The organism is Rugamonas sp. GW822-FHT03B10 (assembly GCF_058801745.1).
On record NZ_JBXANP010000001.1, the window covers coordinates 1 to 225,028 of the forward strand.

Genomic DNA, 225,028 nt, shown 5'->3' on the forward strand with positions numbered 1-225,028 from the left:
ATGACTTGTCGCCGGTCGAATATGAAAAGCGGTACTTCCAACGGCTCGCGAGTGTCTAGCAAACTCGTGGCGATTCAATATGCCTATTGCGGCGCATCGAATAGATATGCAAAATAAAAACTTGGTTCCATTACCAGAATCGCTATCTTTATGTCATAACTGTGGGTGTGATTTACGGAATGCCCCCAAGTCAGAGCCTCAACTTTATCCCTCAACTGGGCAAAAAATGTATCAATTATGCAACTCCATAGAAAATGATAGAGATGCAAATTGGGATTTATCTTCATTTAGTACAATGAGGCAGTTATGCACAATCATGACTACAAGATACAAACATGCAAAACTCAGATCCTTTGTTCTTGAGCAGCTGAATAGTAATGTCATTCAGCCGAACAATACATATAGTTCATTTGAGATGCGATCGATTGAAGAACGCCACGATCTGACCCAGCTAGCTTTGTGGCTGCTTGACGATTTGCAACCGAGACTTGCTGTAGCTTGGCATGCAGGCGCTATTCGATATAATTTACTTTTAAAAGGTTTTCACGATCCGCCAGCGTCGTACATAGAAATCGTCAAGAAATTCGCAAACCGGCGTGATCGAGTTAAATAGTTAATTCTGATCAGAACATCCCATTTCAGAAGTATGCAACGGCGCGCGTGAGTTCCAGTCAACTTAGGGATCTTTCTAGAACCACTCCTGAAATGGGTGAACGTCGCGGACACTGCGCCCGTGGCCAGAAGGGCCTACATTCTCAACCTCTGGCACCAATGCCAAGGGGTGCGTTGCGCCTTGGAGAAGAAAGCGGCACAAACGTTCCGCGCCCTGTCCACGAGCTTGAAGCTTGAGCACATTTCCGATTTCTCGGCCCACGCTCTTCAGGTGCTGGCTGGAATAGGCCTGCAACCGACAAATGACGGCCAGCTACGCCTCGCAGCGGCCATGCGATCAAACAGTGCCGCTACGAAGCGGGACATCCGTCAGCGAACTTCAGTCCCATCTGGGCAATAGGTTCGTCCGCCAAAAAGCTAGCCTAAATTACCTCTTGCCAATGCATGAAAGTGCTCGATGAAAAAGAGAAAAAAAGGTATGATTGCACCCATTAGGGGAGGCTATCAGTGATAGAAGCAGTTGATCTTTTTTGTGGGGCTGGCGGACTTACTGCAGGATTGCGTAAGGCCGGAGTAGTTGTGAAAGCAGGGTACGATATCGATACCGCATGTACCTATGCCTTTGAGCACAACAACAAAGCTTCGTTCATCGCGAAAGACGTTGCGATGGTTTCGTGTAACGAAGTATTAAATTGGTACTCTGACAACAATCTCAAGCTTCTAGCTGGTTGCGCACCATGTCAACCATTTTCTACGTACAACAAAGGAAAGGATGCAAAAAAAGATAGAAAATGGCCTCTTCTGTATGAGTTCGCTCGGCTTATCAAAGAAATTTCTCCAGACCTTGTGACCATGGAGAATGTGCCTGATGTGGTAAAACACAAGGTTTACGAGGATTTTGTGGCTGACCTCAAGGCAGCGGGATACTTTGTGTGGGCGAACGAAGTCTCCTGTGCGGAGTATGGGTTACCTCAGCATAGAAGGCGCCATGTCCTTTTGGCATCAAAACTAGGCGACATTTCGTTAATACCCCCTACGCACAAAAATAAGTTTAAAAATGTAAAAAAGGCAATTGGTAGTCTGAAAGCTTTAGAAGCCGGAGAAAGTGATGATAAGGATCCGCTTCACAAAGCACCCAATCTTTCGCCAATAAATATGGCTAGAATTAAGGCCTCTAAGCCTGGAGGAAGCTGGTTAGATTGGCCAGAAAACCTAAGAGCTAAATGCCACCAAAAGGACTCTGGAAGTTCTTATTTGAGCGTTTACGGCAGAATGGATTGGACTCGCCCTAGCCCTACCATAACAACGTTGTGCCATGGTTTTGGAAATGGCCGATTTGGGCATCCCGAACAGAACCGGGCTATTTCGCTACGCGAGGCGGCAATACTTCAATCTTTTCCAAAAGGATATAAATTTACTCGCCCTGGTGAGCAAGTGAAATTTAATCTTGTTGGCAGAATGATTGGTAATGCCGTCCCGGTCCGGCTGGGCGAAATAATTGGCAAGAGCCTTATTCAGCATGTGAAAAAGCTAAATGAGGCTATCATTAACTAATCAGCAATGCTTGGCAAATGGATTTATGCCGCAGACTTTAAAAAACCTTTATTGCTTAAATAAATGGAAAAAGCATTAACGATTGCCTCAAGATAGTTTGCCACAACTATAAATAGAGAGCTCAAGTCTTTTGCGGAATGCCCTTCGCCACATTCCGCAAAAGATAAGGAACCATGAGCCAAACTATTTCTAAAGTCTTTAACCACTTTAAGAGCCCCCTTTTCATCTCGTAGATGCCTCTTGACGTTCTTATATACATCTAGAGGAATATTTAGCGGAACGCCTATTCTTTTTGCCAGTTCCTCTATCTCAATGTCATCCCAGTTTCCCCCGCCGCCTTTTGAAATGTCTATCTCTAATGGGAGTTCTCCCGTAAGTTGACCGCACAATGTTATGGCACGACTCAAACGCTTAGTTGGTGCTAAATCTTCGTGCGTCTTTGCCGCTGAACGAATCCACAGCTCTTGCATTCGTTCAGACAATTTGCTAGCGTGGCCGCATTCCCTTACTGCCACAATCTCGACTTCTTCAATTATGTTGCAAATTGTAGCTTCAACTAAATTATATAGATGAAGAAAAACTCCCGCTGAAAGTATCTTTTGCTGTAGCGGTGATATCCTATATTGCCTACCATCTGATTCAATAATCGGCAATCCGCGCATTAATGCCGATTCCAATTCTTGGATCAATTCGATATAAGAATCAATTTCATTTTTTCTTTCACCCAAAATTGCCAAAGTTTTTTTCATAATTCATCAGAAGCGACTAGTATTTTCCACTGGTTAATCAAGCTCTTTCTAACATATTCAATTCTGCCTTCCAAGCGCTTTATTGCATTTGCACCGTCTGATCTTACTTCTTCATTAAATTCATCAGATGCCAACCAGCTCAACGTTCCCTGTTTATTAGGAACAATTTCTGGGTGCTCTTTTAAAGCGAGATATGATCCGATTGCAATGCCTTCGTAACGAGACCTCGGCGTAGCCTTCCCTGATGGCGTCCTTCGAAAACCGAACGGATAGTTTTCAGCAATAAACGCCATTGTGTCAAAGAACCGAGTTTCGTAGGTGTCCCTCAGATCGGGATTTTCCTCGAATTTTTTATTCATTTTCTTCGAATACGCAAATAAAAATGGGGACACTTCATCTGCATACTCATCCAGGCCGTCGCCATAAGCGAAGAAACGAGTTACAAGTTCCTCTCGTTCACGCTCTTTCAGTTGCTTTTCGCTAACAGGTGCCAAATCTACAAAGATTTGGCTGCGAGCTAATTCCATAACCATTTCTAAGAAAGCTCCCTGCAATGCACCACGGCGAATTTCGGCCTTATTGGCAACCTTGCTCCCGGTATTAATTCGTTCGAATAAATCAAATCTCGCCTCGGCATCTGCGTTCTCGCTTAAAACGATACCACGTATCGACCGATTTAGAAATTTCCTACGACGTGATTCAGGGAAATCGCTAAATTTCATTCCTTCCGCCGATGGTATTTTTTCCAATTCCCCAAGAGTTAATTCATCAAAAACGAATTCCTCTAAAGTTCGTAAACGCTGAGAGCCATCTACAATTTCCAGCTTTCCAGTGTCAGGGTCTTCCCAAAAAAATATAAACGGCACAGGCAAACCAATTAAAACAGATTCAACAAATCGCCATTTCCTAAGCTCTTCCCAGGTATATTCCCTTTGATAACTTGGTACTATATACTCATTTTCTCGCATTTTTTTAGCAAGAATTTCAATTGTATACTCACTAAGATAATATTCTATTTTCTTTGAACGCTGTTTAATTTCTTCCTCAGCAGCCTCAATGTGATCTTGAGACATAAGATTTAAATTAATTTGCATATTCGATCCTTTACTATAGGCTCAATGAGCGACTTGAATTTACTTTGTAATTATAACCTGCTAAGTATATGTTCTAGAACACCTGTTTTAGCCATCGCATCTAAATAGGTTTGGTATGAGTTGATGGCATCCGTAATTAGTTGTTCATATGTGATTATTTGACCGTTTTGTTCAGCCAACGAGCGTCGATCAGACTCTGTAAAGCCGGTTGGCGTTTTGGCAATAAGCAGATAAATATCAATTGGAGGCTGCGGTATCCCTGGAAGTTTGTCTCGGTAATATTCTTCGACCGCTCCTTTATACTTTCTCACTTGCTCATATAATGCAACAAAGCTTAAAGAAGTTTTTCCTGGCTTTTTTAGCTCGACGACAATATGACGTCCAGAGCTTGAGCGATAGGTAATATCTAGGCGCGCGCCTGTCGAATCAGGGTCTCTTAATTTTATAAATTCCGTTAGCGTTTTTTCCATCTCCGCGCGCCCGGTCACTCGGTCCCACGAAGGATCAAGTAACCAAAGGTGATCAAAAAGATATGTTTGTGCAACTTTCTCTAAGGCAGACGGGTCGGCAGCAATGTCCTTGAACTTTTTTATTATTTCTAGTCTTTGTTTCGTAATTTCAGAGTATGCAGCTTCTTCTACCTCGTTGAGCGAGCTAAATATTGACGCAAACTCGGCACTAAGTACATCAGATACATCGGCAAGCCTGTCTAGTTGTTTTCTTAATTTCAGTTTTTCAAAACCAATAATAGCGCCACGATATAATATCTTTTTTGCAGCATCATTTTTAATGTCATCATTATGAAGCGTTGCATTTTTTATTGAAGTAATCAAACGCTTTGCAATTTTGGCGTCACGCTTCTCAGTTAACGTAAGCAACCATTCATTAACCACGAGGTTTCCTGGATCAGAGCTATCTAGACCAAGCTCTGTCCGCCATTCGTCCCATTGATCTCCAATATCTTCGAGAGTTCTGCGGATAAAATTAAGCAATGCCTGATACCTGGGATCGTCTCTTTTAATTGCCTCTCTACTCGCAGTCGCCCTATCAACATCATCATCATCAAGAAAATCAGCGTGGATTTCCCCAACTAGATAATTTTGATAATATTTTGCGCTATTAGCCTCTCCCAGAATATTTTCGGCAAAGACCCGACCGTTCGCAAAAACGGAAAAAATGTTTGCGCTGTCATCTTTATTCCCTAGATTTTTTGGTAGAAATACACTTGCAACGTACCCTGTGACAGGAAATGATTTATCTCCATATTCAATTAATGAATCAACTTCTTGTACGCACGGAGTTCTAGGGGCGCCATCTACATCAGAAGTTGATATCGACGCCAAATTAGGACAGAGCGCCTGTATTTGAGATAAAGTTGTTTTATCAAATGCCCATAGAAATTGCACATGCTGATAAAATCCTCTATCTGCCTTTGTTATTTCTAATCCATTTAGAAAAATCTTAAACCCATGAGAATCTCCCATGATGCTAAATCTACGTGCCAACTTAACTCGTAGATAACTGGCCGTCGTATTTAATCCAGATAGAACATTTTCGAGAATTATTCTTGTACCTTGACCTTTTGGGAAAGAAGAACCTGTGAATTCATTTAACTCTAAGGAAGTTCTCTCCTCTAAGCTTTTCTTTAAAAGAGGTACATCAACTTCAAATCCAACAATATCGGAGTTTACCGCTTGAGATGTTACCTTAACAAGATTTGCCAACGCAAACATTGACAACTTCCCGATACCTTTTCTTCCCATTACTTTGCGAACTCCCGAATCACTCTTATCCTTATTGGTAGATTGACGACGTCGAGAATATCCAACATTTAAGAATTTTTTCTTTATGGCCTCAGCTGTCATTCCATGACCATCATCCTCAATAGTTATTTTATGGCTAGTCGAATCAATGGTGATATGCACTTCACTCGCGTCTGCATCCCAAGCATTAGCAACTAACTCGGTTAATGCTGCAGGCGTTGAGCTATACAATCCTACGCCAAGGTGATTAATGACGTTAAGATCTACGTCTAATTTGAATTGATGTTTATTGGCCATTTTTAAATTATAAATAATTGAAATAAACTACATCATGTAATATTTTTAAAACATCATTTCATTCACGTAGTCAAACTGTAGTGCATATAGCCATCCTATAACTGCGTTACTGACGTTACCGCCACCGCCCATATCTTGAGTTATCTTGATTCAAAACTAACATATTTTCCATAGGAAAATATTCACCAAATGTCACTTCCATGTCAAGTTTCCTTGTTTTTGAGCAGCATATTGATAGATGAGTATTCATATCAAGGCGCGATCGCTGGCTTTCCAGCGGAACCCGTGCGTATTCACTTCAAACACGATCTTACGGCAGAGCGACTCTCCACCACTCTACCAGCGGTAGATCTCATCGATGTCGCAGCCTCGCTGAGCGCGTCTAATCCGCATCCTAAAGTACGCGCTGCTGAAATTTTGCCGTCCCGCTTAACTTGGCCTGGGCGCGTATGCTGGTCACGCCGACCGCCGCTAAAACCCCGACGACAATTGGGAGGGCGACAGTCAGCAACTGGGCTGTGCTACTGAATCGCCTTGCAAGCACCTGCTGGCACGGTGGCCAACGTCACGGTTCTTGGCCCAAAATGCAAAGCATTTGCTCACCAAGACCTCAATGCTGCACTCTCAGCAGCGAACAGTGACAGGAGCACAGCATAGTAATGTGACGACTTAGTGATTTTCGTTATCTAAGATAGCGATGAAATTGGAATTAAACTGAGAATTTTCCGCGCCGCCACCACGCGCGATATAGCCACAAGGATTGCAAAGCACGCGACACCCATTCAGATAGTAGTCTGAAGACTCGTGCATATGACCGTGTATCCAAAGGTCGGCTTGCGCGACCATATCGTCCAGATGCGAGGAGTACGCCGCTGAGGTTACAGATTCTTTGAACTTGTCAGCGACTGAACGCATAGACGGAGCCATGTGCGTGATGACCACGGTGGTTCCATTAAACGGTTCGTCGAGCTTTTTCTGAAGCCATGACTTTTGGATCGAATGATATTGCGCGGTGTCAGCCGCCCGCAATTTTCGATACCTTTTCTTAGCCAAGCGGATCCGCTTGTAGTCGGTCATAACTGCCTCGGCCTCACGCATGGATGCCTGGCGCTCATTATCGCCAAAAAGTCGGAAGTCGGTCCACATGGTTGCGCCAAGAAATCGAACATCGCCAATGATATGCTCGCCACAGTTCAGAAAATGGACATTTCCCGCAACCTCACACGCTTCTTGAATTTGCTCCTGCACGTCGTCCAAGTTGTGTCCGTAGCCTTCATGATTCCCATGTACGTACATGACCGGTAAGCCAGGGAACGTACTCGCTGCCCATCCGACCGCCTTGGCGCCAGTATTAATGTCACCGGCCAAGATAACCACATCTGGACAGCTTACCGCAGGATCAATTCGTGGCGCGCGATCACGCCAGAGTTCATGATGTAGGTCGGATAGAACAAGGATGCGCATATATAGGGCAGTGGACTATGACGACGTCGGGATTATGGTGCGTATCATCGTAACCTGAATGGCACAAGAGTCCAAATCATGACGGCGCCACTGCGGGCACTTGCGGCGCGTCAAGAGTTTAATAGCGCGTTGATGCGGGCAAGCCAGAGTTCACCAGTGCCGTGGTCAAAGGCTCGAAATTTGTAAAGCGGCTGGTGCACATTTCTTGTTTTGAAGACGATGACGTTCTGCGTTTTCTCGACCTGTCCATTAGCGTTCGCTTTGTTGACCCACTGATGTTCGCAACCAAGAATATCGCGCATGTCATAGACTTCATACGACATAGCCTGCAAATCCATAAACGCAATTTTTTTGCCGATAGAATCAACGGCGAACAGCTGCCGGAATTCCATATCAGCGTTGAATCCATTGGCGAGCAAATGCGCCTTAGCTTCCAAAAAGCTACGTTTGGAACTGCGATGCCGACCAATGCCTTTTACGATTGCAACCGCCACCAAGCCGCCGCCACCGACCATCCAGCCTAACGAAGAGTCGCCGCTAATCTGCCATGCAAGCAGCCCTGGTCCAACAACAAAAGCTGCCATGTCGAACAGACCAATGGTCTTCGAAAGCGGCCTTGTCGTGTACTGAATTTTTTTCGGCGACATCTATTCTTCCTTTGCTCAATCAGTGGCGAGTACGTCGCCTGCTAGCAGAGATACATACGCCTCTGTCGTCTTGACCGTTGCCTATATCCGCTTCCGGACAGGCATTTGCGAGAATATGATTCATGGTTGAATTTAGTTCCTCATTCAACGCCCGCTGTTCGGCATCTGAGATTTCCACGCTGTGCACTTCCAATGCCTTCATTCGATAAACCGTTCTGTTGGCAGCTAAGGTCTGGCGAAGTAGATCGATGTCCGCTTTCGCCAGCATGTTCAAATCCTCAACGCTGTCTATCCAGCCTTCTAGCCGTAAGATCAGACGATCCTGAATGTCTAATACAGCATCGGCTGGCCTGCCATGGCCATGTGTGAGAGTCGCCTTCAGATCGCTCTGCAGCTTCATGAACCGTTGAGAGAAAGCTGGCCTGGCAAGACCGATTAAATGAATATTTTGAAAATTGGTACTCATAGAGCGTGTAACTATAGAGCGTCGCCACATAAAGGTCAAATCCCTATTCTCGTAGCGTTCCTTCCCTTACTGACGCTATGGATTACGACCCGCTAAAATTGTTTGGACAACACCTCGTAGAACTGCGAAAGGCGCACGGCTGGTCTCAAGAACGCTTGGCCTTGGAGAGTGGCCTGGCTCGTTCATATGTCGGTGGGATAGAGCGTGGGCAGCGCAATATAGCGCTTGTGAACATTTGCACTTTGGCCGAGACTCTGGGTGTCGAGCCATCTGAAATGTTAAATTTTTTACGGGCTTAGGGCGACACGACTGCTAACAGCAGTCGGCCCGCGACCGCTCCGGAAAAATGCAGCTTATCCCAGCACTTCTCGTAGCAGGCTGGTGCAATTGCCGATTGTCAGTTTTTCCTCATTCGGCAAGTAGAGGTAATGTGAACCGGCCTTGTGCAAGGTATTCCAAACTTCATCAAGACTTTTGGCATTGGCTGGGTACACCTTAATATAAAGAGGTGAGGCCTCAATAAACACTACGCTCACGTGCACCTTGCCGCGTCGCACTCCGAAGGCCGATGCCCGGCGAAGCCGCAGGATTTCTCCTTCCTCCGCGACAAAAAGTCGTATGTCAATTTCACCTTCCGCATCTGAGAGCGCGGTAATCGGCACGGTCCATCCATCTTCATCGCTCTCGGTAAGAAGATCGATATCGAGCCCCTCAAGCGTCGATAGTGCCTGGACCGCCTCGCACAAAAATTGCGGGATACCGCCACGCTTTTCTGGATCAGTATTGAGCAACACCTCCAGACTCACGGGGCGAATTCGTTGCTCAGAACCTGACTCGCCGATCGCGGCTGACTCGACCGCCTGGCTGGTACCGCCACCGGCTCGTCCAGCGTCATCGCCGCTGGCCAGCACCTTGTCTTTCCAGACTGGCTTTTTCTGCAAATCTGGAAAGCGCGGTTCTAGATGAATCTGCATCGTCTTCGGCGACAGACTGTTTGACGCGTCCCGCTCGACTATGGGCTGATCAGACGCATCGATGGCGGAGCTGCGGATGGGTCCTTGGCTTTGGCGAGGGGGCGCAAAGCCAGTCGCGCGAGCAAACCCGTTTTGCACTTTGTAGCGCAACGACCGGAAGGGGAACGGGTGAGAACAGGAGCGAAGGCTATAGACGAGAAACGTCGCTTCCGCTTGGTCACCCAAGCTCAACCATTTTCCAGCGGCCGCCAGGGTGGTCTTGCCTTCAAATGGGAAGAAGCCCTGTGGATAGATACTCTGCCGGGCAACCGACGCCTTCAATGCTGACGTACCGACATGCATCGCAGCCCGCCAGGCTACAGGGTCCAAATGCATCCTCCCAATATCCGCCGCTGAAGCACCCGATATTTTTTCGGCCAAACTGAGGACGAGGCGCTTCGTGCTTGAGTCGAACTGGGAATCGCCATATAGTGCTTTACGCTGCAGCGGAGGCAGAAACAGCTTGGTGATCAACCCACTTGACGACCCAAAATAGAATCGGATCAGCTCGATGCACGGGATAATAAGCTGGCGGCCGCCTGGCAGCTCCACCATCACGCAATAGGAATGCGTACAGTTCAAATGCCATGGGTGTTCCAACAGCGGCAGCAGGAAGCCTTTGTCGTCCAAGTTCAATCCGGCCTTGACCAGATGAACGGTGCTGTCATCAATCTGCAGGTCGACGAAGCGTTCGAGTTGGTAATCGGGACTCGCTTCTAACTTGCCCTCGCGCCAGACATCGCCGATACGTAGCAGCGGCAGGGTGCCAGCCGAAACCCATACCTTCCGTTGGAAGCGGGCTGGCGTTGTCGAATCAGGGGAGAGTAATACGGAAGGATCCTGACGAAAATTGTCGTCGAGGACCTTGGATAGGTGAACCAGTAACGATGGCTGTGTCCGACGAAATAGACGGTTCGGGAAAGCCAGATCGCCGAACCAATCTATTCGCCAAGAATTTTCGCCCTTAGCTAGCGCTGAGACAGAAGGCAACTCTTTGTTTATGAAAGACTTTTTATGATTCAATACCGCTTAACCACCATAAATTGTCTCATCAACTTCTGAAATTGTCTCACTAACTTCTGGATTGTCTCACCAACTACTGATTACTCACACCAGCCAGCACGTTATGCGCCTGCTCGTCGGCGTGGTAGGAGCTGCGCACCATGGCGCCCACGGCCGCGTGCTTGAAGCCCATCTTGTACGCTTCTTCCTCGAACATCTTGAACACGTCCGGGTGCACATAGCGGCGCACCGGCAGGTGGCTGTTCGAGGGCGCCAGGTACTGGCCGATGGTCAGCATGTCGATGTCGTGCGCGCGCATGTCGCGCATCACCTGCAGGATCTCCTCGTCCGTCTCGCCCAGGCCCACCATCAGGCCGGACTTGGTCTTGACGTCGGGGTAGATGGCCTTGAAGTCCTTGAGCAGCTTGAGCGAGTGCTCGTAATCGGCGCCGGGACGGGCTTCCTTGTACAGGCGCGGCACCGTTTCCAGGTTGTGGTTCATGACGTCGGGCAGGCCGTCCTTGAACAGCTCCAGCGCCTTCTCCAGGCGGCCGCGGAAGTCCGGCACCAGCACTTCGATCTGGGTCCGGGGCGACAGGCTGCGCGTGTGCTGGATGCACTCGACGAAGTGGCCGGCGCCGCCGTCGCGCAGGTCGTCGCGGTCCACCGAGGTGATCACCACGTAGTTCAGCTTGAGGGCGGCGATGGTCCTGGACAGGTTGCCCGGCTCCTCCTTGTCCAGCGGGTCCGGACGGCCGTGGCCGACGTCGCAGAACGGGCAGCGGCGCGTGCACTTGTCGCCCATGATCATGAAGGTGGCCGTGCCCTTGCCGAAGCATTCGCCGATGTTGGGGCAGCTGGCCTCCTCGCACACGGTCACCAGCTTGTTCTCGCGCAGGATGTCCTTGATCTCGTAGAAGCGGGTCGAGGCGGAGGCGCCCTTGACGCGGATCCAGTCCGGCTTCTTCAACCGCTCCACCTGCTCGACCGGCACGATCTTGATCGGGATGCGCGCCGTTTTGCTGGCGCCTTTTTGCTTTTCGCTCGGGTTGTAAGCGGGGGCGACGGTGGAGTTGGTGTCAGGAGTCGTCATTTGGCTGCGTGCCCGTTCGGGCGATGGTTGGTTAGTCGATGCCGGCTTGTGTGTTGTGCAAACTTGCCAGCTTGCGGTGCCGCTTGCGGCGCCACCTTGCCTACGTTTCGGTATGCGCCAGTACGCGCACCAGTTCCCCGGCCAGCGCCTGCTGCACGTCGGCCAGTTCGGCCGACGCGCCCATGGAGCGCATGTCGACCGTTTCCAGTCCGGCATAGCCACAGGGATTGATCCAGGAAAACGGCGCCAGGTCCATCGCCACATTGAGCGACAAGCCATGGTAGGTGCAGCCGTTGCCGCGCACTTTCAGGCCGAGGGCGGCGATTTTGGCGCCTTTCTTCGGCCCGTCGGCCATGTAGATGCCGGGCGCGCCTTCGACGCGCTCGCCTGCAAGATTATACGCCGCTAAGGCGTTGATGATCGCTTGCTCGATCTTATGCACGAACTGGCGCGCATACAGCTTGCCGCCCGGTTTATTGCGGCGCAGGTCCATCAGCAGGTAAATCACGACCTGGCCGGGACCGTGGTAGGTCACTTCGCCGCCACGGTCGGTCTGCACCACGGGGATCGCATCGGCACCGGCCAGCAGGTGGCCGCGGTCGGCGCCCAGGCCCAGCGTGAACACGGGCGGGTGCTCGACGATCCAGAATTCATCGCGCGTTTCCGGGGTGCGGGCGTCGGTGAAGGCGCGCATGGCCGCGAACGTCGGTTCATAATCGACGCGGCCCAGGTGGCGGATCAGCGCCGGTTCGGCTTGGAGTGTGGACATAATGACAGGCTGCAGGCTGGTTTCGGAGCCGGACGGCGGAAACCGGAACCCCGCATTATAAGCCAGGCCGCCGTTTCGGGCGCGCCGCCCCGTCAATTCGGCCGCGCGCGGGGCGCTTGATTACAGCACCACCTTGACCATGGGATGGCCCGACAGTTCGGTGTACAGCGCGTCGAGCTGCTCGCGGCTGGTGGCGCGCACCACCACCGTCAAGCCCGTGTAATTGCCCTTGGCCGACGGGCGCTCCTCCAGCTTGCCTTCATGGAAAGTCGGGTCGTGCTTCTGCACCACCTGCAGGATCGTGGTGGTGAACTCGACATGCGTCAAGCCCATCACCTTGATCGGGAAGTCGCTCGGGTACTCGATGAGGGACTCCGAGGGAGGGATGTTGGGTGGGATCGTCGCTGCCATGGTCATTCCAATCAATTAAAAACGGTCGCGCCAACGCGGCGCTCACCCGCATATTGTAGCCAATTCAGGAATTACCAGTGCCGGGGGAGCCGCCATGGGCGCCGTAACACGTTGCGTGCGGATAAAAAAAAAGCCAGCTGGAGAAGCTGGCTTAAAAAACTATTCTCACTGTCTTGAAAATAGTCGGGATAGACTCGGTACGATCCCGACGATCCGGCGTTGCGGGAGTGCCCTCCCTGTCGTGCCGCCCTGTCGCCGCAGTTGCATAAAACACATACTGTATATAAAAGTAATGTTTTTGGCCACAACTTTGTGATGAACAGCAACTTTCGCGGCCTGAACGGTCGATTTCCGCGACTGGAATGCAGGACAGGCCAGCGCCGGCGGGGCGGCGTCCCGTCAGCGCTCCACCTGGTGGCCCCGCTTGTCGCGGTCTTCATCGCGGCGCCGGTCGTTCTCATTGGCCGGATGCCCGCCGCCCGGGTGCGCCTGTTCACGCTGCTGGGGCTGCGGCGCGGGTTGCGGCTGCGGCTGCGGCTGCGGCGCGGGCCGGGCCGGCGCCTGGAATAGCTGCGGCTGCGGTTGCGCTGGCGCTTGCGGCGGCACCGCCCGCTGGGGCGGCGCCTGCACAGGTTGCGGCTGGGGCGGCGCCTGGAACGGCCGGGTGGCCGGACGCGCCGGTTCGCCCTCGGGCCGGATCTGCCGCCGGCCATCCTCGTACCGCACACCGCGTTCGCCACGGTCGCCGCGCTCGAATCGTTCGCGGTTGCGATCGTCCTGCGCTGGCTGCTGGGTGCCGCGCGGCTCGATCTGGCGGCCCGGCGGTTGCGTGCTCAAGGGCTGGGCTTGTTGCTGGTTTTGCAATGGCTGCTGCTGCTGACGTTGACGCCGCTGCTGCTCTTCCATCTGCTGGCGCTGCTGTTCCTCCTGGCGCTGCCGTAGCTGTTGTTGCTGTTGTTGCTGGAACTGTTGCTGTTGCTGGAACTGCTGCTGTTGCTGTAGCCGGAATTGCTGCTGTTGCTGTTGCTGTTGCTGCTGTTGCTGCTGTTGCTGTTGCTGCTGTTGCTGCTGTTGCAATAACTGCTGCTGTTGCTGCGGCACGCGCTGCTGCGGCTGCACCACCTGGCCCTGCGGCGCATACGTGGCGCCGCCACGCGCCGGCCGGCGATCGTCGCCGTCGATGCGGCGCCGGTCGTAGGCGCGCGCGGGCGCGGCCGGGGCGGGGGCCGCCACCAGCGGCGCCGTGCGCACCACGGCCGGCGGCAGGATCACTTGCGGGCTGGCATGCACCGGCACCACGTGGCCGGCATCGAAACGGTCGCGCGGCACCACGGTCACGCCTTCATGGGGACCGTCGCGGCGGGGCGCGGGCCGGCCATTATGGGTCCACAGGAGGCGCCGCTCATGCTCGGGCGACAAGTGGAACGGCGCCACATACGCCTCATGCGGCGCCAGCGGATACCAGCCCAGGCCCGGCCCCCGGCGCCCGTCGCGGTGCGACGCCTGCAGCCGGTCGCCGCCGACCCAGCCCACCAGCGCCGGCGCCCATGCGGGCCGTCCCGCGTAACGTCCCGGCGCCCAGCACCAGCGGCGGTTGACCATCACCCAGCGGCCGTAATGCGAGGGCGCGTAACCCCACGGCGCGTTGTCGACCCAGGTCCAGCCGAAGGTCACCATCCAGATCCATTGCCCGTCGCGGTAGGGCGCCCAGTCGGTCGCCACCACGCGCGGCGTCCAGATCGGGCCGTAATCGGGGCTCTCGGTCCAGCTGCCGTAACGGTCCAGTTCCTCGTAGCCGGTCACCTCGCTGGGCACGTAGCGGCTGGAAATGGACGACTCGTACTGGCGGTCGCGCAGCTCGGCCCAGCTGTCGAAGCCGTCGCGCAGGGCGGCGCCGGTGCGCACCTCGTCGCTGCTCACCTCGCCCCGCTGGCCGGCCCGCAGCACCAGCTGGCTGCCGGCGCCGTCCACGCGCGCCACGCCGCCGAGCACATTGACGACGGTGGTGTCGGCGATGCGTTCGGCGTCCACCCGCACCGTGCCCGGCTCCACCAGCGTCACGCGCGCCTGCGGGGTGGTCAATTCGAAATCGCGCAGCAGGCCGCCATCGCGCAGGTGGACGCTGGCGCTGCCGTAGTTCAGCCGCAGGCGCACATTGTCGTCGTCCAGCTGCACCACTTCCAGGTCGGTATCGCCGTCGAGGCGGATCGCGGCCGGCCCGACGCGGAATTCGCCGCGCGCGCCGCTGGCCGTGCTCAGGTGGTCGCCCGTGGTCACGGGCCAGTTCAGCATGGCGTCGGCCGGGTCGCCTTCGCCGACCACCGTCACCTGGCCTTCGACACTGGAGATGCGGCCCACCCGGCCCGGGATATCGTCGGCCAGCGCGGGCAGAGTCCAGGCCAGCAACGCGGCGAGGACGGCGGAAGTGAGGGTGCTGCGGCTCATGGCGGCGCTCCTTGGCGTGTGGCCGCCGGCGCGGGGGCGGCCCGGATTATCGTTGTGTAGTTAACGCTGCACGGCGGGCGGGGACTACCGGGGTTACAAATGTTTGCATCTTCGTACGATGCGGCGCGCTCACGCCGTCGCCGCCGCCCCGCGCTTGACGAAGAACAGCGCCGTGCCCACGGCCATCAGCAGGCCGCCGAAGAAGCGGTTCTGCTTGCGCACGGCGCGCGCGTCGCGGAAGAAGCGCTGCATGGACGAGGCCAGGAAGGCATAGCTGTGCATCACGATCAGGTCGATGGTGCACATGGTGGCGGCCAGGATCAGCAGCTGCGGCAGCACCGGCGCGCCGCGCGCGATGAACTGGGGCAGCACGGCCACCATGAAGATGATGCCCTTGGGGTTGGTGGCGTTGGTCAGGAAGCCCGTCAGCACGCGCCGGCGCAGCGACGGCGTCACGGCCACCGCCTGCGCCGCCACGGCGTTCGCGTCCACCCCGACCTTGGCGCGCCACTGGCTCAGTCCCAGGTAGATCAGGTACAGCGCGCCCACCGTCTTGACCACGTTGAACGCGATCTCCGACGCCAGCAGCAGCGAACCGACGCCGGCCCCGGCGATGAACAGCACCAGCAGCAGCCCGGCCTGCAGGCCGAGGATGGTGCCGCTGGTCTTGCGCACGCCATACGACAGGCCGTGCGACATCGACAGCACCGCGCCCGAGCCCGGCGAAATGGCGATGATGGCGGCGGCGATGACGAACGTGATCCAGGTGGTGAAATTCATGGCGATACTCCATTATTACAGCGCACCGAAGGTGCGGCCCGCCGGCGACGCGCCACGCGGTAACGGCCATTGTAGCGGCTCCGGCCCGCCGCCGTCCGCGCCGGCTGAGGTAAGATTGCCAGACTTTCATCCCGGAGCCCCAACCATGCGCGACACCCGTTCCCCCGCCCGCCCCACGGAGGGCTGCTGACATGGCCGGCGCCAGCCTGTTGGCCCTGCTCGACGACATCGCCGCCATCCTCGACGACGTGGCCCTGATGAGCAAGATGGCGGCCAAGAAGACAGCCGGCGTGCTCGGCGACGACCTGGCCCTGAACGCCCAGCAGGTGGCCGGCGTGCGGGCCGAGCGCGAGCTGCCCGTGGTGTGGGCCGTGGCGCGCGGCTCGCTGCGCAACAAGGCGATCCTGGTGCCGGCCGCGCTGGCCATCAGCGCGCTGGCGCCGTGGGCCGTCACGCCGCTGCTGATGGCCGGCGGCGCCTACCTGTGCTACGAGGGTTTTGAAAAGCTGGCCCACAGCTGGCTGCACCGGGCCGAGCAGACGCAGCACCTCGCACAACTGGCCGACGCCGTCGGCGATCCGGCCATCGACCTGGTGGCGCTCGAACGCGACAAGATCGCCGGCGCCGTGCGCACCGACTTCATCCTGTCGGCCGAGATCATCGTGATCGCGCTGGGCACGGTGGCCGGGGCGCCGTTCGGCCAGCAGGTGGCGGTGCTGGTCGCCGTGGCCGCGCTGATGACGGTGGGCGTGTACGGCCTGGTGGCGGCCATCGTCAAACTGGACGACGCCGGCCTCTACCTGCGCCAGCGCGGCGGCGCCGTCCTGCGGGCGCTGGGCGGCCTGCTGCTGGCCACCGCGCCGCGCCTGATGAAGCTGCTGTCCGTGGCCGGCACCGTGGCCATGTTCATGGTCGGCGGCGGCATCCTGCTGCACGGCGTGCCGGGCAGCCACGCGCTGCTGGACGCGGCCGCCCGCACGGCCGGCCTGGTGCCGCTGGCCGGCGCCGCGCTGGCGCCCGTCACCCCCAGCCTGCTCAACGCGGTGGCCGGCCTGCTGGCCGGCGCCGCCGCGCTGGCCGTGGCCGGGCTGGCCGGGCGCCTGCGCCGCCTGCTGCCGGGCCGCTGAGCGGGCGACGCGCCGCGCCGCGGGCGGAACTCGCGCCGTCCGCCATAGTCCAATCAGGGTACGGCCGCTGGCCGGCGCCCGGCCCGCGCGCGGCGCGCGGGGCGCCCCACGTCCGCCAGAGACGGGAGCACATCATGGACACACAACAGGAAAGACTGCAACTGGCCCTGGAAGCGGCCAACATGACCCTGTGGGACACGGAACTGCGCGACGGCGACGTGCTCAACAGCACCATCAGCTGGGTCCAGCCCGGCCCCTCGCTGCTGGGGCTGCCACCGGACGACCTGTCCCAGCCCTACAGCGACTTCCTGGCCACCGTGCATCCGGCCGACCGCGACAAGGTGCGGCGCACGATGCAGGCCGGCGTCGATCGCGGCGACGGCTATGAACTGGAGTTCCGCGTCGTGTGGCCCGACCACACCCTGCACTGGCTGGCCGCCAAGGCCAGGATACGGCTCACGCCCGCGCGCCAGCCATGCGGCACGCTGGGGATGATGTGGGACATCTCGCGGCGCAAGTCCGAGGCCCGGCACGTGGCGCGGCAGCGCGAACTGGCCGAGATCACGCTGCGCTCGATCAGCGAGGGCGTGATCACGACCGACGCCGGCGGCCGCACCCAATACCTGAACCGGGTGGCCGAGCAATTGACGGGCTGGACCAGCGAGATGGCGCGCGGCGCGCCCATCACGGAGGTGTTGCGCCTGACGCACGAGCTGCCGGGCGCCGCCCAGGAGCACGTGGCGCTGAAATGCCTGCGGCTGCGCCAGACCGTCGCGGCGGCGAACAACTGCCTGCTCGTCACGCGCGAAGGACGGCGCGTGGCCGTCGAGGAATCGTGCGCCCCGATCTGGTCCGACGAGAACGAGCTGCTGGGGGCCGTGGTCGTGTGCCGCGACGTCAGCCACGAGCGGCACCTGTCGCACCAGCTCAGCTGGCAGGCCACGCACGACGCGCTCACGGGCCTGATCAACCGCCGCGAATTCGAGGCCCAGGTGGCCGCCGCGCTGCACAGCGCCAAGCAGGAGGGCCATGTGCACGCGCTGCTGTACCTGGACCTGGACCAGTTCAAGGTGGTCAACGACACCTGCGGCCACAGCGCCGGCGACCTGCTGCTGCAACTGCTGGCCAAGCTGCTGCAGACCCAGATGCGCGAGTCCGACATCCTGGCCCGGCTCGGCGGCGACGAGCTCGGCGTGCTGCTGCCGCACTGCCCGCCGCCCCAGGCGCTGCACGTGGCCGACGATCTGCGCCACTCGGTCAAGGGGTTCCGCTTCGTGTGGGAAAACCGCAGCTTCGAGCTCGGCGTGAGCATCGGCCTGGTCGAGATCAACCACGACAGCAAGTCGCTCAGCGAGCTGCTGGTGGCGGCCGACCAGGCCTGCTACCTGGCCAAGGAGCGCGGCCGCAACCGCGTGCACCTGTACCAGGAGTCGGACGCGCGGCTGACCGAGCGCCATGGCGAGATGCTGTGGGTGTCGCGCCTGGCGGAGGCGTTCGAGCACCAGCGCTTCCGCCTGTACGCCCAGCCCATCGTCGACCTGACGGCCCAGGGCACGCCGCACGACGAGGTGCTGGTGCGCATCCAGGACCACAAGGGCCACCTGATCCTGCCCGGCGCCTTCATCCCGGCCGCCGAGCGCTACGACATGATGCTCGACATCGACCGCTGGGTGATCCGCTCCGTGTGCCGCCACATCCAGAGCGTGCGCGACGGCCCGGCGCCGGACCAGGCCGACATCGACGCCATCCAGGGCCAGCCGGGCCGCTACGCCATCAACCTGTCGGGCACCTCGCTCGGCGACGACGCGCTGCACGACTTCATCGTCGAGCAGTTCAGCCTGTACGCCATCGCGCCCGAGCACATCTGTTTCGAGATCACGGAGACGGCCGCCATCGCCAATTTGCCGAAAGCGCAAGATTTCATGCGCAAGCTCAAGGAACTGGGCTGCAGCTTCTCGCTCGACGACTTCGGCAGCGGCCTGTCCTCGTTCGCCTACCTGAAGGCGCTGCCGGTGGACTACCTGAAGATCGACGGCATCTTCGTGCGCGACCTGGCCAGCAACGCCATCAACCGCGCCATGGTCAAGGCCATCAACGAGGTCGGCCACGTGATGGGCATCCGCACGGTGGCCGAATGCGTGGAGGACGACGCCATCCTGGCCCAGGTGCGCGCCATCGGCGTCGACTACGCCCAGGGCTACGCGGTGGGCCGGCTGCGCCCGCTGACGACCGGCCGCGCGTGAATCGGCGCAACAGCCAGCCGGGCCGCCCGCGGCCGCCCGCGGGCCCGGCCAAAACCGCATGGCCACGGGCCTGGCGGCCCGTTGGCGGGGCCGCCGGCTATCTCATCCCAATCTGGAGATTTTTGATCTAAATCAATAAATTTGCGTGGCCGACTCCTTACACTTGACGTTATAGCTTGCGATAGAGCAAGAATAGACTTTTTTCCTTGGAGATAGCCGTCATGCGCACCAACCTGCCCGTCACCGACCGCGAACAGGAAGTCCTGGACGACCACGCCATCGTGTCCAAGACAGATTTGGACGGCAATATCACCTACGTCAACCCGTATTTCTGCGAGGTCAGCGGCTTTTCCGCCGAGGAGCTGATCGGCTCGCCGCAGAACATCGTGCGCCATCCGGACATGCCGCCCGAGGCGTTCGCCGACCTGTGGAGCTCGATCAAGGCCGGCTACCCATGGACCGGCCTGGTCAAGAACCGCTGCAAGAACGGCGATTACTACTGGGTCAAGGCCAACATCACCCCGATCCGCGACGCCGGCCGCACCATCGGCTACATGTCGGTGCGGGTGAGGGCCGAGCGCGAACAGGCGGTCAAGGCCGAGCAGGCCTACCGCGCCATCCGCCAGCAAGCCAAGGACAAACCCGGCATCAAGATCCGCCACGGCGAGGTGGTGTACCCGGGCCTGGGCAGCCTGCTGGGCCGCGTGCGCCACCTGTCGCTGGCCATGCGCATCTGGGCCTGCACCAGCCTGGTCAACACGCTGCTGGCCGGCGTCTGCCTGGCCAGCCTGCTGGGCTCGGACGGCCGCAACACGGCCCTCAGCTACGGCATCTTCGGCGCCACCTTCGTCGGCCTGATCGTCAACGTGTTCCTCTGGTACACGCTGCGGGTCGGCATGCTGCAACCGCTCAACCGCGCCCTGCACGGCGCCCGGGCTATCGCCGCCGGCGACCTGTCGGCGCGCTTCGACACCGATTCCACCGACGAGGTCGGCCAGCTGCTGCGCGCCCTGCAGCAGATGAACAGCAACCTGATCGCCACCATCCGCGACGTGCGCCTGAACGTCGAGACCATGGCCGTGGCCACGCGCCAGATCGCGGCCGGCAACGCCGACCTGTCGGGCCGCACGGAAGCCCAGGCCGCCAGCCTGGAGGAGACCGCGTCCAGCATCGAGCAGTTCGCCGCCACCGTCAAGCAGAACGCCGACAATTCCGTCGAGGCCAACACGCTGGCCGTCAACGCGTCCAACGTGGCCCAGGAGGGCGGCGTGATCGTGGCCGACGTGATCGCCACCATGGACGACATCAACAGCTCGTCCAAGAAGATCGTCGACATCATCAGCCTGATCGAGGGCATCGCCTTCCAGACCAACATCCTGGCCCTGAACGCGGCCGTCGAGGCGGCCCGCGCCGGCGAGCAGGGCCGCGGCTTCGCCGTGGTGGCCGGCGAGGTGCGCAACCTGGCCCAGCGCAGCGCCACGGCCGCCAAGGACATCAAGAACCTGATCGACATGTCGGTCGGCAAGGTCAGCGCCGGCATGGTGCAGGTGCACCGGGCCGGCTCGACCATGGAGCAGGTGGTCAAGTCGGTGCAGCAGGTGACGGCCATCATGCAGGACATCTCGACCGCCTCGCGCGAGCAGAGCATCGGCGTGGACCAGGTCAACTCGGCCATCGCCCACCTCGACCAGGTGACCCAGCAGAACGCGGCGCTGGTCGAGGAGGCCGCCGCCGCCGCCGCCAGCCTGGCCCAGGAGGCGACCGGGCTGACCCAGGCCGTGAGCCTGTTCAACTTCGGCCACGCGCTGCGTCAGGCGCGCGGTGGCAGCCGGCCGGCCCGGGCCGTCGCCCCGCAGCACGGCAACGTCAAGCGCCTGGCGGCCTGAACCGGATTCCTTGTACCTTCGCACCGTTAGATAGCAGAAATGATCATGTCCCCTACCGCAGCCAACGCCCCGTCCAGCGTCGCGTTCTTCCCGACGGTGCAGTTCGACGCTGACATCATCGGCAAGCTGAGCCAGTCCGGCCCGCGCTACACCTCGTATCCGACGGCCGACCGCTTCAGCGAGGACTTCGGCTACGGCAACTACCTGGAAGCCATCGCCGGCCTGCGCATGCGCGGCGGGCGCCGGCCGCTGTCGCTGTACATCCACATCCCGTTCTGCGACACCATCTGCTACTACTGCGGCTGCAACAAGATCGTCACCAAGGACCGCAGCAAGGCCGCCACCTACCTCAGCTACCTGAAGCAGGAAATCGAGATGCAGGGCAAGCTGTTCTCGGGCATGAACCACATCGAGCAGCTGCACTTCGGCGGCGGCACGCCGACCTACCTGAGCGACCGCCAGATGGACGACCTGATGGCCCATCTGCGCCACCACTTCGAGTTCGCGCCCGACGACATCGGCGAGTATTCGATCGAGATCGACCCGCGCACGGTCAGCCGCGAACGGGTGCAGTCGCTGCGCTCGCAGGGCTTCAACCGCATCAGCCTGGGCGTGCAGGACTTCGACCCCGACGTGCAGCAGGCCGTCAACCGCATCCAGCCGGCCGCCGACACGCTGGCCGTGATGCAGGCCGCGCGCGAGGCCGGCTTCCGCTCGATCAGCATCGACCTGATCTACGGCCTGCCCAAGCAGAACATGGACAGCATGGCGCGCACGCTGGAGCAGGTGATCGCCGCCAGCCCGGACCGCATCGCGCTGTACAACTACGCCCACATGCCGCACCTGTTCAAGCCGCAGCGCCGCATCCTGGAGGCGGACCTGCCGCCGGCCGCCGTCAAGCTCGACATGCTGGCCCTGTGCATCCGCCGCCTGAGCTCGGCCGGCTACGTCTACATCGGCATGGACCACTTCGCCAAACCGACGGACGACCTGGCCGTGGCCCAGCGCCAGGGCCGGCTGCACCGCAACTTCCAGGGCTACTCCACGCACGCCGAGTCGGACCTGGTGGCGTGCGGCGTGTCGGCCATCAGCGCCGTGGGCGCCACCTACAGCCAGAACGAGAAGACGCTGGACGCCTATTACGAGAAGCTCGACGAGGGCAAGCTGCCGGTGGCGCGCGGCATCAAGCTGACCAGCGACGACCTGCTGCGCCGCATCATCATCCAGATGCTGATGTGCAATTTCGAATTGTCGATCGACTCCATCGAGCAAGCCTACCCGATCGACTTCCGCACCTATTTCGCCACCGAGCTCGAGGCGCTGGCGCCGCTGGAGCAGGACGGGCTGGTCACGCAGGAGCCGCACTGGCTGAGCGTGACGCCCAAGGGCCGCCTGCTGATCCGCAACATCTGCATGGTGTTCGACCGCCACCTGCGCACGGCGCGCACGCAGCCGCAGCCGGGCCAGCCGCTGCGCTTCTCGCGCACCATCTGAGCGGCATGCCATGAACGGGGCGCACCTGTTGTCCGTGTTCGCCGTCGGCCTGGCCGGCAGCGTGCATTGCATCGGCATGTGCGGCGGCATCGTCAGCGCGCTGTCGGCCACGGCCCGGCCCGCGCCGGCCCGCCCCGTGATCGCCATCACCCCGGTCGCCGCGCTGGCGCCGGCCGGCCAGCGCCTGGCGCGCGTGGCCGCCTACAACACGGGCCGCATCGCCAGCTACATGGTGGCCGGCGCCCTGGCCGGCGGGCTGGCGCAGGGCGCGGCCAGCCTGGCCAGACTGGCCACGCTGCAACTGGCGTTCTACTGGCTGGCCAACCTGATGCTGGTGGCGCTGGGCCTGTACCTGATGGACGCGTGGCGCGGCCTGGCCCACATCGAGAGCGCGGGCCAGATCGTGTGGCGCCGCGTGCAACCGCTGCTCAAACTGCTGCTGCCCATGGACAGCCAGCTCAAGGCGCTGGCGCTGGGCGGGCTGTGGGGCTGGGTGCCGTGCGGCATGGTCTACAGCGTGCTGCTGACGGCGCTGCTGAGCGGCTCGGCCCTCGACGGCGCGGCCGTCATGCTGGCGTTCGGACTGGGCACCCTGCCGATGCTGGTCACGCTGGGCCTGATGGGCGCCGGCGTGCGGGCCCGCCTGCAACAACGCAAGGTGCGCATCGCCTGCGGCCTGCTGGTGCTCGGCTTCGGCGTGCTGGGCCTGGTGCGCGCCAGCCATGGCGCTTCGCTGGGCTGGCTCGATGCGTTATGCTTGACGGGTCACCCGTGATGAACCGGCAAGGAAACCTCCGCATGAACCCCCACACCGAACGGCGCGCCGCGCCGGCACCCCTGCCGGCCATCGCGGCCACGGCGCCCGCCGCCGCGGACGCTGGCGCGGGCCCGTCCACGGCGCCGGCCGGCTGCTTCCACTGCGGCCTGCCGCTGCCGCGCGAGGGCCGCTGGTCGGTGCGCATCGACGCGGTGGACCGCCCCATGTGCTGCCCCGGCTGCGCCAGCGTGGCGCAGGCCATCGTCGACATCGGCCAGAGCGCCTACTACCACGACCGCACCGCGTTCGGCGCCACCGCCAGCGCCGAGCAACTGGTGCCGCCCGAACTGCAGCTCTACACCAACGCCGATCCGCGCTTCGCCGACTGCGAGGACGGCCGCGCCGCCGCCCTGTCGGTGGAGGGCATCCGCTGCGCCGCCTGCGTGTGGCTGATCGAACGCCGCCTGCAGCAGCAACCGGGCGTGCTCGAAGCGAACCTGAACGTGGCCACCGAGACCCTGCATGTGCGCTGGGACCCCTCGCTGTGCGAGCCGGCCAGTATCCTGCAGGCCGTGCGCGAGGTCGGCTACACGGCCTACCCGTACGAGGCCGGCCGCCACGGCGAGCAGCTGCAGCGCGCCGTCAAGACCCTGGGCCGCCAGCTGTTCGTGGCCGGCCTGTCGATGATGCAGGTGATGATGTACGTGGCGCCGGCCTACCTGGCCGGCGACGACGGCACGCTGGAGCCGGCCATGGCGGCCCTGATGCGCTGGGCCAGCCTGCTGCTGACGCTGCCGGCGGTCTGCTATTCGGCGCTGCCGTTCTACCGCGGCGCGCTGGCTAGCCTGCGGGCCAGGGTGCCGGGCATGGACGTGCCCGTCACGCTGGGCATCGTGGCCGCGTTCGGCGCCAGCCTGGTGGCCACCTGGCGCGGCACGGGCGAAGTGTATTTCGATTCCGTCACCATGTTCATCTTCCTGCTGCTGTGCAGCCGCTACCTGGAACTGCAGGCGCGGCGCAAGGCGGCCGGCGCGCTGCAGCGGCTGCACCACGCGCTGCCGGCATCGGCCACGCGCGTGGCCGGCTATCCGGCGCGGCAGGACGCGGCCGTGGTGCCGGCCGCCGCGCTGGCCGTGGACGACGTGATCCTGGTCAAGCCGGGCGAGGCGGTGGCGGCCGACTGCGTGCTGCTCGACGCCGACACCTCGTTCGACGTGTCGCTGCTGACCGGCGAGAGCGCGCCCCAGCTCAAGCGCATGGGCGAGGCCGTGCCCGGCGGCGCCATCAACGCCAGCCGCGCCGTGCTGGCGCGCGTCACGCGCACCGCGCGCGACAGCACCTTGTCGGACCTGATCCGGCTGGTCGAGCGGGCCGGCCAGGGTAAGCCGCGCATCGCGCTGTGGGCCGACCGGGCGGCCGCCCATTTCGTGACGGCGCTGCTGGTGTTCGCGCTGCTCAGTTTCGGTTTCTGGACTTGGTACGACGCGGCGCGCGCGTGGCCGGTGGCGATCGCCGTGCTGGTGGTGTCGTGCCCGTGCGCGCTGTCGCTGGCCACGCCGACGGCGCTGGCGGCGGCCGGCGACCGGCTGCTGCGGCGCGGCGTGCTGGCTGTGGGCCCGCAAACGCTGGAGACGCTGCACCGCGCCACCCACATCGTGTTCGACAAGACCGGCACCCTGACCGTGGGCAAGCCGGTGCTGCACGACGTGCTGCTGTACGGCGACGCCCGCCGCGCCCACTGCGTGCAGCTGGCCGCCGCGCTGGAGGCGTCGAGCGCCCACCCGCTGGCGCGCGCGCTGGCGGCGGCGGCCGACGACCCGCCGCCATGGCGCGCCACGCAGGTGGAGGAGACGCCGGGCCAGGGCTTGGCGGGCATGGTCGATGGACAACTTTACCGGCTCGGCAACGCGGCCTTCGTGGCGGGCCTGGCCGGTCCCAACGGCGACGGCCCGCTGGTGGCCGGCGCGCCGGGCACCACGGCCGTGTTCCTCGGCAGCGCCCAGGGCTGGCTGGCCTGCTTCCTGCTGCAGGACGCGCTGCGCGAGGACGCGCGCGCCACGGTCGACTATTTCCGCGCCGCCGGCAAGACCGTGGTGCTGCTGAGCGGCGACACGCCGGGCCTGACCCGCCACGTGGCCGAGGCGCTCGGCATCGCCGAGGCGCAGGGCGGCTGCCTGCCGGCCGACAAGCTGGCTTACGTGCAAAAATTGCAGGCCGGTGGCGCCGTGGTGGCCATGGTCGGCGACGGCATCAACGACGCGGCCGTGCTGAGCGCGGCCGACGTGTCGTTCGCGATGGGCTCGGGCGCGGCGCTGGCGCAGGCCCAGGCCGACGCGGTGCTGCTGTCGGGCTCGCTCGACGCGGTGGCCGACACGGCCCGCACGGCGCGCGCCACCATGGCCGTGATCCGCCAGAACCTGGCCTGGGCCACGCTGTACAATCTGGTGGCGATCCCGGCCGCCGCGCTGGGCTGGCTCAACCCGTGGCTGTCGGGCGCCGGCATGGCCATCAGCTCGGCGGTGGTGGTGCTGAACGCGGTGCGGCTGCGGCGCGCCTGATCCTTTTTAAAAGCTTAATCATTCGACACCATGGAAGCCCTGTACCTGCTCATCCCCCTCAGCGTGCTGCTGGTGTTCGGCGCCCTGTGGCTGTTCTTCCGGGCCGCCGACCATGGCCAGTTCGACGACCTGGTCGGCCCCGGCCTGCGCGTGTTGCAGGACGACGACCGCCCGCCCGCGCCCGCCGACAAAAAAAGTGATTGAAATCTCGTCGACCCGTCTCCACATGCCTTCATTCCGGCAATTTTGATCCAAATCAAAGATTTTTGAAGTCCTTCCTCGTACCCTTTGATCCACATCATCGAAGCGTTCTCAGGAGAACATCAAGTGGATCAAGCACAGAACTACAACTACAAGGTCGTGAAGCAATTCGCGGTCGCTACGGTAGTCTGGGGCATAGTGGGCATGCTGGTGGGCGTCATTATCGCCGCCCAGCTGGCATGGCCGGCTCTGAACCTGGACATCCCCTGGCTGACGTATGGACGGCTGCGCCCGCTCCACACCAACGCCGTCATCTTCGCCTTTGGCGTCAGTGGCCTGTTCGCCACCTCGTACTACGTCGTCCAGCGCACCTGCCAGGTGCGTTTATTCTCCGACAAGCTGGCCGCCTTCACGTTCTGGGGCTGGCAAGCCGTGATCCTGTCGGCCGTGATCACCCTGCCCATGGGCCTGACCCGCGGCAAGGAATACGCCGAACTCGAATGGCCGATCACGATCCTGATCGCCATCGTCTGGGTGGCCTACGCCACCGTGTTCTTCGGCACCCTGATCACCCGCAAGGTCAAGCACATCTACGTGGCCAACTGGTTCTTCGGCGGCTACATCCTGGCGGTGACGCTGCTGCACGTCGTTAACGGCGCCAGCCTGCCGGTGTCGGCCTTCAAGTCCTACTCGGCCTACGCCGGCGTGCAGGACGCCATGATCCAGTGGTGGTACGGCCACAACGCCGTCGGCTTCATCCTCACGGCCGGCTACCTGGGCATGGTCTACTACTTCATCCCCAAGCAGGCCGAGCGTCCCGTGTACTCGTATCGCCTGTCGATCGTGCACTTCTGGGCCCTGATCTTCACCTACATGTGGGCCGGCCCGCACCACCTGCACTACACCGCGCTGCCCGACTGGACCCAGTCGCTGGGCATGGTGTTCTCGCTGATCCTGCTGGCGCCGTCGTGGGGTGGCATGATCAACGGCATCATGACGCTGTCGGGCGCCTGGCACAAGCTACGCACCGACCCGATCCTGAAGTTCATGATCGTCTCGCTGTCGTTCTACGGCATGGCCACCTTCGAAGGCCCGATGATGTCGATCAAGACCGTCAACTCGCTGTCGCACTACACCGACTGGGGCATCGCCCACGTCCACGGCGGCGCGCTGGGCTGGGTCGGCTTCATCACCATGGGTTCGATCTACTACCTGCTGCCGCGCCTGTCGGGCCAGCAGAAGATGTGGAGCACCAAGCTGATCGACGTGCACTTCTGGGTCGCCACCATCGGCATCGTGCTGTACATCGCCGCGATGTGGATCGCCGGCGTGATGCAGGGCCTGATGTGGCGCGCTGTCAATCCGGACGGCACCCTGACCTACACCTTCGTGGAAGGCGTCAAGGCCACCTATCCGTACTACGTGGTGCGGGTCGGCGGCGGCCTGTTGTACCTGACCGGCATGTGCCTGATGGGTTACAACACCTACATGACGCTGCGCAACCGGGAAACGGCCGTGGCCCGCATCCCCGCGCTGGCCACCAAGCACGCCTAACTCTGGAGCCGAGAAATGAAATTTACGCATGAATGGATCGAGACCAAGCCCTGGCTGCTGATCGCCCTGGTCACGCTGGTGGTCAGCGTGGGCGGCGCGGTCGAGATCATCCCCCTGTTCTTCCAGAAGTCGACCACCGAGCCGGTGGCCGGCCTGAAACCCTACTCGGCGCTGCGCCTGACGGGCCGCGACATCTATGTGCGCGAAGGTTGCTACAACTGCCACTCGCAGATGATCCGCCCGTTCCGCGCTGAAACGGAACGCTATGGCCACTACTCGGTGGCCGGCGAATACGTGTACGACCGTCCGTTCCAGTGGGGTTCCAAGCGCACCGGGCCCGACCTGGCCCGCGTGGGCGGCCGCTACAGCGACGAATGGCACAAGACGCACCTGAACAATCCGCGCGACGTGGTGCCGGAATCGAACATGCCGAACTACCCGTGGCTGTCGCAGAACAAGCTCGACCCGTCGGAGATCCAGCCCAAGATGCGCGCGCTGCGCATGCTCGGCCATCCGTACACGGACGCGGAGATCGCCGCCGCGCCGGACGAGCTGAAGGACAAGACCGAAGAAGATGCCCTGATCGCCTACCTGCAAGGCCTGGGCACCGCAATCAAGACGAGGAACTGACCATGGCACTCGACACCATTTTTGACCACGCCAGCAGTGTGATGACGGTGATTTCGTTCATCACCTTCGTCGGCATCCTGTGGTGGACCTATTCCGGCCACCGCGCATCCGATTTCGCCACGGCGGCCCAGTTGCCGTTCGCCGATGACGAGGAGAATACCCATGTCTGATTTCACCAGCGGTTTCTGGAATTTTTACATCGTCGTCCTGACCCTGCTGGGCGTGTTCGGCTGTGGCATCCTGCTGTACTCGCAGTCCAAGATCAAGGCCAGCGCCAGCGACGAGCACGACGGTCCGGTCGGCACCACCGGCCACATCTGGGACGAGGACCTGACGGAGCTGAACACGCCGATGCCGCGCTGGTGGATGTTCCTGTTCTACATCACCATCGTCTTCGCGCTGGCCTACCTGTTCCTGTATCCGGGCCTGGGCACCTACAAGGGCAGCCTGGGCTGGACCTCGGGCGGCCAGCACGCGGCGGAACTGAAGCAGGCCGAGAACGACTACGGCCCGCTGTTCAACCAGTACCTGAAGCAGGACCTGAAGGCCGTGGCGGCCGATCCCAAGGCGCACGCCATGGGCGAGCGCCTGTTCCTGACCTACTGCGCGCAGTGCCATGGCTCGGACGCCCGCGGCAACAAGGGCTTCCCCAACCTGACCGACAAGGACTGGCTGCACGGCGGCACGCCCGAGATCATCAAGACCACCATCATGGGCGGCCGTCACGGCATGATGCCGCCGATGGGCGCGGCCCTGGGCGGAGACAAGGATGTCGAAAACGTGGCAAACTACGTGCTGAGCCTGTCCGGTTCCACGGCCGACCCCATCAAGGCCGTGTTCGGCAAGGCCAAGTTCGGCGCGTGCATGGCTTGCCATGGCGCCGATGCCAAGGGCAACCAAGCCTTGGGCACGCCTAACCTGACGGACAAGATCTGGCTCTACGGTGGTAGCCTGGAAACCGTCATGGAAACCATCCGCAAAGGCCGCAACAACACGATGCCGGCCTTCGGCGAGTTCCTCGGCGAAGGCAAGGTCCATGTGCTGGCGGCCTACATCTGGAGCCTGTCCAACACCCCCGGCGCGACCGAGGTGGCGGCCACCGCCGACACCACAGCCGCTGCCGCCAAGCCGTAAAGAAGTCATGCGATGAATGCGCCACAACCTCAAGTCATCAAGATGTATGCGGCGCGGGAGGAAATCTACCCGCGCGAAACCAAGGGCCGCTACGCCAGTCTGCGCTGGGTCTTTGTCTGGCTGACCCAGCTGGTCTTTTACGGCTGCGCCTGGCTTACCTGGAACGGCCGCCAGGCCCTGCTGTTCGACCTGGTGGCCCGCAAGTTCTACATCTTTGGCCTGGTGTTGTGGCCGCAGGATTTCATCTACCTGGCGGCGTTGCTGATCATCTGCGCCTACCTGCTGTTCCTGGCCACCGCCGTGGCCGGGCGCGTGTGGTGCGGCTTCGCCTGCCCGCAGACGGTCTACACGGAAATCTTCCTGTGGATAGAACGCAAAATCGAAGGCAAGCGCAGCGCGCGCATGCTGCTCGACAAGCAAGGCCCGTCGCTCAAGAAGTTCCTCAAGAAGACAACCAAACACGTGGTCTGGGGCGCGCTGGCGCTGTGGACCGGCTTCACCTTCGTCGGCTACTTCACCCCCATCAAACAACTGGCGGCCGAGGTGACCACCCTCAGCTTCGGTCCGTGGGAATGGTTCTGGGTCGTGTTCTACGCCTTCGCCACCTACGGCAACGCGGGCTGGATGCGCGAGCAGGTGTGCAAATACATGTGCCCGTACGCCCGCTTCCAGAGCTCGATGTTCGACCGCGACACCCTGATCATCACCTACGACAGCAAGCGCGGCGAACCGCGCGGCGCGCGCGCCAAGAACGCCGACACGAGCAAGCTCGGCGACTGCATCGACTGCACCATGTGCGTGCAGGTGTGCCCGACCGGCATCGACATCCGCAAGGGCCTGCAATATGAATGCATCGGCTGCGCCGCCTGCATCGACGCCTGCAACGGCGTGATGGACAAGATCGACCTGCCGCGCGGCCTGATCCGTTACAGCACGGACCACGCGATGGCGGAGAACTACACGACGGCCCAGATCCGGGCCCACGCGCTGCGGCCGCGCGTGCTGATCTACACCGGCATCCTGTGCCTGATCGTGGCCGCCGTCGGCACCGCGCTGTGGCTGCGCACGCCGCTCAAGATGGACGTGATCCGCGACCGCGGCGCCATGGGCCGCGAAGTCGAGGACGGCATGATCGAGAACGTCTACCGCCTGCAGATCATGAACACCACCGAGCAGGCCCACACCTACCGCATCCGCGTGTCGGGCATGGAGAACCTGCACCAGGTGACGCCCGACACGGTCAAGGTGGCCTCGACCGAAACGCTGGCCTACCCGATCCGCCTGCGCGCCGACCACGACGCCGGCCACAAGGGTTCCAACAAGATCGAGGTGGAGCTGGAGGCGCTCGACGACCCCAGCCTGCACGTGCGTGAACATGCGGTCTTCATCGTACCGCGCTAAGGATCAGGAGTGACACCATGGCAGAAGTGATTCCCATCGACCAGCAAGCACGCAGCCTGCCCTGGTACCGCCACCGCTGGCCCTGGCTGTTGATGCTGGGCCCGTTCCTGGTGATCGTGGCCGGCAGCTACACCATGTGGCTGGCCTACACGCGCCAGGACGCGCTGGTGGTGGGCGACTACTACAAGCAGGGCAAGGCCATCAACCAGGACTTGCGGCGCGACCGCGTGGCCTCGGCGCTCAACCTGGCCGTGGCGCTGCGCTACGATCCCGAGCACGGCGAGCTGATGGGCCGCCTGGACAGCCCCGTGAAGGCCCAGCCGGGCCGCCTGCTGCTGCACCTGGCCCACGCCACGCTGCCGGAAAAGGATGTGCAGCTGGTGGTGCAGCCGGACGCCGACGGCGGCTTCAAGGTGGCGCTGCCGATGCTCGAGCGCAGCCGCTGGCAAGTGCAGGTGGAAAGCGAGAAGCGCGACTGGCGCCTGGACGGCGTGTGGATCTGGCCGGCCGAACGTGAAATCCAGCTGCGCGCCGACACCCCATCGAACGCGGCGGCCGAATAAACGCAACAACCTGGATCGCAATGTAAATCGGGACGTGACACAATTCAAAATGTGTCACGTCCCGATTTGTTTTTACGTCCCGGTTTGTTTGGTGGCGCGGGAGCGGCTCAGCAGCAGGTCTGGGTGCCGGCCGTGATGGCCTTCAGCATGGCCGGGTTGAGCAACTCGATCTCACGGTTGCTGACCCGCAGCATGCCCTCCTTCTTGAACTTCGACAGCAGCCGGCTCACGCTCTCGATGGTCAGCCCCAGGTAGTTGCCGATCTCCTCGCGCGTCATGCGCAGCTGGAAGGTGGTGGCCGAGTAGCCGCGCGCCTCGTAGCGCGACGACAGGTTGACCAGGAAGGCGGCGAAGCGCTGGGTCGCCTGCATATTGCCCAGCAATAGCATCACGCTCTGCTCGCGCGTGATCTCCTGGCTCATCATGCGGTGGAAATGGCGCAGCAACGTTGGCATATCGACCAGCAACTGCTGCAGGCTGCCGAACGGGATGTCGCACACTTCGCTGTCCTCGAGCGCGATGGCATTGCAGTGGTGGCGGTCGGTGCTGATGGCGTCCATGCCCAGCAGCTCGCCGGCCATCTGGAAGCCCGTGATCTGCTCGGCGCCGTCCGGGTCGACCTGGAAGGTTTTGAAGTGGCCGAGCCGGATCGCGTACAGGCTGGCGAACGGGTCGCCGATGCGGAACAGGGTGGCGCCACGCGGCACTTTGCGGCGCCGGCCGATGATCTGGTCGAGGCGTTCCATGTCCGCCGTGTCGAGCCCCATGGGCAGGCACAGCTGGTGCATGCTGCAACTGGAGCAGCGCGCGCGCAACGCCTCCACCGACACACCCGGCAAAACTAGGGAGGGAAGAGCTTGTATCATGCAGCCAGTGTAGCTGATTTGCCGCCAAATGCCGCCAAAGCCGCACTCATCCAATCAAGTATTCCTGCCAGAAACATGCCGCCCGGCCCCCGGCGCGCGGCGGCCGCGAGGTCCTTGCCATGGACAGTCATTGATAGGAGAATTCCCCTCGTGGCCGTGCACCGTTGACCGTTCCGCACCAATCGCAAGGACCCCATGAAGCCCCTCGGCATCAAAGCCAAAGTCGCGCTGGCCACCAGCCTCACCTCGATCATGATGATCGCCCTCGTGACCGTGGTGCAGACACAACGCATGCGCGACGATTTCACCAAGGTCCTGTTCGACCAGCAGACGGCGCTGATCAACCGCACGGCCGAGGAACTCGATGACAAATTGCTCATGTTGCTCGGTATCGTGGAACGGTCGGCCAAATTGCAGCCGCCCGGGATCGCCGGCTCGACCCGGCAGTTGCGCGATTACTACAGCGAGCGCGCCGTGCTGTCGCTGTTCGACGACCTGCTGGTGCTGGGTCCGGACGGCGCCATCGTGGCCGACCTGCCGGAGATGCCGGCGCGCCTGGGCGTGAGCGCCGCCGACCGCGCCTTCTTCCAGCAGGTGATGCGCACCCGCAAGCCGATGATCACGGAACCGCTGATCGGCAAGACCGGCAAGCAACCGATCGTGCAGATGGCGGCCCCCGTGTTCGACGCCCGGGGCCGCGTGGTGTGCGTGCTGGTGGGCGTGCTGCGGCTGTACAAGGACAACCTGCTGGGCCACCTGCGCACGGCCAAGGTCGGCCGCAGCGGCTACTACTTCGCGCTCACGCGCGGCCCGACGCCCGTGTATGTGCTGCATCCGGATCCCAAGCGGCTGCTGCAGCCGCGCCCGCCCAACGCCAACCCGGCCACCACGCGCGCGCTGCGCGAGGGCTTCGAAGGCACGGTCATCTCCAGCAACAGCAGCGGCGTGCGCGCGCTGACCAGCCTGAAGTCGCTCAAGTCGGTCGACTGGGTGCTGGGCGCCTCGCTGCCGGCCGGGGAGGCGTTCGAGCCGTTCAACGGCGTGCTGTACCGCGTGGCCCTGTGGAGCGCGCTGGCCGCCGCGCTGGGCGCGGCCCTGATCGGCTGGCTCACGCTGCGCCTGATGGCGCCGCTGTTGCGGCTGCACGAGGCCATCGTGCGGCTGCGGCGCGACACCAGCCACTTCACGCCGCTGCCGGTGCACAGCCGCGACGAGATCGGCCAGCTGACCATGGCCTTCAACAGCCTGATGCGCGAACGGCTGGCGGCCGACGCGCGCCTGCAGCGCCTGATCGAGCTGGCGCCCAACGCCATCGTGGTGGTGGACGGCGCCGGCCGCATCGAGACCTTCAACCGCGAGGCCGAGCGCTGCTTCGGCTACGCGCGGGCCGACATCATCGGCCAGCCGCTGGAGACGCTGATGCCGGCCCGGCTGCGCGACCTGCACACGGGCCACCGCCAGCGCTTCGTGAGCGGCCGCCTGAGCGACGAGCCGGTGCGCATGGGCAAGGGCGCCGTGCTGCTGGGCCTGCGCCGCGACGGCAGCGAGTTCCCGATCGAAGTGAACCTGAGCGCCGTGCGCACCGACCAGGGCACCAAGGTGCTGGCCGTGATCGCCGACGTGACCGAGCCGCAGCGCCTGCGCGGCGAGCTCGAGGCGCGCGCGCTGGAGCTCGAACGCGAGCGCGACCGGGCCGAGGCGGCCAACCGCGCCAAGAGCGACTTCGTGGCCAACATGAGCCACGAGATCCGCACCCCGATGAACGCCGTGCTGGGCATGGTCTACCTGCTGGGCAACACGCCGCTCTCGCCGCAGCAGCGCAAATACCTGACCATGGTGCGCATGTCGGGCCAGTCGCTGCTGGCCATCCTCAACGACGTGCTCGACTTCTCCAAGATCGAGGCGCGCCGCATGGAACTGTCGCCCACGGAATTCGAGCTCGACGAGGTGCTCAACACGCTGGCCACCACCATGACCATGAGCGCGGGCGAGAAGGAGCTGGAACTGGCGATCGAAGTGGAGCCGGACGTGCCGCGCCTGCTGCGCGGCGACGCGCTGCGGCTGCAGCAGGTGCTGGTCAACCTGGCCGGCAACGCCATCAAGTTCACGGCCGAGGGCGAGGTGGTGGTCAGCGTGGCGCTGGAACGGCGGGACGGCGACACGGCCCGGCTGCGCTTCGAGGTGCGCGACACGGGCATCGGCATCGCCGCGCAGCAGCAGGCCCAGCTGTTCACGGCCTTTTCCCAGGGCGACGAAAGCATCACGCGCCGCTTCGGCGGCACCGGCCTGGGGCTGGCCATCAGCAAGCGGCTGATCGAGATGATGGGCGGGCGCATCGACGTCAGCAGCGTGGAGGGCCAGGGCGCGCGCTTCTGGTTCACGCTGCCGTTCGCCGTGCTGCCGGCGCAGGCGCGGCCGCGCCGCGCGCCCGCGCTGGGGCCGCTGCGCCTGCTGGTGGCCGACGACAACCGCACCAGCCGCGAACTGATCGGCAAACTGATCCGGGCCTGGGGCTGGCAGGCCGACGAGGTCGATTCCGGCGCGGCCGCGCTGGCCCGCTACCGGGCCCAGCGCGAGGCCGGCCAGCCGTACGACGTGGTGCTGGCCGACTGGCACATGACCGACATGGGCGGGCTGGCCGCCGCCAAGGCCATCTGCAACGCGGCCCATGGCGGCAAGCAGCCGATCGTGGTGATGATCAACGCCTTCGCGCTGGACCGGCTGGAGGAGATTTCCAGCGCGCCCGAGGTGGACGTGGTGCTGGTCAAACCGATCACCAGTTCCAACCTGTTCGACGCGCTGCACCAGGCGCTGGCCGCCAACGCCAACGCCGACGGCGCGGACGCGCCGCCCCCGGCGCACGACATCGCCGGCCGGCTGCGCGGCGTGCACCTGCTGCTGGTGGAGGACAACCTGCTGAACCAGACGGTGGCGCGCGGCATCCTGGAACAGGCCGGCGCCACGCTGGACGTGGTGGGCGACGGCCAGCAGGCGGTGGACCTGCTGCGCAGCTCGGCCGGCCATTACGACGTCGTGCTGATGGACATGCAGATGCCGGTGCTGGACGGCTTCAGCGCCACCCGCATCCTGCGCCAGGAACTGGGCTTGCGTCTGCCCGTGATCGCCATGACGGCCGGGGTGCTGGCGTCCGAGCGCAGCCGCTGCGTGGAGGCCGGCATATCCGACTTCATCCCCAAGCCGGTCGAGGTCGAGCAGATGCTGGCCGTGATCGAGCGCCAGCTGCCGGACGCGCCGGCGCGCGCGCCGCGTCCCGCCCCGGCCCCCGCCGACGCCGCGGCCGCCGTGCCGGCCGACGCCGCCGTGTTCAACATGGACAGCCTGGTGCGCGTGATGGGCAAGGATCCCAAGGGCCGGGCCGTGATGCTCAAGATGGTGCAGGGCGTGCTCGACACGGGCCTGCAGCCGCTGGCGGACGCCGCCACGGCGCTGCGCGAAGGCCGCCCGCAGGACGCGGCCCGGCTCTACCACAGCCTGCGCGGCGCCGTCGGCGTGCTCGGCGCCAGGCGCCTGGTGCAGGCGACGCTCGCGGCCGAAGCCGCCATCGGCGAGCATCGCGACGGCGAAGCGGAGGCGCACTGGCAGGCCGTGCAGGCCGAGCTGTCGGACACGCTGGACCAGGCCCGCGCGTGGCTGGAGCGGGAACAGGGCTGACGGCTGCCCGGGTCCGGCATGGCTGGACGCCACATCGCGTGGCGGGCCGCGCCAGCCACGCGGCGCGGAAACAACAGCTGGCGGCGCCCGGCCACTCCCATGCCCGTGCGGCGTGACTGGCAGACGCCACGCACGCCGTAACGCCTTGCTTCGAGGCAAGAATGTACGGTATCGTATCGGTCGCCACAGCGTATGCGATGCGCTACCATTGGCCCTTACCTCAACCCAACCTTTTTCTGGAGATCGTTATGCCGCGCCAAGAAGTCACATTCGACGAAGTCACGGCGGTGGCCACCGACCTGCTGAACGAAGGCAAGGAGGTGTCGCTCCAGACGGTGCGCGAAGCGCTGGGCAGCGGCTCGGCGAACGCCATCCACCGGCACCTGGCCGCGTGGCGCGCGCGCGAAGCGCTGGCCCAGGCCGGGCGCGACATGGATGACCTGGTCACGGCCGGCGAAGAGCTCGAAGGCGAGCGCGCCGAGCTGCAGGCGCAGCTGACCAGCGTGACCATCGCGCGCGACCAGGCGCTGGCGCTGGCGGCCGAACAGACCGAGGACATCGAGCGGCTGCGGGCCGAGCTGCGCGACGCGCGCCAGGTGGCCACGGACGCGCTGGTGGGCAAGGCCAAGGATCAGCTGGCCATCGAAGGCAAGGACGCCCAGCTGGCCGACCTGCGCCAGCAGATCGAACGCAACGTGGCCTCCTCGGCCTCGCTGTCGGACGCCCGCCTGAAGGCCGAGATGGACCTGGTGGGCGCCGTCACCGCGCGCGACAACTTCGAGGCCGACGCCAAGGAACTGCGCAGCAAGCTCGACAAATCCAACGCCGAGCGCATCGCGCTGCGGGCCGAGCTGGAGGCGCTCAAGGCGAGCGCCTAAGGTCCGCGCGCGGGCGCCTACCTGCCGTGCATCGCCTTCAACACGCCCAGCAAGTCGAACGTGCTCGACAGGTGGAACAGCAGGGCCAAGCCCAGCACGGCGGCGACCGTGAGGATGGTTTTTTTCATGGTCACTCCTCTCAAGTGTGGACCAGCGCGACGCGCACCGGCAACGCGGCGGCGCGGCGCGCGGGAAGGTAGCCGGCCATCAGTGCGCCGGCCAGCACCAGCGCCAGCCAAAGCGCCGACGCCAGCGGCGAGATAACGAACGGCAGCGGCAAGCCGAAGGACGCGCGCCCCAGGAAGTTGCCCAGCGCCGCCGACAGCGGCAACGACAGCAGCACGGCCACCATCCAGCTCAGGCCCGCCGTGGCCAGGCCCTCGCCCAGGATGTTGCGCATCAAGGTCGGGCCGCGCGCCCCGATGGCGCGCATGATGCCGATTTCGCGCGTGCGTTCGACCACCGCCGTCGCCATCGAGGAACCCAATCCCAGCACGCCCACCAGCGCCATCACCACCGCGATGGCGACCAGATTGAAGATCAGGATGAAGACGTGGCCATTGAGCGCCGTGTCCAAAGCCGACTCCGTGACCACGCGGCGCACGCCGACCTGGGCTTGTTCCAGCCGCCGTTCCACCAGCGCGGCCGCATTGGCCCGGCTGGCGGCGTCATGCCGATCCAGCGCGATGCGCAGCAAGGCCACCTGGCCCTGCGGCCTGCCGCTGGCTAGCGCGAAGGCGCGCGGCGAAACGAAGCCCTGCGCCGGCGACAGGATTTCGCGCACCATGCCGACCACCCGCAACGGCACGGCGCGTCCCTCCACGTTGACCGTGAGCGGCTGGCCGACGCGGACGCCGGGGAAGCGCGCCTGCGCGCCGGGATTGAGGACGATCTCGTCGCCGCCGCCGGGTGTGAGCCAGCGGCCTTCCAGCACCGGCAACGCCAGCATGGTGCTGCCGGCCGGCGCCGCGCGCAGGTCCAGGCTGCCGTGGCCGCCGTCGGGGTAGGTGCGTTCGATGGATTGGCCGTCCGGGCGTGGCCGGCTGGCGGCGACGGCATCCCACGCCTCAGCCGCCCGCACGCCGGGCAGACCGCGCAACAAGGGCATCACCGCCGCTTCGGCTTGCGGCCGATTGAGCGCCACCTCCAGGTCGTAATGGCGCTCGTCCGCCGACATGGCGATGTTGCGCTTCCACGCAGCCGTGACGTCCAGGCTGGCGATGAACAGCGCGCCGGCCGTCGCCAGCAGCCCGACCGTGAGCAACAGGCGGCCACGCCGGCGGAACATATTGCGCAACGCCAGCAACAGCGTACGGTCGACGCCGCGCACACGGCCCAGCAGGGCGTCGATGCGGTGATGGCCGAAGTCCTTGTTGCCCACGCCCGTGTCGTCGATCGCTTCGCGCACCGTGATGCGGCTGGCGCGCCGCACCGGCGGCAGCGTGAAGGCCAACGGCAGCAACGTGCCGGCCGCGCACTGCACCAGGTAGACCCAATGCGGCGCAGCGCGGCTGGCGAGCGTGAAGTTCAGCAGCCTGGCGACGGCGCCGGTCAGCGCGTCGCCCGCCATGGCGCCGAGCGGTATGCCGATGGCGCAGGCGACAACGGCGCTCGCGGCGACGGCGCCGAGGTACAACCGGGCGATTTGCCACGAGCGTGCGCCGATGGTTTTCATCACGCCGATCTGACGGACCTGCTGCGCCAGCATGGCGTTGACCATGGTGGCCGACAGGATGGCGCTGACCACCAGCGCCAGCACGCCGAACATCAGCAGCATCAGCAGCATGCCGGACATCTGGCCCTGGTGCGGGTGCTTGCCGGGCGGCGGCACGTAGATCGCATGGACGGTATGGCCGTGCGCGCGCAACCAGGTGGCCGTCTCGCCGGCGATGCGGGTGATCGCTTGTTCGTTCATCCGATCGCCCGCGACCATGATCTTCAGGATCGGTTGCAGATGGATGTCGCCCAGCGCGGCGGCGGTGGCCGGCGTCATGTAGGTGTAGGCGGCCTGCTCCTGGCCTGCCGGCGCAAGGCTGGGGTCATGCACGGTGCCGGCCAGGACGACGGCGTGCGACAGGCCCTCGCCATCCCTGACCTGCAGGGTGGCGCCATCCTTCACGTCCAGCATGGCGGCCGCCTCCCGTTCCAGGAGAATGGCGCCGTCCGGTGGCGGCCACGCGCCGCTGTTCGGGAAGAAGCGGCTGATCCCCATGGTGCGGAAGTCGGGCACGATGAACGCCTTCATGCCGAACCACTGGCCGCCGGGACTTTGCACGCGCGCCTGCGCGGTGGCGCGCGCCTCGGCGGCGGCGATGCCGGGCAGGGCCCGGACCTGCGCCAGCAAGGCATCGTCGACCGCATCCAGTTCGAGCGAGGCCGATGCCGGCTGGGTGTCCATGTAATTGCGGTTGACCTCGCGCGTGAGCACCGTGTACGCATCGAGCAGCGTGCCCACGCCCGCCACGCCGGCGGCGATGGCGGCCACCATCATCAGCATACGGCCACGCGCCAGCCACAGGTCGCGCGCGATCTTGGTCCAGCGCGGACTAGTCATGGCTCAACTCCTCCACCCGCTGCGGGCTCGCTTCCGCCGCGAAGGCACCGTCCACCAGCGTGATCACACGCGAGAAGCGCGGCGCGTATTCGCGTTCATGCGTCACCATGATGATGGTCCGGCCCTCGCCGACCAGCGACTGGAACAGGCGGATCACTTCGCCCGCCGTGTGCGTATCGAGGTTGCCGGTCGGTTCATCGGCGACCAATAGCGGCGGGTCGTTGGCGAGCGCGCGCGCGATGGCCGCGCGCTGCTGCTGGCCACCGGACAAATCGCAGGGCAGCTTGTCCGCCTGTTCGCGGATGCCCAGCTTGTCGAGCAGGGCCAACGCACGAGGGCGGCGTTCGGCGCCGGGCCAGCGCTGGCAAAAGTCCATCGGCAGCATGACGTTCTCCACCACCGTCAACGTGGGCAGCAGCTGGAAGAACTGGAACACGATGCCCACGTTGAGACCGCGCCATGCGGACAACTGCTCTTGGTCCAGCGCGTGCACGGCGGTGCCGGCGACGTGGATCTCCCCGGCGCTCGGGCTGTCGATGCCGGCCAGCAGGTTGAGCAGGGTGGACTTGCCACTACCGGACTTGCCGACGATGGCGACGAACTCGCCGGCCTGCACTTGCAGGTCGACGTCATGCAGCGCCGTGAAGCTGCGGCCGGCGACGGGATAATGCTTGCCGACGCGCCGCATGGTGATCAATGGTGATTTGGTCATGGTGGTTCCCTCGGTGGTGACAGAGACGCCATTGGAACGCCGCCGCGTTGCTGGCACATTTCCGCCTCACGCATTTTTGCTTCCGAAGTTTTCCCTCCCCCGGCCAGAAACATTGGGAAACAAAACGATAGCGTTCATTCAAGGTTTTCGGCTATAACAACGCCATGCCACCCACTGACCACATCCTGATCGTCGACGACGACGCCGACATCCGCGAGCTGCTCGCGCAATACCTGGAGCGCAACGGCTTCAAGGTGAGCCTCGCCGCCCACGGCCGCCAGATGCGCGCCGTCCTCGCCGCCGGCGCGGTGGACCTGGTGGTGCTGGACCTGATGCTGCCGGGCGAGGATGGCCTGCAACTGTGCCGCGACCTGCGCGCGGGCGCGGGCGCGCACCTGCCGGTCGTCATGCTGACGGCGCGCGGCGACGAGGCCGACCGCATCGTCGGGCTGGAGATGGGCGCCGACGACTACCTCGCCAAACCCTTCGCCGCGCGCGAACTGCTGGCGCGTATCCGCGCCGTGCTGCGTCGCGCCCGCGCGCTGCCGCCCGGTTTGGCGCGGCGCGAAGATGCGGGCATGCTGACCTTCGGCAGCTGGCGGGTCGACACCCACGCGCGCAACCTGCTTGACCGGCAAGGCACCACCGTGGTGCTGTCCGGCGCCGAATACCGCCTGCTGCGCGTGTTCCTCGACCACCCGCAGCGGGTGCTGAGCCGCGACCAGCTGCTGAACCTGACCCAGGGACGGGACGCCGATGCATTCGACCGCTCGATCGACATCCTGGTCTCGCGCCTGCGCAGCCGCCTGCGCGACGGCCAGAGCGACGTTGCCTACATCAAGACGGTGCGCAACGAGGGCTATGTCTTCTCAGCCGCAGTGGAAGGGGGCGGGGCACAATGAGAGCCTGGCCGCGCACGCTGTTCGGCCGCCTGGTGGCCATCGCCGTGCTGGCCCTGCTGGCGGCGCACGTCCTCAACTTCACGGTGGCGTTCTACGTCCAGAACCATGCTGCGCGCAGCGGCGCGAGCTACACCGTCGGGCGCGACATGGCGGCCCTGATCGGCGTGCTGGAACAAAGCCCCGCCACCGAGCGCGCGCAGTGGCTGCAACGGCTGGCGCGGCGCGAATACACCTACCGACTGGGCGGGCCGGATGGAAAGGTGCTGACATCGGAAAACGCGGTGCGGTTCGCGGCGGGTGTGCAAGCGGCGCTGGGGCCGCAATACTCGGTGCGCGCGAGCGAGGCCGCGCGGCCGGAGGATGCGCTGTCGCTCGGCGTCACGCTGGCGGATGGCACGCCGCTGCACGTGGACGTGGCGCCGCCCGCGCCGCCGGACCGGCTCTGGCCCGGCGTGTACGTGGTCGTGCAGCTGGTGTCGATCGTCTTCTTCACCTGGCTGGCCGTGCGGCAGGCCACCATGCCGTTGTCGCGCCTGGCCGACGCGGCCGACCGGCTGGGCACGACGGCAGACCCGGTGGTGTTGGCCGAAGAAGGGCCGCTCGAAGTGCGGCGCGCCGCCAGCGCCTTCAATGCGATGGGACGCCGCATCACCGCCCACCTCGCGGAGCGCCTGCAAATCCTCGCCGCCATTGCGCACGACCTGCAAACGCCGATCACACGCATGCGCCTGCGGGCCGACCTGATGGACGACGCCAACCAGCGCAACCGGATCGAAGCGGACCTCGACGCGATGCAGGCGCTGGTGGAGCAAGGCCTGGCCTACGCGCGCACGGCGAACGGCGCCAGCGAGGCGGCGGTCCAGTTGGACGTGGATGCCTTCATCGACGCGCTGGTCTGCGACTACCGGGATGCCGGCCAGATGATCCGCGTCGACGGTGCCTGCGGCGATCCCTTGCGCGTGCGCCTGCAAGCGCTGCGCCGCATCGTCACCAACCTGGTGGACAACGCCTTGCGCTACGCCAGCGAGGTGGAGATCGGCCTGGGCGTGGGCGGAAGCGGCGCGCTCGAACTGGAGGTGCGCGACCGGGGGCCGGGCATACCGGAAAACGAGCTGGCCAGGGTCATCGAGCCCTACTACCGGCTCGAAGCGTCACGCAACCGCGACACCGGCGGCGCGGGCCTGGGTTTGGCGATCGTGCATCAGCTGCTGACCGCCATGGGCGGCACGCTCGCATTGTCGAACCGCCCCGGCGGCGGGCTGGTGGCGCGCTGCGTGGTACCGGGCTAACAAGACTAGTTGGGCTGAACGGCCCGCAGCGTGTTTGCTTGTCCGTCGCCCGGCCGCCGCACCGCACTCCGGTTATATCGAAGATACCGAGCCGTTTGCCGAACCATTCACATTCACCGCGCCGTTGACACCCATCGAATGTGGGACGGCATCGCCGGAACCGCGCGCACCGTCGGCGGCCGCATGCGTGCTGTCTTTAGCGGCGCCGGTTGCGGTCGCGCCGCTCGATTTCGCGTAAGTGCGCGTATTTTCGGCCTGGGTTTTCGCGCCGTCGCGCATCGGCGCGGCCACGTCCCGCGCGCCCTGCGTGGCGGCGCCGGCCAGGTGCTGGCCACCACCATCCATGCCGGCCGATCCCTGCACGCTGCCGCTGCCGGACCCGCCGCCGGCCGCCTGCTCCTGCGCGCCGGTGGCGCCACCGCCGAACAAACCGCTGAAGAAGCCCGGCTTCTTGGCGGCCGGCGCCGCGTCGGCGGAATTGGCAGCGGGCGACTTGGGGACCGCGCCCGCCGAACTCTTGCCCGCAGCACCATCGCTGGCAGCGCCGGTGGCCGATCGGGCGTGGTGCGTGGCCGCCGATTCGGTGTCGCCGCGCAGCGTGTCGCGCATCATGCCACGGTCGGCCATGCCGCCGACTTGACCGGCGAAACCGGCGCTTCCGCCCAACATGCCGCCGACGCCGCCCCCGATACTGCCGCCGCGACCGAACAATTGCGCGTGCGCCGTGCAGGCCATCCCCAGGGACAGCACGATGATCATTTGTTTAGCGATGGTGGTCTTTTTCATGGTGATTCTCCTTGTCTGTGCCGCGGCCTGTCCGCAGCGCTTACAAGGAAAACGCCGGCGCCCCGTGGTTTCATCCATGGCGCTGAAAATATTTTTTGAATTTATCGGAAACTGGCCGGATCGGTACGAAACGCCATGCCGAGGATGCCTAGTCCCAGCCCGTTGTCGGCACTTCCAACCGCCGCGCCGGAGGCGTTCACCGCCACCAAGGCAAGCGCCTGCCTGGCGGCCGCCGGGTCCGGCCGATGGTGCACCTTGGCCAGCAGCGCCGCCACGATCGGCGCGGCGAACGACGTGCCGCGCACGGCGCGGTAGGGCGGCGCGCCGACGGCGGCGCTGACCATCTGATTGCCGGGCGCGGCGAACATCACCTGCGGTCCGCGCGCGGCTTCCGGCAAGGGCTGGCCCTTCCTATCCACGCCGCTCACGCCGACCACGCCCGGATAGCTGGCCGGATAAAGCGGCGGCGCGGCGGGTCCGTCGTTGCCGACCGCCGCGACCAGCAAGTGCCCACGCCGCACCATGCCGCGCACCGCGCGTTCGAGAATCTGGTTGGGCGGCCCGACCAGGCTGAGGTTGATCACCGCGACCTGCTTTTGCGCCAGCCAATCCAACGCGGCCGTGATGCGCGACGCGGAGCCACCGCTGCCGCTGTCGCAGTAGATGTCCGCCGCATACAGCGTGGCGCCTGGCGCGGCGCCCGCGAAACGCGGCGAGCGGCCCACCATCAACGCCGCGACGGCGGTACCGTGCGCCGAGGGATGGGATGTCCCGTCGCAGCCCCACGGCACGATCGGCGCCTCGCGGAAAACCTCGTGGTCGCCCTGGATGCCGCCGTCGATCAGACCAACGCGCACACCGCCGACCGGCTTTTGCCTGGGCGCGTCCTGGTCGGCGGCCGGCGTGCCCTGCGGCGGCGCCGGGTTGCCGCTGCCGGTGTAGATGTGGTTGAAGTCGTAGGCGCCATCCGGATCGAGCGCACGCAAACGTTCCAGCATGGCGGCGGTGTCGGCGCGCTCGGGGACGCGCAGCACCACCATCGGCGACGCCTCGGCGCCCATGTCGGGCTGCGGCACCGGTTCCAGCCCGGCGGCCTTGGCGGCCGCCAGCGCCTGCGCGCTGGGCGACCACGCCAGCAGCTCGTGGCGCACGATGGGTTCGCCATGCGGGTCGCGCTCCAGCACATCGCCGTGGCGCCGCAGCAAGGCGTCGATCTGATTCAGGCGCAGCTGGCGCAGATCCAGGCGCTCGACCGGGGCCAGCAGACGGCGGTTGGCGTCGCGCAGCAGGTCGTCATTGAGGCTGTCTATGCGGCCAGGCAATTGCGGCAGCTGCACCATGGGCAGACGCAACTGGGCGCTGGCGCTGGCGCTGCCCAGCGCCGCCACGAACGCGCACGCCAGCCGCACAGGGCGCGATAGGAGTAACTGTCTGATGGGCATGATGTATGGATGATAGTATAAGGATCCGGCCTTTCCGATAGAGAAACGAACGGGACGGGGATTAAAATCCCTCGCCGCGTCGTTTTCCACTGTATCCATGACCGCCACCGCTCGACCGATCCACCAAGACATCGCCGCCCTGCTGCCGCGCCTGCGCCGGTTCGCGCGCACCATCACCTTTCACCGCGAGGACGCCGACGACCTGGTGCAGATCGCGGTCGAACGGGCGCTGGGCCGCAGCGAGCAATGGGAGGAGGGCACGCGGCTGGACAGCTGGATCTTCCGCATCATGAAAAACGCCTGGATCGACGAGGTGCGCGCCCGGACCCGGCGCGACCGGCTGTTCGCGCCGGAGGAGGCGGGCGAGCACGTGGGCGACGAATCGGCCGAGTCGCACCAGCAGCGCCTGGCGATCCAAAAGGCGGTCAGCCTGCTGTCGGACGAACACCGGCTGGTGATCGGCCTGGTGCTGGTCGAAGGCCTGCCGTACAAAGAGGCGGCCGAGGTGCTGGAAATTCCCATGGGAACGCTGACCAGTCGGCTGGTTCGCGCCCGGGCCGCGCTGCAAGAAACATTGTCCGAACATGCGAGAGTGACACGATGAGTACGAGCATTACCGATGAAGTCCTGATGGCCTACGCGGACGGCGAGCTGGACGAGGCCGCCCGCGCCCGGATCGAACTCGCCATCCGCGACGACCCGGCGCTGGCCGCGCGGGTGGCGCAGCACCAGAGCCTGCGGATGGATGTGTTCGCGGCGTTCGCGCCGATCGCCGACGAGGCGCCGCCGCCCCGGCTTGCGGCGGTGGCCTCGGGCAAGGTGGTCGATCTGAGCGCCGCGCGCGCCGCCCGTCCCCAGCCCACCGCCGCCCGGCGCTGGTCGTGGCCAGAGTGGGGCGGCATGGCGGCCGCGCTGCTGGTCGGCATTGTTGCCGGATACGGCGGGCTAAAAGCGGAGGACAACCGGGTAAGCGTGGCGTCGGCGGCTGACGGCACGCTGGTGGCGCGCGGCAGACTGGCCGACGCGTTGACGGAACAACTGGCGGGCAGCGCCGCGTCCGGGTCCAGCGTGAAGATAGGCGTCAGTTTCGCCACCCGGGACGGCGCGCTTTGCCGCAGTTTCACGATGGGACAGGCAGCCGGATTGGCGTGCCACGCCGGCGGCGAATGGAAACTGCCGGTGCTGGCGGAAGCAGACAAGGCGGCGGCGGGGGATTATCGGCAAGCCGGCAGCGCCATGCCGACCGCCGTGCTGGACGCGATCGACGCGCGCATCGCAGGGCAGGCGTTGGATGCCAAGGGCGAACGGGCGGCCCAGCAGCGGGGCTGGGCACGCTGACGGACTGGGGAACCATCGGTGTTGTGGCCGAATCGATCGCTTCCGATTAGGTCCTGGCGAGCCGTCAAATCAGTTCCTCTTTTCTGTGATCGCTCTGCCGATGATCAACGGGCTCATGCCATCGCGAGGCTAAGGTAGAACTACCGTGCCCTTGCGCACCCCATGATCGAGAGGTCAATATGGCTAAGCTGAAATTCGATGGTCAAACTCACCAGCTCTCATTAATCGCCGACAATGGCGCCGCTCTGGGAACTTGGCCGGCATACAACAATGTCGACCCGCACGCGACCATTCGTCATCTGCAAAACCGAACCTATACCGTGCAAGACCGCTTGACTCCCCGTCATCATGTTGCCAACGCTAACGGCACGTATGGCTCGCACGGGATTATCCGTTTCAGTGTGCCGGGCCATCCCGGCATCGGTGTCCATTCTGGACGCGCACATGCTCGGCGCCAGCCCGGACCGGAGCATCCAACCATGGGCTGCATCCGGACCTCGGATGAGGCCATGCGGACGATCAGCGCCACGATGCGCAAATCACCACTGACGACAATTGAGGTCACGAATAACACCGGAGCCATGGCGCAGGCCGCAAGCAAACGGAATCGTCCACTGAGATTGGTCGGCCATCATGGGTGAGGCCGCTGGGATCAAGCTTGCAGTGAGTGCATTTTGCGTTACTTTAGCGCTGACCATCGCGGCACCGTGCGCCGCGCATGCAAAAGCCTGTTCGCCCCAAGCGGCGGAAGCGGCAGATGCCGCCATCGACAATCTCGATGATTGGCGTAAATTGCAACGGGCCTTCACGGCATATGGTCAGTGTGACGATGGCAGCATAGCCGAAGGCTATTCAGAGGCTATTGCGCGCCTTTTGGTGGATAAATGGAACACGCTGCCAACGCTTGCTGCGTTGGCGGGCCGAGATATTGCATTCAGAAAATTTGTCACCCGCCATATCAATTCAACGATGGACACAGCCGATCTGGAAAAGATCTGCCACCATGCCGCTTCCGAGTGCCCCCCTAATGCCACGGCGCTGTGCCAGACATTACAACGCGCTGCCGGGGATGCCTTACGGTAAGCCGCGCCTGCGGCGCCCCATCGAAACTGTCAGGTGTCGGCGCTGGCGTGGGCGCGAAAGATCCTTCCCACCCTTTCTATACAAAATGCCGGAGTGCTTGAAGAGAGATATTCCTTGGCCCAAAGCACCCGCATTTTGTTCGCAAGCGGCCCATATTTTGCATCAATTTCGCTCGGGAAAAAACGATGGTAACATCGTCCGACATTTAGCACCTCCATCCGCGAATATCCAACAATGTATAGAACTATAAAAACTCCTTGCACTTGACATCATTTACTTGGCCCGCCTATACCAATCGCGTTATCACCGACACTTTGACGCCCCTATCTCGAGAAAGCCATTCCTTGGCAGGATAAAGCTAAAGAGGTTGTGTGGAGCGAGCTCGAACAATTACTCCCTCTCGATGTCGACGAACTTGCGACGCGATTAGCATTGCCTGGAGTTGGATTCACGCACAAGACTTTAGTGGAGCGCGTATCTGCGGGGAAACCTGTTCTTGCCCGACTTTCTCAAGTGTCTAGTCATACTTCGAAGCAAGAGCTTAGACCCTTTCATCGAGTACAGAAATTTGGTTTCTGCAGCTCAGGCACAAACTCAGGTGTGAAGAAGAAGGACGCAGAGCCTGGCCCCATGAAGGTATCAGTCTTTGCTGAGTTTTCTTCGCTATACGACTAACCGCCTCAAGGCGCTTGCCAGTAGGGTATGTGGGTCGATTTCGTACACCAAGCAATTCTCAGGCGAGCTAACGCGTAGAGTCGTCCTATGCCCTACAACTGAGGTCAGCTGTAGGGTGGCGAATTCAAGCCTTGACCCGTCATACACCATTCAGTCGCGCTAAGCGGTCGCTGAACTTCTGCCCGCAGTCCGGATAAATAGGGGGGTGTTTTGCCGCTTTAGGTAGCCAAATTTGTCACGGTAAATGAAAGCGTTTGCGTCCAGGCGGTACAAGGGTTACTTTGCCGGAGCACCCCCTGAAACCCGCACAATTAGTGACGTGGAAACGCACGCTTCTATTTACCGCTTACACACGCTATTGAATGAACAACGTCGTCACTCCACCGTCACCGACTTGGCCAGATTACGCGGCTTATCCACATCCGTGCCGCGCGCCAGGGCCGAGTGGTAGGCCAGCAGCTGCAGCGACACCACGTGCAGGATAGGCGACAGCAGCCCATAGTGCTCGGGCATGCGGATCACGTGCACGCCCTCGCCCGGCGTGATGCGCGAGTCGACGTCGGCGAACACGTACAACTGGCCGCCACGCGCGCGCACTTCCTGCATGTTCGATTTCAGCTTCTCGATCAGCGTGTCGTTCGGGGCGATGGTGACGACCGGCATTTCCTCGGTCACCAGCGCCAGCGGGCCGTGCTTGAGCTCGCCAGCCGGGTAGGCTTCGGCGTGGATGTAAGAAATCTCCTTCAGCTTGAGCGCGCCTTCGAGGGCGATCGGGTAGTGCATGCCACGGCCCAGGAACAGGGCGTTTTCCTTGCGGGCGAAATCCTCGGCCCAGGCGATGATCAGCGGTTCCAGCGCCAGCACCGACGAAATGGCGACCGGCAGGTGGCGCATGGCTTTCAGGTGGGCCGCTTCCTCGTCGTCCGTCAGGCGGCCGTTCACTTGCGCCAGCGTCAAGGTCAACAGGAACAGCGCGGCCAGCTGGGTGGTGAAGGCCTTGGTGGACGCCACGCCCACTTCCACGCCGGCGCGCGTGATGTAGGCCAGCTTGCATTCGCGCACCATGGCGCTGGTGGCCACGTTGCAGACCGTCAGCGTGTGCTCCATGCCCAGGCTGCGGGCGTGCTTGAGGGCGGCCAGCGTGTCGGCCGTTTCGCCGCTCTGCGAGATCGTCACCACCAGCGTGTTGGGGTGGGGCACGCTGTCGCGGTAGCGGTATTCGCTGGCGATCTCGACATTGACGGGGATCTTGGCCACCGATTCGATCCAGTATTTGGCCGTCAGGCCGGCGTAGTAGCTGGTGCCGCAGGCCAGCACCAGCACGCGGTCGATCTGCTTGAACACCTTGTAGGCGCCGTCGCCGAACAGCTCGGGCATGATGCCGGTCACGCCTTCGAGCGTGTCGCCGATCACGCGCGGCTGTTCGAAGATTTCCTTCTGCATGTAGTGGCGGTATGGCCCCAACTCGGCCGCGCCGGTGTGGGCGTGCACGGTCTTCACTTCGCGCTGCACCGGCTTGCCGTTGGCGTCGACGATCCAGGTGCGGCCCAGTTGCAGGTCGACCACGTCGCCTTCTTCGAGGTAGATGATCTGGTCGGTGGTGCCGGCCAGCGCCATGGCGTCGGAGGCGACGAAGTTCTCGCCCTGGCCCAGGCCGACGATCAGCGGCGAGCCCTGGCGCGCGGCCACCACGCGGTGCGGTTCCTCGCGGCAGAACACGGCGATGGCGTAGGCGCCGTGCAGGCGCTTGACGGCTTGCTGCACGGTGTCGAACAGGTCGCCGTTGTACATGTGGTCGACCAGGTGGGCGATCACTTCGGTGTCGGTCTGGCTCTGGAACACGTAACCAAGCGCCGTCAGTTCGGCGCGCAGCTCGTCATGGTTTTCGATGATGCCGTTGTGCACCAACGCGATGCGGGCCTGCTCGGCGCTGGGCGAGAAGTGCGGGTGGGCATTGTGGGTGGCCGGCGCGCCGTGGGTGGCCCAGCGCGTGTGGGCAATGCCGGTGAAGCCTTGCAGGCCCGATTCCTGGGTCTGCTTTTCCAGGTCGGCCACGCGCGAGGTGCTGCGCGAGCGCTGCAACTGGCCATCCGTGTGCAGCGCCACGCCGCAGGAATCGTAGCCACGGTATTCCAGCCGCTTCAGGCCTTCGAGCAGGATGGGGGTGATGTTACGTTGCGCTACCGCGCCGACGATGCCGCACATGATGACCTCTTGGATGAGAAATTTGCAATGAATGCATCGTAGAGCAGCGGCAATGAAATATGCTTTCTAAATTCACCTGTTTTTGAAATAAAATTTCACCAGTGAGAGCGGTTGAAATAAAATTTCATTTTTCACGATATTTTTTACGAATTCATCACATCGCCATGACAGATACCAACTTGCCGCTGGACGATATTGATCGTCGCATCCTCAATGCCCTGCAAATTGACGCGTCACAAACCAATAGTGAGCTGGCGCAGGAAGTGCACGTGTCGCCGCCCACCTGCCTGCGCCGCGTCAAGCAGTTGACGGCGACGGGGGTGATCGCGCGCCAGGTCGCCATCGTGGCGCCGGAGAAGGTGGGCGCGCGCCTGACGGCCATTGTGGAAATCTCGCTCGATGTCCAGGCGGCCGAGCGCATGGACGAGTTCGAAGCGCGCGTGGCCGACGAACAAGCGGTGCTGCAATGCTACCGGGTGGCGCCGGGGCCCGACTTCGTGCTGATCGTGCAGGTGGCCGATATGCCGGCCTATCATGCGCTGGCGCACCGCCTGTTCGCGGCCCAGACCAACGTGCGCAACGTGAAAACGTATTTCTCCACCTTCCGCAGCAAATTCGAGACGCGCATCGTGGTGTGAGCCACTTATCCCCGGCTTATCCGGGCGGTTTTACACAGGCTTATCCACATCCGCCGACCACCCTCGTTGGCGCCGGAAAACTTGTCCCCGGTTTTCCAGTCATTATCCAGTGCTTTTCCCGGAGGTTTTACACATCTTTATCCACAGAGAAAAGTTATTCCCGCATTTCCCACCGCTTTCCCACAGACTTATCCACACACCAGGGCGCCGCGACGCCAAAGTCGCATCCTTGCAGGCTTTGCGTCGCATCAACTTTTTCGCCATGCTCACGAGCAGCCGGTTATCCCCATGTTTTCCCGCGCTTATACCGCGGTTTTCCCATGGATATTCCAGCGCTTCTCCACATGTTTATCCACAACGGAAAAACCGGCGGATAGAGGACAAAATAAGGGACGTGAAAAAACCGGGAAGTTATCCCGGTTTGTTCATCCACTTGCCCACAGCTTTATCCACAAAGCCGTGAACGGACTGGCCCCGTTTATTTCTTGATCTTGACGGGACGGGTCCAGCCCTCGACCGTCACCTGGCGGGCGCGCGAGACGGTCAGCTTGCCGGCCGGCGCATCCTTGGCCAGCGTGGTGCCGGCGCCCAGCGTGGCGCCTTTGCCCACGGTCACCGGCGCGATCAGCTGGGTGTCGCTGCCGATGAAGCAGTCGTCCTCGATCACGGTGCGGAACTTGTTGACGCCATCGTAGTTGCAGGTGATGGTGCCGGCGCCGATGTTGACGCGCGATCCGATCGTGGCGTCACCCACGTAGGCCAGATGATTGGCCTTGCTGTGCGGGGCGATCTGGGCGTTCTTGATTTCCACAAAGTTGCCGATGTGGACGTCCTCGCCCAGTTCCGTGCCCGGCCGCAGCCGCGCATACGGGCCGATGAGGGACGCCGCGCCCACCACCGCCTGTTCGATGTGGCAGAACGGCTTGATGACGGCGCCGGCCGCGATGCTGGCGTTGACCAGCACGCTGTGCGCGCCCACGGTCACGCCGTCGCCCAGTTCCACCTTGCCTTCGAACACGCAACCGACATCGATGGTCACGTCGCGCCCGCAAACGAGCTCGCCGCGCACGTCGATGCGGGCCGGGTCGAGCAGGGTGACGCCCTGTTCCAGCAGACGCAGGGCGATGTTGCCCTGGTGGATGCGTTCGAGCTGGGCCAGTTGCACCTTGCTGTTGACGCCCGCCACCTCCCACTGCGCGCCCGGCTGGGCCGACACGACGGGCACGCCGTCGGCCACGGCCATGGCGACGATGTCCGTCAGGTAATACTCGCCTTGCGCGTTGTTGTTCGACAGCGCGCCCAGCCACTGCTTGAGCTTGCCGCCGGGCACGACCATGATGCCGCTGTTGATTTCCTTGATGGCGCGCTCTGCCTCGGTCGCATCCTTTTGCTCGACGATGCGCACGATACGGCCATCTTCACGGATGATGCGGCCCAGGCCGAAGGGATCGTCCTGCTCCACCGTCAGGATGGCCAGCTTGTCGTTGCCGGCCGCGTCCACCAGCGCGCGCAGGGTGGCGGCGCTGGTCAGCGGCACGTCGCCGTACAGGATCAGGGTCGGCAGGTTGTCGTCCAGCGCGGGCAGCGCTTGCATGACGGCATGGCCGGTGCCCAGTTGCGGCTCCTGCAGGACGGTGGCGACCGGCTCGGTCTGCTTGGACAGCAACTCCAGCACGGCCGCGCCGCCGTGCCCATAAATCACGCATAATTGATGTGGAGACAAGCTGCGCGCGGTATCGATCACGTGCGACAACATGGGCTTGCCGGCCACCGGGTGCAACACCTTGGGCAGGGCCGATTGCATGCGTTTGCCCATGCCGGCGGCGAGGATGACTACATTCATAGGCCGTAGAACTCTGAAAGTTGAAAATATGGAAAAGTTTAACATGCACGCCGCCACGCTACGGCGCGCGACACGTCTTTTCCTGCTGGGCATCATGCTGCTGCTGGCCGCGTGCAGCTCGCTGCGGCTGGCCTACAACCACGGCGACACGTTGCTCTACTGGTGGCTGGACGGCTATGTCGATCTCGACAGTGACCAGAAGCCCTGGGTCCGCCAGGATATCGACGACTTTTTCCAGTGGCACCGCAAAACCCAGCTGCGCGACTACGTGCAGGTGCTGCAAACGGCCCGGCGCCAGCTGCAGGGCAACCCCACCGAGGCCGACTTGCTGGCCGATTACGACGACATCCGCGAGCGCACCAAGTTGCTGCTGCTCAAAGCCTTGCCCCAGCTGGCCGAACTGGCGCGTTCGCTGCGGCCCCAGCAGATCGCCCAGATGGAGAAGAAGTTCGCGTCCAACAACGACACTTTCCGCCACAAGAACATGAAGGGCGACCGCGAGCACCAGCTCGCGTTCCGCTACGACAAGGCGATGGACCAGTTCGAATTATGGTTCGGCAACTTCAGCAGCGAACAGGAGGCGGCCATCCGCCAGGCGTCCGACGCGCGCCCGCTCGACAACGCCTTGTGGCTGGACGAGCGCATGCGGCGCCAGCAAGCCATCCTGGCCCTGGTGCGGCGCGTGCAGCGCGAACAGCTGGGCCAGGACGCGACCATGGCCCTGATCCGCGCCCTGATCGAGGACAACTTCGCGCGCCGCGACCAGTCCGACCACAAGGACTTCTTCGGCGTGTACGACCAGGGCACGGCGCAGCTGGTGCTGACCGTGATCCGGCTCGCCACGCCGGCCCAGAAGGCGCACGCGCTCAAGCGCATGCAAGGCTGGATCGACGACTGCGAGGCGCTGGCCGCGCAAGCCCATTGACCAGCACGGCGCCAGCGCCAGCAAGGCCGTATGCTATAGTGCCCGCTGTTGAATCAATGACTTAGCCACATGCACAAGAAGCCAGCCAAGCCCGCCAAGACGCCGGTCCACGGTCCCAAACACAGCAACCAGGTGCGCATCATCGGCGGCGCGTGGAAGCGCACGCCGCTGCCCGTGCTCGAAGCGCTGGGCCTGCGTCCGACCCCGGACCGCGTGCGCGAGACCGTATTCAACTGGATCAGCCACTTGCGCGATGGCCAATGGGCCGGCGCCCAGGTGCTGGACCTGTTCGCCGGCAGCGGCGCGCTGGGCTTCGAGGCGGCCAGCCGCGGCGCCCAGTCCGTCACCCTGGTCGACAGCCACAGCCCCGTCGTGCGCCAGCTGGAAGTGATCAAGGACAAGCTCAAGGCCGACAACGTGCAATTGCTGCGCGGCGACGCGCTGGCCGTGGCGCAGGGCGCGGCCGCCCGTGGCCAGCGTTACGACCTGGTCTTCCTCGACCCGCCCTACCAGCAGGATTTCCTCAGCCGCAGCCTGCCGCTGTGCACCAAGCTGATGAAGGAGGGCGGCCTCGTGTATGCCGAGTCGGGCTTGCCGCTGGTCATGGAAGAGGGCGCGGAAACGCCGGACTGGCTGGCGCCGTGGGACGTGATCCGGGCCGACAAGGCCGGCATGGTCTACTTCCATTTGCTCAAGCTCAAGCCAGCGGCCGGCTGAACCGGAAGGCGCGGCCCGCTAACCATCACTACAGCGGCAAATCGCCCGCAAATCATGGCAAATGCCCGCCGCTGGCGGCGAACGCCCGTTTTTGAGGCATAATGCGCGTTTATTGGTGCATCTGCAGGGAGCCGCAATGGTTGTAGCCGTTTATCCGGGAACTTTCGATCCGCTGACCCGTGGTCACGAAGATTTGGTGCGCCGCGCATCCGGTCTGTTCGACACGCTGGTGGTGGGCGTTGCCGACAGCAAGAACAAGAAGCCGTTCTTCTCGCTCGACGAGCGCCTGACGATCGCCAACGAAGTGCTCGGTCACTATCCCAACGTCAAGGTGCAAAGTTTCTCCGGCCTGCTCAAGGACTTCGTGCGCGAGCATGACGCGCGCGTGATCGTGCGCGGCCTGCGGGCCGTGTCCGACTTCGAGTACGAGTTCCAGATGGCGGGCATGAACCGCTACCTGCTGCCGGACGTCGAAACCCTGTTCCTGACCCCGTCCGACCAGTACCAGTTCATCTCCGGCACCATCGTGCGCGAAATCGCCGTGCTGGGCGGCGACGTCTCCAAGTTCGTGTTCCCGTCCGTCGACCGTTGGCTGCAAAAGAAGATCGCCGCCACCCGCGACGAGGAAGCAAATAAGTAAGCAAGCAAGTAAATGAGCAAGTAAGCGAGTTCTGTCATGGCTTTAATGATTACCGACGAGTGCATCAATTGCGACGTGTGCGAGCCCGAGTGCCCGAACGACGCGATTTCGATGGGCGCTCAAATCTACGAGATCGATCCGGACAAGTGCACGGAATGCGTGGGCCATTTCGATGAACCCCAGTGCAAGATCGTGTGCCCCGTCAACTGCATCCCCTTCAATCCCGCCTGGCGCGAGTCCGAAGAGCAGCTGCGCGACAAGTTCGCGCGCCTGCAAGCGGCCAAGAAGGACTGAGCGCGCCCGCGCGCGCGGACGCCCGTCCGCGCATCGTCCCTAGTGAACTTCCTCTAAAATAGCATGACCGTGCGGCTATTTGGCCGCGCGCTGCGTTACTGCGCCCCTGCCGGTGGTATATTTCAGCCACGCCAACATTGCGACCCGGATGTAGGCGCCTTTCACTACCTCCTGGAGACAGTATGACCAATCGCAGAACCACCCTGAAAAGCCTGCTGGCCGCCGCCATGCTGGCATCGAGCTTCAGCCTGCCCGCCGTGGCCGCCACGGAAGTGGCCGGCATCAAGTTTGACGACAACGTCACCCTGGCCGGCAAGGAATTGAAACTGAACGGCGCCGGCCTGCGCACCAAGTTGTTTTTCAAGGTGTATGCACTGGGCCTGTATTTGCCCGAGAAAAAGACGTCGGTGGCCGACATCCTGGCCCTGCAAGGACCGCGCCGCGTCTCCATCGTCATGATGCGCGACCTGAGCTCGGAGGATTTCGGCGAAGCCTTCATGGCCGGCCTGAAAGCCAATTCGTCCGAAGCGGAGCGCGCCAAGGTATTGCCGCAAACGATGAAATTCGGTGAAATCTTCGCCCAGATCCCCAGCCTGAAGATAGGCGACGTGCTGGCGCTGGACTGGACGCCGGGCGAGGGCACGCAGTGCCAGCTAAACGGCAAGAAGCTCGGCGGGCCGCTGCCCGACCTGGCTTTCTACAACGCGGTGTTGCGTATCTGGTTAGGCGACAAGCCTGTGGACAGTTCGCTCAAGCCCCATCTGCTGGGCGCGGCGAAGTAATTGCTGCGGTGCGGCATCGGGCCCCGCCCGATGCCGTCCATCAAGTGATCAGGCGCGCGCGGCCAGTGCGCGCAGTTCGGCCGCGTGGCTGGGCGAACCTTCCATCGCGTTCAACATGCGGTTCAGCATCATCGCGTCGCGCATCTGACGGCGCTGCAAACGCTGTTCCTTGCTCAATTTTGGCTTAATCACCAGCATCAGCGCCCGCGCCACCCCCAACAGCAGTGGTTTGAACAGCAGCAGCAGGGCCAGCGCCACGCCGAGCCCGACGGTGATTTCCAGTGCGGCGATCAGGGAAAAATGCTGTGCAGCCGCGTGCACGAGGGAGATGAAGGTAGACATGATGTGCAGGTACAATTAGAATCTACCGTAACTATAGTGCAGCGCAACATATCCATCCAATTTCATTTCCCGATAACAATTATGCGGATGGTGAATGGGATCGTTTATAGTTGACGAGGAAATCATATTTCTGAATTTTCCCGCGATACTCTACACTTGCCTCTAATCAACTAACCGCTGGGCTGCCATGAGCTTTCTGACGCTGGACTTGAATTTGTTGCGCGTCTTCGACGCCGTGATGACGGAACAAAACCTGACTCGCGCCGCCGGGCATCTGGCCATGACCCAGCCCGCCGTTTCCAACGCCATCAAGCGCCTGCGCGAAAGCCTGGGCGACGAATTGCTGATCCGCACCGCCTACGGCGTCAAGCCGACGCCGCGCGCCGAAACGCTGTGGCCGTCCGTGCGCAGCGCGCTGGCCAGCCTGGAGGCGGCCGTGGCGCCGGAAACCTTCGACGTCTCGAAAGCCCACGCCACCTTCCGCATGGCCATGGCCGACGCCACCGCCGCGTTCTGGCTGCCGTCGCTGATGCGTTCGATCGAGCGCGAGGCGCCCGGCGTGAACGTGCGCATGATGCCGCTGACCACGCGCGAGCCGCGCCCCATGCTGCTGCGCGGCGACATCGACCTGGCGGTCGGCTTCTTCCCCGGCGTGGCGGCGCAGTTGTCGAGCGACGTCGGCTCGCCGATCCGCCACGAGCGGCTGTATTCGGGCCATTATGTGTGCGTGATGCGGCGCGACCATCCGCTGGCCAAGGGCGAGCTGACGCTCGACAACTATTGCGCGGCCAACCATTTGCTGGTGAGTTTCTCGGGCCGGGCCCACGGCCTGGTCGACGAGGCGCTGGCCCAGTTGCAGCGCGAGCGCCGCATCCTGTTGACGGTGAACCAGTTCTTCACGGCCGGCCGGGTGGTGGCCAATTCCGACCTGATCACCGTGCTGCCGCGCCACCTGATCGCCTCCACCGGCATGACGGACGCGCTGGTGTCGAAGGATCTGCCGTTCACCCTGCCGGCCGTGCACCTGGACATGCTGTGGCACGAACGCGATGCGCGCAGCCCGGCCCACAAATGGCTGCGCCAGCACCTGGAGGGCATGAACACCGTGGCCCAGCGCCTGGCGCCCGGCACCAGCCCGAAGAACGACACCTATTGAGCCGGCCCGCCGCGCTCAGGCATGGCCGCTGGACTTGTAGCCGACCCGGAAACCGCCCCAGTGGCGGCCGTCCACGTAGATGGGCGCCGACAGGTCGTGCATCACCTCCCCCGTATCGCGCTTGTACGTCTGCAGCAGGAAAGGCTTGGTGTTGGCGCCGCAGCGCTTGCCCGTGCGGTCGCTGAAGATGCGCTTGGTGCGGTTGTTGACGATATCGACCTCGTAATTGCCGGTCAGCGGCTGGGAAAACTTCTTGTTGTGGGTGGGGAAATAACCGTTGTTATCCACAGCGCCGGCGTACGTCAGCTGGGGCAGGGCGCGCAGCACGGCTTCCTGCAGCTCCGGCAGCGCGCGGTCGGTGAACGCGTCGAAGCGCGTGCTGTGCTTGGGCGGGTTGGTGTTCGGAATCGGCGTGTAGTGGCGGTCGAACAGGGCCTCGCGCGTGATCTGGCCGTTGGCGATGGCTTGCGAGAATATCTTACCCACTTGCAGCGCCGCCTGCTGGGCCGCGATGCGGATCGCGTCGTGCGACGTTTCGATGGCCGTGTCGCCCAGCGCGCCCGTGATCACCTCGGCCCGCTCGGCCAGCGCCATGGCCGAACTGGCCGCCTTCGGCAATTCCGCGTCGGTGGACATCATGCTGTCGTGGATGCTGCGGATGGCGTCGGCGATGTCGTGGGTGGTGGCCACCTGCTCGCGCGAGGCGCGCGCGATCTGGCCGATCTCCTCCTCGGACACGCCCGACGAGCGCTCGATATTGCCCAACAAGCCGTGCACGGTTTCCACGTTGCCGGCCGCCTGGCTGACGGCGTCGGCCAGCGTATGCATGCCGGTGGTGGCGCGCTCGGCCTGTTCATTGATTTCGCGCACCATGTGGCTGATCTCATCGGTCGCCTCCTTGGTGCGCATGGCCAGCTGGCGCACCTCGCCGGCCACCACGGCGAAACCGCGGCCGTGCTCGCCGGCGCGGGCCGCCTCGATGGCGGCGTTCAGCGCCAGCAGGTTGGTGCGGGCGGAGATCTCGCTGATCGCTTCCGTGAAACCGTAGATGCGGCGTGAATTGGCTTGCAGCGCCGTCATCACGGTGGCCGCCGTCTGGGCGTCCTGGCGGGCCGCGCTGATGCGCTGCAAGCCCTGGTCCACCTCCTTGCGGCCCGCTTCCGTCTCCAGCCGCACCTGCGACGCCACCTTGGCGGCGCGCTCGGCGTTGGCGGCGATGCGCTCGATGGTGGCCACGTTGCGCCCGGAGCTGTCGGCGATGCCGCTGGCCGTTTCCACGTCCTGCTCGATCTTCTTTTTGACGGAATCGACGAAATACGACGTCTCGGCCGCGCCGATCATGATGGCGTCGATTTCCTCGCCGACAGTGTGGGCGAAGCGGTGCGCGCCGTCGTCGTCGGCGTTGCGCCGGCCCAGGCTGACGATGAGCGCGCCGGCCAGCGCGGCCGGCGCCGCGAGCAGCAGCGGTCCGCCGCCGTCAAACGCCAGCGATCCCAGGTAAGCCAGGCAGGTGCCGCCCGCCGTCGCGCCCAGCAGCCAAGCCGCCTGACGCACCATCGTGTGCTGCAAGAATCCCATTTGCCCTCCGTCCGTTCGTCACAGCGGAGCATCGCGCCTGATCAGGTGCTGTCCTGGACACGAATGCATCCAATTACCATGCGACAAACTGATTCCAAAATACAACAGAACTTAAACTGGCTCAATCACTATTTGTGACTAGAAGGCGGCCAGCCCGGCTATTTGATGGGCAACTTGGTGGTGTTCTTCACTTCTTCCATGACGGCGTAGGTGTGGGTTTCGCGCACGCCTTTCTGCAACAACGTCTTGCCCAGGAATTCGCGGTAGGCCGCCATGTCCTTCACGCGGGCCTTGACCAGGTAGTCGAAGCCGCCGGCGACCATATGGCATTCCAGCACTTCCGGGATCACCTGCACGCTCTGCTTGAAGGCATCGAACACCTCCGGCGTGGTGCGGTCGAGCACGACCTCGATGAAGACCAGCAGCGATACGTCCAGCAGTTGCGGATTGAGCTGGGCGGTGTAGCCCATGATATAGCCCGATTCATGCAACTTGCGCACCCGCTCCAGGCAGGCGGCCGGCGACAGGTTGACGCGGGCCGCAAGCTCGACGTTGCTGATGCGGCCGTCGCTCTGCAATTCCATCAGAATTTTTTTGCTGATCTTGTCCAGCATACTGCATTCTCCCCCTCAATTTTATTTGGTCAAATTGTCGCACCAAAAACTATCTATTGCTAGTCCCCTGCAATACCAGAATTAATCCAGAAGATTCCCCTTTACAATCAAATCATCAGCAGTTCATTGCGCAGTTCATTGCGAAGTTCAATGATTTAGCGCCGATTGCGCCCGCCAGCCCACAAGTCTGCCGGGCGTTTTTTGCACGTGGACTCCATAAAAAACTTCACCGACAAGAGTAATCCATGCACCCAGCCGCTACCCCGGTTTCCACCCTTCCCTTCGCCGCGCTGCAAGCGGAAATCCTGCGTGATCCCACGCCGTTGCGCGCCGCCGTCACGGCCGCCTTTCGCCGCGACGAGACGACGGCCGTGCAATGGCTGCTGGGCCAGGTGCGCGCCAGCGACGACGCCACCGGCGAACAAGCGCAGCAACTGGCGCACAAGCTGGTGAGCGCGGTGCGCGAGAAGCGCACGCGCTCGTCCGGCGTGGACGCGCTGATGCATGAATTCTCGCTGTCGTCGGAGGAGGGCGTGGCCCTGATGTGCCTGGCCGAAGCGCTGCTGCGCATCCCCGACAGCGCCACGGCCGACCGCCTGATCGCCGACAAGATCAGCAAGGGCGACTGGCGCAAGCACCTGGGCGAGTCGCCGTCGCTGTTCGTCAACGCCGCCACCTGGGGTTTGCTGATCACGGGCAAACTGGTGACCACCAGCAGCGAAACCGGCCTCGGCTCGGCCATGACCAAGCTGATCGCCAAGGGCGGCGAACCGCTGATCCGCAAGGGCGTGGACCTGGCCATGCGCATGCTGGGCAACCAGTTCGTGACGGGCCAGACCATCCATGAAGCGATCAAGAACGGCCGCGACAATGAAGCGCGCGGCTACCGCTATTCCTACGACATGCTGGGCGAGGCGGCCCTGACGGACGCCGACGCGGCCAACTACTACGCGTCATACGAGACGGCCATCCACGCGATCGGCAAGGCGTCGAACGGCCGCGGCATCAAGGATGGCCCCGGCATTTCCGTCAAACTGTCGGCCCTGCACCCGCGTTACAGCCGGGCCCAGCGCGCGCGCGTGATGGATGAACTGCTGCCGCGCGTGAAGCAACTGGTGCTGCTGGCCAAACACTACGACATCGGCCTGAACATCGACGCCGAGGAGACGGACCGGCTGGAACTGTCGCTGGACCTGATGGAGGCGATGGCCTTCGACCCCGAACTGGCCGGCTTCGACGGCATCGGCTTCGTGGTGCAGGCTTACCAGAAACGTTGCCCGTTCGTGATCGACTACCTGATCGACCTGGCCAAGCGCAGCGGCCGCAAGTTCATGGTGCGCCTGGTCAAGGGCGCGTATTGGGATGCCGAGATCAAACGCGCCCAGGTTGACGGCATGAGCGGTTATCCGGTCTACACGCGCAAGGTGTACACGGACGTATCCTACCTCGTGTGCGCGCAAAAGTTGCTGGGCGCGACCAGCGTCATCTATCCGCAGTTCGCCACCCACAACGCGCAGACCCTGTCCACCATCTACACCTGGGCCAAGCGCGACGGCGTGAGCGACTATGAATTCCAGTGCCTGCATGGCATGGGCGAAACCCTGTACGACCAGGTGGTGGGCAAGGACAACCTCGACAAGGGTTGCCGCATCTACGCGCCGGTCGGCTCGCATGAAACGTTGCTGGCCTACCTGGTGCGCCGCCTGCTGGAAAACGGCGCCAATTCCTCGTTCGTGAACCAGATCGTCGACGCCAATGTGCCCATCGCATCGCTGATCGAGGATCCGCTGCGACAGGCGCGCGCACTGGGCGGCTCGCCCCATCCCGGCATCGCCCTGCCGCAAGCCATGTTCGGCGCCGAACGCCGGAACTCGGCCGGCGTCGACCTGTCCAACGAAGACGTGCTGCGCACGCTGGCCGACGCGCTGGCGGCCCCGCGCAGCTGGCGCGCCGCGCCGCTGCTGGACGGCCCCGTCAGCGTGGGCCAGCCTTTGCAGGCCGTGACCAACCCGGCCCAGCGCACGGACGTGGTGGGCCAGCTGGTTGAAGCCAGCGCGGCCGACGTGGAAACGGCGCTGGCCAGCGCCAGCCAGTTCGCGATGGATTGGCAAACGACGGAGCCGGCCCTGCGCGCGGCCGCGTTGACGCGCGCAGCCGACTTGTTCGAAACCCACCAGGTGGAACTGATGACGCTGGCGGTGCGCGAAGCGGGCAAATCGTTGCCAAACGCCATCGCGGAAATCCGCGAGGCGGTCGACTTCCTGCGCTACTACGCGGCCCAGGTGCACGGCGCCACCAACACGCTGGCGCTGGGGCCCGTGACCTGCATCAGCCCGTGGAACTTCCCGCTGGCCATCTTCACGGGTCAGGTGGGCGCGGCGCTGGCCGCCGGCAACGTGGTGCTGGCCAAGCCGGCCGAACAGACGCCGCTGATCGCTTACCGCGCCGTGGAACTGCTGCACGAAGCGGGCGTGCCGCGCGCCGCGCTGCAATTCCTGCCCGGCCGCGGTGAAGTGGTGGGCGCCGGCTTGTGCAACGACGCCCGCGTCAAAGGCGTCATCTTCACCGGCTCGACGGAAGTGGCCCAGCTGATCAACCGCACGCTGGCGCGCCGCGCGGTGGCCGAAGGCACGGACATTCCGCTGATCGCCGAGACGGGCGGCCAGAACGCCATGATCGTCGATTCGTCGGCGCTGCCGGAACAGGTGGTGCAGGATGCGATCTCGTCCGCCTTCGACAGCGCCGGCCAGCGTTGCTCGGCCCTGCGCGTGCTGTTCCTGCAGGAGGATATCGCCGACAAGACCATCAAGATGCTCAAGGGCGCCATGCTGGAACTGAAGGTCGGCAATCCGGACCGGCTGGCGACCGACATCGGCCCCGTGATCGACGCGGAAGCGCAGCAAAACCTGCTGGGCCACATCAACCGCCTCAAGCAGACCGCCATCAGCCATTTCGCGCTGGAGCTGCCGCTCAACGTGGCCGGCACCTTCGTGCCGCCGACCGTGATGGAAATCCGCTCGCTGAGCGAATTGAAGCAGGAAGTGTTCGGCCCCGTGCTGCACGTGATCCGCTACAAGCGCGCCGATCTGCCCAAGCTGGTGGAACAGATCAACGCCAGCGGCTACGGCCTGACGCTGGGCATCCATTCGCGCATCGACGAGACCATCGAATTCATCAGCGAGCGCGCCCATGTGGGCAACATCTACGTCAACCGCAACATCGTGGGCGCCGTGGTCGGCGTGCAACCGTTTGGCGGCGAAGGCAAATCGGGCACCGGCCCGAAAGCGGGCGGCCCGCTGTATCTGAAACGGCTGCAGCGCGGCGCGGCCACCGTGGCGCGGCATGGCCACCAGGGTTCGGCGGCGCTGGACGACCTGGAGGTCTGGGCCAAACAACAGGGCAAGCAACAACTGGCCAGCATGACCGAGCAATACTGCCGGACGACCATGCTGGGCAGCACCACCGTCCTGCCGGGCCCGACTGGCGAACGCAATACCCTCCGTTATGTGGGCCGTGGCGCGATCTTGTGCGTGGCATCGACGCCCGACTGCCTGTTGAACCAGCTGGCCGCCACGCTGGCGACGGGCAATACCGCCCTGATGAGCACGGAAACGGCCTGCCTACTGCCGGCCGGCTTGCCGGTGCCGGTGATGGCGAGTGTGCGCACGTTCGCAGCGCTGGACCAGCTCGACGGTGAATTCCAGGTCGCGCTGGTGGAATCGGCGCTGGTCAACACGCTACGCCCGCAGCTGGCGGCCCGTGACGGCGCGCTGGTGGCCCTGATCGACACCAACGAAGACGGCGCCATCCCGCTATGGCGTCTGCTGGCTGAGCGCGCCCTGTGCGTCAACACGACAGCGGCCGGCGGCAACGCCAGCCTGATGACGCTGGAAGCGTAAGCGATGGCGGCCAGACGGCCGCCAGCATCTCCACATCGGGGACGTAACACTGTTGATTCAACTTCAACGGTATTACGTCCCTTTTTTATGCTGCGCGACAGAAACGCTGGAGGATGTCGAACGCGTAGGGGGAGGCCACCGTTTTGACGAAATGCATGAAGTCGGTGGCGGCGTCCTCGTTCGCTTTGTCCGAGATGGTGCGGATCACGGCGAACGGAATGCCCAGCTCGAAACAGACTTGCGCCACGGCGGCGCCTTCCATTTCCACCGCCAGCAAGGCCGGCAAGGCCGTTTTCAATTGCGCGACCTGGCCCCGCTTGCCGATGAACTGGTCGCCGCTGGCGATCAAGCCGCGGTGCAGCCGCGGTTTTTCCAGTTTGAACGCTTGCGCCGTTTCCAGGCTGATCACGCTGTCCAGGCCGTGCTCGATGCATTGCTGGCCGGCGCCAGCCACGCGATCGCTCAGTTTCACGTCCGTTTCAAAATGCGACAAGCCCGTCAACGGGATCTGATAACGCGGAAACAGGGGGCTGGCATCGAAATCATGCTGAATCAGCGATTCGGCCACCACGATATCCCCAACATTGACATTTGCGTCGGCACTTCCGGCCACGCCCGTGAACACGATGTGGGTAACTTCGAACTTTTCCACAAGGATTGCGGCTGTCATCGCGGCTGCAACCTTGCCTATACGCGATAGAACGCACACAGCGTCGATTTCCCACAACTTTCCTGCCGTGTACTCACGCATGCCGTGAACGCGCTTGCAGGGCCCTTCCATGGCTTCTATCAGCCCGTGCTGTTCTTCAGCCAGTGCGCTGATGATGCCTAAACGCATACTTTTCTGTGAATTCATCGTCCTGGAGGCGGTTCTGTCGGTGGACAACGGTCGCTTTTTCCACCGTAAGCCGTTGCTCAGTGTTTTATATAAAGATGTATATATAAACCTGATAGTAGATAGTAAACCGGCACATTTCTGTGGATAAGTAGGTAAACCATAGCAAAATCATGGTCTTAGCGCACAGACAACCGGCTGCACAAGCATTGTATCCATGGCGGATGAATTTGGGATAAAAAATTTCGTGTGCACAAGTAGCGAGTTTTCCCACATCTCATCCTGTGGATATGCAGGCGCTTATCCACAACACAGAGGCCGGAACGACGCGATTGGAGCCGTTTCTTGTCCAGCGTTGCGGTTTTGGATGTCGAGCAGGTGCTCGTAGCACGGTCTTCAGGACGACGGGTAACGTTTTTTTTTTGAGCGACCGGCGGCTTCTGCGTTTTAGTTGTTTACAAAAGTTTTATATCAAAATAGTAGTAGTAGTAAACGTGCAAATTCCTGTGGATAAGTCGGTTAACGGCTTAAAAATCATCTGTTTACGACGTAGATAAGCACTTGCATAATCGTTGTATCAGTTCAGGAGCAATTCTGTATAAAATGGCGGCCTTTGGACAAATCCGTCCTTACGCACAAGTCGTCCTGTGGATATCCAGTAACTTATCAACAGGCGAGTCATCAATCCGGCGATTTTTTGCCGCTTTTCCGTCTACAAGTAGCTGAAACGACGGTTTTTCCCCCTCAAAAAGATTTGCATGGCATGTCGCGGCTTCGATTGGCAGGTGGTTGTGCGCGTTCACCCAGCCCGATGTGGCCACCTGAAGCGATATGACGGGCTTTTTTGGATCAGTCCGATGTTGACGGGGAGTGCGACGAACGTCTGGCGGTCATCCTGGATGAGGTCAGCAAGACGAAGTTCCCTGCGTTGCGTTGGCTGGCGGTGCAGATCGGGTTCAGATCGTCGCTATGATTTTTCGTTTCGCGCGGCGTGAGCCGCGCTCGCTGGCATGACCGGATCCCGTGTTCGGTTTTTCTTCGCATCGCGTTGGCTTTGGTTTACTGTAAAGTCGTATATAAAAATAATAGTAGTTGTTAACGCGGACATGTTTCTGTGGATAAGTCCGTAATTTGAATTAGAATCAAGCGTTTGCGCGATGCATAAGCGGGCGCGTAAACCTTGTATGACCGGGGAACTGTTTTGGGATAAAAAAAAGGCTCCGGTCTTTTGTTTTGTTTACCCACATTTCGCGCCTGTGGATATCCAGAGACTTATCCACAAGAAAAACGGCCGAATTTGCCGGTTTTTTGTGCATGAACTGCCACGGGACGATGTTTCAGGAGCAAATGCATGGATTTACGGACACTTTTTCCACATCCCATCATCCAGGGACCCATGGCTGGCGGCTCCAACACCCCTGCCCAGGTCGCGGCTGCGTCGAACGCCGGCGCGCTGGGATCGCTGGGTGCTTCGCTGTTGTCGCCCGACACGCTGCGTAGCCAGGTCGCCCAGATCCGCAGCCTGACCGATCGGCCTTTCTGCCTCAATTTCTTCGTTTTACAGACCCCAGCGCCCGATGCGGCCGAGGTTGACGCCGGCATCGCCATGCTGGAGCCGGTCTGGTCGGCGCTGGGGTGGACCGCATTGCCGAAGCCGGCCAAGTGGTGCGAGGATTTCGCGGCCCAGTTCGAGGCGCTGATCGCATTAAAGCCGGCCGTCGCCAGTTTCACGTTCGGCATCCTGAGCGCGCAACAGGTGGCGCGGCTGCATGAGGCCGGCATCGCCGTGATCGGCACCATCACCACCGTGGACGAAGCGCTGGCCTGGCAGGAACGGGGGGCCGATGCCGTCATCGCATCCGGCGTGGAGGCGGGCGGCCACCGCGGCACCTTCCTCGGTCCGCAAACGGAGGCAAAGCTGACCACTTTTGAGTTATTGCCGCAAGTGGTGGCGGCCGTGCGCATTCCCGTGATCGCTGCCGGCGGCATCATGGATGGCGCCGACATCAAGCGTGCGCTGCGTGCGGGCGCCCAGGCGGTGCAGATGGGCACGGCGTTTCTCGTGACGGACGAATCGGGCATCCATCCCGCCTACAAACAGCGTTTGTTGACGGCCGGCGACCATCCGACCCGGCTCACGCGCAGTTTTTCCGGCCGTTATGCGCGCGGGCTGGACAACCGCTTCATGCAGATGATGGCGGCCGTGGAGCAACAAGTGCCACCATACCCCGTGCAAAACGCGCTCACCGGAAGTATCCGGGCGGAAGCGGCCAAGCGCGGCGATACCGAATTCATGTCGTTGTGGTGCGGCATGGGCGTGGCGCGCGCGCGTCCGATGCCGGTCGCGCAACTGGTGCGGACTTTGCTGGCGGAAATCGCGGCGGCGTGAACGCGCGGTGCGGCCGCTAGCCGGCCGTCACTTTATCGTGGAGGAGCGGCATTGGAATCAGCGGGAGAGTACGACTACATCATCGTGGGCGCCGGTTCGGCCGGTTGCGTGCTGGCCAACCGGCTCAGCCGCGACAAGGACGCCCAGGTGCTGCTGATCGAGGCGGGCGGCAAGGATGATTATGTGTGGATCCATATTCCGGTTGGCTATCTGCATTGCATCGGCAATCCGCGCACGGACTGGCTCTACCGCACCGAGGCCGACGCCGGCTTGGGCGGGCGCAGCCTGATTTATCCGCGCGGCAAAGTGCTGGGCGGCAGTTCTTCCATCAACGGCATGATTTACATGCGCGGCCAGGCCGGCGATTACGACCGTTGGGCCGCGTTGACGGGCGATCCGGGCTGGCGCTGGGATGCCGTGCTGCCCCTGTTCAAGCAAAGCGAGGATTACCACGGCGGCGCGTCGGCCATGCATGGCGCGGGCGGCGAATGGCGGGTGGAAAAGCAGCGTTTGTCGTGGAAAATCCTCGACGCGTTCCGTGACGCGGCGGAACAGGCCGGCATCGCCAGGGTCGATGATTTCAACGGCGGCGACAATGCCGGTTGCGGCTATTTCGACGTCAATCAGAAGCGGGGCATCCGCTGGAACGCATCGAAGGCTTTCCTGCGGCCCATCGCGTCGCGCCCCAACCTGACCATCATGACGGGGTGCCACGTGGAACGGTTGCTGATCGAGCCCGGTGAGCAGGGTCCGGTCTGCCGCGGTGTGCAATTCACGGGCGGCGGCACGGCGTGGACCGCGCGTGCCCGGCGCGAAACGTTGCTGAGCGCCGGCGCCATCGGGTCGCCGCAGATTCTGCAATTGTCGGGCATCGGACCGGCGCCGTTGTTAAGCGCGCATGGCATCGCACCCGTGGTCGAGCTGGCCGGCGTGGGCGGGAATTTGCAGGACCATTTGCAGTTGCGCATGGTGTACAAGGTGCGGGGGGCGAAAACCCTCAACACCATGGCCAGCACCTGGTTCGGCAAGATGAAAATTGGGCTCGAATATGCGTTGCGGCAAAGCGGGCCGATGTCGATGGCGCCGTCGCAGCTGGGCGCCTTCGCCAAATCCGATCCCGGCCTGGCCACGCCGGACCTGGAATACCACGTCCAGCCTTTGTCGCTGGAGAAATTCGGCGAGCCCTTGCACGCGTTTCCAGCCTTCACCGCCAGCGTCTGCCACTTGCGGCCCACGTCGCGCGGCCACGTGCGCATCGTCTCGGCCGATTCCCATGCGGCGCCGGCCATCGCGCCGCATTACCTGAGCACGGCGGACGACCGCAGGACGGCCGCCGCCGCGTTGGCATTGACGCGCCGCATCGTGGCCGCGCCCGCGTTGCAGGCGTTCGCGCCGGAGGAGTTCAAGCCGGGCTTGCATTGCCGGACCGAGGAGGAGCTGGCGCAGGCGGCCAGCGCCATCGGCACCACGATCTTCCATCCGGTGGGAACGTGCAAAATGGGACGGTCCGACGACGCGACGGCGGTGGTCGATTCCAGTTTGCGCGTGATCGGCGTACGGGGCTTGCGTGTGGTGGATGCGTCAATCATGCCGAATATCACTTCCGGGAACACCAACTCTCCCACTATGATGATTGCGGAGAAAGCCGCCGGCCTGATTCATGCCGCTTGGAAAACCCGGTAAGAGAATGTCGTTTTTTTCATGATTTTTGCCGCACATTTGATAGGCGTGGATCAAAAATCAATGGTAGTTATACTGTATTGTTAGCCAATTTGTTAGTGTGTATGATCTGAAAAAAATTTGTAGTTTGCAAAGAATAACTAGGAGACAGGATGTCCAGCGTTATCTTGGAAACAAAGAATTTGACCAAGGAATTCAAGGGGTTCACGGCGGTTAATGACGTGAATCTGAAGGTGCAGCGCGGCCACATCCACGCCTTGATCGGCCCCAATGGCGCGGGCAAGACGACGTGCTTCAACCTGCTGACCAAATTCCTGGTCCCCACCTCCGGCCAGATCCTGTTCAACGGCAAGGACATCACGGCCGACAAGCCTGCCCAGATCGCCCGCATGGGCGTGATCCGCTCCTTCCAGATTTCCGCCGTCTTCCCCCACCTGACCGTGCTGCAGAATGTGCGCATCGGCCTGCAACGCCAGCTCGGCACCAGCTTCAATTTCTGGCAAAGCGAACGCAGTTTGTCCAAGCTCAACGCGCGCGCGATGGAATTGCTGGCGGAAGTGGATTTGACGGAATTCGCCGACACCATCACCGTCGATATGCCCTACGGCCGCAAGCGGGCGCTGGAGATCGCCACCACGCTGGCGATGGAACCGGAACTGATGCTGCTCGATGAGCCGACCCAGGGCATGGGGCATGAGGACGTGCACCGGGTGACGGAACTGATCAAGAAAGTGTCGACCGGCCGCACCATCCTGATGGTCGAACACAACATGAAAGTGGTGTCCGGCATCTGCGACAAGATCTCCGTCCTGCAGCGCGGCGCCATGCTGGCCGAGGGCAGTTACGCGGAGGTGTCGAGCAATCCGCAGGTGATGGAAGCGTACATGGGTACGGAAGCCGCGGTGCTGGAAGGAGCGCACTGATGACGGCCGCACTGGAAATATCCAACCTGCAAGCCTGGTACGGCGAATCCCACATTTTGCACAACGTGGACCTGAAGGTGCAGCCGGGCGAGGTGGTCACGCTGCTGGGCCGCAATGGCGCCGGCCGCACGACGACCATGCGCGCCATCATGGGCCTGACGGGCGCGCGCAAGGGCTCGATCAAGGTCAACGGCGTGGAGGCGATCGGCTTGCCGACCCACAAGGTGGCCCACCTCGGCATCGGCTACTGCCCGGAGGAGCGCGGCATCTTCTCGTCGTTGTCGACCGAGGAAAACCTGATGTTGCCGCCGCATTTGGCCACCGGACAGCCGGGCATGTCGGTGGCGGAAATCTATGCGATGTTCCCCAACCTGGAGGAGCGCAAGCACAGCCAGGGCACCCGGCTGTCGGGCGGCGAGCAGCAGATGCTGGCCGTGGCCCGCATCCTGCGCACGGGCGCGCGGCTGTTGCTGCTCGATGAAATTTCCGAGGGCCTGGCGCCCGTCATCGTGCAGGGCCTGGCCCGCATGATCACCACGCTCAAGGCCAAGGGCTACACCATCGTCATGGTGGAACAGAATTTCCGTTTCGCCGCGCCGCTGGCGGATCGGTTTTATGTGATGGAACACGGGCAGATCGTGGAGACCTTTGTTGCGTCTGAATTGAGCGCCAAGATGCCGGTGTTGACCGAGCTACTGGGCGTGTAGTGCCGTTGTATTGCTGACTAACAAAACCAATCCTGAACGGAGACAAGAATATGAAACTCAAGACCATCGCCATCGCCGCCACCACCGTCTGCGCCATGGGGCTGTCCTATGCCGCGCAAGCCCAGGTTTCGGGCGATACCATCAAGATCGGTTTCATCACCGATATGTCCGGCCTGTATTCCGATATCGACGGGCCGGGCGGCGCCGAAGCGATCAAGATGGCGATCGCCGACGCCGGTGTGGTCATCCCCGGCAAGAAGGTCGAGTTCATTTCCGCCGACCACCAGAACAAGGCCGACATCGCCGCCTCCAAGGCGCGCGAGTGGTTCGACCAGCAGGGTGTGGACCTGCTGATCGGCGGCACCAACTCGGGCGCCAACCTGGCCATGGCCAAGGTCGCGGCCGAGAAGAAGAAAGTGTTCATCTCGATCGGCGCCGGCTCGGCCCGTTTGACGAACGAGGAATGCACGCCCTACACCGTGCACTACGCCTACGACACCGTGGCGCTGGCGCGCGGCACGGGCGGCGCCATCGTCAAGCAGGGCGGCAAGACCTGGTACTTCCTGACGGCCGACTACGCGTTCGGCCAGTCGCTGGAGAAGGATACGGCCGACGTGGTCAAGGCCAATGGCGGCAAGGTGCTGGGCAGCGTCAAGCATCCGCTGTCGGCCTCGGACTTCTCGTCCTTCCTGCTGCAGGCGCAATCGTCGGGCGCGCAGATCCTGGGCCTGGCCAATGCCGGCGGCGACGCCATCAACGCGATCAAGGCGGCCAACGAATTCGGCATCACCAAGAAGATGAAGCTGGCCGGCTTGCTGATGTTCATCAACGACATCCACTCGCTGGGCCTGAACCTGACCCAGAACATGTACCTGACCGACAGCTGGTACTGGGACATGAATCCCGAAACCCGCGCCTGGGCCAAGCGCTACTTCGACAAGATGAAGAAGGAACCGTCGAGCCTGCAGGCGGCCGACTATTCGGCCGTGGGCACCTACCTGAAGGCGGTCAAGGCCATGGGCACGGATGACTCGGCCAAGGTGATGGCGCATCTGAAATCGACCAAGATCAGCGACATGTACACGAAGGCCGGCGAGATCCGTCCCGACGGCCGCATGGTGCACGACATGTACCTGATGGAAGTGAAGAAGCCGTCCGAGTCCAAGTATCCATGGGACTACTACAAGGTGGCCGCCGTGGTGCCGGGCGCCCAGGCCTACGTGACCAAGGCCGAATCCAAGTGCTCGCTGTGGAAATAAGCTGACGGGGCGCGCGGCGCCCCGCCCGCATCGTGCTGTTTGCCGCCGGCCCCGCGCCGGCGGCGTTTTCCTGTTCACCCTCACCGCGCGCGGTGATACTAGACTGTGATCTCATGGATATATTCGGCGTTCCTCTGCCCGCGATGCTGAGCCAGTTGCTGCTGGGCCTGGTCAACGGCTCGTTCTACGCCATGCTGTCGCTGGGCCTGGCGGTCATCTTCGGCTTGCTGAACGTGATTAACTTTTCCCACGGCGCGCTGTACATGATGGGCGCCTTCCTGGCCTGGATGGGCATGAGCTACCTGGGCCTCAATTACTGGGTGATGCTGGTGCTGGCGCCCGTGCTGGTGGGCGCGTTCGGCATCGTCATCGAGAAGACCATGCTGCGCTGGCTCTACAAGCTGGACCACCTGTACGGCCTGCTGCTGACGTTCGGCATCACCCTGATCGTGGAGGGCGTGTTCCGCTCGTTCTACGGCGTGTCCGGCCAACCGTTCGAGGTGCCGGAACTGCTGGCCGGCGCCACCGACCTGGGCTTCATGGTGCTGCCCAACTACCGGGCCTGGGTGGTGGTGGCGTCGCTGGCCGTGTGCCTCACCACATGGTTCGTGATCGAGAAGACCAAGCTGGGCTCCTACCTGCGGGCCGGCACGGAAAACCCGAAACTGGTGGAAGCGTTCGGCGTCAACGTGCCGCTGATGGTGACCATGACCTATGGCTTCGGCGTGGCGCTGGCCGGCTTCGCCGGGGTGCTGGCGGCGCCCATCATCCAGGTGTCGCCGCTGATGGGCTCCAACCTCATCATCGTCGTGTTCGCCGTCGTGGTGATCGGCGGCATGGGTTCCATCATGGGCTCCATCCTCACCGGCCTGGGACTGGGCGTGATCGAAGGTTTGACGCGCGTCTACTACCCCGAAGGATCGGCCACGGTGGTGTTCGTGGTGATGATCATCGTGCTGCTGCTGCGTCCCGCCGGCCTGTTCGGCAAAGAAAAATAAAGAGGTCACGCATGAACAAGAATACAGGCTACGCAATCGCCTTCGCCATCGCCCTGGCCGCGCCGTTCGTCGGCTATCCGGTGTTCCTGATGAAGCTGCTGTGCTTCTCGCTGTTCGCGTGCGCGTTCAATCTGCTGATCGGTTTCACGGGCCTGCTGTCGTTCGGCCACGCGGCCTTCTTCGGCGCGGCCGGCTATGTGGCCGGCAACGCGCTCAAGGTGTGGGGGCTGCCGGTCGAGCTGGGGCTGCTGGCGGGGGCGGGCGCGGCCGCCGTCGTCGGGCTCGTGATGGGCGCGCTGGCCATCCGTCGCCAGGGGATCTACTTCTCGATGATCACGCTGGCGCTGGCGCAGATGGTGTACTTCGGCTGCCTGCGCGCGGGCGAGCTGACCGGCGGCGAGGATGGCTTGCAGGGTGTTCCACGTGGAAAGCTGCTGGGCATGCTCGATCTGGACAATGACCTGGCGCTGTACTACGTGGTGCTGGCCATCGCCGTGGGTGGTTTCGCGCTGATTGTGCGCACCGTGCATTCGCCGTTCGGACAGGTGCTCAAAGCCATCAAGGAGAACGAGCCGCGCGCCATTTCGCTCGGCTACGACGTGGACAGGTACAAGCTGCTGGCCTTCGTGCTGTCGGCCACGCTGGCCGGGCTGGCGGGCGCCACCAACACGCTGGTGCAGGGCTTCGAGACGCTGACGGACGTGCACTGGAGCATGTCCGGCCTGGTGATCCTGATGACGCTGGTAGGGGGCATGGGCACGCTGGCCGGCCCCATCCTGGGCGCCATGATCATCATCGCGCTGGAGAACAAGCTGGGCGACCTGGGCGGCTTTTTGGCCGGCCACACCGGCATCGACTGGTTCAACCAGCTGGGTGATGCCGTGAGCATGGTGACGGGCTTGATCTTCGTGGCCTGCGTGTTGTTGTTCCGGCGCGGCATCGTCGGGGAGTTTGTGGCCCGCTTCGGGGCCAACGGCGGCGGCAAGCACGCCTGATGTAGCAACCGGCGCCGGACTTCCTGTCCGGCGTTTTTTCTTGCAATATTGTCTTTGTATCTAGCTTCTGGCCTGGATGGGCGAACTCGTCCCTGACCTGCCTGCACGGGCCGGAAATCCACTTCGAACCGAAGAAAGAGGAAGACATGAAACGCACACTGACGAAATTCGCCGCGCTGGCCGGCGCCGGCGCGGCGCTGGCCTCCTGCGGCAGCAACGAGCACATGCCCGACGAGCTGAACACGCTGCCGTCCTATCTGGGCGCCATCACCAGCACCACCTACGACGGCGCCAGCGATGACTTGCTGACGGGCGGCCTGGGCAAGACCGGGCTGGCGGCCGCCGCGCCGGCCTACGCCGATCCCCTCAATCCCACCGCCGCGGAACTGCGCCGCAACGCGATCTGGGCCAACTACCGGGCCGTGCTCGACATCAACGCCAACAGCGGCTACGGCACGCTGTACGGCCCCAATGTGGACGCCAAGGGCAATGTGACGACCAGCGAAGGCAAGGTGGCCGGCACCGAGTACCTGGCCTATGCCGACGATGGCACCGGCAACCAGAACGTGACGCTGATGGTGCAGGTGCCGGCCGGCTTCGATCCCGACCATGCCTGCATCGTCAGCGGCACGTCGAGCGGCTCGCGCGGCGTGTACGGCGCCATCGGCAGCGCCGGCGAATGGGGGCTGAAGAACAATTGCGCGGTCGCCTATGCCGACAAGGGCAGCGGCACCGGCCTGTACACGTTCGACGACGACAGCGTGAACTTGCAGAACGGCGTAAGGGCCACGCGCACGGCCGCCGGCAAGAACGGCAATTTCGCGCCGGTGCTGAGCGATGCCGACCGGGCCGCGTTCGCCAAACTGACGGGCCGCGTCGCCTTCAAGCATGCCCACTCGCAACAGAATCCGGAGAAGGATTGGGGCAAGTTCACGCTGCAGGCGATGGAATTCGCGTTCTACGTGCTCAATGAAAAGTACGGCGTGCTGGCGTCGGACAACAAGAGCCACATCGTGCGCCTCACGCCGCACAACACGGTGACGATCGCGTCGAGCATCTCGAACGGCGCCGGTTCCGCGCTGCTGGCGGCGGAGCAGGACACCAAGGGCCTGATCGGGGGCGTGGCGGCGACCGAGCCGCAGATCCAGCCCAAGACCACGACCGGCTATACCGTGCGGCAGGGCGGCACCCCGGCGACGGCCCAGGGCAAGTCGCTGTTCGACTACTCCACCTATGCCGCGCTGTACCAGCCCTGCATCGCCGGCAGCGCGGTACGCTGCACCGCGCTCACGGCCAAGGGCTTGCTGGTGGCGGGCGATCTGGCCGCCCAGCAGGCCGACGCCAAGGCGCGCCTGAAAGCCTACGGCTGGCTGCCCGATTCGGACGTGCTGCAGGCGGCCCATGCCGGCACCAACATCCTGGTGGCGGTGACGTACGCAAATGCGTACGGCAAGTTCTCCGTCACGGACAAGGTGTGCGGCTTCTCGTTCGCGCAGGTCGACGCGACGGGCTTGCCGGTGGCGTTCACGGCCGCGCAGAAGGCGTCCAGCTACGCCACCCAGAACGGCATCATCGGCAGTGTGATCTATGAGAACTCGGCGGACGGCATCCCCAAGGTGTACACGGCCGGCATCTCGCCCAGCAACGGTCAGGCCGACCAGTCGCTTGACGGTTTCCTGTGCCTGCGCGCGTTGGCCACGGGCATGGACCCGGTCACCGGCGGCGTGCTGGACGTGGGCTTGCAGGCGCAGAGCGCGCGCGTGCGGGCCGGCATGGCCGAGGTGGCCGCGACCGGCAATCTGCATGGCAAACCCGCCATCATCGTGCAGGGCCGCAGCGACACGCTGATTCCCGTCAACCACGCATCGCGCGCCTACCTGGGCCTGAACGCGGCGGCGGAGGGCGCCACCAGCAAGCTGCGCTACATTGAAGTGACCCACGCCAATCACTTCGACTCGTTCACCAACGCGCTGCCGGCCAATATCGTGCCCTTGCATGTCTACCTGTTCCGGGCGCTCGACGCGATGTACGCCAGCCTCAAGACCGGCTCGTCGTCGTCCTTGCCGCCGTCGCAGGTCGTGCGGACGGTGACGCGGGCCGATGCCACCACGCCGATCACCATCGCCAACGTGCCGCCGATCGCCGCGACGCCGGCCGCCGGTGACGCGATCAATGTGACGGGAACGGTGGTGGACGTGCCGAACTGAGACGGGCTCGGTTGAAGTGGGGCGGGGGACGTAACAGGTGTTACGTCCCCTTTTTCTTGATGGCGTTACGGTCGCATTTCGTTAGAGCGCGGCGGCGTAGATGGCGCGGGCGTCGGCGCGGGTGACGGGGCGCGGGTTGTTGCCGAGCAGCCGGGTCTGCAACATGGCTTCGTCGGCCAGGCGGTCGAGGTCGCTCTCCTGGATGCCGACTTGCTGCAAGGTGCGTTCTATCCCCGTGATGATGGCAAATTGTTGCAATGCAATAATCAGCGCTTCCGTTCGTGCTTCCTCGCTGCCGCTCGCCTGCGGCACGACGATGGCCGCCAGTTCCGCGTACAGGCCGCTCGCTTGCGGCGCGTTGAAGCGCAGCACGTGCGGCAGCACGAGCGAGTTCGACAGGCCGTGTGGCACGTGGAACAGCCCCCCGATCGGATAGGCCAGCGCGTGCACGGCGGCCACGGGCGCGTTGGAGAACGCCTGCCCGGCCAGCATCGCGCCCAGCAGCATGGCCTGGCGCGCCGCCAGGTCGCCGCCGTTCTCGCAGGCGTGGATCAGGTTGGCCGACAGCAGGCCGAGCGCCTGCCGGGCCAGCATGTCGGACACGGGATTCTTCTTGTGGCGGCTGGTGTAGGCTTCGATCGCATGCACCATGGCGTCGATGCCGGTGGCGGCCGTCACCATGGCGGGCAGGCCCAGCGTCAGCTCCGCGTCGAGGATGGCCAGGTCAGCGTACAGCTGCGGCGCGACGATGCCCATCTTGGTGGTGGCGCCGGTGGTGACGATGGCGATGTTGGTGACCTCCGACCCGGTGCCGGCCGTGGTGGGAATCTGCACCAGCGGCAGCCGCGTGCCGCTGACATTGCCGATGCCGTAGATGGCGCTCAATTGCTGGCTATCGTCGGCCAGCACGGCGATCAGCTTGGCCACATCCATCGAACTGCCGCCACCGAAGCCGATGATGATGTCGCTCTCGTCGGCGCGCGCGGCGGCGACGGCTTCCTGTATCACCTGTTCGGGCGGGTCGGACACCACGTCGGAATACACGCGCACATGCAGGCCGGCCGCTTGCAGGCTGGCCATCGGCGTGTCCACCAGGCCGGTCTTGAGGAAGCCGGGGTCGGTGACGAGCAGGGCGCGGCGGGCGGTGGGGAAGCGCTGGCTGAGCAGTTCGCCCAGCTGGCGCGTGGCGCCCGGTTCGGAAATGATCTGTGGGACGGTGCTGAATGCGAACGCTGGAATATCGTGCATGGCTGTTTCCGCAGGTTATGGATTTCACATGAAGCTTACACCAAGCAGGCAACTATGCGTAATCGGCATGGGGCTGCCTGTTGGTTTGATGGGGCCCGGCCTTGCCGACGCGGCTGAACGGTCTGGCCGGGGCCATGCCCATGGCTCGTCCTGGAAGGTAACTATGCAGGATCGGCATGAGCTTTGCGCGGGGCGTGACGCATTTCTTCCGTACAATATGGCCCTTGTTTTCTTGTTTAGATAGGGCGGGCGATGGTTGATTATCTGGTGTTGGGTGTGGCTGCGTTCGGCGCGGGACTGGTGGATGCGGTGGTGGGCGGCGGCGGCCTGATTCAGATTCCGGCCCTGTTCTCGGTGTTCCCGAACATGGCGCCGGCCACGCTGATCGGCACCAACAAGCTGGCCAGCATCTGCGGCACCAGCGTGGCGGCGGCCAGCTATGCGCGCCGCGTCAAGATCGCCTGGTCGACGGCGGCGCCGGCGGCCATCGCGGCGCTGGTGTTCGCGTTCGCGGGCGCCTACACGGTGACCAAGGTGTCGCCCGATTTCATGCGCGCGCTGCTGCCGTTCATCCTGCTGGCGGTGGCCGTCTACACCTTCGCGCGCAAGGATCTGGGCAGCGTGCATGCGCCCATGCACAGCGGCGCCAAGGAACAGGCGCTGGCGCTGGGCGTCGGCGCCTGCATCGGTTTCTACGACGGCTTCTTTGGCCCGGGCACGGGCAGCTTCCTCGTGTTCCTGTTCGTGCGCGTGTTCGGCTTCGATTTCCTGGGCGCGTCGGCCGTGGCCAAGATCGTCAACGTGGCCTGCAACTTCGCGGCGCTGCTGTGGTTCGGCTACAGCGGCCACCTGGTCTGGCAACTGGGCGCGATGATGGCCGTGGCCCAGATAGGCGGCTCCATCGTCGGCTCGCGCATGGCGCTCAAACACGGCAGCGGATTCGTGCGCAAGCTGTTCCTGGTGGTGGTGGCGGTGCTGATCTGCAAGACCGGCTACGACGCCATCCTCCGCTTAGCATAGATTGTTCCACGTGGAACATGGGGCGCCACCGGAAGGGGCGCCCTTTTTTGTTTTTCGCGTGCCAAAAATCGTCACACTTGGCTCACTTCGGCGCTGTTCCACGTGGAACAATTTATGCCCGGTTTGATGAAAATTTGTGCTGAAAAAATTCGCAGCTGGAAAAAGACTCTATAATCTGACCTCAATCCCTTCGCATTTACCAATTCCATCATGTTATTTCCTACTGAATTCGACGTCATCGTGGTCGGCGGTGGTCACGCCGGTACCGAGGCCGCCCTCGCTTCCGCCCGCATGGGGCAGAAGACTCTGCTGTTGACGCACAACATAGAGACGCTGGGCCAGATGTCGTGCAACCCGTCCATCGGCGGCATCGGCAAAGGCCATCTGGTCAAAGAAGTCGACGCCATGGGCGGTGCGATGGCCATCGCCACCGACGAGTCGGGCATCCAGTTCCGCATCCTCAATTCCTCCAAAGGCCCCGCCGTGCGCGCCACCCGCGCCCAGGCCGACCGCATGTTGTACAAGCAGGCCATCCGTTCGCGGCTGGAGAACCAGCCCAACCTGTGGCTGTTCCAGCAGGCCGTGGACGACCTGATGGTGGAGGGCGACCGCGTGGTCGGCGCCGTCACCCAGATCGGCCTGAAGTTCGCGGCGCGCGCCGTGGTGCTGACGGCCGGCACTTTCCTCGACGGTAAGATCCACGTCGGCCTGCAAAACTACTCGGCCGGCCGCGCCGGCGACCCGCCCGCGATCTCGCTGTCGGCCCGCCTGAAGGAACTGAAGCTGCCGCAGGGCCGCCTCAAGACCGGCACGCCGCCGCGCATCGACGGCCGCAGCATCGACTTCGCCGCCATGACGGAACAGCCGGGCGATCTCGATCCGGTGCCGGTGTTCTCCGTCATGGGCAACGCGGCCATGCACCCGCGCCAGATGCCGTGCTGGGTCACGCACACCAACAGCCAGACGCACGACATCATCCGCGCCGGCCTGGACCGCAGCCCCATGTACACGGGCGTGATCGAGGGCGTCGGCCCCCGTTACTGCCCGTCCATCGAGGACAAGATCCACCGCTTCTCGTCCAAGGAATCGCACCAGATCTTCCTGGAGCCGGAAGGCTTGACCACCAATGAGTTCTATCCGAACGGCATCTCCACCAGCCTGCCATTCGACGTGCAGCTGAACCTGGTGCGCTCGATGAAGGGCATGGAGAACGCCTTCATCCTGCGTCCCGGCTATGCCATCGAATACGATTATTTCGACCCGCGCGGCCTGAAGGCGTCGCTGGAAACCAAGGCCATCTCCGGCCTGTATTTCGCGGGCCAGATCAACGGCACCACCGGCTACGAGGAAGCGGCCGCGCAAGGCATGCTGGCCGGCATCAACGCGGCCCTGCAGACGTCGGGCCGCGAGGCGTGGACGCCGGGCCGTTCCGAAGCCTACCTCGGCGTGCTGGTCGACGACCTCGTCACCCAGGGCGTGCAGGAACCGTACCGCATGTTCACCAGCCGCGCCGAGTACCGCCTGAGCCTGCGTGAGGACAATGCCGACATGCGCCTGACGGAAATCGGCCGCAAGCTCGGCTGCGTGGGCGACGCCCAGTGGGCAGCGTTCGACCGCAAGCGCGAAGCCGTGGCGCAAGAGCTGGAACGGCTGCGTTCCACGTGGGTCAACCCGCGCATCCTGGCGGCGGCGGAATCGGAGCGCGTGATCGGCCAGGCCATCGAGCGCGAGTATTCGCTGGCCGACCTGCTGCGCCGTCCCGGTGTCGCCTACGATAAGCTGATGAGCATGTCCGGCGTGGATGGCCGCGAGCTGGCCGGTCCCGGCGTGAGCGACGATGCCGTGCGCGAGCAGGTGGAAATCCAGCTCAAGTATTCGGGCTATATCGACCGCCAGACGCGCGAAGTGGAGCGCCACGAGCACTACGAAAACCTCAAGCTGCCGGAAGCGTTCAACTACCTGGACATCACGGCCCTGTCGGTGGAAGTGCGGCAAAAGCTGCACGCGCAGCGGCCCGAAACGTTGGGTCAGGCGTCGCGCATTTCCGGCGTGACGCCGGCCGCCATTTCGCTGCTGCTGGTGCATTTGAAGAAGGCCGGTTACGGCGGCTTCGCCACCCTCAAGGATGAGGTGGCTTGATGAAGGTGTTCGACCGTAACGCGCTGTCGCAGGTACTGAACGACGGCATCAAGGCCATGCACCTGGACCTGGGTGCGCAGCAGGTGGAACAGCTGCTCGACTACCTGGCGCTGCTGAACAAGTGGAACAGTGTGTACAACCTGACGTCGGTGCGCGATCCGATGCAGATGGTGACCTTGCACGTGCTCGATTCGCTAGCCGCCGTGCCCGCCTTCGCGGGCGCGCGCAACGTGCTGGACGTGGGCGCGGGCGGCGGCTTGCCCGGCATCGTGCTGGCCATCGCGCGGCCGGACATGAAAGTGTCGATGATCGACACCGTGCACAAGAAAACGGCCTTCCTCAACCAGGTGAAGGCGGAGCTGGGGCTGGCCAACGTGACCGTGTACACGATGCGGGTGGAACAGCTGCAGGTCAAGCAGCCGTTCGACGTGATCACCTCGCGGGCCTTCGCGGACCTGTCCGACTTCGTCAACTGGTCGGGGCACCTGCTGGAGCAGGGCGGCCAGTTCATCGCCTTGAAAGGGGTGGCCCCGGCCGAGGAGCGCGAGCGACTGCCAGCGCCATGGAAAGTGAGCAAATTGCAGCCTTTGGAGGTGCCGGGGCTGGGCGCGGAGCGCCATCTGGTGTTCATCGCCAAAACTGAGTAAACGATTTATAAGGTATAAATGGTTTATTCAGTATAAACAGTATAAATCGTTTATACCGTAGTAATAGTATAAATAATATTAATCGTATCGCCGGACATCCCACGAGGGTGGCCGCGCAGATACGGCAACTCCTGATAAGAATATACATGGCGAAAATTTTTTGCGTAGCGAATCAAAAGGGCGGCGTGGGCAAGACCACCACCAGCGTCAACCTGGCGGCCGGCCTGGCCAAGCTGGACCAGCGCGTGCTGCTGGTGGACCTGGACCCGCAGGGTAACGCCACCATGGGCGCCGGCATCAACAAGGCAGGACTGAAGGCCTCCACCTACGAGGTGATGCTGGGCGAGTCCGATGTCGCCAGCGCGCGCCAGCGTTCGGAGGCGGGGCGCTTCGACGTGCTGCCGTCCAACCGCGAACTGGCCGGCGCCGAGGTGGAGATGGTGGAGCTCGACAATCGCGAGCGCCGCCTCAAGGATGCGCTGGCGCTGGTCGACAAGGACTACGAGTTCATCCTGATCGATTGCCCGCCCGCGCTGTCGATGCTGACGCTGAACGGCCTGTGCGCCGCGCACGGCGTGATCATCCCCATGCAGTGCGAGTACTACGCGCTGGAGGGCTTGTCGGACCTGGTCAACACCATCAAGAAGGTGCACGCCAACCTGAATCAGGACTTGAAGATCATCGGCCTGCTGCGCGTGATGTTCGATCCGCGCATGACGCTGTCGCAGCAAGTGTCGGCCCAGCTCGAGCAGCACTTCGGCGACAAGGTATTCAACACCATCATCCCGCGCAACGTGCGGCTGGCCGAAGCGCCGTCGTATGGTCTGCCGGGCGTGACGTTCGATCCATCCTCGAAGGGCGCGCAGGCATACATCGCGTTCGGCGCCGAGATGGTGGAACGCATCAAGAAAATGTAAGGGACGTTTTTAGCATGGCAACCAAAAAACTCAAGGGCCTCGGTCGCGGCCTGGACGCGCTGCTTGGCGGTGACGGCGATCTGAACAATCCGGCGCTGGGCACGCCATCCGAATTGCCCGTCTCGCAAATGCAGGCCGGCAAGTACCAGCCCCGGACCCGCATGGACGAGGGCGGCCTGCAGGAACTGGCCGCCTCGATCAAGACCCAGGGCATCATGCAACCGATCCTGGTGCGTCCGGTGGGCAAGGACAAGGCCAGCGGCCAGACCAGGTACGAGATCATCGCCGGCGAGCGCCGCTTCCGCGCCGCACAAATCGCGGGCCTGGAACAGCTGCCGGTGCTGGTGCGCGATGTGGACGACCAGGCCGCCGCCGCCATGGCGCTGATCGAGAACATCCAGCGCGAGGACTTGAATCCGCTGGAGGAAGCGCAGGGCATCCACCGCCTGATCACGGATTTCAGCTTCACCCATGAACAGGCGGCCACGGCCGTCGGCCGTTCGCGCAGCGCCGTCAGCAATCTGCTGCGCCTGATGAATCTGGCAACGCCGGTGCAAACCATGCTGATGGCGGGCGACATCGACATGGGCCATGCGCGCGCGCTGCTGGCCGTGGACGCGGCCACCCAGATCACGCTGGCCAACCTGGTGGTGGCCAAGCGTCTTTCGGTGCGGGAAACGGAAAAGCTGGTCAACAAGACGCTGGAGGAGCAGAAGGCCCAGCCGTCCGAAAAAGCCCAGAAGGAGAAGTCGGGCGACATCCTGCGGCTGGAGGAGGAACTGTCCGACGCGCTGGCCACGCCGGTCGTGTTCAAGATGGGCACCAAGGGCCGTGGTCAAATGATCATCGACTTCGCCGACCTCGACATCCTCGACGGCGTGCTGGCCCGCTTGCGCGCCTGACCCGCGGCGCGGCAGACATGCCATAAAAACAAGGCGCCTCCGGGCGCCTTGTTTTTTGATATTCAGTTGCCTTAACTATTGCTTCACAGATAACATGGCGGCCTGCAGTGCCAAAATGAAATGTTACTGTTGGATAAATCCCACCGTGGCGACATTTCTGCCCGAATTTGTTGCAAACCGGCCCCGCTGTCAGTTTCACATAAGCAAAAACCCATAAAATACCGGCTCGACATCAGCGCCCCAAAAAGGTGCAAACTTTAGTTATATGGTTCTAAAAGCGTCTCTTTCAAGCCGCAAATGCTCTGCTGCGGTGCAGCAATGTTTGACGCTAGTACGTAAAGACACTTATAATCCCGTGTCTTTGGTATATCGGCATCTCTAGGAAACCGGCTCGTGAGTGATACAACACAAAGTATTTCGCGGCCCGTGTACCGAGTTGTCGCCCTCCAGTTGGTTATCGCCACTGGATTTTCGTTGCTCGTGGGAACCATGGGCGGCGCGCTGAAAGGTTGGTCGGCCGCATACGGCGGAGGGATCGCAGTCATCGGGAGTCTGATGTACGCGATGATCGTCGCGGGCGGCTCAAATGACGCCAACCGAGCATTTCGGACGCATATCCGCGCCGAAGTCGTAAAGATTTTTATCACGGTAGTGCTGTTCGTACTGGCACTGGCGCTGTTTCAGTCGGCCTCTTGGTTATGGCTGATCTTAGGTTTCGCGGTGGCAACCCTGGCTTACTGGTTTTCACTGCTCGCAGTTTAATCACCAAAATCTATTACTTATATGACCACAGAACACGCTGTTGAGGCGGCCCACGGGGCGCCGGCGAATGCCACCGAATACATTCAACACCACCTGAGCCACCTGCACGACACCAATGGCATGTGGAATCTGGACACGTTCTGGATTTCCGCTTTCCTGGGCCTGGTGTTCCTGGGTGTGTTCTGGCTTGCTTCGCGTCGCGCCACGGCCGGCGTGCCGGGCAAGCTGCAAAACTTCGTCGAAGCCGTGATGGAACTGGTCAACGACGTCGTCAATTCCGCTTTCCACGCCAAGAGCAACGTGATCGCGCCGCTGGCCATCACCATCTTCGTGTGGGTCTGGCTGCTCAACGCCATGGACTTCCTGCCGGTCGACCTGCTGCCCAAGCTGTTCAGCTTCGTGGGCGTGCACAAGCTGCGCGTGGTGCCCACGGCCGACGTCAATCACACCTTCGGCATGTCGTTCGGCGTCATGCTGTGCATTATTGGTTTCTCGATCAAGGCCAAGAGCCTGGGCGGCTGGTTCAAGGAACTGCTGACGGCGCCATTCCACGCGCATGGCTTCATGGCCATCGTGCTGGCGCCCGTCAACTTCATCTTCCAGATGATCGAGCTGCTGGCAAAACCACTGTCGTTGTCGCTGCGACTGTTCGGCAATATGTACGCCGGCGAACTGATCTTCATTCTGATCGCTCTGCTGCCATGGTGGGCGCAGTGGCTGCTCGGTGGTCCATGGGTCATCTTCCACATCCTGGTGGTGACTCTGCAAGCGTTTGTGTTTATGGCGTTGACTGTTGTGTACCTGAGCCTCGCGGTTGAGAAGCACTAAGCAACAAATCATTTTCATTTTTTGGTATCTGTAGTCTTTTTTAAAATCTTAGGAGAAATAAATGCAAGCTCTGATCGCACAAGTACAAGGCATGACCGTTCTGGCAGCAGCTATCATCATCGGCCTGGGCGCCATCGGCACCGCACTCGGTTTCGCCATTCTGGGCGGCAAGTTCCTGGAAGCGTCGGCACGTCAACCTGAACTGATGCCACAACTGCAAACCAAACTGTTCGTTATCGCCGGTCTGCTGGACGCGATCTCGATGATCGGCGTCGGTGTTGCCCTGCTGTACACCTTCAACAACCCGTTCCTGACCGCCGTCATCGCCGCTGCTGGTAAGTAATCTGCTCCAACCCTAGGAGAAACTTTTAGTTAGGAGCAAAGGTATGGACATCAATATGTCGCTCATCGGCCAGATGATCACCTTCGCGGTGTTGGTCTGGGTTTCGATGAAGTTCGTATTTCCAGCGCTGAACACGGCGCTGGATGAGCGTGCCAAGCGTATCGCCGACGGTCTGGCCGCCGCCGACCAAGGCCAGCAAGCCATGGTCGTGGCAGAGAAGCGTGCGGCCGAAGCACTGGCCGGTGCACGCGAAGAAGCTTCGCAGCGCGTTGCGGACGCCGAAAAGCGTGCCCAACTGGTCGCGGAAGAAATCAAAGCGAACGCACAAGCCGAAGCGGACCGCATCATTGCGCAAGCCAAGGCAGACGCCGATCAGCAAGTGGCCAAGGCTCGCGAAGCACTGCGCGCTCAGGTGGCTGACCTGGCTGTCAAGGGCGCCGAGCAAATCCTGAAGCGCGAAGTATCGGCAGCGGCCCACGCCGAACTGCTGTCGCGCCTGGCTGTCGAGCTGTAATCATGGCAGAAAACGCAACCGTCGCCCGTCCCTACGCGGAAGCCCTGTTCCGCGTAGCCCAAGCAGGTAAGGAATCGTTCAGCCTCGCGGCGTGGTCCGAACTGGTGTCCGAATTGGCCCAGATCGGTACCCACCCCGAGGTACAAGCGTTCGCCCGCAATCCGAAAGTGTCGGAGAGCGATGTGATCGCCGCTATCGCCGCCCTGGTGAAGTCGCCGCTGAATACGGAAGCCAAGAACTTCCTGGCGATGCTGGTCGAGAATGGCCGCATCAGTCTGCTGCCGGAAATCGGCGCGCAATTCCAGCTGTTGAAGAACAGCGTGGAAGGTGCGGCGGATGCAGCCATCTCCAGCGCCTTCGAGCTGAGCGCGGCGCAAGTGGCCGAGCTGGTCGCGACGCTGGAAAAGAAATTCAGCCGCAAGCTCAATCCGGCCGTCACGGTTGATCCATCGCTGATCGGTGGCGTGCGCGTGGTGGTGGGCGATGAAGTGCTCGACACTTCGGTCCGCGCCAAGCTGCAGCAAATGCGTGCTGCGCTGGTGGCCTAAGGGACCGCCCGCTTAGAACAGATTCTTCCCCTCGCGCAAGCTGAGAGAAACACTTTTAGGAGTTAGTATGCAACTCAACCCATCTGAAATCAGCGAGCTGATCAAGAGCCGGATCCAAGGCCTTGATGGCGGCGCTGAAGTGCGCAACCAAGGCACGGTTATTTCCGTCGCCGACGGTATCTGCCGCATCCACGGCCTGTCCGAAGTGATGCAAGGCGAGATGCTGGAATTCCCTGGCAACACCTTCGGTCTGGCGATGAACCTGGAGCGCGACTCCGTCGGCGCCGTGATTCTGGGTGCTTACGAGCACATCTCGGAAGGCGACACGGTCAAGTGCACCGGCCGCATTCTGGAAGTGCCGGTCGGTCCTGAACTGCGCGGCCGTGTGGTCAACGCACTGGGCCAGCCGATCGACGGCAAAGGCGCCGTGGAAGCCAAGCTGACTTCGCCGATCGAGAAGATCGCCCCCGGCGTGATCGCCCGTGAATCCGTGTCGCAGCCTATGCAGACCGGCCTGAAGTCGATCGACGCCATGGTGCCTATCGGCCGCGGCCAGCGTGAGCTGATCATTGGCGACCGCCAGACCGGTAAGTCGGCTGTCGCCGTCGATGCGATCATCAACCAAAAAGGCCAGGGCATGACGTGTATCTACGTCGCCATCGGTCAAAAAGCATCGACCATCAAGAACATCGTGCGTTCGCTGGAACAGCACGGCGCCATGGAGTACACCATCGTTGTGGCCGCATCGGCCGCCGAATCGGCCGCCATGCAGTACATCTCGGCCTACTCCGGCTGCACCATGGGCGAATACTTCCGCGACCGCGGCGAAGACGCCCTGATCGTCTACGATGACCTGTCCAAGCAAGCCGTCGCCTACCGTCAGATCTCGCTGCTGCTGCGCCGCCCACCAGGCCGCGAAGCGTACCCAGGCGACGTGTTCTACCTGCACTCGCGTCTGCTGGAACGCGCGGCCCGCGTCAACGCCGACTACGTCGAAGCCTTCACCGGCGGCGCAGTCAAGGGCAAGACCGGCTCGCTGACCGCACTGCCGATCATTGAAACCCAGGCAGGCGACGTGTCGGCCTTCGTGCCAACCAACGTGATTTCGATCACCGACGGTCAGATCTTCCTGGAAACCTCGCTGTTCAACTCGGGTATCCGTCCTGCGATCAACGCCGGTATCTCCGTGTCGCGCGTCGGTGGCGCCGCCCAGACCAAGGTCATCAAAAACCTGTCCGGCGGTATCCGTACCGACCTGGCGCAGTACCGTGAACTGGCTGCGTTCGCGCAGTTCGCTTCCGACCTGGACGAATCGACCCGCAAGCAGCTGGACCGTGGCGCCCGCGTGACGGAACTGCTGAAGCAGGCCCAGTACTCGCCGCTGTCGATCTCGCTGATGGCCGCCTCGCTGTTCGCCGTGAACAAGGGCTACCTGGACGACGTCGCCGTCAAGAAAGTACTGCCATTCGAAGCCGGTCTGCATTCGTACCTGAAGACCAAGCAAGCTGCGCTGCTGGCCAAGATCGAAGAAACCAAGCAACTGGACAAGGACGGCGAAGCTGCGCTGTCGGCCGCCATTGCTGATTTCAAGAAATCCGGCGCATTTTAAGCATACGGCGGCCCCCCGTCACGACGGCGGGCCGCCCCCAGCGCAGAAGGAGTAAGGACTCATGGCAGTAGGCAAAGAGATACGTGGCAAGATCAAGAGCGTAGAGAATACGAAGAAGATCACCAAGGCGATGGAAATGGTCGCCGCATCGAAAATGCGCAAGGCGCAGGATCGCATGCGCGCCGCCCGTCCCTACAGTGACAAGATTCGTAATATCGCCGCCAATCTGGCGACCGCCAATCCGGAATACACGCACCCGTTCCTCGCTGAAGAGCAGAGCACGGCGGCAAAGGCAGTGGGCTTCATCATCGTCACGACCGACAAGGGTCTGTGCGGTGGCTTGAACACCAACGTGCTGCGCCTGGTGACGACCAAGTCGCGCGAGCTGGAAACGGCTGGCAACAAGATTGTAGCGGTAGCTATCGGTAACAAGGGTTTGGGGTTTTTGAATCGCGTAGGCGTTCCTGTGGTGGCCCAGGCCACCCAGATCGGCGACACGCCGCACCTGGACAAGCTGATCGGACCTGTCAAGGTCATGCTCGAGCAGTTCCAGAACGGCCAGCTCGACGCCGTCTACCTGTGCTACACCAAATTCATCAACACGATGAAGCAGGAACCGATGGTGGAGCAGCTGCTGCCCCTGCCAGCGGGCAAGAAGCAGGCCGACAAAGGTAACCATTCGTGGGATTACATTTACGAGCCCGACGCTGCGACCGTGATCGATGAGCTGCTGGAGCGCTATGTGGAAGCGCTGGTGTACCAGGCGGTGGCGGAAAACCTGGCGTCCGAGCAATCGGCGCGTATGGTGGCGATGAAGTCGGCCAGCGACAACGCAGGCAATGTGATCGGCGAACTGAAGCTGATCTACAACAAGACGCGCCAAGCTGCGATTACCAAAGAACTCTCTGAAATCGTTGCCGGTGCGGCTGCGGTTTAAATACGAATTTAACTATATTTGAAGGAACGAACATGGCTGATGGCAAAATCGTTCAGTGTATCGGCGCTGTGGTGGACGTTGAGTTTCCACGCAACGCGATGCCCAAGGTATTCGATGCCTTGAAAATGGAAGGCTCCGAGCTGACCCTGGAAGTTCAACAACAGCTGGGCGACGGCGTGGTCCGTACCATTGCTCTGGGTTCGTCCGACGGTCTGCGTCGCGGCATGAGCATCCAGAACACCGGCAAGCCGATCATGGTGCCCGTGGGTAAAGCAACCCTGGGCCGCATCATGGACGTGCTGGGCAACCCGATCGACGAATGCGGCCCGGTCGCGCACGACCAGCTGGCTTCGATCCACCGCACGCCACCTGCCTACGACGAGCTGTCGCCATCGCAGGATCTGCTGGAAACCGGCATCAAGGTGATCGACCTGGTGTGCCCGTTCGCCAAGGGCGGTAAAGTGGGTCTGTTCGGCGGTGCAGGTGTGGGCAAGACCGTGAACATGATGGAACTGATCAACAACATCGCTAAAGCGCACTCGGGTCTGTCCGTGTTCGCCGGTGTCGGTGAGCGTACCCGTGAAGGTAACGACTTCTACCACGAAATGGCCGACGCCAAAGTGGTGGACCTGGAAAACCCCGCCAACTCGAAAGTGGCGATGGTCTACGGTCAGATGAACGAACCACCAGGCAACCGTCTGCGCGTGGCGCTGACCGGCCTGACGATCGCGGAATCGTTCCGTGACGAAGGCAAGGACGTGCTGTTCTTCGTCGACAACATCTACCGCTTCACGCTGGCCGGTACCGAAGTGTCGGCACTGCTGGGCCGTATGCCTTCCGCCGTGGGTTACCAGCCTACCCTGGCCGAAGAGATGGGCCGTCTGCAAGAGCGCATCACCTCGACCAAGACCGGTTCGATCACCTCGATCCAGGCCGTGTACGTCCCTGCGGATGACTTGACCGACCCGTCGCCAGCGACCACCTTCGGTCACTTGGATTCGACCGTCGTGCTGTCGCGTGACATCGCCTCGCTGGGTATCTACCCCGCCGTGGATCCGCTGGACTCGACCTCGCGCCAGCTGGACCCGCTGGTCGTGGGCCAGGACCACTACGACACCGCCCGCGCCGTGCAAGGCACGCTGCAGCGCTACAAGGAACTGCGTGACATCATCGCGATTCTGGGTATGGACGAACTGGCACCGGAAGACAAACTGCTGGTGGCCCGCGCCCGTAAGATGCAGCGTTTCCTGTCGCAGCCGTTCCACGTTGCTGAAGTGTTTACCGGCGCGCCTGGTAAATACGTTTCGCTGAAGGACACGATCAAGGGCTTCAAGATGATCGCCTCCGGCGAACTCGATCACCTGCCAGAACAAGCGTTCTACATGGTCGGCACGATCGAAGAAGCCATCGAAAAAGCCAAGAAGCTCAACTAATCATTGAGTCTGGCGCGGTCCCGCCCCCGGGCGGGACCGCAACAACCCGACAGGACACACATGGCAAACACTATTCACGTTGACGTGGTTTCCGCCGAAGAGCTGATCTTCTCCGGTGAAGCCGAATTCGTCGCGTTGCCGGGCGAACAGGGCGAGCTGGGTATCTATCCCAAGCACACGCCGCTGATCACCCGCATCCGTCCGGGCGCGGTGCGCATCCAGGTACCAGGTCAAGCCGAAGAGGAGTTCGTCTTCGTCGCTGGTGGCCTGCTGGAAGTGCAGCCGACCGCCGTGACGGTGCTGGCCGACACCGCGATCCGTGGTCACGATCTGGACGAAGCGAAAGCGACGGCCGCCAAGAAGCTGGCCGAGGAAGCACTGGCCAACAACACCGGCGCCATCGACTACGCCAAGGCGCAAGCCGAACTGGCAAGCGCGATCGGCCAGCTGGCCGCCATCGCCAAGCTGCGCGCGAAGCACTAAGCGTCGTCACGCGGCACACAGGAAAGGCAGCTTCGGCTGCCTTTTTTTATGGCCGCTCCGCCGCCTCGCGTGCTGAATAAATCGCCAATCTTCTTGTTTTTACAAGACATTGGCGATCCTTCGCGGTATCGTATCGCTTCCTTTTGAATAATTTTGGAGGCCACGATGACCCGCCACGTCACCCTGTACCATTCGCCCCAATCGCGCTCCGCCGGCACGCTCGCCCTGCTGCATGAATTGCGGGCCGACTACGAGCTGCATGTGCTGAACCTGAAGCAGCAGGAGCAGCGCGCGCCCGCCTATCTGGCCGTTAATCCGCAGGGCAAAGTGCCGGCCATCGTGCACGATGGCGCGCTGGTGACCGAGCAGGTCGCCATCTACCTGTACCTGGCCGACCTGTACCCGGAGGCGGGTCTGGCGCCGGCCATCGGCGACCCGCTGCGCGGCCCGTATCTGCGTTGGATCGCCTACTACGGCTCGTGCTTCGAGCCGGCCCTGATCGACCGCGCCATGAAACACGAGCCGGTGCCGCAATCGACCTGCCCCTACGGCGATTACGACACCATGCTGAAGACGCTGACGGACCAGCTGGAGAAAGGCCCCTATCTGCTGGGCGACAAGTTCACCGCGGCCGACGTGCTGTGGGGCTCGGCGCTGAACTGGACCACGGCGTTCGGCCTGGTGCCCAAGCTGCCCGTGATCACCGCCTACATCGACCGTGTCAACAGCCGGCCCGCCTTCGTGGCGGCGGCGAAGCAGGACGCGGAATTGCTGGCGGCGCAGGGTTAGCCGTTCATCGGCCCCGGTGCGCTCAGGCCATCGACCGGACGGGAGGCGCGCGCCGGGCCAGGTGCACGGCGCGCGATCGGGGTTGCAGCGCGTCTGCGATGATAGCGAGCGCTAACTCCGGCTGCGCGGCGCCGCACATGAAGATGTCGGCGGCGGCGAAGCCCGCTTCCGGCCACGTATGGATGGAGATGTGGGACTCGGCCAGCAGCACCACGCCCGTCACCCCCAGGCCGGCGCCGAAGCCGTGGAAATGGCTGTGCAGCACCCGCGCGCCGGCCGCGTCCGCCGCGGCGCGCAGCAGGCGCTCCATCGCCGCGCAATCGCACAGTTTGTCGGCGGCGATGCCGCCCAGGTCGGCCAGCAGGTGGGTGCCGGCCGCCTGGTGCGGGCCGGGCGCAGCGGGGTGGGGCGATCGCATGGCCGTTTCCTTATTTATGGCCGCCGCCGCCCGAGCCACCGCCGAAGCCGCCGCCGCCGCCGCCCGTGTGGGAACTCCAGCTGCTGCCGCCGCCGTAGCTGCTGCCGCCAAAGCCGCGCATCCACGTCGAGCATGACGTGAACAGCGTGACGACCAGGGCGTAGATGACATATTTGCTCATGTTGTTATGATTTTTTGCTGTCGTCGTTGGCGTCGAGGAACACGGCCGGCAGGTACAGCGCCAGCGCGCCCAGCGCGCTCAGGGCCCAGGTGCGGGAGAAGTTGGCGAGCAGCGGCACGGCGTTGATGGCCAGCATGACCATGATGAATTTCTTGGCGACGTCCTGATAGCGCTGATGCTGGAACGGCGTCCCCGGCGCAGGCGCGCGGCCGTGGAACTGGGGGCCGAACCAGGCCCGCAGCTGATCGACCGGCACCGGCGAGGAGCGCGACCATGTCATTTCCGCGTCCGTGGTCTCGACGGCCAGCCGCACCTGGCCGCTGGCGAACTCGGCCACATGGCAGTGGTCGCCCACCTGCACCCGCCAGTTGAAGGCACCGGCCGCGAACGTGACCCGCGCGCCGTATTCGTACAGTTTGCGGAAGGCCGACTTATCCACAATCACATCCTGCCCGGACGGCCCGCCGAACTGCGGCCACTCCGGCATCACGTTGGCGCGCCACCAGCCCTCGTCCGTCTCCACCAGCCACGAAAAACCGGCGCGCGGCGCGTACAGCAGGTATTCGGTCCACTGGTTGCCCTCGTCGTCGGCGCGCCGCATGACGCCGATGGCCGTGTATTCCTGATTGTTGAGCTTGGCCTGGGCGCCCAGTTCCAGCGTGGTGGCCACGGTGGCCACCCGCTCGCCGGCCGCCAGCACCTGCGCCTTGGGGCTGGCCGCGTCGACCTGCGCCTGGCAGGCGGGGCAGACCAGGTGGGCCGTCATGCCGGGCAGATATTTGATGGGGCTGCCGCAGGACGGGCAGTCGAGCGCATCGAGCTTGCCCCGGTAGCGGCCGGCGCTGCGCTGGATCTGGTCTTCGTCGCGCAGCAACTGGCATTGCAGGCTGTCGAGCGTGACGGCCACGCCGGTGTAGACGACGGGGCGCGGGCCGTCCGAATAGTCGAGCGTGAGGAAGCTGGCGCCGCGCCGGAAATCCGCCACCTTGGCCTGCCAACCCTGGCCCACCTTGAACGGCAGCTCGCCCTGGCCGCCGATGCAGTCGGCCGTGCGGATCTCGGCCGCCGTGTAGTACTCGCCGGCGATCGGCAGGTTGCGCCCCGGCGCCAGTTGTTCGAAGGCGGGCAGGGGGCCGTCCACCTGGCGCTCGGTGGTGACGACGTACATGCCGGACGAATCGCCGAGCCAGGCCGTGGCGCCGTCGTCGAACAGCAGATACCACTCGTTCCACAGGCCGGCGTCGTAGCGCAGCTGGATGCGTCCCACGGCCGTGAAGGCGCGGCCACCGAGCACGCCGGCCGTGCCGATCTGGATCGGCGAGTAGTCCTCCAGCACGGACGACATCTTGCCCAGGTCCTTGACGGCGTCGGCGTCCTTGAGCACGGTGGTGCTGCAGTACTCGCACACGGCCATGACCGAGGCGTGCGAACGGAACTTGACCTCCGCCCCGCAGCTGGGACAGGAAACGATTTGCATGTAGTCGGCTTAGCCTATCAGTTTCTTCAGCAGTTCGGCCTTGGTGCTGTCGTAGTCGGCGGCCGAGATCAGGCCCTTGTCGAGCAGGCCCTTGAGCTTTTCCAGCCGCGCTTCGATGCTGTCCTCGGCCGGGGCGGCCGGCGCAGCAGCAGCGGGCGCCGGTGCGGCAGCCGGTGCCGCCGCCGATGACGTAGCTGGATTCAGGGCCGCGCCCAGCGCCTGGCCCATGGTCTGACCGAGCGTGACGCCCGCGCCCAAGCCGACGCCGATGCCGGCCATGCCGCCTTCGTTCTGCGCCGCCAGCGGGATGGCGCTGGCCGCCTGGTACCGGGTGAAGCCGGCCATCTTGTCGGCGCTCATGCCGCCCTTCATGCCGGCCGAGATGCGTTCGTCGAGCGCCGCCTGGAGTTCCTCGGGCAGGCTGACGGAGGCCACGTTGAATTCATCGAGCCCGATGCCGTAGCGGCCGAAGGCCGTGGCCAGGTCGCCCTTGACCTGCTGCGCCATCAGCGCCTGGTTGGCCGCCATGTCGAGGAAGGGCACGTTGGCGCCGCCCAGCGAGCTGGCCATGGTCGCCATCAGGATGCCGCGCAGTTGGTCCTCGACCTGCTCGCGCGTGTAGACATCGCGCGTGCCGCTGATCTCCTTGAAGAACAGGCGCGGATCGGCCACCCGGTACGAGTACATGCCGAAGGCGCGCACGCGGATCATGTCGAAGTCCTTGTCGCGGATGGTGATCGGCTGTGGCGTGCCCCATTTGCGGCCGGTCTGCACGCGGGTGCTGAAGAAATACACGTCCGATTTGAACGGGGAGGCGAACAGCTTGTCCCAGTTCTTCAGGTTGGTCAGCAGCGGCAGGGTTTGCGTGGTGAGCTTGTAGGTGCCGGGGCCGAACACGTCGGCCACCTGGCCCTCGTTGACGAACACCGCCATCTGCGATTCGCGCACGATCAGCACGCCGCCGTTCTGGATCTCGAAGTCCTGCATCGGGTAGCGCCACGACAGCACGCCGTCCACGTCCTCGTTCCACTGCAGTACGTCGATAAACTGCTTCTTGATAAAGCTGCCGATGCCCATGATGGAGTCCTTCGCAAAAATTAGGAGATGCACGCGCCGTTGATCACTCCGATCGACAGCGAAATGGCGCCCAGCAAGCCGCCGAAGGCGCAGTTGTTGGCCTCGATGTGGTCCTTGGACATGCGCAGCAGCCGGGTGGTGACGGCATAGGCCAGCATCTGCACCACCATGGCGCCGAACGCCCAGGCGAAAAATTCGCGGTAGTCGGCCGTGTGCAGCAGGGCCGAGCCGATGGTGGCGGAAAATCCCAGCAGCGCGCCGCCCAGCGACAGCGCGGCCGCGTGGTTGCCCTGGCGGATCAGCAGCACCTCGTCGTAGGGCGTCACGCGGGTGTAGGCGGCGAAGAACGCCGCCAGCAGCGCGGCGGCCAGCACCAGGTGGATCAGATAGTTTAGGATGGCGGACACGGCATACCTTCGGTTAAAGTGGCTAACTTGATAACGCAAAACCATCTTAGTGCAAAAGCCCGTAAATGACCAAAAAAATTCTGATCCTTTCCGTTTTTGTGGTCGCTTCCTGCGGCCTGGCGTACGAGTTGATCGCCGGCGCGCTATCGAGCTACCTGCTGGGCGACTCGATCCTGCAATTCTCCACCATTATCGGCTGTTATTTGTTCGCCATGGGCGTCGGGGCGCATTTTTCCAAGTTCGTGCGCGACGACGACGTGCTGGCCCGCTTCGTCGATATCGAACTGGCCGTGGGCCTGATCGGCGGCCTGTCGGCGGCTGCCCTGTTCCTCACCTTTTCGTGGATGGCGGCGCCGTTCCGCACCTTGCTGTATGTGCTGGTGTTCCTGGTCGGCGCGCTGGTGGGCATGGAGGTGCCGCTGGTGATGCGGGCCCTGAACGCGCGCCAGACGGAATTCAATGAACTGGTGAGCCGCGTGCTCACCTTCGACTACCTGGGCGCGCTGGCCGTGTCGCTGTTGTTCCCCCTGGTGCTGGCGCCCTACCTGGGGCTGGTGCGCACCGGCTTCCTGTTCGGGATGCTGAACGTGGGCGTGGCGCTGTGGACCATCGTCACCTTCCGCCGCGAGCTGGCCAACCTTGGTGGCCGGCTGTTGCGCGCCAGCGCCGTGATGTGCGTGCTGGTGTTCGGCTTCGCGCTGGCCGACCGCATGACCTACTGGGGCGAGCATGGCCTGTTCGGCGACGAAATCGTCTACTCCACCACCACGCCGTACCAACGTCTCGTGATCACGCGCTGGAAGGACGACCTGCGGCTGTACATCAACGGCAACCTGCAGTTCTCGTCGCGCGACGAATACCGCTACCACGAGGCGCTCGTGCATCCGGCCCTGCAGGCCTTGCCGTGGGCGCGCCGGGTGCTGGTGCTGGGCGGCGGCGACGGCCTGGCGCTGCGCGAGATCCTGCGCTATCCGAACATCGAGCAGGTCACGCTGGTGGACCTGGACCCGGCCATGACGGGCGCCTTCACCACGCGCCCGGAACTGGTCAAGCTCAATCACGCCTCGTTCAGCGACAAGCGGGTGCGCGTGATCAACGCCGACGCGGCGATCTGGCTGCAGCACAACGACGAATTGTTCGACGCGGCCATCGTCGATTTCCCCGATCCGTCCAGCTTCGCGCTGGGCAAACTGTATTCCGTGCCGTTCTACGGCATGGTCAAGCGCCACCTCGCGGCCAATGGCTTGATGGTGGTGCAATCGACGTCGCCGTTCTTCGCGCCGCACGCCTACTGGACGGTGGACGCCACGCTGCGCGAAGTGGGGCTGCGCACCTGGCCTTACCACGCCTACGTGCCGTCGTTCGGCGAATGGGGCTTCATCCTCGCCTCGCCGCAGCTGGACTTCCAGCCGCCGGCGTCGTACCGGCTGCCGATGCGCTACCTGAACGCCGACACCACGCGCGAGATGTTCATCTTCCCGCCCGACATGCAGCGCTTGCCGATGGAGCCGAACCGCCTCAACACGCAATCGCTGGTGCGCGAGTTCGAGCAGGACTGGCGGCGGGTGATCCGCTGATGGAGCGCCGTTCCTTCCTGCTGTGGGCCGCCGCCAGCGGGTTGGCGGCGGCCGGCAGCGTGGCCGGCTTCCAGCGCTGGCAGGAGATCACGCCGACCGTGCACTATCCGGGCCGCGACGAGGGCCACTTCCTGCGCGACCGGCGCGCGCTGCCGGCGCCGTCCGAGGTGGTGGAGACGGACATCGCCATCTTCGGCTCCGGCATCGGCGGCCTGATGGCGGCCTGGCGCCTGCGCAAGCTGGGCGGGCAGGAGGTGTTGATGATCGACGGTCCCCAGCCCTACGGCAACGCGCTCGGCGGCGCCTTCGGCGAGCTGGAATTCCCCACCGGCGCGCACTATCTGCCGATGCCGTCGCCGGAATCGGTGCACGTGCGCGAACTGCTGGCGGACCTGGGCATCATCGAGCGCGACCCGATGGCCGAGAAGCCCTACTACGACGAGCGCACCATCCTGCACGCGCCGGAGGAACGCCTGCTGTACAACGGCCGCTGGCAGGACGGTTTCATTCCCACCGATGGCGTGCCGCGCTGGGAGCTCGACGAGCACGCGCGCTTTTTCGCGGAAGTGCATCGCCTGCGCCAGCTGCGCGGCACCGACGGGCGGCGCATCTTCGTATTCCCCACCGTGCTGTCCTCGGAGGACGCGGCGTGGCAGGCGCTCGATGGTTACACGCTCAAAGAATGGCTGGACCGGAACGGCTACCGTTCGCCGACGCTGCACTGGTATTTGAACTACTGCTGCCGCGACGATTACGGCACGCGCTACGACAAGGTGTCGGCCTGGGCCGGCCTGCACTACTACTGCAGCCGTTGGGGCCAGGCCGCCAACGCCGGCAACGGCGCCTGGCTCACGTGGCCGGGCGGGCTGCAACCACTGGCCAGGGCCATGGGCGAGGCGGCCGCGATCCGGCGTGTGGCCGGGACGGCCGTCTCCATCGAGCGCGTGGCCGGCGGCGTGGAGGCGCGCTGCTTCCGGCTCGACGGCGGGCAGCCGCGCAGCTATCTGGTCCGGGCGCGCAAGGCCATCTGCGCCATGCCGCTGATGGTGGCCGCGCGCGTGGTGCGCGACATGGCCGGCTACGGTTTCGACCCGGCGCGCCACATGCCTCAGTACGCGCCGTGGATGGTGGCCAATTTCCTGCTCAAGCGCTTTCCGGACGAGCGGCCGGCGCAGCCGCTGTCGTGGGATAACGTGGTGTACCAGGAACCGGGGCTGGGCTTCGTCGTCTCCACCCACCAGGATATCCGCGTGCGGCCGCCGGAGAAGACCGTGTTCAGCGCCTACACCGCGCTGTCGGACCGCACGCCGCAGCAGGCGCGCCGCTGGCTCAACACGGCCAGCCCGGAGGAACTGCTGGCGCTGGCCAGCGTGGATCTGAAGACGGCTTACGGTCCTGATTTCGCGCGCTGCGTGGAGCGCGTCGACATCACGCTGCGCGGCCATGCGATGGCGGCGCCGCTGCCCGGTTTCCGCAGCAACGCCGGCCTGAAGGCGCTGCGCGAGGCCGATGGCCCGATATTGTTCGCCCATGCCGATCTGTCCGGCTTCTCCGTGTTCGAGGAGGCGGCGTGGTGGGGCGACCGCGCTGCGCGGCTGGCGGCCCGTCCCGCCTGAAGGGGAGCAGACAGATGGCGTACCGATCTGTTACGCTAGTTTGACCAGGCCGCGCCGACAGTCGCGCCCTTTAACGAAATCGAGATCGCGAAATCGCGAGAACGCGAGAGGAGTCCACCACCATGCCAGCATCCGCCCGCCAGCGCTTCCGTGCCCATGCCAAGCTCAAACTGCGCGAGGAGGACGCCGACGACAGCGCGCTGTCGAGCCGCGCGGCCAATCCCAAGCTGAGCAAGGCCAAGGCCAAGGCGCAGGACCAGCGCCACACGGCCAGCCTGATCGCGCGCGTGTCGGAACTGCAGATGATGTTGTACGCGCAGCGCAAGCAGCAGGTGTTGCTGGTGCTGCAGGGCATGGACACGGCCGGCAAGGATGGCACCGTGCGCACCATGTTCAGCATGATCAATCCCATGGGCATCCGGGCCGTGGCGTTCCGCCAGCCGACCGACATCGAGCTGGCGCACGACTACCTGTGGCGCGTGCACCAGCAGGTGCCGGTGAAGGGCGAGATCGCCATCTTCAACCGCAGCCATTACGAGGATGTGCTGATCACGAAGGTGCAAGGCTGGATCGACGGGCGCGAATGCCGGCGCCGCTACGCGCAGATCCGCGACTTCGAGCGCATGCTGGCCGAGAACGGCACCGTCATCATCAAGGTGTTCCTCCACATTTCGCGCGAGGAGCAGCGGCAACGCTTGCAGGAGCGGCTCGATGATCCCAACAAGCAGTGGAAGTTCAATCCCACCGACCTGGCCCAGCGCGAGAAGTGGGACGATTACCAGCGCGCCTATGAGCAGGCGATCCGCGCCACGGACGCCGAACACGCGCCGTGGTACGTGGTGCCGGCCAATTCCAAGACCCACCGCAACCTCGTGATCGCCACCATCCTGCTCGAAACGCTGACGGCCATGAAGCTGACCTTCCCCGCGCCCGATCCGGCGCTGACGGCCGTCACCGTCGACTAGCGGCCATCAGCCGCCGGCCTCCAGCAGCGCCGGCGCGGCCAGCGCGGGCGGCGTTGGCAGGACGGGCGGCGCTTGCAGCAGCGGCAGCAGCCGTTCGCTGAGCTGGCGGAACTGCTCGCCGTCGCGTGTGCGCAGGGCGACGATGGCGTCCTCGATGGCCAGGGCCGTCATCGCCCGACCCGCATCCCCGGCCTGTTTGATGCGTTGGATTTCCTCGTTCGCCTCCACCAGGTTTTGCAGCGCCACGCGCGCCTGGCCGGACGAGGGCGGGGCCGTCCTGGCCAGATCGAGCAGCACTTCCGAAATCCAGCCCAGCTGGCGGCCGTAGGACGCCACGTCGAACGCCTTGCGCTCGATCTTGCCGTCGCCCGCCTCGGGCGGGATGGCGTCGAAGAAGCGATCGAGCTCGATCTGCTGGGCCACCCCGCCGCTCCAGGGGAAGTGCAGTTGGGGCGCCCAAAACCATTGCATCGGATACATATGACCTCCTGTGGCGGGATGGAAAGGCCGGCTTACGGACAACTGCCGACCACGTAGAAATTGGGGCCCGTGCGCTTGAGCGTGGTGTGGATGAAGATGTTGTCCAGTCCCAGGCTCTGGTTGGAGCCGTTGGCCAGCGCGCGGAACAGGCTGTCGTGCGCGCGCCCGGCCAGCACGTGGTCGCGGTTGCTGGACGTGTAGCACTGGACGGGCGGCGGCGGGGCGGTCCCGCCCGTCAGCCGGTCCACCATCTGCTTGACGGCGGCCATCTGGTGGCCCGACTTCTGCGCGTAATGCGCGTCGTCGTAGTTGAACCAGTCCCAGCAGGCGTTCGGGTTGGTCAGCGGATAAATGGGCGCCGCCTGCGGATACAGCAGCACGATGCGGTTGCTGTCGGCCCAGGCGTTGTAGCCGGCGTGGCGCAGGTAGGTGTCGCCGATGCTGCCCGTGTCCTGCAGGCAGCCGTGGAACACCACGTGCAGGCGGCAGCCCTGGCCGTTATTGCCGTCGCAGCCGGGCGGCAGGTACAGGTAGCCGCTGGCGGCCATGCCGTGCGCGGTGGGATCGGGCAGGAATTCGGCCTGGTCGAACTCGACGAAGCGGCCGGCGGGGCTGGCGCTGGTGCGGTTGTTCAGGTTGCCGTAGATCCATTTGAGCAGCTCGCCGGCCGCGTCGTAGCCGCAGTTGTTGATGTAGGGCGAACCGAGCTTGCCGCAACTGTTGCCGTAGTTGTCCGTCGGCATCGCGTGCTGGGCCGGCAAGTCCTGCTTGTAGAAGATGTTGGCCGCGCCGATGTAGTGGCGGTAGTAGCTTTGCAGGTCGTTCATCACGGCCTGGGGCACGACGGAGTCGGCCGTGCCGGACAGCATCCAGATGCGGTGGCTGGCCAGTCCGGCCGTGGGATCGACCGTGCCGCCGGCCGCGTTCTGGTCGGTCAGCTTGATCAGGCTGGCCACGCCGGTGCCGCCGGGCGCCACGCGGCACGAATACGGCGTGCCGGTGCAACTGCAGACGGTGGTGGCCGTGGCCACGCTGCCGTGGGCGCAATAGTACGGCCCGCCGGCCACCACGCCGGCGCCCATCACGCTGGCGGAATAGGCCACGTCGAACTGCACGGCCATGAAACCGCCCGAGGACAGGCCGGACACGCTGACATTGGCCGTCTGCATGGCCGGCAGCGGCACCACTTGCGCGCGGGCGGGCGTCAGCACCAGCCCCAGCCAGCACGAGATCAGCAACAGCAGGCGTAGCGACATAGCAAACTCCTGGAAAGAGGGCGGGATGGGGCGCACTGCCATTGTCGGTGATGATAGTGGCGCGGCTTTAATCTCGCTCAACCGTGCGGGCAATCGTGCGCGCCATGTCGGACCGGGCCGGAAAAACATGGGCCGTGGCGGTTTGGCATAGAATGGACGTCCAATCCACTCTGAATGGCCGCGTCATGTCCGATACCATCGTCAAATTGCGCCTGACCGGCGCACTGGCCGGCGCGTTGCTGGGCGCCATGCCGGCGTACGCCGCGGCGACCGCGCCCGCCGCGCCTGCCATGGCCACGCCGCCGGCCGCGGCCGGCAGTTGCCCGGCCATCCTCAAGCAAACCTTCAACCGCCTGCAGGACGACACGCCGCAGGACCTGTGCCAGTACGCGGGCAAGGTGGTGCTGGTGGTGAACACGGCCAGCTACTGCGGCTTCACCTACCAGTACGAAGGCCTGGAAGCCATGTACGCCAAGTACGGGCCCAAGGGTCTGGTGGTGCTGGGTTTCCCGTCGAACGACTTCGGCAAGCAGGAGCCGGGCAACAGCAAGGACATCGCCGATTTCTGCTACAACACCTATGGCGTCAAGTTCCCCATGTTCGCCAAGTCCGTCGTGCACGGCGACCATCCGAACCCGCTGTACGTGAACCTGATCAAGCTCACCGGCACGGCGCCGGCGTGGAACTTCCACAAATACCTGATCGACCGCAGCGGCAAGGTGGTCGCCAGCTTCCCCAGCAAGGTGACGCCGGCCGACAAGGAACTGGTGACGGCGGTTGAACAGGCGCTGGCGCACTAAACCATGAACAAGGGCCGCACGATGATGTCGAACAAGGTTTCCCACGCGGCCGATCTGCTCGGCCTGTCCCGTTTGACGGTCAGCGCCGTGACGGGCGTGGCCGATCTGGCCGAGGAAGTGCATCTGAAACTGATCGGGCAGGCGCCGGCCGTGGTGGCGCGGCCGCTGGCGCAGGCCACGTCGTTCGTCTATCGCGGCGTGCGTGGCGTGACGCGGCTGGTGGGCGGCGGCATGGATGGCGTGCTGGGCCGTCTGGAACCGCTGCTGGGCGCGGGCAGCGGCTGGGGCGGACGCGAACCGCTGCTGGCGGCCGTCAACGGCGTGCTCGGCGATTACCTGGCCGAGACCGACAATCCCTTGCAGATCCACATGCAGTTCCGGCGCGACGGCCAGCCGTTCGTGCCGCAGGCGGGCGCCGTCACCGGGCGCGTGCTGGTGCTGGTGCATGGCCTGTGCATGAACGACCTGCAATGGCGGCGCGCCGGTTTCGACCATGGCGAAGCGTTGCAGCGCGAACGCGGCTACACGCCCGTCTATCTGCGCTACAACAGCGGCCGCCATATTTCCGAGAACGGGCGCGAGTTCGCCACGCAGCTGGAAAATTTGCTGGCGCAGTGGCCGGTGCCGGTCAAGGAACTGGTGATCGTCGGCCACAGCATGGGCGGGCTGGTGGCGCGCAGCGCCTGCCACTACGGCGCGGCGGACGGGCAGAAGTGGCTCAAGCGCTTGAGCAAGCTGGTGTGCCTCGGCTCGCCGCACCACGGCGCGCCGCTCGAGCGCGGCGGCAACTGGTTCCACGTGATCACGGGCCTGAGCAGCTACACGGCGCCGTTCTCGCGGCTGGGCAAGATCCGCAGCGCCGGCATCACCGACCTGCGCCACGGCAGCCTGCTGGACGAGGACTGGAACGGCAAGGACCGCTTCGAACACGGCAGCGCCCTGCCGCAGACGGTGCCGCTGCCGCCCAAGGTGCGGTGCTACGCGGTGGCGGCCACCATCAGCAAGCCGTCCGCCGAGGAGGGCGCGCGGCTGGCCGGCGACGGCCTGGTGCCGGTGGCCAGCGCGCTGGGCCAGCATTCGCATAAGAAGCGCCAGCTCGATTTCGCGCCGGACCACCAGGCCAAGGTCTACCGCAGCAACCACATGGACCTGCTGAACTCGCCGGAGGTGGCGCGGTTGCTGCTGGATTGGCTGTAGCCGTGCCCAGGCGGCGGCCCGTTGCTATCGCTGCAGCGCGAACCCCTCGTCCAGCCAACCCGTGATGCCACCCGTCATCAGCTTGACGGGCCGGCCCAGCCGCGCCAGCCGCACGGCCGCGCGCGCCGCGCCGTTGCAATGGGGGCCGGCGCAGTAGACGACGAATAGCGTGTCGGCCGGATAGTCGGCCATCTTCGAACCGATGATCTTGCCGTGCGCCAGGTCCAGCGCGCCGGGCACGTGGCCGGCCGCGTATTTTTCCGTGCCCCGCACGTCCAGCAGCACGAAATCCTGCTGACCGTTGGTGAGCGCGTGGTGCACATCCCAGCAATCGGTTTCAAAGGCGAACTGGGCTTCAAAATGGCTCAGGGCGGCGGCGGAAGGGGCGGCGGCGATGGCGCTCACAGGGGACATGCTGGACTCCTTGTCGGGTGGACGGTGCCGCCATTATCGGCGTCGCCTGTCATGGCGGGCAGTGGCGCGAATGCCAATATGCGTTAAGATCGCGCCATGGATAAACATCTCGTCGTCGCCCTGGCCTATGACCGGCTCTGCACCTTCGAATTCGGCTGCACGGTCGAACTGTTCGCGCTCGAGCGTCCCGAACTGGAGGTGGACTGGTACGCGTTCGCCGTCTGCGCCGTGGAGCCGGGGCCGATCCGGGCCGCTGGCGGCATCACCGTGCAGGCGCCGTATGCGCCCGAATTGCTGGAACAGGCCGACACCATCGTCATCCCCGGCTGGCGCGATGCCGATGAAACGCCGCCGGCGCCGCTGCTGGCCATGATCCGGGCCGCCCACCAGCGCGGTGCGCGCCTGTGCTCGATCTGCTCGGGCGTATTCGTGCTGGCCGCCGCCGGTGTGCTCGATGGCCAGCGCGCGACCACGCACTGGCGCTATTCGGACAAGCTGGCGCACCGTTATCCGCGCATCGCCGTGGAACCGGACCAGCTGTATGTGGACAATGGCCAGATCATCACGGCGGCCGGCTCCGCCGCCGGCCTCGACATGCTGCTGCACGTGGTGCGGCGCGATTATGGCGCGCGGATCGGCAATCTGGTTGCGCAGCGGCTGGTGGTGGCGCCGCACCGCGAAGGGGGGCAGGCCCAGTTTCTGCCGCGTCCCATGGCGCACGATGAGCGCGGCCGCTTGTCGCGCCTGATGGACTGGCTGCGCGCCCATCCGGCCCAGCCGCACACGATCAAGAGCATGGCCGAACAGGCGGCCATGAGTCCGCGCACGTTGCAGCGCCAGTTCCAGGAAGCGACTGGCCTGGGGCCGGTGGAATGGCTGATCCATGAACGGCTGGCCATCGCCAAGGACTTGCTCGAAGCGCCGGAGATCCCGCTGGCGCTGGTGGCCGAGCGGGCCGGCTTTGGGTCCGAGGAATCGCTGCGCCACCATTTCCGGCGGCTGGCCGCCACCACGCCGGGCGCCTATCGCCGCCAGTTCGCCAATACCGTCTGATCCCGGTCTGACGGCGCGCGGCGATGCGAGTATGCTGGCGCATCAATGACCACATCACTTTGCGGAGGACGTTATGAACACTGCCGGCAGCACCTTGCGGGACACCGTATCAGCGGAGGAATGGCGAATCCGGGTCGACCTGGCGGCGGCCTACCGCCTGACGGCCCTGTTCGGCTGGGACGACCTGGTGTTCACCCACATCTCGGCCCGCGTGCCGGGGCCCGAGCACCATTTCCTGATCAACCCGTACGGCATGATGTTCGACGAGATCACGGCCTCGTCGCTGGTCAAGATCGACGGCGACGGCAACAAGGTGAGCGACTCGCCGTACGACATCAACCCGGCCGGCTTCGTCATCCACAGCGCCGTGCACGCGGCGCGCGACAACGCGCACTGCGTGATGCACACGCATTCCGTGAACGGGGTGGCCGTGTCGGCCCAGCAGGGCGGGCTGCTGCCGATTTCGCAGGTGGCGATGGGGGTGCTGTCGTCGCTCGGCTATCACGACTACGAAGGCATCGCGCTCAATCCGGACGAGAAGCCGCGGCTGGTGCGCGACCTGGGCAAGCACACCTACCTGATGCTGCGCAACCACGGCCTGCTGACGGTGGGCGCCACGCCGGCCGACGCCTTCGTGGCCATGTACTTCTTCGAAAGCGCGTGCATGATCCAGTTGCGCGCGCAGGCCGGCGGCGGGCCGCTGGTGCACATCCCACAAACGGTGCTGGACGGCGTGCGCGAACAGATGAAGGTGGCCACGCGCGGCGTGCGCCCCGGCCAGCTGGCCTGGCCCGGCCTGTTGCGGCGGCTCGACCGCGCCAACCCCGGCTACGCCGACTGAGTCCCGCAAGAAAACCGGGGTCAGGTCATGCCCGATGGCATGACCTGACCCCGGTTTTTGGTGTTAGCGCACGGCGCGGATGGCGCCGCGCAGGGCGTTGCACAGCACGATCTCTTGCGCCTGTTCGAACATCGCGCGGGTGATCACGCGCTCCTGCGCCTGCCAGGCCGGGTCTTCCAGCATCACGCCGCGCATCACGCCGGGCAGCACGCCGCTCGTCAGCGGCGGCGTGACCCAGCGGCCATCGAGTTTGACGAACACGCAGCTGCGCCCACCTTCCGTCAGTTCTCCGCGCTCGTTGAAGAACAGGGTGTCGAACGCGCCTTGCGCTTCCGCCTCGCGCCAGGCCGCGTCGTAGCGGGTGCGCACGCTGCTCTTGTGGCGCAGGAACAGGTCGCTGGCGCTGGTGGCATCCGGCGCCAGCAGCACCCGCACCGGCTCGGCCAGCGGCGCCAGCGGCGCGTGCTGGATGGCGAACGCGCCCGACGGCGCCAGCGCCAGCCGCACCCGGCACGGCTGGCCGGCGGGCAGCGCGGCGCGGGTCGCGTCCAGGTAGGCGTTGGCGGCGGCCGCATCCCACGGGTAGCCGAAGTAGGCGGCCGACGCGGCCAGCCGCGCCAGGTGGCGTGCGCGGTGGCGCATGCCGTCTTCGCGCGTGGCGTACAGGGTTTCGAACAGGTCGAAGTCGTTTTCCAGTCCCGTCAGGAAGCGGGCCTTGAGCGCGCATTCGGCGTATTCGGCTTCGGCGTCGCTGTCGAAGACGATGCCGGCCCCCACGCCCATTTCGCCGCGCCGCACGCCGTCCTGCTCCGCTTGCAGGGCCAGGGTGCGGATCGGCACCGACAGGCAGAAGTCGCCGACCTGCCGCCCCTGCGTCGGCGCGAACCAGCCGATGGCGCCCGTGTACAGGCCGCGCCGGTCCGGTTCCAGCTCGCGGATGATTTCCATGGTGCGGCGCTTGGGCGCGCCCGTGATGGAGCCGCACGGGTAGAGCGCGTCGAAGATGCCGGCCAGCGTGGCGTCCGCGCGCAGGCGGGCCTGCACGGTGGAGGTCATTTGCAGCACGCCGCTGTAACGGCGCACCTCGAACAGGGCCGGCACTTCCACCGTGCCGGTCTGCGCCACGCGGCCGATGTCGTTGCGCAGCAGGTCGACGATCATCAGGTTCTCGGCCCGGTTCTTGGGGTCGGCCGCCAGTGCGGCGGCGCGGCGCGCGTTCTCGTCCTGTTGGGCGGCCGGCGCGGCGGGGGCCGTGCCTTTCATGGGGCGCGCCGTCAGCAGGCCGTCCGCGTGGCGCACGAACAGTTCGGGCGACAGCGACAGCACGGCCGTGCCGTCGTCCAGCGCCACCAGCGCGCCGTAGGGCACGGGCTGGCGCGCGCGCAGCCGCGCGTACAGGGCGGGCAGGCTGCCGAACGCGTCGAAGCGCAGCCGGAAGGTGTAGTTGACCTGGTAGGTGTCGCCGGCCTCGATGTAGGCGTGGATGCGCGCCAGCGCGGCCGTGAAGGAAGCCTGGTCGACGTTGGCGCGCACGGCGGCGATGCCGGCCGGACGGTCGATGGGGAAGGAGCGGGCCGCCAGCCATTCGCCCACCTCGGGCGCCGACAGCAGCTGGCACTGGTCGAACAGCAGCACTTGCGCCAGCGGCGTGTGCGCGTCGGCGGGCACGGTGAGGCCTTGCAGGTGTTCGCCCAGTTCGTAGGTGCACAGGGCGACGGCGTGCTGGCCGCGCGCCAGCGCCGCCTGCATCTGTTCCAGCAGCGCCGGCCAGTGGGCGATGTCGTGGCAGCGCAGCGTGGCATTGTGGCCCGTGTACAGGCGCGAGCGGGTCTGGGCTGTGCCATCGGGGCTGGCGTCGTCCAGCAGGGCGAATACTTCAGGGTTCATCAATTCTCAAGGTCGTGTTACGCCAGCAGCAGGGCGATCTGCAGCGCCGCGTCCTGCGCCGGATTCTGTTTGAAGCCGCTCTTGGCGTAGCGGTGCCAGCGGCCCAGCACGAAGCTGGTCAGCATGCCGGCGCGGGCCGTCACTTCGGCCTCGGGCGCATGGCCTTCGGCGGCGGCCACGCGCAGCGCCTGTTTCAACGCCAGTTCCACGCGGTCGTAGAACTGGTTCATGCGCTGCTGCAGCCGTTCGTCCTCGTTCACCAACGCGTCGCCGATCAGCACCCGCGTCATGCCGGGATTGCTGACGGCGAATTGCAGCAGCATGCCGACCATGTCGCGCGCCTGCGCCAGACCGTCGTCCTGGCGCTCGGTGATCTGGTTGATCAGGCCGAACACGGTGCCTTCGATGAACTCGATCAGCCCTTCGAACATCTGGGCCTTGCTGGCGAAATGGCGGTACAGGGCCGCCTCGGAAAACTCCAGCTTGCGCGCCAGCGCGGCGGTGGTGATCTTGTCGCCCTTGGGTTGTTCCAGCATCTCGGCCAGGGCCTGGAGAATTTGCATCCGGCGCTGGCCCGGCGGTGTGCTTGCCATGTGATCTCGATAGGAAGGATGAACAAAACGTCAATGCGGCGCGCGCCCGCGTCAGCGCAGCCGGTGCAGGCGCGCGGGCAAATGCCTGACAGATTTTACTTTGACATCGACATAGCCGGGGCGATTTAGCGTTTTCGCCGGGTGGGCCAGGCCCACCGCGTCGCCCACCCGCAGGTATTGGGTGATCCACGCCGTGCGCATGCCGAGCGCGCGGGCGCTGCGCAGGTTGGCCAGCGTGTCCTCCACCAGCACGCAGCGGCCGGGCGTGAGGCCGTGGCGCCGCATCAGGCGCCGCAACAACAGTTTGGATGGCTTGGGCCGCAGCTGGCCGTGCACGCGCATCGCTTCCACCGCCACGTGGTGGTCGAAATGGCGGTGCAGGCCCAGGTGGCGCAGCACTTGGGTCGAATAGCCGTGCGGCGCGTTGGTGAGCAGGATTTTGCGGCCCGGCAGGCGGCGCAGCAGCTGGCGCAGGCCGCGCTCGGCCCGTATCATGGCCGCCAGTTCCGGCATGCGGTGGGTCTCGGCCAGGAAGTGCTCGGCCCGCACGCCATGGTGCTTGACCAGTCCCAGCATGGTGGCGCCGTAGCGCCGCCAGTACAGGGTGCGGGCCGCGTTGACGGCCTCCTGGCTGGCCGGGGTGGTGCCGTCGCCCAGCACGCGGGCGATGTAGTCGTTCATGTTGGCCATGATGGCCGGGAAGATGGCGTGCGAAGCGTTGTGCAGTGTATTGTCCAGATCGAACAGCCACACGGGCGGGTTGCGGTTAATATTCACGGACGTCTCGATCAATAGCGGCAAAGGAAAGCATGCGACGCCAGATTATAGTGTTGTTCTGCAGTTTGTTCTGGTTCGCCGCCCCGGCCCCGTGGGCGCAGGAGGCCGCGCAGCAGCAGGCTGCGCCGCAAGTGACTCAGCAGGGCGCGCCCAACCGGGGCGCGTTGTTCAAGGTGGCGCAGAACGGCCACACCTTGTATTTGTTCGGCACCATCCACGTCGGCGCGCCCGACTTCTATCCGCTCGAAGAACGTGTGCTGGGCGCGCTGGCGCGCGCTTCCGTGCTGGCGCTGGAAATCGACCCGCTGGCCGATCCGGCCCGCATGACGCAGGCCGTGCAGCAGTACGGCATGTATGCGCGCGGCGCGGGCAGCGCGCAGGCGGCGCTGCCCGCGCCGTACCGCCCGCGCCTTGAACGCCTGCTGCGCCAGTACGCGCTCGACGCCGACGCGGTGGCGCCCATGAAACCGTGGCTGCTGGCCAGCGTGCTGACGGTGAGCGAATTCTCGGCGCAGGGCTACGACACGGCGCTGGCGGTGGATGGCTGGCTGGCGCGCCAGGCGCACGAGCGCAAGCAGCCGGTGCTGGAACTGGAGTCGCCCGAGAGCCAGTTGGCCCTGTTCGATGCCATGACGCCCGAGGAGCAGTCGCGCTTCCTGCAGGATGGCATAGACGCGATCGAGGATCACCAGCAGGCCAGCCAGGCGCGCGAGATCGCGCAGGCGTGGCGTGGCGCCGACGCGGCGGCGCTCGACGCGCTGGCGCGCAAGGCTGCCGGGGACGATACCTTCTCCGGCCGCTTCGTGCAGCGCGTGCTGCTGGACGGGCGTAATCCGGCGCTGGCGGACGGTATCGCGGCGCTGCTGGCACGCGAGACGGACAGCCTGGCGGCGATCGGTGTGCTGCATCTGGTGGGAACGAACAGTGTGCCGGAACTGCTGCGCAAACGCGGCCTAGCGGTGGAGCGGATCTACTGACTGCGGGGGAGGGTGCTGCGGGAGGTGCTGCGAGTGGTGCCCTTGACGTGGATTGAACACGTGGCCTCTCCCTTACCAAGGGAGTGCTCTACCACTGAGCTACAAGGGCATTTTACTGTGGCGACGCGCTGCCAAACCGGTGCGCGGAGCGTCGCCGTTTTTTCAGTGCGAACGGATCATAGTGCCAAAAGCCTGTTCGGTCAAGACTTCCAGCAACAAAGAGTGTTCAATCCGCCCGTCGATGATGTGCACCGTGTTCACGCCGGACTTGGCCGCGTCCAGCGCCGAAGAGATTTTAGGCAGCATGCCGCCCGAGATGGTGCCGTCTTCGAACATCTCGTCGATCTCGCGGGCCGACAGGTCGGTCACCAGGTTGCCCTGCTTGTCCTGCACGCCGGCGATGTTGGTCATCATGATCAGCTTCTCGGCCTTGAGGATCTCGGCGATCTTGCCCGCCACCACGTCCGCGTTGATGTTGTAAGCCTGGCCATCCTGGCCGAAGCCGATCGGCGAGATGATGGGGATGAAGGCGTCGTCCTGCAGCGCCTTGACCACGGCCGGGTTGATGGCGTCGATCTCGCCCACGAAGCCGATGTCGAGGAACTGGCCCGGATTGTCCTTGTCCGGCATGGCCATCTTGCGGGCGCGGATCAAGCCGCCGTCCTTGCCGGTCAGGCCCACGGCCTGGCCGCCGTAGTGATTAATCAACATCACGATGTCCTGCTGCACCTCGCCGCCCAGCACCCACTCCACCACTTCCATGGTTTCCTCGTCGGTGATGCGCATGCCCTGCACGAACGTGCCCTGCTTGCCGATCTTCTTCAGGGCGTTGTCGATCTGCGGCCCGCCGCCGTGCACCACCACCGGATTCATGCCCACCAGCTTGAGCAGGATGACGTCGCGCGCGAAGCCGTGCTTCAGGCGTTCGTCCGTCATCGCGTTGCCGCCGTATTTGATGACGATGGTCTTGCCGTGGAAATTGCGGATGTACGGCAGCGCCTCGGCCAGAATCTGCGCCTTGATCTGCGGCGCCACCGCGGTCAGGTCGTCATTCATGCCTAGGTTCAGGTTGGTCAGGTGGGTCATGGCGGGTCCGGAATTAAGATTTTTGCGATTTTACAGCCTGCAGCTGCGGTCAAGTACGCATTATAGGGCCAACGTGTTGTATTTTCCGAGATCATCCGCTAGGCTGGGCGCTTATGACCCCCACTCCCACTCTCCACCGCGAACTGGAGGCGATGCGGCCCTTGCTGGTGCGTTTCGCCCTGCTGCAGCTGCGCAACCAGTCGCTGGCCGAGGACGCCGTGCAGGATGCGCTGATCGCTGTGCTGGAAAAACCCGAGCGTTTCGCCGGCCAGTCGTCGCTGCGCACCTACGTGACGGGCATCCTCAAGTTCAAGATCATCGACAACCTGCGCGCCAGCACGCGCGAGCGCCAGATCGACAGCGGCGAGGACCAGTCCGAGGACGACGCCATCGACGCGCTGTTCCTGGCCGACGGCCACACCCGCGAACAGCCGCTGGCCTGGGGCGACCCGGACCGCACGCTCGAGCAGAAGGACTTCTTCAAGGTGCTGGAGGTGTGCCTGGAGAACCTGCCCGCCAAGACGGCCCGCATTTTCATGATGCGCGAGTGGCTGGAGCTGGAAACGGACGAAATTTGTAAGGAACTGGCGATCACCACGTCTAATGCCTGGGTACTCCTGTATCGGGCCCGCATGCGCCTGCGTGAATGCCTGGATTTGAACTGGTTTGGCAACCGCCTGGCCGGCTGACCGCACCCTGGATAGGCAGCGACGATGGACCCACAAAAAACGACCCTGATGCCGACCTGCCGCGAAGTGCACCGGCTGGTCTCGGAAGGGATGGACCGCGAATTGTCGCTGGTCGAGCGCACCCGCATGCGGCTGCACCTGATGGTGTGCGACGCCTGCACCCGCTTCAACGGCCAGATGGCGCTGCTGCGCAAGGCCATGCGCGGCTTCCCGCTGGACGCCGACGCGCCGCCCGACGGTGCCGGTCCCGCCAATCCCACCGGCTCGGCGGACAAGGACGGCCGGCCATGAGCGTGTGCGCGCGCTGCGGCGCCACCTTCACCTGCGCCATGGCCGACGGCGACGGCAGTGAACCGTGCTGGTGCGCCAGCCTGCCGCTGGTGATGCCGGTGCCGTCGCCCGGGCTGCCGTCGTCCGCATCGCCGGCGCCGCCGGCCTCCGACCCGTCGTGCTGGTGCCCCGATTGCCTGAAGCGTCATATTGCCACCACCAGCGCGGCCGCCGGCGCCGCCCCGGCAAGACCAGAATAATCCACCGCAGCGAAGGAAAGCAGCATGCGTTTCAGCGATATCCGCATCCGGGCGCGGGTCAGCATCGGTTACGCGATGCTGATCGTGCTGATGATAGGCGTGATCCTGGTCGGCATGAGCCGCATCTACGCCATCCGGGCCGAGGCCGACCATATCCTGAAGCAGGACTGGGCCGCCGCCTCGGCGATCGGCATCATCGACTCGCAGTCGCGCGAGGCCGCCACCCGCGTCGTCACCCTGATCATCCAGACCAACCGGCAACAGCGCGTTGACAGCTATGCGCGCATCGACCAGATCAAGCGCGAGATCGACAGCCAGCTCGAGCGGCTGGCCGTGCTCGACGCCACGCCGGAGGAGCGGCAGCAGATCGAGCGCGTCAAACGCGCGCGCGCTGCCTATTACGAGTCCTTCGTTGCCGTGGCTGACCTGGTGGAGGGCAATCGGCACGATGCGGCGGAACACAAAATGAACAGCATGGCGCTGCCGGCGCTGAACGCGCTGCTGGACGAGATCAAGATACTGGACCGGCTGCAGCAAAGCCAGGTGATGGCCAGCGCCGACCGCGCGCGGGCCGACATCAACCGCTCGCTGCTGATCATGTCGCTGATGGGCGTGGCGGCGCTGGCCGTGGGGGGGGGCTTCGCCATTTCGGCCCGTTCCATCACGCGGCCGCTGGACGCGGCCATCGCCATCGCCACCCGTGTGGGGCAGGGCGACCTCAGTTCCGTGATCGAGGTCACGTCGCGCGACGAGACGGGCGAACTGCTGCAGGCGCTCAAGAACATGACGGCCAGCCTGGCGGCCGAGCAGGAACTGCGGCGCGCCGTGACGGCGGCCGAGGATGCGACCAAGATGAAGTCGGACTTCCTGGCCAATATGTCGCACGAGATCCGCACGCCGATGAACGGCATCATCGGCATGACCCACCTGGCCTTGCAGACCGACCTCACGCCCAAGCAGCGCAACTACCTGGAAAAGGTGGAATCGGCCGCGCGCAACCTGCTGGGCATCATCAACGACATCCTCGACTTCTCCAAGATCGAGGCCGGCAAGCTGTCGTTCGAGCGGGTCGACTTCTTCCTTGAGGACGTGATGGGCAACATCGCCGACCTGTCCATGATGCGGGCGCAGGAAAAAGGCCTGGAGCTGCTGTTCGACGTGGCGCCGGACGTGCCGCACGCGCTGGTGGGCGATCCGCTGCGCTTCGGCCAGGTGCTGATCAACCTGACCAACAACGCCATCAAGTTCACCGAGCGGGGCGAGATCGTGGTCACCATCCGTGTGCTCGAACGCGATGCGGACCAGGTCACGCTGCGGGTGGACGTGCGCGACACGGGGCCGGGCCTGTCGCCCGAACAGCAGGAGCGATTGTTCCAGGCCTTCACCCAGGCCGACACCTCCACCACGCGCCACCATGGCGGCACGGGCCTGGGCCTGACCATCAGCAAGCGGCTGGTGGAAATGATGGACGGCCAGATCGGCCTGGACAGCCATCCCGGCGTGGGCAGCAATTTCCATTTCACGGCCCGTTTCGGCGTGGGCGAGCAGGACGCGCCGCTGCCGCTGCCCGACATCAGCGGCCTGCGGGTGCTGGTGGTGGACGATAACGCCAGCGCGCGCGAAATCTTCCTCGGCATGCTGGGCTCCATGAAGTTCGAGGCCGCCGCCGCCGACAGCGGCGCGCGCGCGGTGCAAGCGGTGGCGCAGGCGCGCGAGCAGGGCAGGCCGTTCCGCGTGGTGCTGATGGACTGGCAGATGCCGGGCATGAACGGCATCGCCGCCATCAAGGCGATCCGTGCCGACGCCGAGGCGGCGGGCGTGGCGCCGCCGGCCATGGTGATGGTAAGCGCCTACAGCCGCGATGCGCTGCTCGACGAGCTGCACGGGCTGACCGTGGAGGCCACGCTGAGCAAGCCGGTGAGCGCCTCGACCCTGCTCGATTCGATTTCCACCGTGTTCGGCCAGGACCTGCGGCGCTGCCGCAAGGCGCGCCGCGACGACAGCTACCGCCAGGCCGAGCAGGCCGTGCGCGGCGCCTGGCTGCTGCTGGTGGAGGACAACGAGGTGAATCAGGAAGTGGCGCAGCAGATCCTGAGCGACGCCGGGGTGCGCGTCGACATCGCCAGCAATGGCGCGATGGCGCTGGCCAGGATCGCCGTCAACGATTACGACGGCGTGCTGATGGACTGCCAGATGCCGGTGATGGACGGTTACGACGCGACCCGCAAATTGCGCGAGGACGTGCACCACGCCGACCTGCCCGTGATCGCCATGACGGCCAACGCCATGGTGGGCGACAAGGAGAAATGCCTGGCGGCCGGCATGAACGATTTCATCGCCAAGCCGATCGACGTGGCGCAGCTGTTCACGACATTGGCGCGCTGGGTCAAGCCGCGCCAGCCGGCGGCGGAAGCCGGGGCGCAGGAGGCGGTGCAGGAATCGCTGCCGCTGCCCATCATCGCCGGCCTGAAGATGGAAGCGGCGCTGCAGCGCGTGGGCGGCAACGCGGCCCTGATGCGCAAGCTGCTGGGCCGCTTCGTGGAAACCCAGATCGATGCCATGCAGCGCATCGCCGAGGCGATGGACAACAACGACCTGGCGGCGGCCACGCGCGAAGCCCACACCGTCAAGGGCCTGGCGGGCAATATCGGCGCCGTGGCGCTGGCCGACGCGGCGGCCAGGGTGGAACAAATGCTGGCCCAGGGCGTGGCCGGGGGGCGCGACGAGGCCATCGCCGCCATGGGGCAGGAGCTGGGCGAGATGGTCGCGCGCGTGTCGATGGCGCTGCGCGGCACGGCGGCCGCCTCGCCTGCGGTGGCGCAGGGGGCGCTTGCGGCCCCGGCCCCGGCGCCGGTCGATCCGGCCGTGCTGGCCGGCGAGGTGCGCGAGATGGCGCGCCTGCTGGCGCAGGACGATGCGGCGGCCGTCAAGCTGCTCGATCGCGTCTGCCCGATGCTGGCGGCGGCGGGGCAGGGCGAGCCGTCGCGCCAGTTGCGCCGCATGCTGGCGCAGTACGACTTCGAAGGCGCGCTGGACGAATTGCGTGGCGTGGCGACGGCCTTGCAAATATCGCTATAAAATGAGGTATTAGCCGAGGAAGATGATGATGCCATTGCAAGCCAAGCCGACCATCCTGGTGGTGGACGACACCCCGGACAACATCGACCTGCTGTGCGCCGTGCTGGAACACGATTACCGCACCAAGATCGCCGTCAACGGCGAACGCGCGCTCAAGATCGCACGGGGCGAAGCGAAGCCGGACCTGATCCTGCTCGACATCATGATGCCGGGCATGAGCGGCTACGACGTGTGCAAGGCGCTCAAGGCCGATCCGGCCACGCGCGACATACCCGTCATCTTCGTCACCGCCATGAGCGAGGTGGCCGACGAGCAGCTCGGTCTGAGCCTGGGCGCGGTGGACTACATCACCAAGCCGGTGTCGGCGCCCATCGTGCTGGCCCGCATCAAGACCCAGCTGTCGATGAAGCGCGTGCACGACTTCCTGCGCGACCAGAACCAGTTCCTGGTGACGGAAGTGGAACTGCGCACGCGCGAGATCGTGGCGCTGCAGGACGTGACCATCCACACCATGGCCTCGCTGGCCGAAACGCGCGACAGCGAGACGGGCAACCATATCCGCCGCACCGCGCACTACGTCAAGACGCTGGCCGAAAGGCTGCGCACCCACCCGCGCTTCGCCGCCTTCCTGACCGACGAGACGATAGAACTGCTGTTCAAGTCCGCGCCGCTGCACGACATCGGCAAGGTCGGCATCCCGGACCGCATCCTGCTCAAGCCGGGCCGCTTCGAGCCGTACGAGATGGAGATCATGAAGACCCACACCACGCTGGGACGCGACGCCATCATGACGGCCGAGCGCGAACTGGGTATCGAGGTCGATTTCCTCAAATACGCCAAGGAGATCGCCTACGGCCACCAGGAGAAGTGGGACGGCAGCGGCTATCCGCAAGGACTGGCCGGCGACGCCATCCCCATCTCGGCGCGGCTGATGGCGGTGGCCGACGTGTACGACGCCCTGATCAGCCGGCGCGTGTACAAGGAAGGCATGTCGCACGAGGAGGCCGTGGCCATCATCACGACCGGGCGCGGCCAGCACTTCGACCCGGACATGGTGGACGCCTTCCTGGCCTTGCAGGACGAATTCATCGCGATCGCGAAGCGGTATGCCGACTCCGACCAGGACATGGCCCGCAAGCGCGAAACGCTGGAATTATTTTCGAAAGTAGCGGATGCAAATTGACGTAGACATGCTGGGCTTTGCGGCGGCCAGCTGCACCACCTGTTCCTTCATTCCCCAGGTGTGGCTGGTGTGGCGCGAACGCGCCGCCGCCGGCATCTCCACCGGCATGTATTCGATCTTCAGCTTCGGCGTATTCCTGTGGCTGTGCTACGGCGTGGCGATCACGGCCTGGCCCATCATCATCGCCAACACCGTCACCTTGCTGCTGGCGCTCAGCGTGCTGGGCATGAAGTGGCACTTCGAGCGGCCGGCGCCCGAGGATCGCGGCGTCTAGCCCGAGATTACCTGGCCGCGCGCGGTGGCGGCACGGCGCTCGCCAGGAAGGTGGCGATGCGGTCCACCACGGCGGCTTCCCGCTCGCGGTGCGGCACGTGGCGCACGCCCGGCATGATCGTCAGTTGGGCGGGCCCGCCCGCCAGGCCGGCGATGCGCTCGGGCTGCTGGCTGGAGCCGTATTCATCGTCGCCGCCGTGCAGCACCAGCGTGGGGCAGCGCACCAGCGGCAGCACGTCGTTGAGCGACCAGGCCGCGAACGCAGGCGACAACCAGGTCTCCGTCCACGCATCGAGCACCCAGCGGGCCTTGTCGCCGTGGTACTGGCGCAGCCGCGCGAACGATTTGTCCTGCTGGAACGATGCCTTGGCCTCCAGGATGCCGGTCCGCGTGCGCTCCTCCACGAACGCCTGCGCCGACTCGGTGATCAGGGACACGCAAGCATCGGCATGGCGCACCGCGCAGTGCACGGCCATGCCGCCGCCCACGCTGTGGCCCATGGCGACGAAGTGATCAAGACCGAAATGGCGCAGCACCAGCGGGACATAGACCGCCGCTTCCTCTTTGATGAAGTCTGTGCCGACGTCGTCGGCGCGCGGATCGGATTGGCCGAAACCCAGCCTGTCGTAGGCGATGACTGGTCTGCCCGTGCCGGCCGCCAGCGCGGCCGGAAAGGAGCGCCACAGTTCGATACTGCCCAGCGAATCGTGCAGCAGCACGATAGCCGCACGGTCATCGGCGGCCGCCGAAGATTGCCAGCGGCGCGCGAACAGGCGACCTTGCGGCGTGGCGATCCAGTGGTCGGAAGTGATGGGAGCGGTGGTGTGCATATCGGCTCGTTTGCCCGACAGGGCGGATGAGATGGCGGTTGCGGGAGTGCCGATCATATCAGGCCGCCAGCATATCCACCGCCGTACCCTCAACCAACCGTGCTGAAAAACCGCATCATCTCCCGGCTCGCATCGGGTCCCTTGCCGTCGGTGTAGCTGCCCTGCGCGCTGCCGCCGGACCAGGCGTGGCCGGCGCCGTGCACCACCCAGTGTTCGACCACGGGTTTGCCATCGTGGTCGTGGTGCGTGGTCTGGGTGTAGCGGTGGCCGTTGGGCACGCTGCCCGATTGCACCGACGGCGTGCTGCCCGCCGCGTGGCCGTTCAGCCGCTGCGCCGTCACCGCTTCGCCATTGCGCGGGTGGACGGTGGTGTCGCGGTCGCCGTGGAAGACGATGATGGGCAGGCCGTCGCCGGGCGTCTTGTGCACGCCGGCGCCGCGCTTCATGGCGCTCAGCGCCGACGGCAAATCCTGCGCCGAGGCGTACGGCAGGCCCGAATGCACACCCACGGCCGCGAACACGTCCGGATACAGCGTGCCGACGATGACGGCCATGGCGCCGCCGGCCGACAGCCCCGCCACGTACACGTGCTTATCCAGCACGCGGTAGTCGCGCTTGACCTGTTCGGCGATGCCGGCGATGAGCGATGGCTCGCCCTGTCCGCGCTGCTGGTCGATGGCGTTGAACCAGTTCCAGCACTTGGCGTTGTTGGCCTGCTTGGTCTGCTCGGGGTAGACCACCAGGCACTGGCGCTCCTCGGCCACGTCGTTCATGCGGGTGCCGGCCGCGAAGTCGTCCGGGTTCTGGGTGCAGCCGTGCAGCATCACCAGCAGCGGCATCGGCTGGCCGTGGTAGCTGGACGGGATGTACAGCTTGTATTTGCGCTCGCCCGCGTGGTTGGCGTAGCTGCCCGCGATGAATTGCGCGCCCGGCGGCAGGGGCGCCGGCTCCGCGCGCGGCGCGTCGTAGCCGGGCAGGTCGAGGCCGGTCAGGTCGAGCGGCGGCAGGTTGAGATTGGTGACGTCGAACGTGGGCATCTCGAAGTGCTTCAGTCCGGACGGCAGTGCGCCGTTGATCCCGGCCTGGATGTCGACGGCGATACCCATGCGGTTGAGCAGATCTTGCGCGTATTCGATGGGGTGGGTGGCCGGATCGGGCGCGACGCCGGCGGAACGGGGCGGCTCGGGTTCGTCGTGCGGCGCTTGCGGCGCCGGCTTGTCAGCGGCCTGACGGGCGTTCGGCGCGTCCGATGGCGCCGGGGCATCGGGAATGTCGTGGCGGGGCGGCGTATCGACGCAGACGGCATCCTCCACCGTCGCCTCGCCTTGCGCGTCGTGATGGCGCGCGGCAGGTGGTGGGTTGATGTCGCGCATCGTCGGCGTGGCGGCGCGCGGGGTGCCGCGCAGGCCGTCCAGCGCTTGCTGGATGGCCGCCGTGGCGGCCGCAGGCCCCTTGTTCAGGAGTTTTTGGGTGGCGGCGCGCATCTGCGCCAGCAGCGTGGAATCGAATTTCATAAGCCGTCCTTCAACGAAGCATGCGCCGTGCCGGACTGCCGGTGGGCAGGCGCGTTAGTGAATTCGCCCGGCCAGGGCGGTCTTGACCACGGTGCTCGCGTGCAGTGCGCCGAGCACGAAAATCGACTCGATGGTGGCCAGTGCCAGCTCCACCGAGACGTCGCTGGCGATGCTGGCCAGGCCCAGCACCTGGATCTGCAGCCGCTGGCCGGCGGCCTGGATGGCTTCCAGGTCGGCGCGCGAATAATGCTGCATGCCCAGCACCAGGCTTTTGCGCGCCACCGTCTGCTTGACCACGTCCGCGTGGGCGTTGAGCTGGTTGCGGATCGCTGTGCGGATCAGGTCGGTGCGGTTGGAGTAGAACCCTTCCTGCACCAGCAAGTCGATTTGTCCCAGGTCTATCGGTCCCAGATTGATGGTGATTTTTTCCGATTCGCTCGTTTTGAGCTTCAGTTCTTGCTTGGCCATAAGTCTCCGTCCGGCGCTTGGGGTGGTTGTTGGCATCTGGTAGCCATCCAAACACCATCTATATGGATGGTAGTATAGACCCATGACGCCGCAGGTCAAGCGCGATTTTGCGCTTTGCGTTATGGTGAAGCACCAATTGACCGAGCGGCCCCGCTGGGGGCGCGGCATAATGGGCGCATTCTTCGTTACCGATACCGCAGCACTATGACACCAGCATCGCCAGCCACCGAACCCGTTTTGCCTGAACTGGCCACGCCGGTGCCGTCGCCGTGCGTCAGCCTGTGCAAGATGAGCCCCGAGACCGGCTATTGCGTCGGCTGCATGCGCACCATCGAGGAAATCATCGCCTGGTCCAAGGCCGATGACACGTACAAGCGCGCCGTGTGGGCGGAAATCCGGCGCCGCGAGGCGCTGGTCGACTTTTAAGGGAAGGTGGCAGGCATGCAGGGATTACCCGATTCCATCCAGGTGTTGGAGCGCGGCTGGCTCTCGTCCAACAACATCCTGCTGATTGGCCGCCACGACACGGCGTTGATCGACAGCGGCTACCTGACCCACGCGCCGCAAACGCTGGCGCTGGTGCGCCACGCGCTGCACGGCCGCCACCTGGACCGGCTGATCAACACCCACCTGCATTCGGACCACTGCGGCGGCAACGCCATCCTGCAGGCCCACTATGGCTGCGACACGGCGATCCCGGCGGCCGAGGCGGACAAGGTGCGGCACTGGGACGTGGACGCGCTCAGCTTCAAGGCCACCGGCCAGCAGTGCGAGCGCTTCCGCTTCGACAGCACCGTCTCCTGCGGCGACGTGCTGACGCTGGCCGACATGGAGTGGCGTGCGCTGGGCGCGCCCGGCCACGATCCCCATTCGCTGATCTTCTACTGCCCCGAGCACCGCGTGCTGGCCTCGGCCGATGCGCTGTGGGAGAACGGGTTCGGCGTCATCTTCCCCGAGCTCGATGGCGAGTCCGGCTTCGCCGAGGAGCGCGCCACGCTGGACCTGATCGAAAGCCTGGACGCGCGGCTGGTGATCCCCGGCCACGGCGCGCCGTTCACGGACGTGCAGGGCGCGCTGGCGCGGGCCCGCTCGCGCGTCGATTATCTGGAGGCCGACCCGGTGCGCAACGCGCAGAACGCGATCAAGGTGCTGCTCAAGTTCCTGCTGCTGGAACGCCAGCGTATCGCGCTGGCCGACGTGCCGAACATGCTGCTGTCCATGCCCGTGTTCGCGACCGCCAACGCGCGCCACCTGCGCCAGACGCCGGATGAACTGGCGCGATGGGCCGTGGGCCAGCTGGTCAGGGGCGGTGCGGCACACGTTGAGAGTGAATACTTACTTAACGACTGAATTCTTCGCCGCCACCGTCCATTACCATCCCCTTCCATCCACCTCCATCCACTTCCATCAGCGAGTTCGATATGGCCTTGCCAGCAGTGTTGCAGAACCTCACCCTTCCCGTGATCGCCTCCCCCATGTTCATCGCCAGCGGGCCGGCGCTGGTGGCGGCCCAGTGCAAGGCCGGCATCGTCGGCTCGTTCCCGGCCCTGAACGCGCGCCCGGCCGAGCTGCTCGACACCTGGCTGACGGATTTGCAGGCCGAGCTGGCCGACTACCAGCGCGCCCATCCCGGCCAGCGCGTGGGGCCGATCGCCGTCAACCAGATCGTGCACCATTCGAACGACCGGCTCGCGCATGACGTGGAGGTGTGCGTCAAACACCAGATCCCCATCATCATCTCGTCGCTGCGCGCGCCGCCCAAGGAGATGCTGGACGCGATCCACAGCTACGGCGGCATCGTGCTGCACGACGTGATCTCGATCCGCCATGCGCAAAAGGCGCTGGAGGCGGGCGTGGATGGCCTGATCCTGGTGGCCAGCGGCGCCGGCGGCCATGCGGGCACGCTGTCGCCGTTCGCGCTGGTGGGCGAGGTGCGCAAGTTCTTCTCCGGGCCGATCGCGCTGTCGGGTTCCATCGCCACGGGTGATGCGATTCTGGCGGCGCAGGCCATGGGCGCCGATTTCGCCTACATCGGCTCGCGTTGGCTGGCGACCCAGGAATCAAACGTGACGGACGGCTACCGCGACGCGATCGTGGAATCGTCCGCTGCGGATATCGTTTACACCAATTTGTTCACCGGGGTGCATGGCAACTATCTGAAGAAGTCCATCACCGCCGCCGGTCTGGACCCGGAGGCGCTGCCGCAGTCGGACAAGAGCGCCATGAGTTTCGGTTCCGGCACCGCCAAGGCGTGGCGCGACATCTGGGGCGCCGGCCAGGGCGTGGGCTTGATGGATGACGTGCCCACCACGGCCGAGATGGTGGCGCGCCTGAAGCGCGAGTACGACGCGGCGCGCGCGCGGCTCAGCCTGTAACAGGCCCCTTGCTCCGCGTCCTGCTCATTGCGGGTGGCGCATATCGTAGCGCGCGAAGTGCCGCCACGTGCCATCCGGTTTGGCCGATTCGATCTCGAACGTCCAGGATGCCGTTTCGGCCTGGTAGCGCAGCGTGTCGCGGAACGGCGCGCTGGCGTAGGGGAAGGTGAATTCGATGGTGTTGTCCGTGATCTTGCCCGTCGCATGGGGAATCGAACCTTGGGCGCCGAAGCTGTCCATCCAGTGCGCAATGACGGACTGGCTGCCCTGGTCGTAACCGATGAAGACGCGCGCCTCGTATTTGGCCGGCACCTGCACATCCTTCATGTGCATTTCCGTGAACGTGGCGTTCAGCGTGGGCGTGGCGGCCATGGTGTAGCGCACCGGCTTGCCCATCACGTCGCCGGTCATGATCCAGTCGCCGTCCAGCGCTTGCAGCAGGGCGGGGCGGGCGTCGGCGGGGGCGGCGTGGGCGCTGGCCGCCGCCAGCACGGTGGACAGCAGGAACGGGGTGAGGATGCGCATCGGTTCTGGTCGGGGAAAAAATCGGATGGTGCAGACAATAGGGCAAAATTGCGCGAATTGCAATTCCCTCAGTCCTGCTCCAGCCACTTGCGCGCCGTCGCCACCACCTGCCCGGTCAGGCGGCGCGTGAGCGGGGTCTGGATGTCCCACGCGTGCCAGATCAACGGCACGTTCAGACTGGCGCCGGGCGCCAGCTCCACCAGCGTGCCCGCGCGCAGGGCCGCCTCGCATTGCAGCACCGGCAGCATGCCGTAGGCGTAGCCCGCTTCCAGAAAACGCACGAATCCCTCCGAACTTGACAGCGCATGGTGCGGATAACGCACCGGCTGGCCGAATTGACGGCCCAGGAACTGGTCCAGCAGCGCGTCCTTGCGGTCGAACACCAGCGCCGGCGCTTGCTGCACCGCGTCCAGCGTGAAGCCGTCCGCGAACCAGCGTTGCGCGAACGGGGGCGCGGCCACGCACAGGTAGCGCATCGCGCCCAGCGGCGTGGCCGTGGTGCCGGCCACGCGCGTGGCCTCGCTGGTCACGCAGGCGAACACGCGGCCTTCGCGCAACTGGCTCAAGGTGTGGTCCTGGTCGTCGAGGCGGATGCGCAGCAGGCAGGCGTCCGACAGCAGCAGCGGTCCCACCGCTTCCTGCAGCCAGGTGGCGGCGCTGTCGGCGTTGACGGCGATGGCGATGTCGGGCCGCGCGTCGGCCTGGCCGGGGCGCTGCTGCAGGGCCGCCTCCAGCAGCCGCACCTGGCGGTAGTGGGCGATCAGGCGCTGGCCCGCCTCCGTCGCCTGCGGCGGCTGGGTGCGCACCACCAGCAGTTCGCCGGCGTCGTTCTCCAGCAGGCGGATGCGCTGCGACACGGCCGATTGCGTGATCGACAGGGCCACGGCGGCCTTGTCGAAACTGCCATGCTCGATCACGGCGTCGAGGGCGGCCAGGCCCCGGTAGTCCACTGCGCTCATTAGTTTCTCTAATGTTTGTCCAATATTATTAATTATACTTATCCGAGCCCGGGCCGTAAGCTGGCGCCTTGTTTGAGGAGAAGACATGGTGGCGACGGCATTTTTGAAGGGGCTGGGCTTGGGCGGCAGCCTGATTGTGGCGATCGGATCGCAGAACGCTTACCTGCTGCGGCAGGCGCTCAAGCGCGAGTTCGTGCTCACCTGCGTCGCCATCTGCGTGGTGTGCGACGTGGTGCTGATCGCGGCCGGTGTGGCTGGCATGGGGCGGCTGATCACCGGCGCGCCGGCCTTGCTGCTGTGGCTGAAGATCGGCGGCGCGGCGTTTTTGCTCGCGTATGGCTGGCGCGCGGCCCGTTCCGCGTTGCGGCCGGCCGCGCTGGTGGCGGGCGATGGGGCCAGCGTGTCCAGCCACGGCGCCGTGGTGGCGGCCATGCTGGCGTTCAGCCTGCTCAATCCCCACGTTTATCTGGATACCGTGATCCTGCTCGGGTCCATTGGCGGGCAGCAGGCGGGCAGTGGACGGCTGTACTTCGCGGGCGGGGCGATGGCGGCCTCGCTGGCCTGGTTCAGTGGACTGGGATGGGGGGCGCGCTACTTGGCGCCAGTGTTCGCGTTGCCGCGGGCGTGGCAGGTCCTCGATGGCGTGATCGCGGTGGTGATGTGGGCGATCGCTGTGTCGTTGTTCGTTTGATGGCGGTCGGTTCGCGGAAACCAGGGTCAGCCCCCCTTGGGGCCAGACCCTTGGGACGCGCGTTGTTACGCTTCGCTGTCGGTCTTGATGGCCCACAGGCCGGGCAGGTTGCGCCAGTAGCCGTAGGCGTCCATGCCGAAGCCGACGACGAAGCGGTTCGGGATGGTGATGCCGACGATGTCGGCCTTGCAGGGCTTGGCCTTGCCGATCGCCTTGTCGCAGAACACGGCCAGGATCACCTCGGCCGCGCCCATGTCCAGCAGGCGCTGTTTGACGTGGGCCAGCGTTTCGCCTTCGTCGAGAATATCGTCCAGCACGATGACGGTGCGGCCCGTCACGTTCGAGCGCGGCACGACCTTCCACACCACCTGGCCGCCCTGGTCCTCGTCGCCGTAGCGGCTCACGTGGATGTAGTCGAATTCGAGCGGGAACGTCAGCTGCGGCAGCAGGTTGCCCGTGAAGACGACGGCGCCGCCCATCACGCCCAGCACCAGCGGGAAGTCCTGGCTGTCGGGGGCGTTGAAGCGGGCGTTGAGGGTGTCGGCCATGCGCGCGACGGCGGCATCGACGGTCTCTTTGTTGAACAGTTCTTCTGCCGTTTCCAGCAGGGCGCGGGCGCGGTTGTGGTGGAAGTCTTGCATGATCTTCTAGTTTTTCTGAAACAGGTGAACAATCCCGCTATTATCCGCCATATCCCGCCGTCCCGGGGTAGTTGGATTTGCGCCACAACGCCCGCCGCTAGCGGTAATCGCGCACGTCGTCGATCACCTTGCCGTCGTTGGGCAGGCTGCCGCGCGCGGCGAAACACACCTCGCCGCGCAGCTTGGTGAGGTCGCGTATCGAATCGACCACGGCCGCGCCCAGGCTGGCGCCGGCGGCCTGCGGATCATCCACTTCGCAATGCAGCGTCATCACGTCCTGCGCCATGTGGCCCGACACCACCAGCCGCGCCTTGACGATCTGCGGATGGCGGCGCGCGATGTCGTGCACCTGCGACGGATGGACGAACATGGCGCGCACCTTGGTGGCCTGGTCGGCCCGTCCCAGCCAGCCGCGGATGCGGGTGTTGGTGCGGCCGCCGGCCGCCGGCGTGTGGGGCAGCTCGGCCGACAGGTCGCCGGTGGCGAAGCGGATCAGCGGATAGTCGTGGTTGAACAGCGTGACCAGCACCTCGCCCACCTCGCCCGGCGCCACCGGCTCGCCCGTGCCGGGGCGCACGATCTCCAGGATCACCTCCTCGTCGAGCACCATGCCCGGATCGAGCGCGCCGGCGCTGGCCGTCTCGTAGGCGATGCTGCCGATGTCGGCCGAGGCGTAGGTCTGGAACACGTGCGGCACGCCGTGCTGCGCGAACCAGGCGCGCAGCGATTCGGGCAGCGCCTCCGCGCCCATCATGGCGTGGCGCACGCTGGAAATGTCGGCGCCCATCTCCTGCGCCTTTTCGATGATGATTTTCAGGAACGACGGGGTGCCGATGTAGGTGTCGGGCCGCAGTTCGGCCATGGCCTGCACCTGCATCTCGGTCTGCCCGGCGCCGGCCGGGATCACGGCGCAGCCGATGCGGGCCGCACCGCCTTCGACCATGAAGGCGGCCGGCGTGAAGTGGTAGGAGAAGCAGTTCTGTATCAGCCCGCCCGGCCGCACGCCGGCCGCGTACATGGGGCGCGAGAAGCGCCACCAGTCCTGGCCCCGGCCCTCTGGATCGAAGATGGGGCCGGGCGACATGTACACGCGCGCCAGCTGGCCGGCGGGCGTGGCGTTCAGGCCGCCGAACGGCGGCTGCTGGCGCTGCAGCTCCTTCAGGCCGGATTTGCGCGTGACGGGCAGCTGGGCCAGCGCGGCGCGGCTGGCGATGTCGCCGGCCGCCACACCGTGCAGGATGCGCGCCCAGCCGGGCGTGCCCTGGGCCCGCGCGACGAGGCGCGGCAGGCATTGCATCAGGTCGCGTTCGCGCTGCACGGGGTCGCGCGTCTCCAGGCTGTCGAGCGTATCGGCCATGGTGGAATCCTTGTGTGAAGTCGGTTGTTCAGGAGCGGGGTCAGGCCAGCCAGCGTTTGCGGCGGCGGTAGAATTTCATGTCGCGGAAGCTCTTGCGCCCGGCGCCGGACACGCCCAGGTAGAACTCCTTGACGTCCTCGTTGCTGGCCAGGTCGCTGGCCGCGCCTTCCATGACGACGCGGCCGTTTTCCAGGATGTAGCCGAAATCGGCGTAGCGCAGCGCCACGCTGGTGTTCTGCTCGGCCAGCAGGAAGGACACGTTCTCCTTCTGGTTCAAGTCCTTGACGATGCCGAAGATCTCCTCGACGATCTGCGGCGCGATGCCCATCGACGGCTCGTCCAGCAGGATCATGGACGGCTTGGCCATCAGGGCGCGGCCGATGGCGCACATCTGCTGCTCGCCGCCGGAGGTGTAGCCGGCCTGGCTGGCGCGCCGCTCCTTCAGGCGCGGGAAGTAGTGGTAGACCTTGTCGAGCGATTCCTTCAGCTGCGCGCGCGACAGCGTGCGCGTGTAGGCGCCCGTGAGCAGGTTGTCCTCGATGGTCAGGTGGCCGAAGCAGTGGCGGCCCTCCATCACTTGCGACAGGCCGCGCTTGACCAGCTCATTGGGCGTGAGCTGGTCCACGCGCTCGCCCTTGAACTGCACTTCGCCCTTGGTGACGTCGCCGCGCTCGCCGCGCAGCAGCGTGGAGATGGTTTTGAGCGTGGTCGACTTGCCGGCGCCGTTGGCGCCCAGCAGGGCCACGATCTTCCCTTGCGGGACTTGCAACGACACGCCTTTGAGCACAAGGATCACGTGGTCGTAGATCACTTCGATGTTGTTGACCGACAGGTAGGGCTGGCTGCTGACGGTTGCGGCTGCGGCGGCTGTGTTCATGGTCGTTCTTCGCTGGTTGAAAAAACGTGCGGGGAGGAGGAGGGGGGACTCCCCGCACTAGTTGCGCCTTGTCGCTATGGCGTGGCTACTTGGCGCAGGCTGGCGTGATTTTTTTCTCGGCGGCGTAGGCGTTCGACGATTCCTCCAGCAGCTTGCGGGTCAGCGCCTTGTCGCCCACCACCCAGTTGGGCGTGACGGCGTTCCACTTCTTGCCGTCCCACTGCTGGACCTTGACGGCGCCCGAACCCTCATGGTCCTCGCAGCTGGTCTTCACCACCGGCAGCATGCCGTAGGCGCCGATGGCCTTCTCGCGCGCCTCGTCCACGTTCAGGTGCTCCAGGCCCCAGCGCAGCTGTTCGCCGGTGACGGGCTTGCCCTTGCCGAACTTGTCCTGCGCCGTGCGCATCGCCTCCACCCACAGGATGGCGGCCGTCACGCCGCGCATGTGGTAGACCGAGCCCACGCGGTTGCGGTCGGACAGGTTGCCCTTGCCGGCGTCGTACAGCTTCTTGTGGATCTCGTCCATCACCGGGTAGTTGCCGGGGGTGTTGAAGGTCATCGCGCTGTAGCCCTTGGCGGCGTCGCCGGCCGGCACGGTGTCCTCCTCGGAGCCGGCCCACCACACGCCCAGCATCTTCTCGCGCGGGAAGCCGTTGCGCTGGGCCGTCTTGATGGCGACGGAGTTCATCACGCCCCAGCCCCACAGGATCACGTAGTCGGGGTTGGCCTGGCGGATCTGCAGCCACTGCGACTGCTGCTCGCTGCCCGGCGGCGGCACGGCGATCTTGATCAGGTCAAAGCCGTACTGCTTGGACAGCGCCTCCAGCACCGGCAGCGGTTCCTTGCCGAAGGCCGAGTCGTGGTACAGGTGCACGATCTTCTTGCCCTTCAGCTTATCCATGCCGCCGCTCTTGTCGCCCAGGTACTTGATCATGCCGGCGGCCTGGTTCCAGTAGCTGGTGATGAGCGGGAACACATAGGGGAACACCTTGCCGTTGGCGGCGTCCGAGCGGCCGTAGCCGAGCATCGTCATGGGGATCTTGTCCTGCGGCAGACGGTCCAGGATGCCGTAGGCGATGCCGGTCGACAGCGGCTCGACCATGGTGGCGCCGCCGTTCTTGGTCTTCAGGCGCTCGTAGCATTCGACCCCGCGCGACGGGTTGTATTCCGTTTCGCACTCCTCCCAGCTGATCTTCACGCCGTTCACGCCGCCGTTCATGTTGACCAGGTTGAAGTAGTCGATCACGCCGCCGTAGAAGCCGGAACCGCCGGCCGCGTACGGCCCCACGCGGTACGACGGCAGGGCGATGAACTGGTCGGCCCAGGCCGGAACGATGGCGCTGGCCGCCAGCGCGGCGCCCAGCACGAAGGTTTTGATGCATTTCATTCTCGTCTCCTCGAAGTTACAGACCTCAGGTGATACAGGTGTGGTGATGCCAGGGACCGCGTTCAGTGCGGGAACGGCCACAGACGCAGCTTCTCTTTACCGATTTGCCACAGACGCGCCAGGCCATGCGGCTCGACGATCAGGAAGAACACGATCAACGCGCCGAACACCATCAGCTCCAGGTTGGACGCCACGCTGGTGGGCAGGGCCAGTCCGTGCGCCAGCACGTTCAGGAACACGGGCAGCAGCACGATGAAGGCCGCGCCCAGGAAGGAGCCGAGCACGGAGCCCACGCCGCCGATGATGATCATGAACAGGATGCGGAACGACAGGTCCAGGTTGTACGCCTCCGGCTCCACCGTGCCCAGGTAGGCGAACGCGTACAGCGCGCCGGCCACGCCGCAGTAGAACGAGCTGACGGCGAACGCCAGCAGCTTGGTGCGCATCAGGCGGAAGCCGATCACCTCGGCCGCCACGTCCATGTCGCGCACGGCCATCCACGAGCGGCCCACGTTGGAGCGGATCATGTTCTTGGCCAGCAGCGCCATCACGGCCACCACCGCCAGCACCAGCAGGTATTTGCTGGCCGGGCTGTCGAACTCGTAGCCGAGGATGGTGATTTTCTGCGCCGTGATCACGCCCGAGCTGCTGTAGTTGGTCAGGTAGGGGATCTTGGTCAGGCACCAGATCACGAAGAACTGGGTGGCCAGCGTGGAGGCGGCCAGGTAGAAGCCGCGGATGCGCAGCGACGGCAGGCCGAAGGCGACGCCGACCGCCGCCGCCGCCAGCCCGCCCAGCACGAACGCCAGCAGGATCGGCATGCCGGGCATGCGCTGCACGAAGTTGTAGGCGCCGAACGCGCCCACGGCCATGAAGGCGGCCGTGCCCAGCGACAGCTGGCCGGCGTAGCCGGTGAGGATGTTGAGCCCCAGCGCGGCCAGCGAGAAGATCAGGAACGGGATCAGGATGGCCGACAGCGTGTACGGTGAGGCCAGCACCGGCGCCAAGGCCAGCGCCACCACCAGCAGCGCGGCCAGGGCGATGCGGTCCTGGCGGATCGGGAAGATCTGGTTGTCGGCCTGGTAGCTGGTCTTGAATTGTCCGGCTTCGCGGTAGAACATGGTCGTTCCTCTCAGATTCTGCGGATGATTTTTTCGCCGAACAGCCCCTCGGGCCGCACCAGCAGGAACGCCAGGGCCAGCACGTAAGGGAACCAGCCCTCGATGCCGCCGCCCACCATCGGGCCGATATAGACTTCGGCCAGCTTCTCCGACGCGCCGATGATCAGGCCGCCGACGATGGCGCCCGGCATGGAGGTGAAGCCGCCCAGGATCAGCACCGGCAGCGCCTTGAGCGCGACGAAGGTGAGCGCGAACTGCACGCCGTTGCGGGCGCCCCACAGCAGGCCCGCCACCAGCGCCACCATGCCGGCCACCGACCACAGCACGGCCCAGATGCGCTGCAGCGGGATGCCCACGGCCAGCGCGGCCTGGTGGTCGTCGGCCACGGCGCGCAGCGCGCGGCCCACCTTGGTGCGTGCGAACAGCAGGGCCAGCGCCGTCACCAGCAGCGCGCAGATGCCGGCCGCCGCCACGTCGAACTGGGACACGATGATGTTGAACTTGTCGAGCAGGTATTGCAGCGGCACGTCCTCGATCGGCAGCTCCAGCTTGTGCACCTGCGAACCCCACATCAGCTGCGCCAAGCCCTCGATGAAGAAGGCCAGGCCGATGGTGGCCATGAACAGCGTGATCTCGGGCTGGTTGACGAGCGGGCGCAACACCACGCGCTCGATGGCCAGGCCCAGCGCGATCATCACGACGATCGTGAGCGGAATGGCCAGCCACACGGACAGGCCGAATTTGTCGACCATGCCCACGCAGGTGAGGGCGGCGAAGAACACCATCGCGCCCTGGGCGAAGTTGAACACGCCAGAGGCCTTGTAGATCAGCACGAAGCCGATCGCCACCAGCGCGTACATCACGCCCGACAGCAGGCCGCCGATCAGCACTTCAAAGAAAAAGTTTACGTTCATTTAGTGCTCCACTCCGAGGTAGGCATTGATCACGTCCTGGTTGGTGCGCACCTCGTCGGGCGTGCCGTCGCCGATCTTCTTGCCGTAGTCGAGCACCACCACGCGGTCCGAGATGTCCATCACCACGCCCATGTCGTGCTCGATCAGCACGATGGTCGTGCCGAACTGGTCGTTCACGTCCAGGATGAAGCGGCACATGTCCTGCTTCTCCTCCACGTTCATGCCGGCCATCGGTTCGTCCAGCAGCAGGATCTCCGGTTCGGCCGCCAGCGCCCGGCCCAGTTCCACGCGCTTCTGCAGGCCGTAGGGCAGGCGTCCCACGGGCGTTTTGCGGATCGCCTGGATTTCCAGGAAGTCGATGATCTCCTCGGCCTTGATGCGGTGCGCGATTTCCTCGCGCCGCGCCGGCCCCCAGTACAGGGCCTGCAGCAGGAAGTTCGATTTCATCTTCAGGTTGCGGCCCGTCATGATGTTGTCGAGCACCGTCATGCCCTTGAACAGCGCGATGTTCTGGAAGGTGCGCGCGATGCCGGACTTGGCGGCCGCGTAGCAATCCATGTTCCGGCGGTGTTCGCCGCGGTAGATGATCTCCCCCTGCTGCGGGCGGTACACGCCGTTGATCACGTTGAGCATGGAGCTCTTGCCGGCGCCGTTGGGGCCGATGATGGCGCGGATCTCGTGCTGGCGCACGTCGAACGAGATGTCGGTCAGGGCGCGCACGCCGCCGAACGACAGCGAGATGTTCTTCAGGTCCAGGATCACGGGGCCGGTGCGACGGCCGGCGCTGGCGCCCAGATGCGCTTCGATTTCGTTCATTTGCATGGTGCTGTCCTCCGTCATGCCGCAGCCTGGACCGCCGGGTAGGTCTTGCAGTCCTGGATCATGAGGTCGGCCGAGACGGCGCCGCTGCGGCCATCCTCGAACTTGACCTGGGTGGTGATGAACTGCGAACGCTTGCCGCTGTACAGGGCGTCGATCAGCACCGCGTATTTTTCGGCGACGAACTTGCGGCGCACCTTGCGGGTGCGGGTCAGCTCGTCGTCGTCCGGGTCCAGCTCCTTGTGCAGCACGAGGAAGCGGTGGACCTGGGTGCCGGCCATGCCCTCTTCGGCGGCCAGGCCGGCGTTGACCTTCTCCACGCAGTCGCGCACCAGCTCATAGGTTTGCGGATGGGCCGCCAGGTCCGTGTAGCCGGAATAGGCGATGCCGCGCCGCTCGGCCCAGTTGCCCACCGCCTCCATGTCGATGTTGATGAAGGCGCACACCTGGTCGCGCGCATGGCCGAACGCCACCGCCTCCTTGACGAAGGGGAAGAACTTGAGCTTGTTCTCGATGTAGTTGGGCGCGAACATGGCGCCGTCGTTCATGCGGCCCACGTCGGCCGCGCGGTCGATGATCTTCAGGTGGCCTTCGTGGTCGAACAGGCCGGCGTCGCCGGTGTGGAAGTAGCCGTCGGCGTCGACCACCTCCGCCGTGGCGTCGGGGCGCTTGTAGTAGCCGGCCATGGTGGCGGGCGAGCGCACCAGCACCTCGCCGTTGTCGGCCAGCCGCACCTCCACCCCGGGCGCGGGCAGGCCCACGCTGTCGAACTTGATGTGGCCGTCCGGCTGCAGGCAGACGTAGGCGCAGGTCTCGGTGGAGCCGTACAGCTGCTTGAGGTTGACGCCGATCGAGCGGTAGAAGCGGAACAGGTCGGGGCCGATGGCCGCGCCGGCCGTGTAGGCCACCCGCACGCGCGACAGGCCGAGCACGTTCTTCAGCGGGCCATACACGAGCGCATGGCCCAGCGCGTAGGCCGCGCGGTCGGCCAGCGACACCGGCTTGCCGTCCAGGATGTCGGCGCCGCAGCGGCGCGCCACCTCCATGAAGTGGTGGAACATGCGGCGCTTGATGGCGCCCGCGTCCTCCATCCGTATCATCACCGTGGTCAGCATGTTCTCGAAGATGCGCGGCGGTGCGAAGTAGTAGGTGGGGCCGATTTCGCGCATGTCCGTCAGCACCGTGTCGCCGGACTCGGGGCAGTTGACGGTGAAGCCGGCCACCATGGCCTGGCCCAGCGAGAACAGGCAGTCGCCGACCCAGGCCATGGGCAGGTAGGACAGGATGTCTTCGCGTTCCGTCAAGCGGTCGAAGGCCACGCCGCCGGTGGCGGCCGCGATCAGGGAGGCGTGGGTCTGGCACACGCCTTTCGGTTTGCCGGTGGTGCCCGAGGTGTAGAGCATGATGGCGTGGTCGCCGCCCCGGCCGGCCGCGATGGCCGCCTCGTAGGCGCCCGGATGCTCGCGGTCCCAGGCGCGGCCCAGTTCCTGCACGGCCGCGAACGCGCTCAGCTCGGGCTGGCGGTAGTGGCGCATGCCGCGTTCGTCCTCGTAGACGATGTGGGCGATGCCGGGGTAGGCGGCGCGCAGTTCGAGCAGCTTGTCGACCTGCTCCTGGTCCTCCACCACGGCGAAATGGATCTCCGCGTTCTCCAGCACGTAGGCCATGTCGGCGGCCGGCGCGTCCTGGTACAGCGGCACGGGCACCCCGCCCAGCGCCTGCGCGGCCAGCATGGCCCAGTACAAACGGGGGCGGTTGTCGCCGATGATGGCCAGATGCATGCCGCGCTCGAAGCCCAGCGCCGCCAGGCCGCAGGCCAGCGCGCGCACTTCCGCGTTCACTTGCGCCCAGTCCCAGCTTTGCCAGATGCCCAGGTATTTTTCGCGGAACGCCGGCCGCAGCGGCCGGTCTGCGCCGTGCTGCAATAGCCGGCGCGGGAACGTGTCCAAATCTGTTTGCACCAGTGTCTCCTGTTGCGGTCTGTTGTTATGGTGCCGTGCTCGCTTGCGGATTGCCATCCGAATCGCGGCCCGTCATCCTTTTTGTGTGATGATAGTAGCCTGATGAAAGGGGCGAGGTTGTCTTTTCGACGACAATTGCCCGACTTTTTTATGGTGCAACGCAACAATGCAAACTGAACAACCTAGCCTGAAGGAAGCGCTGCGCGCGGCCAACTGGGCCAGTTGCCTGACGCCGGGGCAGATGGCGCGGGTGGAGGCGGACACGTTCGAAACCTTCGTGCCCAAGGGCGGCTATGTGTGCCGTAAAGGCGACAAGGTGGAGAACTGGCTCGGCATCGTCAGCGGCATGGTCAAGATGAACAATTTCTCGGCCTCGGGCAAGAGCGTGACGTTCACGGGCGTGCCGCCGGGCGGCTGGTTCGGCGAAGGGTCGCTGCTCAAGGATGAATACCTGAAGTACGACGCGATGGCGCTGCGCGACAGCCGCATCGCGCGCATGCCATCCGCCACCTTCCACTGGCTGCTGGAATCGAGCCTGCCGTTCACGCGGTTCTTGCTGATCCAGTTGAATGAAAGGCTGGGGCAGTTCATCGGCATGGTGGAGAACGACCGCCTGCTCAACGTCGACACGCGGGTGGCGCGCTGCCTGGCGTCGATGTTCAATTCCCACCTGTATCCGGGACTGGAGCCGCTGGTGCAGATTTCGCAGGAGGAGCTGGGCTTTTTGTCGGGCGCCTCGCGCCAGCGCGCCAACCAGGCCTTGCAACTGCTCGAGAAGCAGGGTTTGCTCAGCATCGATTACTGCGGCATACGGATACTGGATCTGGAGGGCTTGCGGCGGTTCGAGGCGTGAGGACGGACCGGCGCCGGTCTGGCGCCGCTTTGCCTTGCGCCGCTTCAGTTGGCGGAAGTCGCCTTGTCCTTGCGCGGTCGGCCGCCCAGTTTGCCGTTGGCACGGGCCGCCGCGGACTTGGCGGGCGTGGTCACGCTGCCGCCAGCCTTGCCGCGTTGTGCCGCCATCCAGCGCTGTGTGCCGAGGAAGCTTTCGAGTAGCGCGGGCAGGTAGATGTCCGCGTCCAGCCTGGGGAAATGGATGCCGAGGCCGGACGGGCTGATTTCCGCGTTGGCCAGATCGTCTGGCTGTGCCTTTTCCAAGCCCTGCACGTCGCGCGGCACGAAGGTGATGTGCAGGCCGGAAGCCAGTTTGATCACGACGCGCGCGCTGCGGCGGTCGTAGCGCACGGCCGTGGCGGCCGGAAACGCGGACTGGACGGCCGCGCCGCGCCGGTTGGCGGCTTTGAATGCGCGGTCAGAAATCGCCATGTATCTTTCTCCATTTGGCGCAGAGCAGTTTCAATTCCAGTGCCAGCGCCACCGCGATCTTAGCCAGCGCCGAACGTGGAAATCCGTAGTTTTCCCTCAGTTCGGGCGGCCCATCCGGACAAGCCAGATTAGACACCGCTTCCGCACCGTTCCTTATGACGTGCACATGCGCCGGGCGGTGATCGTTGGGATAGACAACCACGCGCAGACCCAGAGTATGTAGTAGCGTTGGTATTGATTATAAACCCAATCAACTTGGGTTTTTCGCGGTTGTTGGCAGGGCTGGTCGCAGGTTCGTCAAGCTGCTGAAGTTGCCATATTGGCACCGCAGGCGTATATGGCTTATGCGCTGGCGCAGGGCGGCGGTGCTTCAAGGTGTGAGGGATACTGGTCTGATCAAGGTCTCATACTGGCACTCGTCTATCGAGAGGTGCTACCATGGTGACACCAATCAATCAAGCGGGATGAGGATGGCAACGACATCGTTAAAGCTTCCAGAGGAACTCAAGGAAAAGGCCGTTTCCGCTGCCCGCGAGATGGGCTTGAGTCCGCACGCGTTCATGGTGGAGGCGATCAGGCAGGCAACCCGCTCCGCTGAAATGCGTGCGGAGTTCATGGCGGTGGCACAAGCGGCGCGCGCTGAAATGCTGGAAAGCGGACAAGGCCACAGTCCTGACGCTGTTCGCACTTATTTACGAAAACGTCTTACCGATCCCCACGCGGCGCGCCCGGAAAGTGAGTCATGGCTAGACTCAGCTACTCCAACCAAGCGCTGACGGATTTGGAGCGCATCAGCGATTTCCTTCTGCCGGAAGGTATCGAAACGGCGCTCGCTATTCTGGACTTGATTGATGAAGCGCTGTCGATATTGCGGCGGCACCCGTTGATGGGTAGGCCGGTTGACACCCATAAGCGGGAACTGATCATTTCGCGAGGCAAGACTGGTTATGTCGCCTTGTATAGCTACGAAGAGGAATTTGACACTGCCCTAATACTCGCCATTCGCCATCAGCGCGAAGCCGGGTTCCATGTCCAGTGAACGAGTTTGTGGCGCCCCGCCGCCTTCTGCCCCAGCCCCAATCGGGGTATCATAGGGCCAGCATCTGTCGCCGCAGGCAGATCCGTATAAACGATATGCGCCACGCTTGGCGCGGCCTCTTACCCTTATGCCCCATACTGACCGTCCCGACATCGCAGCCCGCCTGGCGCAGCTGCGCCAGGCCATGCGCCACCAGCAGATCGATGCGTTGATGGTGCCGTCCTCCGACCCGCACCTGTCCGAATACCTGCCCGCCCGCTGGCAGGGCCGCCAGTGGCTGAGCGGTTTCACCGGCTCGGTCGGCACCTTCATCATCACCGCCGATTTCGCCGGCGTGTGGACCGACGCGCGCTACTGGACCCAGGCCGAAACGGAACTGGCCGGCACCGGCGTGCAGCTGATGAAGATCCCGTCCGGCGCCAGCGTGCTGTACATCGACTGGCTGGCCGGGCATCTGCGGGCCGGCCAGACGCTGGCCGTGGACGGCGCCGTGCTGGGCCTGGCCACGGCCCGCCTGCTGGCCCAGGCGTTGCAAGCGAAAGGCGCGCTGCTGCGCACCGACCTCGATGTGCTGGACGAGGTGTGGCAGGAACGCCCGTCGCTGCCGGCCGCGCCCGTGTTCGAACACACGCCGCCGCACGCGGACCTGGGCCGAGCCGCCAAACTGGCCGCGCTGCGGCAGGCCATGCGCGAGCACGGCGCCAGCCACCATGTGCTGTCCACGCTCGACGATATCGCCTACCTGTTCAACCTGCGCGGGGCCGACGTCAATTTCAATCCCGTGTTCCTGGCGCACGCGCTGGTCGACGCGGCCGGCGCCACCTTGTTCGTGGCCGACGGCAAAGTGCCGCCAGCCCTGCGCGCGGTGCTGGCCGCAGATGGCGTGACGCTCGCGCCCTATGCCGATGCCGCCGCCGCGCTGGCCGCGCTGCCGGCCGGCGCCGTGCTGCTGCTGGACCCGCGCCGCGTCACCCACGGCACGCGCCAGGCCGTGCCGGCCTCGGTGACAGTGGTGGAGGCGGTCAACCCGACCACCTTCGCCAAGTCGAAAAAGACGGCGGCCGAAGCGGCCCACGTGCGCCAGACCATGGAGCAGGACGGCGCGGCCCTGTGCGAATTCTTCGCCTGGCTGGAGCAGACCCTGGCCGACCCGCAGCGCGCGCCGCTGACGGAACTGGACATCGACCGCGAACTGACGGCCGCCCGTGCGCGCCGGCCCGGCTTCGTCAGCCCCAGTTTCGGCACCATCGCCGGCTTCCGCGCCAATGGCGCCATCATGCATTACCGCGCCACCGGGGCGGCCCACGCCACCATCGAAGGCGACGGCCTGCTGCTGATCGATTCGGGCGGCCAGTACCTGGGCGGCACCACCGACATCACGCGCGTGGTGCCGGTCGGTGCACCCACGGCCGACCAGCGGCGCGATTTCACGCTGGTGCTGAAGGGCGTGATCGCGCTGTCGTCGGCCAGCTTCCCGCGCGGCACGCGCTCGCCCATGCTCGACGCGCTGGCGCGCGCGCCGCTGTGGGCGGCCGGCATGGACTTCGGCCATGGCACCGGCCACGGCGTCGGCTACTTCCTCAATGTGCACGAAGGTCCGCAGTCGATCTCGCCGACCGCCATGCCGGAGCCGCACACGGCGATGGAGCAGGGCATGATCACCTCGGTCGAACCGGGCCTGTACCGGCCCGGCCAGTGGGGCATACGGATCGAGAACCTGGTGCTCAACGTGGACGCGGGCAGCACGGAATTCGGCAGCTTCCTGCGCTTCGAAACGCTGACGCTGTGCCCGATCGACACGCGCTGCGTGGAGCTGGCGCTGCTGCGCGACGACGAGCGCCAGTGGCTCAACGACTACCACGCCACCGTGCGCGCGCGCCTGCGTCCGCACTTGGCCGGCGCCGCGCTGGCCTGGCTGGAACGCCGCACGGAGGCCGTATGAGCGCCCGCTCGACCCGGGCCACGTCGGCCATCGACCGCCTCAAGGTCCGCAGCGGCAACGCCAAGTACACGATGTCGCGCACCGGCAGCGGCCTGTTCTTCCTGACCGAGGGGCCGGGCCTGCCGCCGCTGTGCGCGCCGCTGGAGCTGGACGACTTCGTCGCCTTCGTCAACGGGCTGGGGCCGCAGACGCCCAAGCGCGTCAGCAAGCTCGATGTGGCGTTTGAGAAGCAGCTGAACAAGAAGGCGCCCTGAGCGCCGTGGCGCGCCCGCCGGTGCGCGCCCTGGAACAAACACTGACAAGAGGCCTATCATGCCCACCCTCGATTTCCTGTTCGCCTATTGGTCCTCGGGCGAACTCGCCACCAACGGCCTCATTCTCCTCAACATGATCGGCGCGCTGCTGCTTGGCCTGCTGGTCGGCTACGAGCGCTCCTACCACGGCCGCGCGGCCGGCATGCGCACCTATGGCCTGGTGTGCATGGCGTCGGCCGCGCTGACCGTGGTGACGGGCTATCCGCAGTTCTGGTTCGGCGGCCACGTGATCCCGTCGGCCATGGGCACCGACCCCACCCGCATCATCCAGGGCATCGTGACGGGCATCGGCTTCCTGGGCGCGGGCGTGATCATGCGCGAGGGCTTCAACATCAGCGGCCTGACCACGGCCGCCTCGATCTGGGCCTCGGCCGTGATCGGCGTCATGGTGGGGGTGGGCTTCTACATGTCGGCCATGGGCCTGGCCATCCTGTGCGCGATGGCCATGATCTTCCTGTCCAAGCTGGAGGCATGGCTGCCGTCGCGCCACGCGGTCGCCATCACCATGCGTTTCAGACCGGGCTACATGCCGCAGGAGCCGGCGCTGCGCGAAATGGCGCTGGCGCGCGGCTACGAGATCGCCAGCGGCACGCTGATGATAGGCAGCGAGGGCGGCGCCCAGGAGTGGCGCTTCGTGGCCATCGCGCTGAGCAAGCGCAGCGGCTCGACCCTGCCGCAGGTGGCGGCCGAGCTGGCGGTGTTCGACGGCATCGACAGCTTCCAGCTGACCCATGCGCGCAACTGAGGCAGTGCCACCGATGGAGGCCGACATGATGAACGAGCAAGCCAGGGCGATCTTCGATTTCTGGTTCCTGCCGGCCGGCACGCCCGGCGCGGGGGCCGCGCGGGCCGAATGGTTCCGCAAGGACGAGGCGTTCGACCGCGAGATCGAACGGCGTTTCGGCCCGCTGATCGGGCAGGCGCTGGCCGGCGGCCTGCACCACTGGGACGCGGGCGGCCCGCAGCCGGCGCTGGCGCGCATCCTGCTGCTGGACCAGTTCACCCGCAACGTGTTCCGTGGCACGCCGCGCGCGTTCGCCGGCGACCGGCTGGCGCTGCAGGCGGCGCAGGACATGGTGGACGACGACGAGGACCTGGCCTTGCCGCCATTGCAGCGCGCCTTCGTCTACCTGCCGTTCGAGCACGCCGAGGATATCGACATGCAGCGCCAGTCGGTGGCCCTGTTCACGCGGCTGGCGGCGGCCGGCACGGGCTTCGAGAGCATGCTCGATTACGCCCACCGCCACCGCGACGTGATCGCGCGCTTCGGCCGCTTCCCGCACCGTAACGCCATCCTCGGCCGTCCGTCCACGCCGGACGAGCTGGCGTTCCTGCGCCAGCCGGGATCGGGCTTCTGATGCGGCGCTTGACCCTGATCGGCGCCGGCCACGTGGGCCGCGTGTTCGGCCGCCTGCTGGCCCAGGCGCAGTGCTTCGCCATCGCGGATGTGCTGACCCGTTCGCCGGCCTCGGCCGAGGCCGCGCTGGCGTTCATCGGCGCCGGCCGCGCGCCCGGCGGCTGGGACCAGCTGCGCCCGGCCGACGTGTACCTGCTGGCCGTGAACGACGACCAGATCGTGCCCGCCTGCGCCGCGCTGGCGCAAGCCGTGCCGCTGCGGGGGGCCGTGGTGTTCCACTGCAGCGGCGCGCTGGCCTCGGACCAGCTGCGCGCGGCGCGCGATGCCGGCGCGCTGGTGGCCAGCGTCCACCCGATCCGCAGCTTCGCCGACCCGCAGGCCGTGGCGGCCGGTTTCGCCGGCACGTATTGCGGCGTGGAGGGCGACGCGGACGCGCTGGCCATCCTCAATCCGGCGCTGGAGGCGATCGCCGCGCGGCCGGTGGCGATCGACGCCTCGGCCAAGACGGTCTACCACGCGGCGGCCGTGTTCGCCAGCAACTACCTGGTGACGGTGCTGGACGCGGCGCTGCGCGCCTACCAGGCGGCCGGCGTGCCGGAGGCCGTGGCGCGCGAACTGGCGCGGCCGCTGGCGACGGAATCGCTGGCCAATGTGTTCCGGCTGGGCGCGCCGGCCGCGCTCAGCGGCCCGGTGGCGCGCGGCGACTACGCCACCGTGGCGCGCCAGCAGCAGGCCGTGACGGCATGGGACGCGGCCACGGGCGCGCTGTACGAGGCGCTGGTGGCGCCCACGGCGGACGTGGCGCGCCGCAAGCCCCGCTAGCGGTCCGGCGGCTTGGCGGGCACGGGCGGCGCGCGCCATCCTTGCAAATTACTAGTTCACAACTATATTTGAGACAAGAGGCGGGCGCGTTCCCGGGCGCCGGTGCCGCCGCGGAGATACGAAAATGCAATTTAATGACGGCAGGTGTCGACAAACCCCCGAATTAGCAATAAGCTTGTTCTCTGGAATCTTTTCTTGACGAATCAAGCAATCAGAAAAACACGTCAGCACGCGCGCGGCCCAGGCCTGCGCCACTAGGATAGGGGTAAGAACATGTTATTTCTGAAGAGTACGACGGTGACCAAGGCGCCCGGCATCTACGAAGTGGACATCGCCGCCAAGCCGCCCGGCAAGACCTACGGCGTCTTCCTGGCCACCGATCCCGACAACCAGCCGACGGAAGTGCTGGCGGCGCTGGCCGCCATGGGCTTCCACAACACCTACAGCGGCGGCTACACCCACAAGGACCGCGGCAAGGTGCTGGATCTGCATTTCCAGAAGGATGGCACCGACCTGTTCAAGGGCTGGAAGGCCGAGGAATGCGAGGCCAACCTGGCCGCCATCACCAGCCTGTTCAATGGCATCGGCATCCAGATCACGCCGCGCGTGATGTCGCTGGCCGAAGCCTACGCCTGATTTCAGCCGGGCACGCGGCCCGGTCCGGGCCTCAGGCCTGGACGTCGATGTGGTACAGGGCCCACGGGCAGGCGCCGAACCGCTCCGGCAGCGGTCTGGCGGCCATCTCCGGCACCTGGTCCGCGTCATAGATCGCCCATAGCGGGCCCAACCCTCCCAACGCCATAGTCGCGCCATCCAGGTGGGTGGCCACGATGTAGCGCTGCGCGCGCGCCTGGGCCAGGCTCAGCACGGCCGCATACCCGTCCACCGCCCGCAACACCAGCTTGCCGCTGTCGGCCAGGCTGGCGCCGGCCGCCTTCACCACGTCCACCAGCGCCGGGCCGCGCAGCAGGTGCGGCTTGCCGTCGTATTCGAGCGTGGGGCGGATGGTGAACGCGGGCAGGGCCAGCAGCGCGTTGAAGTCGAACGCGTGGGCCTTGTCGAAGCTCAGCTTTTGCTTGTGCATCATCTGGTCCGTCACGGGATCGAACGGGCCCCGGTTGGGCTGGACCATGGCGCCCGTCACCGTCAGCAGGGCCGGGCCGCGCAAGGCGGGCGAGGCGGCGGACGCCGGCGTGCCGGCGCGGCTCGGCACGGCGGGCAAGGCCAGGGCGGCGGCGCCGGCGGCGGTCAGGAACTGGCGTTTTTTCATCGGTGGCGTCCTCGGCTGATGGGATGCCGCTATGATAACGCGCATGGACTTGTTTGACTTCACCACCGGCCTGACGCCCATCCCGATCGAGGATGGCCAACTGGCGTTCCAGCAGCGGCTGGCCCTGCCCTGGCCGCCGGAGCAGGTGCTGGCGTGCCTGATCGCGGAAACGGACTGGCGCGCGGAGTCGATCACGCTGTGGGGCAAGACCCATCCGCAGCCGCGCCTGACGGCCTGGCATGGCGAGGCGCGCTACCGTTATTCGGGCATGACGCTGGAGCCGCAACCGTTCACGGACCTGCAACTGGCCATCAAGGCCGCCGTCGAGCAGGCCACGGGGCGGCGCTACAACAGCGTGCTGCTCAACTACTACCGCGACGAGCGCGACAGCATGGGTTTCCACAGCGACGACGAGCCGGAACTGGGGCCGGAGCCGGCCATCGCCTCCGTCAGCTTCGGCGCGCCGCGCACCTTCATCCTCAAGCACAAGCGCTTGCCGCGCACGGTCAAGCTGGCGCTGGGCGACGGCAGCCTGCTGTTGATGGCCGGCACGCTGCAGCGCCACTGGCGCCACGGCATCAACAAGCAAAGCGCGCCGTGCGGGCCGCGCGTCAACCTGACCTTCCGCAGCATTCTTTAACCTCCGTCAAACCCTACCCAATTGCGCGCTACGCCGCGCATCCGCCACCATGGCTGGCCTGTGCCGCGCACGCGGCAGGGCTTACAACTGGACACAAGTCTTACGAAATCGGGACGGACGTTGCCCGGCCTAGCTGCTATCTTGGTCACATCGCAATTCAGAGAACTGCGATCCAAGGCAAGTCCCTCAACTTTTTGCTGAAAGATCCAACAAATGAAAAAGATTCTGTTCGCATTGATTGCCTCCGCCACCGCCCTGAGCGGTGTGACCGCCCACGCCGCCGATGCCGGCACGGCCTATGTCGGCGCCGGCCTGGTCGGCAGCCGCTACAACTTCGACGTGCCCGTGACGTCCGCCACGGACGACCACAGCGGCAACAAGGCCAGCGGCAAGATCTTCGCCGGCTACAACATCGACAAGACCTTCGCCGTGGAAGGCGGCTACACCGATTTCGGCAGCCAGAGCTACAACTACACGCTCAACGGCGCCAACGGCCGCCTGGAAAGCGACGCCCATTCGTTCTACGTGGCCGGCAAGGCCACCATGCCGGTCAATGAGCAATTCAACGTGTTCGGCAAGCTCGGCGTCTCGCGCAACCACAACAGCGTGGACGCGACGGGCGCGGCGGCGGCCTACGGCGGCAGCGGCAACAAGAACGCGCTGTACGCGTCGGTGGGCGGCGAATACGCGCTCAACAAGAACGTCTCGCTGTCGCTCGAATATGAGCACTACGGCAAGAACGACATCGACCAGGGCCGCAAGACCGGCGCCATCACGGGCGGTCTGCGCTACAACTTCTAAGTCCCACCTCGCGCCTCACGCAGATGTCACTTAGGAACGGGGGCGCCGTCGGGCCCCCGGGTAACAAAAAAAGGCACGGTGTTTGCGCACCGTGCCTTTTTCCGTTGAACGCGGACACTTACACCGTCAGCGGCTTGTAGCGGATGCGCTTGGGCTTGGCGCCTTCCTCGCCCAGGCGTTTCTTCTTGTCGGCTTCGTATTCCTGATAGTTGCCGTCGAAGAAGGTCACTTGCGAGTTGCCTTCGAACGCCAGGATGTGGGTGGCGATGCGGTCCAGGAACCAGCGGTCGTGGGAGATCACCATCACGCTGCCGGCGAATTCGAGCAGCGCGTCTTCCAGCGCGCGCAGGGTTTCCACGTCCAGGTCGTTGGACGGTTCGTCCAGCAGCAGCACGTTGCCGCCCATCAGCAGCGTCTTGGCCAGGTGCAGGCGGCCGCGTTCACCGCCCGACAGGTTGCCGACGATCTTCTGCTGGTCGCCGCCCTTGAAGTTGAAGCGGCCCAGGTAGGCGCGCGACGGCATTTCGAAGCGGCCCACGCTCAGCATGTCGGCGCCGCCGGTCACGTCCTCGAACACGGTCTTGCCGTCCGACAGCGCGTCGCGGTGCTGGTCGACGATGGAGACCTTGGCCGTCTTGCCGATCACCACTTCGCCGCTGTCGGGCGTTTCCTTGCCGGTGATCATCTTGAACAGGGTCGACTTGCCGGCGCCGTTGGGGCCGATGATGCCGACGATGGCGCCGGCCGGGATGGTGAACGACAGGTTGTCGATCAGCATGCGGTCGCCGAACGACTTCGACACGTTCTTGAACTCGATCACCTCATTGCCCAGGCGCTCGGCCACGGGGATGAAGATCTCCTGGGTCTCGTTGCGCTTCTGGTATTCGTGCTCGCTCAGCTCGTTGAAGCGGGCCAGGCGGGCCTTGGACTTGGCCTGGCGCGCCTTGGGATTCTGGCGCGACCATTCCAGTTCCTTCTGCAGCGCCTTCTGGCGCGCCGATTCCGTCGCCTCTTCCTGCTTCAGGCGCGCTTGCTTCTGGTCCAGCCACGAGCTGTAGTTGCCCTTCCATGGAATGCCGCTGCCGCGGTCCAGTTCCAGGATCCATTCGGCCGCGTTGTCGAGGAAGTAGCGATCGTGGGTGATGCCGACCACGGTGCCGGGGAAGCGCAGCAGGAATTGCTCGAGCCACTCGACCGATTCGGCGTCCAGGTGGTTGGTCGGCTCGTCGAGCAGCAGCATGTCGGGCTTGGACAGCAGCAAACGGCACAGCGCCACGCGGCGCTTCTCGCCGCCCGACAGCACGCCGATCTTGGCGTCCCATGGCGGCAGGCGCAGCGCGTCGGCCGCCATCTCCAGTTGCAGGTTCAGGTTGCCGCCGTCGGAGGCGGAGATGATGGCTTCGAGGCGCGCCTGCTCGGCGGCCAGCGCGTCGAAGTCGGCGTCCTCCTCGGCGTAGGCGGCGTACACGGCGTCGAGCTTGGCTTGCGCCTCGAACGCCTCGCCCAGGCCGCCCTCGACGGCCTGGCGCACGGTCTGTTCCGGATCGAGCTGCGGTTCCTGCGGCAGGTAGCCGATGTTCAGGCCCGGCATCGGGCGCGCTTCGCCCTGGATGTCGGTGTCGATGCCGGCCATGATCTTGAGCAAGCTCGACTTACCGGAGCCGTTCAGGCCCAGCACGCCGATCTTCGCGCCCGGGAAGAAGGACAGCGAGATGTCCTTCAGGATCTGGCGCTTGGGCGGGACGATTTTGCCCACGCGGTTCATGGTATAGACGTAATTTGCCATTGAAAATCTCGGTTAAAAAACTGTGAAACGGGTGGAAAAGCGGGGAAGGGTGACAGCATACACAAAAACCGGGGTCAGGTCTTGCGATCACGCATGATGCATGATCGCATGACCTGACCCCGGTTTTTTCAGGCTGGCTGCGGCGCGGACCGGCGCATCAGCCACAGTCCTTCGGCCACGTACATCAGCAGCGCGCCCCAGATCACGGCGAAGCCGGCCAGCCGGGCCGGCGTGAACGCTTCGTGGAAGAACCACACGCCGAGCAGCATCTGGATCGTCGGGCCGATGTATTGCAGCAGGCCCAGCACGGACAGCGGGATGCGGCGCGCGCCGGCCGCGAACAGCAGCAGCGGGATGGCCGTGATCGGGCCGGCCGCCACCAGCAGCCAGCGCGTGCCGTCGTGCGCCGTGTTGACGAAGGTGTTCTGGCCATGCCAGCTGAGCCAGCCCAGATAGGCCACGGCCAGCGGGAACAGCAGCATGGTTTCCAGCGACAGGCCTTCGAGCGCGGCCAGCGCGGCCGTCTTGCGCAGCAGGCCGTACACGCCGAAGGTGCCGGCCAGCAGCAGCGCGATCCACGGCAACTGGCCGCCCTGCCACGTGAGCCAGGCCACGCCGCAGGCGGCCAGGCCGATCGCCAGCCACTGGCCGCGGCGCAGCCTTTCCTTCAGCACGAGCAGGCCGAGCAGCACGTTGACCAGCGGATTGATGAAGTAGCCGAGGCTGGCGTCGATCACATGGCCGTTGTTGACGGCCCAGATATAAATGAACCAGTTGCTGCTAAGGAAAATGGCGCTGGCCGCGAAGCCGGCCAGCACCTTGGGCTGGTTCAGCAGCTTGGGCAGCCAGCCCCACTGGCGCCGCACGGCCAGCACGATGGCCAGGAACAGCAGCGACCACACCATGCGGTGGGCCAGGATTTCCATCGGCGTCACTTCGTCGATGGCGTGGAAATACAGGGGGAACAAGCCCCAGACGAGGAACGCCAGCGCGGCGTAGATGATTCCGGTGTTCATGGTGAGATGGGGGAGGGCGCGAGGCACGGTCTGCCATTATCCCCGAATTGGTGCAAGCCCGCTGAGCGCCGCCACTAACGCGGCTGTTTTCACTTTCCCACGGCCAGCGTACACTGCGGGATTCGCAGCGCTTGGAACGCCACAGCATGTCAAAATATTCTTGCTATTTGCTAATACATATCCTATTGTGCAATGCACCAAAACAACAACAGGTGCAATCTTGACCGCGCATCACAAGAAGAGCAATCTCGTCGCCCTGACCCTGGCCGCCGTCGGCATCGTCTACGGTGACATCGGCACCAGCCCGCTGTACACCCTCAAGACCATCTTCGATCCCGAGCATGGCCTGGCCCTGAATCCCGATAATCTGCTCGGCGTCATCTCCCTGATCTTCTGGGGCTTGAGCATGATCGTCACGCTCAAGTACGTGAGCCTCGTGCTGCGCGCCGACAACCGTGGCGAGGGCGGCATCATGGCGCTGATGGCGCTGGTGCTGAACGCCGTCAGCAAGCGCTCCAACTGGCACTTCCCGTTGATGGCGCTGGGCGTGTTCGGCGCCACCATGTTCTATGGCGACAGCGTGATCACGCCGGCCATTTCCGTGCTGGGCGCCATCGAGGGTCTGGAAGTGGCCGCGCCCGGCCTGGCCCAGTACGTGGTGCCGCTCACCATCGTGGTGCTGGTGTCGCTGTATGCCGTGCAACGGCATGGCACGGCGGGCATCGGCCGCTGGTTCGGCCCCATCATGTTCATCTGGTTCGCCAGCCTGGCCGTCATGGGTGTGATCAACATCGCGGCCGCGCCGCGGATCCTGGCCGCGCTCAATCCCTTGCACGCGTTCCAGTTCATGCTGGCCAACCGCTACATCGCGTTCATCGCGCTGGGCGCGGTGGTGCTGGCGTTCACCGGCGCCGAGGCCTTGTACGCCGACATGGGCCACTTCGGCAAGAAGCCGATCCGCGCCGCCTGGTTCCTGATCACCTTCCCCGCGCTGGCGTTGAACTACCTGGGCCAGGGCGCGCTGCTGATCACCAACCCGGCCGCCATCTCCAATCCCTTCTTCCAGCAGCTGGGCAGCTGGAGCGTGTACCCGCTGGTGGTGCTGTCGACCATGGCGGCGGTGATCGCGTCCCAGGCCACCATCTCGGGCACCTTCTCGATGACCAAGCAGGCGATCGCGCTCGGCCTGCTGCCGCGCATGCGCGTGCTGCACACCTCGGCCAGCGAGATCGGCCAGATCTACATCCCGGCCGTCAACTGGCTGCAGCTGATCGTGGTGCTGATCGCGGTGATCGGCTTCGGCTCGTCGGACAAGCTGGCCGGCGCCTACGGCATCGCCGTCACGGCCACCATGCTGGCCACCACGGTGCTGACCTTCTTCGTGATCCGCTACCGCTGGAACCTGCCGTTGTGGCTGTGCTTCGCCGCCACCGGCTTCTTCTTCACGATCGACATCACGCTGTTCTCGGCCAGCACGCTGAAGTTCTTCCACGGTGGCTGGTTCCCGATCCTGCTGGGCGCCATCCTGTTCACCGTGATGATGACGTGGAAGCGCGGCCGCGCGCTGGTGTTCCAGAACCTGCAGAAGCACGCCATCCCGCTGGAGGACTTCCTGTCCTCGCTGTTCGTGGCGCCGCCCTCGCGCGTGCCCGGCACCGCCATCTTCCTGCGCGGCGAAAGCGACGGCGTGCCGCACGCCATGCTGCACAACCTGTCGCACAACAAGGTGCTGCACGAGCGCGTGGTGTTCTTCACCATCCACATCATCGAGGAGCCGTATGTGCCGGAGGCGGAACAGATCAAGATCATCGACCTGGGCCACAACTGCTTCCAGTTGAACGTGCACTACGGTTTCAAGGACGAGCCGGACATCCCGCGCGTGCTGTCGCTGTGCGCCAACCACGGCCTGCCGTTCGAGATGATGGAGACCTCGTTCTTCATCGCCCGCCAGACCGTGATCTCGACCCCCGGCGCCGGCATGGCGCCGTGGCGCGAGCACCTGTTCGTGGCCATGTCGCGCAACGCCCGCGGCGCGGCCGACTACTACCAGATCCCCAGCAACCGGGTGATCGAACTGGGCACCCAGGTGGAAATCTGAGCCAACAATTATGTAACTGAATGTAGGGCCCGGAGCGGAAGGGGCGCAGTCTGCTAAACTTCTGCTCCGATCGGCGCGCGGCGGCGCGCATCTATTCGACCCCACAACACAAAGGTAACCATGAAATCGAAGTTCCAATTTATCGCTGCCGTTGCCGTCGCGCTGACGCTGGCGGCTTGCGGCGGCGGTTCCGGCACCACCACCGCCACCACGCCGACCGTGACGCAGCCCGCGTTCCAGAAGACCGACACCGTGACCGGCACCGGCACCGAGGCGGCCAACAACGACCTGCTGGTGGTCAACTACACGGGCTGGTTGTACGACGCCTCGAAGTCCGATTTCAAGGGCGCCAAGATCGACAGCTCGGTCGACCGCAACGCCGCGATCGCGTTCACGCTGGGCACCGGCCAGGTGCTGGCCGGCTGGGATCAGGGCATCCTGGGCATGAAGGTGGGTGGCAAGCGCACGCTGGTCATCCCGGCCGCGCTGGCCTATGGCGCCAACAGCAAGACGGCCGTCGCCTCTGTGGGCAGCATCACCTATGCTGCCATCCCCGCCAATTCGGCGCTGGTGTTCGAGGTCGAACTGGTGAGCGTGGCCAAGGCCAGCACGCCGGTCTACGTGGCGCCGCCGGCCACGCTGGAGAGCGTGGACACGACGGTGGGCACGGGCGCCACCGCCGTCGCCGGCAAGACCCTGACGGTCAAGTACACCGGCTACCTGTATGACGGCACCCGTGTCGATTTCAAAGGCAACGTGTTCGACAGTACCGACCTGCAAGGTAAGCTGTTTGATTTTGTACTGGGTGGCAACGTTATCGCGGGTTGGAATCAAGGCATCGTAGGGATGAATGTCGGCGGCAAGCGTACGCTGACCATTCCTCCCAGCCTGGGGTATGGCGCGAGCCCGTATGGTGCGATTCCCGCCAATTCCACGCTGATCTTCGACATCGAGCTGGTGGCGGTGAAATAACACCATGCCGCGCGCCGCGCGGTCATGCGAAATGGGCGGCCCGCGAGGCCGCCCTTGTTTTTTTGGTCGCCGTCCGGCTGCGCGTTCAGCGCACCATGTCGATGTGCAGGATGCCGTCCTCGTCGTACGGCGCGGTGACGGTCCTGAAGCCAAGGCTGGCGTAGAACTTCTCCAGCCGGGCCTGGGCGCCGATGCGGAAGCGGTGGCCCGGATGCAGCTGCTCGGCCAGCCGTATGCCGCGCTCCACCAGCTGGCGGCCGATGCCGTCGCCGCGCGCGGCCTGCGTCGTCAGCACGCGGCCCAGCGACATTTCCTCGTATTTGGCGCCGGGCGCCAGGCAGCGCAGATAGGCCGCCAGCTCGCGCTTGCCGTCGACCGTGCGCCAGCCCATCAGGTGGTGGGCGGCCAGGTCGTAGCCGTCGATGTCGGGATACAGGCATTGCTGCTCCAGCACGAACACCTGCTGGCGCTGGTACAACACCGCATACAGGTCGGCACCGGGGATATCGTTGAATGCAAGCCATTGCCAGTCGATCATGTGCGCCTCTTGGTTGGGGGAGACGACGATTGTAAGGCAAGGCGGCGATTCCGGCAGGGCAGGGGCCGCACGGCCGGCGTGGCCGTGCGGCGCGTTTGCCTTACACCAGCGTCAGCGTGACGTCGATGTTGCCGCGCGTGGCGTTCGAGTACGGGCAGACGATGTGGGCGGCCGCCACCAGTTGTTCCGCCTGCGCGCGCTCCAGGCCCGGCAGCGAGATTTTCAGTTCCACTTCGATGCCGAAGCCCGTCTCGATGGCGCCGATGCCGACCGTGCCTTCCACCGACACATCGGCCGGCACGGCGATCTTGTCGCGCCCGCCCACGAATTTCAGGGCGCCGATGAAGCAGGCCGAGTAGCCGGCGGCGAACAGTTGTTCCGGATTGGTGCCCACGGCGCCGGCGCCGCCCAGTTCCTTGGGCGTGGTCAGTTTGACGTCGAGCACGCCGTCCGACGAGACGGCGCGGCCTTCACGACCACCGGTGGCTTTGGCGTTGGCGCGGTACAGAACTTGTTTGATCGACATGATGGTTTCCTTTATCCGTTAATTGATATGCTTGCGATTAAATAGTGAACGATATAAATCCAAATGAAGCGCTGCGCATGTTCCGCTGCGGGTCGAACGACATGACCCGCCGGGGTTTGCTGCCGTGTTTCGATGATCTCGCATCGCCCGTAAACACACTATAGATTGTGCGCGATCAAATAGCAAGCGATTTTTATCGGTTGATCGAAACCCAGACGCAGCCGCCTTACAGCGCCGTCTCGAACCCTTCCAGCACATTGACCACGTTCACCCCCAGTTCCTTGACGGCGTGGCCGCCCTCGAAGATGAAGGCCGTGGGCAGGCCCAGCCAGGCCAGCCGCTCGCCCACGCGCAGGTAGTCGGCGCTGTGCAGCGCGAAGCGCGACTGCGGGTCGCCGGCGAAGGTGTCCACCCCCAGCGAGACGACCAGCGCGTCGGCGCCGAAGCTGCCGAGGCGGATGCAGGCCGTCTCCAGCGCGGCCAGCCAGGCCGTGGCCGTGGTGCCGGCCGGCAGCGGCAGGTTCAGGTTGTAGCCGAGCCCGGCCCCTTCGCCGCGCTCGTCCGCGTGGCCCAGGTAGTACGGGAAGGCGAAGCGCGGGTCGGCGTGCAGCGAGATGCACAGCACGTCGTCGCGCTGGTAGAAGATGCTCTGGGTGCCGTTGCCGTGGTGGTAGTCGAGGTCCAGGATGGCGACCTTGCGGGCGCCGTCGTCGAGCATGTGCTGGGCCGCCAGCGCGGCGTTGTTGAGGAAGCAGTGGCCGCCGTAGAAGTCGGCGCCCGCGTGGTGGCCGGGCGGGCGGCTCAGCACGAAGGCGCCACGCTCGCCCAGGCGCAGCGCGTGCGCGGCGTTCACGGCGCAGTCGGCGCCGGTCTTGGCCGCGCTCCAGGTGCCGGCCGTGAGCGGGGTGCCGCTGTCCATCGAATACAGGCCCAGCCTGGCGCTGAAGTTTTCCGGCTCCACATCCGAGCGCAGCGTGCGCACCGGCCAGATGGACGGAAAAGCATCCTTGCTGGCGTTGGCCGGATCGAGCGCCACCCATTCGCTCCACGCGTTGCGTAGGAAGTGCAGGTAGCGCGGCGTGTGGATGCGTTCCAGCGACATCAGCGGCACGCCGTGCGGCGTGACGATGCGGCCCAGGCCGCGCCGGCCCAGTTCGGCCAGCACGGCGTCGGCGCGGGCCGGCGTCTCCGAACATGGCACTTGCTCGCCACGGAGGAAGACGTGGCGGCCGTGGTGCTGGCTGTGCTGTTCGTTGTAGAAGGTCAGCAAGGCGTCAGTCGCAGTCCGGCGTCGAGTGGCACAGGTTGCTGGCGCGGTAGGCCGCCACGTAGTCGTCGAAATTGCCGGTCGAGCTGCGCTCCATCTCGGCCTGTTCGGCCAGCGAGGCGGCCGCCAGATGGTCGAAATACGCGGCCTCGGCCGCCGTCGGCGCGTGGCTACGGAAGTAGGCCGCGTGCTTCTGGCTTTGCGCCAGGCCGAACGCGCCGAACGAGCCGCCATGGTCGCGCAGCGCGGCCAGCACGCGGGCCGACGGGGTCAGGTCCGGGTCGGCCAGCCGGCGGGCCGCGTCGGCCAGCGCCGCCGCGTGGTCGGCGCCGCCGTGATGCTGGTCGAGCAGCGCGGCCACGGGCGCCAGCCGTTCCAGCATGTGCTGGCCCCATTGCTGCAGGCTGATTTCGCCGTCATCGTTGTTGAGCATGAGGCCGGGACGGCGGCCCTCCTTGACGGTGCGGGCGAAGTTGTCGGTGTAGCGCGCGCCATCCTGTTCCGAGATCGGGGCGCTTTCTTCGAGCGCGCAGAACAGCAGGAAGGTGTCGAGGAAGCGGCCCGTCGCCAGACTGATGCCGACCGGCTCGAACGGGTCCACGTCCATGCAGCGCACTTCGATGTATTGCACGCCGCGCGAGCACAGCGCCTGGATCGGCCGCTCGCCGGTGCGGATCACGCGCTTGGGACGGATGGTGGCGTAATACTCGTTCTCGATCTGCAGCACGTTGGTGCTCAGTTGCACCCACTCGCCGTTCTGCTTGGTGCCCAGCTTGGCATACGGTTCGTACGGCTGGTTGACGGCCTTGGTCAGCGCGGCCACGTAGCTGTCGAGACAGTTCTCGCGCGGGCGCAGGCCGGACTGGGCGTCGTTCTGGTACCCAAGGTCGCTCATGCGCAGGCTGGTGGCGTAGGGCAGGTACAGCGTGTCGTCCGACAGGCGTTCCAGCTTGTGCGGGCGGTCGCGCAGGAAGCTGCTCGACAGCGCCGGCGAGGCGCCGAACAGGTACATCAGCAGCCAGCTGTGGCGGCGGAAGTTGCGGATCGTGGCCAGGTAGGCTTCCGACTGGTAGGCCATGGCGGACTGGCGCGCCGGCTTGCCTTCATGTTCGGCCAGCACGCGCCACAAGTCCTCGCTCAGCGAGTAGTTGTAGTGGATGCCGGCGATGCATTGCATGGCCTTGCCGTAGCGCAGCGCCAGGCCGCGCCGGTACACGTGCTTGAGCATGCCCATGTTGGAGTTGCCATACCAGGCGATGGCGATGTCCTCCTCGGCCGGCAGCTGGCACGGCATCGATTCGCTCCACAGCAGTTCGTCGCCCAGCTTGCTGTAGGCGTAGCGGTGGATGCCGTCCAGCTTGGCTAGGGTGGTGGCGATGTCGGCCTCGGCCGGCGTGATGAATTCGAGCAGCGTCTCCGCGTAATCGGTGGTGATCTGCGGGTGCGTGAGGGCCGAGCCCAGCGCCGCCGGATGGGGCGTGCTGGCCAGGTGGCCGCTGGCGTCCACGCGCAGGGTTTCCCGTTCGATGCCGCGCAGGCCGGTCAGCACCGCGCGGTGCGTGTCCTGACCCAGCAGGGCCAGGCGGCGTGTCAAGAGATTGGACAATTTGATCTTCCTTTCTGTGCAGCACACAATGATGGGTGCGAGAGTAACCGAAAACGGCAAACCGCGCCGGGGACCGCCAAAAGCGGTTGGCGCACCCTTGATCGGGAGCGGTACGCCGCGCCGCCAGCACTGCAAAGATCGATGTTTTATTGTAATCGAAGCGCGAGCGCCGCTTCAGGGCGCGCGCCCGCCCGTCACGCGCGCGATGCCGGCCAGGTCGGCCCAGCTCTGCACGTCCGTATATCCTTGAGCACACAACAATTGCTGCACGGCCGCCGACTGGTCGTAGCCATGCTCCATCAGCAGCCAGCCTTGCGGCGCCAGGTGGCGCGCGGCGCCGGCCACGATGGTGCGCAGCGCCGACAGGCCGTCCGCATGGTCGGTCAGCGCGCCGGCCGGTTCGAAGCGCAGATCGCCTTCGCCCAGGTGGCGGTCGCCGCTGGCGATGTAGGGCGGGTTGGAGACGATCAGATCGTAGCGCTCGTGCGTCAGCGCGCCGTACCAGTCGCTTTGCATGAAGGTGACGCGGGCGCCGTTGGCGCTGGCGTTGCGGCGCGCCACGGCCAGCGCGTCGGCCGACACGTCGAGCGCCGTCACGGCCGCGTCGGGCCGGCTGTGGGCCAGCGCGACGGCGATGGCGCCGCTGCCGGTGCCCATGTCGAGCACGTTGCCTTGCGGCGGCAGGCGTTCCAGCGCCAGTTCCACCAGCAATTCCGTCTCCGGCCGGGGGATCAGCACGGCCGGGTTCACCTCGAACGGCAGGCCGAAGAATTCGCGCTGGCCGACGAGGTAGGCCACCGGCTCGCCGTCGAGCCGGCGCTGCACCAGCGCGGCCAGCCGTTGCGCCTCGTCCTGCGTCAGCGCCCGCTCCGACTGCGTGATCAGGCCCACGCGCGACAGGCCCAGCGCGTGGCACAGCAGGATGCGGCGGTCGACGGCGTCGAGCAGCGGCAGGCGCTGCAACTGGGCCAGCGTCGCGCCGGCCCGGATCTCGGCCTGGCTCGCGGCTTGATTGGCGGCCTGAGTCGCGGCCTGGCTTGCGGCCGTGCTCATGCGCGGCGACGGCGGATCAGCAGCCAGCCCAGCGCGATGGCGAACAGGCCGAACCACAGGAACGACCACTGCGGGATGGACAGGCCGAACCACGGCGCCAGCGCATCCTCGCACAAGCCGTCGGCGCGGAAGATGGACGGCAGATATTCGGCCAGGAAAATCTTGTTGAGCGCCGTCTCCATCGGGTCGATGCCGCACGACAGGCCGGGGTGGGCCAGCACCCACAAGTGCTTGCCGGCCACGCCCATGCCGCCCAGCGCGCTGGCCAGGCCGAGGCCCGTGCACAGCTTGGTTTTGTCGGACCATACGCCCAGCAGGCAGCTGAAGGCGACAGCGAGGAACAGGTAGCGCTGGATCACGCACAGCGGACAGGGCAGCATGTCCAGTCCGTGTTGCAGGTAGAGCGCGACCCCGATCAGGCTGAAGCAGGCGATGGCGATGGAGAGCAACAGGGTACGGGTCGATATCATGGGAAATCCGGTCAGAAGCGATGTGCGGGCAATTCTCGCACAAGTTGTCGTTTCAATCTTAGCGTGCGGTTAACCCCGGGGCGGCGCGGCGCAAGGGAGCGACGCCTGGGGCTCGAGGGACTGCCCCTTGGGTCTGTCCCTGGTTTGATGTTGTGGCCGCGTTCCGGCCAAAACCGGGCTGACCCAGGGGGCACGTTCCGGCCAAAACCGGGGTCAGACCCAAGGGTCAGACCCCTGCATGCGCCGCTGGCTTTATTCGCCGAGCGCGGCCAGCTGCTCGGCCTGGTGCTCGGCGGCCAGCGCGTTGGTCAGCTCGGTCAGGTCGCCGTCCATGATGAAGTCGAGCTTGTACAGCGTGAGGTTGATGCGGTGGTCGGTCATGCGGCCCTGCGGGTAGTTGTAGGTGCGGATGCGCTCGCTGCGGTCGCCCGAACCGATCAGGCTCTTGCGCGTGGCGGCCTCCTTCGATTGCTGCTCGCGCAGCTGCACGTCCTTGATGCGGGCCGCCAGCACCTTCATGGCCTGGGCCTTGTTCTTGTGCTGGCTGCGGTCGTCCTGGCACTCGACCACGATGCCGGTCGGCAGGTGGGTCAGGCGCACGGCCGAATCGGTCTTGTTGATGTGTTGGCCGCCGGCGCCGGACGCGCGGAAGGTGTCGATGCGCAGGTCGGCCGGGTTGATGTTGACGTCCTCGACCTCGTCGGCCTCCGGCATCACGGCCACCGTGCAGGCCGAGGTGTGGATGCGGCCCTGGGTCTCGGTGGCCGGCACGCGCTGCACGCGGTGGCCGCCCGACTCGAACTTGAGCTTGGAATAGACGCCGTTGCCGATCAGGCGCACGATCACCTCGCGGTAGCCGCCCAGGTCGGACGGCGACTCCGACACCATCTCCACCTGCCAGCGGTTGCGCTCGGCGAAGCGGGTGTACATGCGCAGCAGGTCGCCGGCGAACAGGGCCGATTCATCGCCGCCGGTGCCGGCGCGGATCTCCAGGAAGATGTTGCGCTCGTCGTTGGCGTCCTTGGGCAGCAGCATCTTCTGCAGCTCCAGTTCCAGTGCCGCCATGCGCCCCTTGGCCGCCTCGATCTCGTCCTGCGCGAAGTCCTTCATGTCGGGGTCGGCCAGCATCTCCTGGGCCGCCGCGATGTCGCCGTTGGCCTGCTGGTAGTCGTGGTACAGCGCCACCAGCGGACCGAGCTCCGCGTGCTCGCGCGTCATCTTGCGGTAGCTGTCCATGTTGGCCGTGGCGCCTTCGGCCATCAGCAGTTCGTCGAGTTCGGCCAGGCGGTTGGACAGTTGGTCCAGCTTGGCCAGCATTGATGGTTTCATAGCGTGTGGATCTCAAAAAAATCGGAGGGGAACCGGCGCGGGGGCCGGCTGGTCGCGGCCCGCTGGGCCGGACGGGGCGGCGGAGCCGCTAACGGCGGCCGCGGAACAGCTGGGGCAGCAACGTGGCGAGCTGGGCCCGCTCGTCGCCCTGGGCGCGGTGCAGCGCCTGCTGCGGCCCGTGCATGAATTTGGCCGTCAGGCCCTTGGACAGGGCCTCGAGCACGGCGTCGATATCCTCGCCCTTGGCCAGCATCTTGCGCGCGCGCTCCAGTTCCATCTGGCGCAGCGCCTCGCCGCTCTCGTGCAGGCTCTGGATCACGGGCACGACGGCGCGGTCGTCGATCCAGTGCATGAACGACTGGACCCGGGTTTCGATGATGGCCTCGGCCTGGGCCACGGCCGCCTGGCGGTTCTCGAGGCCGGTCTGCACCACCTTGCCCAGGTCGTCCACCGTGTACAGGAACACGTCGTTCAGGCGCGCCACTTCCGGTTCGATGTCGCGCGGCACGGCCAGGTCGACCATGAAGACGGGCTTGTGGCGGCGCGCCTTGATGGCCCGCTCCACCAGCCCCAGCCCGATCAGCGGCAGCGACGAGGCGGTGCAGGAGATGATGATGTCGTACTGGTGCAGCCTCTCGGGCAGTTCGGCCAGCCGGATCGCCTTGCCGCCGAAGCGGTGCGCCAGCACTTCGCCGCGTTCGAGCGTGCGGTTGGCGATGGTGATGCTTTTCGGATTCTGGGCCGCGAAGTGGGTGGCGCACAGTTCGATCATCTCGCCGGCGCCGATGAACAGCACGTGCTGCTCGGCCACCTTGTCGAAGATGCGCTGCGACAGGCGCACGGCGGCGGCCGCCATCGACACGCTGTGGGCGCCGATCTCGGTGGTGCTGCGCACTTCCTTGGCGACCGAGAAACTGCGCTGGAACAGCTGGTGCAGATAGGTGCCCAGGCCGCCGGCCTCGTCGGCCGTGCGGATCGCGTCCTTGATCTGGCCGAGGATCTGGGTTTCGCCGAGCACCATCGAGTCGAGCCCGGAGGCGACGCGGAAGGTGTGGCGCACGGCGTCGTGCTGGGGCAGCATGTACAGGTGCGGCCGCAGTTCGCTGTAGTTGAGCTGGTGGAAGTCGGCCAGGAAGTGGGCGCCCGCGTCGAGCGGATTGGGGGCCGGGCTGGCCGCGTACAGTTCGGTGCGGTTGCAGGTCGACAGGATGGCGGCCTCGTCCGTGCCGCTGGGCGCGATGCGGTCGAACCACGCGCGCGCCGCCACCACGGCCTGCCCCAACTGGTCGGGCGCGAACGCCAGCCGTTCGCGCAGGGCGACCGGCGCGGTGTTGTGGTTGAGGCCGACGGCAAGCAGTTGCATTTCGGAGCGGGATGATTGGTTGTTAGCCGACATTATAGCGTGTTGTGTCCGTATTCTGTCCGGGCCCGTCCCCGCCATCCGCACGAGCGTGATCTAGGCACTTTGGCCGAGACCGCTCAGGCGCCCAGCTTTTCCAGCCGGTAGCCGTAGCTGTAGACGGGCACCAGCCGGTAGCCGTTCTCCGGTTTCAGTTGCAGCTTGTTGCGCACGCGCGAGACGTGGGTGTCCATGGTGCGCGAGGGCACGGCCGTCTCCCGTATCCACACGGCCTCGTGGATGTAGGCGCGCGACAGCGGACGGCCGATGTTGCGGAAAAATAACAAGGCGAGGTAGAACTCCTTGTGCGTGACGTCGAGCACGATGCCATCCTTGAGCAGGCGGCCGGGCCGGGTCTCGAACGTGTATTGTCCGAACTGCAATTGCTCGGCGCCGTTCTGGGACGGGTAGGCGCGCCGCAGCAGTGCCTGCACCCGGGCCACCAGTTCGCTGCGCCGCAGCGGCTTGATCATGTAATCGTCGGCGCCGGCGGCCAGGCCGGCCACGATGTCGTCCTCGCCCGAGGTGGTGGTGAGGAACAGCACGGGGGCGTTGTCGGGCAGCTTCTCGCGCGCGCGGCGCATGACCTCGGTGCCGCTCAGGTCGGCCACCTGCCAGTCCATGATCAGCATGTCGTAACTGTCCTTGCGCAAGTGGTTGAGCAGCTCGCGGCTGGTCTGAAAACTATGGCAGGCGTGACCGGCGGAAGTGAGAACCTGGCAGATCAGATCGGCCTGGCTGCGGTCGTTGTCAAGTACGGCGATTCTCATGGTTGTGCAGGGCGTGGCTGGCCGGCGGCGTCATGCACCGCCCGTCCATGAATGTTAAGGAGAAGTCACATTGAATATAACAGAGATTTACAAAAATAGTTAGTAAAAAAGCTAAATATTTCCGATTGGATATAACTATTTTCAGTCCGCGCGTCTCCTGCACCATTACACGGTACACTTACATCACCCTGATTTCAATACGCAACATGTTCGGAAGCAAGTCCCGGGGAGGGCGTAATGGCGAGTAACAATGAGTCGGAATGGGTGCTGGTGCCCGGCTCGGCGCGCGACATCGCGGCCGTGCGCGAGCGTTGCCGGCGCCTCGTGCGGCGGCGCGCCGTGTGGTCGGCCGGCATGGCGGCCGTGCCGATCCCGGGCGTGGACGTGGTGACGGATCTGCGCCTGTTCGCGCTGTTGATCGAGGACGTCAACCAGGAGTTCGGCCTGAGCGCCGACCAGATCGCCCGGCTGCAGCCGCAATGGCGCATGCTGGCCTACGAGGCGGCCATGGGCGCCGGCGGCATGCTGGTGGGGAAAGTGGTCACGCGCGACCTGGTGACGGCGCTGCTGCGGCGCGGCGGCGGCAAGCTGCTGGCGCGCCAGGCGGGCAAGCTGGTGCCGATCGCCGGCCAGCTGGCGTCGGCCGCGATCGGCTTCGCCGTGTTCCGCCAGCTCGGCTACCAGCACGTGGAGGCGTGCGCCGAGGTGGCGCAGCAACTGCTGGCCGGCCGCATGGCGGCCGCCAACTGAGGACCGCCCGGGGGATTACGCGTCCGGCAGCACCACGTTCACGTCCAGCACCTCCAGGTTGCCCTGGCGGTCCAGCGAGATCTTGATGTCGTCGGCGTTGACCTTGGTGTACTTGGAGATCACCTCGATCAGTTCCCGGTGCAGGGCCGGCAGGAAGTCGGGCCCGCCGCGGCCGTTGCGCTCGCGCGCGATGATGATCTGCAACCGTTCCTTGGCCGCCGACGCGGTCTTGGGTTTGGACGGGAACAGGAAGGAAAGCAGAGCCATGTCACTTGCCCCCAAAAATGCGCTGCAGCAGGCCGGGCTTCTCGTAGGTGGTGAAACGCAGCGGCATTTGCTGGCCGAGGAAGCGCGACACCACGTCCTCATAGGCTTCCGCCACGTCCGTGCCCTTGAAATGGATGGCCGGGTTGCCCTGGTTGGACGCGTGCAGCACCGACTCCGACTCGGGAATGATGCCGATCAGCGGGATGCGCAGGATCTCCTGCACGTCCTCGTGCGACAGCATCTCGTCCGCCTCCACCCGTTTCGGTGAATAGCGCGTGATCAACAGGTGTTCCTTGACCGGCTCGCCGCCCGTCTGGGCGCGGCGCGACTTGGCCTGGATGATGCCCAGGATGCGGTCCGAATCGCGCACGGACGACACCTCGGGGTTGGTGACGATGATGGCCTCGTCGGCGAAGGTCAGCGCCATCAGCGCGCCGTGCTCGATGCCGGCCGGCGAATCGCAGATGATGTACTCGAAGCCCATGTTGATGAGCTCGTTCAGCACCTGCTCCACGCCGTCCTCCGACAACGCATCCTTGTCGCGCGTTTGCGACGCCGGCAGGATGAACAGGTTGTCGCAGTGCTTGTCCTTGATCAGGGCCTGGGTCAGCGACGCCTCCTGGTTGATCACGTTGATCAGGTCGTACACCACGCGTCGTTCGCAGCCCATGATCAGGTCCAGGTTGCGCAGACCGACGTCGAAGTCGATCACGGCCGTCTTGTGGCCGCGCTGGGCCAGCCCGGTCGAGAAGCTGGCGCTGGAAGTCGTCTTACCGACACCGCCCTTACCGGACGTTACAACAATAATTCTTGCCACGAATAATCCTTTTCAGAGAGCCCAGTGCTTAAGCGCGGGATGCGGAGTTGACAGATAGTATATCGATTCGGTCGCCTATCAGGCGAATTTGTGCCGGCGCGCGGGCATACTCGGCCGGGAAACCGTCCTCGAAGGTGCGGTACACGCCGGCGATCGACAGCAGTTCCGGCGCCATGGCCATGGCGAAGATGCGGGCGTCGGCGTTGCCGGAGGCGCCGGCCAGCGCGCGTCCGTTCAGGGTGTTGTAGACGTGGATGCTGCCGTCGGCGATCAGTTCGGCGCCGTTGTTGACCACGGCCGTGACGATCAGGTCGCAGCCGCGCGCGTAGATGCGCTGGCCGGCGCGCACCGGGGTGTCGATGATCAGGGTGCCGGGGCTGACCACGGCGGTGGCCGGGGCCGCGACAGGGGCGGGCGCGGCCTTGGGCGCGGGCGCGGCGGCCGGCGCTGCCGCCGCGGGCGGCTCCGGCTCCTTGCGCGGCTTGGCGGCCGTTTCCAGGCTCAGGCCATGGGCCACGATGGTGGCGGCCATCTCGGGCGGCGCGTTGCGCACGGCCACGGGATTGAGCCGGTATTTCTTCAGCAGCGCGATGATGCCGTCCCAGTCGATGGCTTCGCCGCCGGGTGGCAGCGCGCCGACGTCGATCACGGTCAGGTCGTCCTCGAAAAAGTCGGCCGAGCCGCCCGTCATATCGTTGAGCGCCGCGCCGAGGGCGATGCGGTCCGCGGTGGACAGGATGGCGGACACGGCGACCACGGTGGAAATCTTGATTTCGATCGGCTTCTGGAACAGGCTGTTGGACATGGGCGACAGGATAAAGGTTAGCCCGCGCGCATGCGCAAGCGCACACATTCTACTGTGGAAAGCCCGGAAATGGGAGGGTGCGCACGACACGAAGCGGCTACTGGCGCGGCTTGCGGGCCGGTTGGCGGCTGAACCGGCGGGGAATTGGGGACGTAACACAAATGAAGAACCGGGGTCAGGTCATTCCATACCGCAAGATTGCGGTATGGAATGACCTGACCCCGGTTTTTGTTTTAGTAGATGGCGTGTTCCTCACGCAACTGGCGGGCGGCGGCCACCATGTTGCGCAGCGCCGCCTCGGTTTCGTCCCAGCCGCGCGTCTTCAGGCCGCAGTCGGGGTTGACCCACAATTGGTCGGGGGCGATCACGGCGCTGGCCTTGCGCAGCAGGCGCACCATCTGCGCCTGGTCCGGCACCCGCGGCGAGTGGATGTCGTACACGCCGGGCCCGATCTCGTTGGGGTAGCGGAACCGGCCGAAGCCGGCCAGCAACTCCATGTCCGAGCGGCTGGTCTCGATCGTGATCACGTCCGCGTCCATGGCCGCGATCTGCGGCAGGATGTCGTTGAACTCGGCGTAGCACATGTGGGTGTGGATCTGGGTCGCGTCCGCCGCCACGGCCGCCGTCAGGCGGAACGCGCCGGTGGCCCAGGCCAGATACTCGTCCCAGCGCGCGCGCCGCAGCGGCAAGCCTTCGCGCAGCGCCGGTTCGTCGATCTGGATGATGGCGATGCCGGCCCGTTCCAGGTCCGCCACCTCGTCGCGGATGGCCAGCGCGATCTGGCGCGCGGTGGTGGCGCGCGGCTGGTCGTCGCGCACGAACGACCATTGCAGGATGGTCACCGGCCCGGTCAGCATGCCCTTCATCGGCCGCCGCGTCAGGCGCTGGGCGTGCGCGGTCCAGGCCACCGTCATCGGCTGCGGGCGGGCCACGTCGCCGTAGATCAGCGGCGGCTTGACGCAGCGCGAGCCATACGATTGCACCCAGCCATGTTGCGTGAAGGCAAAACCGTCCAGTTGTTCGCCGAAATACTCGACCATGTCGTTGCGCTCGGCCTCGCCGTGCACCAACACGTCCAGGCCCAGCTGTTCCTGACGGTGCACGGCGTCGGCGATGTGCGCCAGCATGGTGCGTTCGTAGGCGGCCGCGTCCAGCTCGCCGCGCTTGTGGGCGGCGCGCGCGGCCCGGATCGCGGCCGTCTGTGGGAACGAGCCGATGGTGGTGGTGGGGAAGGCGGGCAGGCCCAGCCGTTCGCGTTGGGCCGCCTGGCGCTGGGGGAAGGGCGCGGCGCGGCGCTCGGCGTTGTTGCCCTCCTGCGCCAGGGCGGCCAGGCGCGCGGCCACGGCGGCGTTGTGCACGCGCGGGCTGGCGCGGCGGCCGGCCACGGCGGCGCGCGCGGCTGCCAGCGCATCGGTCGTGTCGGCGCCGTCCAGCGTGGCGCGCAGCACGGCCAGTTCGGCCAGCTTTTCCGTCGCGAACGCCAGCCAGGAACGGATCTCCGGGTCCAGCGCCGTTTCGCGCTCCAGGCTGAACGGCACGTGCAACAGCGAGCACGAGGTGGACAGCCACAGCGGACCGGACCGTTTCTCGCGCAGCGGGCGCAGCACGGCCAGCGCCGCGTCGAGGTCGGTGCGCCACACGTTGCGGCCGTCGATGATGCCGACCGACAGCACCTTGTGGCCGGGCAGCCAGTCGGCCACGCTGGTCAGTTCATGGGCGGCGCGCACGCCATCCACGTGCAGGCCGGCCACGGGCAGGCGGCAGGCCAGGCCCAGGTTTTCTTCGAGTGGCGAGAAATAGGTGGCCAGCAGCAATGGCGCGCCCGCCTGGCTCAGCTGCCAGTAGGCCGGCTCGAACGCGTTGCGCCAGTCGGGCGGCAGGTCGAGGCCGAGGATCGGTTCGTCAATCTGCACCCAGGCCGCGCCGGCCCGCTTCAGTTGCGCCAGCAGCGCGCCGTACACGGGCAGCAGGTGTTCCAGCAAGGCGAGGCGGGAGAAGGCGAGCTCGCCTTTCTCCTTGCCCAGCCATAGGAAGGTGAGCGGGCCCAGCAGCACTGCCTTGACCGGGTGGCCGAGCGCCTGCGCTTCCGCCACTTCCGCCACCAGCCGTTCCGCGTGCAGCGAAAACGCGGTGTCGGCGGCGAATTCGGGCACCAGATAGTGGTAGTTGGTGTCGAACCATTTGGTCATCTCCAGCGCCGCGCCTTGCTGGCAGGCGCAGTGGGCCGCGTCGTGATGCGCATCGTGCGCGGTGTCGCCGCGCGCCATGGCGAAGTAGCGCTGCAGCGCGTCCTGGTCGGGCGTGAAGCCGAAGCGGGCCGGCTCGCAGCCGAGCAACTGGATGTGGTTGGCCACGTGGTCGTACCAGGCGAAGTCGCCCACGGTCACGTGGTCGAGGCCGGCTTCGCGCTGCAGCGACCAGTGGCGCGCGCGCAGCTCGCGCCCGGTCTGCTCCAGCGCGGCGGCCGGCAGCTCGCCGCGCCAGTGGCGTTCGAGCGCCGTCTTGAGCTCGCGCGCCGCGCCGATGCGGGGGAAGCCGGGGATGTGGATTTGTAAGTTCGTCATGTTTTGTCATCCAGATTTCATATTGGTGCGCTAAAGTGTGCGGCATTCCGGTCTATAATCAAAACGAAAGATTTTGCGGCTTCACATGAAAACGATTCATATATAGACCATGCTCGAAATTCGCCACCTCCGAACCTTGAGCGCCCTGCGCTCCGCGGGCAGCCTGGTGCGTGCCGCCCAGTTGCTGAACCTGACCCAATCGGCCCTGTCGCACCAGATCAAGCTGCTGGAGGAGCGCTACGGCGGCCCGCTGTTCGAGCGCAAGTCGGTGCCGATCGGCTTCACGGCCACGGGCGCGCGGCTGCTCAAGCTGGCCGATCTGCTGCTGCCGGAAATCGAGCAGGCCGAGCGCGACGTGGCCCGTTTGTCGCAGGGCGACCAGGGCCAGCTGCGCGTGGCGCTCGAGTGCCACACCTGCTTCGACTGGCTGATGCCGGTGATGGATGAATTCCGCCAGCGCTGGCCCGATGTGGAGATCGACCTGGTGTCGGGCTTCCACAGCGAGCCGGCCGACCTCTTGCGCAGCGGCGCGGCCGACCTCGTGATCGGCTCCGACTACAGCAATGAATTCGCCACCTTCCCCCTGTTCCGTTTCGAGATCCTGGTGGTGATGGCGCAGAAGCACAGGCTGCAGGGCGCGCGCCGCCTGGCCGCCGCCGACTTCGAGGGCGAGACCCTGATCACCTATCCGGTGCCCGAGGAACGCATCGACCTGATCCGGGAAGTGCTGCGCCCGGCCGGCATCCATTTCGAACGCCGCACAGCCGAGCTGACGGTGGCCATCCTGCAGCTGGTGGCCAGCCGCCGCGGCGTGGCGGCCCTGCCCAACTGGGCCATCAAGAATTACGTCGATTACGACTATGTGATCGCCAAGCCGGTGGGCGAGCTGGGTCTGTGGAGCGACTTGTTCGTGTCCGTGGCCGAGCCGTTGCGGCAAAAGGCCTATGTGCTGGACTTCGTCAATGTGATACGGGAGCAGTGCGCCGCCAGTCTCGATGGTATCAAATTATTATCGTGACAAATTGGCATCCATTCTTCAGAATGATTACGTAGCTTTGATACAGATCAACGCTCGCACCGGCTTGCCGCCTACGATGTAGGGCTTAGGTCAACAGTGAGAACGAAAGGTCGTCATGTTCGATATCGCACAACAATGCGCCCAGGCCGGCGCCGCCCTCGTGGAAGCGCAGCTGGCGGCCCTGCGGGCCTGGACCGAAGCCATGCTGGACGGCGGCATCCGCTGTGCCGAGCGCCATGCCGACGCCTACCGCACCACGCTGGCCACTGGCACGGTTGCTGCTAGACAGATTATGTGGACGCCGGTTGATTCCAAGCGCTAGAAGCGGGCGCCGCCGCGAGCCCGGCCGGCGTATGATCGAACCGCCGGCTTGTCGATCTGACATGCACGACACGCGGTGTCGACGGCAGCGACAACAGCTTGGTAACTGAGCAACCAGTTGCTTGATGGAGTCTTGATGTTTGTGGCATAACTAAGCCGGTCATCCCCCGGCACATTGGAGAAACACATGGAAGATGTAGTTATCGTGGCCGCAGGCCGCACCGCAGTCGGCAAGTTCGGTGGCAGTCTGGCGAAGGTTCCCGCCTCGGAGTTGGGCGCGCACGTGATCAAGGGCTTGCTGGCCAAGACCGGCATTGCGCCGGAACTGATCAGTGAAGCCATCCTGGGACAAGTGCTGACGGCCGCCGTGGGCCAGAACCCGGCCCGCCAGGCCGTGATCAAGGCCGGCCTGCCCAACAGCGTGCCGGCCTACACCATCAACAAGGTGTGCGGCAGCGGCCTGAAGGCCACCCACCTGGCGGCCCAGGCCATCAAGTGCGGCGACGCCAGCATCATCATCGCCGGCGGCCAGGAGAACATGAGCGCCGCGCCGCACGCCATGAACGGCTCGCGCGACGGTTTCCGCATGGGCGACTTCAAGATGGTCGACACCATGATCGTGGACGGCCTGTGGGACGTCTACAACCAGTACCACATGGGCGTGACGGCCGAGAACGTGGCCAAGAAATACGAGATTTCGCGCGCCGAGCAGGACGAGTTCGCGCTGCAGTCGCAACTGAAGGCGGAGGCCGCGCAGAAGGCCGGCAAGTTCAAGGATGAGATCCTGCCGCTGGAGATCGCCCAGAAGAAGGGCACCATCGTGTTCGACAGCGATGAATACGTCAAACCCGGCACCACGATCGAGTCGCTGCAGGGCCTGCGCCCGGCGTTCGCCAAGGATGGCACGGTCACGGCCGGCAACGCCTCGGGCATCAACGACGGCGCCGCCGCCGTGATCATGATGCCGGCCTCGCAAGCCAAGTCGCTGGGCCTGACCCCGCTGGCGCGCGTGAAGGCCTACGCCTCGTCCGGCATCGACCCGTCCGTGATGGGCATGGGCCCCGTGTCGGCCGCCCGCCTGTGCCTGAAGAAGGCCGGCTGGACGCCGCAGGACCTGGACCTGATGGAGATCAACGAAGCCTTCGCGGCCCAGGCCATCGCCGTCAACAAGGAGATGGGCTGGGACACCAGCAAGATCAACGTCAACGGTGGCGCGATCGCCATCGGCCACCCGATCGGCGCGTCCGGCGCCCGCATCCTGGTCACGCTGCTGCACGAGATGGTGCGGCGCGACGCCAAGAAGGGCCTGGCCTCGCTGTGCATCGGCGGCGGCATGGGCGTGGCGCTGGCGGTCGAGCGCGCGTAAGGACGCAGCAGCGGTACGCGGCCCGCGCAACCGGCGGGGAACGATTTTATTGTAGTTGTTGAAAAAACGAGGGGACGAAAAATGGCAAGAGTTGCATTAGTAACGGGCGGTATGGGCGGTCTGGGCGAAGCGGTTTGTTTCAAGCTGGCGGCACTGGGCTACACCGTCGTGACAACGTATTCCCCTGGCAATACCAAAGTCAATGACTGGCTGGCCACCACCCGTGACCAGGGCTTCAACTTCAAGGCGTATCCATGCGACGTGGCCGATTACGATTCGGCGGCGGCGTGCGTGGCGGCCATCACCAAGGACATCGGTCCGGTCGATGTGCTGGTCAACAACGCGGGCATCACGCGCGACATGACGTTCAAGAAGATGGACAAGACCAACTGGGACGCCGTCATGGCCACCAACCTGGACTCCGTGTTCAACATGACCAAGCCGGTGTGCGACGGCATGGTGGAGCGCGGCTGGGGCCGTATCATCAACATCTCCTCCGTCAACGGCCAGAAGGGCGCGTTCGGCCAGACCAACTATGCGGCCGCCAAGGCCGGCATGCACGGCTTCACCAAGTCGCTGGCGCTGGAAGTGGCCCGCAAGGGCGTGACGGTCAACACCATCTCGCCCGGCTACATCGGCACCAAGATGGTGATGGAGATCCCGCAGGACGTGCTGGACACCAAGATCATCCCGCAGATTCCGATGGCCCGCCTGGGCAAGCCGGAAGAAGTGGCTGGCCTGGTGGCCTACCTGTCGTCGGACGAGGCGGCTTTCGTCACCGGCGCCAACATCGCCATCAACGGCGGCCAGCACATGTCCTGATCGCAGTCGTTCATGACGCCGGAAGCGCCGCCCCCGGGCGGCGCTTTTTTTATGGGCGGCGGGCTCAAGTACAATGCGGTATCAACCGTCCCGCCCATGCAAAGGAGTCGCCATGCCCGATACGTCGCCCCTGTTCCCTCCCATTACGCCGCGCCGCCAGGGCATGCTGGCCGTCGACGACCTGCACACCATTTACTGGGAGGAGGTGGGCAATCCGGACGGCATGCCGGTGATCTTCCTGCACGGCGGCCCCGGCGCCGGCCTGTCGCCGCAGCACCGCCGCTTCTTCGACCCCGAGCAGTACCGCGTGATCCTGTTCGACCAGCGCGGCGCCGGCAAGTCCACCCCGCTGGGCGAATGCCGGGCCAACACCACCCAGTTTCTGGTGGAGGACATCGAGCGGCTGCGCGAACTGTTCGGCATCAGCCAGTGGCTGGTGTTCGGCGGCTCGTGGGGTTCCACGCTGGCGCTGGCCTACGGCCAGGCCCACCCCGAGCGCTGCCTCGGCTTCGTGTTGCGCGGCATCTTCCTGTGCACGCAGGCCGAGATCGACTGGTTCATCCACGGCGTGCAGTGGTTCTATCCCGAACTGTACGAGGAGTTCATCGCGCCGATCCCGCCGGCCGAGCGCGGCGACCTGCTGCAGGCCTACCTGGAACGCATCATGAGCGACGACCCCGACGTCTACTGGCCGGCCGTGCGCGCGTGGAGCCGCTTCGAGGGCCGCCGCGTGTTCCTGCTGCCGCAGCCGGACGAGGCGTCGTCCGACGCGCTGGACCTGGGCGTGGGCCGGCTCGAATCGCACTACATGGCCAACCTCGGCTTCTTCACGGACGACCAGCTGATCCGCGACATGGGCCGCATCGCCCACCTGCCGGCCGTGATCGTGCAGGGCCGCTACGACGTGATCTGCCCGCCGCTGTCGGCGCACCGGCTGCACGGGGCCTGGCCCGGCGCCGTGCTGAAGATGATCCCGGACGCCGGCCACGGCGCGCTCGAGCAGGGCATCGCGCGCGCGCTGGTGGCGGCCACCGAGCAGTTCCGCCGCCATGGCCGTTTTGAATAGGCAGGCCGCCTGCTACACTACGGCCTGCGCCACAACCAGCATCGAGGTGTCATCATCGCACTCATGAACTTACAGATCGGCGAGATCGGTCACGTCATCCAGCTCGCCGTCGCCCCGGTGTTCCTGCTGTCGGGCGTGGGCACGGCCCTGATGGTGCTGATCAACCGCCTGGCCCGCATCATCGACCGTTCGCGCGTGCTCGAGGACAAGCTGGACGTGGGCTACAACGACGTCCACCTCAATGAACTGGACACGCTGTACCGGCGCTCGCACCTGATCAATGTGTCGATCACGCTGGCCACCTCGTGCGCGCTGCTGATCTGCCTGGTCGTCGCCATGCTGTTCCTGGGGGATATCACCGACCTGCCGCTCGACAAGTACATCGCCGGCATGTTCGTGGTGGCCATGGCCTGCCTGATCGGCAGCCTGGTGTCGTTCCTGCGCGAGATCTTTATCGCCTCGGCCGCCATGCGTTCCCACCGCCATGTGCGCCAGCCGGTAAAATAAGCGATGCCGTCCGGCGCCCGCCGCCCCCTTTTTGATTGAACCGAATACCATCATGCACGATTATCAACGCCCCCCCACCCTGTACCGCTACGGCGTGCGCGAAGACCTGGAACTGGCCCTGAGCCAGGGGCAATTCGTGCTGCGCCCGGCGTCGAACTGCCTGACGCTGAGCTTCTCCCAGGTATGGGACGCCACCCTGTTCGAGCAGTTCAACGCCGACTGCTGCCTGATCATCCACAACACGGAAGAATTCGGCGAACGCGTGCACCGCGCCGTGCAGCGCGCCTTGCCCAGCTGGGCCGGCATCGACGGCGCCGTCGAATACGGCACCCGCGCCGCGCTGGGCGCGGCCTTCACCAAGACCGCCCACGAGGCCAACGAGCATGAATGGCTGTTCGCGTGGCGCGCCATGCAAAGCCAGCTCAGTCTCAACCCCGTGCTGATCAAGATCGGCAGCCTGGAGAATTTCGCCGAACTGCGCGACCGCGACACCTACCTCGCGTAACGCCCGCCGCGCGGCCGCGCAGGCCGGCCGCCGTCTTCGCCGTCAATCGCGCTTGCTGTCGAGCCGCGTGAGCACGGCCGCCATCATCCGTTCGATGTCGTGGCGGATGATCTTGGCGCCGAGGATGCCCGGCACGTAGAAGTTGGGCACCAGCCGGCCCGTGTAGATCACCTTGGTGCCGCCCGTTTCCGGCACCGGCACCAGTTCCCAGTGCGATTCGTAGTGCTTCATGTCGCCCGAGATGAGGGCGATGTCGATCGCCGTCATCGGCTGCTCGGTGGCGCGCACGATCAGGTGGATGGACTTGGACATGAACAGGAAGCGCGCCGTGCCGAATTGTTCGATGATGACCTCGTTGCCGTTGCGCGCCAACACCTTGCACGATTCCAGATCCGGCACGAATTCGTTCATCCGTTCATAGTTGGTGAGGATGCGCCAGACGGTGGCCGGCGACGCCTGCACCGTGCCGGCCGCGTTGACCTCGAACAGGTGCAGCGCATCGAACTCCACCCGGTTCACCGACACTTCCAGCTTGGGCAATTCAAGCCTGGGTGTTTGCGCCATGACGGGGGCGGCCGCACCGAGTATCAGGAACAGAAGAAATCGCATCATCGTTCCAGCGTAAGGGAAAGGGTGGCAGAATACAAGCGTGGTACGTTCTGGTTACAAATGGCCGCTGCGCCAAGGCGGGTCGTTTAGAAACACGGGTCTAGAGAATTCGGTTTTAATGCCGCCATCGCATGTCAACCACGCCTATAACGATAATGACTACTCCAAGTTACCCGCACCTGCTGGCCCCCCTCGACCTCGGCTTCACCACCTTGCGCAACCGCGTGATCATGGGTTCCATGCACACGGGGCTGGAAGACCGCTTCTTCAATTTCGGCAAGCTGGCCGCCTACTACCGCGAACGCGCGCGCGGCGGCGTGGGCCTGATCGTCACGGGCGGCTTCTCGCCCAACCGGGCCGGCTGGCTGCTGCCGTTCGGCGGCACCGTCAACTTCAAGGCCGACGTGTTCAACCACCGCCGCCTGACGGGCGCCGTGCACGAGGAGGGCGGCAAGATCGTGATGCAGATCCTGCACGCGGGCCGCTACGGCTACCAGCCGTTCGTGGTGTCGGCCTCGGAGCGCAAGTCGCCGATCTCGCCGTTCAAGCCGCGCGCGCTGACCGAGGCCGGCATCGAGTCGACCATCCGCGACTACGCGCGCTGCGCGCGGCTGGCGCGCGACGCCGGCTACGACGGCGTGGAGGTGATGGGCAGCGAAGGCTATCTGATCAACCAGTTCCTGTGCGCGCGCACCAACCTGCGCACCGACCGCTGGGGCGGCAGCATCGAGAACCGCATGCGGCTGCCGGTGGAGATCGTCAAGCGCATCCGCGCCGAGGTGGGCAAGGACTTCATCATCATGTACCGCCACTCGCTGCTCGACCTGGTCGACGGCGGCAACACCTGGGACGACGTGGTGGCCGTGGCCAAGGCGCTGCAGCACGCCGGCGTGACCATCATGAACACCGGCTTCGGCTGGCATGAGGCGCGCGTGCCCACCATCGTCACCTCGGTGCCGCGCGCCGCGTTCTCGGGCGTGGCCGGCCGGCTGCGGCGCGAGCTGACCATCCCCGTGGTGGCGTCGAACCGCATCAACATGCCGCACGAGGCCGAAGGCGTGCTGCAGCGCGGCGAGGCGGACCTGGTGTCGATGGCGCGCCCGTTCCTGGCCGACCCGCAGTTCGTGCTCAAGGCGGCCGAGGGCCGCGCCGACGAGATCAACACCTGCATCGGCTGCAACCAGGCCTGCCTCGACCACACCTTCGCCAACAAGCGCGCCAGCTGCCTGGTCAACCCGCGCGCCTGCCACGAGACGGAGCTGGTGTACGCGAAGGCGGCCACCAAACGCAAGGTGGCCGTGGTGGGCGCCGGGCCGGCCGGTCTGTCGGCCGCCACCGTGGCCGCCGAATGCGGCCACGACGTGACGCTGTTCGACTCGAACCCCGGCATCGGCGGCCAGTTCCGCATCGCCATGCAGATTCCGGGCAAGGAGGAATTCGCCGAGACGGTGCGCTACTTCGGCCGCAAACTCGAACTGACCGGCGTGAAGCTGCGGCTCGGCGAGCGCGTCACGCGCGAACAGCTGCTGGCCGGCGGCTACGACGACGTGGTGGTGGCCACCGGCATCAAGGTGCGCCGGCCGCCCATCCCCGGCATCGAGCACGCCAAGGTGCTGTCGTACGTGGACGTGTTGCAGAACAAGGCGCCGGTGGGCAAGCGCGTCGCCATCATCGGCGCCGGCGGGATCGGCTTCGACGTCAGCGAATACCTGCTGCACGACCCGCGCCATGCGCTGCCGCTGGCGCTGGACGTGTGGGCGCGCGAGTGGGGCGTGGACCTGAAGGGCGACACCTCCGGCGGCCTGGTGCCGGCGCAGGCGCCGGAGCCGGTGCGCCAGCTCTATCTGCTGCAGCGCAAGACCTCCAAGCTGGGCGCGGGCCTGGGCAAGACCTCGGGCTGGGTGCACCGCGCCACGCTGGCGCGCGCCGGGGTGGTGATGATCGCCGGCGTGCAGTACGACCGCATCGACGACCATGGCCTGCACATCACGGTGGGCGGCGAACAGCGCCTGCTGGCGGTGGACAACGTGGTGGTGTGCGCCGGCCAGGACAGCCTGACGGAACTGATGCCGACCGGGGAGCAGGCCAAGACCGGCCCGCGCTTCCACAAGATCGGCGGCGCCGCGCTGGCGGCCGAGCTGGACGCCAAGCGCGCCATCAAGGAAGGCGCGGAGCTGGCCGTGCGGTTGTAACGGGACGCGTCCCAACGAAAAACAGGCACGGGGTGAACCGAACCCCGTGCCTGTTTTTTTTCGCGACCGGACTATCGTTACAGCTTGCGCACCACCACGCAGCCGATCGAGTAGCCGGCGCCGAACGAGCAGATCACGCCCAGCTGGCCGGCGGCCAGGTCGTCCGAATGTTTGTGGAAGGCGATGATGGAACCGGCCGACGAGGTGTTGGCGTAGGTGTCGAGGATCACGGGCGCCTCGCCCGGTTCCGCGTCGCGGCCCAGCACCATGCGGCTGATCAGCAGGTTCATGTTCAGGTTGGCCTGGTGCAGCCAGTAGCGGTTCACCTGCGGCACTTCCAGGCCGGCGCCGGCGATGGTGGTCTTGATCATCTCGGCGGCCATCGGGCACACGTCCTTGAACACCTTGCGGCCCTGCTGGCGGAACAGCTTGTCCGGCTGGCCGATGCCCGACTCGTCGAAGCGGTTCAGGAAGCCGAAGTTGTTGCGGATGTTGTTGGAGAACGCCGTCTTGAGCTGGGTCTCGACGATCTCGAAGCGGTGCGGGCCCTGGGCCGTGGCCGCGTCCTCGATCACGATCGCCGTGCAGGCGTCGCCGAAGATGAAGTGGCTGTCGCGGTCGCGCCAGTTCAGGTGGCCGCTGGTGATCTCGGGATTGAGCACCAGCACGGCGCGCGCCTGGCCGCTCTTGATGGCCGCCACGGCGGTCTGGATGCCGAAGGTGGCCGACGAGCAGGCCACGTTCATGTCGAAGCCGTAGCCGTCGATGCCGAGCGCCTGCTGCACCTCCACCGCCATGGCCGGGTAGGCGCGCTGCATGTTGCTGCAGGCGACCAGCACCATGTCGATGTCGGCCGCCGTGCGGCCGGCGCGGTCGAGCGCCTGGCGCGCGGCGGCCACGCAGATTTCCGCCTGCAGCGACAGTTCGTCGTCGCCGCGCTCGGGGATGCGCGACACCATGCGCTCGGGGTCGAGGATGCCGCTCTTTTCCATCACGAAGCGCGACTTGATGCCGGACGCTTTCTCGATGAAGCCGACGCTGGACGGTTCCAGCGCGGTCACGCTGCCGTCCGCGATGGCGGCGGCGTGGTCGGCGTTGAATTTCTCGACATAGGCGTTGAAGCTGGCGACCAGCTCCTCATTGGAGATCGATTGTGCTGGCGTAAAGAGGCCGGTACCGCTGATGACGGCTTGTTTCATGGGTAAACTTTCAAATATGGTAATGGGCTGGCGCCGCAAGTGAGCAAATTTTACACAATGGCGGGCCCGGTCAGCGCATTTTCTAATCGCCCGCTTGATTTTTTTCCGGGCGCGCCCGCGCGGCGGGATCGGCCCGGCGGGCCGCCGCCTATTTCTTGCTCAGGTCTTTCTTGACGGCGGGGCTGGCCACCTGCACCAGCTTCGATTCGGTCTTGGCCAGTTGCACGGGCAAGCCTTTCAGGTGGTTCAGCGCCTGGGCCAGCTGGAAATCGTCGTTGCTGCCGTATTCGAGCGGCTTGCGTTGTTTTTCCATCGCGATCACGCGCAGTTGTTCCTCCAGCTCGTCGCGGTTGGTCTTGGCGCCTTCCTGGTCGCGGTCGTTGGACAGGTGCTTGTCGAGGTCCGCTTCGCGCGTGCGCAGGCTGTTCAGGCCGTCGCCATCGGCGTTCTCGTCCACCAGCAGGTCGGGCGCGATGCCCTTGGCCTGGATCGAGCGGCCGTTCGGCGTGTAGTAGCGGGCCGTGGTCAGCTTGACGGCCGTGTCGGGCGTGAGCTGGCGGATGGTCTGCACGGAACCCTTGCCGAAGGTCTGGGTGCCGACGATGGCGGCGCGCTTGTAGTCCTGCAGCGCGCCGGCCACGATCTCCGAGGCCGAGGCCGAGCCTGTGTTGACCAGCACCACCATCGGCACTTTCTTGACGGCCTCGGGCAGCCTGGCCAGCGCGTCGCCGTCATTGCGCAGCGCGTAGTACTCGGGCCGGCCGTAGAAGATCTGTTTGGAGTCGGGCAACTGGCCGTTGGTGGAGACGATGGCCGAGTCGCGCGGCAGGAAGGCGGCCGCCACCCCGATCGCGCCCTGCAGCACGCCGCCGGGGTCGTTGCGCAGATCCAGCACCAGGCCCTTGATGTTGGGGTCCTGCTTGTACAGTTCGACGATCTTGGCGGCCAGGTCGTCGACGGTCGGTTCCTGGAACTGCGAGATCCGCAGCCAGGCGTAGCCGGGTTCGATCAGCTTGCCCTTGACGCTTTTCTGATGGATTTCCTCGCGCGCGATGGTGAATAGCAGCGGCTCGCTCTCACCCTTGCGCAGGATGGTCAGGTTGACCTTGGTGTGCGGCTCGCCGCGCATCTTCTTGACGGAGTCGTCCAGGCTCATGCCCTTGACGGGCGTGCCGTCGAGCCGCGTGATCAGGTCGCCCGCCTTGATGCCGGCCCGGTAGGCCGGCGAATCCTCGATCGGCGAGACGATCTTGATATAGCCTTCCTCGCTCTGGCCGATTTCGATGCCGAGGCCGACGAACTTGCCTTGCGAGCCTTCGCGCAGCTCGGCGTAGGCCTTCTTGTCGAGGTAGGCGGAATGGGGGTCGAGCGAGGCGACCATGCCGGCGATGGCTTCGGTCAGCAGTTTCTTGTCCTCGACAGGTTCCACGTAGTCCGACTTGATGAGGCCGTACACGTCGGCCAGCTGGCGCAATTCCTCCAGCGGCAGGGCGGGCTCCACGGGCTTTTGCGCCATCGCGGAAAATTGCAGCGACACGGCGATGCCGGCGATGACACCCAGGCTGACCAGCCCGGCACTCTTGAGTTTCTTGCCCATGTTTCACCTGTCGAATCTATCCATCCGGCGTTGCGGCCGCGCGGTCGGCGCCGGCGTAACGCTACGATTCAGTATAAACCTGATTTCCGGCAAACGTAGTATCCAATGCGTAATGATTTACACGTTTTTTTCCGGTCGCGCGTGCAGCCACCTTAGCAGCATGCATGACTGCAAATATTGCGCGGGGCCGGACTTTGGTAGCGTTGTGTAACGCTAGCGTTGACGACGGTAAGCAATTGTAAGAATCCCTGCCCGGCCGGTGTTCGCGGCCTACACTGGACTTGTATTTCTCTCTACCCTGAAGTGGTTCTTTGCCTGCGCTTATGCCGCAGGCATTTTTTTGTGCAGGTGTTTTTGTTCCGGGAGTGTTCATGTTGTCCACCTTGCTGTCTTTCCGCCCGCGCCACCTGGGCGCGGCCCTGCTGCTGAGCGCGGCCACCTTGCCCGCGCTGGCCCTGCCCGTGATGGAGATGCGGGCCGAGGATATGTTGCCGATGGCGGCCGAGCTGAAGACCTCGCTGGCCCTGAACGCCAACCAGCAAACCCTGTGGCAGCAGACGGAAGGCAAAACCCGCGCGCTGTTGCGCGAGCGCCAGGCGCGCCGCGAGCGCTTGCAGGCGGCCAGCAAGGCCGGCCTGGATGGCGCCGGCGTCGAGCTGCGCGACCTGGTGGGCGCGCTGGACGCGGAGACGGCCACCACGGCGGCCGAGGAAAAGCAGTTGCGCGAATGGTGGCTGACCGTCAACGACGCGCTGAGCGAACCGCAGCGCCGCGTGGTGGCCAACCTGCTGGCCGAACAATTGCTGCGCATGCCCGATAACGGCGGCCACAGCGGCGGCGCCCCGCGCGCGAAGGACGAGGGCGGCGAACGCAGCCGTGGCGGCCATCACCGGCAGGGCGGCGCCGGCATGGGCATGCCGGGCGGCTGATGGGCGGCTGATGGGTGGATGATGGGGAGTTGATGGGGAGTTGATGGGCCCCGCGCGCAGGGTGTGTATCGCAAAGTAAAAAACAACTGTCGGCGCGCATGCCCGGCCGGCCGGCGGGCTAGAATGCGGGCGCGGACGGTCGTCCGCGACCAAGCAACCCGATACTTTATGCGCAAATTGTTTCCCTACGCGTGCCTGGCCCTGCTGGGCACGCTGGCCGACACGGCCGTCCACGCCCAGAACGCGGTCCCCCAGCCAGCCGATACCAGCACCGCCCAGCCGACCGCCGGGCCGGACGGCCATCCCATCCAGCAAGTGACGGTCAGCGGCGGCCGCGCCAGCGACATGGACGAGCGCCGCCGTTCCACGGCCGCCAAGCAAGTCTATGGCCGCGAGGAACTGGACCGCAACGGCGACACCAGCCTGGCCGACGTGCTCAAGCGCCTGCCCGGCGTCACCATCGGCGGCCGCCCCGGCCGTGGCGGCGACATCCGCATGCGCGGCCTGGGCAGCGGCTACACGCAGATCCTCGTCAACGGCGAGCGTCCGCCGGCCGGCTTTTCCATGGACAGCCTGTCGCCCGACCAGGTGGAGCGGGTCGAGATCATGCGCGGCCCGGTGGCCGAGCACAGCACGCGCGCCATCGCCGGCACCATCAACATCGTGCTGCGCGACGGCTACCAGCTCAAGGACAAACAGCTCAAGCTGACCGATACGGTGGAGCAGGGCCGCCACGCGCCCAATGTATCGCTGACCGTGCCCGGCAAGGCGGGCAGCCTGACCTATCTGCTGACCGGCTCCGTGTTCGAGCACCGCCAGCACGACCACAACACCATCGCCTACCAGGACACGGACGCCGCCGGCGCCGTGCTCAAGGATCAGCTGGAAACGGATGACAGCAACCGCAAGGCGCGCGGCATCCACCTGACGCCGCGTCTGTCCTACAAGTTCGATGGCGGCGACCAGTTGAACTTCCAGCCCTTCCTGATGCGTTTGCACAGCGACACCACGGCCACCAGCGTGCTGGACCAGAGCATCGGCCAGTCGCCGCCCGAGTACGCCACGGCCGCCACCCGCAGCCATGCCGACACCACCTTCATGCGCGGCTTCGGCAACTGGGTGCACAAGCTGGAGGGCGCGGCCAAGCTGGACGTCAAATTCGGCTTCGGCCTGGGTCACAGCAGCAGCGACGCGGTGCGCCTGCAATACGACGGCGCCGGCCAGGAATCGAACCGCTTTACCGACAGCGACAGCACGCGCGACCGCAGCGCGAGCACTGGCGGCAAGTACAGCACGCCGCTGGGCAAGGATCACGCGCTGGCCGCCGGCTGGGACCTGGAGGCCAGCCACCGCGAGCAGACCAAGACCTCGCTCGACAAGAACGGCGTGGCCCAGTTCGACGATTCGGGCGACAACCTGAGCGCCGACACGCGCCGCTACGCCGTGTTCGCGCAGGACGAGTGGGACATCACGCCGCAATGGTCGGCCTATGCCGGCCTGCGCTGGGAAGGCATCACCACCACCAGCTGGCGCGACAGCGGCGACGTGCACAACACCAGCAGCGTGCTCAGCCCCCTGCTGCATGGCGTGTGGCGCATCCCCGGCCACGCGCGCGACCAGGTGCGCGCCAGCCTGACCAAGAGCTACAAGGCGGCCAACGTGCAGGACCTGATCGCCTTGCCGTATCTGGCCCACCCGAACAACGCCACCCATCCCGACCGCATGGGCAATCCCGACCTCAAGCCGGAACTGGCCACGGGGCTGGACCTGGCGTATGAGCACTACCTGGGCCGCAGCGGCATCGTCAGCGTCAGCGGCTTCGTGCGCGACATCGACAACCTGATCCGCCGCACCTTGACCAGCTATGACACGCCGCAGGGCCCGCATTACGTGTCCACGCCGTCGAATGTGGGCCACGCGCGCACCAGCGGCATCGAGCTGGAGGCCAAGTTCCAGTTGATCGAATTGTTCGACGATGCACCGGCCATCGACTTCCGCACCAACTACAGCCGCTTCTGGTCCAGCGTGGACGGCATCCCCGGCCCCAACAACCGGCTCGACCAGCAGGCGAAACAGACGGCCAACCTGGGCCTCGACTACCACCTCAAGCAATGGCCGCTGACGCTGGGCGGCAGCGTCAACTGGACCCCGGCCGTCGTGATCCAGACCAGTCCCACCCAGCAGGTGGAAACGGGCCGCAAGCGCGCGTTCGACGCCTACGCGTTGTGGAAGTTCGACAACCGCAACCAGCTGCGCCTCTCGGCCAGCAACCTGGCGCCGCTCGACAGCCTGAGCGGCAACGTCGTCACGGCGCGCGGCGTGACCTCCTCGGCCGATTCCGATTACCAGACTTACACGGTCTGGAGCGTGAAGCTCGAAACGAAGTTCTGACTCTGGCGCGGCGCGCGAACAATCGCGTGCCGTGTCCGCCGGCTCGTGCTACATTGCCGGATTCCGGGCTATCCGCCTGAACCGAACCGCGCGGCACCACCGCCATCCCCGCCCTACAAGGACTTTTCGTGAAACGACATCTGCTGAGCACCCTGACCATGAGCCTCCTTATGACCGCCGCCGGCGCCGCCGAAACGGCCGCGCCCGTCCCCCGTTCCGGCATCGACGTGCAGTACATCGACAGCGCCGTGCGGCCGCAGGATGACTTTTTCCGCCACCTCAACGGCAAGTGGTTGCAGACCACGGAAATCCCGGCCGACAAGGCGAGCTGGGGTTCGTTCATCCAGCTGCGCGAGGCGACGCTGCCGCAGCTGCGCGCCCTGATCGAAGCGGTGCAACAGGACAAGGCGGGCCGCAAACCCGGTTCCGAGGCCCAGAAGATCGCCGACCTGTACGCCAGCTACATGGATGAACCGAAGCTCGACGCGCTGGGCATCAAGCCGCTGGCGGGCGAACTGAACCGCATCCGCAGCATCAAGGACAAGAAGGCGCTGCCGGCCCTGATCGCCCATCTGGACGAAATCGGCGTGGCCACGCCGTACGGCATCTACGTGAGCCAGGATGCGCGCGAATCGACCAAGTATGCGGTCAGCGTCGCGCAAAGCGGGCTGGGCCTGCCGGACCGCGACTATTACCTGAAGAAGGACGACGCCAAGCTGGCCGCCGTGCTGGCCCAGTACGAGACCCACGTGGCCAAAACGCTGGCGCTGGCCGGCGTGAAGGACAGCGCCGCCGCCGCGCACGCCATCGTGGCGCTGGAAACGGCGCTGGCCAAGGTGCAGTGGACCAAGGTCGAGAACCGCGACCCCGTCAAGCGCTACAACAAGGTGCAGATCGACAAGCTGGCCGAACTGGCGCCGGCCTACGACTGGAAACATGCGCTGGCCGCGGCCGGCGTGGCCAGCAAGGTCGATTATGTGATCGTCAACCAGCCCAGCTACCTGAGCGGCTTCAACACGGTGCTGGAACAGACCGACCTGGCGACATGGAAATCGTACTTCGAGTGGCAGCTGCTGCGCAGCCAGTCGCCGTATCTGTCCAAGCCGTTCGCGGACGCCAGCTTCGCGTTCTACGGCACCGTGCTGACGGGCGTGAAGGAACAGCCGCCGCGCTGGAAGCGCGGCGTGGGCGCCGTGGAGGGCGCGCTGGGCGAGGCGCTGGGCAAGCTGTACGTGGCGCAGTATTTCCCGCCCGAGCGCAAGGTGCGCATGGAGCAGCTGGTGGCCAACCTGCTGGCCTCGTACAAGACGAGCATCGACACGCTGGAGTGGATGGGCCCGGCCACCAAGGAGCAGGCCCAGGCCAAGCTGGCCAAGTTCACGCCCAAGATCGGCTATCCGACCAAGTGGCGCGACTATCGCGCGCTGGCCATCGTGCCGGCTGATTTGTCGGGCAACATGATGCGCGCCTCGGCCTTCGCCTCGCAGCGCATGATCAACAAGCTGGGCAAGCCGATCGACCGCGCCGAATGGGGCATGACGCCGCAGACCATCAACGCCTACTACAGCTCGACCATGAACGAGATCGTGTTCCCGGCCGCCATCCTGCAGCCGCCGTTCTTCGACGCGGGCGCCGACGACGCCGTCAACTATGGCGCCATCGGCGCCGTGATCGGCCACGAGATCAGCCACGGATTCGACGACAAGGGCAGCCAGTCCGATGGCGACGGCAACCTGCGCGACTGGTGGACCAAGGAGGACCGCGCCAACTTCAAGGCGCGCACCGACGTGCTGGTGCAGCAGTACGGCAGCTACAGCCCGCTGCCCGGCTACAACGTGAACGGCGCGCTCACGCTGGGCGAGAACATCGCCGACAATTCCGGCCTGGCCATCGCCTACAAGGCCTACAAGCTGTCGCTGAACGGCAAGCCGGCGCCGGTGATCGACGGCCTGACGGGCGACCAGCGCTTCTTCATGGGCTTCGCCCAGGTGTGGCGCAGCAAGATGCGCGAGCCGCAGCAGATCGTCCAGATCAAGACCGACCCGCACTCGCCGGGCCAGTTCCGCGCCAACGGCACCATGGTCAACCAGCCTGGCTTCTACGAGGCGTTCGGCGTGAAACCGGGCGACAAGATGTACCTGGCGCCCGAGCAGCGCGTGATCATCTGGTAAATGCGTCGCCGGTAAGCGCCATGCCGTAGCGGAAAAGACCATGCCGGAGCGATCTCGCATGGTCTTTTTGTTACTAATGCCACGATGACATGATACAGTCCCGCTGTCGGTACACATCAAAAATGAAATGCGACCACAAACTGGGAGAACTACTTTGAAAGCTCATGTAATCAGCGCCTGCACGCTGGCCTTGCTGGCCGGCGCCGGCATTGCGCACGCGGACGACGGCGCCGCGCCGGCCCGGCAGGGGGCGGCCGCGCTGCGCGCCTCCGGCATCGCCGTCGCCAACATGGACCCGTCGGTGCGGGCGCAGGACGACTTCTTCGCCAACCTGAACGGCAAATGGCTGGCGAGCACCGCCATCCCGGCCGACAAGGCCAGCTGGGGCGCGTTCGAAAAACTGGACGATGACACCAAGCCGCAGCTGCGCGCCATCATCGAAGCGGCCGCCGCCGACACCGACGCGGCGCCAGGCACGGACGCCCGACGCATCGGCGATTTCTACGCCAGCTACATGGACGAGGCCAGGCTGGAGCAGCTGGGCCTGACCCCGCTGCAAGCCGAGCTTGACCGCGTGACGGTCCTGCGCGACAAGCACGACATCGCCGCCCTGATCGCCCATTTCAACCGCCTCGGCTTCACGGCGCCGTACGCGTACGGCGTCCACCAGGACAACAAGGACTCGACCAAATACGTGGCCGACCTGTACCAGGACGGTCTGGGCCTGCCCGACCGCGATTACTACCTGAAGCCGCACGACGCCAAGCTGGCAGCCACGCTGGCCAAATACCAGCAGCACGTGGCGCGCATGCTGGCGCTGGCCGGCCACACGCAGGCGGCCGCGGACGCGGATGCGCGCGCCATCGTGGCGCTGGAAACGGCGATGGCGAAGATCCAGTGGACCAAGGTCGAGCTGCGCGATCCCGTCAAAGCCTACAACAAGGTGGCGCTGGACCAGCTGCCCGCGCTGATGCCCGGCTACGACTGGACCGGCTATCTGCAGCAGAGCGGCCTGGCCGGCAAGGTCGATTACGTGATCGTCAGCCAGCCCAGCTACTTCAAGGGCATGGCCCGTTTGCTGGAGCAGACCCCGCTGGCGACCTGGCAGGCCTACTTCCAGTGGCAGGTGATCCACGCCAACGCGCCCTATCTGTCGCAAGCGTTCGCCACTGAGAACTTCGCCTTCTACGGCAAGGTGCTGAGCGACGTGCCCGAGCAGCAGCCGCGCTGGAAGCGGGCCGTGAACGCCACCGACAACGCGCTCGGCGAAAGCCTGGGCAAGCTGTACGTGGCCCGGTACTTCCCGCCCGAGCGCAAGGCGCGCATGGAGCAGCTGGTGGCCAACCTGCTGGCCGCGTACAAGGAGAGCATCGCCACGCTGGACTGGATGAGCCCGGCGACCAGGCAGCAGGCGCAGGCCAAGCTGGCCAAGTTCACCACCAAGATCGGCTATCCCAACAAATGGCGCGACTACGGCAGCCTGGTGGTCCGGCGCGACGACCTGGTGGGCAATGTGCTGCGCGCCAACGCGTTCGCGTATGAGCGCCAGCTGGCCAAGCTGGGCAAGCCGATCGACCGCGAGGAGTGGGGCATGACGCCGCAGACGGTGAACGCCTATTACAACCCGGAGATGAACGAGATCGTGTTCCCGGCCGCCATCCTGCAGCCGCCGTTCTTCGATGCGGACGCCGATGACGCCGTCAACTATGGCGCCATCGGCGCCGTGATCGGCCACGAGATCAGCCACGGCTTCGACGACCAGGGCGCCCAGTACGACGGCGACGGCAACCTGCGCGACTGGTGGACGGCGGCCGATCATAAGCAGTTCGCGGCCAGGAGCAAGATGCTGGTCCGGCAGTACAGCGCCTTCAGCCCCGTCAATGGCTACCACGTGAACGGCGCGCTGACGCTGGGCGAGAACATCGCCGACAATTCCGGCATCGCCATCGCCTACAAGGCCTACCAGCTCGCGCTGGGCGGCCAGCCGGCGCCGGTGATCGACGGCCTGACCGGCGACCAGCGTTTCTACATGGGCTTCGGCCAGGTCTGGCGCAGCAAGATCCGCGACGCCCAGCAGATCGTCTACCTGAAAAGCGACCCGCACTCGCCGGACCGCTTCCGCGCCAACGGCACGGTGCGCAACCAGGCGCCGTTCTACGCCGCGTTCGGGGTCAAGCCGGGCGACAAGATGTATTTGCCGCCCAAGCAGCGGGTGAGCATGTGGTGATGCGGCTGCCCATGGACGCGGCCTTATGATAAAGTCAATGATGGGCCAAAAGTCCAGGGGCGATCTTTTTCGTTACAAACAATGAGGATATTTCTGTGAAACGTTATCTGTTGAGTGCATTAACCCTGAGCCTGATCGCAGGCTACGCCGGCGCCGCCGACACCGCCACCGCCAAGAGCATGACGGCCGCCACCAGCAAGGCCGCCGGCGCCAAGCTGTCGTCGGGCATCGCCACCGAATACATCGAATCGTCCGTGCGCGCGCAGGACGACTTCTTCACCCACCTGAACGGCAAATGGCTGGCCACCACCGAGATCCCGGCCGACAAGTCGAGCTGGGGCACGTTCGCCAAGCTGCGCGACGACATCCAGCCGCAGCTGCGCGCCATCATCGAGAACGCCGCCAACGCCAAGAACAAGGTGGCCGGCTCCGACGCCCAGCGCATCGGCGACTTCTACGCCAGCTTCATGGACGAGGCCAAGATCGAACAACTGGGCCTGACCCCGCTGAACGCCGAACTGGCCAAAGTGGCCGCCCTGAGCGACAAGCAGCAGATCCCGGCCCTGATCGCCCACTTCAACCAGGTCGGCTTCGGCGCGCCGCTGAACTTCGGCATCCACCAGGACAACAAGGATTCGACCAAGTACGTGGCCGACATCCAGCAATCGGGCCTGGGCCTGCCCGACCGCGACTACTACTTGAAGCTGGACGACGCCAAGATGGCCGACACGCTGGCCAAGTATGAGCTGCACGTGGCCAAGATGCTGACGCTGGCCGGCGACGCCAACGCGGCCGCCGACGCCAAGGCCATCGTCGCGCTGGAGACGGCGCTGGCCAAGGCGCAGTGGACCAAGGTCGAACTGCGCGACCCGGTCAAGGGTTACAACAAGGTCGAACTGGCCAAGCTGAGCGGCCTGGCGTCGGGCTTCGACTGGACCACCTGGCTCAACGAAACCGGCATCGCCGGCAAGACCGGCTACGTGATCGTGGGCCAGCCGTCCTTCGTGCAGGGCTTCAACGACGTGCTGGCCAGCACCCCGCTGGCAACGTGGAAAGCCTACTTCCAATGGCAAGTGATCCACGCCAGCGCGCCTTACCTGAGCAAGGCCTACGTGGACGAGAACTTCGCGTTCTACGGCACCGTGCTGAGCGGCGTGACGGAAATGCGTCCGCGCTGGAAGCGTGGCGTGAGCGTGACCGAAGGCGCGCTGGGCGAGTCCGTCGGCAAGCTGTACGTGGAGCAGTATTTCCCCGCCGAGCGCAAGGCGCGCATGGAACAGCTGGTGAAGAACCTGCTGGCCACCTACAAGACCAGCATCGACAAGCTGGACTGGATGAGCCCGACCACCAAGAAGCAGGCGCAAGCGAAGCTGGCCAAGTTCACCACCAAGATCGGCTACCCGAACAAATGGCGCGACTACTCGAAGCTGACCGTGGCGGCCGACGACCTGATGGGCAACGTGCTGCGCTCGAACAAATTCGATTACGACAAGGAACTGAACAAGCTGGGCAAGCCGATCGACCGCGACGAGTGGGGCATGACGCCGCAGACGGTGAACGCCTATTACAACCCGGAAATGAACGAGATCGTGTTCCCGGCCTCGATCCTGCAACCGCCGTTCTTTGACGCCAACGCCGACGACGCCGTCAACTACGGCGCCATCGGCGGCGTGATCGGCCACGAGATCAGCCACGGCTTCGACGACCAGGGTGCCCAGTACGACGGCGACGGCAACCTGCGCGACTGGTGGACGGCGGCCGACCACAAGAACTTCGCGGCCAAGACCAAGATGCTGGTCGACCAGTACAACCAGTTCAGCCCGCTGCCTGGCTACCATGTGAACGGCGAACTGACGCTGGGCGAGAACATCGCCGACAACTCCGGCGTGGCGATCGCGTACAAGGCCTACAAACTGTCGCTGCATGGCAAGCCGGCGCCGGTGATCGACGGCCTGACGGGCGACCAGCGTTTCTTCATGGGCTTCGCGCAAGTGTGGCGCATGAAGATGCGTGAACCGCAGCAGATCGTCCAGATCAAGACCGACCCGCACTCGCCCGGTCAGTTCCGCGCCAACGGCACCATGCGCAACCAGCCCGGCTTCTACAGCGCCTTCGGCGTGAAGAAGGGCGACAAGATGTACCTGGCGCCGAAAGACCGCGTGATCATGTGGTAATCGCCTCCTGAGGCAAAACGAAGGGCCGCCCGCGAGCGGCCCTTTTCTTTCGGCAAACACAGAAGCACAGAAGGGGGCACACAGAAGGGGTCAGGTCATGGCGTCACGCCACGTGTGATGCCACGCGATGCGTGACGCCATGACCTGACCCCGGTTTTCTTCACGCGCAAAAAAAAACCGCTCGTCTGACGGAGCGGTTTCAATGGCGGCGCCGGACAGTCCGGCGCCGTAAGCGCAGCGCTTACTGTGCCGAGGCGGCGGAAGCGGCCGAAGCGCCTTCCGCGGCGGCGGCGGGAACGGCAGGCTCCTTGAACTTGGCGCCGCCGGCGTTGGCCATGTGCACCACGGCGCGCGCCACTTCCACGTCGTCCAGGTCGGGGTTGCCGCCCTTGGCCGGCATGGCGCGGATACCTTCGATGGCGTGCTTCAGCAGCGTGTCGTAGCCCTGGGCGATGCGAGGACCCCAGGCGCCGGCGTCGCCGAACTTGGGCGAACCGGCCGCGCCGGAACCGTGGCAAGCCGCGCAGACGGCCGTGTAGACGGCTTCGCCGCTTTGCAGCTGTTTAGGACCGCTGGCATCTTTCAGGGTGAAGCCTTCATCGGCGACGGGACGCAAGCGCGCGGCAACGGATTCGGCCGACTGGCTGTCGGAACCACGGCCGGTCAGCTTGTCGGTGGTCACATACTGCACCAGCAGGATGATGCCGAGGATCACCACGGCGAAGAAGCCGATCACGGCGACAATCAGTTGCTTGGGAGTTTTGATGGCGGATTCGTGTTCGTTGTGTGCGTCGCTCATGATGTCCTTTTAGTATCGATGCAGGTGGGCCGTGCGAAGAATTGTCTTTGCGTATTACCGTACAAACCCTCGCCAAACGGGCGATTATAGACTCAAAAACTGCCCCTTGGAACGGAAATGCTGCCTAAAACGACACTTTCCATGGACGGATTTGACGAAAGACGGTATCCTTCGTGTCGATTCAAACACTCCCCAAGCGGCTGTAGCTCAGTGGATAGAGTATTGGCCTCCGAAGCCAAGGGTCGTGGGTTCGATCCCCGCCAGCCGCACCACCGTCCCCCCTCACATCAACACCTTTGTGATCAAATTCATCACTTGGCCGTTTGGCAAGGTTAAGTTTGTCGCAAGCATCCCTTACGTCGGGATCTCCGCCCGCCGCGCATTGGCTCAGGCCTGAGTTCGAGGTTTTACCGAATATTGCAGGCAACGGATAAGCGTGCGTTATCCGGATAGTCGTGCAGGTCCGTAATCGAGAGAATCCGGTTGTAGAAGTGTTTCTTTGCATGTCAACTTCGCAGACTGCAACGACTGCCGAAGCCCAGCGCACCGTCGGCATAACGCCGGAGGCGGTGCTTACCACCTCCAAGGAAGAAAGCGACCAACTCGACCAACTCGAGGGCCAAGGCAAGAAATAGCATGCGTAAAAATCTGCCCGTAACCGATACGCAGTTCCACATGGAGGACTGCAAGCCCATCGTGTCGAAGACCGACCTCAAGGGAAAGATCACCTATGTCAATCCGTATTTCGTTGAAGTCAGCGGATTCAGCAAAGAGGAATTGATCGGTGCGCCGCATAACCTGGTGCGCCACCCGGATATGCCGCCTGAAGCGTTCGAAGACTTGTGGAAGTCTATCCAGGCCGGCCAGCCATGGACGGGCACTGTGAAGAACCGGCGCAAGAATGGCGATTTCTACTGGGTCGTGGCCAACGTGACCCCCATCATGGAAAACGGCAGGGCGAGCGGCTACATGTCGGTTCGTACCAAGCCAACCCGCGCGCAGATCGAGGCGGCAAACCGGACTTACCGCAGCATTTTTGCTGGTAATCCCGACCGTATAGCGTTCCGTGGGGGGCAGGTGGTGCGTCGCGGTCTGACTGGCATTTTCCCGGCATTATATGATCTGCCGATCAGCGTGCTCATCACGCTGGGGAGCCTCGCGCTATGTGCCCTGTATCTCGTTCTGGGCGGCCTGGGCTTCGCAACGGCGAGCGGCAGCGCGGCGTGGGGATTTGCCGGCGTGGCCGCCCTCGGCGTGGCCGGTGCGTTGTTGATGGGGCACACGCTCCACAAGTCCGTGGCGATACCCTTGCGCGGCGCGATCCGCGCCGCGCGCACGATTGCCGGCGGCGATCTGACCAGCACGATCGAGACGCGACTCGGTGGCGACATGGGCCAATTGCTGCGTGCCTTGCAACAAATGAATGTCAATCTCTTGGCGATCATCGGCGACGTCCGCACCAATGTCGATGCAGTGAACGTCGCCACCAGGGAAATTGCCGCAGGCAACACGGAGCTTGCTGCGCGCACCGAATCGCAGGCCTCCAGTCTCGAAGAAACCGCGTCCAGCATGGAAGAATTTTCCGCGAGCGCAAGACAGAATGCAGACCATGCGCAGCGAGCCGACGAACTTGTCTTGTCCGCCTCGACGGTTGCGGTCAAGGGGGGCCAGGCCGTTTCCAGCGTGGGAGCGACTATGGGCGATATCAGTGCCTCGGCGAAGAAGATCGCCGACATCATCAGTCTCATCGATAGTATCGCGTTCCAGACCAACATCCTGGCGCTGAATGCCGCTGTCGAGGCGGCACGTGCGGGCGAGCAGGGGCGCGGCTTTGCCGTGGTCGCCTCCGAAGTGCGCAACCTGGCGCAGCGCTCCGCCGCCGCCGCCAAGGAAATCAAAGCATTGATCGATGACTCGGTGACGCGGGTCGAACTGGGGAGCCGCCTGGTCGGCGACGCCGAGCAAACCATGCAGGACGTCGTGGAGTCGGTGCAGCGCGTGGCCGGCATCATGCATGAAATCGCCTCTGCCAGCCGTGAGCAAAGCGGTGGCATTGACCAGGTCAACCGGGCAATCGGCAGTATGGGCGAAGTCACTCAGCAAAATGCCGGATTGGTGGAACAGACGGCCGCGGTTTCGTCCTGCCTGGAAGAGCAGGCCATGCAGTTGTCGCAGGCGGTGAGCGTGTTCAAACTCGATGACACGCGCGCGTATCCTCCATTGAAAAAGGCATCGCGGCAGCGTGATCATCTGGAGAACGTCGTCAAGAGCCGGAGGCAAGCACGGGTCCTTGCAAACTGATCACCCGTCTTCGATCCGTTCGAGCCATCCCGAGATCAGATTGTTGCATCGACCTTCATTTCATCGCAATTGTCGGAAAGAAGCATGAATATCACGAATTTGAAAATCGGTACGCGCCTTGTTGCCAACAATGTTGTGATGGGCCTCCTGCTGGTGGTCTGTATCGCCCTGGGCATCACCATGCTGGGCCGTGTCAATGGCGGTACCACGATCATCGTCACGGACTCCGTGCCCAAGGCGGCGCAAGCGACCCAGGCGATGGGAGACATCAACGACATCGCGATTGCATTGGGCAACATGCTGCTCAACGAGGACAGCGGGGAGAGGAAAGCGCAGCAAGCGACCATCGAGAAATCGCGAACAGGCTTGCAGGAAAAACTTGCTTATCTGAAGCGCACGGTCGATCTTCCGCAAGGCAAGAAACTATTACAGAAATCGCTGGAGGCTGATGCGCGTTACGCGATCGCCACCAATCAGCTGCTCACGCTACTTGCGACCGATAGGCCGGAAGTGCAGAAGGCTTACCTGAACCAGATGTTTCGTCCGGCGTTGGTCGCCTACAAGGCGGCGATCAACGCCATGATCGCGTTCGAGGTGGAGCGCATGAACGCGTATAGCGGACAGGCCGCGACAACCTATGCGAACAGCCGCCTGATGATGCTTGGCCTGGGCGCGACAGCGTTGCTGTTTGCCGCTGGCATGGGGGTCTGGATCACGCTCTCGATCACCCGTCCGCTGAACCGGGCGCTGACGCTGGCCAATACGGTTGCCGCGGGCGACCTGACCAGCCGCATCGAAGCCCGGACCACCGAGGAAACCGGGCAGCTCCTGGCTGCGCTCAAGAATATGAACGATAGCCTGATGAGGATCGTCGCTGAAGTGCGCAACGGCACCGAGGCGATCGCCAGCGCTTCCACCCAGATCGCGACCGGCAATCTCGATTTGTCCTCGCGCACCGAGCAGCAAGCGAGCTCGCTGGAAGAAACCGCTTCCTCCATGGAAGAACTGACCTCTACCGTCCGCCAGAACGCCGACCACGCGCGCGAGGCAAATGCGCTGGCGCTGCTTGCGTCCCAGATGGCGGTCAAGGGGGGCGCCGTGGTGTTGGAGGTGGTCGAGACGATGAGTTCGATCAACGAGTCGTCCAGCAAGATCGTCGATATCATCAGCGTGATCGACGGGATTGCGTTCCAGACCAATATCCTGGCGTTGAACGCCGCCGTGGAAGCGGCGCGCGCCGGAGAGGAAGGTCGCGGTTTTGCCGTGGTGGCAGCCGAAGTGCGCATGCTTGCGCAACGCAGTGCGGCGGCGGCCAGGGAAATCAAAGTACTCATCGACAATTCGGTGGGCAAAGTGGACGCGGGGAGCAAGCTGGTCGGACGCGCCGGCGCGACGATGGAAGAGATCGTCGACAGCGTCAAGCGCGTCGGCGAGATCATGGGCAAGATCACTGCCGCCGCACAGGAGCAGACGGCGGGGATAGAACAGGTCAATCAGGCCATCGGGCAGATGGACCAGGTCACGCAGCAGAATGCGGCGCTCGTGGAGGAAGCGGCGGCAGCGGCCCGCTCCATGCAAGATCAGGTGGCCAATTTAGCGCATGTTGTCAGCGTGTTCAAGCTTGACGCGTCGGCCCCAGGCCGCGCCATTGCGGTGTTGTAACGGGAGGATAAACCCTGGATTTAGTAGGGGAATTTTCGCTGCATATGATAGTATTTTCGTCGCAATGGCGCGGATCAAACCAATAAAGAAGCAGGAAAAATCACTGCTCACATCATGCGCGCTGCGAAGTGGGGGAGACAGTCCGGGCAATGAATTCGCATGCCACATTGTGTTGTATTTTGATGTGCGGCGGGTCAGGGACGGTATAGCAATAAGCTCGGAACACGAAACCCATAGTTGGTAGTTCATCATGTTTTCGGGAGAGAGACTATGGCGCATTGCGTTTTTCCATCTGTGACTCCAGCCGACTCTGTGTTGTCAGCCTATGGTCTATGCCAGACGTCTGATATTGACGAGGCGCGCTCGGTCGGAGAGCACATCTTTTGCAAGAATTCCATCTATTCGCGGGATGCCCAGTTCAATACGCGCGTCAACTACCGGCGCGCCGGCAGCTTGGGCGTGGGACGCATGACCTATGGTGGCGAGACCATCATCGATCCGGATGTGATGGAGTCGTTTGCGCTGATCCAGATTCCGATCAGGGGGCGGGAGTTTATCGAGTGCGACGGCAAGCCGGTTTTGTTCGAATCTGAACAGGGCGTGGTGCTGAATGCGCATAAACGCACGCGCATCCACCACATGCCGAACACCGAGAAAATCATCGTCCGGGTCGATAACGACGTGGTCAAACACCAGTGCCAGCAGCATCTTGGCCGCACCCTGCGGAACGACGTCGAGTTCAAGATGGAAATCGCGCTCGATACCCCCGATGGGCGCAATTTTGTCCAGGCGCTGGCGTGGATGTGCGATGTCCTGTCCAGCTCGGACAAGCTGTCGCCGCTGTTGAATAAACATTTGGAAACCACGTTCGTGGGCATGTTGTTGAATTGCCAGCCGAACAACTACAGCGCGGAATTGCATGAAGACAAAGGGCAGTCCATTGCGCCGTCCTTCATCAAGCGCATCGAACACTACATCGAAGAGCATGCGCATGAGCCCATTTCGGTGGGCGACATGGCGGAACAGGCCGGCGTGAGCACGCGTTCCCTGTTCTCCGGTTTTCGCCGCTTCCGCAATATCTCGCCGATGCACTATCTGAAGGAAGTTCGCTTGCGCCGGGTGCATGACGAACTCCTGCATACCCATTCTTCCAGCACGACCGTGACCGCTGTCGCATTCCGCTGGGGCTTCAGTCATCTGGGGCATTTTACGACCGATTACAAACGTCGCTTCGGCGAAACCCCGTCCGAAACCCTGATGCGTTCCTGATACGCCATCTCTCGCCGGTACAGCACCTGTAGGAAGTTCGACCGCATGACGAACTCCTATGGGACCAGGCCCCAAGCGGGGCGGTGACCGCCGCCTTGCGCCGGGCCTCCAGCGCCCGCATCACTTCACGTCCGACCACAAGCGCCGCTCCGGCGACATCCCACCGACACATCCATGCGCTCCTGAGCGCCGCCTGGCCAGCATCGGCTATGCCGATCAGTGCCGAAAGCGCCTGCTTTTCTGCATTGGCGGGATAGTGGTTTCGCCTGCGGGAGCGTCAGCCGGCGCTTGGTGCCATAGCATCGAATCCCAGGCGGGACTGACGCCGCGCCGTGCGCGGCGCACCCCGCGACCTGCCGCTGTGCGGGCAGGACTCGAACCTACTATCAGAGATCAAGGAGACCGGAATGAATGCTTCGAAGCAGATGAAAGCCATGCGCGTACACGATGCCAGTGGCCGTTTTCAGCTCGACACGGTAACGCTTCCGGAGCTGTTGCGCCCGACGGATGTGCTCGTCGAGGTCAAGGCGTCCGGCGTCGTGCCGAACCTGCGCAACGTGATTAGCCACTATGGCGAACGTTCTTACCTGACGTTGCCGGACTTGCCCGCGATTTTTGGTCTCGACACCGCCGGTGTCGTCGCCAAAGTCGGCACGGCCGTGACCGGCATCGCGCCGGGCGACCGCGTGTACATCAATCCGGGCCGCTCGTGCGGATCGTGCCATGCCTGCCGCAGCGGCGAGCCGACCAACTGTGTCGCGTACACCTTCCAGGGCTATTTCGGCTTCGGGCCGAGCTCGAAGCAGATCTACAAGCAATATCCGTACGGTGGCTTCGGCCAGTATGCGACCGCGCCGGCCGACGGTCTGGTCAAGCTGCCGGACGCGGTCAGCTTCGAGCAGGCCGCCCGCTTCGGCTATCTGGGAACGGCCTATGCAGGCTTGCGCAAGGCAGGTGTCGGCGCCGGCAAGACCGTCCTGATCAGTGGCGCCAGCGGCACGCTCGGCTTGTGCGCGGTGCAGATCGCGCGGGCGATGGGCGCGGTCAAGATCTTCTGCGTCGCGCGCGACCCCGCATTGCTGGAGCGCGTGCGCGCGCTCGATCCGCAGCGGATCCGCACCTTCTCGTATGGTACCGGTGATCTCGGCGCATGGGTACGGAGCGAGACGGACGGCGTCGGTGTCGATGCGGTGCTCGACGCGATCGGCCCGGGCGCGTCGCACCACGTCACGCTCGACTGCCTGAGGTCGCTGGCCCGTGGCGGCCGCCTGGTCGAAGTGGGCGCGATGTCCGATCCGCTGCCGTTGAATCTGCACGAAATCATGTGCTCGCAGATCAGCCTGATGACGTCCTTGTGGTTCACGGTGGGCGAGGGCCAGGATCTTGCCTATATGGCCGCGGCGGGCACGCTGGACCTGAGCGTGCTCGATCATCACCGCTATGCGCTGGAGCAGGCGAACGAGGCGCTCGCCGACGCCGAGCAGCGCAAGGGCGGTTTCGTCAACGTGGTCATCGTGCAATAAGCGCACGGTCCACCCACAACTAGGATAAGGAGTTGCAAATGGTCAGACGTATCGTAACGGGTGAGCGCAACGGCAAGTCGGTGGTGGTCTCCGATGGGCAAGTGGAGAACACGCACGACTACGCGTCGGTGCCCGGCTTCCGCACCACGCTGGCATGGGCCACCACCGAGGCCGAGCCCACGTTGCCCTTCGACGGGGTGGACCCGGTCGCCGGCATCGCATCATCGTTGCCCGCACCCCATGGCACGCGCGTGATCGTCGTGCAGTTTCCACCCGACAGCGTGATGGCTGCGCCAGGCTTCGATGGCGCCGCGGCCGGCGCGGAATACGCCAAGTACCTGCCGGGTCTGGCCGAGACCTTCGATACCGACGGTTCCGGTTTTCACCGCACCGCGACGGTCGATTACGACGTGATCCTGTCCGGAGAACTCTGGCTGGAGCTCGATGATGGCGAAGTCCGCCATCTGAAGGCCGGGGACGTCGTGATCCAGAACGGCACCCGCCATGCATGGCGCAACCGGACCGAAACGCCGAGTGTGATGCTGTCGGTGCTGATCGGCGCCAAACCCTAACCGTTAGCCGCAGGAGTCTTAACATGTCACATCATCACGCACATGCACGTCAGGGTGGATTCGATGAGTACGCCGCCGGGCAGCTCGAGTGGAACGACGCGATGTTGCTCGGCCATGGGCCGACCGACGACGCGCATGAAGAATTTGTGCATGTCGTCAAAGCCCTTGACGCATGTAACGTCGTCAGCGCCCTTGGCTGCCTGCAGGCGGTCGAGGACCACCTGCTGTCGCATTTCGAATCCGAGCGGGAGTGGATGGTGCGGACCGCGTATCCCAATATGGATTGCCATCTCGACGAACATCAGAAGGTACTCGATAGCGTGTCGGAGGTGAACCAGCTTGCGAAGGCCGGGCAGGTTGGTCTGCGCGACGTGCGGCGCCTTGCCGCCGCGCTCGCGGACTGGTTCCCAAAGCACGTCACTTACCTCGATTCCGCCCTGTCCACATGGATCACCAAACGCAAGCATGGTGGCGCACCGGTGATTCTGCGGCGCGACATCAGTGGCGGTCCACAGCAAGCGTCGATCTTCGCCTGATCAATGGCTGGCTGTGGCACAGCGGGATGATGAGAGTCATGTCCTCAAGGAGGGGCGTATGCTGATGAAGGGTAAGGTAGGACTGGTGACGGGCGGCGGCTCCGGCATGGGGCGTGCGGCTGCGTTGGCCCTCGCGGCCGAAGGCGCGACGGTGGTACTTGCCGGCCGCACCGAAGACAAGCTTGCCGTTGTGCGCGGCGAAATCGTCGCGTCGGGCGGCAAGGCCGAGATCATGGTGATGGATGCCGCGCGCCGTGAAGACAACCAAGCGCTGGTCCAGTACATCGAGTCGCGATTCGGCCGTCTCGATTTCGCGTTCAACAACGCGGGGGGGCACGCCGATTTCAAACCGATCCATCAGACTTCCGTCGAGGAGTCGGAATGGATCATTGACCTCAACTTCAAGGGTGTCTATTACGGCGTGAAGTATCAGGTCGAGGCGATGTTGCGCGCGGGGGGCGGTGCGATCGTGAACAACGCGTCGATCTTTGGCCTGCGCGGCATGCATGGCATTGCCCACTATGTGGCGGCCAAGCATGCGGTGGTCGGTCTCACGAAGGCGGTCGCGCAAGAGTATGCGGCCCAGCACATCCGCATCAACGCGGTGTGCCCGGGGGCCACTGAAACGCCGAATTACATGCGCTCGACGGGCGGCGACGTCCATCTGCTCGACGACATGATTCCCATGCGCCGCATCGGCCAGCCGCGGGACGTGGCGCAGGCCGTGCTGTACCTGCTGTCGGACCGATCGGCCTACGTGACGGGGACCACGCTGTCGGTCGATGGCGGCATGACGGCCTGACAGCGCCGAACCGCACCGCCTGTGCGCGTGGCAGCGCGCAGTGCGCGACGCATGAAACTCTAGGGCCGGGTCCTGTGCAATACAGGACCCGGCCCTGATTCATTTGGCGCCCGTGTTTTTCTGCATTGACGGGATAGTGGGTTCACCTACGGGAGCGCAAGCCTGGCAGGCGCTACGTAAGATGGATTCACGCTTCGCACAGGACGAAGCATTTTTCCGATACAGCACCAGGAGACTTCCATGGCAGATAAACCAGTTGTCCGTCGCCGCGTCGTCAAGACCGGCATCAGCGAAGAGCGCACCAACAGCAGCAAAGTCCAGAGCCAGTATCAGCCGTACAAGGACGCGGCATGGGGCTTCATCAATCATTGGTACCCGGCCTTGTTCAGCAATGAGCTGCCGGAAGACCATGTCGAAGGCATCCAGATTTGCGGCATTCCCATCGTGTTGCGCCGTGTGGATGGCAAGATCTACGCACTGAAGGACCAATGCGTGCACCGCGGCGTTCGCCTGTCGGAAAAGCCGATGTGCTTCACCAAGGACACGATCTCCTGCTGGTACCACGGCTTCACCTTCGATCTCGATTCCGGCGTGTTGTCCACCATCGTGGCCAATCCCGAAGACAAGCTGATCGGCACGACCGGCATCACCACCTATCCGGTGCGGGAAGTGGCCGGCATGATCTTCGTGTTCGTGCGTGAAGACGATTTCCCCGACGCCGATGTGCCGCCGCTGTCGGACGACCTGCCGTTCCGCTTCCCGGACAACAGCGAACGCTTCCCGCACCCGCTGTGGCCGGCCGCGCCGAGCATCCTGGACGACAACGCCGTGGCGCTGGGCATGCACCGCACCGGCTTCGGCAACTGGCGTATCGCTTGCGAGAACGGCTTCGACAACGCCCACATCCTGGTCCACAAGGACAACACGATCGTCCACGCCCTCGATTGGGTGCTGCCCCTGGGTATCTTGCCGACCAGCGACGACTGCATCACCACGGTCGAGGACGACAAGGGGCCGAAGGGCCTGATGCAGTGGCTGTTCACCGAAAAGTGGGCGCCTGTGCTCGAGAACGACAAGCTGGGGCTCAAGGTGGAAGGCCTCAAGGGCCGCTACTACCGCACCTCGGTGGTGTTGCCGGGCGTGCTGATGGTCGAGAACTGGCCGGAAGAGCACGTGGTGCAGTACGAATGGTACGTGCCGATCACCGACGACACGCACGAATACTGGGAAGTGCTGGTGCGCGTCTGCCCGACCGAGGAAGAGCGCAAGAAATACCAGTATCGCTTTGACCGCGTCTACAAGTCGCTCTGCCTGCATGGCTTCAACGACTGCGACCTGTATGCCCGCGAAGCGATGCAGAACTTCTATGCCGACGGCACCGGCTGGGATGACGAGCAGTTGGTGTCGACCGACGTGTCCCCCATCACCTGGCGCAAGTTGGCGTCGCGCTGGAACCGCGGCATCGCCAAGCCTGGACGTGGCGTGGCCGGCGCACTGAAGACGACCAGCCTGCGCTTCAAGGACACCGCCGACGGCATGCGCCCCGGCTACAAGGTTCCGAAGGTCCCGGACGAAGCGTAAGCCGCGCACAGGGTCGCGTCATCGCGCGCGGCCCTGATTGCCCGGTCTCCGCCTGTCTTCTTCCGTGGTTTGGAGTGAGCATGGAAAACCAATTGCACTATCTGGAAATGTCCGAGCTGTCGCAGCTGATCCGCCGCGGCAAGCTCTCGCCCGTCGAGGTCGCGCAGGCGCAACTGGCGCGCATCGAGCGGCTCGATGGCCAACTCAACAGCTACGCCTACGTCGCGGCGGAGCAGGCGTTGGCGCAGGCGCGCCAGGCCGAGGCTGAACTGGCGCGCGGCGAGTATCGTAGCCCCTTGCACGGCGTGCCGATTGCCGTCAAAGACCTGTTCTGGACGCGCGACATGCCGACCACGGCGGGCACCACGATCTACCGCGACTTCCTGCCACCGGAAGACGCGACCGTGGTGGCGCGCCTGAAAGACGCGGGCGCCGTGATACTCGGCAAGTTGCGCATGACCGAGGGCGCGTTCGCCATCCATCATCCCGACCTGCCGGCGCCGAGCAATCCCTGGGGCGCGGCGCATTGGGCTGGCGCCTCGTCCAGCGGCAACGGCGTGGCCACGGCTGCCGGGCTCTGCTATGGGGCGCTGGGCACCGACACCGGCGGCTCGATCCGTTTCCCTTGTGCGGCCAATGGCCTGACCGGCCTCAAGCCGACCTGGGGCCGCGTGAGCCGGCATGGCGTGTTCGAGCTGGCGGCCAGCCTTGACCACGTCGGTCCCATGGCGCGCAGCGCCAAGGATGTGCTCTACCTGCTGTGCGCCATCGCCGGACATGATCCCAAGGACCCCACCTCGCTTCCCGGCGCCTGCCTGGAAATTCCCGAGATCGCTGAAACGTTCAAGGGCCTGCGCGTCGGCGTCGACGAATCCTGGCTGAGCGATGGCGTCGATCCGGCCATCCAGCACGGCCTGCAACAGGTCATGGCGCTCATACGTGAAGACGGTGGCGTCCTGCACAGCGTGCGTATGCCCGACGCCCGCGCCGTCAGCGCGAACTGGGAACAGCACTGCGGGGTGCAGACCGCGATCGCGCACCAATCCACCTACCCGAGCCGCGCCGCCGAATACGGCCCGGCCTTGAGCCGCCTGATCGATGGCGGGCGCGCACTGAGCGGCCTGGCATACCAGCGCATCTTGTTGGCCGCGCAGCGCTACACCGGCGAAGTCGATGCACTGCTGCATCAGGTCGACCTGGTGCTGGCGCCGGTGCAGCCCTATGCCGCGCCGACCTACGAGCAGTTGGCCGACCTCGCGCTCGATCCCGAGGCGAATCGCCGCCTGATTCAGTTCACCTCGCCGTTCAACGTAAGCGGCCATCCGTGCCTGAGCCTGCCTTACGGCTGCACGCAGCAAGGCTTGCCGTTGGGCGTGCAATTCATCGGAAGAAAAGGCGCGGAAGCCGTCTTGTGCCGCGCCGGCATGGCCGTGCAGCGCGCGAGCGACTGGCACAAGCAGCATCCGCCCGGAATCTGACCTTCATCGTAATGAGAAAAACCATGCGTAACGTCACACTTAACTATGCCGACGGCGTCAGCCGCAGTTTTGAAGTCGCCCCCGGCGAGCTCATCCTGGACGCCGCCATCGCCGCCGAGATGCCGGTGCTGTACCAGTGCCAGTCGGGAAGCTGCTCCACCTGCACGGCCACACTGTCGTCCGGCGACGCGCAAACCCGCGCCGGCGCCAGCTCAACCCTCCTGGCCAGCGAAGTGGCCGCCGGCACGCGCCTGTTGTGCGTGTGCGAAGCCAATTCGGACTGCAGCTTCGATGTCGCCTACACCAGCGAAGCCGGCGCCAACGTGGCGCACGAAGTCCATGCCTTCATCGACTCGGTCGAGACCATCGCCAGCAATGCCGTGCGTCTGACCGTGGAACTGGCGGAAGGCGAGTGGATGGAATTCCGTCCCGGCCAGTTCATGCAGATCGAAGTGCCCGGCCTGGGCGTGCTGCGCAGCTATTCGCCATCGAGCGTGGGCACGGACGTGCCGAAGATGACGTTTCTGATCCGTATCCTGCCCGACGGCGCGATGTCCAACTTCCTGTCGAAGCAGGCCGGGCCGGACCAGGTGCTCAAGCTGACAGGCCCGTACGGCTCGTTCTTCCTGCGCGAAGAGAAGAAGCGGGCGCCGCATATCTTCGTGGCCGGCGGCACCGGGCTCGCTCCCATCCTGTCGATGATCGACACCCTGCGTCAGACCGGCGGGCGCAAGCCGCCGATGCTGCTCAGCTTCGGCTGCGCGACACCGGACGCGCTGTTCTGCCTGGAAGACCTCGCGCTGCGCAAGCAATGGCTGCCGACGCTCGAAACGCGCATCTGCGTGGACCGCGATCCGCTCGAAGGCATGCATCACGGTAATCCGGTCAGCGCGCTGCGCGAGGGCGATGTGACGCCCGACACCGTGGCGTATCTGTGTGGCCCGCAGGTCATGATCGACGCCGCGACCAGGCGGCTGATCGAGCTGGGCGCGGATCCGGCCAACATCCACAGCGAACAATTCACACCGAGCAATTAAGAGCCCAAGGAACCCACCATGCTGCACGCTACCACCCCCGTCCCGTTCTCCGCGGAACAGCAAAAATGGTATGAGCAGGCCTGCGCGAAGATCGACCCCAAGCGCCTGCAACAACTGCTGTTCGATCTGACCGACATCCACAGCCCGACCGGCGCGACGCGCGCGGCCAGCGAATTCATGGTTGCCCACCTGGGCAAGGTCGGCTTCCAGGCCGACTACCAGCCGCTGACCGAGATCAGCGGCAACGTCAAAGCGCAGTACCGGGGCGCCGGCGGCGGGGCGGCGGTGATGCTGTATGCGCCGATCGACACGCACCTTGACTGCACGCCGGAAGAACGCGCATTGCTGACTGGCCCGGCCACCGAGGCCGATATGCAGCCGCGTGCGCAACAGGTCGACAACTGGGTGTTCGGCCTGGGCGCGTCCAATCCCAAGGCCATGATCGCCACGCTGACCGAAGTCGCCACCGCGCTGATCGAAGCGAAGGTGCCGCTGCGCGGCGACCTGCTGATGGGCATGGCCGATGGCGGCATGCCGGTCGATATCGCGGCGCGCCAGCACGCCGGCATGTCCGGCGGCGTGCTGCATCTGCTGAATCGCGGCATGTATCCCGACTTCGCCATCATCATGAAGCCGTGGAACTGGGTCTATCACGAGGAGCCCGGCATGGCCTGGTTCAAGCTGCGCGTGTACGGCACGCTCGGTTATGCGGGTGTGCCGCATGACATTCCCGGCTTCCGCAGTTCGGTCGGCGCCACCGCCACCGTCATTCCCGAGCTGGAAAAGTGGATCCTCGACTATGCCGAGAACAACACCTCCGGCGTGATCAAGCCGCACGGCTGGATTGCCGGCGTGCGCGGCGGCGACCCCGAGCGTCCGGCCTTCCCGTCCTTCCTGACCGAATTGTTCTTCGATGTGCGCGTCAATCCGCGCACCTCGCCGGCCGACGTGAAAGCGCAGTTCGCGGCCTTCGTCGCCGACCTCAAGGCGCGCCGCCCCGAACTGGACATGGACTGGGAGATGTACGGCTCCACGCCGGGCGGCACCACCGATCCGCAGAACTGGATCATCCAGTCCTGCAAGCGCGGCTGGGAACACATCGAAGGCCGGCCACACGGCACGCCTGACTGGCTGGCCGGCCAGACCGATGGCGCCGCCCTCCGCCGCTGGGGGGTGCCGACCGCGCGCATCGGCTGGCCGTGGCCGGCGCAAGGCGCGCCGCTGCCGGTGGCCGAAGGCTTGGGCGGCATGGGGGCGACCTACGTTCCCGAGCTCATCCCCTGCGCGCGAAAAATCATGTATGCGCTCATCGATACCTTGACGCGCGAGCGCGCTGAAATGGGTTTGTAAGCGCCTGATAAAAAACAAGAGGAGACCCGTCATGACAAAGAAACGCATCAAGCTCATCGTTCCCGTGCCGATGAGCGAACAAACCAAATCCATGTTCGCGTCCCAACTGCCGCCAGGCATGGTGCGCGACGACATCGAAGTGGAGTTCGTGGGCGCCGGTAGCGTGCTCAGCTTGGCCGACAGTTACTACGACACCACCCTGATGGATGCCGCGGTGCTGGCCGCCGGCATGAAGGCCGAGGAAGAGGGTTTCGATGCGGTATGCATCAATACCGTCAGCGATTCCGGCCTCTACGGTTTGCGCTCGCGCCTGTCGATTCCCGTGGTGGCGCCGGGCCAGAGCGCCTTCCACCTGGCCTGCACGCTCGGTCACAAGTTCAGCGTCCTGACCATGTGGCCGCAGTGGTTCCCGCTCTACCGCAAGACGCTGAAGGAATACAACCTCGAATCCCGCCTGGCATCGATACGCGCCATCAATGTGCGTCCGGACACCGAGTCCTTGTTGCAAGGCAAGGAGGAGATCGTGTTCGGCAAGCTGCTGGAGCAGGCCAAGCTGGCCATCGAGGAGGACGGCGCCGATGTGCTGGTGCTCGGTTCCACCACCATGCACCAGTCGCATGCCTATCTGGCGGCCAACTTGCCGGTGCCGGTCCTCAACCCCGGGGTGATCGCCTACAAGATGTGCGAAATGCTGCTGGACCTCGGCATCGCCCACAGCAAGACCGCCTTCCCCAGTCCGGAAGTGATCAAGGACCAGGCCTTCCGTATTTGATTCGGCATTTGACAAGGTAAGCCCATGAAAACGTCTCAAGCGGCAGCTGCTACGCTGTCGACCGATCTCACCATTTATGAAGCGATGGCAGCCTTCCGCGACGGCACGCTGACCAGCACGGCCTTGGTTGACGCGTGTTTGCGGCGCATCGAGGAAGGCCAGCATCTCAATGCCTTCGTGACAGTCGACGCGGCCGGCGCGCGCAAGGCGGCCGCGCAAGCCGACAGGGAGCGCGCGGCCGGCCGGCCGGGCAAGCCGCTGGCCGGCATTCCCATCGTCGTCAAGGACAACATCCACGCCGCCGGCCTGCCGTGCACGGCGGGTTCCCCGGCCCTGGCCGATTTTGCGCCGGCACAGGATGCCCCGACATTGCAGAAGCTGCGCGATGCCGGCGCCATCGTGCTGGGCAAGACCAACATGAACGAGTTGGCCTTCGGTGCGACCGGCTATAACCCCTCGTTCAACACCGGCGCCATGACGGGTGTCCGCAACGCCTATGACAGCGAACGCATCGCCGGTGGCTCCTCCTCGGGGAGCGCGGTGGCGATGGGCGCGCGCATGGCGCTGGCGGCGCTCGGCACGGACACCGGCGGATCGATGCGCATTCCCTGTGCCCTGAACGGGTGCGCATCGCTGCGGCCCAGCAGCGGCCGCTACCAGCGACTGGGCACGGTTCCCATTTCGACCAGCCGCGATACCGTCGGGCCGATGGCGCAATGCATGTCGGATGTGGCCCTGCTCGATGCGCTGATCACCGATGACTATGCCTTGCCGCCAGTCACGCTGGCCGGTTTGCGGCTTGGCATCCCGGCGGAGTTCTGGACCAGGCTGGACGAGGAAACCCGGGAATGCGCCGAGGCCGCGCTGACCAGGTTGCGCGAACACGGCGTGACACTGATCGACATCCCGGATGCGGGACTGTTCGATCTGAATCAACCGATTGGTTTCCCGGTCGTCATCCATGAGGCGCGCGTCGGCATGCAGGCCTATCTGCGCGAGCAGGGGCCGGGGATCGCCATCGAAGCCATGGTCGAGAAGATCAATAGCCCGGATGTGAAAGCCATTTACGAGCAGTGGGTTCTTCCCGGAAAAATGCCCACGCCGCAAGGCATGGTCGATGTCGCGCCCCTATACGCAGCGGCCGAAGAACGCGGCAGGAATGCGCTGAAACAGCGCTATCAGACCCTGTACGACAGCTACGCGATCGACGCGTTGGCTTTTCCCACGACCACCGTCGTGGCGCCTCCGGCACGGCCGGAAGTCAACCAGCCGGAAAATTTCGAAGGCCTGATCCGCAACACCGAACCCGGCGCCAGCGCGGGCCTGGCCTGCATTCAGCTACCGGTCGGCGTGGGACGGCGCAGCGGCTTGCCGGTCGGGTTGGAGCTGGATGCGCCGGCGGGCAGCGATCGCCGTCTGCTGGCGATCGGCATCGCCATCGAATCCGTGCTCGGCCGCATACCCGCGGCCTGAACCCGCGCCGTCATGCACCGCGCGTGGACGCGCCACAACACATCGGCGCGTCGCTGTGCGCACGCCTATCCCATTTGCGACGGCGTCGTCATGAATGTTGCAGGCCGGGGATAAGCCGGCAGTGTCGGGATAGTCGGGCATGACCTGGATCGAGAGAATCGTTTTGTAGCAGCCATTTTTTGCATGTCAACTTTGTGGATCACTTTATGAACCATCCCGCCAGTCTTCACATAGAGCGCCCGAGCCGATCGAACGAGAAACGGCGCCTGAGCAGTCTTATCGTGTCGGCGCTGCCGTGGACGATCATCGCCGGCCTGTTGTATGCCGGCTTGTTCGTCAAACCCAAGGCCGTCGGCGGCAGTGTCACCCCCCCGGTGCTGGAGCGCCGTGACCGTGTCTATGGCATCACGCACGGGGACGGCGGCGCGCTGTTGGCCGCCGCATCCAATGGCAAGATTCTGGCCATCGACAAGGACCGCAAGATCACGCGCCAGGCGACGCCGGTCGATCTGTCGTTGCAGGACATCGCCGCGTTCGACGCGCTGCATGCCGTGGCGGTCGGCAATGACAACGTGATCCTGTTCACCGGGGACGGCGGCAGGCACTGGGCCAAGGCCGACAACGTGCCGCGCTCGCAAGTGGCCAACAAGCTCAATCGCGTGCGCACCGGTGCCAACGGTGTGGCGGTCGCCGTGGGCGAGATGGGTGCGCTGCTGCGCTCGCAGGACTACGGCAAGACCTGGCAGCGTTTGCGCGAGGAGGAAGACCTGGCCTGGAACGACGTCGCCATCCTTGACGGCGGTGCGTTGGTGGTGGTGGGCGAGTTCGGCAAGATCCTGCGCAGCGACGACGGCGGCAAGCGCTGGGAAAAGCAAGCCGCGCCGGTTGACAGCTCGCTGATGGCGACCGCGTTCCGCGACGCATCCAATGGCGTTGCCGTCGGGCTCGATGGCATCGTGTTGACCACCAGTGACGGCGGCCGCCGCTGGACCCATGTCGAGCTGCCCGCGCATGACCACCTGCTCGATGTGCTGTGGAACGGCGACAAGCAAGAATGGTTCGCGGTCGGCGCGCTGGGCCGCTGGATCAGCGGCACGCAAGGCGCCGACGGCCCGCAATGGCGGACCGGCGTGCTCGGCGAGCACACGCTGTCCTGGCATACCCGCGTCCTGGCGGCAGGGTCCGCTTACTGGCTGGCGGGCGCCGATGTCGGCGCCTGGGATGGCCGGCAATGGACGCCGCTGGACTCGCATTGAACCTCCCGCCCCATTTTTTCGAGAATCCCCATGATTGAACGCATCGCGCATTTTTGCATCAGCCGGCGCAAACCGGTGGTCGGCCTGCTGCTGCTCTGTACCCTTATCCTGAGTTGGTTCGCCCTGCATATCCAGGTGCGGACGGTGTTCGAGGACATGCTGCCCTCGAAGCACGAGTATGTGAAGACCCACGAGAAATTCAAAGACACGTTCGGCGGCTCGAACATGGTCACCATCATGCTCGAAGTCGATCAGGGCGACATTTTCCGGCAATCCGTGCTTGAGAAAGTGCGCGACCTGACCCAGGGCATGCGCGAAGTGTCCGCGGTCAACCAGTTCCAGATCACTTCGCTGGCCTCCAAGAAGCTCAAGGAAGTGCATGCCTCGACCAGCGGCATCGAAAGTTCGCCCTTGATGTGGCCGGATGTACCGGCGACGCCTGAAAAGATGGCGCAACTGAAATCGGCTGTGCTGCGCAATCCGCTGGTGTACGGCCCGTACGTCTCGAAGGACCTGCAGGCCACGCTGATCACGGTGGACTTCATCGACCAGAAAGTCGATTACGCCACGGTCTTCAAGGAGATCGACGCGCAGATCAAGAAGGTCGATGACGGTTCGGTGAAGATCCGCGTGGTCGGCGACCCGATCCTGTTCGGTTGGGTGAACCACTACCTGCCCGAGACCTTGCACCTGGTGTTCTACGCGCTCGGCGTCACGCTGGCCATGCTGTTCGTGTTGTTGCGCACCTGGCGCGGCGTCGTGCTGCCCTTGCTGGCCGGCCTCGTCTCGGCCATCTGGGCGCTGGGTATTTGCCAGATCCTCGGCATTCATTTCGAGCCGCTGGTGATCGTGGTGGCGATGCTCATCACCTCGCGCGCCGTGTCGCACTCGGTCCAGATCGTCAATCGTTTCGATGACGAACTGGAGGCGCGGCCGCAGCTGGGCGACGCGGAACTGGCCGGTACCGCGGCCCGTGTCGCGCTGGCGGACCTGTTCCGTCCCGGCATGCTGGGCGTCATCGCCGACGCCGCCTGCATGGCCGTGGTCGCCATGAGCCCGATCCCGATGTTGCAAAAGCTCACCGTGCTGTCCGTGGTCTGGGTCTCCACGCTCACCGTCAGCGCCGTGATCCTCACGCCCGTGCTGTTGTCCTACATCCGCAAGCCGCGCGGGTTTGCGCATCCGCTCAATCTGCAGCCGGTGTTGCGCAAGGTGCTGGACTTCGCCGTTGCCATCGCCTTGTCCCGCGCCCGCTATGCGGTGCTGGGCGTGAGCCTGCTGGTGATCGTCGGCGCCGGCATCTATGCGCTCAATCTCAGGATCGGCGACGCCAACCCCGGATCGCCGATCCTGTGGCCGGACGCCAAATACAACCTCGATTCCAAGGCCATCAATGCCCGCTTTGAAGGCGTCGACCGGCTGTTCGTGGTGATTGGTGACGATGACAAGCCGGGCGTGGTCAAGAGCAACGAAGTGCTGCAATCGATGGACCGCTTCCAGCGTTTCATGGAAGTGCAGCCCGAGATCGGCGGTTCGCTGTCGGTGGCGGACGTGATCCCGCAGCTCAACGCCACTTTGCACGAAGGCAATCCGCATTACCAGGAAATGTCGAACAACGCGGCCATCAACGGCAGCCTGATGGCGATGCTGGAATCGGTCTCCGAGCCTGGCGACATGGACCGCTTCGTCGACAAGCAGTCCGCCAATGGCTCGGTCACGCTGATGTTCCGCGACCGCCAGGGCGAGACCATCCGCACCGCAGTGGCGCGGATCAAGGAGTTCATCGCGGCCAACCCGCTCAAGGAAGGCCATTGGCAACTGGCGGGCGGCGTGGTCGGGGTGATGGCGGCGATTAACGAAATCATCCTCTCCAGCCAGATCGAAGCGATCGCGCTGGCGCTGCTGGTGCTGGCGGTGCTGTGCACGATCGTCTATCGCTCGACGATCGCCGGGATGCTGTTCATGGTGCCGGTCATCATCTCCAACATGCTGACCTTCGCCTTCATGGTCTGGAAAGGGATAGGCATGAACATCAATACCGTGCCGGTGGCTGCGCTCGGTATTGGCCTGGGCGTCGATTACGCGTTCTACATCGCCGACCGCGTCAAGGAGGAGATCGCCATCGGTAGCTCGCCCGAGCGCGCCGTTAGCCAGGCGCTGCATTCGGCCGGCATGGGCGTCATCGTCACGGCCAGCGTGCTGATCCTGAGCACGCTGCTGTGGTACGTCTCGGCGCTGCGCTTCCAGGCGGAGATGGGCCTCTTGATGGCCATCTGGCTCTCCGTGTCGGCCATGTCGGCGCTGTTCGTGATGCCTTCACTGATCTATGTGTTCCGTCCCAAATTCATCTTTGGTGCGCAAGGAGGTGAGGCCAAGGTGCCGCTGCCACAAGTTGCCTGATTGCAGAACAAGAAAAAACGTCATGCCAATTCTTTTCCATGCTTCTTTTGAGGGAGACATAATGAAGCAACGCAACACGATGAAGCAACACAACACGAAGTCGACGCGACGCGCCCGCCTGTGCCGCGCGCTGATCCCCACCGCGGTGATGGTGGCCGCCAGCCCGCTGGTGCTGGCCGACGACAACCGCGGTGAAGACCGCTTCCACGTCGATGGCTACCTGCGCGAGGAAGTGTCTGTCAATGCCAAGAACTGGCAGGACACGCCCGACTACAACGACAAGGGCAAGGTGTCCATGGCGCGCACGACCTTGCGCCTGAACCTGGACTTCAAGGCGAGCGACGCCGTCACCCTGGTCGCCAAGGGCCGTGCCGCCAAAGAATTCAACACGCCGTTCCTGCGGCAACTGGAAAGTCTGGGGGCCAACAGCTACCGGGGCAAGCAGCTGACGGATCTGTATAACGATGTCGATCTGCGCGAGTGGTATGCCGATATCAAGGCCAGCGACCGGGTCAAGTTCCGTATCGGTAAGCAGCAGATCGTCTGGGGCGAGACCGATTTCTTCGTCGCCAACGATCTCGCGCAAGGCTATGACAATGTCTGGCGCAGCTTCCTGGAGCCGGCCAACGAAGAACTGCGCAAGGGCAACATCATTCTCAAGACCAATATCGATGTGCCGGAAGCGAACGGCGGCATCGAGGCCTTCCTTCGTCCAGGCTGGGACCGCAAGCGCGATATCGGCACCGAGATCGATGTCTATGGCGGCCGTTGGTCCAGTCAGCCGTATGCCGGCGTGGATTTCCGCAACATCGACCCGTATGCCTGGCACAACGCGAAAGCCGACATCGACCGCAAGACCGGCGGCGTCCGCTGGAGCGGCATGGCCGGCGACACCAACTACTCGGTCTCGTGGATGCGCACCTTCTACAACTCGCCGATCATGAATCCCTCGCCGACCACCCCCGTTTTCCTGCTGGGTATCCCGGGCGTGGGCGCATCGTCGGGCGTGACGCCGACCGGCAGCACGACCACGGCGGGCATCGCCGGCGAAATCATCTACCCGATCGTGAACGTGTTCGGTGCGACGGCCAGCCGCTACGCCGAGATGGCCGATGCCGTGTTCAGTGCCGAAGTCGCCTTCATCAAGGACGCGCCTTTCAACTTCGCCGCCGCGACGCCGTCGCCGATGACCCAGTTCATCGCGCCGGGCTTCGATGGCTGGAAGACCAGGGATGTGGTCGCCGCCATGGCCCGCATGGACAAGAACTTCGCGTTCACGCAGGGCCTGCTGGGGTCGGAAAAGCCGATGTTCTTCTCGGTGCAGCTGTTCGACAAGTGGATCCGCAATTTCGACGCCAACGACAACCTGCTGTACAGCGTGGGCTGGGGCGGCCGCGCCAAGCGCCACAACACGCTGGTGACCACGATCTTCGATCTGAGCTATGACAACGGCCGTATCCATCCGCAGCTCGTGCTGGGTTCGGACGTGACCAATGGCGGCGGCTTCTACATTCCCTCCGTCACGGCCCAGTTGAGCAAGAACCTGCGCTGGAAGGTCGAGTACGACGGTTTCTGGGATAACGGCTACGCCAGCATGGTCCATGGTGGCGTCCCCGCCAGCGACCGGACCACGCTGTTCGGCTACCTGCATCACCGCGACCAGATCTACACCAGCCTGACTTATCAGTTCTAACGCACTGCACCCGGAGAGCAATCATGAAAGCAACAATTCTGTACCGTCCCCTTGCCGCCGCGCTGATCGGCGCGGCCTGCCTGCCGGCGTTGGCCGCCGATCTGGCCGAAGGCACCGTGATTTCCGCCGCCAACATCGACCAGGTCAAGAACGGCACCTTCGAAGGCCACACCATCGGCAGCATGCTGACCGAGAAAATGGAATGGCGCATCCGTAACAACGGCTGGAAGCTCACGCTGGCCCATTCGAAGAAAGTGGCGCTCGACCCGCGCTGGGTCGCGGCCAGCAAGGCCAATGAAGGCAAGACCAGGATCAACGACGCCACGTGCAAGGTCGATGGCTGGAAAGCCGGTGAACCGTTCCCCGAGATCGACATGAAGGATCCGGAAGCGGCGAAGAAGATCGTCTGGAACCTGCACTTGGGCTCCTTGCTCGGCGACGTGTCCTCGGTGCCGAACTTCACGCAGGTGCTGGTCGACGGCAAGAGCGGCATCCACGCCGAACTGGTGGCCGAATTCACCCGGTTCACCATGAAAGGCCGCCTGACCGGCAACGCGTCGGCGCTCGGCGACGACGATGAAAGCGCCCGTCAGCTGCTGTTCTTCAAGGCGCCCTCCGAGGTCAAGGGCATCGGCACCTACACCATGATGTACGACTCGAACAAGGTGCCCGATGTCTGGGCCTATGTGCCCGCGGTGCGCCGTACCCGCCGCCTGTCCGGTGGCGCATGGATGGATCCGATTGGCTCCTCCGACCAGCTGCAGGACGAGATCGATGGTTTCAACGCGCGCCCGTGCTGGTACCCGGGATACAAGCTGCTGGGCAAGCGCTGGGTGCTGGCCGCCGCCAACAGCCGCCTGGACAACTGGAATACGAAGGCGTCCGGCCAGGCCGAGAAGTATCCGACGCTGGACCGTTCCGCGCCGTACTGGAACCTGAACGATACGTTCGAGCCGCGCGAGGTCTACATGGTCGAGGTGGCCACGCCGTCGCAGCACCCGTACAGCAAGAAGGTGCTCTATGTCGAGACCGCGTATCCGCGGGTGCACTACGTGGAGGCCTACAACCGCAAGGGTGAGTTCTGGAAGTTCATCGAGTTGCATTCCTACGTCAACACCAAGGCCGGCGATATCCGTACCGTTTCCGCCAACGTGATCGATTTCCAGCGTAACCACGCGACGGTCTCGCTGATCGATGTGTCGACCTGGCGCACCAACTTCGATGCCAAGCCGAGCGACGTGTCCTTGACCAAGCTGGAAACGGCCGGACGCTGACGACGGCCATGGGGCCGGCCGCGCCCGAGGGACGGGCGGCCCCGATCTTCCTGTCTTTATATGAGCATCGCTATGCCAATTCGTCTTGAATGTCTGTCCCACTCGCCGCTGCACGGCTATTTCGACCCAGCGCCGGAAGTGCTGATCGAGGTGGAGCGCGTGGCAGCCGCCGCACGCGCGCGCGTGCTGGCCTACGACCCGGAACTGGTGGTCGTGTTTGCGCCGGATCACTACAACGGCTTCTTCTACGACATGATGCCGCCGTTCTGCATCGGCGCGGCGGCGCACGCGATCGGTGATTACAAGAGTCTCGCCGGACCGCTTCCGGTGCCGGGCGAGTTGTCCAGGGAACTGGCGGCCAGTGTGCTGGCGGCCGACATCGATGTGGCCTTGTCCTACCGGATGCTGGTCGACCATGGCTGCGCGCAGGCGCTGGAAGTGCTGACCGGCGGACTGGACCGGTTTCCGGTGATTCCCGTGTTCATCAATTCGGTGGCGCCGCCGATGGCGACGCTGCGCCGCGCCCGCCTGCTCGGCGAAGCCATCGGGCGTTTCCTGTCGCGCACGGGAAAACGGGTACTGGTGATCGGCTCCGGCGGCATTTCGCACGAGCCGCCGGTGCCGGAACTGGCCAGCGCGAGTGCGGAAGTGGCGGAGCGGCTGATCGCCGGACGCAATCTGACGCCCGAGGCGCGCAACGCGCGCCAGGAACGCACCATCGCCGCCGCCAAAGCGTTCACGGCGGGCGCCGGCGACATGCATCCGCTGAACCCCGCATGGGATCGCGCGTTCATGGAACGGCTGGCATGCGAGCTGCCGGCGGTCGACGGCATGACCAACGACGCGATCAGCCGCGACGGCGGCAGGTCGGCACATGAGATCCGCACCTGGGTGGCGGCGTTCGGCGCGCTGTCCGCCTATGGGCCATACCATGCGTCGCAGGATTTTTATCGACCGATACCCGAATGGATCGCGGGTTTCGGGGCTATGCATGCCGCGCCCGTCGCGGCGGCGTGAACCAACCTGGAAGGAACACTGATGTCTACACAACTCGCACAAAGCCTTGCTGGCAGGCTGCGCAACGCGGAAGCCACGCGCCAGCCGGTGCCGCCGGTGCGCGGGGAAATCGCGCCCGGTGACATGGCGCTGGCCTATGCGGTCCAGCAAGTGAACGTCAACGCCCGCCGTGCACAGGGCGAGCGCATCGTCGGCCGCAAGATCGGACTGACCTCGCTCGCGGTACAGAAGCAACTGGGCGTGGATCAACCCGATTTCGGCGCGCTCTTTGCGGACATGGCCTATGGCGACGGCGAGCCGATGTCGCTGTCGCGCCTGATCCAGCCCAAAGTCGAGGCCGAAATCGCCCTGGTGCTCGAGCGCGACCTCACGCACGAGCAGCACACCTTCGCTGACATCATCAGCGCCAGCGCGTACGCGTTGGCGGCGATCGAAGTCGTCGATAGCCGCATCGAGAACTGGGACATCCGTTATGTCGATACCGTCGCCGACAACGCGTCGAGTGCGCTGTTCGTGTTGGGCAGCCGCCCGGTGCGGCTCGCCGATCTCGACCTCGCCGCCGCGGCGATGACGCTGTCCCGCGACGGCGAAGTGCTGTCACGTGGTAGCGGCGCGGCCTGCCTGGGCAATCCGCTCAACGCCGCCGTGTGGCTGGCCGACGTGATGGTGAAGATGGGCACGCCTTTGCGCGCGGGCGATGTGGTGCTGACGGGCGCGCTCGGCCCGATGGTGGCGGTCACGCGGGCGGGAACATACACGACGCAGATCGACGGGCTGGGCAGCGTGCGTGCGGTATTTACGGAATAAGGAACCAAAATGAACAAGAAACTCAAAGCCGCGATCATTGGTAGTGGCAACATCGGCACGGACTTGATGATCAAGATCCTGCGCCATGGGAAGCATATTGAAATGGGCGCGATGGTCGGCATCGACCCGAATTCGGATGGCCTGGCACGGGCATCGCGCATGGGCGTCGCCGTCACGCATGAAGGCGTGGAAGGGTTGACCCGTATGCCGGACTTCGCCGACATCGACATCGTCTTCGACGCGACCTCCGCTTCGGCGCACGTCAAGAATGACGCCTTCCTGCGCGGGCTGAAGCCCGGTATCCGCATGGTGGATTTGACGCCGGCCGCCATCGGCCCGTATTGCATCCCCGTCGTGAACGGCGACGCGCACCTGAATGCGTCGAACGTGAACATGGTCACCTGCGGCGGCCAGGCGACGATCCCGATGGTCGCGGCCGTCTCGCGCGTGGCCAAGGTCTACTACGGCGAGATCATCGCCTCGATCTCCAGCAAGTCCGCCGGCCCCGGCACGCGCGCCAACATCGACGAATTCACGGAAACGACCTCCAGGGCCATCGAGCAGGTCGGCGGCGCGCAAAAGGGCAAGGCCATCATCATCCTGAACCCGGCCGAGCCGCCCCTGATCATGCGCGACACCGTGTATTGCATGACCGAACTGAACGCCGACCAGGATGCCATCCGGCAATCGGTCAAGGACATGGCCGACGCCGTGCGGCAATACGTGCCCGGCTATCGCTTAAAGCAGGAAGTGCAGTTCGACCGCTACGAGGACGGCCTCAACTTGCCCGGTATCGGTAAGCAGGCCGGCCTGAAAGTCTCCGTCTTCCTCGAAGTCGAAGGCGCGGCCCACTACCTGCCGGCGTACGCCGGCAACCTCGACATCATGACCAGCGCGGCCTTGAAGACGGCGGAACGTCTGGCTGAGCGTCAACTTTCCGCGGCAGCGGCTTAAGCGGAGGATTACCCATGTTTGACAAGACCAAAAAGATTTACGTCTCCGACGTCACCCTGCGCGACGGTATGCATGCCATCCGCCACCAATACAGCCTGGAACAAGCGGTGCGGATCGCCAAGGCGCTGGACGAGGCCAAAGTCGATTCCATCGAGGTCGCGCACGGCGACGGCTTGCAAGGTTCCAGCTTCAACTACGGTTTCGGCGCGCACACCGACCTGGAATGGATAGCGGCGGTCGCCGGCGTGCTGAAGCATGCGAAAGTGGCGACCCTGCTGCTACCCGGCATCGGCACCGTCCATGATCTGCGGAACGCCTACGATGCCGGCGCGCGCATCGTGCGCGTCGCCACCCACTGCACGGAAGCGGATGTCTCGCGCCAGCACATCGAGTACGCGCGACAGCTCGGCATGGACACGGTCGGCTTCCTGATGATGAGCCACATGACCACGCCGCAGAACCTGGCGCAAGAAGCGAAGAAGATGGAAAGCTACGGCGCGACCACGATCTACGTGGTGGACTCGGGGGGCGCGATGAACATGTACGACATCGCCGAGCGCTTCAAGGCGTTCAAGGACGTGTTGAAGCCGGAGACGCACACCGGCATGCACGCGCACCACAACCTGTCGCTCGGCGTGGCCAACTCCATCGTCGCGCTGGAACACGGTTGCGACCGCATCGATGCCAGCCTGGCCGGCATGGGGGCGGGCGCCGGCAATGCGCCACTGGAAGTCTTCATCGCCGCCGTCGACCGGATGGGGCTGAACCATGGCTGCGACGTGAAGAAACTGATCGACGCGGCCGAAGATATCGTGCGGCCGCTGCAGGAACGCCCGGTGCGCGTGGACCGCGAAACACTGGCGCTCGGCTATGCCGGTGTCTACAGCAGCTTCCTGCGTCACTCGGAATCGGCGGCGCAGAAGTACGGCCTGCCGGCCTTCGATATCCTGGTCGAACTGGGCAAGCGCCGCATGGTCGGCGGCCAGGAAGACATGATAGTCGACGTGGCGCTCGATATGCGCAAGCAGCGGGCAGCCTGATTCAGGCGCATTTCATCGAAACACAGCTACGCGAAGGAATCGCACATGAGCATCCCCTATACCGAAGCCGCGTCCAGTCGGTTCGTCCACGTCCACGATGGCGAGGTGGAGTACAAGGTTCACTACAACGACGTCGGCCCGGCTTCGGGCCAAGTCATCGTGATGCTGCACGGTTCGGGGCCGGGTGCGACCGGCTGGGCCAATTTCCACCGTAACGTCGCGCCTTTCGCCGCCGCCGGCTATCGCGTGCTCCTGATCGACATGCCCGGATTTGGCAGGAGTGACGCGTTCCTCAATACCGCTGGATCGCGATCGGACTTCAACGGCCGCATCGTGAAGCTCGTGCTCGATCAGGTCCACGTGGAACGTGCCCACCTGATCGGCAATTCGATGGGCGGGCATGGCAGCATGGCCTTCGCACTCGCCTATCCCGAGCGCGTCGGCAAGCTGGTTCTGATGGGCGGCGGCACGGGCGGCCCGAGCCAGTTCGTGCCGATGCCGACGGAGGGCATCAAGCTGCTCAACCACGTGTACCGGGAACCGACGCTCGAGAACGTCAAACGCATGATGAACGTTTTCGTGTTCGACGCCAGCGCACTGACAGATGATTTGCTGCAACTGCGGGTGGACAACATGCTCGCGCGCCGCGATCACCTCGACAACTGGGTGAAGAGCCTGGCCGCCAATCCGAAGCAGTTCAGCGACTACGGACCGCGCCTCGGCGAGGTCAAAGCCCCGGCCCTCATCATCTGGGGCCGCGATGACCGGTTTGTACCTTTCGATATCGGCTTGCGCCTGCTGTGGGGCATGCCGAATGCCGAGATGCACGTCTTCAACCGTTGCGGCCACTGGGCGCAGTGGGAGCATGCGGACAAATTCAACCGCATGGTGCTGGCGTTTCTGGCGGAATGACGTGGCAGGAAGGGAGCCGCGGACCGTTCCTTGCCACATGACGAGATTTTCAAGAATTGACAGGAGTAGTAAATGAGCGAACAAGCAATCATCGGACGTTGGCAAATCGTCGCCTGGGAACAGGTCTACGACGATGGCCGCCGCACTTACCCGCTGGGGCAGCAGGTGGAAGGTTTCATTCAATACGATCCGGACGGGCGCATGATGTGCATGCTGTGCAGCGGCGACCGCCCGAACTTCACCACCGGCGGACAATGGAATGCCTCGATGGAAGAAAAGGCCGCGGCCTACAGCGCCATGCTGGCCTATGCCGGCACCTATACCTTTGGCGGCGATACCGTTAGCCATCACGTCGAATTGAGCGCCTTCCCCAATTGGAAGGGGGGGATCCAGAAGCGTCGCATCGAAACGATGGATGCCGGCCGGCTGGCGCTGGTGGCGCGTCTGGAAGAGGGGACCTCGGAAGCGCGCACGGCGCGGCTGATCTGGAAGCGCGGCTGAGGTTCTTGCTTCCTCCCCCAAGGCAGCAACACTTCATCATGGCATAAAATTTGGAAGGCAACTATGAGTGAGAACGTTCCCGAGATTGGCAACAGTATCATCCTCGATGGGGTGACCATCAACTATCACGATCGCGGACAGGGCGATGCCATCCTGCTCATTCACGGCTCCGGCCCGGGCGTGACGGCGTGGGCGAATTGGCGCCTGGTCCTGCCGGAGCTGGCCACGACGCACCGCGTGGTCGCGCCGGACATGGTCGGCTTCGGCTATACGCAAGCGCCGCCCGGGTATCAGACATCGCCGGAAAACTGGGTGGCGCAAGTCATCGGCCTGATGGATGCGCTGGGGATCGCGCAATTTTCCATCATCGGCAATTCCTTTGGTGGCGCCATCGCGCTCAGGACGGCGAGCATGTATCCGGACCGCGTCAAGAAGGTGGTGCTGATGGGCTCCGTCGGCACCAGTTTTCCCCTCAGCGAAGGGCTGGACAAGGTGTGGGGATATCAGCCTTCGCACGCAGCCATGCGCGAACTGATCGGCATCTTCGCCTATGACCAGGCGATTGTCACGGATGACCTGGTCGAGCTGCGCTACCGCGCCAGTATCCGCGCCGACGCGCAAGAGCGTTTTGCCCGACTGTTTCCCGTGCCGCGCCAGAACGGCATCGACATGCTTGCACTGGGCGATGCGCAATTGAACGCCATCCGCATGCCGGTCGCCCTCGTGCATGGCCGCGACGACCGCGTCATTCCGTTCCGGGTATCGGAAATGCTCGCGGCAAAACTCCCCAATGCCACCTTGCACCCGATCGACCATTGCGGCCATTGGGTGCAGATCGAAAAGAAACAGGAATTCCTCGGCATCGTCAGCCGCTTCCTGGAGGAACACGCATGAGCGTCATATCCTTGGGTTATCTGGGCGTGAGCACCAGCCGCCTTGCCGACTGGGGCGACTTCGGCACGAAATTGCTCGGCCTGCAAATTTCCGACCAGTCGGCGCGGACCCTGTCCTTCCGCATGGACGACTTGAGCCAGCGCTTCCAGTTCGAAGAAGGGCCGGACGGCATCATCCAGCATATAGGATGGGAAGTCGAAAGCGCCACGGCCCTGCAAGCGATGGCGGCACGGCTGGAAGCGGCCGGCGTCCGGATCCAGCGGGGCAGCACCGCGCTGGCAGAGCAGCGTCGGGTACGCGAACTCATCTGGATGCATGACCCGGCAGGAAACCGGGTCGAGCTCTACTGGGGGCCGGAAAAAGCCGATAGTCCGTTCGCGCCGGGGCGTAATATCGCCGGATTCCGCACCGGTTCGCTTGGCATCGGGCATGTGGTGTTGACCTGCGAAAGAATCGATTCCGTCCTGCCCTTCTATACCGAGCTGCTCGGCTTCGGTGTGTCCGATTATGTGCTGGCCCCGTTCAAGGCCTATTTCCTGCACGTCAATTCGCGCCACCATAGCCTGGCCCTGATCGAAAACGGACAGCGCGGCTTCCATCACCTGATGATGGAGTTGCAGCAGTTCGACGATGTGGGGCATGCCCACGATCTGGCGCAACTGCGCAAGGCGGATATCGCGGTCACGCTGGGACGGCATGCCAACGACCATATGACGTCCTTCTATGTCAGGACGCCATCGGGATTCATGATCGAATATGGTTGGGGCGGTCTGGTCATCGACCCTGCCACCTGGCAGCCGGTGGAGTTGACCGATGGCCCAAGCATCTGGGGACATAACCGCAGCTGGTTGAGCGAGCAAGCGAATGCGGTCTTGCGCGCCCAACTGCAAAACAATGCGGACCGCGGACTGCGCCATCCGGTAAAAGTCCTGCCTGGCAATTATGTCTTAGTCAATGATTGCTAGACGCGATCCCGCGCAATCCGCCGGCCGGCACCTTGATCTTTTCCCCGCCCAGCGCCTTGCCTTTGAAGCGGTAGCGCCAGCGCTTGGATCAGCGGGCGCCAAAGAAGGCGGCTGAACTGCTGCGGGTCGCATCCAGGCCGGCGACCAGCAACTGGCGTTTGCCGTTGTTGAGCATGAAGTCGATGCCGATGCCGGTCAGCGTCTGCCCCGGTAGCACGCAAGGGGCGGGGCCGAACGTCATGGCGACGTCGAACACGTTTTTGCCGGAGGCGCGCGGTTTGAAGCTGCCGCTGAAGACGCACGCGCCCGAGGTGGCGGTGAAGGCGCCCGAGGCGGCGATGTTGAAGCTGTTGCTGTAGCCCCGCAACGAGGTCATGCTCCAGGCGCCGGCGATGTCGCTCAGGCTGGCGGGGGTGTTGTAATCGTAGACGGAGGCGACGACGGCGGTGCCGGCGAAATTGACCGTTTGCGCCCCTTCCGTCAAGGTGCCGTTCAGGTTGTTGCTGGCCGTGTAGGTGGCGTTGAGCGAACCGCTCAGCAGCTGGCCGGCGGTGGTGGCATCCTTGACGTCCGATGCCGTGAAATTGCCGCCGCTGGCTTGTCCGCTCCCTTGCAGAAAACCCTCAGCGGTGAACATGCCGGCCACGGTGCTGCCGTAGAGGGTGTAGAACTGGTTGTTTTCCAGGATCAGCGTGTTGTGCGTGCCGCCGGTTGAAAACGTGCCCTGATAAATGCCCTGCGGACTGGCCACGGTGGTGCTGGCCGCTACGGTGGCGCCGCTGCCGCCGCCACATCCGCCCAGCGACGCCAGCGCGACGATGGCGAATGCTGAAACCGCTGGCTTGTTGATAGTCATGTCATGCCCCAAAACGAAGTGTCGGAGCGGTCGATTATAGCTTTAAAATTATCAATAAGGCATCTATTTATTTCAACTTCCTGGCGGCCAGGGCGCCCAGTCCTACGATGCCCTCAAGCGCCACGAGCTGGCGCCGTCCGGGCTGGAATGGGATATCGCCAACTTGCCGCACCACGCCTGATCCGGCGCCGCCGGCCATAGCCGCGCCGCTTCCCGCCGCGTCCTCGCGGCGCTGCGCCGGACGGCTTGCAACAAATATTGACAAATTTATTGACAGCATTGGTGTCAGTAATTACTGTATCAATATTACGCAACAACGGAGCTTCACCGTGTCTTCCGAAATTCCCGCCGATTTCAGCCTCGACGAGCTATGCGGCCTCGTGGATCTGCCCAAGCGCACCGTGCGCTATTACATGCAACTGGGGCTGGTGGACCGTCCCGAAGGCGAGACGCGGGCCGCCCGCTACACGGCCAGGCACATGGAGCAACTGCTGCAGATCCGGAAATGGAGCAAGGCCGGACTAGCGCTCGAACGCATCCGCGCGCTGCTGCAGGCGCCGGAGCACGCGCCGGCGTTGCCATCGCGGCCCGCCGGCACGGTGGAAGTGTGGAGCCACCTGGTGGTCGCCGATGGTGTGGAACTGACCGTGGAGCCGGGCCGGGCCGGGTTGAACCCGGAACAGGCGCGCGCCTTGTACGCGGGTGTGCTGGCGGTGTATGAGCGGATTGCCAAAGGGGAGGAACAGTGATGAGCGGGAAGATACTGGTCAGTCAGGGCAGTGCGGTGCTGCGCGGGCGCTACGGCGCGCCGTTGACCTTGCGTTCGGTGCGCGCCACCGGCGCCGCGCGCGGTCTGTTGTTCGAGCTGACCGTGGAGCAGCACTATCGCAACGACAGCGCCGACAACGTGGAGGCGGTGTACACGTTCCCGCTGCCGTGGGGCGCGGTCCTGCTGGACCTGGAAGTGTCGCTGGGCGAGAAGGTGCTGCGCGGCGTGGTCCGGCCCCGCGCCAAGGCTGAAGCGGCCTACGAGGACGCGCTTGAGCAAGGCGACACCGCCATCCTGCTCGAACGGGCCGCCGATGGCCTCTACACGGTTAGCCTGGGCAACCTGATGGCGGGCGAGGCGGCGTCGATCCGCTACCGCTACGCCGAGTTGCTGCGCTTCGAACAGGGCGCCGTGCGCATCACGGTGCCGACGGTGGTGGCGCCGCGTTACGGCGACGCGGCCGCCATGCTGGCGCCGCACCAGATGCCGGGCGCCGCGCCGCTGGTGTCCTATCCGTTCGAGATCGCCGTCGCGCTGGATGGCCAGCTGGCGCGCGCCAGGATAGGTTCGCCCACCCATCCCGTCACGCTGCAAGCGGGCGATGGCAGGGCCGATGTGGCGCTGGCGCGCACCGGCTATCTGGACCGCGACTTCGTCCTGTCCATCGACGGGCTGCAAGGACAGGGGGTGACGGCGGTTGGCCGCGATGGCGATGGCTACGTGGCGCTGGCCAGTTTCTGCCCCGAACTCAAGCAGACGGTGGCCGCGCCGCTGCGGTTGAAGATCGTGGTCGATTGTTCCGGTTCCATGGCGGGCGGCAGCATCGCCGGCGCCCAGCGGGCCCTGCACGAGGTGCTGTCCCACTTGCATCCGGATGACAGGTTCAGTTGCACCAGGTTCGGCGACAGCGTCGCGCACCACGGCGAGGGCATGACGTGCGCCACGGGAAGGGCGGTGCGCCATGCGGCCGGGTGGGTCGAAAAGCTGCGGGCCGACATGGGTGGCACGGAGATCGGCCAGGCATTGAACGCGGTCTACCAGCTCGATGGGGGAGCGCAGGCGGATCTGTTGCTGGTCACCGATGGCGAAGTGTGGCAGACGGAGGAGTTGATCCGGACCGCGCGCGACAAAGGCCAGCGCATCTTCGCCATCGGCGTCGGCAGCGCGCCGGCGTCCAGCCTGTTGCGCCAGTTGGCGGAGCAGAGCCGTGGCGCGTGCGAGCTGGTCGCGTCGGCCGAGGAAGCGCAGGGCGCCATCGTCCGCATGTTCAGGCGCATGCGCCAGAGCGGCGTGGATCAAGTACGCGTGCAGTGGCCGGTGGCCGCGCGATGGCAGGTGGCGCCGTCCGGCGCCCTGTTCGCCAACGAGACGCTGCACGCCTTCGCAGGATTCGAGGGCGCGCCGCCGGCGGTGGCGGCGCTGACGTGGCGCGAAGCGGGTGTGGAGGAGCCACAGCGCACGGAACTGCGCTTCGACGGTGGCTGCGATGATGGCGACACGCTGGCGCGCATGGCCGCCTCGCTGCGATTGTTGCAGGCGGAGGCGGGCGAACGGCTGGCGCTGGCCGTCCAATACCAACTGGTGACGGAGTCGACCAGCTTCCTGATCGTGCACGAGCGGCTGGCGCATGACAAGGCGGTGCGGCTGCCGGTGCTGCAACACAATCCCAACATGCTGGCCGCCGGCTGGGGCGGTGTGGGGCAAGTCGCGCAGCGTGCCGCGCCATACAGCGTGCCGGTCTGGCGGCGCGAGTCGGCGAGCGAACAGGTTCAGGCCCTCATGGACAGTGGCATGGAGGCATACGATGTCCCGGTTTTCCTGCGCAAGAGCGAGCCGCTGGTGCGCAAGGACGCCTTGTCTTCGCTGCTGAAAGACTGGGCGTGCGATGGCGCGCACCTGCCATCGTCGTTCGGCGGCTTGCAGGTCACGCTGCCGTGGGCGCTGAAGGAACAACTGCAATTGCTGGTGGAGGCTGGCTATGGGGAGGCGGACCTGATCGCCGCCTTGCTGGCAGCACTGTTGCCGATGGCGGAGCAATTGGGTCTGGACAGTACGCAGCGCGCCGCGCTGGCGCGGCTGGCCGGCCAGACGGTGGTGGCGCCAGCGTTGCAAGGCACGGTCGAACGGACGCTGGCGCGCTTTCTTGCGATGGAAGGCGCCCAGCGACGCCGGGCGCGCTGGTGGCATAGGCTCATGCCGCGCAAGCAAGACGATTTCTCGATACCGGCCTTCCTGCGCAAGCACGCCGACTGAGCGGACATCGGCCGGGCCGGCGCCGCTATTTGTGCCAGAACCCCGCGTGCGCGTGGCGCGCCTCGTCCTCGCGCAGGGGACCGATCACTTCGGTGGGGCGCTGGCCGCGCGCGAACACGTCGCGGCACGGCAGGGACAGGGTGGGGTTTTCCGGATCGCTGCCCGTCAGTTGCAGCAGGCTCGCTTCGGACAGCGCGTACACCACCCGCCCCACACCGCTCCAGTAGGTGCCGCCGGCGCACATGGCGCACGGCTCGGCGGACGAGTAGAGGGTGGCGCCGGCCAGTTCGGCCGGGCTGTGGCGCGACGACGCCAGTCGCAGCGCGTTCATTTCCGCGTGCGCCGTGCGGTCGCTGCTGGAGGCGTTCATGGCTTCGGCGATGATGGCGCCGTCGGCGCCCACCACCATGGCGGCGAACGGATGGTGGCCCTCGTCGCGCGAACGCTGGGCCAGGGCCAATACATGGGTCAGGAATTGCTGGTCTTGCGGGGTGGCGGTGCTCATGCGCTCTCCTGGATGGGTGGTGCATGCATGGTATGCCGGCCATGCGGCGGAATATACGGTATAAACGATATATACCGTATATTCACGCCATTACTTCGTCAAGCCATCACTTCGGAATGCTGCCTTCCACGCCTTGCACGTAGAAGTTCATCGACATCAGGTCCTTGAACGGCATCACGGCGCCGGCCGCCACCTTGATGGCGCCCGACTGGTCCTTGATCGGGCCCTGGAACGGCGTGAACTTGCCGCTGGCGATCAGCGCCTTCTTCTCCTCGAAGGCCTTGGCCGCGTCGGGCTTGACGGCCGGGTTCAGCGGCGACATCTTGATCATGCCTTCCTTGATGCCGCCGTGCACGTCGGTCGGCTTCCAGGTGCCGGCCATCACGGCCTTGGCGGTGTCGATGTAGTAGCCGCCCCAGCTGTTGACGGACGCCGTCAGGTGCGCCTTGGGTGCGAACTTGACCATGTCCGAATCCCAGCCGAAGGCGTAGATGCCTTTTTCCTGCGCCACTTGCAGCGTGGCCGGCGAGTCGGTGTTCTGGGTCAGCACGTCGGCGCCCTGGGCGATCATGGTCTCGGCGGCCTGGCGTTCCTTGGCCGGGTCGTACCACGAGCTGACCCAGATGACCTTGGTCTTGATGGCCGGGTTGACGCTCTGCGCGCCCAGCGTGAAGGCGTTGACGTTGCGGATCACCTCGGGGATCGGGAACGAGGCGACCATGCCCAGCACGTTGGACTTGGTCATCTTGCCGGCGACCACGCCGAGCAGGTAGGCGCCCTCGTAGGTCTTGGTCTCATAGGTGCCCATGTTCTTGCCCGTCTTGAAGCCGGTGGCGTGCTCGAACACGACGTTGGGGAAGGCCTTGGCCACCTTCTCCGTCGGATTCATGAAGCCGAACGAGGTGGTGAAGATCAGCTTGTTGCCGTCGGCGGCCAGCTTGCGGATCACGCGCTCGGCGTCCGCGCCCTCGGGCACGTTTTCCACGTAGGTGGTCTTGACCTTGGCGCCCAGTTCCTTCTCCAGCGCCAGGCGGCCTTGTTCGTGGGCATAGGTCCAGCCGGCGTCGCCGACCGGGCCCACATAAACGAAGCCGACCTTGAGCGGCTCGGCCGCTTGCGCGGGCGCGGCGGCGGCCAGGCCCAGGGTGGCCGCCAGCGAGGCATAGGCCAGCAGAGTACGACGTTTCATCATGACGTTTCCTGTTCTTGAGTGGGGGCGGGGATCAGAAATGGTACTCGACGCGGATCATCGGGGTCTTGGCCGTGGCGCCCGGGTTGTTGTGGTCCGAGTTGCCGAACTTGTTCTTCCAGTACTGGTACTCGAGGCCGACCTTGAACACGTTCTTGCCCGAGCCCATGGCCGCGCCCACATCGTACATCAGCTGCATGTCGATGTTGGTTTCCGTGGCCGTGTCGCCGCCGAATTCATCCTTGCCCTTGGTGCCGATGAAGTTGGCGTAGCCTTCGAACGACAGCGGGATCGCGGTGGCGATCGGGATGCCCCAGGCGGCCGTCAGCATCGGGTGGGTCTTGTAGCGGTAGCGGTCGACGGCGGTGTTGGTGTAGCCGTTGTAGGGCGCGTTGCTTTCCCACAGGGCCAGCAGGCTGATGTTGAGGAAGCCGGGCACGTCCATCATCAGGGTGGGGCCGGCCACCAGCATGTGCTTCTTGGAGTTGTAGCCGGCGTCGGTCTTGCTGTTGAAGTCGAAGCCTGCCGTCAGGCCCACGCCGCGCACGGGGCCGAAGGCGTAGCTGGCGCCCGTCACCTTGCCCAGGTCCAGCGTGTGGCGGTAGACGGCGTAGGCTTCATGCGCGCCGGTCTTGGCGCCCACCGACGACGGATCCTTGTCGTCCGACATCAGGAAGTCCACGCTGAAGAAGTTGGTGCCGTACTTGTAGCCGCTCACGCCGCTCAGGTTGACGATGCTCTTGCTGATGTCCTGGTTGTTGAACGGCTCGGCGAATTTGGTGCCGTAGCGGTAGCTGATGGAGGTGTCGCTCCAGTCGGCGGCTTGGGCGGCGGTGCAGGCGCTGGCGGCGAGCAGGGCGACGATGGCGGTGTGTTTGAATGGCTGTGGCTTCATGCGGACTCCTGGAACAGAGGTTAAATTAAATCGGACGGCAGGGGTGAGACCTGTGGTGTTGCGGGTTGAATCCAATCGTCGGCAATAATTGGATTCAATTCATGCTTGAGTGAACTAGCAAATAGTAGGCCAGAGTGTCACCGAAATGAAATAAATGCTGCATTTGAGTAAGCCGATTGTGGTTTTTACGCCATGCGGCGCGGACCGCCGGGGCGCGCCACCACTGCCTTGCCGCCCCGTGGACGGGCACGGCGCGCACCACGGACGGGCGGCGCCTGGCAATTCGCCACCTCGTGGTGCGCGGGCCGGCCAGGTGTATGCAATCGGCCTCAGAAACCCGACAGCGCCTCGGCCAGGTTGATCTTGCGTTCCGGTTCGCCCAGCCGCAGCCGGCCTTCGATCTCCAGCAGGTGGTGTTCGATCAGGGCCGTGGCCTCGGCCACCTTGCGCTGTTCGATCAGGGTCATCAGGTCCTGGTGCTCGTCGTTCTCGCACATGGCCGCGCCCGGGCTCTCGTACAGGGCGATGATCAGCGAGCAGCGCGACACCAGCTCCGCCATGAAGCGCTGCAGCACCTGGTTGCCGGCCAGTTCGGCCAGCAGGATGTGGAATTCGCCGCCCAGCCGTATCCAGCCGGCGCGGTCGCCCGTGCGGCGGGCCTGGTCCTCCGCCTCCAGCGCGGCGCGGATCTGTTGCAGCGAGGCCGGGGTGGCGTTGCGGATCACCAGCGGCACGATTTCGCGCTCCACGGCGCGGCGCGCGGCGAAGATGTCGCGCGCCTCCTCCGGCGTGGGCGAGGCGATCACGGCGCCGCGGTTGGGGCGCAGTTCGATGATGTGGTCGTGCGCCAGCCGTTGCAGCGCCTTGCGCACGGTGGTGCGGCTGACCTGGTACAGCTCGCAGAAGTCGGCCTCGCCCAGATGGGTGCCGGGCGGCAGCCGGTGGCTCATGACGGCGTTGACGACGGCGCGGTAGATGCGCAGGTCGATGGCGGTGGTGCCGCGTTTGAGGCGGGCGGCCGGCGCCGTGGCCGCGGCGTTCGCCGCCGCCGCCTTCGCGGTCGCGCCCGCGGCGGCGTTCCCGGCCGGTTCGGCCGGCGCGCCGGCTTTGCGCTTGCCTGTGGCACGGGGCGCGGTGGTGAGGCTGCTCATCTTGATTCTCCTGTAGCGTGCGCGGGTCTGGCGCGGCGGGTCTGCGCCATGTAAAGCAGGATTCGTGCTCATATTGTGTACGAAAGCGGGCCGGATTTGGTGGCTGGTGGATACAATTTCGCGCGTTTGTGGTGAATCCGCACGCTTTATTTAGTGCGTTTTTGCCCACAGCCTGCGCAAAAAAAGTGCGTGAAATCATGCGCGAGGGCGTATGCTTTCATCCATCGCACGCACCAGCGCACACACAATCGCACGCATCATGCGGGCCGCCGGGCGGTGGCACGGAGCTTGCGTAGTTCGATGACGATGCCTTAGAGCATTTGTATACAAGATGGAGGTTCCGCCCGATGAATGACACCGCCGCCCCGGCCACGCCGCCGCGCCACGAGCCGCGCCTGCAGCTGCGGGGCATTTCCAAGATTTATCCGTCCGTCGTCGCCAACGCCGAAGTGGACTTGACGGTGATGCCGGGCGAGATACACGCCGTGCTGGGCGAGAACGGCGCCGGCAAGAGCACGCTGATGAAGATCATCTACGGCGTGACCAAACCCGATGAAGGCCAGATCCAGTGGGAGGGCCGGGAAGTGGCGATCCACTCGCCGCACGACGCGCGCAAGCTCGGCATCGGCATGGTGTTCCAGCATTTCGCGCTGTTCGAGACGCTGACGGTGGCGCAGAACATTTCGCTGGCGCTCGACGAGAAGGTGTCGCCGGAACAGCTGGCGCCGCGCATCCGCAGCGTGTCCGAACAATATGGCTTGCCGCTGGACCCGCAGCGCCTGGTGCACAGCATGTCGGTGGGCGAGCGCCAGCGGGTCGAGATCGTGCGCTGCCTGCTGCAGTCGCCGCGCCTGCTGATCATGGACGAACCGACCTCCGTGCTCACGCCGGACGCCGTGCTCAAACTGTTCGAATCGCTGCGCCGGCTGGCGGCCGAGGGTATGAGCATCCTCTACATCAGCCACAAGCTCGACGAGATCCAGTCGCTGTGCGACAAGGCCACCGTGCTGCGCCTGGGGCGCGTGTCGGGCACCGCCAATCCGAAGGAGGAAAGCGCCCGCTCGCTGGCCGAGCTGATGATAGGCCGCGAGCTGCCGACCTGCCGCCACCTGCCGCGCGCGCCCGGCGAGGTGCGGCTGGCCATTGAACAACTGAACCTGGCCAGCGACGATCCGTTCGGCGTCCATTTGAAGGACATCAACCTGGAACTGCGCAGCGGCGAGATCGTCGGCATCGCCGGCATCTCCGGCAACGGCCAGCAGGAACTGCTGAAGGCCATCTCCGGCGAGCGCCTGCTGGCGCAAGGCGACGCGATCCGCATGAACGGCCAGCCCGTGGGCCGGCTCAACGCGGCCCGGCGCCGCCAGCTGGGTCTGGGCTTCGTGCCCGAGGAACGGCTGGGACGCGGCGCCGCGCCGGCCCTGTCGCTGGCCGACAACGCGCTGCTGACCGGCTACATCCCGGCCGGCGGGGCCGGCATGGTCAAGCATGGCCTGATCCAGTTCGGCGCCGTGCGCGCGTTCGCGCGCGAGGTGATCAGCCGCTTCAAGGTCAAGTGCGGCGGCGAGGATGCGGCCGCCGCCAGCCTGTCGGGCGGCAACCTGCAGAAATTCATCGTCGGACGCGAGATCATGCTGGCGCCCAAGGTGGTGGTGTTCGCCCAGCCCACCTGGGGCGTGGACATCGGCGCGGCCATGCTGATCCGCCAGGCCATCATCGACCTGCGCGACCAGGGCGCGGCCGTGCTGGTGCTGTCGGAGGAGCTCGACGAGTTGTTCCAGATGAGCGACCGGCTGGCCGTGCTGGCGCAGGGGCGGCTGTCGCGCACCGTGCCGGCCGCATCGACCACCATCCACCAGATCGGCGTGTGGATGAGCGGCGACTTCGACCACGTCGACCCGCCCACCGACCAACCCGCACCAGGAGCTGCCCACCATGTCACGGCTTGAATTACGTCCCGAACCCTCGCGCGCCATGATGCTGGCCTCGCCGCTGATCGCGGCGCTGGCCATGCTCGTCACGGGCTCCGTGCTGTTCTCGTTCCTGGGCCAGGATCCGCTGCACGCGTTCTTCGTCTACTTCATCAAGCCCGCCACCACCCTGTATGGCGTGGGCGAGCTGCTGCTCAAGGCCACCCCGCTGATCCTGTGCGGCGTGGGCCTGGCGCTGGGCTTCCGGGCCAACGTGGCCAACATCGGCGCCGACGGCCAGTTGACGGTGGGCGCCATCGCGGCCGGCTGCGTGGCCCTGTATTTCGACGACGTGCAGGCCGGCTGGCTGCTGCCGCTGATGCTGGTGGCCGGCGCGCTGGGCGGCATGGCGTGGGCCGCCATCCCGGCGCTGCTGCGCACCCGCTTCAACACCAGCGAAATCCTGGTCAGCCTGATGCTGGTCTACGTGGCCTACCTGCTGCTCAGCTACCTGGTGCACGGCCCGCTGCGCGACCCGGCCGGCTTCAACTTCCCGCAGTCGAAGATGTTCCAGGACGCGGCCATGCTGCCGCTGCTGATGGAGGGCTTGCGCGTGAACGCGGCGTTCCCGCTGTCGCTGCTGGTGGCCGGCGGCGCCTGGTTCTTCTGCGCCCGCACCTTCGCCGGCTACCGCATGCAGGTGAGCGGCATGGCGCCGGCCGCCGCCGCCTACGCCGGCTTCAGCGAGCCGCGCAACGTGTGGGTGGCGTTCATGATCAGCGGCGCGCTGTCGGGCATCGCCGGCGTGGGCGAGGTGGCCGGTCCGCTGGGCCAGCTGCAGCCGTCGGTGTCGCCCGGCTACGGCTTCGCCGCCATCATCGTGGCCTACGTGGGCCGCCTGCATCCGCTGGGCGTGCTGCTGTCGGCGCTGCTGATGTCGCTGCTCTACATCGGCGGCGAGACGGCCCAGATCGAGCTGCAGCTGCCGTCGGCCATCACCGGCCTGTTCCAGGGCTTGCTGCTGTTCTACCTGCTGGCGGCCGACCTGTTCATCCATTACCGCTTCAAGCCGCGCCACCGCGCCGTGCCCCACGTGGCCGCCGCCGCGCCCACCCCAACCGAAGGAACCGCATCATGAATACCGAGTTGTTGATCGCCTTCCTGGCCAGCACGGCCGGCGCGGCCACGCCGCTGATCCTGGCGTCCCTGGGCGAACTGGTGACGGAACGTTCCGGCGTGCTCAACCTCGGCCTGGAAGGCATGATGCTGGTGGGCGCCGTGAGCGGCTTCGCCGTCACGCTGGGCACCGGCAGCATGACGCTCGGCTTGCTGGCCGCGATGGTGGTGGGCATGGCGCTGGCCCTGATCTTCGGCTTCCTCGTGCTGACGCTGCAAACCAACCAGGTGGCCACCGGCCTGGCCCTGACCCTGTTCGGGGTCGGCCTGTCGGCGTTCATGGGGCGCAGCCTGGTGGGGCAGACCATCGCCCCGCTGCCGCACCTGCATTTCCCCGTGCTGTCCGAACTGCCGTTCGTGGGGCCGCTGCTGTTCCGCTTCGACATCATGGTGTACGGCTCGGTGGCGCTGGTGGCCGTGGTGGGCTGGATGCTGGCCCGCACCCGGCTGGGCCTGCTGATCCGCGCCGTCGGCGAATCGCCCGACAGCGCGCACGCCATCGGCTTCCCCGTGATCGGCCTGCGCTACGGCACCGTGCTGTTCGGCGGCGCCATGGCCGGCCTGGGCGGCGCCTACCTGTCGATGGCGCTCACGCCCATGTGGGTCGAGGGCATGACGGCCGGCCGCGGCTGGATCGCGCTGGCCCAAGTGGTGTTCGCCACCTGGAAGCCGCGCGGCGTGCTGGTGGGCGCCTACCTGTTCGGCGGCGTGACGGTGCTGCAGTTCCACGCCCAGGGCATGGGCATCTCGGTGCCGTCCGAATTCCTGTCCATGCTGCCCTACCTGGCCACCATCGTGGTGCTGGTGATCATCTGCCGCAATCCGCAGACCATCCTGCTCAACAAGCCGATCTCGCTGGGCCAGAACTTCCGCGCCGACTGACCCGCGCGTGGCGGGCGCG

The 225,028-nt window shown here is 64.7% G+C and carries 206 protein-coding genes and 2 tRNA genes; 131 read left to right on the plus strand and 77 right to left on the minus strand.

Annotated elements, in window-relative coordinates; genetic code table 11:
• The first annotated feature begins 106 nt into the window (after positions 1-106).
• Both AC1RQG_RS00005 and AC1RQG_RS00010 read left to right on the plus strand, forming a co-directional pair.
• Positions 107-613 carry a hypothetical protein gene (locus AC1RQG_RS00005; RefSeq protein ID WP_493127043.1) on the plus strand — a complete coding sequence of 169 codons (507 nt, stop codon included), beginning with the start codon at positions 107-109 and terminating at the stop codon, positions 611-613.
• A gap of 506 nt (positions 614-1,119) precedes the next feature.
• Positions 1,120-2,166 (plus strand): DNA cytosine methyltransferase, encoded by a 1,047-nt coding sequence (locus AC1RQG_RS00010; protein WP_493127045.1) that lies wholly within the window; start codon positions 1,120-1,122, stop codon positions 2,164-2,166.
• A 23-nt stretch (positions 2,167-2,189) separates the two neighbouring features.
• Here AC1RQG_RS00010 and AC1RQG_RS00015 read toward each other — a convergent pair whose 3' ends face one another.
• From AC1RQG_RS00015 to AC1RQG_RS00040, 6 genes are all read right to left on the minus strand, one after another.
• Positions 2,190-2,915 (minus strand): MAE_28990/MAE_18760 family HEPN-like nuclease, encoded by a 726-nt coding sequence (locus tag AC1RQG_RS00015; RefSeq protein WP_493127047.1) that lies wholly within the window; start codon positions 2,913-2,915, stop codon positions 2,190-2,192.
• Positions 2,912-4,009 carry a DUF262 domain-containing protein gene (locus AC1RQG_RS00020; protein ID WP_493127049.1) on the minus strand — a complete coding sequence of 366 codons (1,098 nt, stop codon included), beginning with the start codon at positions 4,007-4,009 and terminating at the stop codon, positions 2,912-2,914. The genes AC1RQG_RS00015 and AC1RQG_RS00020 overlap by 4 nt, the downstream gene beginning before the upstream one ends.
• A 50-nt stretch (positions 4,010-4,059) precedes the next feature.
• On the minus strand, positions 4,060-6,069 hold the full coding sequence (locus tag AC1RQG_RS00025; RefSeq protein ID WP_493127051.1) for a BbrUII/HgiDII family restriction enzyme: 2,010 nt from the start codon (positions 6,067-6,069) through the stop codon (positions 4,060-4,062).
• Positions 6,070-6,738: 669 nt separating this feature from the next.
• A complete protein-coding gene (locus AC1RQG_RS00030; protein ID WP_493127053.1) occupies positions 6,739-7,533 on the minus strand; it encodes a metallophosphoesterase in 795 nt (264 codons plus the stop codon).
• A 110-nt stretch (positions 7,534-7,643) separates the two neighbouring features.
• A complete protein-coding gene (locus tag AC1RQG_RS00035) occupies positions 7,644-8,180 on the minus strand; it encodes a hypothetical protein (RefSeq protein ID WP_493127055.1) in 537 nt (178 codons plus the stop codon).
• A 19-nt stretch (positions 8,181-8,199) separates the two neighbouring features.
• Positions 8,200-8,646 carry a hypothetical protein gene (locus AC1RQG_RS00040; RefSeq protein ID WP_493127057.1) on the minus strand — a complete coding sequence of 149 codons (447 nt, stop codon included), beginning with the start codon at positions 8,644-8,646 and terminating at the stop codon, positions 8,200-8,202.
• 77 nt (positions 8,647-8,723) lie between these two features.
• On the opposite strand from AC1RQG_RS00040, the gene AC1RQG_RS00045 reads away from it, so the two are divergent.
• On the plus strand, positions 8,724-8,945 hold the full coding sequence (locus AC1RQG_RS00045; protein WP_493127059.1) for a helix-turn-helix domain-containing protein: 222 nt from the start codon (positions 8,724-8,726) through the stop codon (positions 8,943-8,945).
• Positions 8,946-8,999: 54 nt separating this feature from the next.
• Here AC1RQG_RS00045 and AC1RQG_RS00050 read toward each other — a convergent pair whose 3' ends face one another.
• From AC1RQG_RS00050 to AC1RQG_RS00075, 6 genes are all read right to left on the minus strand, one after another.
• Positions 9,000-10,682 (minus strand): hypothetical protein, encoded by a 1,683-nt coding sequence (locus AC1RQG_RS00050; protein WP_493127061.1) that lies wholly within the window; start codon positions 10,680-10,682, stop codon positions 9,000-9,002.
• Between the two features lie 73 nt (positions 10,683-10,755).
• The gene (gene lipA, locus AC1RQG_RS00055) at positions 10,756-11,754 is read right to left on the minus strand and encodes a lipoyl synthase (protein ID WP_493127063.1); all 999 of its coding nucleotides are present in this window, start codon (positions 11,752-11,754) and stop codon (positions 10,756-10,758) included.
• A gap of 100 nt (positions 11,755-11,854) precedes the next feature.
• Entirely contained in the window at positions 11,855-12,523 is a 669-nt protein-coding gene (gene lipB, locus AC1RQG_RS00060; protein ID WP_493127065.1) for a lipoyl(octanoyl) transferase LipB, read from the minus strand.
• A gap of 120 nt (positions 12,524-12,643) precedes the next feature.
• On the minus strand, positions 12,644-12,940 hold the full coding sequence (locus AC1RQG_RS00065; RefSeq protein ID WP_493127067.1) for a DUF493 family protein: 297 nt from the start codon (positions 12,938-12,940) through the stop codon (positions 12,644-12,646).
• Between the two features lie 393 nt (positions 12,941-13,333).
• Positions 13,334-15,379 carry a DUF6600 domain-containing protein gene (locus tag AC1RQG_RS00070; protein ID WP_493127069.1) on the minus strand — a complete coding sequence of 682 codons (2,046 nt, stop codon included), beginning with the start codon at positions 15,377-15,379 and terminating at the stop codon, positions 13,334-13,336.
• A gap of 129 nt (positions 15,380-15,508) precedes the next feature.
• Complete coding sequence (locus AC1RQG_RS00075; protein ID WP_493127071.1) at positions 15,509-16,159, minus strand: LysE family transporter; 651 nt, start codon at positions 16,157-16,159, stop codon at positions 15,509-15,511.
• 191 nt (positions 16,160-16,350) lie between these two features.
• On the opposite strand from AC1RQG_RS00075, the gene AC1RQG_RS00080 reads away from it, so the two are divergent.
• The 13 genes from AC1RQG_RS00080 to AC1RQG_RS00140 all read left to right on the plus strand — a co-directional run bounded on the left by AC1RQG_RS00080 (position 16,351) and on the right by AC1RQG_RS00140 (position 31,707).
• The gene (locus AC1RQG_RS00080) at positions 16,351-17,286 is read left to right on the plus strand and encodes a DUF808 domain-containing protein (RefSeq protein WP_493127073.1); all 936 of its coding nucleotides are present in this window, start codon (positions 16,351-16,353) and stop codon (positions 17,284-17,286) included.
• A gap of 134 nt (positions 17,287-17,420) precedes the next feature.
• The gene (locus tag AC1RQG_RS00085) at positions 17,421-19,529 is read left to right on the plus strand and encodes an EAL domain-containing protein (RefSeq protein ID WP_493127075.1); all 2,109 of its coding nucleotides are present in this window, start codon (positions 17,421-17,423) and stop codon (positions 19,527-19,529) included.
• 221 nt (positions 19,530-19,750) lie between these two features.
• Positions 19,751-21,415: a methyl-accepting chemotaxis protein gene (locus AC1RQG_RS00090; RefSeq protein ID WP_493127077.1), complete on the plus strand. Its 1,665-nt coding sequence runs from the start codon at positions 19,751-19,753 to the stop codon at positions 21,413-21,415.
• A 45-nt stretch (positions 21,416-21,460) separates the two neighbouring features.
• On the plus strand, positions 21,461-22,909 hold the full coding sequence (gene hemN / locus AC1RQG_RS00095; protein WP_493127079.1) for an oxygen-independent coproporphyrinogen III oxidase: 1,449 nt from the start codon (positions 21,461-21,463) through the stop codon (positions 22,907-22,909).
• A 10-nt stretch (positions 22,910-22,919) separates the two neighbouring features.
• The gene (locus tag AC1RQG_RS00100) at positions 22,920-23,684 is read left to right on the plus strand and encodes a sulfite exporter TauE/SafE family protein (protein WP_493127082.1); all 765 of its coding nucleotides are present in this window, start codon (positions 22,920-22,922) and stop codon (positions 23,682-23,684) included.
• A 23-nt stretch (positions 23,685-23,707) separates the two neighbouring features.
• Positions 23,708-26,224: a heavy metal translocating P-type ATPase gene (locus AC1RQG_RS00105; protein WP_493127084.1), complete on the plus strand. Its 2,517-nt coding sequence runs from the start codon at positions 23,708-23,710 to the stop codon at positions 26,222-26,224.
• Positions 26,225-26,254: 30 nt separating this feature from the next.
• Positions 26,255-26,428 (plus strand): cbb3-type cytochrome oxidase assembly protein CcoS, encoded by a 174-nt coding sequence (gene ccoS / locus AC1RQG_RS00110; protein WP_493127085.1) that lies wholly within the window; start codon positions 26,255-26,257, stop codon positions 26,426-26,428.
• A 123-nt stretch (positions 26,429-26,551) separates the two neighbouring features.
• Positions 26,552-27,979, plus strand: coding sequence for a cytochrome-c oxidase, cbb3-type subunit I (gene ccoN / locus AC1RQG_RS00115; RefSeq protein WP_493127087.1), 1,428 nt, complete (start codon positions 26,552-26,554; stop codon positions 27,977-27,979).
• A gap of 15 nt (positions 27,980-27,994) precedes the next feature.
• Entirely contained in the window at positions 27,995-28,609 is a 615-nt protein-coding gene (ccoO, locus tag AC1RQG_RS00120) for a cytochrome-c oxidase, cbb3-type subunit II (protein ID WP_493127089.1), read from the plus strand.
• 2 nt (positions 28,610-28,611) lie between these two features.
• The gene (locus AC1RQG_RS00125) at positions 28,612-28,779 is read left to right on the plus strand and encodes a cbb3-type cytochrome oxidase subunit 3 (protein ID WP_493127091.1); all 168 of its coding nucleotides are present in this window, start codon (positions 28,612-28,614) and stop codon (positions 28,777-28,779) included.
• Positions 28,772-29,743: a cytochrome-c oxidase, cbb3-type subunit III gene (ccoP, locus tag AC1RQG_RS00130; protein ID WP_493127093.1), complete on the plus strand. Its 972-nt coding sequence runs from the start codon at positions 28,772-28,774 to the stop codon at positions 29,741-29,743. The genes AC1RQG_RS00125 and ccoP overlap by 8 nt, the downstream gene beginning before the upstream one ends.
• Before the next feature lie 12 nt (positions 29,744-29,755).
• Positions 29,756-31,144 carry a cytochrome c oxidase accessory protein CcoG gene (gene ccoG / locus AC1RQG_RS00135; protein WP_493127095.1) on the plus strand — a complete coding sequence of 463 codons (1,389 nt, stop codon included), beginning with the start codon at positions 29,756-29,758 and terminating at the stop codon, positions 31,142-31,144.
• A 17-nt stretch (positions 31,145-31,161) separates the two neighbouring features.
• Complete coding sequence (locus AC1RQG_RS00140; RefSeq protein ID WP_493127097.1) at positions 31,162-31,707, plus strand: FixH family protein; 546 nt, start codon at positions 31,162-31,164, stop codon at positions 31,705-31,707.
• Between the two features lie 107 nt (positions 31,708-31,814).
• On the opposite strand, the gene fnr is transcribed toward AC1RQG_RS00140, so the two are convergent.
• Entirely contained in the window at positions 31,815-32,573 is a 759-nt protein-coding gene (gene fnr / locus AC1RQG_RS00145) for a fumarate/nitrate reduction transcriptional regulator Fnr (protein ID WP_493127099.1), read from the minus strand.
• 195 nt (positions 32,574-32,768) lie between these two features.
• Between fnr and AC1RQG_RS00150 the strand changes: the two genes are divergently transcribed.
• Both AC1RQG_RS00150 and AC1RQG_RS00155 read left to right on the plus strand, forming a co-directional pair.
• The gene (locus tag AC1RQG_RS00150) at positions 32,769-36,245 is read left to right on the plus strand and encodes a response regulator (RefSeq protein ID WP_493127102.1); all 3,477 of its coding nucleotides are present in this window, start codon (positions 32,769-32,771) and stop codon (positions 36,243-36,245) included.
• A gap of 248 nt (positions 36,246-36,493) precedes the next feature.
• On the plus strand, positions 36,494-37,123 hold the full coding sequence (locus tag AC1RQG_RS00155) for a DNA-binding protein (RefSeq protein WP_493127105.1): 630 nt from the start codon (positions 36,494-36,496) through the stop codon (positions 37,121-37,123).
• A 139-nt stretch (positions 37,124-37,262) separates the two neighbouring features.
• On the opposite strand, the gene AC1RQG_RS00160 is transcribed toward AC1RQG_RS00155, so the two are convergent.
• Both AC1RQG_RS00160 and AC1RQG_RS00165 read right to left on the minus strand, forming a co-directional pair.
• Complete coding sequence (locus AC1RQG_RS00160) at positions 37,263-39,677, minus strand: FtsX-like permease family protein (protein WP_493127107.1); 2,415 nt, start codon at positions 39,675-39,677, stop codon at positions 37,263-37,265.
• Positions 39,670-40,389, minus strand: coding sequence for an ABC transporter ATP-binding protein (locus AC1RQG_RS00165; RefSeq protein WP_493127109.1), 720 nt, complete (start codon positions 40,387-40,389; stop codon positions 39,670-39,672). Before AC1RQG_RS00165 ends, AC1RQG_RS00160 begins: the two co-directional genes overlap by 8 nt.
• Positions 40,390-40,553: 164 nt before the next feature.
• Between AC1RQG_RS00165 and AC1RQG_RS00170 the strand changes: the two genes are divergently transcribed.
• On the plus strand, positions 40,554-41,291 hold the full coding sequence (locus AC1RQG_RS00170; protein ID WP_493127111.1) for a response regulator: 738 nt from the start codon (positions 40,554-40,556) through the stop codon (positions 41,289-41,291).
• Complete coding sequence (locus tag AC1RQG_RS00175; RefSeq protein ID WP_493127113.1) at positions 41,288-42,580, plus strand: ATP-binding protein; 1,293 nt, start codon at positions 41,288-41,290, stop codon at positions 42,578-42,580. The genes AC1RQG_RS00170 and AC1RQG_RS00175 overlap by 4 nt, the downstream gene beginning before the upstream one ends.
• Positions 42,581-42,652: 72 nt before the next feature.
• On the opposite strand, the gene AC1RQG_RS00180 is transcribed toward AC1RQG_RS00175, so the two are convergent.
• Together AC1RQG_RS00180 and AC1RQG_RS00185 are read right to left on the minus strand one after the other, a co-directional pair.
• The gene (locus AC1RQG_RS00180) at positions 42,653-43,366 is read right to left on the minus strand and encodes a hypothetical protein (protein WP_493127115.1); all 714 of its coding nucleotides are present in this window, start codon (positions 43,364-43,366) and stop codon (positions 42,653-42,655) included.
• Positions 43,367-43,467: 101 nt separating this feature from the next.
• Positions 43,468-44,808 carry a S8 family serine peptidase gene (locus tag AC1RQG_RS00185; RefSeq protein WP_493127117.1) on the minus strand — a complete coding sequence of 447 codons (1,341 nt, stop codon included), beginning with the start codon at positions 44,806-44,808 and terminating at the stop codon, positions 43,468-43,470.
• A 97-nt stretch (positions 44,809-44,905) separates the two neighbouring features.
• Between AC1RQG_RS00185 and AC1RQG_RS00190 the strand changes: the two genes are divergently transcribed.
• From AC1RQG_RS00190 to AC1RQG_RS00205, 4 genes are all read left to right on the plus strand, one after another.
• Positions 44,906-45,412 carry an RNA polymerase sigma factor gene (locus tag AC1RQG_RS00190; protein ID WP_493127119.1) on the plus strand — a complete coding sequence of 169 codons (507 nt, stop codon included), beginning with the start codon at positions 44,906-44,908 and terminating at the stop codon, positions 45,410-45,412.
• Positions 45,409-46,146 carry an anti-sigma factor family protein gene (locus tag AC1RQG_RS00195; RefSeq protein ID WP_493127121.1) on the plus strand — a complete coding sequence of 246 codons (738 nt, stop codon included), beginning with the start codon at positions 45,409-45,411 and terminating at the stop codon, positions 46,144-46,146. The genes AC1RQG_RS00190 and AC1RQG_RS00195 overlap by 4 nt, the downstream gene beginning before the upstream one ends.
• A gap of 179 nt (positions 46,147-46,325) precedes the next feature.
• The gene (locus AC1RQG_RS00200; protein WP_493127123.1) at positions 46,326-46,787 is read left to right on the plus strand and encodes a hypothetical protein; all 462 of its coding nucleotides are present in this window, start codon (positions 46,326-46,328) and stop codon (positions 46,785-46,787) included.
• Entirely contained in the window at positions 46,780-47,229 is a 450-nt protein-coding gene (locus AC1RQG_RS00205; RefSeq protein WP_493127125.1) for a hypothetical protein, read from the plus strand. The genes AC1RQG_RS00200 and AC1RQG_RS00205 overlap by 8 nt, the downstream gene beginning before the upstream one ends.
• 1,050 nt (positions 47,230-48,279) lie before the next feature.
• Here the strand turns inward: AC1RQG_RS00205 and glmS are convergent.
• Positions 48,280-50,109, minus strand: coding sequence for a glutamine--fructose-6-phosphate transaminase (isomerizing) (gene glmS / locus AC1RQG_RS00210; protein ID WP_493127127.1), 1,830 nt, complete (start codon positions 50,107-50,109; stop codon positions 48,280-48,282).
• 164 nt (positions 50,110-50,273) lie between these two features.
• On the opposite strand from glmS, the gene AC1RQG_RS00215 reads away from it, so the two are divergent.
• A complete protein-coding gene (locus AC1RQG_RS00215) occupies positions 50,274-50,747 on the plus strand; it encodes an Lrp/AsnC family transcriptional regulator (RefSeq protein WP_493127129.1) in 474 nt (157 codons plus the stop codon).
• Between the two features lie 478 nt (positions 50,748-51,225).
• Here the strand turns inward: AC1RQG_RS00215 and glmU are convergent, their stop codons facing one another.
• A complete protein-coding gene (gene glmU, locus AC1RQG_RS00220; RefSeq protein WP_493127131.1) occupies positions 51,226-52,590 on the minus strand; it encodes a bifunctional UDP-N-acetylglucosamine diphosphorylase/glucosamine-1-phosphate N-acetyltransferase GlmU in 1,365 nt (454 codons plus the stop codon).
• A gap of 28 nt (positions 52,591-52,618) precedes the next feature.
• Between glmU and AC1RQG_RS00225 the strand changes: the two genes are divergently transcribed.
• From AC1RQG_RS00225 to AC1RQG_RS00245, 5 genes are all read left to right on the plus strand, one after another.
• Complete coding sequence (locus AC1RQG_RS00225) at positions 52,619-53,515, plus strand: DUF6279 family lipoprotein (RefSeq protein ID WP_493127134.1); 897 nt, start codon at positions 52,619-52,621, stop codon at positions 53,513-53,515.
• Between the two features lie 69 nt (positions 53,516-53,584).
• Positions 53,585-54,232 (plus strand): 16S rRNA (guanine(966)-N(2))-methyltransferase RsmD, encoded by a 648-nt coding sequence (gene rsmD, locus AC1RQG_RS00230; protein ID WP_493127136.1) that lies wholly within the window; start codon positions 53,585-53,587, stop codon positions 54,230-54,232.
• 136 nt (positions 54,233-54,368) lie between these two features.
• Positions 54,369-54,872, plus strand: a complete 504-nt coding sequence (gene coaD, locus AC1RQG_RS00235) for a pantetheine-phosphate adenylyltransferase (protein WP_493127138.1) — start codon at positions 54,369-54,371, stop codon at positions 54,870-54,872.
• A 36-nt stretch (positions 54,873-54,908) separates the two neighbouring features.
• Positions 54,909-55,166: a YfhL family 4Fe-4S dicluster ferredoxin gene (locus AC1RQG_RS00240; protein WP_493127140.1), complete on the plus strand. Its 258-nt coding sequence runs from the start codon at positions 54,909-54,911 to the stop codon at positions 55,164-55,166.
• Between the two features lie 182 nt (positions 55,167-55,348).
• Complete coding sequence (locus tag AC1RQG_RS00245; protein ID WP_493127142.1) at positions 55,349-55,948, plus strand: chalcone isomerase family protein; 600 nt, start codon at positions 55,349-55,351, stop codon at positions 55,946-55,948.
• Positions 55,949-55,996: 48 nt separating this feature from the next.
• Here AC1RQG_RS00245 and AC1RQG_RS00250 read toward each other — a convergent pair whose 3' ends face one another.
• Positions 55,997-56,290 carry a hypothetical protein gene (locus tag AC1RQG_RS00250; RefSeq protein ID WP_493127144.1) on the minus strand — a complete coding sequence of 98 codons (294 nt, stop codon included), beginning with the start codon at positions 56,288-56,290 and terminating at the stop codon, positions 55,997-55,999.
• 187 nt (positions 56,291-56,477) lie between these two features.
• Between AC1RQG_RS00250 and AC1RQG_RS00255 the strand changes: the two genes are divergently transcribed.
• The gene (locus AC1RQG_RS00255) at positions 56,478-57,446 is read left to right on the plus strand and encodes a LysR family transcriptional regulator (RefSeq protein ID WP_182215008.1); all 969 of its coding nucleotides are present in this window, start codon (positions 56,478-56,480) and stop codon (positions 57,444-57,446) included.
• Between the two features lie 15 nt (positions 57,447-57,461).
• On the opposite strand, the gene AC1RQG_RS00260 is transcribed toward AC1RQG_RS00255, so the two are convergent.
• Together AC1RQG_RS00260 and AC1RQG_RS00265 are read right to left on the minus strand one after the other, a co-directional pair.
• A complete protein-coding gene (locus AC1RQG_RS00260) occupies positions 57,462-59,024 on the minus strand; it encodes a methyl-accepting chemotaxis protein (RefSeq protein ID WP_493127146.1) in 1,563 nt (520 codons plus the stop codon).
• A gap of 158 nt (positions 59,025-59,182) precedes the next feature.
• Entirely contained in the window at positions 59,183-59,638 is a 456-nt protein-coding gene (locus AC1RQG_RS00265; protein WP_182160856.1) for an Lrp/AsnC ligand binding domain-containing protein, read from the minus strand.
• Between the two features lie 245 nt (positions 59,639-59,883).
• Between AC1RQG_RS00265 and putA the strand changes: the two genes are divergently transcribed.
• Positions 59,884-63,537: a trifunctional transcriptional regulator/proline dehydrogenase/L-glutamate gamma-semialdehyde dehydrogenase gene (gene putA / locus AC1RQG_RS00270; protein ID WP_493127148.1), complete on the plus strand. Its 3,654-nt coding sequence runs from the start codon at positions 59,884-59,886 to the stop codon at positions 63,535-63,537.
• Positions 63,538-63,622: 85 nt separating this feature from the next.
• Here putA and AC1RQG_RS00275 read toward each other — a convergent pair whose 3' ends face one another.
• Positions 63,623-64,375 (minus strand): 5'-methylthioadenosine/adenosylhomocysteine nucleosidase, encoded by a 753-nt coding sequence (locus AC1RQG_RS00275; protein ID WP_493127150.1) that lies wholly within the window; start codon positions 64,373-64,375, stop codon positions 63,623-63,625.
• A gap of 1,348 nt (positions 64,376-65,723) precedes the next feature.
• Between AC1RQG_RS00275 and AC1RQG_RS00280 the strand changes: the two genes are divergently transcribed.
• The 8 genes from AC1RQG_RS00280 to AC1RQG_RS00315 all read left to right on the plus strand — a co-directional run bounded on the left by AC1RQG_RS00280 (position 65,724) and on the right by AC1RQG_RS00315 (position 75,530).
• Positions 65,724-66,761 (plus strand): NAD(P)H-dependent flavin oxidoreductase, encoded by a 1,038-nt coding sequence (locus AC1RQG_RS00280; RefSeq protein WP_493127152.1) that lies wholly within the window; start codon positions 65,724-65,726, stop codon positions 66,759-66,761.
• Between the two features lie 51 nt (positions 66,762-66,812).
• Complete coding sequence (locus AC1RQG_RS00285) at positions 66,813-68,444, plus strand: GMC family oxidoreductase (protein ID WP_493127154.1); 1,632 nt, start codon at positions 66,813-66,815, stop codon at positions 68,442-68,444.
• 149 nt (positions 68,445-68,593) lie between these two features.
• Positions 68,594-69,364, plus strand: coding sequence for an ABC transporter ATP-binding protein (locus AC1RQG_RS00290; RefSeq protein ID WP_493127156.1), 771 nt, complete (start codon positions 68,594-68,596; stop codon positions 69,362-69,364).
• Positions 69,364-70,071, plus strand: coding sequence for an ABC transporter ATP-binding protein (locus tag AC1RQG_RS00295; RefSeq protein ID WP_493127158.1), 708 nt, complete (start codon positions 69,364-69,366; stop codon positions 70,069-70,071). The genes AC1RQG_RS00290 and AC1RQG_RS00295 overlap by 1 nt, the downstream gene beginning before the upstream one ends.
• A gap of 50 nt (positions 70,072-70,121) precedes the next feature.
• Positions 70,122-71,330: an ABC transporter substrate-binding protein gene (locus AC1RQG_RS00300; RefSeq protein WP_493127160.1), complete on the plus strand. Its 1,209-nt coding sequence runs from the start codon at positions 70,122-70,124 to the stop codon at positions 71,328-71,330.
• Positions 71,331-71,443: 113 nt separating this feature from the next.
• Positions 71,444-72,328: a branched-chain amino acid ABC transporter permease gene (locus tag AC1RQG_RS00305; RefSeq protein ID WP_493127162.1), complete on the plus strand. Its 885-nt coding sequence runs from the start codon at positions 71,444-71,446 to the stop codon at positions 72,326-72,328.
• An 11-nt stretch (positions 72,329-72,339) separates the two neighbouring features.
• Positions 72,340-73,323 carry a branched-chain amino acid ABC transporter permease gene (locus AC1RQG_RS00310; RefSeq protein ID WP_493127164.1) on the plus strand — a complete coding sequence of 328 codons (984 nt, stop codon included), beginning with the start codon at positions 72,340-72,342 and terminating at the stop codon, positions 73,321-73,323.
• A 146-nt stretch (positions 73,324-73,469) separates the two neighbouring features.
• On the plus strand, positions 73,470-75,530 hold the full coding sequence (locus AC1RQG_RS00315; protein WP_493127166.1) for a 3-hydroxybutyrate oligomer hydrolase family protein: 2,061 nt from the start codon (positions 73,470-73,472) through the stop codon (positions 75,528-75,530).
• An 81-nt stretch (positions 75,531-75,611) separates the two neighbouring features.
• Here the strand turns inward: AC1RQG_RS00315 and AC1RQG_RS00320 are convergent, their stop codons facing one another.
• Positions 75,612-76,769: an iron-containing alcohol dehydrogenase gene (locus tag AC1RQG_RS00320; protein WP_493128205.1), complete on the minus strand. Its 1,158-nt coding sequence runs from the start codon at positions 76,767-76,769 to the stop codon at positions 75,612-75,614.
• 261 nt (positions 76,770-77,030) lie between these two features.
• Here AC1RQG_RS00320 and AC1RQG_RS00325 point away from each other — a divergent pair, with 261 nt between their 5' ends.
• From AC1RQG_RS00325 to AC1RQG_RS00395, 15 genes are all read left to right on the plus strand, one after another.
• Positions 77,031-77,798, plus strand: a complete 768-nt coding sequence (locus AC1RQG_RS00325; protein ID WP_493127168.1) for a TSUP family transporter — start codon at positions 77,031-77,033, stop codon at positions 77,796-77,798.
• 210 nt (positions 77,799-78,008) lie between these two features.
• Positions 78,009-79,937: a tRNA uridine-5-carboxymethylaminomethyl(34) synthesis enzyme MnmG gene (mnmG, locus tag AC1RQG_RS00330; RefSeq protein WP_493127171.1), complete on the plus strand. Its 1,929-nt coding sequence runs from the start codon at positions 78,009-78,011 to the stop codon at positions 79,935-79,937.
• Complete coding sequence (rsmG, locus tag AC1RQG_RS00335) at positions 79,937-80,584, plus strand: 16S rRNA (guanine(527)-N(7))-methyltransferase RsmG (RefSeq protein WP_493127173.1); 648 nt, start codon at positions 79,937-79,939, stop codon at positions 80,582-80,584. The genes mnmG and rsmG overlap by 1 nt, the downstream gene beginning before the upstream one ends.
• Before the next feature lie 146 nt (positions 80,585-80,730).
• Positions 80,731-81,501 carry a ParA family protein gene (locus AC1RQG_RS00340; RefSeq protein ID WP_182151637.1) on the plus strand — a complete coding sequence of 257 codons (771 nt, stop codon included), beginning with the start codon at positions 80,731-80,733 and terminating at the stop codon, positions 81,499-81,501.
• Between the two features lie 14 nt (positions 81,502-81,515).
• A complete protein-coding gene (locus tag AC1RQG_RS00345) occupies positions 81,516-82,403 on the plus strand; it encodes a ParB/RepB/Spo0J family partition protein (RefSeq protein WP_493127175.1) in 888 nt (295 codons plus the stop codon).
• A gap of 393 nt (positions 82,404-82,796) precedes the next feature.
• Complete coding sequence (locus AC1RQG_RS00350) at positions 82,797-83,165, plus strand: ATP synthase subunit I (RefSeq protein ID WP_493127177.1); 369 nt, start codon at positions 82,797-82,799, stop codon at positions 83,163-83,165.
• Positions 83,166-83,186: 21 nt separating this feature from the next.
• Positions 83,187-83,993: a F0F1 ATP synthase subunit A gene (gene atpB / locus AC1RQG_RS00355; protein WP_493127179.1), complete on the plus strand. Its 807-nt coding sequence runs from the start codon at positions 83,187-83,189 to the stop codon at positions 83,991-83,993.
• 61 nt (positions 83,994-84,054) lie between these two features.
• Complete coding sequence (gene atpE / locus AC1RQG_RS00360; protein ID WP_173593628.1) at positions 84,055-84,336, plus strand: F0F1 ATP synthase subunit C; 282 nt, start codon at positions 84,055-84,057, stop codon at positions 84,334-84,336.
• Positions 84,337-84,379: 43 nt separating this feature from the next.
• Positions 84,380-84,850, plus strand: a complete 471-nt coding sequence (locus tag AC1RQG_RS00365; protein ID WP_493127181.1) for a F0F1 ATP synthase subunit B — start codon at positions 84,380-84,382, stop codon at positions 84,848-84,850.
• Between the two features lie 2 nt (positions 84,851-84,852).
• Positions 84,853-85,398 (plus strand): F0F1 ATP synthase subunit delta, encoded by a 546-nt coding sequence (locus AC1RQG_RS00370; RefSeq protein ID WP_493127183.1) that lies wholly within the window; start codon positions 84,853-84,855, stop codon positions 85,396-85,398.
• Between the two features lie 67 nt (positions 85,399-85,465).
• Complete coding sequence (gene atpA, locus AC1RQG_RS00375; RefSeq protein WP_493127185.1) at positions 85,466-87,007, plus strand: F0F1 ATP synthase subunit alpha; 1,542 nt, start codon at positions 85,466-85,468, stop codon at positions 87,005-87,007.
• Between the two features lie 61 nt (positions 87,008-87,068).
• Positions 87,069-87,944 carry a F0F1 ATP synthase subunit gamma gene (atpG, locus tag AC1RQG_RS00380; protein ID WP_493127187.1) on the plus strand — a complete coding sequence of 292 codons (876 nt, stop codon included), beginning with the start codon at positions 87,069-87,071 and terminating at the stop codon, positions 87,942-87,944.
• A gap of 32 nt (positions 87,945-87,976) precedes the next feature.
• Entirely contained in the window at positions 87,977-89,377 is a 1,401-nt protein-coding gene (atpD, locus tag AC1RQG_RS00385; RefSeq protein WP_492714425.1) for a F0F1 ATP synthase subunit beta, read from the plus strand.
• 60 nt (positions 89,378-89,437) lie between these two features.
• Complete coding sequence (locus AC1RQG_RS00390) at positions 89,438-89,860, plus strand: F0F1 ATP synthase subunit epsilon (protein ID WP_182151627.1); 423 nt, start codon at positions 89,438-89,440, stop codon at positions 89,858-89,860.
• Between the two features lie 165 nt (positions 89,861-90,025).
• On the plus strand, positions 90,026-90,649 hold the full coding sequence (locus tag AC1RQG_RS00395) for a glutathione S-transferase family protein (RefSeq protein ID WP_493127190.1): 624 nt from the start codon (positions 90,026-90,028) through the stop codon (positions 90,647-90,649).
• 22 nt (positions 90,650-90,671) lie between these two features.
• Here the strand turns inward: AC1RQG_RS00395 and speD are convergent, their stop codons facing one another.
• Genes speD through AC1RQG_RS00420 form a run of 5 tightly spaced genes read right to left on the minus strand, consistent with a single transcriptional unit; the run spans position 90,672 to position 94,209 of the window.
• The gene (gene speD, locus AC1RQG_RS00400; RefSeq protein ID WP_493127192.1) at positions 90,672-91,067 is read right to left on the minus strand and encodes an adenosylmethionine decarboxylase; all 396 of its coding nucleotides are present in this window, start codon (positions 91,065-91,067) and stop codon (positions 90,672-90,674) included.
• 10 nt (positions 91,068-91,077) lie between these two features.
• Positions 91,078-91,248, minus strand: a complete 171-nt coding sequence (locus tag AC1RQG_RS00405; RefSeq protein WP_493127194.1) for a hypothetical protein — start codon at positions 91,246-91,248, stop codon at positions 91,078-91,080.
• A gap of 4 nt (positions 91,249-91,252) precedes the next feature.
• Positions 91,253-92,725: a DUF4178 domain-containing protein gene (locus AC1RQG_RS00410; RefSeq protein ID WP_493127196.1), complete on the minus strand. Its 1,473-nt coding sequence runs from the start codon at positions 92,723-92,725 to the stop codon at positions 91,253-91,255.
• A 9-nt stretch (positions 92,726-92,734) separates the two neighbouring features.
• Positions 92,735-93,802, minus strand: a complete 1,068-nt coding sequence (locus tag AC1RQG_RS00415; RefSeq protein WP_493127198.1) for an SPFH domain-containing protein — start codon at positions 93,800-93,802, stop codon at positions 92,735-92,737.
• A 20-nt stretch (positions 93,803-93,822) separates the two neighbouring features.
• Positions 93,823-94,209 (minus strand): DUF350 domain-containing protein, encoded by a 387-nt coding sequence (locus AC1RQG_RS00420; RefSeq protein WP_493127200.1) that lies wholly within the window; start codon positions 94,207-94,209, stop codon positions 93,823-93,825.
• A gap of 65 nt (positions 94,210-94,274) precedes the next feature.
• On the opposite strand from AC1RQG_RS00420, the gene AC1RQG_RS00425 reads away from it, so the two are divergent.
• The 3 genes from AC1RQG_RS00425 to AC1RQG_RS00435 all read left to right on the plus strand — a co-directional run bounded on the left by AC1RQG_RS00425 (position 94,275) and on the right by AC1RQG_RS00435 (position 98,367).
• Complete coding sequence (locus tag AC1RQG_RS00425) at positions 94,275-95,786, plus strand: polyamine aminopropyltransferase (RefSeq protein ID WP_493127202.1); 1,512 nt, start codon at positions 94,275-94,277, stop codon at positions 95,784-95,786.
• On the plus strand, positions 95,786-97,402 hold the full coding sequence (locus tag AC1RQG_RS00430) for an NAD(P)-binding protein (protein WP_493127204.1): 1,617 nt from the start codon (positions 95,786-95,788) through the stop codon (positions 97,400-97,402). The genes AC1RQG_RS00425 and AC1RQG_RS00430 overlap by 1 nt, the downstream gene beginning before the upstream one ends.
• Before the next feature lie 122 nt (positions 97,403-97,524).
• Positions 97,525-98,367, plus strand: coding sequence for a PPK2 family polyphosphate kinase (locus AC1RQG_RS00435; protein ID WP_493127206.1), 843 nt, complete (start codon positions 97,525-97,527; stop codon positions 98,365-98,367).
• 6 nt (positions 98,368-98,373) lie between these two features.
• On the opposite strand, the gene AC1RQG_RS00440 is transcribed toward AC1RQG_RS00435, so the two are convergent.
• Together AC1RQG_RS00440 and AC1RQG_RS00445 are read right to left on the minus strand one after the other, a co-directional pair.
• Positions 98,374-98,838 carry a hypothetical protein gene (locus AC1RQG_RS00440; protein ID WP_493127208.1) on the minus strand — a complete coding sequence of 155 codons (465 nt, stop codon included), beginning with the start codon at positions 98,836-98,838 and terminating at the stop codon, positions 98,374-98,376.
• A gap of 41 nt (positions 98,839-98,879) precedes the next feature.
• Entirely contained in the window at positions 98,880-100,103 is a 1,224-nt protein-coding gene (locus tag AC1RQG_RS00445) for an extracellular catalytic domain type 2 short-chain-length polyhydroxyalkanoate depolymerase (RefSeq protein WP_493127210.1), read from the minus strand.
• A gap of 185 nt (positions 100,104-100,288) precedes the next feature.
• Here AC1RQG_RS00445 and AC1RQG_RS00450 point away from each other — a divergent pair, with 185 nt between their 5' ends.
• On the plus strand, positions 100,289-100,903 hold the full coding sequence (locus AC1RQG_RS00450) for a glutathione peroxidase (protein ID WP_493127212.1): 615 nt from the start codon (positions 100,289-100,291) through the stop codon (positions 100,901-100,903).
• Between the two features lie 3 nt (positions 100,904-100,906).
• The gene (locus AC1RQG_RS00455) at positions 100,907-102,100 is read left to right on the plus strand and encodes an esterase/lipase family protein (protein WP_493127214.1); all 1,194 of its coding nucleotides are present in this window, start codon (positions 100,907-100,909) and stop codon (positions 102,098-102,100) included.
• Positions 102,101-102,124: 24 nt separating this feature from the next.
• Here AC1RQG_RS00455 and AC1RQG_RS00460 read toward each other — a convergent pair whose 3' ends face one another.
• A complete protein-coding gene (locus AC1RQG_RS00460) occupies positions 102,125-102,514 on the minus strand; it encodes a rhodanese-like domain-containing protein (protein ID WP_493127216.1) in 390 nt (129 codons plus the stop codon).
• A gap of 96 nt (positions 102,515-102,610) precedes the next feature.
• Between AC1RQG_RS00460 and ftrA the strand changes: the two genes are divergently transcribed.
• Positions 102,611-103,567: a transcriptional regulator FtrA gene (ftrA, locus tag AC1RQG_RS00465; protein ID WP_493127218.1), complete on the plus strand. Its 957-nt coding sequence runs from the start codon at positions 102,611-102,613 to the stop codon at positions 103,565-103,567.
• Between the two features lie 73 nt (positions 103,568-103,640).
• On the plus strand, positions 103,641-104,408 hold the full coding sequence (locus tag AC1RQG_RS00470; protein WP_493127220.1) for a class II aldolase/adducin family protein: 768 nt from the start codon (positions 103,641-103,643) through the stop codon (positions 104,406-104,408).
• Positions 104,409-104,471: 63 nt separating this feature from the next.
• Here the strand turns inward: AC1RQG_RS00470 and pabB are convergent, their stop codons facing one another.
• Genes pabB through AC1RQG_RS00485 form a run of 3 tightly spaced genes read right to left on the minus strand, consistent with a single transcriptional unit; the run spans position 104,472 to position 107,665 of the window.
• Entirely contained in the window at positions 104,472-106,295 is a 1,824-nt protein-coding gene (gene pabB, locus AC1RQG_RS00475; RefSeq protein ID WP_493127222.1) for an aminodeoxychorismate synthase component I, read from the minus strand.
• 17 nt (positions 106,296-106,312) lie between these two features.
• The gene (gene slmA / locus AC1RQG_RS00480) at positions 106,313-106,888 is read right to left on the minus strand and encodes a nucleoid occlusion factor SlmA (protein ID WP_493127224.1); all 576 of its coding nucleotides are present in this window, start codon (positions 106,886-106,888) and stop codon (positions 106,313-106,315) included.
• Between the two features lie 51 nt (positions 106,889-106,939).
• Positions 106,940-107,665 carry a pyrimidine 5'-nucleotidase gene (locus tag AC1RQG_RS00485; protein ID WP_493127226.1) on the minus strand — a complete coding sequence of 242 codons (726 nt, stop codon included), beginning with the start codon at positions 107,663-107,665 and terminating at the stop codon, positions 106,940-106,942.
• 32 nt (positions 107,666-107,697) lie between these two features.
• On the opposite strand from AC1RQG_RS00485, the gene AC1RQG_RS00490 reads away from it, so the two are divergent.
• On the plus strand, positions 107,698-108,642 hold the full coding sequence (locus AC1RQG_RS00490) for a TraB/GumN family protein (RefSeq protein WP_493127228.1): 945 nt from the start codon (positions 107,698-107,700) through the stop codon (positions 108,640-108,642).
• A gap of 34 nt (positions 108,643-108,676) precedes the next feature.
• On the opposite strand, the gene AC1RQG_RS00495 is transcribed toward AC1RQG_RS00490, so the two are convergent.
• Positions 108,677-108,751 (minus strand) — tRNA-Thr (locus AC1RQG_RS00495).
• A gap of 53 nt (positions 108,752-108,804) precedes the next feature.
• A complete protein-coding gene (gene argB, locus AC1RQG_RS00500; RefSeq protein WP_493128207.1) occupies positions 108,805-109,698 on the minus strand; it encodes an acetylglutamate kinase in 894 nt (297 codons plus the stop codon).
• 143 nt (positions 109,699-109,841) lie between these two features.
• Here argB and AC1RQG_RS00505 point away from each other — a divergent pair, with 143 nt between their 5' ends.
• From AC1RQG_RS00505 to AC1RQG_RS00530, 6 genes are read left to right on the plus strand one after another with little or no spacing between them, the layout of a single operon-like run.
• Positions 109,842-110,417 carry a sigma-70 family RNA polymerase sigma factor gene (locus tag AC1RQG_RS00505; protein ID WP_493127229.1) on the plus strand — a complete coding sequence of 192 codons (576 nt, stop codon included), beginning with the start codon at positions 109,842-109,844 and terminating at the stop codon, positions 110,415-110,417.
• A 24-nt stretch (positions 110,418-110,441) separates the two neighbouring features.
• Positions 110,442-110,708: a zf-HC2 domain-containing protein gene (locus AC1RQG_RS00510; protein ID WP_493127231.1), complete on the plus strand. Its 267-nt coding sequence runs from the start codon at positions 110,442-110,444 to the stop codon at positions 110,706-110,708.
• A complete protein-coding gene (locus tag AC1RQG_RS00515; RefSeq protein ID WP_493127232.1) occupies positions 110,705-110,947 on the plus strand; it encodes a cysteine-rich CWC family protein in 243 nt (80 codons plus the stop codon). The genes AC1RQG_RS00510 and AC1RQG_RS00515 overlap by 4 nt, the downstream gene beginning before the upstream one ends.
• Positions 110,948-110,971: 24 nt before the next feature.
• A complete protein-coding gene (locus AC1RQG_RS00520; protein ID WP_493127234.1) occupies positions 110,972-114,025 on the plus strand; it encodes a response regulator in 3,054 nt (1,017 codons plus the stop codon).
• Positions 114,026-114,047: 22 nt separating this feature from the next.
• Positions 114,048-115,208, plus strand: a complete 1,161-nt coding sequence (locus AC1RQG_RS00525; RefSeq protein WP_493127236.1) for a response regulator — start codon at positions 114,048-114,050, stop codon at positions 115,206-115,208.
• Positions 115,198-115,482 (plus strand): SemiSWEET transporter, encoded by a 285-nt coding sequence (locus tag AC1RQG_RS00530; protein WP_493127238.1) that lies wholly within the window; start codon positions 115,198-115,200, stop codon positions 115,480-115,482. Before AC1RQG_RS00525 ends, AC1RQG_RS00530 begins: the two co-directional genes overlap by 11 nt.
• Positions 115,483-115,489: 7 nt before the next feature.
• On the opposite strand, the gene AC1RQG_RS00535 is transcribed toward AC1RQG_RS00530, so the two are convergent.
• From AC1RQG_RS00535 to AC1RQG_RS00545, 3 genes are all read right to left on the minus strand, one after another.
• Positions 115,490-116,311 carry an alpha/beta fold hydrolase gene (locus AC1RQG_RS00535; RefSeq protein ID WP_493127240.1) on the minus strand — a complete coding sequence of 274 codons (822 nt, stop codon included), beginning with the start codon at positions 116,309-116,311 and terminating at the stop codon, positions 115,490-115,492.
• Between the two features lie 89 nt (positions 116,312-116,400).
• Positions 116,401-117,825, minus strand: coding sequence for an extracellular catalytic domain type 1 short-chain-length polyhydroxyalkanoate depolymerase (locus AC1RQG_RS00540; RefSeq protein WP_493127242.1), 1,425 nt, complete (start codon positions 117,823-117,825; stop codon positions 116,401-116,403).
• A 54-nt stretch (positions 117,826-117,879) separates the two neighbouring features.
• Positions 117,880-118,293: a CopG family transcriptional regulator gene (locus AC1RQG_RS00545; protein ID WP_182215108.1), complete on the minus strand. Its 414-nt coding sequence runs from the start codon at positions 118,291-118,293 to the stop codon at positions 117,880-117,882.
• 204 nt (positions 118,294-118,497) lie between these two features.
• Between AC1RQG_RS00545 and AC1RQG_RS00550 the strand changes: the two genes are divergently transcribed.
• The 3 genes from AC1RQG_RS00550 to AC1RQG_RS00560 all read left to right on the plus strand — a co-directional run bounded on the left by AC1RQG_RS00550 (position 118,498) and on the right by AC1RQG_RS00560 (position 120,668).
• A complete protein-coding gene (locus tag AC1RQG_RS00550; RefSeq protein ID WP_493127244.1) occupies positions 118,498-118,719 on the plus strand; it encodes a DUF1289 domain-containing protein in 222 nt (73 codons plus the stop codon).
• 15 nt (positions 118,720-118,734) lie between these two features.
• On the plus strand, positions 118,735-119,643 hold the full coding sequence (locus tag AC1RQG_RS00555; RefSeq protein ID WP_493127246.1) for an MBL fold metallo-hydrolase: 909 nt from the start codon (positions 118,735-118,737) through the stop codon (positions 119,641-119,643).
• A 71-nt stretch (positions 119,644-119,714) separates the two neighbouring features.
• On the plus strand, positions 119,715-120,668 hold the full coding sequence (locus AC1RQG_RS00560) for an NAD(P)H-dependent flavin oxidoreductase (RefSeq protein ID WP_493127248.1): 954 nt from the start codon (positions 119,715-119,717) through the stop codon (positions 120,666-120,668).
• Positions 120,669-120,692: 24 nt separating this feature from the next.
• On the opposite strand, the gene AC1RQG_RS00565 is transcribed toward AC1RQG_RS00560, so the two are convergent.
• Positions 120,693-121,193: a DUF1579 family protein gene (locus tag AC1RQG_RS00565; protein WP_493127250.1), complete on the minus strand. Its 501-nt coding sequence runs from the start codon at positions 121,191-121,193 to the stop codon at positions 120,693-120,695.
• Between the two features lie 68 nt (positions 121,194-121,261).
• The gene (locus tag AC1RQG_RS00570; RefSeq protein ID WP_493127252.1) at positions 121,262-122,152 is read right to left on the minus strand and encodes a LysR family transcriptional regulator ArgP; all 891 of its coding nucleotides are present in this window, start codon (positions 122,150-122,152) and stop codon (positions 121,262-121,264) included.
• Positions 122,153-122,237: 85 nt separating this feature from the next.
• Between AC1RQG_RS00570 and AC1RQG_RS00575 the strand changes: the two genes are divergently transcribed.
• On the plus strand, positions 122,238-122,843 hold the full coding sequence (locus AC1RQG_RS00575) for a LysE/ArgO family amino acid transporter (protein ID WP_493127254.1): 606 nt from the start codon (positions 122,238-122,240) through the stop codon (positions 122,841-122,843).
• 65 nt (positions 122,844-122,908) lie between these two features.
• Here AC1RQG_RS00575 and AC1RQG_RS00580 read toward each other — a convergent pair whose 3' ends face one another.
• From AC1RQG_RS00580 to AC1RQG_RS00615, 8 genes are all read right to left on the minus strand, one after another.
• Positions 122,909-123,484 carry a hypoxanthine-guanine phosphoribosyltransferase gene (locus tag AC1RQG_RS00580; protein ID WP_493127256.1) on the minus strand — a complete coding sequence of 192 codons (576 nt, stop codon included), beginning with the start codon at positions 123,482-123,484 and terminating at the stop codon, positions 122,909-122,911.
• Between the two features lie 97 nt (positions 123,485-123,581).
• Positions 123,582-124,841 (minus strand): phenylacetate--CoA ligase family protein, encoded by a 1,260-nt coding sequence (locus tag AC1RQG_RS00585; protein WP_493127258.1) that lies wholly within the window; start codon positions 124,839-124,841, stop codon positions 123,582-123,584.
• Positions 124,842-124,881: 40 nt separating this feature from the next.
• A complete protein-coding gene (locus tag AC1RQG_RS00590) occupies positions 124,882-125,718 on the minus strand; it encodes an ABC transporter ATP-binding protein (RefSeq protein ID WP_493127260.1) in 837 nt (278 codons plus the stop codon).
• Between the two features lie 85 nt (positions 125,719-125,803).
• The gene (locus AC1RQG_RS00595; RefSeq protein ID WP_493127262.1) at positions 125,804-127,105 is read right to left on the minus strand and encodes an ABC transporter substrate-binding protein; all 1,302 of its coding nucleotides are present in this window, start codon (positions 127,103-127,105) and stop codon (positions 125,804-125,806) included.
• Positions 127,106-127,167: 62 nt separating this feature from the next.
• Complete coding sequence (locus AC1RQG_RS00600) at positions 127,168-128,226, minus strand: branched-chain amino acid ABC transporter permease (RefSeq protein ID WP_493127264.1); 1,059 nt, start codon at positions 128,224-128,226, stop codon at positions 127,168-127,170.
• Between the two features lie 11 nt (positions 128,227-128,237).
• Complete coding sequence (locus AC1RQG_RS00605) at positions 128,238-129,140, minus strand: branched-chain amino acid ABC transporter permease (RefSeq protein WP_493127266.1); 903 nt, start codon at positions 129,138-129,140, stop codon at positions 128,238-128,240.
• Positions 129,141-129,962 (minus strand): ABC transporter ATP-binding protein, encoded by an 822-nt coding sequence (locus tag AC1RQG_RS00610; protein WP_493127268.1) that lies wholly within the window; start codon positions 129,960-129,962, stop codon positions 129,141-129,143.
• Between the two features lie 14 nt (positions 129,963-129,976).
• Positions 129,977-131,923: an AMP-binding protein gene (locus AC1RQG_RS00615; RefSeq protein ID WP_493128209.1), complete on the minus strand. Its 1,947-nt coding sequence runs from the start codon at positions 131,921-131,923 to the stop codon at positions 129,977-129,979.
• A 163-nt stretch (positions 131,924-132,086) separates the two neighbouring features.
• Here AC1RQG_RS00615 and AC1RQG_RS00620 point away from each other — a divergent pair, with 163 nt between their 5' ends.
• Positions 132,087-132,773 (plus strand): Crp/Fnr family transcriptional regulator, encoded by a 687-nt coding sequence (locus tag AC1RQG_RS00620; RefSeq protein ID WP_493127270.1) that lies wholly within the window; start codon positions 132,087-132,089, stop codon positions 132,771-132,773.
• A gap of 44 nt (positions 132,774-132,817) precedes the next feature.
• Here AC1RQG_RS00620 and AC1RQG_RS00625 read toward each other — a convergent pair whose 3' ends face one another.
• A complete protein-coding gene (locus tag AC1RQG_RS00625) occupies positions 132,818-133,243 on the minus strand; it encodes a DUF2442 domain-containing protein (RefSeq protein WP_493127272.1) in 426 nt (141 codons plus the stop codon).
• Positions 133,230-133,445, minus strand: coding sequence for a DUF4160 domain-containing protein (locus tag AC1RQG_RS00630; RefSeq protein ID WP_493127274.1), 216 nt, complete (start codon positions 133,443-133,445; stop codon positions 133,230-133,232). Before AC1RQG_RS00630 ends, AC1RQG_RS00625 begins: the two co-directional genes overlap by 14 nt.
• A gap of 268 nt (positions 133,446-133,713) precedes the next feature.
• Between AC1RQG_RS00630 and AC1RQG_RS00635 the strand changes: the two genes are divergently transcribed.
• The 8 genes from AC1RQG_RS00635 to AC1RQG_RS00670 all read left to right on the plus strand — a co-directional run bounded on the left by AC1RQG_RS00635 (position 133,714) and on the right by AC1RQG_RS00670 (position 139,353).
• Positions 133,714-134,019, plus strand: a complete 306-nt coding sequence (locus tag AC1RQG_RS00635) for a hypothetical protein (RefSeq protein ID WP_493127276.1) — start codon at positions 133,714-133,716, stop codon at positions 134,017-134,019.
• Positions 133,986-134,282, plus strand: a complete 297-nt coding sequence (locus tag AC1RQG_RS00640) for a type II toxin-antitoxin system RelE/ParE family toxin (RefSeq protein ID WP_493127278.1) — start codon at positions 133,986-133,988, stop codon at positions 134,280-134,282. Before AC1RQG_RS00635 ends, AC1RQG_RS00640 begins: the two co-directional genes overlap by 34 nt.
• A 127-nt stretch (positions 134,283-134,409) precedes the next feature.
• On the plus strand, positions 134,410-136,224 hold the full coding sequence (locus AC1RQG_RS00645) for an aminopeptidase P family protein (protein ID WP_493127280.1): 1,815 nt from the start codon (positions 134,410-134,412) through the stop codon (positions 136,222-136,224).
• Positions 136,221-136,478, plus strand: coding sequence for a hypothetical protein (locus tag AC1RQG_RS00650; protein WP_493127282.1), 258 nt, complete (start codon positions 136,221-136,223; stop codon positions 136,476-136,478). The genes AC1RQG_RS00645 and AC1RQG_RS00650 overlap by 4 nt, the downstream gene beginning before the upstream one ends.
• 58 nt (positions 136,479-136,536) lie before the next feature.
• Positions 136,537-137,283, plus strand: a complete 747-nt coding sequence (locus tag AC1RQG_RS00655) for an MgtC/SapB family protein (protein ID WP_493127284.1) — start codon at positions 136,537-136,539, stop codon at positions 137,281-137,283.
• 28 nt (positions 137,284-137,311) lie between these two features.
• Positions 137,312-137,896, plus strand: a complete 585-nt coding sequence (locus AC1RQG_RS00660) for a DUF924 family protein (RefSeq protein ID WP_493128211.1) — start codon at positions 137,312-137,314, stop codon at positions 137,894-137,896.
• Positions 137,896-138,717: a Rossmann-like and DUF2520 domain-containing protein gene (locus AC1RQG_RS00665; protein ID WP_493127286.1), complete on the plus strand. Its 822-nt coding sequence runs from the start codon at positions 137,896-137,898 to the stop codon at positions 138,715-138,717. The genes AC1RQG_RS00660 and AC1RQG_RS00665 overlap by 1 nt, the downstream gene beginning before the upstream one ends.
• Before the next feature lie 273 nt (positions 138,718-138,990).
• Positions 138,991-139,353, plus strand: a complete 363-nt coding sequence (locus AC1RQG_RS00670; protein WP_182160789.1) for a hypothetical protein — start codon at positions 138,991-138,993, stop codon at positions 139,351-139,353.
• A gap of 31 nt (positions 139,354-139,384) precedes the next feature.
• Here the strand turns inward: AC1RQG_RS00670 and AC1RQG_RS00675 are convergent, their stop codons facing one another.
• A complete protein-coding gene (locus AC1RQG_RS00675) occupies positions 139,385-139,987 on the minus strand; it encodes a putative pterin-binding protein (RefSeq protein ID WP_493127288.1) in 603 nt (200 codons plus the stop codon).
• A 43-nt stretch (positions 139,988-140,030) separates the two neighbouring features.
• Between AC1RQG_RS00675 and AC1RQG_RS00680 the strand changes: the two genes are divergently transcribed.
• Both AC1RQG_RS00680 and AC1RQG_RS00685 read left to right on the plus strand, forming a co-directional pair.
• On the plus strand, positions 140,031-140,627 hold the full coding sequence (locus tag AC1RQG_RS00680) for an alpha-ketoglutarate-dependent dioxygenase AlkB family protein (RefSeq protein WP_493127290.1): 597 nt from the start codon (positions 140,031-140,033) through the stop codon (positions 140,625-140,627).
• 213 nt (positions 140,628-140,840) lie between these two features.
• Positions 140,841-141,428: an outer membrane beta-barrel protein gene (locus tag AC1RQG_RS00685; RefSeq protein ID WP_493127293.1), complete on the plus strand. Its 588-nt coding sequence runs from the start codon at positions 140,841-140,843 to the stop codon at positions 141,426-141,428.
• Between the two features lie 118 nt (positions 141,429-141,546).
• Here the strand turns inward: AC1RQG_RS00685 and ettA are convergent, their stop codons facing one another.
• Together ettA and rarD are read right to left on the minus strand one after the other, a co-directional pair.
• On the minus strand, positions 141,547-143,214 hold the full coding sequence (gene ettA, locus AC1RQG_RS00690; RefSeq protein ID WP_493127297.1) for an energy-dependent translational throttle protein EttA: 1,668 nt from the start codon (positions 143,212-143,214) through the stop codon (positions 141,547-141,549).
• Between the two features lie 128 nt (positions 143,215-143,342).
• On the minus strand, positions 143,343-144,230 hold the full coding sequence (gene rarD, locus AC1RQG_RS00695; protein ID WP_493127299.1) for an EamA family transporter RarD: 888 nt from the start codon (positions 144,228-144,230) through the stop codon (positions 143,343-143,345).
• 220 nt (positions 144,231-144,450) lie between these two features.
• Between rarD and AC1RQG_RS00700 the strand changes: the two genes are divergently transcribed.
• The gene (locus AC1RQG_RS00700; RefSeq protein ID WP_493127303.1) at positions 144,451-146,328 is read left to right on the plus strand and encodes a potassium transporter Kup; all 1,878 of its coding nucleotides are present in this window, start codon (positions 144,451-144,453) and stop codon (positions 146,326-146,328) included.
• 120 nt (positions 146,329-146,448) lie between these two features.
• Positions 146,449-147,300 (plus strand): FKBP-type peptidyl-prolyl cis-trans isomerase, encoded by an 852-nt coding sequence (locus AC1RQG_RS00705; RefSeq protein WP_493127305.1) that lies wholly within the window; start codon positions 146,449-146,451, stop codon positions 147,298-147,300.
• An 85-nt stretch (positions 147,301-147,385) separates the two neighbouring features.
• Here AC1RQG_RS00705 and AC1RQG_RS00710 read toward each other — a convergent pair whose 3' ends face one another.
• The 9 genes from AC1RQG_RS00710 to AC1RQG_RS00750 form a co-directional block, all read right to left on the minus strand.
• Positions 147,386-147,838: a GNAT family N-acetyltransferase gene (locus tag AC1RQG_RS00710; RefSeq protein ID WP_493127307.1), complete on the minus strand. Its 453-nt coding sequence runs from the start codon at positions 147,836-147,838 to the stop codon at positions 147,386-147,388.
• A 100-nt stretch (positions 147,839-147,938) separates the two neighbouring features.
• Complete coding sequence (locus tag AC1RQG_RS00715) at positions 147,939-148,364, minus strand: organic hydroperoxide resistance protein (RefSeq protein ID WP_182151573.1); 426 nt, start codon at positions 148,362-148,364, stop codon at positions 147,939-147,941.
• A 226-nt stretch (positions 148,365-148,590) separates the two neighbouring features.
• On the minus strand, positions 148,591-149,634 hold the full coding sequence (locus tag AC1RQG_RS00720) for a histone deacetylase family protein (RefSeq protein ID WP_493127309.1): 1,044 nt from the start codon (positions 149,632-149,634) through the stop codon (positions 148,591-148,593).
• 4 nt (positions 149,635-149,638) lie between these two features.
• On the minus strand, positions 149,639-151,237 hold the full coding sequence (gene gshA / locus AC1RQG_RS00725) for a glutamate--cysteine ligase (protein ID WP_493127311.1): 1,599 nt from the start codon (positions 151,235-151,237) through the stop codon (positions 149,639-149,641).
• A gap of 174 nt (positions 151,238-151,411) precedes the next feature.
• Entirely contained in the window at positions 151,412-152,290 is an 879-nt protein-coding gene (gene prmC / locus AC1RQG_RS00730) for a peptide chain release factor N(5)-glutamine methyltransferase (RefSeq protein ID WP_493127313.1), read from the minus strand.
• Positions 152,287-152,760 (minus strand): disulfide bond formation protein B, encoded by a 474-nt coding sequence (locus AC1RQG_RS00735; RefSeq protein WP_493127316.1) that lies wholly within the window; start codon positions 152,758-152,760, stop codon positions 152,287-152,289. Before AC1RQG_RS00735 ends, prmC begins: the two co-directional genes overlap by 4 nt.
• Positions 152,761-153,012: 252 nt before the next feature.
• Positions 153,013-154,089, minus strand: a complete 1,077-nt coding sequence (prfA, locus tag AC1RQG_RS00740; RefSeq protein ID WP_493127318.1) for a peptide chain release factor 1 — start codon at positions 154,087-154,089, stop codon at positions 153,013-153,015.
• A gap of 88 nt (positions 154,090-154,177) precedes the next feature.
• Positions 154,178-155,452 (minus strand): glutamyl-tRNA reductase, encoded by a 1,275-nt coding sequence (gene hemA, locus AC1RQG_RS00745; RefSeq protein WP_493127320.1) that lies wholly within the window; start codon positions 155,450-155,452, stop codon positions 154,178-154,180.
• A gap of 116 nt (positions 155,453-155,568) precedes the next feature.
• Positions 155,569-156,258 carry a response regulator transcription factor gene (locus AC1RQG_RS00750; RefSeq protein ID WP_493127322.1) on the minus strand — a complete coding sequence of 230 codons (690 nt, stop codon included), beginning with the start codon at positions 156,256-156,258 and terminating at the stop codon, positions 155,569-155,571.
• 237 nt (positions 156,259-156,495) lie between these two features.
• Here AC1RQG_RS00750 and AC1RQG_RS00755 point away from each other — a divergent pair, with 237 nt between their 5' ends.
• Positions 156,496-157,008 (plus strand): hypothetical protein, encoded by a 513-nt coding sequence (locus AC1RQG_RS00755; RefSeq protein ID WP_493127324.1) that lies wholly within the window; start codon positions 156,496-156,498, stop codon positions 157,006-157,008.
• Between the two features lie 15 nt (positions 157,009-157,023).
• Here the strand turns inward: AC1RQG_RS00755 and minE are convergent, their stop codons facing one another.
• The 4 genes from minE to metE all read right to left on the minus strand — a co-directional run bounded on the left by minE (position 157,024) and on the right by metE (position 161,461).
• A complete protein-coding gene (gene minE / locus AC1RQG_RS00760; protein WP_173594320.1) occupies positions 157,024-157,275 on the minus strand; it encodes a cell division topological specificity factor MinE in 252 nt (83 codons plus the stop codon).
• Position 157,276: 1 nt separating this feature from the next.
• Entirely contained in the window at positions 157,277-158,092 is an 816-nt protein-coding gene (minD, locus tag AC1RQG_RS00765) for a septum site-determining protein MinD (RefSeq protein WP_493127326.1), read from the minus strand.
• Between the two features lie 28 nt (positions 158,093-158,120).
• Entirely contained in the window at positions 158,121-158,897 is a 777-nt protein-coding gene (gene minC / locus AC1RQG_RS00770; protein WP_493127327.1) for a septum site-determining protein MinC, read from the minus strand.
• 233 nt (positions 158,898-159,130) lie between these two features.
• Positions 159,131-161,461, minus strand: a complete 2,331-nt coding sequence (gene metE, locus AC1RQG_RS00775; protein ID WP_493127328.1) for a 5-methyltetrahydropteroyltriglutamate--homocysteine S-methyltransferase — start codon at positions 161,459-161,461, stop codon at positions 159,131-159,133.
• A gap of 109 nt (positions 161,462-161,570) precedes the next feature.
• Here metE and AC1RQG_RS00780 point away from each other — a divergent pair, with 109 nt between their 5' ends.
• From AC1RQG_RS00780 to AC1RQG_RS00810, 7 genes are all read left to right on the plus strand, one after another.
• Positions 161,571-162,479, plus strand: coding sequence for a LysR family transcriptional regulator (locus AC1RQG_RS00780; protein WP_493127330.1), 909 nt, complete (start codon positions 161,571-161,573; stop codon positions 162,477-162,479).
• Positions 162,480-162,594: 115 nt separating this feature from the next.
• Positions 162,595-162,801 carry a hypothetical protein gene (locus AC1RQG_RS00785; protein ID WP_493127332.1) on the plus strand — a complete coding sequence of 69 codons (207 nt, stop codon included), beginning with the start codon at positions 162,595-162,597 and terminating at the stop codon, positions 162,799-162,801.
• Between the two features lie 186 nt (positions 162,802-162,987).
• Positions 162,988-164,166, plus strand: a complete 1,179-nt coding sequence (locus AC1RQG_RS00790; protein ID WP_493127333.1) for an acetyl-CoA C-acetyltransferase — start codon at positions 162,988-162,990, stop codon at positions 164,164-164,166.
• An 81-nt stretch (positions 164,167-164,247) separates the two neighbouring features.
• Positions 164,248-164,988: an acetoacetyl-CoA reductase gene (gene phbB / locus AC1RQG_RS00795; RefSeq protein ID WP_182215209.1), complete on the plus strand. Its 741-nt coding sequence runs from the start codon at positions 164,248-164,250 to the stop codon at positions 164,986-164,988.
• Positions 164,989-165,100: 112 nt separating this feature from the next.
• Positions 165,101-166,054 (plus strand): prolyl aminopeptidase, encoded by a 954-nt coding sequence (gene pip / locus AC1RQG_RS00800; protein ID WP_493127335.1) that lies wholly within the window; start codon positions 165,101-165,103, stop codon positions 166,052-166,054.
• 63 nt (positions 166,055-166,117) lie between these two features.
• Positions 166,118-166,561, plus strand: a complete 444-nt coding sequence (locus AC1RQG_RS00805; RefSeq protein WP_493127336.1) for a DUF2721 domain-containing protein — start codon at positions 166,118-166,120, stop codon at positions 166,559-166,561.
• 52 nt (positions 166,562-166,613) lie between these two features.
• Positions 166,614-167,066: a hypothetical protein gene (locus AC1RQG_RS00810; protein WP_493127338.1), complete on the plus strand. Its 453-nt coding sequence runs from the start codon at positions 166,614-166,616 to the stop codon at positions 167,064-167,066.
• A gap of 42 nt (positions 167,067-167,108) precedes the next feature.
• On the opposite strand, the gene AC1RQG_RS00815 is transcribed toward AC1RQG_RS00810, so the two are convergent.
• A complete protein-coding gene (locus tag AC1RQG_RS00815) occupies positions 167,109-167,678 on the minus strand; it encodes an SRPBCC family protein (protein WP_493127340.1) in 570 nt (189 codons plus the stop codon).
• A 152-nt stretch (positions 167,679-167,830) separates the two neighbouring features.
• Here AC1RQG_RS00815 and AC1RQG_RS00820 point away from each other — a divergent pair, with 152 nt between their 5' ends.
• Positions 167,831-169,867 carry a 2,4-dienoyl-CoA reductase FMN-binding domain-containing protein gene (locus AC1RQG_RS00820; RefSeq protein ID WP_493127342.1) on the plus strand — a complete coding sequence of 679 codons (2,037 nt, stop codon included), beginning with the start codon at positions 167,831-167,833 and terminating at the stop codon, positions 169,865-169,867.
• Between the two features lie 77 nt (positions 169,868-169,944).
• Here the strand turns inward: AC1RQG_RS00820 and AC1RQG_RS00825 are convergent, their stop codons facing one another.
• Both AC1RQG_RS00825 and AC1RQG_RS00830 read right to left on the minus strand, forming a co-directional pair.
• Complete coding sequence (locus tag AC1RQG_RS00825) at positions 169,945-171,066, minus strand: beta-ketoacyl-ACP synthase III (RefSeq protein ID WP_493127344.1); 1,122 nt, start codon at positions 171,064-171,066, stop codon at positions 169,945-169,947.
• Positions 171,067-171,214: 148 nt separating this feature from the next.
• Complete coding sequence (locus tag AC1RQG_RS00830) at positions 171,215-172,663, minus strand: S41 family peptidase (protein ID WP_493127346.1); 1,449 nt, start codon at positions 172,661-172,663, stop codon at positions 171,215-171,217.
• Between the two features lie 371 nt (positions 172,664-173,034).
• On the opposite strand from AC1RQG_RS00830, the gene AC1RQG_RS00835 reads away from it, so the two are divergent.
• From AC1RQG_RS00835 to AC1RQG_RS00855, 5 genes are all read left to right on the plus strand, one after another.
• Positions 173,035-173,592: a hypothetical protein gene (locus AC1RQG_RS00835; RefSeq protein ID WP_493127348.1), complete on the plus strand. Its 558-nt coding sequence runs from the start codon at positions 173,035-173,037 to the stop codon at positions 173,590-173,592.
• 168 nt (positions 173,593-173,760) lie between these two features.
• Complete coding sequence (locus AC1RQG_RS00840; protein WP_493127350.1) at positions 173,761-175,983, plus strand: TonB-dependent receptor plug domain-containing protein; 2,223 nt, start codon at positions 173,761-173,763, stop codon at positions 175,981-175,983.
• A gap of 128 nt (positions 175,984-176,111) precedes the next feature.
• Positions 176,112-178,154: a M13 family metallopeptidase gene (locus tag AC1RQG_RS00845; RefSeq protein ID WP_493127352.1), complete on the plus strand. Its 2,043-nt coding sequence runs from the start codon at positions 176,112-176,114 to the stop codon at positions 178,152-178,154.
• 154 nt (positions 178,155-178,308) lie between these two features.
• A complete protein-coding gene (locus AC1RQG_RS00850) occupies positions 178,309-180,381 on the plus strand; it encodes a M13 family metallopeptidase (RefSeq protein ID WP_493127355.1) in 2,073 nt (690 codons plus the stop codon).
• 95 nt (positions 180,382-180,476) lie between these two features.
• Entirely contained in the window at positions 180,477-182,555 is a 2,079-nt protein-coding gene (locus tag AC1RQG_RS00855; protein ID WP_493127357.1) for a M13 family metallopeptidase, read from the plus strand.
• 241 nt (positions 182,556-182,796) lie between these two features.
• On the opposite strand, the gene AC1RQG_RS00860 is transcribed toward AC1RQG_RS00855, so the two are convergent.
• Positions 182,797-183,354 (minus strand): c-type cytochrome, encoded by a 558-nt coding sequence (locus AC1RQG_RS00860; RefSeq protein ID WP_493127358.1) that lies wholly within the window; start codon positions 183,352-183,354, stop codon positions 182,797-182,799.
• Positions 183,355-183,550: 196 nt separating this feature from the next.
• Here AC1RQG_RS00860 and AC1RQG_RS00865 point away from each other — a divergent pair.
• From AC1RQG_RS00865 to AC1RQG_RS00990, 26 genes are all read left to right on the plus strand, one after another.
• Positions 183,551-183,626, plus strand: a tRNA-Arg gene (locus AC1RQG_RS00865).
• A gap of 364 nt (positions 183,627-183,990) precedes the next feature.
• Positions 183,991-185,655, plus strand: coding sequence for a methyl-accepting chemotaxis protein (locus AC1RQG_RS00870; RefSeq protein ID WP_493127359.1), 1,665 nt, complete (start codon positions 183,991-183,993; stop codon positions 185,653-185,655).
• A gap of 84 nt (positions 185,656-185,739) precedes the next feature.
• Positions 185,740-187,317: a methyl-accepting chemotaxis protein gene (locus tag AC1RQG_RS00875; RefSeq protein ID WP_493127361.1), complete on the plus strand. Its 1,578-nt coding sequence runs from the start codon at positions 185,740-185,742 to the stop codon at positions 187,315-187,317.
• Positions 187,318-187,629: 312 nt separating this feature from the next.
• A complete protein-coding gene (locus AC1RQG_RS00880; protein WP_493127362.1) occupies positions 187,630-188,586 on the plus strand; it encodes an AraC family transcriptional regulator in 957 nt (318 codons plus the stop codon).
• A 407-nt stretch (positions 188,587-188,993) separates the two neighbouring features.
• On the plus strand, positions 188,994-190,109 hold the full coding sequence (locus tag AC1RQG_RS00885) for an alcohol dehydrogenase catalytic domain-containing protein (protein WP_493127364.1): 1,116 nt from the start codon (positions 188,994-188,996) through the stop codon (positions 190,107-190,109).
• A 38-nt stretch (positions 190,110-190,147) separates the two neighbouring features.
• Positions 190,148-190,681: a cupin domain-containing protein gene (locus tag AC1RQG_RS00890; protein ID WP_493127366.1), complete on the plus strand. Its 534-nt coding sequence runs from the start codon at positions 190,148-190,150 to the stop codon at positions 190,679-190,681.
• A 23-nt stretch (positions 190,682-190,704) separates the two neighbouring features.
• Entirely contained in the window at positions 190,705-191,217 is a 513-nt protein-coding gene (locus tag AC1RQG_RS00895; RefSeq protein WP_493127368.1) for a bacteriohemerythrin, read from the plus strand.
• Between the two features lie 58 nt (positions 191,218-191,275).
• A complete protein-coding gene (locus tag AC1RQG_RS00900) occupies positions 191,276-192,019 on the plus strand; it encodes an SDR family NAD(P)-dependent oxidoreductase (protein ID WP_493127370.1) in 744 nt (247 codons plus the stop codon).
• Between the two features lie 240 nt (positions 192,020-192,259).
• Positions 192,260-193,600, plus strand: a complete 1,341-nt coding sequence (locus AC1RQG_RS00905) for an aromatic ring-hydroxylating dioxygenase subunit alpha (RefSeq protein WP_493127372.1) — start codon at positions 192,260-192,262, stop codon at positions 193,598-193,600.
• An 80-nt stretch (positions 193,601-193,680) separates the two neighbouring features.
• Entirely contained in the window at positions 193,681-195,078 is a 1,398-nt protein-coding gene (locus AC1RQG_RS00910) for an amidase (RefSeq protein WP_493127374.1), read from the plus strand.
• A gap of 23 nt (positions 195,079-195,101) precedes the next feature.
• The gene (locus tag AC1RQG_RS00915) at positions 195,102-196,115 is read left to right on the plus strand and encodes an FAD-binding oxidoreductase (RefSeq protein ID WP_493127376.1); all 1,014 of its coding nucleotides are present in this window, start codon (positions 195,102-195,104) and stop codon (positions 196,113-196,115) included.
• Between the two features lie 18 nt (positions 196,116-196,133).
• A complete protein-coding gene (locus AC1RQG_RS00920; protein WP_493127378.1) occupies positions 196,134-197,465 on the plus strand; it encodes an acetylornithine deacetylase in 1,332 nt (443 codons plus the stop codon).
• Positions 197,466-197,496: 31 nt separating this feature from the next.
• Positions 197,497-198,237, plus strand: coding sequence for an aspartate/glutamate racemase family protein (locus AC1RQG_RS00925; RefSeq protein WP_493127380.1), 741 nt, complete (start codon positions 197,497-197,499; stop codon positions 198,235-198,237).
• A gap of 24 nt (positions 198,238-198,261) precedes the next feature.
• Entirely contained in the window at positions 198,262-199,710 is a 1,449-nt protein-coding gene (iaaH, locus tag AC1RQG_RS00930; protein WP_493127382.1) for an indoleacetamide hydrolase, read from the plus strand.
• Between the two features lie 206 nt (positions 199,711-199,916).
• On the plus strand, positions 199,917-200,966 hold the full coding sequence (locus AC1RQG_RS00935) for a WD40/YVTN/BNR-like repeat-containing protein (protein ID WP_493127384.1): 1,050 nt from the start codon (positions 199,917-199,919) through the stop codon (positions 200,964-200,966).
• 30 nt (positions 200,967-200,996) lie between these two features.
• Positions 200,997-203,366: an efflux RND transporter permease subunit gene (locus tag AC1RQG_RS00940; RefSeq protein WP_493127386.1), complete on the plus strand. Its 2,370-nt coding sequence runs from the start codon at positions 200,997-200,999 to the stop codon at positions 203,364-203,366.
• Positions 203,367-203,427: 61 nt separating this feature from the next.
• Complete coding sequence (locus AC1RQG_RS00945) at positions 203,428-205,059, plus strand: DUF1302 family protein (protein WP_493127388.1); 1,632 nt, start codon at positions 203,428-203,430, stop codon at positions 205,057-205,059.
• Between the two features lie 23 nt (positions 205,060-205,082).
• Positions 205,083-206,333, plus strand: a complete 1,251-nt coding sequence (locus AC1RQG_RS00950; protein WP_493127390.1) for a DUF1329 domain-containing protein — start codon at positions 205,083-205,085, stop codon at positions 206,331-206,333.
• A gap of 72 nt (positions 206,334-206,405) precedes the next feature.
• Entirely contained in the window at positions 206,406-207,350 is a 945-nt protein-coding gene (locus AC1RQG_RS00955) for a 3-carboxyethylcatechol 2,3-dioxygenase (protein WP_493127392.1), read from the plus strand.
• A gap of 21 nt (positions 207,351-207,371) precedes the next feature.
• Positions 207,372-208,157: a 2-keto-4-pentenoate hydratase gene (mhpD, locus tag AC1RQG_RS00960; protein ID WP_493127394.1), complete on the plus strand. Its 786-nt coding sequence runs from the start codon at positions 207,372-207,374 to the stop codon at positions 208,155-208,157.
• Positions 208,158-208,166: 9 nt separating this feature from the next.
• On the plus strand, positions 208,167-209,111 hold the full coding sequence (locus AC1RQG_RS00965; protein ID WP_493127396.1) for an acetaldehyde dehydrogenase (acetylating): 945 nt from the start codon (positions 208,167-208,169) through the stop codon (positions 209,109-209,111).
• 14 nt (positions 209,112-209,125) lie between these two features.
• Positions 209,126-210,151: a 4-hydroxy-2-oxovalerate aldolase gene (gene dmpG / locus AC1RQG_RS00970; RefSeq protein ID WP_493127398.1), complete on the plus strand. Its 1,026-nt coding sequence runs from the start codon at positions 209,126-209,128 to the stop codon at positions 210,149-210,151.
• 45 nt (positions 210,152-210,196) lie between these two features.
• Positions 210,197-211,063 carry an alpha/beta fold hydrolase gene (locus AC1RQG_RS00975; protein ID WP_493127400.1) on the plus strand — a complete coding sequence of 289 codons (867 nt, stop codon included), beginning with the start codon at positions 210,197-210,199 and terminating at the stop codon, positions 211,061-211,063.
• Between the two features lie 72 nt (positions 211,064-211,135).
• Positions 211,136-211,564, plus strand: coding sequence for a lipocalin-like domain-containing protein (locus AC1RQG_RS00980; RefSeq protein ID WP_493127402.1), 429 nt, complete (start codon positions 211,136-211,138; stop codon positions 211,562-211,564).
• A 63-nt stretch (positions 211,565-211,627) separates the two neighbouring features.
• Positions 211,628-212,458 (plus strand): alpha/beta fold hydrolase, encoded by an 831-nt coding sequence (locus AC1RQG_RS00985; protein ID WP_493127404.1) that lies wholly within the window; start codon positions 211,628-211,630, stop codon positions 212,456-212,458.
• A complete protein-coding gene (locus AC1RQG_RS00990; RefSeq protein ID WP_493127406.1) occupies positions 212,455-213,423 on the plus strand; it encodes a VOC family protein in 969 nt (322 codons plus the stop codon). Before AC1RQG_RS00985 ends, AC1RQG_RS00990 begins: the two co-directional genes overlap by 4 nt.
• An 88-nt stretch (positions 213,424-213,511) precedes the next feature.
• On the opposite strand, the gene AC1RQG_RS00995 is transcribed toward AC1RQG_RS00990, so the two are convergent.
• The gene (locus AC1RQG_RS00995) at positions 213,512-214,279 is read right to left on the minus strand and encodes a hypothetical protein (RefSeq protein WP_493127408.1); all 768 of its coding nucleotides are present in this window, start codon (positions 214,277-214,279) and stop codon (positions 213,512-213,514) included.
• Positions 214,280-214,608: 329 nt separating this feature from the next.
• Between AC1RQG_RS00995 and AC1RQG_RS01000 the strand changes: the two genes are divergently transcribed.
• Both AC1RQG_RS01000 and AC1RQG_RS01005 read left to right on the plus strand, forming a co-directional pair.
• Positions 214,609-215,028: a MerR family transcriptional regulator gene (locus AC1RQG_RS01000; RefSeq protein ID WP_493127410.1), complete on the plus strand. Its 420-nt coding sequence runs from the start codon at positions 214,609-214,611 to the stop codon at positions 215,026-215,028.
• The gene (locus AC1RQG_RS01005; protein WP_493127412.1) at positions 215,028-217,301 is read left to right on the plus strand and encodes a VIT domain-containing protein; all 2,274 of its coding nucleotides are present in this window, start codon (positions 215,028-215,030) and stop codon (positions 217,299-217,301) included. The genes AC1RQG_RS01000 and AC1RQG_RS01005 overlap by 1 nt, the downstream gene beginning before the upstream one ends.
• Before the next feature lie 25 nt (positions 217,302-217,326).
• Here AC1RQG_RS01005 and AC1RQG_RS01010 read toward each other — a convergent pair whose 3' ends face one another.
• From AC1RQG_RS01010 to AC1RQG_RS01025, 4 genes are all read right to left on the minus strand, one after another.
• The gene (locus AC1RQG_RS01010) at positions 217,327-217,806 is read right to left on the minus strand and encodes a nucleoside deaminase (RefSeq protein WP_493127414.1); all 480 of its coding nucleotides are present in this window, start codon (positions 217,804-217,806) and stop codon (positions 217,327-217,329) included.
• A 106-nt stretch (positions 217,807-217,912) separates the two neighbouring features.
• Complete coding sequence (locus AC1RQG_RS01015; protein WP_493127417.1) at positions 217,913-218,998, minus strand: BMP family ABC transporter substrate-binding protein; 1,086 nt, start codon at positions 218,996-218,998, stop codon at positions 217,913-217,915.
• Positions 218,999-219,029: 31 nt separating this feature from the next.
• Positions 219,030-219,890, minus strand: a complete 861-nt coding sequence (locus tag AC1RQG_RS01020; RefSeq protein ID WP_493127420.1) for an outer envelope protein — start codon at positions 219,888-219,890, stop codon at positions 219,030-219,032.
• A 329-nt stretch (positions 219,891-220,219) separates the two neighbouring features.
• Positions 220,220-221,041 carry a GntR family transcriptional regulator gene (locus AC1RQG_RS01025; protein ID WP_493127422.1) on the minus strand — a complete coding sequence of 274 codons (822 nt, stop codon included), beginning with the start codon at positions 221,039-221,041 and terminating at the stop codon, positions 220,220-220,222.
• A gap of 347 nt (positions 221,042-221,388) precedes the next feature.
• Here AC1RQG_RS01025 and AC1RQG_RS01030 point away from each other — a divergent pair, with 347 nt between their 5' ends.
• Genes AC1RQG_RS01030 through AC1RQG_RS01040 form a run of 3 tightly spaced genes read left to right on the plus strand, consistent with a single transcriptional unit; the run spans position 221,389 to position 225,009 of the window.
• Complete coding sequence (locus AC1RQG_RS01030; protein WP_493127424.1) at positions 221,389-222,990, plus strand: ABC transporter ATP-binding protein; 1,602 nt, start codon at positions 221,389-221,391, stop codon at positions 222,988-222,990.
• Positions 222,977-224,089: an ABC transporter permease gene (locus AC1RQG_RS01035; RefSeq protein WP_493127426.1), complete on the plus strand. Its 1,113-nt coding sequence runs from the start codon at positions 222,977-222,979 to the stop codon at positions 224,087-224,089. Before AC1RQG_RS01030 ends, AC1RQG_RS01035 begins: the two co-directional genes overlap by 14 nt.
• Positions 224,086-225,009, plus strand: a complete 924-nt coding sequence (locus tag AC1RQG_RS01040; protein WP_493127428.1) for an ABC transporter permease — start codon at positions 224,086-224,088, stop codon at positions 225,007-225,009. The genes AC1RQG_RS01035 and AC1RQG_RS01040 overlap by 4 nt, the downstream gene beginning before the upstream one ends.
• Positions 225,010-225,028: the final 19 nt, after the last annotated feature.

What these genes read in the sequence shown, in the direction of transcription:
- AC1RQG_RS00005 (WP_493127043.1), top strand. Translation starts at nt 107, where the DNA reads ATGCAAAATAAAAACTTGGTTCCATTACCAGAATCGCTATCTTTATGT.
- AC1RQG_RS00015 (WP_493127047.1), bottom strand. Translation starts at nt 2,915, where the DNA reads ATGAAAAAAACTTTGGCAATTTTGGGTGAAAGAAAAAATGAAATTGAT.
- AC1RQG_RS00020 (WP_493127049.1), bottom strand. Translation starts at nt 4,009, where the DNA reads ATGCAAATTAATTTAAATCTTATGTCTCAAGATCACATTGAGGCTGCT.
- AC1RQG_RS00025 (WP_493127051.1), bottom strand. Translation starts at nt 6,069, where the DNA reads ATGGCCAATAAACATCAATTCAAATTAGACGTAGATCTTAACGTCATT.
- AC1RQG_RS00030 (WP_493127053.1), bottom strand. Translation starts at nt 7,533, where the DNA reads ATGCGCATCCTTGTTCTATCCGACCTACATCATGAACTCTGGCGTGAT.
- AC1RQG_RS00035 (WP_493127055.1), bottom strand. Translation starts at nt 8,180, where the DNA reads ATGTCGCCGAAAAAAATTCAGTACACGACAAGGCCGCTTTCGAAGACC.
- AC1RQG_RS00040 (WP_493127057.1), bottom strand. Translation starts at nt 8,646, where the DNA reads ATGAGTACCAATTTTCAAAATATTCATTTAATCGGTCTTGCCAGGCCA.
- AC1RQG_RS00045 (WP_493127059.1), top strand. Translation starts at nt 8,724, where the DNA reads ATGGATTACGACCCGCTAAAATTGTTTGGACAACACCTCGTAGAACTG.
- lipA (WP_493127063.1), bottom strand. Translation starts at nt 11,754, where the DNA reads ATGACGACTCCTGACACCAACTCCACCGTCGCCCCCGCTTACAACCCG.
- lipB (WP_493127065.1), bottom strand. Translation starts at nt 12,523, where the DNA reads ATGTCCACACTCCAAGCCGAACCGGCGCTGATCCGCCACCTGGGCCGC.
- AC1RQG_RS00065 (WP_493127067.1), bottom strand. Translation starts at nt 12,940, where the DNA reads ATGACCATGGCAGCGACGATCCCACCCAACATCCCTCCCTCGGAGTCC.
- AC1RQG_RS00070 (WP_493127069.1), bottom strand. Translation starts at nt 15,379, where the DNA reads ATGAGCCGCAGCACCCTCACTTCCGCCGTCCTCGCCGCGTTGCTGGCC.
- AC1RQG_RS00075 (WP_493127071.1), bottom strand. Translation starts at nt 16,159, where the DNA reads ATGAATTTCACCACCTGGATCACGTTCGTCATCGCCGCCGCCATCATC.
- AC1RQG_RS00080 (WP_493127073.1), top strand. Translation starts at nt 16,351, where the DNA reads ATGGCCGGCGCCAGCCTGTTGGCCCTGCTCGACGACATCGCCGCCATC.
- AC1RQG_RS00085 (WP_493127075.1), top strand. Translation starts at nt 17,421, where the DNA reads ATGGACACACAACAGGAAAGACTGCAACTGGCCCTGGAAGCGGCCAAC.
- AC1RQG_RS00090 (WP_493127077.1), top strand. Translation starts at nt 19,751, where the DNA reads ATGCGCACCAACCTGCCCGTCACCGACCGCGAACAGGAAGTCCTGGAC.
- hemN (WP_493127079.1), top strand. Translation starts at nt 21,461, where the DNA reads ATGTCCCCTACCGCAGCCAACGCCCCGTCCAGCGTCGCGTTCTTCCCG.
- AC1RQG_RS00100 (WP_493127082.1), top strand. Translation starts at nt 22,920, where the DNA reads ATGAACGGGGCGCACCTGTTGTCCGTGTTCGCCGTCGGCCTGGCCGGC.
- AC1RQG_RS00105 (WP_493127084.1), top strand. Translation starts at nt 23,708, where the DNA reads ATGAACCCCCACACCGAACGGCGCGCCGCGCCGGCACCCCTGCCGGCC.
- ccoS (WP_493127085.1), top strand. Translation starts at nt 26,255, where the DNA reads ATGGAAGCCCTGTACCTGCTCATCCCCCTCAGCGTGCTGCTGGTGTTC.
- ccoO (WP_493127089.1), top strand. Translation starts at nt 27,995, where the DNA reads ATGAAATTTACGCATGAATGGATCGAGACCAAGCCCTGGCTGCTGATC.
- AC1RQG_RS00125 (WP_493127091.1), top strand. Translation starts at nt 28,612, where the DNA reads ATGGCACTCGACACCATTTTTGACCACGCCAGCAGTGTGATGACGGTG.
- ccoP (WP_493127093.1), top strand. Translation starts at nt 28,772, where the DNA reads ATGTCTGATTTCACCAGCGGTTTCTGGAATTTTTACATCGTCGTCCTG.
- ccoG (WP_493127095.1), top strand. Translation starts at nt 29,756, where the DNA reads ATGAATGCGCCACAACCTCAAGTCATCAAGATGTATGCGGCGCGGGAG.
- AC1RQG_RS00140 (WP_493127097.1), top strand. Translation starts at nt 31,162, where the DNA reads ATGGCAGAAGTGATTCCCATCGACCAGCAAGCACGCAGCCTGCCCTGG.
- fnr (WP_493127099.1), bottom strand. Translation starts at nt 32,573, where the DNA reads ATGATACAAGCTCTTCCCTCCCTAGTTTTGCCGGGTGTGTCGGTGGAG.
- AC1RQG_RS00150 (WP_493127102.1), top strand. Translation starts at nt 32,769, where the DNA reads ATGAAGCCCCTCGGCATCAAAGCCAAAGTCGCGCTGGCCACCAGCCTC.
- AC1RQG_RS00155 (WP_493127105.1), top strand. Translation starts at nt 36,494, where the DNA reads ATGCCGCGCCAAGAAGTCACATTCGACGAAGTCACGGCGGTGGCCACC.
- AC1RQG_RS00160 (WP_493127107.1), bottom strand. Translation starts at nt 39,677, where the DNA reads ATGACTAGTCCGCGCTGGACCAAGATCGCGCGCGACCTGTGGCTGGCG.
- AC1RQG_RS00165 (WP_493127109.1), bottom strand. Translation starts at nt 40,389, where the DNA reads ATGACCAAATCACCATTGATCACCATGCGGCGCGTCGGCAAGCATTAT.
- AC1RQG_RS00170 (WP_493127111.1), top strand. Translation starts at nt 40,554, where the DNA reads ATGCCACCCACTGACCACATCCTGATCGTCGACGACGACGCCGACATC.
- AC1RQG_RS00175 (WP_493127113.1), top strand. Translation starts at nt 41,288, where the DNA reads ATGAGAGCCTGGCCGCGCACGCTGTTCGGCCGCCTGGTGGCCATCGCC.
- AC1RQG_RS00180 (WP_493127115.1), bottom strand. Translation starts at nt 43,366, where the DNA reads ATGAAAAAGACCACCATCGCTAAACAAATGATCATCGTGCTGTCCCTG.
- AC1RQG_RS00185 (WP_493127117.1), bottom strand. Translation starts at nt 44,808, where the DNA reads ATGCCCATCAGACAGTTACTCCTATCGCGCCCTGTGCGGCTGGCGTGC.
- AC1RQG_RS00190 (WP_493127119.1), top strand. Translation starts at nt 44,906, where the DNA reads ATGACCGCCACCGCTCGACCGATCCACCAAGACATCGCCGCCCTGCTG.
- AC1RQG_RS00195 (WP_493127121.1), top strand. Translation starts at nt 45,409, where the DNA reads ATGAGTACGAGCATTACCGATGAAGTCCTGATGGCCTACGCGGACGGC.
- AC1RQG_RS00200 (WP_493127123.1), top strand. Translation starts at nt 46,326, where the DNA reads ATGGCTAAGCTGAAATTCGATGGTCAAACTCACCAGCTCTCATTAATC.
- AC1RQG_RS00205 (WP_493127125.1), top strand. Translation starts at nt 46,780, where the DNA reads ATGGGTGAGGCCGCTGGGATCAAGCTTGCAGTGAGTGCATTTTGCGTT.
- glmS (WP_493127127.1), bottom strand. Translation starts at nt 50,109, where the DNA reads ATGTGCGGCATCGTCGGCGCGGTAGCGCAACGTAACATCACCCCCATC.
- AC1RQG_RS00215 (WP_493127129.1), top strand. Translation starts at nt 50,274, where the DNA reads ATGACAGATACCAACTTGCCGCTGGACGATATTGATCGTCGCATCCTC.
- glmU (WP_493127131.1), bottom strand. Translation starts at nt 52,590, where the DNA reads ATGAATGTAGTCATCCTCGCCGCCGGCATGGGCAAACGCATGCAATCG.
- AC1RQG_RS00225 (WP_493127134.1), top strand. Translation starts at nt 52,619, where the DNA reads ATGGAAAAGTTTAACATGCACGCCGCCACGCTACGGCGCGCGACACGT.
- rsmD (WP_493127136.1), top strand. Translation starts at nt 53,585, where the DNA reads ATGCACAAGAAGCCAGCCAAGCCCGCCAAGACGCCGGTCCACGGTCCC.
- coaD (WP_493127138.1), top strand. Translation starts at nt 54,369, where the DNA reads ATGGTTGTAGCCGTTTATCCGGGAACTTTCGATCCGCTGACCCGTGGT.
- AC1RQG_RS00240 (WP_493127140.1), top strand. Translation starts at nt 54,909, where the DNA reads ATGGCTTTAATGATTACCGACGAGTGCATCAATTGCGACGTGTGCGAG.
- AC1RQG_RS00245 (WP_493127142.1), top strand. Translation starts at nt 55,349, where the DNA reads ATGACCAATCGCAGAACCACCCTGAAAAGCCTGCTGGCCGCCGCCATG.
- AC1RQG_RS00250 (WP_493127144.1), bottom strand. Translation starts at nt 56,290, where the DNA reads ATGTCTACCTTCATCTCCCTCGTGCACGCGGCTGCACAGCATTTTTCC.
- AC1RQG_RS00255 (WP_182215008.1), top strand. Translation starts at nt 56,478, where the DNA reads ATGAGCTTTCTGACGCTGGACTTGAATTTGTTGCGCGTCTTCGACGCC.
- AC1RQG_RS00260 (WP_493127146.1), bottom strand. Translation starts at nt 59,024, where the DNA reads ATGGGATTCTTGCAGCACACGATGGTGCGTCAGGCGGCTTGGCTGCTG.
- AC1RQG_RS00265 (WP_182160856.1), bottom strand. Translation starts at nt 59,638, where the DNA reads ATGCTGGACAAGATCAGCAAAAAAATTCTGATGGAATTGCAGAGCGAC.
- putA (WP_493127148.1), top strand. Translation starts at nt 59,884, where the DNA reads ATGCACCCAGCCGCTACCCCGGTTTCCACCCTTCCCTTCGCCGCGCTG.
- AC1RQG_RS00275 (WP_493127150.1), bottom strand. Translation starts at nt 64,375, where the DNA reads ATGCGTTTAGGCATCATCAGCGCACTGGCTGAAGAACAGCACGGGCTG.
- AC1RQG_RS00280 (WP_493127152.1), top strand. Translation starts at nt 65,724, where the DNA reads ATGGATTTACGGACACTTTTTCCACATCCCATCATCCAGGGACCCATG.
- AC1RQG_RS00290 (WP_493127156.1), top strand. Translation starts at nt 68,594, where the DNA reads ATGTCCAGCGTTATCTTGGAAACAAAGAATTTGACCAAGGAATTCAAG.
- AC1RQG_RS00295 (WP_493127158.1), top strand. Translation starts at nt 69,364, where the DNA reads ATGACGGCCGCACTGGAAATATCCAACCTGCAAGCCTGGTACGGCGAA.
- AC1RQG_RS00300 (WP_493127160.1), top strand. Translation starts at nt 70,122, where the DNA reads ATGAAACTCAAGACCATCGCCATCGCCGCCACCACCGTCTGCGCCATG.
- AC1RQG_RS00305 (WP_493127162.1), top strand. Translation starts at nt 71,444, where the DNA reads ATGGATATATTCGGCGTTCCTCTGCCCGCGATGCTGAGCCAGTTGCTG.
- AC1RQG_RS00310 (WP_493127164.1), top strand. Translation starts at nt 72,340, where the DNA reads ATGAACAAGAATACAGGCTACGCAATCGCCTTCGCCATCGCCCTGGCC.
- AC1RQG_RS00315 (WP_493127166.1), top strand. Translation starts at nt 73,470, where the DNA reads ATGAAACGCACACTGACGAAATTCGCCGCGCTGGCCGGCGCCGGCGCG.
- AC1RQG_RS00325 (WP_493127168.1), top strand. Translation starts at nt 77,031, where the DNA reads ATGGTTGATTATCTGGTGTTGGGTGTGGCTGCGTTCGGCGCGGGACTG.
- mnmG (WP_493127171.1), top strand. Translation starts at nt 78,009, where the DNA reads ATGTTATTTCCTACTGAATTCGACGTCATCGTGGTCGGCGGTGGTCAC.
- rsmG (WP_493127173.1), top strand. Translation starts at nt 79,937, where the DNA reads ATGAAGGTGTTCGACCGTAACGCGCTGTCGCAGGTACTGAACGACGGC.
- AC1RQG_RS00340 (WP_182151637.1), top strand. Translation starts at nt 80,731, where the DNA reads ATGGCGAAAATTTTTTGCGTAGCGAATCAAAAGGGCGGCGTGGGCAAG.
- AC1RQG_RS00345 (WP_493127175.1), top strand. Translation starts at nt 81,516, where the DNA reads ATGGCAACCAAAAAACTCAAGGGCCTCGGTCGCGGCCTGGACGCGCTG.
- atpB (WP_493127179.1), top strand. Translation starts at nt 83,187, where the DNA reads ATGACCACAGAACACGCTGTTGAGGCGGCCCACGGGGCGCCGGCGAAT.
- atpE (WP_173593628.1), top strand. Translation starts at nt 84,055, where the DNA reads ATGCAAGCTCTGATCGCACAAGTACAAGGCATGACCGTTCTGGCAGCA.
- AC1RQG_RS00365 (WP_493127181.1), top strand. Translation starts at nt 84,380, where the DNA reads ATGGACATCAATATGTCGCTCATCGGCCAGATGATCACCTTCGCGGTG.
- AC1RQG_RS00370 (WP_493127183.1), top strand. Translation starts at nt 84,853, where the DNA reads ATGGCAGAAAACGCAACCGTCGCCCGTCCCTACGCGGAAGCCCTGTTC.
- atpA (WP_493127185.1), top strand. Translation starts at nt 85,466, where the DNA reads ATGCAACTCAACCCATCTGAAATCAGCGAGCTGATCAAGAGCCGGATC.
- atpG (WP_493127187.1), top strand. Translation starts at nt 87,069, where the DNA reads ATGGCAGTAGGCAAAGAGATACGTGGCAAGATCAAGAGCGTAGAGAAT.
- atpD (WP_492714425.1), top strand. Translation starts at nt 87,977, where the DNA reads ATGGCTGATGGCAAAATCGTTCAGTGTATCGGCGCTGTGGTGGACGTT.
- AC1RQG_RS00390 (WP_182151627.1), top strand. Translation starts at nt 89,438, where the DNA reads ATGGCAAACACTATTCACGTTGACGTGGTTTCCGCCGAAGAGCTGATC.
- AC1RQG_RS00395 (WP_493127190.1), top strand. Translation starts at nt 90,026, where the DNA reads ATGACCCGCCACGTCACCCTGTACCATTCGCCCCAATCGCGCTCCGCC.
- speD (WP_493127192.1), bottom strand. Translation starts at nt 91,067, where the DNA reads ATGCGATCGCCCCACCCCGCTGCGCCCGGCCCGCACCAGGCGGCCGGC.
- AC1RQG_RS00405 (WP_493127194.1), bottom strand. Translation starts at nt 91,248, where the DNA reads ATGAGCAAATATGTCATCTACGCCCTGGTCGTCACGCTGTTCACGTCA.
- AC1RQG_RS00410 (WP_493127196.1), bottom strand. Translation starts at nt 92,725, where the DNA reads ATGCAAATCGTTTCCTGTCCCAGCTGCGGGGCGGAGGTCAAGTTCCGT.
- AC1RQG_RS00415 (WP_493127198.1), bottom strand. Translation starts at nt 93,802, where the DNA reads ATGGGCATCGGCAGCTTTATCAAGAAGCAGTTTATCGACGTACTGCAG.
- AC1RQG_RS00425 (WP_493127202.1), top strand. Translation starts at nt 94,275, where the DNA reads ATGACCAAAAAAATTCTGATCCTTTCCGTTTTTGTGGTCGCTTCCTGC.
- AC1RQG_RS00430 (WP_493127204.1), top strand. Translation starts at nt 95,786, where the DNA reads ATGGAGCGCCGTTCCTTCCTGCTGTGGGCCGCCGCCAGCGGGTTGGCG.
- AC1RQG_RS00435 (WP_493127206.1), top strand. Translation starts at nt 97,525, where the DNA reads ATGCCAGCATCCGCCCGCCAGCGCTTCCGTGCCCATGCCAAGCTCAAA.
- AC1RQG_RS00440 (WP_493127208.1), bottom strand. Translation starts at nt 98,838, where the DNA reads ATGCAATGGTTTTGGGCGCCCCAACTGCACTTCCCCTGGAGCGGCGGG.
- AC1RQG_RS00445 (WP_493127210.1), bottom strand. Translation starts at nt 100,103, where the DNA reads ATGTCGCTACGCCTGCTGTTGCTGATCTCGTGCTGGCTGGGGCTGGTG.
- AC1RQG_RS00450 (WP_493127212.1), top strand. Translation starts at nt 100,289, where the DNA reads ATGTCCGATACCATCGTCAAATTGCGCCTGACCGGCGCACTGGCCGGC.
- AC1RQG_RS00455 (WP_493127214.1), top strand. Translation starts at nt 100,907, where the DNA reads ATGAACAAGGGCCGCACGATGATGTCGAACAAGGTTTCCCACGCGGCC.
- AC1RQG_RS00460 (WP_493127216.1), bottom strand. Translation starts at nt 102,514, where the DNA reads ATGTCCCCTGTGAGCGCCATCGCCGCCGCCCCTTCCGCCGCCGCCCTG.
- ftrA (WP_493127218.1), top strand. Translation starts at nt 102,611, where the DNA reads ATGGATAAACATCTCGTCGTCGCCCTGGCCTATGACCGGCTCTGCACC.
- AC1RQG_RS00470 (WP_493127220.1), top strand. Translation starts at nt 103,641, where the DNA reads ATGAACACTGCCGGCAGCACCTTGCGGGACACCGTATCAGCGGAGGAA.
- pabB (WP_493127222.1), bottom strand. Translation starts at nt 106,295, where the DNA reads ATGAACCCTGAAGTATTCGCCCTGCTGGACGACGCCAGCCCCGATGGC.
- slmA (WP_493127224.1), bottom strand. Translation starts at nt 106,888, where the DNA reads ATGGCAAGCACACCGCCGGGCCAGCGCCGGATGCAAATTCTCCAGGCC.
- AC1RQG_RS00490 (WP_493127228.1), top strand. Translation starts at nt 107,698, where the DNA reads ATGCGACGCCAGATTATAGTGTTGTTCTGCAGTTTGTTCTGGTTCGCC.
- argB (WP_493128207.1), bottom strand. Translation starts at nt 109,698, where the DNA reads ATGAATGACGACCTGACCGCGGTGGCGCCGCAGATCAAGGCGCAGATT.
- AC1RQG_RS00505 (WP_493127229.1), top strand. Translation starts at nt 109,842, where the DNA reads ATGACCCCCACTCCCACTCTCCACCGCGAACTGGAGGCGATGCGGCCC.
- AC1RQG_RS00510 (WP_493127231.1), top strand. Translation starts at nt 110,442, where the DNA reads ATGGACCCACAAAAAACGACCCTGATGCCGACCTGCCGCGAAGTGCAC.
- AC1RQG_RS00515 (WP_493127232.1), top strand. Translation starts at nt 110,705, where the DNA reads ATGAGCGTGTGCGCGCGCTGCGGCGCCACCTTCACCTGCGCCATGGCC.
- AC1RQG_RS00520 (WP_493127234.1), top strand. Translation starts at nt 110,972, where the DNA reads ATGCGTTTCAGCGATATCCGCATCCGGGCGCGGGTCAGCATCGGTTAC.
- AC1RQG_RS00525 (WP_493127236.1), top strand. Translation starts at nt 114,048, where the DNA reads ATGATGATGCCATTGCAAGCCAAGCCGACCATCCTGGTGGTGGACGAC.
- AC1RQG_RS00530 (WP_493127238.1), top strand. Translation starts at nt 115,198, where the DNA reads ATGCAAATTGACGTAGACATGCTGGGCTTTGCGGCGGCCAGCTGCACC.
- AC1RQG_RS00535 (WP_493127240.1), bottom strand. Translation starts at nt 116,311, where the DNA reads ATGCACACCACCGCTCCCATCACTTCCGACCACTGGATCGCCACGCCG.
- AC1RQG_RS00540 (WP_493127242.1), bottom strand. Translation starts at nt 117,825, where the DNA reads ATGAAATTCGATTCCACGCTGCTGGCGCAGATGCGCGCCGCCACCCAA.
- AC1RQG_RS00545 (WP_182215108.1), bottom strand. Translation starts at nt 118,293, where the DNA reads ATGGCCAAGCAAGAACTGAAGCTCAAAACGAGCGAATCGGAAAAAATC.
- AC1RQG_RS00550 (WP_493127244.1), top strand. Translation starts at nt 118,498, where the DNA reads ATGACACCAGCATCGCCAGCCACCGAACCCGTTTTGCCTGAACTGGCC.
- AC1RQG_RS00555 (WP_493127246.1), top strand. Translation starts at nt 118,735, where the DNA reads ATGCAGGGATTACCCGATTCCATCCAGGTGTTGGAGCGCGGCTGGCTC.
- AC1RQG_RS00560 (WP_493127248.1), top strand. Translation starts at nt 119,715, where the DNA reads ATGGCCTTGCCAGCAGTGTTGCAGAACCTCACCCTTCCCGTGATCGCC.
- AC1RQG_RS00565 (WP_493127250.1), bottom strand. Translation starts at nt 121,193, where the DNA reads ATGCGCATCCTCACCCCGTTCCTGCTGTCCACCGTGCTGGCGGCGGCC.
- AC1RQG_RS00570 (WP_493127252.1), bottom strand. Translation starts at nt 122,152, where the DNA reads ATGAGCGCAGTGGACTACCGGGGCCTGGCCGCCCTCGACGCCGTGATC.
- AC1RQG_RS00575 (WP_493127254.1), top strand. Translation starts at nt 122,238, where the DNA reads ATGGTGGCGACGGCATTTTTGAAGGGGCTGGGCTTGGGCGGCAGCCTG.
- AC1RQG_RS00580 (WP_493127256.1), bottom strand. Translation starts at nt 123,484, where the DNA reads ATGCAAGACTTCCACCACAACCGCGCCCGCGCCCTGCTGGAAACGGCA.
- AC1RQG_RS00585 (WP_493127258.1), bottom strand. Translation starts at nt 124,841, where the DNA reads ATGGCCGATACGCTCGACAGCCTGGAGACGCGCGACCCCGTGCAGCGC.
- AC1RQG_RS00590 (WP_493127260.1), bottom strand. Translation starts at nt 125,718, where the DNA reads ATGAACACAGCCGCCGCAGCCGCAACCGTCAGCAGCCAGCCCTACCTG.
- AC1RQG_RS00595 (WP_493127262.1), bottom strand. Translation starts at nt 127,105, where the DNA reads ATGAAATGCATCAAAACCTTCGTGCTGGGCGCCGCGCTGGCGGCCAGC.
- AC1RQG_RS00600 (WP_493127264.1), bottom strand. Translation starts at nt 128,226, where the DNA reads ATGTTCTACCGCGAAGCCGGACAATTCAAGACCAGCTACCAGGCCGAC.
- AC1RQG_RS00605 (WP_493127266.1), bottom strand. Translation starts at nt 129,140, where the DNA reads ATGAACGTAAACTTTTTCTTTGAAGTGCTGATCGGCGGCCTGCTGTCG.
- AC1RQG_RS00610 (WP_493127268.1), bottom strand. Translation starts at nt 129,962, where the DNA reads ATGCAAATGAACGAAATCGAAGCGCATCTGGGCGCCAGCGCCGGCCGT.
- AC1RQG_RS00620 (WP_493127270.1), top strand. Translation starts at nt 132,087, where the DNA reads ATGCAAACTGAACAACCTAGCCTGAAGGAAGCGCTGCGCGCGGCCAAC.
- AC1RQG_RS00625 (WP_493127272.1), bottom strand. Translation starts at nt 133,243, where the DNA reads ATGGCGATTTCTGACCGCGCATTCAAAGCCGCCAACCGGCGCGGCGCG.
- AC1RQG_RS00635 (WP_493127276.1), top strand. Translation starts at nt 133,714, where the DNA reads ATGGCAACGACATCGTTAAAGCTTCCAGAGGAACTCAAGGAAAAGGCC.
- AC1RQG_RS00640 (WP_493127278.1), top strand. Translation starts at nt 133,986, where the DNA reads ATGGCTAGACTCAGCTACTCCAACCAAGCGCTGACGGATTTGGAGCGC.
- AC1RQG_RS00645 (WP_493127280.1), top strand. Translation starts at nt 134,410, where the DNA reads ATGCCCCATACTGACCGTCCCGACATCGCAGCCCGCCTGGCGCAGCTG.
- AC1RQG_RS00650 (WP_493127282.1), top strand. Translation starts at nt 136,221, where the DNA reads ATGAGCGCCCGCTCGACCCGGGCCACGTCGGCCATCGACCGCCTCAAG.
- AC1RQG_RS00655 (WP_493127284.1), top strand. Translation starts at nt 136,537, where the DNA reads ATGCCCACCCTCGATTTCCTGTTCGCCTATTGGTCCTCGGGCGAACTC.
- AC1RQG_RS00660 (WP_493128211.1), top strand. Translation starts at nt 137,312, where the DNA reads ATGAACGAGCAAGCCAGGGCGATCTTCGATTTCTGGTTCCTGCCGGCC.
- AC1RQG_RS00665 (WP_493127286.1), top strand. Translation starts at nt 137,896, where the DNA reads ATGCGGCGCTTGACCCTGATCGGCGCCGGCCACGTGGGCCGCGTGTTC.
- AC1RQG_RS00670 (WP_182160789.1), top strand. Translation starts at nt 138,991, where the DNA reads ATGTTATTTCTGAAGAGTACGACGGTGACCAAGGCGCCCGGCATCTAC.
- AC1RQG_RS00675 (WP_493127288.1), bottom strand. Translation starts at nt 139,987, where the DNA reads ATGAAAAAACGCCAGTTCCTGACCGCCGCCGGCGCCGCCGCCCTGGCC.
- AC1RQG_RS00680 (WP_493127290.1), top strand. Translation starts at nt 140,031, where the DNA reads ATGGACTTGTTTGACTTCACCACCGGCCTGACGCCCATCCCGATCGAG.
- AC1RQG_RS00685 (WP_493127293.1), top strand. Translation starts at nt 140,841, where the DNA reads ATGAAAAAGATTCTGTTCGCATTGATTGCCTCCGCCACCGCCCTGAGC.
- ettA (WP_493127297.1), bottom strand. Translation starts at nt 143,214, where the DNA reads ATGGCAAATTACGTCTATACCATGAACCGCGTGGGCAAAATCGTCCCG.
- rarD (WP_493127299.1), bottom strand. Translation starts at nt 144,230, where the DNA reads ATGAACACCGGAATCATCTACGCCGCGCTGGCGTTCCTCGTCTGGGGC.
- AC1RQG_RS00705 (WP_493127305.1), top strand. Translation starts at nt 146,449, where the DNA reads ATGAAATCGAAGTTCCAATTTATCGCTGCCGTTGCCGTCGCGCTGACG.
- AC1RQG_RS00710 (WP_493127307.1), bottom strand. Translation starts at nt 147,838, where the DNA reads ATGATCGACTGGCAATGGCTTGCATTCAACGATATCCCCGGTGCCGAC.
- AC1RQG_RS00715 (WP_182151573.1), bottom strand. Translation starts at nt 148,364, where the DNA reads ATGTCGATCAAACAAGTTCTGTACCGCGCCAACGCCAAAGCCACCGGT.
- prmC (WP_493127313.1), bottom strand. Translation starts at nt 152,290, where the DNA reads ATGAGCACGGCCGCAAGCCAGGCCGCGACTCAGGCCGCCAATCAAGCC.
- AC1RQG_RS00735 (WP_493127316.1), bottom strand. Translation starts at nt 152,760, where the DNA reads ATGATATCGACCCGTACCCTGTTGCTCTCCATCGCCATCGCCTGCTTC.
- prfA (WP_493127318.1), bottom strand. Translation starts at nt 154,089, where the DNA reads ATGAAACCATCAATGCTGGCCAAGCTGGACCAACTGTCCAACCGCCTG.
- hemA (WP_493127320.1), bottom strand. Translation starts at nt 155,452, where the DNA reads ATGCAACTGCTTGCCGTCGGCCTCAACCACAACACCGCGCCGGTCGCC.
- AC1RQG_RS00750 (WP_493127322.1), bottom strand. Translation starts at nt 156,258, where the DNA reads ATGAGAATCGCCGTACTTGACAACGACCGCAGCCAGGCCGATCTGATC.
- AC1RQG_RS00755 (WP_493127324.1), top strand. Translation starts at nt 156,496, where the DNA reads ATGGCGAGTAACAATGAGTCGGAATGGGTGCTGGTGCCCGGCTCGGCG.
- minE (WP_173594320.1), bottom strand. Translation starts at nt 157,275, where the DNA reads ATGGCTCTGCTTTCCTTCCTGTTCCCGTCCAAACCCAAGACCGCGTCG.
- minC (WP_493127327.1), bottom strand. Translation starts at nt 158,897, where the DNA reads ATGTCCAACAGCCTGTTCCAGAAGCCGATCGAAATCAAGATTTCCACC.
- metE (WP_493127328.1), bottom strand. Translation starts at nt 161,461, where the DNA reads ATGACGAACTTACAAATCCACATCCCCGGCTTCCCCCGCATCGGCGCG.
- AC1RQG_RS00780 (WP_493127330.1), top strand. Translation starts at nt 161,571, where the DNA reads ATGCTCGAAATTCGCCACCTCCGAACCTTGAGCGCCCTGCGCTCCGCG.
- AC1RQG_RS00785 (WP_493127332.1), top strand. Translation starts at nt 162,595, where the DNA reads ATGTTCGATATCGCACAACAATGCGCCCAGGCCGGCGCCGCCCTCGTG.
- AC1RQG_RS00790 (WP_493127333.1), top strand. Translation starts at nt 162,988, where the DNA reads ATGGAAGATGTAGTTATCGTGGCCGCAGGCCGCACCGCAGTCGGCAAG.
- phbB (WP_182215209.1), top strand. Translation starts at nt 164,248, where the DNA reads ATGGCAAGAGTTGCATTAGTAACGGGCGGTATGGGCGGTCTGGGCGAA.
- pip (WP_493127335.1), top strand. Translation starts at nt 165,101, where the DNA reads ATGCCCGATACGTCGCCCCTGTTCCCTCCCATTACGCCGCGCCGCCAG.
- AC1RQG_RS00805 (WP_493127336.1), top strand. Translation starts at nt 166,118, where the DNA reads ATGAACTTACAGATCGGCGAGATCGGTCACGTCATCCAGCTCGCCGTC.
- AC1RQG_RS00810 (WP_493127338.1), top strand. Translation starts at nt 166,614, where the DNA reads ATGCACGATTATCAACGCCCCCCCACCCTGTACCGCTACGGCGTGCGC.
- AC1RQG_RS00815 (WP_493127340.1), bottom strand. Translation starts at nt 167,678, where the DNA reads ATGATGCGATTTCTTCTGTTCCTGATACTCGGTGCGGCCGCCCCCGTC.
- AC1RQG_RS00820 (WP_493127342.1), top strand. Translation starts at nt 167,831, where the DNA reads ATGACTACTCCAAGTTACCCGCACCTGCTGGCCCCCCTCGACCTCGGC.
- AC1RQG_RS00825 (WP_493127344.1), bottom strand. Translation starts at nt 171,066, where the DNA reads ATGAAACAAGCCGTCATCAGCGGTACCGGCCTCTTTACGCCAGCACAA.
- AC1RQG_RS00830 (WP_493127346.1), bottom strand. Translation starts at nt 172,663, where the DNA reads ATGGGCAAGAAACTCAAGAGTGCCGGGCTGGTCAGCCTGGGTGTCATC.
- AC1RQG_RS00835 (WP_493127348.1), top strand. Translation starts at nt 173,035, where the DNA reads ATGTTGTCCACCTTGCTGTCTTTCCGCCCGCGCCACCTGGGCGCGGCC.
- AC1RQG_RS00840 (WP_493127350.1), top strand. Translation starts at nt 173,761, where the DNA reads ATGCGCAAATTGTTTCCCTACGCGTGCCTGGCCCTGCTGGGCACGCTG.
- AC1RQG_RS00860 (WP_493127358.1), bottom strand. Translation starts at nt 183,354, where the DNA reads ATGAGCGACGCACACAACGAACACGAATCCGCCATCAAAACTCCCAAG.
- AC1RQG_RS00870 (WP_493127359.1), top strand. Translation starts at nt 183,991, where the DNA reads ATGCGTAAAAATCTGCCCGTAACCGATACGCAGTTCCACATGGAGGAC.
- AC1RQG_RS00875 (WP_493127361.1), top strand. Translation starts at nt 185,740, where the DNA reads ATGAATATCACGAATTTGAAAATCGGTACGCGCCTTGTTGCCAACAAT.
- AC1RQG_RS00885 (WP_493127364.1), top strand. Translation starts at nt 188,994, where the DNA reads ATGAATGCTTCGAAGCAGATGAAAGCCATGCGCGTACACGATGCCAGT.
- AC1RQG_RS00890 (WP_493127366.1), top strand. Translation starts at nt 190,148, where the DNA reads ATGGTCAGACGTATCGTAACGGGTGAGCGCAACGGCAAGTCGGTGGTG.
- AC1RQG_RS00895 (WP_493127368.1), top strand. Translation starts at nt 190,705, where the DNA reads ATGTCACATCATCACGCACATGCACGTCAGGGTGGATTCGATGAGTAC.
- AC1RQG_RS00900 (WP_493127370.1), top strand. Translation starts at nt 191,276, where the DNA reads ATGCTGATGAAGGGTAAGGTAGGACTGGTGACGGGCGGCGGCTCCGGC.
- AC1RQG_RS00905 (WP_493127372.1), top strand. Translation starts at nt 192,260, where the DNA reads ATGGCAGATAAACCAGTTGTCCGTCGCCGCGTCGTCAAGACCGGCATC.
- AC1RQG_RS00910 (WP_493127374.1), top strand. Translation starts at nt 193,681, where the DNA reads ATGGAAAACCAATTGCACTATCTGGAAATGTCCGAGCTGTCGCAGCTG.
- AC1RQG_RS00915 (WP_493127376.1), top strand. Translation starts at nt 195,102, where the DNA reads ATGCGTAACGTCACACTTAACTATGCCGACGGCGTCAGCCGCAGTTTT.
- AC1RQG_RS00920 (WP_493127378.1), top strand. Translation starts at nt 196,134, where the DNA reads ATGCTGCACGCTACCACCCCCGTCCCGTTCTCCGCGGAACAGCAAAAA.
- AC1RQG_RS00925 (WP_493127380.1), top strand. Translation starts at nt 197,497, where the DNA reads ATGACAAAGAAACGCATCAAGCTCATCGTTCCCGTGCCGATGAGCGAA.
- iaaH (WP_493127382.1), top strand. Translation starts at nt 198,262, where the DNA reads ATGAAAACGTCTCAAGCGGCAGCTGCTACGCTGTCGACCGATCTCACC.
- AC1RQG_RS00935 (WP_493127384.1), top strand. Translation starts at nt 199,917, where the DNA reads ATGAACCATCCCGCCAGTCTTCACATAGAGCGCCCGAGCCGATCGAAC.
- AC1RQG_RS00940 (WP_493127386.1), top strand. Translation starts at nt 200,997, where the DNA reads ATGATTGAACGCATCGCGCATTTTTGCATCAGCCGGCGCAAACCGGTG.
- AC1RQG_RS00945 (WP_493127388.1), top strand. Translation starts at nt 203,428, where the DNA reads ATGAAGCAACGCAACACGATGAAGCAACACAACACGAAGTCGACGCGA.
- AC1RQG_RS00950 (WP_493127390.1), top strand. Translation starts at nt 205,083, where the DNA reads ATGAAAGCAACAATTCTGTACCGTCCCCTTGCCGCCGCGCTGATCGGC.
- AC1RQG_RS00955 (WP_493127392.1), top strand. Translation starts at nt 206,406, where the DNA reads ATGCCAATTCGTCTTGAATGTCTGTCCCACTCGCCGCTGCACGGCTAT.
- mhpD (WP_493127394.1), top strand. Translation starts at nt 207,372, where the DNA reads ATGTCTACACAACTCGCACAAAGCCTTGCTGGCAGGCTGCGCAACGCG.
- AC1RQG_RS00965 (WP_493127396.1), top strand. Translation starts at nt 208,167, where the DNA reads ATGAACAAGAAACTCAAAGCCGCGATCATTGGTAGTGGCAACATCGGC.
- dmpG (WP_493127398.1), top strand. Translation starts at nt 209,126, where the DNA reads ATGTTTGACAAGACCAAAAAGATTTACGTCTCCGACGTCACCCTGCGC.
- AC1RQG_RS00975 (WP_493127400.1), top strand. Translation starts at nt 210,197, where the DNA reads ATGAGCATCCCCTATACCGAAGCCGCGTCCAGTCGGTTCGTCCACGTC.
- AC1RQG_RS00980 (WP_493127402.1), top strand. Translation starts at nt 211,136, where the DNA reads ATGAGCGAACAAGCAATCATCGGACGTTGGCAAATCGTCGCCTGGGAA.
- AC1RQG_RS00985 (WP_493127404.1), top strand. Translation starts at nt 211,628, where the DNA reads ATGAGTGAGAACGTTCCCGAGATTGGCAACAGTATCATCCTCGATGGG.
- AC1RQG_RS00990 (WP_493127406.1), top strand. Translation starts at nt 212,455, where the DNA reads ATGAGCGTCATATCCTTGGGTTATCTGGGCGTGAGCACCAGCCGCCTT.
- AC1RQG_RS00995 (WP_493127408.1), bottom strand. Translation starts at nt 214,279, where the DNA reads ATGACTATCAACAAGCCAGCGGTTTCAGCATTCGCCATCGTCGCGCTG.
- AC1RQG_RS01005 (WP_493127412.1), top strand. Translation starts at nt 215,028, where the DNA reads ATGAGCGGGAAGATACTGGTCAGTCAGGGCAGTGCGGTGCTGCGCGGG.
- AC1RQG_RS01010 (WP_493127414.1), bottom strand. Translation starts at nt 217,806, where the DNA reads ATGAGCACCGCCACCCCGCAAGACCAGCAATTCCTGACCCATGTATTG.
- AC1RQG_RS01015 (WP_493127417.1), bottom strand. Translation starts at nt 218,998, where the DNA reads ATGATGAAACGTCGTACTCTGCTGGCCTATGCCTCGCTGGCGGCCACC.
- AC1RQG_RS01020 (WP_493127420.1), bottom strand. Translation starts at nt 219,890, where the DNA reads ATGAAGCCACAGCCATTCAAACACACCGCCATCGTCGCCCTGCTCGCC.
- AC1RQG_RS01025 (WP_493127422.1), bottom strand. Translation starts at nt 221,041, where the DNA reads ATGAGCAGCCTCACCACCGCGCCCCGTGCCACAGGCAAGCGCAAAGCC.
- AC1RQG_RS01030 (WP_493127424.1), top strand. Translation starts at nt 221,389, where the DNA reads ATGAATGACACCGCCGCCCCGGCCACGCCGCCGCGCCACGAGCCGCGC.
- AC1RQG_RS01035 (WP_493127426.1), top strand. Translation starts at nt 222,977, where the DNA reads ATGTCACGGCTTGAATTACGTCCCGAACCCTCGCGCGCCATGATGCTG.
- AC1RQG_RS01040 (WP_493127428.1), top strand. Translation starts at nt 224,086, where the DNA reads ATGAATACCGAGTTGTTGATCGCCTTCCTGGCCAGCACGGCCGGCGCG.